We start from the raw sequence: 230,686 nt of genomic DNA, 5'->3' as shown, positions 1-230,686 counted from the left end.
CATCCCAACACGGCGTTTCGTTGGCGCCACCGCTTCCTCGACCGGGTCAAGGACGACCGGCCTGAGCGCCTTTTGGGTATCGTCGAGGCCGATGAAATGTTCCTGCTCGAATCGCAGAAGGGTTCGCGCAAGCTCGACCGCCAGCCGCGCAAGCGCGGTGGCAGGGCCGCCCTGCGCGGCATCTCGCATCACCTCGACTGCATCCTGGTGGCGCGCGACCGCAGCGGCCAGACCATCGACGCCGTCACCGGCCGCGGCGCCCTGAAAGTGGCCCAGCTGGTCAGGCACCTGCTGCCGAAACTCGATCCGCAAGCGCTGCTGGTCACCGACACCAACGCCGCCTATCCCGCCTTCGCCCGTGCCCACGGCATCGCGCACCAGGCTGTCAATCTCAGTGCCGGAGAACGAGTCCGCAACGGCATCGAGGGCGCCATCCATATCCAGAATGTCAACGCCTATCACCGACGCTTCAAACAATGGCTGGCGCGCTTCCATGGCGTGGCGTCGCGCTGGCTGCCCAATTATCTGGGTTGGCAGTGGGCGCTCGATGGCGGACGGGTCACTTCTGTCGAGCAATTGCTGCGTATTGCATTCGGAGTCATCAACAGATAACGATGACAGCGCCTTTATTTATGGTGCATACTGTGTGCATCAGGGACAAATCGTGTAAGCCCTTGATTTTCAGCGGAAACGAGATTGCCTTCCCAATAGGCAAATTGTTGAAAGCCGCACGGGAGGCCGCGTCCAGCGTGTCAAGCCCCCGCTTTTCCACATACTTATTCACAGACTTTGTGGATATCCAAAAAACGCCTTGATTATCCGTGACTTGGCAGCGATTGCTGAGGTCATGCCTGATGTCATTCTTGACAACTCCTTGACGGTGGCGTCAGACGGCCGCATTTTCTGCTTGCGGCCCGTGACTGGATAAATGTACAGTATGGCATTTCCAGATTCCGTCCCATGTCCGCCGTCGCCGATCCGATCGCCAACCTGTCCGCCACCGACGACCCGTTCGCCAGCCTGAACCCCGAGCAGCGGGCAGCGGTCGAGCACGACGTCGGGCTTGACGCGCCGCGTCCGCTGCTGGTGGTGGCCGGCGCCGGTTCCGGCAAGACCAACACCCTGGCGCACCGGGTGGCGCGCCTGATCCAGTCGGGCGCCGATCCGCAGCGCATCCTGCTGCTGACGTTTTCGCGCCGCGCCGCCACCGAGATGACCCAGCGCGCCGGCGGCGTGCTGCACCGGCTGTTCGGGCTCAAGGGCAGCCAGGCGCCGGTCACGCTGCCCTGGGCCGGCACCTTCCACAGCATCGGCGCGCGCCTGCTGCGCGAGTTCGCCGGACGCATCGGCCTGGATGCCGGGTTCACGATCCACGACCGCGGCGACTCCGAAGACCTGATGGGCATGGTGCGCCACGAGATCGGCCTGAGCCAGCTCGACAAACGCTTTCCGCTGAAAGGCACCTGCCTGTCGATCTATTCGCGCGTGGTCAATGGCCGCGAGCCGCTCGACGCGGTGCTGCAGGCGTTCTTCCCCTGGTGCAGCGAGTGGGAAGCCCAGCTCAAGACCCTGTTCGGCGCCTATGTCGACGCCAAGCAGGAGCAGAACGTGCTCGACTACGACGACCTGCTGCTGTTCTGGGCCGAGATGGCGGCCGACCCGGTGCTGGGGGCGGAGCTCGGCGCGCTGTTCGACCACGTGCTGGTCGACGAATACCAGGACACCAACCGCCTGCAGGCGGCCATCGTCACCGGCATGAAGCCCGACGGCCGCGGCGTGATGGTCGTCGGCGACGATGCGCAATCGATCTATGGCTTTCGCGGCGCCACCGTGCGCAACATCCTCGACTTTCCGGCCCAGTTCTCGCAGCCGGCGCACCTGATCACGCTGGAGCGCAACTACCGTTCCACGCAGCCGATCCTGGACGCGTCGAACGCCGTGATCGGCGCCGCGCTCGAGCGCCACGCCAAGACCCTGTGGACCGACAAGGCGTCGAGCATCAAGCCGCAGCTGGTGTTGATTCCCGACGAAGCCGAGCAGGCGCGCTGGGTCTGCAACCGCATCCTCGAACAGCGCGAGACCGGCGTCGCACTCAAAAGCCAGGCGGTGCTGTTTCGCGCCGCCAGCCACAGCGCCGCGCTCGAACTCGAACTCATGCGTCGCAACATCCCCTTCGTCAAGTTCGGCGGCCTGAAATTCCTGGAAGCGGCCCACATCAAGGACGTGCTGGCCGTGCTGCGCTTCGCCCAGAACCCGAGCGGACGGCTGGCGGGTTTCCGCGCGCTGCAGCTGATTCCCGGCATCGGCCAGGCGACCGCCACCCGGCTGGTCGAGGCCGCAGGCAGCAGCGACGATCCGGCGGCGGCACTGGAAGGCTTCGCGGTGCCGGCGCGCTGCAAGACCGACTGGCAGGCATTCTGCGCGCTGTACCGGCGCCTGCGCACGCCCGGCCTGCGCTGGCCGATGGATCTCGAGCTGGCGCGCGAATGGTACCAGCCGCACCTGGAGCGCCTGCACGACGATGCGCAGGTGCGCGCGGCCGACCTCGACCAGCTGGTGGCGCTGTCCGGCGGCTATGGCAACCGCGAGAGCTTCCTGGCCGAGATCACGCTCGATCCGCCCGAGGCCACCAGCGACCGCGCCGGCGCGCCGCTGCTCGACGAAGACTACGTGATCCTGTCCACGATCCACTCGAGCAAGGGGCAGGAGTGGAACACGGTGCACGTATTGAACGTCGTCGACGGCTGCATGCCGTCCGACATGGCGACCGGCAGCCAGGACGACATCGAGGAAGAACGGCGCCTGCTCTACGTGGCCATGACGCGGGCGCGCGAGAACCTGCACCTGGTGGTGCCGAACCGCTTCTTCATCAAGCAGCAGTCGAGCATGGGCGACCGCCATGTGTATGCGACGCGCACGCGCTTCATCACCCCGGTCATGCTCAAGCATTTCGAGGAATGCGCCTGGCTCAGCGCCGACAAGCGCGAGCTGCGCACGCCCATGCCCGACAGCATCCGCATGATGGTGCGCGACCGCGCCCGGAACGCGTGGAAATGACGACAGATGCGGACAAATTGACGACTTATCCCCGGTGCCCCACTTTTGTAGGAGTTTGCCGTATGTGACATGGACGCGCAGAAGTGGTGCACGTGCAAGTGACTGATTTTACGGGGATATTTTTTTGCCTTCTGAACGGGCATTTTGTTGAAACCCGCATCAATGCTGCGCTTGCGACTTGTCAAGTGGCGCTTTTCCACACAGTTATCCACATTTCTTGTGGATAGACCCAAAGATCGAATGAAATCAGGCACTTGGCGTCGCCCGCCCGCGGCCGCAAGTCGCATCCGGCCGTCGGCAGGATCGGCTGCCCCGGCGTGGGGCCGACGCGGGTGTCAGGGTGCGGCCGCACGTCAGGAACGGGCTGTCATTCGTGAATTGCAAGAAGATTCACTAATATGTAAGTTATCGAACATACCAGATCGATAACTGCAGTTAACCTGTATCAAGCAATTCCAACAGAGTGGCCGACTTATCGCCCGGCCACGCGAGCTCCGCCGTCCTCGCGACGGCGAGGGCGGCGGGCTCCGCCCGCATGCCGCCTGCCGCGTCCCCATTTTCCAAAGGATCTCGCCTCATGTCATCAGTCACGCCGCCAGCGCACGCCGCCAATCCCGCCAACCCCACCCCTCCCGATACCAGGGAAAGCCGCTTCGTGTTCAAGGTCGCCATCGCCGCGACCATGGGCGCGCTGGCCTTCGGCTATGACACGGGCGTCATTTCGGGCGCCTTGCCGTTCCTCGGCCTGGCGCCCGCGCAGGGCGGTCTCGGCCTGACGCCGGTGACCGAGGGCATCGTCACCTCGTCGCTGGTGTTCGGCGCCGCGCTCGGTTCGCTGATGGCGGGCACGCTGTCGGACAAGTATGGCCGCCGTACGACGCTGATGGGCCTGTCGCTGGTGTTCATGATCGGGGTGCTCGGTTCGGTGCTGGCGCCGTCGGTGGCGGTGCTGGTGGCGATGCGCTTCATCCTCGGCATGGCGGTGGGCGGCGCCTCGTCCACGGTGCCGGTGTTCATTGCCGAGATGGCCGGCCCCAGCCGGCGCGCGCGCCTGGTCAGCCAGAACGAGCTGATGATCGTGACCGGCCAGCTGGCGGCCTACGTGCTCAATGCGCTGCTGGCCTACCTGTCGGATTCCCCGCACGTCTGGCGCTACATGCTCGCCATCTCGGCGGTTCCGGCCATCCTGCTGGGGCTGGGCATGATGCTGGTGCCGAAGTCGCCGCGCTGGCTTGCCGGCCAGGGCCGGATGGACGAGGCGCGCGCAGTGCTCGGGCAGATCCGTTCGAGCGACAGGCAGATCGAGACCGAGATGGCGGAGATGGCCAGGCAGAACGCGATCGAGCGCGAGCAGGCGGGCTGGTCGGCCGTGCTCGGCACGCCGTGGATCCGCAAGCTGCTGTGGATCGGCATCGGCCTGGGCTTTACCGCCCAGTTCACCGGGATCAACGCCTTCATGTATTTCACCCCGATCATCCTGACTTCGACGGGCCTCGGCACCAATGCCGCACTGACCGCCACCATCGGCAACGGCGTGGTGTCGGTGATCGCGACCTTGATCGGCATCTGGCTGATCGGCAAGCACGGCCGCCGGCCGATGCTGATGACCGGCCTGGGCGGCGTGATCCTGACCCAGGCCGCGCTCGGCATCGTGCTGACGTGGTTCCCGGAGGGTCTGGCGCGCAGCTACGCGGCGCTCGCCTGCATCCTGTGCTTCCTGCTGTGCATGCAGATGCTGGTCGCGCCGGTGTACTGGCTGCTGATGTCCGAACTGTTTCCGATGCACGTACGCGGCGTGCTGACCGGCACCGCCGTGGCCTGCCAGTGGGTGTTCAACGCCCTGGTCGCCTTGCTGTTCCCGATCGCGCTGGCGCAGTTCGGCAGCGCCACCTTCTTCGTGTTCGCAGCCATCAATATTGCCTCGCTGGCCTTCGTCGCGACCTGCGTGCCGGAAACGCGCGGCAAGTCGCTGGAAGGGCTGGAGCGCCACCTGGAGAAGACGCTGAGCGCAGGCGCCTGAGACGTCAGTCGGTCGAGCGCACCGCGAGCGCGAGCCGCTCGAGCTCGCGCATGAAACGCTCGCAGGCCACGCCCGGCGCCCAAGGCTCCCACGGCCGGCAATCGTAGTAGGCGGCAAGGGGATCCTCGGCCAGCACCCCGGCGCGGATCTTGAGGGTGCGCCGCACCTCCTCGCGCGACCAGCCGGCCACGTGCACGGCCTCGGTGGCCGCGGCCAGGCGGTCGGCGCGCTTGTGCGCCGCATGGCTGCGCGCGTCCCAGGCCGGCAGGCCATAGCGCAGGAATACCATGTGTTCGAGGCGCCTGGTCAGCGCGCGGAAGGCGTCGCCCAGGAAAGGCTTGATCACCGAGATCGCATCGAAGCCGAGCAGGCCTTCCTCGGCGTCGTGCAGCAGTTCGCGCAACTCTTCCAGCGGCGTGATCGCCGGGGCGGCGGCGCGGCGCAGCAGCATCACCGTGATCGAGTGCTGGGCCACCGACAGCGGCAACGGCCAGGCCGAGTGGCCGCCCCAGCGGTAGGTGCGGGCCAGGCCGAGCGCCAGGTCGGCGTCGTCCCAGTCGAAGGGTGTCGGGTCGAGCAGGTCGAGGCGGCGGCCGGATGGCATGCGGACCCAGGCGCGGGTCCGGTCTGGCGTGGACGGGATGGACATGTGGCGATTTTACACACCGGCCCGTCCATTCTCCGCATAATTGACGCAGGCAAACGCCGGACCGGCGCGCCCGCGTAAAGTGGAACGGATGCGCCGGGTCGGATGGCTTGGAGGAGGGGGCGATGGGAGCGGACACGACGATCGATTGCGACCTGCTGGTGGTCGGCGGCGGCATCAATGGCGCCGGCATTGCGCGCGACGCGGCCGGGCGCGGCCTGTCGGTGGTGCTGTGCGAAAAGGACGACCTGGGCGCGCATACCTCGTCCGCCTCCAGCAAGCTGATCCACGGTGGCCTGCGCTATCTCGAATACCGCGAATTCGGCCTGGTGCGCAAGGCGCTGGCCGAACGCGAGACCCTGCTCAGGAGCGCGCCGCACATCATGCGTCCGCTGCGCTTCGTGATGCCGCACGTGGCAGGCCAGCGCCCGGCCTGGCTGATCCGCGCCGGCCTGTTCCTCTATGACCGGCTGGCGCCGCGCGCCTTCCTGCCGGCGTCCAGCGCGATCGAGCTGGCCGGCCACCCCGCCGGCGCGCCGCTCAAGCCCGAGTTCACGCGCGCCTTCGCCTATTCCGACGGCTGGGTCGACGACGCCCGGCTGGTGGTGCTCAACGCCCTCGATGCCCACGAGCGCGGCGCGCGGGTGCTCACCCATGCCGCCTGCGCAGACGTGGTCCGGCGCGCCGCGCACTGGGAGGCCCGCATCGATGGGGGCGGCGCGCCCCTGACCGTGCGCGCGCGCGGCCTGGTCAACGCCGCCGGCCCGTGGGCGGCCCATTTCGCGCGCGGCGCCAACCGGGCGGCGCCGCACCGCGCGCTGCGCCTGGTCAAGGGCAGCCACATCGTCGTGCCGCGCCTGTTCGATCATGGCTGCGCCTACCTGTTCCAGCATGCGGATGGCCGGGTCGTGTTCGCCATTCCGTATGAAGAAGTTTTCACCCTGGTCGGCACCACCGACGTCGATTTCGCGGGCGACCCCGGCGCCGCCGCGATCGGCGAGGGCGAGACGCGCTACCTGTGCGCGCTGGTCAACCGTTACTTCAAGCGCCAGCTGGCCCCGAGCGACGTGGTGTGGAGTTATTCGGGCGTGCGCCCGCTGCTGGACGACGAGGCCGGCAAGGCGGCGGCGATCACGCGCGACTACTTCCTCGAACGCGACGCCAGCGGTCCGCCGCTGCTGTCGGTCTTCGGCGGCAAGATCACCACCTACCGCAAGCTGGCCGAGGAAGCCGTCGACTGGATCGCGCCGCTGCTGGGCGCGACGCCGACGGGAGCATGGACGGCGCGCGCCGTGCTGCCGGGCGGCGACCTGTTCGGGCCGCAGCCCGACAACCGCGGCGTGCTGGAATTCGACCGCTGGGTGGCGGCGCTGCAGCGGCGTTACGCCTGGCTGCCCAAGCCGCTGGCGCTGCGCTATGCGCGCGCCTACGGCGCCCGGGTGGAGGTGCTGCTGGATCGGTGCGGGATGTTGGCCGATCTCGGTGCGGAAGTCGCCCCTGGCCTGTACGAGGCCGAACTGCGCTACCTGATGGCGCACGAGTGGGCCGCCTGTGCCCAGGATGTCCTGTGGCGCCGGACCAAGCTGGGACTGCACCTGCGGCCGGGCGTGGCGGACAAGATCGATGCCTGGATGGCCGCTGAACGGTCGGCGACGGCCATCCTCTGACGCTCAGCGCACCCGCTTGTACCACGCCCCATCGTCGAACAAGGGCTGGTAGTCGGCCGCGCCCGCTTCGCTCGCCGCCAGTTCGCGGTCGATCCCGAGCACCCCGAACAGGGCCAGGCTGTCGCGGAACAGGCGCAGCACCCGCTGGCGCAGCACCGGGCCGAAGTCGGGCAGGGCGCGGCAGCAGACGATCGCGTGGAACTCGTTGAACGAGCCGTCGGTCACCAGGCAGTATTGCAGCCAGGTGATGCGCTCGCGCAGCCGCGGCAGCAGGCGCGCGCGGCCGTCGCTGACCTCGAAGTAGTCCGCCAGCCGCCCCGTGCCGCCGCTGGCTTCGTAGCCGCGCTGGGCGTCCGCCAGTTGCGAGGCCGGCAGCGTGGCTTCGCGCGCCTCGAACAGCAGTTCGTCGCTGGCCAGGGTCGCGAACACTTCGGTGCGTCCGTACAGCTTTTCCTCGGCCAGCAGCACGGCCAGGGTCCAGGCCTCGCCCACGCCGCCCACCTCGGGCAGCCAGACCTTGGGCAGTGCCGTCGGCCGCAGGCTATCGGCCAGCGCGCCGCGCTGGCGCCGCGCCCAGTCAGGGCGGTCGAACAGGGCGGCAGGCGGCACCGCCAGCGCGCGCACCACGCCCAGCGCCGCGCCGGGCGCGTGCAGCACCTGTTCCTGCAGCCGCGTGAGATTCGGCAAGGCGTGCAGGCGCGCCAGCTCCTGCAGCCGGCGGCGCAGGATGGCGCGCTCGTGGCTGCGGTAGTCGAGGCCGAAACGCTGGTACAGCGCTTCGAGCAGCAGATCGATCTCGAGCTCCGCCAGGCCGGTGTCGACCGGCACACCAGTCAGGGCATTCACCGCGGCCTCAGTGCAGCCAAACCCGCATCATCGACAGCAGCTGCGCCACGTCGACCGGCTTGGTGATGTAGTCCGAGGCGCCGGCCGCGATGCACTTGTCGCGGTCGCCCTTCATCGCCTTCGCGGTCAGGGTGATGATCGGCAGCGAGCGGAATTTCGGAATGCGGCGGATGGCCCGCATCGTGTCGTAGCCGTCCATCTCGGGCATCATGATGTCCATCAGGACGATCTCGATGCCCGGGTCCTTCTCGAGCACTTCGATGCCGTCGCGGCCGTTCTCGGCGAACAGTACCTGCATCTGCTGGCGCTCCAGCAGCGTCGACAGGGCGAAGATATTGCGCAGGTCGTCGTCGACGATCAGCACCTTGCGTCCGGCCAGGCCCGAGTCGAGGGCGTGGATCTCTTCCAGCATGCGCCGCTGGGTTTCGGGCAGGCTGGCCTGGGAACGGTGCAGGAACAGCGCCGTCTCGTCCAGCAGGCGCTCGGGCGAGCGCGCATCCTTGATCACGATGGTCTTGGCAAAGCGCTTGAGCTTCGTGACCTCCTTGCGGGTGAGCTCCTGGGCGGTGTAGATCACGATCGGCAGGTCGCGCAGGCGTTCGTAGCGGGCGATCTGCTCGAGCAGGTCGAAGCCCGAGATGTCGGGCAGGGTCAGGTCCAGCACCATGCAGTCGAAGTGCGAGGACTGCAGGGCCTCGAGCGCGGCGGCGCCATGGTCGACCGTCACCATATGGATGTCGTTGTTGCCGATCAGGGAAACGATCGCATCGCGCTGGGCCGGATCGTCCTCGACCACCAGCAGGCTGCGCTTGCCGCCCATCAGGAATTTCTGGATGCGCTTGAATTCCTCGTTCAGCGCCTCGCGCTCGACCGGCTTGTTGATGTACGAGATGGCGCCCTGGCGCAGCGCGCGTTCGCGCTCGCGCAGCGACGACATGACGTGCACCGGGATGTGGCGCGTGCTCGGGTCGCGTTTCAGGCGGTCGAGCACCGTGAAGCCGTCGATGTCCGGCAGGTCCAGGTCGAGCAGGATCGCCGACGGCAGGTAGTCGCGCGCCAGCGACAAGGTCGAATCGCCGCGGTGGGTCACGATCGCCTTGAAGTTTTTCTCGCGGGCGAATTCGAGCACCACCTTGGCGAAGCGCTCGTCGTCCTCGACGATCAGCACCGACGGGTCGCCCGGCGTCACCAGGCCGCGGTCGTCCAGCACGCTCGCGTACTCGACCACGGCGCCGCTCGGGTCGAGCAGGTCCGCCGTCAGCTCGAGGGTCGAGACTTCGCTGTTTTCCTGCAGCACCGGCACCAGCGGGGCCGGGACGTTCAACGGCGGCGCCAGGCGCGCCGGCTGCGGTTGGCGCGCCTGTTCATAGTTGATGAAGCCGGCGCGGTTGTACGGCAGGTAGAGCGTGAACACCGACCCGACGTTGACCGTCGACTCGACCCGGATTTCGCCGCCCAGCAGGCGCGCCAGTTCGCGCGAAATCGACAGGCCGAGACCCGTGCCGCCATACTTGCGGGCGGTCGAGCCGTCGGCCTGCTGGAAGGCTTCGAAGATCAGCTGCAGCTTGTCGGCGGGGATGCCCACGCCGGTGTCGTACACCGAAAACGCCAGCACCGCGTCGGCATGCTCGAGGTTCGGGTGATCCGCCGTCCAGCCGCTGGTCACCAGGCTGATGCCCAGCGAGACCTGGCCATGGCTGGTGAACTTGAAGGCGTTCGACAACAGGTTCTTCAGCACCTGCTGCAGGCGCGTGGTGTCGGTCATCACGGCCGTCGGCAGGTTCTCGGCCAGCTCGACCTGGAAGCCCAGATGCTTGGCCTCGGCCATGTGGCGGAAGGTGCGGTCGACGTAGTTGCGCAGGTTCGAGAAGCGGTATTCCGACACGTCCAGCGTGACGGTGCCCGATTCGATCTTGGACAGGTCGAGAATGTCGTTAATCAGGGTCAGCAAGTCCGAACCCGAGCCGTAGATCGTCTTCGCGAACTCCACCTGCTTGCCAGACAGGTTGCCTTCCGGGTTGTCGGACAGCTGCTGGGCCAGGATCAGCAGCGAATTCAGTGGCGTCCTCAATTCGTGCGACATATTGGCCAAAAATTCCGACTTGTACTTCGAGGACAGCGCCAGCTGGGTCGCTTTTTCTTCCAGCGCCAGCTTGGCCTGCTCCACCTCGCGGTTCTTGCGTTCCACCTCGATGTTCTGCTCGGACAGCAGGCGCGCCTTCTCGCCCAGCTCCTGGTTCGTCTGCTGGAGTTCCTGCGCCAGCGACTGCGACTGGGTCAGCAGCGACTCGGTGCGGCTGTTGGCCTCGATCGTGTTCAGGACCACGCCGATCGATTCCATCAGCTGGTCGAGGAAGGACAGGTGGGTTTCGGTGAAGCGGTCGAGCGAGGCGATCTCGATGACGGCCTTGACCTGCTGCTCGAACAGGATCGGCAGCACCACGATATTGTTCGGCGGCGCCGAGCCCAGGCCCGAAGACACCACGATGTAGTCGCGCGGGACGTCGGTCAGCCAGATGCGGGTCTTTTCCAGCGCGCACTGGCCCACCAGGCCTTCGCCCGGCAGGAAGGAAGTCGGCAGCTTGCGGCTCGAGCGGTAGCCGTAGCTGGCGATCATGCGCAACCTGGCGTCGGTCTCTTGCGAGTCCATCATGTAGAACACGCCGTGGTGGGCCGAGACCAGCGGCGCCAGCTCCGACAGGATCAGCTTGGTCACCGCCTGCAGGTCGCGCTGGCCCTGCAGCAGGCGCGTGAAGCGCGCCAGGTTGGTCTTGAGCCAATCCTGCTGCGCGTTCTTTTGCGTGGTCTCCTTCAGGTTGCGGATCATCTCGTTGATGTTGTCCTTCAGGTAGGACACTTCGCCCCGCGCTTCCACCTGAATGGAGCGCGACAGGTCGCCGCGCGTCACCGCCGTCGCCACTTCACCGATCGCGCGCATCTGGTTGGTGAGGTTCGCCGCCAGCTGGTTGACGTTTTCCGTCAAGTCCTTCCAGGTGCCGGCCACGCCCGACACGTTCGCCTGGCCGCCGAGCTTACCTTCGGTGCCGACCTCGCGCGCCACCCGGGTCACCTCCGAGGCGAACGAGGACAGCTGGTCCACCATGACGTTGATGGTGTCCTTCAGCTCGAGAATCTCGCCCTTCACGTCCACGGTGATCTTCTTGGACAGGTCGCCGCGCGCCACAGCGGTGGTCACCGCCGCGATATTGCGCACCTGGCCGGTCAGGTTGGAGGCCATGAAGTTGACGTTGTCGGTCAAGTCCTTCCAGGTGCCGCCGACGCCCGGCACGTAGGCCTGGCCGCCCAGTTTACCTTCGGTGCCGACCTCGCGCGCCACCCGCGTGACCTCGGAAGCGAACGACGACAGCTGGTCGACCATCACGTTGATCGTGTTCTTCAGTTCCTGGATCTCGCCCTTGACGTCCACCGTGATCTTCTTGGACAGGTCGCCGTTCGCCACGGCGGTGGTCACTTCCGCGATATTACGCACCTGGGCGGTCAGGTTGCCCGCCATCGAGTTCACGCCGTCGGTCAAGTCCTTCCAAGTGCCGGCCACGCCCGGCACGTTGGCCTGGCCGCCGAGCTTACCTTCGGTGCCGACCTCGCGCGCCACCCGCGTCACCTCGGACGCGAAGGAGTTCAGCTGGTCGACCATCACGTTGATGGTGTTCTTCAGCTCCAGAATTTCGCCTTTGACGTCCACCGTGATCTTCTTGGACAGGTCGCCGTTCGCCACCGCGGTGGTCACGTCGGCGATGTTACGCACCTGGCCGGTCAGGTTGCCCGCCATCGAGTTGACCGAGTCGGTCAAGTCCTTCCAGGTGCCGGCCACGCCTTTCACCACCGCCTGGCCGCCGAGTTTCCCCTCAGTGCCGACCTCGCGCGCCACCCGCGTCACCTCGGAGGCGAACGAGGACAGTTGGTCGACCATCACGTTGATGGTGTTCTTCAGCTCGAGAATCTCGCCCTTCACGTCCACGGTAATTTTCTTGGACAGGTCGCCGTTCGCCACCGCGGTGGTCACCGCCGCGATATTGCGCACCTGGCCCGTCAGGTTCGAGGCCATGAAGTTGACGTTGTCGGTCAAGTCCTTCCAGGTGCCGGCCACGCCCGGCACATAGGCCTGGCCGCCGAGTTTACCCTCGGTGCCGACCTCGCGCGCCACCCGCGTCACTTCGGAGGCGAAGGAACGCAGCTGGTCCACCATCACGTTGATGGTGTCCTTCAGTTGCAGGATCTCGCCGCGCACGTCGACCGTGATCTTCTTGGACAGGTCGCCGTTGGCCACCGCGGTGGTCACTTCCGCGATATTACGCACCTGCGAGGTCAGGTTGCCGGCCATCGAGTTGACCGAGTCGGTCAAGTCCTTCCAGGTGCCGGCCACGCCCTTGACTTGCGCCTGGCCGCCCAGCTTGCCCTCGGTGCCGACCTCGCGCGCCACGCGCGTGACTTCGGACGAGAACGAGGACAGCTGCTCGACCATGGTGTTGGCCGTCATCGCCGCGCGCAGGTACTGGCCCTTGAGTGGATGGCCGTCGACTTCGAGGGCCATGGTCTGGGACAGGTCGCCTTTCGCCACCGCGCCGATCACGCGCGCCATCTCGGTGGTGGGGCGCACCAGGTCGTCGATCAGGGTGTTGACCGAGCTGATCATGGTGCTCCAGCCGCCCACCACGCCCGGCAGGTCGGCGCGCTGGGTCAGGTGGCCTTCGCGGCCGACCACCCGCGAGACTTCCGTGACGGTCTCGACCATCTTTTGCTTGGTCTCGATGATGTCGTTCAGGGTATCGGCGATCTTGCCGGACACGCCGGTCCAGTCGTCAGGCATGCGCACCGAGAAATCGCCTTTTTTCAGGGCCATCAATGTGGTGAGCAGCAGCTTGACGTCCAACTGTTCGCCCATATCGGTCATGGTGTTCATCGCCTGGATCCTCGTCCTGAAAGGAAGTCTGTCGGTTAGCCGGTTGAGCCGGCAAGAGTGTCGTTTTTACACACGCACGAGATACGATTCTATAGATCTAAGTCAAACCGCGAAACGGTATCTCGGCTAGTAAATACTTGCTAATCTGAAATTTGTTACAGGTAATTCGGCGGAGGGTAGCCGATTCCCCTCTAGTAGGGCGCACGATTGCAACTTTGTTGTGGTAAATGCACGACAACATGCATGTGAGATAGAAGTAAATATCTTGATTGTTAATTTCTGTGAATTTGTGAGCGGGGTGAACCATCTAGCATAGGGGTGTTACATCAAACTTTGCCCCATGATTGACACTGCCTTATTACTCGAGCTGATGCAGGCCAAGGATGCTTCCAAATGGAGCGCGTCCTTGTTCACCATTGCGCGGGGGCTGGGTTTCGACCAGGTGCTGTTTGGCGTCGTCAATTCGCGCCATACCCGTTTCGAGTCGGCTTTCTTGCGCAGTAATTATTCCGCAGACTGGCGCGCCCGCTACGACCGCAACGGCTTCGCCCATGTCGATCCGACCGTCGCCCATTGCCTGTCGAGCACGATCCCGATCGTATGGGAGCCGGGCACGTTCGCCTCCGGCCCCCAGCAGGCCGGGCTCTACGAAGAGGCCAGCGCCCACGGCATCCGCAGCGGCGCAACCTTGCCGGTGCACGGGCCGCAGGGCGAGTTCGGGGTGATCAGTTTCGCGTCCGATGCGCGGCCCGACGCCGACGCCCGGCGCGCCATGACCGAGGCGCTGCCGATGCTGTCGCTGGTGCGCGACTACGCTTTCATTTCTTCCGGGCGCTTCCGCGAGGAGGAGACGCGGCCTGAGGAGGCGCCGCGCCTGACGCGGCGCGAGCTGGAAGTGTTGCAGTGGGTGATGGCGGGCAAGTCGTCGTGGGAGGTCGCACGCATCACGGGCTGTTCCGAAGCCACCGTCAATTTTCACCTGGCGAATGTGCGTCAAAAATTTGACGTCAACACTCGCCAGCAGGCGGTGGTCAAGGCCATCGCCCTGGGGCTCATCACCCCTGAAGATCACCATCGCTGAGTTTGCCGTTCATGTACATGCGCAGAAGAATCGACACAGGCGCCGGGATCGCGAGACCGGTTTCAAAGCGGCTGCCGCTGGACTGGGTGACGCCGAAGCGGCCCCAGAATTTTTCCTGGCTTTCGCGCTTCGTGATGCGCAGCCGACGCAGTTCGTGCGGCGCCAGGCGTGCCGTGCCGGCGGCCTGGACCAGCTGGTTGGCCTGCAGTTCGGCTGCCAGTGCGTCGCACATCAGATCGTTTGCCATGGTCGTTCCTTTCGGGGTAGTGAATCGAATAATTCGGAAACTGCGTCGTTTCCAAAAGTATTGCACTGCCGATATTGCTCGCCACCTATCAATGCTGATAGTACCCAGCCTACCCGATTTGCATAACGCTTTAATGCGTAGTGCATATTTCTTGAACCGATTTTCTCAACGAGGAGGGGGTTGGCAATGAGCATGCAAATCACGATCGCGCCACGCCGCGCATTCGCATCGAAAGAGTTGTGGGAAATGCATACGCTGCGCGCGAAGGTATTCCGCGGGCGGCTGGGATGGGAAGTGCCGGTGCTGTCCGGCATGGAGATCGATGGTTACGACGCGCTCGAACCGCGTTACATGCTGATGCGCGACGGCGAGACGCTGCGCGGCTGCTGGCGCCTGCTGCCGACCGAAGGGCCGTACATGCTCAAGGATTCCTTCCCCCAGCTGCTCGACGGCCAGGAGCCGCCCAGCGACCCGCACATCTGGGAGCTGTCGCGCTTCGCGATCGAGACCGAGGGCGCCGGCGGCTACGGCTTCTCGGAGATGACGATGGAGTCGATCGAGGCCATCATCCGCCACGCTCACGAGCGCGGCCTGTCGCGCTACGTCACCGTCACCACCACCGCGATCGAGCGCATGCTGCGCCGGGCCGGCGTGGTCACCACCCGCATCGGGTCGCCGCAGGCGGTCGGGATCGAGACCGCGGTCGCGCTCTACGTGGAGATCGAGCCGACCTGGGAAGCGCTGTTCGCCAGGCGGCTGGCCTCCTGAGCGGATTTCAGGCCGCGTGCTCGCCCAGCTGTCGCAGCAGGAAGGTGTAGGTCAGCGCCACCATGCGCGCGGTCTGGGCGTTGTCGGCGGCGCCGGCATGGCCGCCTTCGGTGTTTTCCCAGTACAGCACGTCGTGTCCCTGGTCCAGCATGCGCGCCGCCATCTTGCGCGCATGCGCCGGATGGACGCGGTCGTCGCGGGTCGAGGTGGTGAACAGCACGCGCGGGTAGCGCTGGCCGGGCCGCACGTTGTGGTACGGCGAGTAGCGGGCCAGGTAGGCCCAGTCCTCGGCATCGTCCGGGTCGCCGTACTCGCCCATCCACGAGGCGCCGGCCAGCAGCAGGTGGTAGCGCCGCATGTCCAGCAGCGGCACCTGGCACACCACGGCGCCGAACAGGTCGGGACGCTGGGTCAGCGCCGCGCCGACCAGCAGGCCGCCGTTGCTGCCGCCCATGATGCCCAGTTGTCGCGGCGTGGCGACGCCGCGCGCCACCAGGTCTTGGCCGACGGCGATGAAGTCGTCGAAAGCGCGCTGGCGATGCTGGCGCAGGGCCGCCTGGTGCCAGCGCGGGCCGAACTCGCCGCCGCCGCGGATATTGGCCAGCACATAGGTGCCACCCTGTTCGAGCCAGGCGGCGCCGGTCATGCCGCTGTAGAAGGGCTTGAGCGAGACCTCGAAGCCGCCGTAGCCGTACAGGAGGGTCGGACCGGAGGCGCCGGCGGCGCTGCCGCTGGGGGCGACGACGAAGTAGGGCACGAGGGTGCCGTCGCTGGAGGTCGCCGTGTGCTGGCTCACCTCGTACGGCCCGGCGTCGAAGAAGGCGGGCATCGCCTTGAGCGGCTCGCGCGCGTCGCTGCCGCTGCGCATCAGGTACAAGGTGGTCGGATGCAGGAAATCGGTCACGGTCAGGAAGTAGTCGTCCGAGTGGTCCGAGTCCAGGGCCGACACGCCCAGCGAACCGATGCCGGGCACGGCGACCTCGCGCCGGATCCAGCGCCCGTCTTCGCGCCGCAATTCGACGATGCGGTTCTTGACGTTGTCGAGCACCGTCAGCAGCAGGCTGCTGCGGGTGGCCGCCACGCCGTCCAGCGAGGTCATTGGTGTCGGCGTGAACAGCACCTCGAAGGCGCGGCTGCCCGCCACGAAGGCGTCGAAGCCGGTCGCCAGCAGGGCGCCCTGGGGGTAGGTCACGCCGTCGATGGTCCAGTCCGAGCGCAGCTCGATCACGAGCTGGTCGCGCAGGGCGAAGGCGCTGGCGTCGAGCGGCTTGTCGATCCTGAGCAGCCGGTCGCCGCGCCGCCAGAACAGTTCGCTCGTATAGAAATCGATCTGGCGCAGCACGAAGGCGCGTTCCCAGCCGGGGCTGTTGTCCTGGTAGCCGGACGCCGCCATGTCGCCAGGGGCCGCCTCGTACACGGTGGTGGCCGCCGCCAGCGGCGTGCCGCGCTTCCATTCCTTGACGATGCGCGGATAGCCCGATTCGCTCAGGCTGCCGGGGCCGAAGTCGGTGCCGACGAACAGGGTGTCGCGGTCGATCCAGGACACGTCGCTCTTCGCCTCGGGCAGGGTGAAGCCGTCGGCCACGAAGCCGGGCAGCGTCAGGTCGAACTCGCGCACCACCCTGGCGTCGCCGCCGCCGCGCGACAGCAGGACCAGGCAGCGCGCGGCGTCGGGCTCGAGCCAGGACACGCCGGCCCAGACCCAGTTCTCGTCCTCAGTGAGCGCCAGCGCATCGAGGTCGAGCACCGTTTCCCAGTCGGGGGCATTCTTGCGGTACTCGTCGAGCGTGGTGCGGCGCCAGACGCCGCGCACGTGGTCCGCGTCGCGCCAGAAGTTGTAGCACCAGCCGCCATGCACGCCGACGTAGGGAATCTTGTCGCTCGAATCGAGGATGCCTTTCAAGCGTTGGCAGAGCGGCGCGAAGCGCGGATCGGCCTGGAGCTCGGCTTCGGTGGCCGCGTTGCGCGCGTCGACCCAGGCGCGCGCTTCGTCGGTGTCGATCTGTTCCAGCCACAGCCAGGGATCGTCGTGGTGTTGCATGCTGTCCTCATCAGTATCACGCCGGCGCGGCGCGCCGATATACTAGCAATTTTACGTGGCGGGCACCGCCCGCCAGGGGAAGCATGAAGCGCTTGACCATGCCAGGAGTCGACGTCATCGAAGCGGCTTGCATGCGCCTTGGCCGGCCGTTGGTGCTGTGGGGCGGCGGCGTCGCGCTGGCGCTGGCGGTCGGCCTGCTGCTGCATGCGGTCGCCGACGCCTCGATCGAGGAAGAGGCGCGCGGCCGCTTCGGAAACGCGGCGCAGGCGGCGCGCGAACGGATCGACGCGTCGCTCGCCTCGTATGGCCGCGCCGTGCGTTCGCTGGCGGCGCTGCATGCGGCCGGCGACGGCAACGCCGTGCCCGACCGGGCGTCCTTCCACCGTTATGTCGCCGCGCTCGACATCGCGCGCAACTATCCGGCCATCGAAGGGGTGACGTACGCCGCCCACGTGCCCGAAGTCCAGCGCGAGCGCTTCGTCGCCGCGGTGCGCGCCGATCGCAGCGTCGACGCCCGCGGCTACCCGGACTTCGCGATTTTTCCCGCCGGGCGCCGTCCCTGGTACGAGGTGATCGCCTACCAGTATCCGGTCGACCAGCCCAGCCGCCGGCTCGGCTTCGACATGGCCGGCAGGCCGGCCGTCGCCCGCGCCCTGGAGCAGGCGCGCGACAACGGCGGCATCAGCGCCTCGGGGCAGCCGGTGTTCCTGCGCGACCCCACGCCGCACTATGCCCTCGGCATGCGCATGCCGGTCTATCGCGGCGGCGTGACCCCGCCGAGCCTGGAAGGGCGGCGCGCGGCCTACCTGGGCTCGTTCGGCATCGCCTTTTCGGTGCCGGCGCTGGTCGACAATGCGCTCGCCGCATCGGCCGGGGCGCCGCCGTCGGTCAGCGTGTATGGCGCGAACCGCGATGCGGGAGGGGGCGAGTTGCTGCTGCATGGGCCCGACGTGCGGCGCACGCCGTTCGACCCGGGCGACTACTTCACGACCGTGCTGGACGTGGATTTCGCCGGCAGCCGGTGGACGGCGCATTTCGCCACGCCCAAGCGCGCCATGCTCCATGGCGCCGATCTCTGGATACCGGTGGCGGCGCTGCCCTTCGGCTTCGCCGCGACCCTGCTGGTATACGGACTGTTCCTGGCCCAGTACCGCTCGCGCCGCGCCGCCGACGAGCAGCGCCTGCTGCTCGACACGGTGCTCGACAACCTGGACGCCGAGGTCTACCTGAAGGACGCGCTGCGCCGCATCCGCTACCTCAACGCCAAGGGCGCTTCGCGCCTCGGGCGGCCGGCGGCGGAGCTGATCGGCCGGCGCGACGTCGAGGCCATGGACCGCGCCCTGGCCGACGCCGCCTGGGAGCTGGATCGCGCGGTGCTGCACGACGGCCGCAGCAGCAGCGCCCAGGTGGCGCAGTCGGCGCCGGGCGGCGCGGCGCGCCAGCTGTGGACGGTGCGGGTGCCGATGCAGGTCGACGAGGAGCCGGCGGTGCTGTGCGTGGCGACCGACGTCACCGAGCTGCACCGCCTGAAGGCGCGCGCCGACGCCGCCAGCAAGGCCAAGAGCGACTTCCTGTCGAACATGAGCCACGAGATCCGCACCCCGATGAACAGCATCATCGGCATGACCCACCTGGCGCTGCAGGCCGCGCCCGACGCGCGCCAGCGCGACTACCTCGAAAAGATCTACCACTCGGGCCAGCACCTGCTGGGCATCATCAACGACATCCTCGATTTCTCCAAGATCGAGGCCGGCATGCTGGAACTGTCGCGCGTGTGCTTCATGCTCGACGCCCTGCTGCGCAACGTCGAGGCCCAGCTGGGCACCGCGGCCGTGGCCAAGGGCGTGGGCTTCGACATCGAGATCGATCCGGTCCTGATGCGGCCCCTGTGCGGCGACTCGCTGCGGCTGGAACAGGTGCTGCTCAATTTCGCCGGCAATGCCGTCAAATTCTCCGAGCGCGGCCGGATCACGCTGCGCGCGCGCCTGGCGCGCGCCTTCGGCCCTGAAGTGCTGGTGCGCTTCGAGGTCGAAGACCGCGGCATCGGCATCGACGCCGCCGCGCTGCCCCACCTGTTCACGCCGTTCCAGCAGGCCGACCAGTCGGCCACCCGGCGCCATGGCGGCACCGGCCTGGGCCTGGCCATCAGCCGCCAGCTGGCCGAGCTGATGGGCGGCGAGGTCGGGGTGTCCAGCATCCTGGGCGAGGGCAGCACCTTCTGGTTCACGGCGCGCCTGGCCCTGGACGATGCCGCCGGCGGGCGAGCGGGGACCATGCTCGGAGCCGGCCTGGGCGCCGCGCCGGCCGCGGCCCAGGCGCGCCTGGACGACTGCGCGGTGCTGCTGGTGGAGGACAATCCCTTCAACCAGCAGGTCGCGCGCGAGTTGCTGGAACAGTCCGGCGCCGCGGTCGAGGTGGCGAACAACGGCGAGGAGGCGCTGGCGGCGATGGCGGTCAAACGCTTCGATTGCGTGCTGATGGACGTACAGATGCCGGTGATGGACGGGCTGGAAGCGACCCGCCGCATCCGCCGCGATCCCGCCTTGCGTGACACCCTGGTGGTGGCGATGACGGCCAATGCCGGCGTCGACGACCGCGCGCGCTGCCTGGCCGCCGGCATGAACGAATTCCTGGCCAAGCCGGTGGTGCCGGAACTGCTGGCCGCCACCATCGCGCGCTGCCTGGGCCGCGCCACGGCGCCGGTGGCCGACGTCGCGATCGCGAGGGCGCCAGGATCCGTCAGCGGCGCGGGGCCGGGCGGGCAGGGAGAAGTGCTCGACCTGGCCAGCCTGGCCAACACGGCCGGCGGCGACACCGAACGGATGCGTAAATATGTGTTCCTGTTCCTCGATACCGCGCGCGAGAACCTGGCCGGGATCGAGACCGCCCTGGCCGGGGGCGACCTGACCCATACCGCAAGCCTGGCGCACCAGCTCAAGTCGGCGGCGCGCGCGATCGGCGCCGCCAGCTTCGGCGCCATCTGCGAAGACCTGGAGGCGCAACCGAAGCGGGCGCCGCGCATGGGCGCGGCCGGCACCGCCCAGGCCAGGGCGCTGGCGGCGCGCCTGCGCGCACTATTGATCCGGATCGAACGCGAAGTCTCGACCCAGTTCGGCAGCCGGGACGGCGAGGTGCGCTGAGCGCGCAAGCGCCCGCGGGCCTACCGCGAGCGGACCAAACACGGTATGCTGTGGACCCGACCGTTCGAGCTTCACGCATGCCTTCCCCGATCACCCCCGGCCTCCTGATCCTTCATGGCAACCAGATGGAGCTGCTGCGCAGCGCCGTGTTCGACTGGCTGCGCAACCATCCGCTCGGCCCCCTCGAAGAAGAGATATTCCTGGTGCAGTCGAATGGCGTGGCCGAATGGCTCAAGATCGCGCTGGCCGAGGAGATCGGCGTGTGCGCCGCCACCCGGGTGGCGCTGCCGGCGCGCTTCATGTGGGAAGCCTATCGCGGCATGCTGGGCCGCGAGCGGGTGCCGACCCGGGCGCCGTTCGACAAGGATCCGCTCACCTGGCGCCTGATGCGCCTGTTGCCCACGCTGTTGCAAGAGGACGGCTATGAGCCGCTGGCGCGCTTCCTGGCCGACGGCGACGCCGAGCGCCGCCTGCAACTGGCCGAGCGCGTGGCCGACCTGTACGACCAGTACCAGGTCTACCGCGCCGACTGGCTGGCCGATTGGGCCGAGGGCCGCGACCAGCTGCGCCGCGCGGTGGGCGACCCGCTGCCACTGGCGCCCGAGCAACGCTGGCAAGCCTGCCTGTGGCGCGCCGTGCACGCCAGCCTGGACGAATCGCAGCGCCACAGCGGACGCGCGACCATCCACCGCCAATTCCTGGCCGCGATCGAGTCCGGCCAGGCGCCTGCCAGCCGCCTGCCGCGCCGCGTGGTGCTGTTCGGGATGTCGACCCTGCCGTACCAGACCCTGCAGGCGATCGCGGCGCTGTCGCGCCACACGCAAGTGCTGTTCGCGGTGCCGAACCCGTGCCGCTTCTATTGGGGCGACATCATCGACGGCCGCGACCTGCTCAGGGCCGCGCGCCGCCGCCAGCCGCAGCGGGGCGGCGTCGACCTGGGCGCGATCCCGATCGAGGAGCTGCATGCGCACAGCCATCCGCTGCTGGCGAGCTGGGGGCGCCAGGGGCGCGACTTCGTGCGCATGCTGGACGAATTCGACACCCAGGACCGGAGCGACGAAGAGACTGCGCCGCTGAAGGTCGACCTGTTCGCCGACGACGACGGCGCGACCTTGCTGGGGCAGGTCCAGGCCGCGGTGCGCGACCTGCTGCCGCTGTCCGAGCATCCGCGCGTGCCCCCGACGCCGGATGACCGCTCGATCGAATTCCACGTCACCCACAGCGTGCAGCGCGAGGTCGAGGTCCTGCACGACCAGCTGCTGTCGTGGTTCGCGCAAGACCCGAGCCTGCGGCCGCGCGACGTGGTGGTGATGGTGCCCGACATCGACGCCTTTTCGCCGGCGATCCACGCCGTGTTCGACCAGCATCGCCAGAAGGACTTGCGCCGCATCCCGTTCGAGATCGGCGACATGCGCGACCGCAGCGTCAACCCGCTGCTGGTGTCGCTCGAATGGCTGCTGCGCCTGCCGCAGCAGCGCTGCCGCCAGAGCGAGGTGCGCGACCTGCTGGACGTGCCGGCCGTGGCGCGCCGTTTCGGCCTGGGCGACGACGACCTGGCCATCCTGGGCCGCTGGATCGAAGGCGCCGGCGTGCGCTGGGGCCTCGACCACGAGCACCGCACCGGCCTGGGCCTGGGCATGGCGGGCGAACAGAATGCCTGGATCTTCGGCGTGCGGCGCATGCTGCTCGGCTACGCCAGCGGCGCCGGCGCCAGCTTCGCCGACATCGAGCCCTATGCCGAGGTCGGCGGGCTGGATGCGGCGCTGGCCGGCGCGCTGGCGCAGCTGGTCGATTGCCTGCTGAACTGGCGCGCCCAGCTCGACACGCCGCGCACGCCGGCCGCCTGGGGCGAGGCGGCGCGCGCGATGCTGTCGTGCTTCTATGCCGCCAGCGATGAAGCCGACCGCCTCACCCTGCAAAGCCTGAACGAAGGCCTGCAATGCTGGCTCGAGACCTGCGCTGCGGCCGGCTTCGATGAACCGGTGCCGCTGGGCGTGCTGCGCGAAGCCTGGATGAACGAACTCGACCAGCCGACCCTGAACCACCAGTTCGTCTCGGGCGGCGTGACCTTCTGCACCCTGATGCCGATGCGCGCGGTGCCGTTTCGCGTGGTGTGCCTGCTGGGCATGAACGACGGCGACTTCCCGCGCCGCGCGCGCCAGTCCGACTTCGACCTGCTGGCGCTGCCCGGCATGGCGCGTCCGGGCGACCGTTCGCGCCGCGACGACGACCGTTACCTGATGTTAGAGGCCCTGCTGGCGGCGCGCGACAAGTTCTACGTCAGCTGGGTGGGCCGCAACGTGCGCGACAACAGCGAGCAGCCGCCGTCGGTGCTGGTGTCGCAGCTGCGCGACTATCTCGCCGACGGCTGGAGCCTGGACTTGCATGGCCTGACGACCGAACACGCGCTGCAGCCATTCAGCCGCGTCTATTTCCAGCAGGGCGGCCTGTTGACCTATGCCGGCGAATGGCGCCTGGCCCACGGCGCCGAGCAGCTGGAAGGGGGCGACGCCTTGCCGCCTTTCGAGCTGGAGGCCGACTTCGTGCTCAAGCTGGGCGAGCTGGCCAGCTTCCTGCGCCAGCCGGCGCGCTTCTTCTTCCGCCGCCGCCTGGGCGTGGTGTTCGCCGACGCCGCCCAGGTGGGAGAAGACGAGGAACCGTTCGCGCTCGACGCGCTCGAACGCTACCAGATCGAGGACCACCTGCTGGACGACAGCGGCGAGCCCGAACAGCTGCACGAGGTGCGCGCCACGCTTGCCACGCGCGCCGAGCGGCTGGCGCGCGAGGGCGTGCTGCCGATCGGCCTGATGGGCCGCCTGTGGCAGGAGCAGCTGGTCGAAAGCCTGGCGCCGGTGCGCACCGAGTGGCTGCGCCTGGGCGCGCGCTTCCCGGAGGCAGCCCCCAAGCAGGCGCTCAGCCTGGATCTGGACGGCATCGTGCTCGACGACTGGATCGACCGCCTCAGGAGCGACGGCGTCGAGACCGCCTGGCTGATGCAGCTGTCCTCGAAGGTTCTTGACCGCAACGGCCGTCCGCGCGGCGACAAGCTGATCGCTCCGTGGCTGCGTCAACTGGGGAGTAGCGCGGCCGGCCATCCGGTGGCTGGCTACCTGGTCGCGCGCGACGCCGTGCTCGAGATGGCGCCGCTGGCCCAGGAGGAGTCGCTGCAGGTCCTGCGCGACCTGGTGCGGCTGTGGCGCGCCAACCTGGACGCGCCGCTGCCGGTGGCCTGCCGCACCGCGCTGGCGCAGCTGGCCGAGGGCGACCCGCGCGCCACCTATGACGGCGGCTTCGAGCTCCGTGGCGAAGTCGACGACCTGTGCCTGGCGCGCCTGTGGCCCAGCTTCGAGGCGCTGTGCGAGTCGCGACACGCCTGCGGCGGCTGGCCCGAGCTGGCCGAACAATTGTATGGACCGCTGGCGCGCTGGATGGATGGCGCCGTCACGGTCAAGGAGTTGTCCGCATGAGCAGCAAACTCGAAGCGATCCGGTTCCCGCTGCACGGCTCGCGCCTGATCGAGGCGTCGGCCGGCACCGGCAAGACCTGGACCATCGCCGCCCTCTACGTGCGCCTGGTGCTCGGCCACGGTGGCGACGATGCCTTCGTGCGCCCCTTGCTGCCGTCCGAAATCCTGGTGATGACCTTCACCCGCGCGGCCACGCGCGAACTTTCCAACCGCGTGCGCGAGCGGCTGGTGCAGGCGGCGGCTTACTTTCGCGGCGAAGCGCACGAACAGGATGCCTACCTGGACGAACTGGCCGAAGCCTATGCGCCGGGCAGCGAACGCAGCATCGCCGCCCACCGCCTGATGCTGGCCGCCGAGACGATGGACGAGGCGGCGATCTTCACCATCGACGCCTGGTGCCAGCGCATGCTGCGCGAGCACGCCTTCGACAGCGGCAGCCTGTTCGACGAAGAACTGGTGAGCGACGAGCGCATGCTGTTCGAGGACGCCGCCCACGATTACTGGCGCCAGCACGTCTATCCGCTCGGCGCGCAGAACCTGGCCATCGTGCTGGATACCTGGAGCGACGTCGAGGCGCTCAAGGGCAGCGTGCGCGAACTGGTGCAGCGCGGGCCGCTGCTGGGCGAAGTGGCGCGCGAGCCGCTGGGCAAGCAGGTGGCGCGCCTGGCCCAGGCCCAGCGCGAGGAGCTGGCGCGCCTCAAGCACGGCTGGGTCGAACGCGCCGACGCGATGGAGCGCTGGATCGCCGGCCACCGCGAACGTGCGCCCAAATGCTTCAACGGCAACAAGATGCGCGCCGATTCGCTGGTCAAGTGGTTCGAGGCGCTGCGCGCCTGGGCCACGGACCCGGCGCGGCACATGCCGGACCTGAGCGACACCGCCTGGAAACGCCTGACGCCGGACGGCATCGTGGACGCCTTCAGCAAGGACTTCAGCGCCGAGGTCCCGGACTGCTTCGACGGCACCGCCGCACTGCAGGAAGCCTTGGGCGCGATCGATCCGATTGCCCATGCGCTGCTGCGCCACGCCGCCGGCCATATCGGCGCGCGCATGCAGGAACTCAAGCGCCGCAACCGCCAGTTCGGCTTTGCCGACATGCTCGAACGCCTCAAGCTGGCGCTCGAAGGCGAGAACGGCGCGGCGCTGCGCGAACGCATCGTGCAGCAGTATCCGGTGGCCATGGTCGACGAATTCCAGGACACCTCGCCCGACCAGTACCGCATCTTCGACCTGCTGTACCGGGTAGGCGCCAACGATCCGCAGCAGGGGCTGTTCCTGATCGGCGACCCCAAGCAGTCGATCTATGGCTTCCGCGGCGCCGACATCCACAGCTACCTGTCGGCGCGGCGCGCCACCACCGGACGCCACTACCAGCTCGACACCAATTACCGCTCGACGGCGGCGCTGGTGGGGGCGGTCAATGCGCTGTTCCTGCACGCCGAAGGTGGCGACGGCCGCACCGGCCATGCGCAAGCGGCGTTCCGCTTCCGGCGCGGCGACGACAATCCCCTGCCGTTCGAGGCGGTCAAGGCGCGCGGCCACAGGGAGCGCCTGGTTGGCGTCGAGAGCGACGGCGAGATCGAGGCCATGTCCGTGTGCACCACCTGCGACGACCTCAAGGCCGAGGACTACCGCAGCTTCTTCGCCCACCACTGCGCCGAGCACATCGTGCGCCTGCTGAACGACGAGCGGGTCGGCTTCCGGGATGAGCAAGACGGTGGTTTCCGGCGCCTGATGCCGGCCGATATCGCGATCCTGGTGCGCGACCGGCGCGAGGCGGCCGCGGTGCGCCAGGCGCTGGTGCGGCGCAAGGTGGCCAGCGTCTACCTGTCCGACAAGGATTCGGTGGTCGAGAGCGAGGAGGCGGCCGACATGCTGCGCTGGCTGTACGCGGTCGCCAATCCGCTGGACGGCGCTCTCGCGCGGGCCGCCTTCGCCACCCGCACCGCGGGCCTGCCGATGGGCGAACTGGCGCGGCTGTCGAGCGACGAGCTGGCGTGGGAGCGGCGCGTCGAGCAACTGAAAGCCCTGCACGGCGCCTGGCAGCGCCGCGGCGTGCTGGCCATGCTGCGCACCTTCATCCACGAACTGGGGCTGCCGGCGCGCCTGCTGGGCGAGCCGGGCGGCGAACGGCGCCTGACCAATCTGCTGCACCTGGCCGAACTGCTGCAAGAGGCCAGCGCCCAGCTCGAGGGCGAGCAGGCCCTGATCCGCTGGTTCGCCGAGCAGATCGAGGGCCTGGGCGCCGGCGGCGACGAGCGCGTGCTGCGCCTGGAAAGCGACGCCGAGCTGGTCAAGGTGGTGACGGTGCACAAGTCGAAGGGCCTCGAGTATCCGCTGGTCTACCTGCCGTTCGCGGTGACCGCGCGCGCGACCAACCGCCGCAACCGCGCCTTCTTCGAATACGTGGACGATGCGGGCAGCCGCCGCCTCGACCTGGCGCTGTCCGACGAAGCGCTGGAGGCGGTCGACCGCGCCCGCATCGAGGAAGACCTGCGCCTGCTGTACGTGGCCCTGACCCGGGCGCGCCACTTCCTGTGGCTGGGCGCGGCGGCGGTGGCCGGCACGCGCAAGGGCGAGAACCGGCTGCACGAATCGGCGCTCGGCTATCTGCTGGCCGGCGGCGCGCCGATCCCGGCCGACGGTTTGCGCGCTCGCTTCGAGGCGGTGGCCGGCGCGGGGGGAGGCATCGCCTTGCGCGAACTGGAGCGCGAGGACGGCGTCACCATGCTGGCGCGCCAGGATGCGCGTCCCGCGCTGCTGGACGCGCCGGTGTACCGCGCCGACTTCGAGAAGGATTGGTCGATCGGCTCGTTCACATCGCTGACCCGGCATGCGGTGGCGCCGCCGCCGACGCCGATGCGGGCCCAGGAACAGACCCTGCTCGAGGAAGCGCCGCAGGCGCCGCTGCCGCCGCGCATCGACGACGTCGCCTGGCACCGCTTCCCGCGCGGCTCGGTGCCGGGCAACTTCATGCACGAGCAGCTCGAATGGCTGGCGCGCGAGGGTTTCGACTGCCTCGACCAGCCGCATTGCGAGACGCGGCTGGTGCAGCGCATCGAGCGCGCCGGCTGGAGCAACCGGCTCGAGGACGCGCTGACATGGCTGCGCGCGATCGTCGATACGCCGCTGCCGCCGCTGGGCGCCGCGCTGCGCGCGCTGCAGGGCGTGCTGCCCGAGATGGAATTCTGGTTCCCCAGCGAGCGCCTGGCGCTGCCCGCGCTGGACGCGCTGTGCCGCGCGCACCTGTTGAACGGCATCGAACGGCCGGTGCTGCCCGAGCGCGACCTGCACGGCATGCTCAAGGGCTTCGCCGACCTGGTGTTCGAGCACGAGGGGCGTTACTGGGTGCTCGACTACAAGACCAATGCGCTGGGGCCGAACGACGCCGCCTACAGCCAGGCGGCGATGGAGGCCGGCATGGCCGAGCACCGCTACGAGATCCAGGGCAGCATCTACCTGCTGGCGCTGCACCGCCTGCTGCGCGCGCGCCTGGGCGAAGCCTACGAGCCCGAAGTCCAGCTGGGCGGCGCGATCTTCATGTTCCTGCGCGGGATCGCCAACCCGGACACGCGCGGCTGCTGCGTGCTGGCGCCCGACCTGGAACTGCTGGACAAACTGGAACGATTGCTGGACAAGGAAAAGCATGGGCAAGACTGAACCGCATATCGACGCCCTGTGGCATGAGATCGGCAATCTGACCGAGGCCGGCGAGCTGCGCCGCCTGTCGAGCGCCTTCGCGCGCTTCATCGCCGAGCTGGGCGCCGCCCCGCCGCCGCTGGTGCTGGCGGCGGCGATCCTGTCCGAGCTGGAGGGCCATGGCCACAGCTGCGTCCAGCTGTCCGACCTGGCCGCCAGCCCGGCGGCCCTGCTGGGCTGGAGCGAGGAGCAATGGGCGCAGCTGGCGGCGGCCGCGGCGCCGCTGCCGCGCGGCGTGGCGGGCTGGAGGAAGCTGCTGGCCAGCTGCGAGCAGGTGTGGGTGCGCGAAGAATTCGACTACGACCAGCCGCTGGTGCTGGACGGCGAGCGCCTGTACCTGCGCCGCTATTGGCGCGACGAGACCCAGGTGGCGCGCGCCGTGCGCGAACGCGCCGAGGCGACCCACCCGGTGGACGCGCGCCTGGTGCGGTCCTGGCTCGACAAATTGTTCGTGGCGGCGCCGGGCGCCGGGCAGCCCGACTGGCAAAAGCTGGCCTGCGCCGTGGCCCTGCGCGGTTCGGTCGCGATCATCACGGGCGGCCCCGGCACCGGCAAGACCTATACGGTGGCGCGCCTGCTGGCGCTCCTGTTCGCGACCGCGCCGGATGCCGCACGCCAGCGCGTGGCCCTGGCCGCGCCGACCGGCAAGGCGGCCGCGCGCCTGAAGCAGTCGATCGACAAGGCGCTGGGCGAGCTGGCCGACCGCGTCGGCGCCGAGCTGCCTCTGCGCGAGCTGACCGCGCGCATGGGCGCCGCGCGCACCCTGCACAGCCTGCTCGGGGCGCGGCCCGACACCCGCGCCTTCGCCCACCACCGCGGCAATCCGCTCGACGTCGACGTGCTGATCGTCGACGAAGCCTCGATGGTGCACCTGGAGATGATGGCCAGCCTGCTCGACGCGCTGCCGCCGGGCGCCACGCTGATCCTGCTGGGCGACAAGGACCAGCTGGCCTCGGTGGAGGCGGGCGCCGTGCTGGGCGACCTGTGCCACGATGCGCAGAGCGGCAACTACGACGCCGACACCATCGCCTATGTGCGGGCGGCGAGCGGCGAGGCGATTCCGGCGGAATATGCGGGCGAGGGCGGGGCGCTGGCCCAGCAGACCGTGATGCTGCGCCACAGCCGCCGTTTCGGCGGTCCGATCGGCCAACTGGCGCTGGCGGTCAATGCCGGCGACAGGGCGCGCGCCGAGGAAGTCCTGCGCGCCAGCCTCGATGGCGTGCGCTGGATCGAGCACGCGCAACCATCCCAGTTGCTGCAACTGGCCCATGCCGGATACGCGCCTTATCTCGCACTGCTCAAGGGCGGCGCGGCGAGCGACGAGGACTGGGTGCGCCAGGTGCTGCAGAGCTTCGAGACCTTCCGCATCCTGTGCGCGGTGCGCGACGGCGAGTGGGGCGTGTCGGGCCTGAACGAGGCGATCGAAAAGCGCCTGGAGGCGGGCGGCCTGCTGCGCCGCGGCGCCGAATGGTATGTGGGGCGGCCGGTGATGGTCACCCGCAACGACTATTCGACCGGCGTGTTCAATGGCGACATCGGCGTGACCCTGCCTGATCCGGCGCGTCCGGGCGCGCAACGCGTCTACTTCCTGGAGGGCGACAAGGTGCGCAGCGTGCTGGCCACGCGCCTGCGCAATGTGGAGACGGCGTTCGCGATGACGGTGCATAAATCGCAGGGTTCGGAATTTCGCCACACGGTGCTGGCGCTGCCGCGCGAGGTCAATGCCATCCTGACGCGTGAGCTGGTGTACACCGGCATCACGCGCGCCAGCCGCGAATTCACGCTGGTGACCCCGAGCGGCGAGGTGCTGCGCGAGGCGATCGCCAGCCGCACCCACCGCACCAGCGGGCTGCGCGAGCTGGTGGCGTAATCAGGGAACGCGCAATGACGAAGGGGCCTCGCGGCCCCTTTTGTCATTGCATCGATGATCTCAGTCGCGGCGCTTGCGTGTCGTCTTGACCTTGGCCTTGACGCGTTTCTTGGTCACCTTGGCCTTCGAGGCTTTCGACTTGGCGCGGGCCTTGGCCTTGGAACTGCCGGCGCTGGCCTTGATGCGCGGGCCGCTAGCTGCGCGCGCCACCCGGCTCACCGGCTCGTCGCCGGTGATGAAGCGGCGGATGTTCAGCGCGTCCATGATGCGCGCCGACGAGGCGCCGGCGTTCAGCAGCACCAGGGTCGCCTTCTTGCCGGCGGCGGTGATGTTCATGATCAGGCAGCGGCCGGCTTCGTTGGTGAAGCCGGTCTTGGACAGGCCGACGTCCCAGCCCTTGGCGCCGACCAGGCGATTGGTGTTACGGAAATTCACGTCGCGGCCCTTGATGTCGAAGACATCCGTGGTCTCGGTTGTCATGCGCACGATCTCGGGATACCGGGTCGAGGCCTTGGCCATCTTGACCAGGTCGCCGGCAGTGGAGCGATTGTGCGGAGACAGTCCGGTCGGCTCTTCGATCACGGTGTGGGCCATGCCCAGCTGCCGGGTTTTGTTGCGCACGGCGGTCTTGAAGGCGTCATTGCCACCAGGGAAGGTGCGGGCCAGGGCGGCGGCGGCGCGATTGTCCGAAGACATCAGGGCAAGGTGGAGCGCATCGCGGCGCGTCAGTTTGGCGCCGACAGCCACGCGCGAGCTGCTGTACTTGAGGCGGTCGACGTCCGCGCTGTCGATCTCGATCGTCTCGTCCATGTCGAGCTTGGCATCGAGCACCACCATCGCCGTCATCAGCTTGGTGAGCGACGCGATCGGCATCACGGTATCGGCATTCTTCTCAAGCAGGATCTTGCCGGTGTCGTCTTCCACCACGAGCACCGATTGCGAACCGAACGGCACGGCGAATGCCGCAGCCGAAAAGGTCATCAGGACCGTTGCGAACAGTTTCTTGATCATTCTTTGTCTGGAATCTGGGGTTGAGGTTGAACGTCGGGGCGCCGGGCGGCGCAGATCAACATCTATCTCTAGAGCAACTAGAGTAAGGACAATATCATCCATCCCAGCTGCATGTCTATGGCGCACGAGCAAATTCCCCTATGGGAAGCCATTTTTTGTCGGAAATGTGACGCTGGCGATTCGCAAGATTAACAACTCATGTCACATAGAAATGTCGAGTGACTAATTGCTGTGCATATCAAACAAAACAGCCCTGCGCGCGGCAGGGCTGTTCGATTTCGAGCGGTTGTTACTTGGCCTGGTAGATCTTGTCGAATTCGCCGCCGTCGTTGAAGTGGCGTTTCTGGGCCGCGCTCCAGCCGCCGAACACCTCGTCCACGGTGAACAGGCTGATCGGCTTGTAGTTGGCCGCGTACTTCTTCATCACCGCTTCCGAGCGCACCCGCATGAAGTGCTTGGCGCCGATTTCCTGGCCCGCCGGCGAGTACAGGAAGTTCAGGTAGGCGGTAGCCGGCTGGCGGATCTTGAGGCGGTCGACCACCTTGTCGACCACGGCCACCGGCGACTCGGCCAGGATCGACGTGCTCGGGTAGACGACTTCGAAATCATTGCCGAATTCCTGGCGCACCATGCTCACTTCGTTCTCGAAGGTCACCAGCACGTCGCCGATCTGGCGCTGGGTGAAGGTGGTGGTCGCGGCGCGGCCACCGCCGTCCAGGATCGGCACGTTCTTGAAGATCCTGGCGACCAGGTCGCGCGCCTGCGCTTCGTTGCCGCCTTTCTTGATCACCGAGCCCCAGGCCGCCAGGTAGGTATAGCGGCCGTTGCCGGCGGTCTTGGGATTCGGGATGACGACGCCCACGCCCGGACGCGCCAGGTCTTGCCAGTCGCGCACCTGCTTCGGGTTGCCCTTGCGCACCAGGAACACCATGGTCGAGTAATACGGCGCTGCATTGTTCGGGAACTTCTTGGCCCAGTCTTTTGCCACCAGGCCACGGTCGGCCAGCATGTCGATGTCGTTGGCCTGGTTCATCGTCACCACCGACGCCGCCAGGCCATCGGCCACGGCGCGCGCCTGCTTGCTCGAGCCGCCGTGCGATTGCTTGATGGTGACGGTCTGGCCGGTCTGCTGCTTGTACGAGGCGATGAAGGCCGGATTGACTTCCTTGTACAGCTCGCGGGCGACGTCGTAGGACACGTTCAGCAGTTCGACATTGGCGGCGCTGGCGTGGAGTGGCAGCGCAGCGCCGGCGGCCAGGACCAGGGCCGTCAGGGAGCGGCGCAGCGCGTTCGGAGTGGTGTTGCGCATGGTTGTTTCTCGCTTTGAAAGTGATAGTGACAGAGTGCATGTTCCTTAATCCGTGCGGGGAACGGAACGATAGTTTCGTCATATCCTTATACGGTGGTCACGTTTGACCGTGCCGCCAGCAGGGTCTCTTACTTTAGGTGTATAGTCGAGGTCGTGCGATGCCCCGTCATCGTTCGTTCATGTCCGTTTCCAAGTAGATGATTGATGTCCACGCGTATTGAAATCCGCAGGGCTGTCCCTGACGATGCAACGGCTGCCTGCAATCTGCTGCGCCGTTCGATCGAAGAGGGCTGCCGCGCCGACCACCAGGACCAGCCGGGCGTGCTCGGCGCCTGGCTCGGCAACAAGACGCCGGCCAACGTCGTCACCTGGTTTTCCTCGCCCACCAATTATGCGGTGGTCGCCGAGAGCGAAGGCGAACTGGTCGGCCTGACCCTGTTGACGCAGGCCGGCAAGGTGGCGCTGTGTTACGTGTTGCCGGACGCCTTGCGCTGCGGCGTCGGCCGGGCGCTGCTGGAAGCGGTGGAACAGCAGGCGCGCGCCTGGAACATCAGCAAGCTGCACCTGCACAGTCCGGCGGGCGCGAGCCTGTTCTTCGAGCGTCACGGCTATATGAATGCCGGGAAGGAAAAAGCCTGCTTCGGCCTCGAATGCGACCTGCTCTGGAAGCGCCTGGACGGCGCCTGCGATACGGCGGCGCGCAAGCGCTTCTGCAACTGCGGCGAGTAAGACGACGGCCACCACCTCCTGCATGATGCGAACGCGTGGAGGATTCGGCCCAGTGGACCAAATCGCGAGCCGTCCACCCCACGCAACAAATCGATAACATCTGCACGCTTCGTGCACTCTTCTGCATGCTTGTCGGATACGCTATAGTACGCGCTATCGCAATTGTCGAGTAACGGATCCGCCCCATGGCTTCACGCAGAGATTTCCTTCACCATAGTGCCCGCCTGGCCGCGCTGGGCGCACTCGGCGCGCCGCTGGCCGCCGTCGCCACCGACCTCCAACCGCCTCCCGACCTGTTCGATTCGCAAGCGCTGGACCTGGATTTCTGGGTCAAGCCGCGCACCCTGTCCGTGACCCGTCCGGCCAGCGGCGAACGCGCCAGCGTGCTGTACTGGAAGGATGGCGAAGTCATCGATTCCGCCTACGAGCAGCTGTGCCACCTGCTGCGCGACGTGAACGGCAAGGCCACCGCGAAGATCGATCCCAAGCTGCTCGAGATGCTGTGGAGCACCCAGGCCTTCATCGCCCGCTACGGCTTGCTGCAGCCGCTCGAGATCCTGTCCGGCTACCGCTCGCCGGAATCGAACAAGCGGTTGCGCGAGGCGGGCATCCCGGCCGCGCGCCAGTCGCTGCACATGGTGGGCAAGGCGGCCGACATCCGCATCGCCGGCCTGAACGAAGAAGTGCTCGGCGGCCTGATCAAGAGCTTCCGCGGCGGCGGGGTCGGCTACTACTACCGCTCCGGCCCGCGCGGCGGCTGGATCCACGCGGATACCGGTCTCGAGCGTACCTGGAAGGGGTGATCCGCAGCTTGGTTCGTGACACCGCCGATGCGTGCGAAGGTGTCCGGTAACTTGGGATAGTATGGTTGTCAAGTGCCGGGGCAGGACGCCCCGGCTGTCCCACGTCTTTCCAAGGAGGCTGTGATGGCAACAATCAACGCACCAACCATGGACCGCCGGTCCATCCCCGACCGCCGCGTCAACGTCCACGCGCGCGAGCGTTCGGCCATGTCCGCCGTCGACTATATCGCGATGGCGCTCCTGATCATCGGTGGCCTCAACTGGGCCATGGTCGGCCTGTTCGACGTCGACATGGTCGCCACGCTGTTCGGTCCCGACACCGCGCTGACCCGCATCGTCTATGTGGTGGTGGGCCTGGCCGCGCTGTATTCGATCTATACCACGGCCAAGATGGCCAGCAGCAAGCGGCACTGAATGCCGATCCGGCCCGTGCGCATCGGCTTGATTTCCGACACGCACGGGCTGCTGCGGCCGCAGGCGCTCGATTTCCTGCGCGGCAGCGACCACATCCTCCACGCCGGCGACGTCGTCGGCGCGGCCATCCTCGACCAGCTTGCCGGGCTGGCGCCGTTGACCGCCGTGCGCGGCAATAACGACCACGGCGACTGGGCGCACGCCTTGCCCGAGAGCGTCACCGTCACCCTGGGCGGCGTCGTCATCCACATGCTGCACGACCTCAAGGAACTCGCCATCGATCCGGCCGTGGAAGGCGTGCGCGTGGTTGTGACCGGCCATTCGCACAAGCCCGCCTGCGAAGAACGCGGCGGCGTGCTCTATGTAAATCCCGGTAGCGCTGGACGCCGACGCTTCACGTTGCCGGTGTCGATCGGTGAAGTGTTGATCGGGGATGGACAGGTGGCGGCGAGGTTGATTACGCTTGACGTGACTTAATTCACCCGGCTCCCGTTCATGAAGACTTTTTGAGGCGGGGCGGGCGAAGATCAACCTGGCTTGATCTCATCGGTGGCAGAAATCTCTTTGACATGAATGTCGATCCAAATGTCGATTAGATCGTGGTCGTCGGGCGTGCCGCCTCTCACGCGTATGTGCGCTCCGGTTGGCACGCCATCACGCGTCTCAAGTCTGCGCCCGTTGCCTGATTCGATCTTCACGTCCTTGATCAACGTCGCAAGGGCGTGATAGAGGGCATCCACGGCATTGATGCGATGCTGATCCAGAGGCAAGTCACTCATGGCCGTGGCTTCGCCGCTGAATTCGGATGGTTGCAGCGCCGCTGTAATAGCCGCCACCAGGAAGCCGAAAATGACGAGGCCAATCACCGCGTTCATCATCGCGATGATCTTGCCGACATCGGATGTCGGATGGATGTCTCCGAAGCCCACGGTAGTGACGTTGATGACTGTGAAGTACAAGCTATCCAGGAATGGTCTCCCTGGCATTTCAAGCAACCAGTAGAGGATGGTGCTGAAGGCGATGTAGGCGCCAACACCGGCCGCAATCATGAAGATGATCGGTCGGTTGGCTTTCAGATCTTCGGCGATGCCGTCCACTGGCTGCACCTTAAGTTCGAGTATCCTGCTGTTGTCCATTTGGTTCCTCTTCTCCGTAAAAAATGTTCCGGACTCGGTCCGATGAACAGATCGGCGAAACGTTCCCTTCATGCCCATTGATGAACACGGACATCAACCCGTCGGCGGAATCATGACTCAACTCGGTTGGTGATATGAGAATAGCAGCTGGTTAGCTGAGAAAACTCTCGAATAATCGTACGCGACGGAAATTTGACTGTTGCATACGCAGCCGGTTGCAGCCCAAGGAAGCATTCGCAGGATCGGGCGCGGGCGCCCGAAATCCCTTAAGATAGGGGCCGTTTCTTCAACCGCGCAGCAGATGACCCTCCCGTCCGACCAACCCCGTTTCAAACCCCGCCCCTGGACGCCCCTCGAGACGCCGCAGGACGTCGAACTCTGGATCGACGAACACAATGCCGCGATGCAGGAGCTGATCCGGCCGCAAGAGACCGGCGTCGGCATCTGTTTTAATCTGGCCGAAGGCGGCACGGTGCACATGCAGACGACCGAAGACGCGATCGTGCTCGACGTCGACGATGACGCCGCGTGGATCGCGCCGCTGATCATGGCCGCCACCGGCGCCGAGCAGCCGCGCGGCCACTATTGGCTGCTGCCGGACGACCGGCTGGTGCAGCTGATCCTCGGCCTGTCGATGCTGGTGCAGAGCACGACGCTGGTGACGGGCCACAATTTCGGGTCTGCCGGCCGCCGCGTCTGGTAAAAACTCAGTAGGGCAGGCCGGTCACTCCCAGCCGCAGCTGCCACACGGCGCCGGCGCCGGTGATGTACAGGGTCTTGCCGTCGGCGCCGCCGAAGGCCACGTTGGTGACGTTGGCGTCGGTCCGGATCGTCGCCAGTTCGCGGCCCTGCGGGGTGAACACGCGCACGCGCTTCGCTCCATGCTCCGTCACGTACAGGTTGCCGTGGCAGTCGAGCGTCATGCCGTCGCCATTCTCGATGCCACGGATGACATCGTGGCCTTTTTGCGGCACGCCGTCCCGGATCGGGTAGGCGCGCACCGCGCCGTCGCTCGCGTTCACGTACAACGTGTCGCCGTTCAGCGAGAGCGCGATCCCGTTCGGATTCTTGCGCGTGCCGTCGACCAGCGTCACGGCGCCATCGGGCGCGATGCGGTAGATGCCGGTCACCGGCTGGCCGCCGGGCGCCGCGGCCTTCTGGTAATCCGGGTCGGTGAAGTAGATCGTGCCGTCGGCCGCGATCGCGATGTCGTTCGGCGAATTGAAGACTTGTCCCCCGTAGCGCGTGGCCACGTCCGCACGTTGGCCGGTTGCGATGTCATAGCGCGACATGGCCTTGTGCTTGTGGGTGGCGGCGACCAGCGCGCCGCCGGCGTCGACCGCCAGGCCGTTGCTGCCGGCATCCTCGAGCGCCGTGCTCACGGTGCCGTCGGGCGAGAACTTGCGCACGCGCGAAGGAAAACCCTCGCTGAAGCCGAAGTCCGAGAAGTACAGCGCATCCCTGATCCATACCGGTCCCTCGTACAGGCCCGGCTCGCTGCGCGACGGCTTGATCGCGGCGATCCGTTCGGCCTTCAGTTCGCCCGACGGCGGCTTGCCGCTGCAGCTGGTCGCCGCGGCAGCTGCCGGCACGGCGAGCGCTACGCTGGCCGCGAGCAGGGCGCGCACGAGGTGGGTGTAGCGGAATGGATGGGATCGGTTCATCAATATGGTCTCCTTGTGCATGCTGGTTGGTGCGCTGTGTTAACGCTACCATTTCAATCGAATCAATTGTATCCTTACTAAGGAAGCGATGGTAACCCGCCGCGTCGCCGGATCGGCACGGCATTCGAACGAAACATTCTGCAAGGAGACCTGAATGATCGACCTGAATCGGCGCGGCCTGGTCATGGCCGCGGGGGGTGTGCTGGCGGCCGGCGCGGTGGGCATGCCGGCCTGGGCCAATCCCGAACGCAAGCTGGGCTATGCGATCGTCGGCCTGGGCGGTTATGGACTGGGCCGCATCATCCCCCAGTTCAAGGAGTGCCGGCACAGCCGCCTGGTGGCGCTGGTCAGCGGCGATCCGGCCAAGGCGAAGAAGGTGGCTGCGGAGTATGGCGTGCCCGAACGCGGCATCTACGATTACCAGAACTACGACAGCATCCGCGACAATCCCGATATCGACATCGTCTACATCTGCCTGCCCGTCTTCATGCATGCCGAGTACACGATCCGCGCCCCGGGCCGGCAAGCACGTGATGTGCGAAAAGCCGATGGCGGTCAGCGTGGCCGAATGCGAGCAGATGATCGCCGCCTGCCGCAAGGCCGGCAAGAAGCTGATGCTGGGCTATCGATCGCGCTTCGAGCCGCACAACGTCGAGGCGATCCGCCAGGCGCGCAGCGGGGCCATCGGCAAGCTGCGTTACTTCCGCTCCGAACACGGTTTCGTCGCGCGTGACCCGAACACCTGGCGCATGAAGAAGGCGCAATCGGGCGGCGGTTCGCTGATGGACATCGGCATCTATGCTTTGCAGGCGGCGCGCTACATGACGGGCGAGGAGCCGGTTGCCGTGTTCGCCAAGGAAACCACCGACCGCAGCGACCCGCGCTTCCGGGAGGTCGAAGACATGATCGACTTCCAGCTCGAATTCCCGTCCGGCGTCATCGGTTCGTGCATGTCGATGTACAGCGCCAACCGCAACCAGTTTGTGCTGATGGGCGACAAGGGACGGATCGAGCTGGAGCCCGCCACCGCCTATAGCGGCCAGCGCATGTGGGTCGGCGGCGAGCGCAGCGACAAGACACTGGTCACGCCGCCACCGGGACCGTATGCCAACCAGTGGGTCGGCCAGCTCGACCATATGGCGCAATGCGTGAAGGAAAACCGCGAGACCATCGTGCCGGGAGAAGAGGGCTTGCGCGACATCCGCATCATCGAGGCCGTTTACCGTTCAGCGCGCGAACAGAAGCGAATCGGCCTAAGCGGCTAGCCACCGGTGCTGTTTATCGGTTATAAAGTGCCATTGACCGTAGTGCAGGGTAAATGTCGATGTACGAGGTAGTATCAAAGGAGCGGCGGCGCCGGTGCGTGATTGGCGTAGTAGCGGCGGCATTGGCCGCCATCCTGCTGCCGGCTGCGCATGGCGCCGACCTGATGAGCCAGGCCAGGGCCCGCGGCGTCTTGCGCATCGCCGTCGAGGGCACGTATCCGCCCTTTAATTTCAAGGATCCGAAAAGCGGCCACCTGACCGGCTACGACGTCGAGGTCGCGCGCCTGGTCGCCACCGGGCTGAAACTCAGGCCACAGTTCGTGTTCACCGAATGGAGCGCCATCCTGCCGGCCGTGGCGTCTGGCAAGGTCGACGCCGCCATCAGCCAGGTGATCATCACCCCCGAGCGCGAGCAGGCCTTCGACTTTTCGGTGCCCTACACCTATTCGAGCTTCCAGCTCATCGTGCGCAAGAACGAGCGCGCCACCTACCGCAGCCTGGGCGACCTCAAGGGCCGCAAGCTGGGCGTGCGCCAGGGCAGCGTGTTCGAGCAGCAGGCGAAGGAGGTCAAGGGAATCGAGGTCAGGAGTTATCCGGCCGTGCCCGAGAACCTGCAAGACCTCGCCTTCGGCCGCATCGACGCCTCGCTCGACGACAGCCTGATGGTGAGCTACCTGTTGAAGAATTCGGCGCTGCCGATCAAGGCCGGGCCACGGGTCGGCAAGGATGCGCGCATCGGCGTCGCCATTCGCAAGGGCAATCCGCAATTCAAGGCGGCGGTCGACAAGATACTCATCGAAGCGCGCGCCGACGGCACGCTGCGCCGGTTGTCCCTCAAGTGGTTCGGCATCGACGCCAGCAGCGCCACGCGCTAGCGGCGAACGACGCACACGATAACAGGCGCGGCCCGCGTTGCGGGCCGCGCCATACGTGCTTGAGTCCACGTCAACGGTTCTTGTCCTGCTTGCCGTTCCAGCCGCTCGTCTGGTCCATTTGCCGGGACGCGTTGCCCAGCGACCCACGGTGACGACTGTCGAGGTCGGCGTTCAGGTCGTCCAGCGCCGGGGTTCCGCCCGAGGCATGCTGGCCGCCTTTCTGCTGGCTCTGCCGTTGTCCACCGGCGCTTTGCTGGTTGCCGCCGGCTTGCTGCTGACTGCCTTGTTGCTGGATACTGCTGTCTTGCTGCAAGCCGGCGTCCTGCTGGTTCCCGGCGCTCTGTCGATTGCCGGCGCTCTGGCCGGCGCGGCTTGCCGCCGATCCCATGTCGTCCAGCTCGGGGTAGCTCGGCGCTTTATCGCTATGTCCTTTGTTTTCACCCATGTTTGACTCCTGGCACTGGTGTCTGGAAGGCCCATGCTACGCCGATGGCGGTCTTCGCCAATCAGCGGATTGGTGGAGGCTTCGTAGGACTTGTCAGACAAAGTCAGCAGTGAATATGGAAGTCACTGCGCCGCTCGGATGATCCCTTGCCGGCGCAGGAAGGATTGGATCTCGCCGAAGATGGCGACCTGCTGCTCGAGGCTGAAACCGCCATGGCCGCCGCCCTCGACCGTATGCAGCACATTGCTCACACCCGCCTTGTCGAGCGCGCTTTTCAGGCGCACGCCGTGGGCATACGGCACCAGCTTGTCGGCGTCGCCGTGGATCGTGAACACGGCCGGTCCGCCGCGGCGCACATGGCTCAGCGGCGACAATTCCCTGGCCAGCGCGGCGCGCCCAGGCAGGCTGCCGAACCAGCCCACCGCATACGAGCGGATGTTGGGGCCTTGCAGCATGTCGGCCACGTCGGTGATGCCGTACCAGTTGACGACGGCCTTGACCTTCGGCGCGGCGTTCTTGTATGGCCCGCTCCAGCTCCCTTCGGTGAAGGCGCACTGATTGGCGAAGGGCGAGTCGGCGGGGATCATGGCCGTCGCCAGCGCCAGGTGGCCGCCGGCCGAGTCGCCGGTGGTGATCACCCGCTCCAGGTCGAAGCGGTAACGCTCGGCATTGCGGCCTACCCATTGCAGCGCGCACAGCGTGTCTTCGACGGCGGCCGGGGCCAGCGCCACATTGGCCAGGCGGTACTGGACGTTGACGACGGCAAAGCCCATCTGCAGATAGGGCAGGGCGGCCAGCGCGCGGCTCTCGCGGTTGCCCGCCACCCAGCCGCCGCCATGGAAGTTCAGCACCACCGGCAGGTGGGCAGTGCTGTCGCGCCAGGGACGATAGACATCGAGCTTGAGTTCCTGACCGCTCGCGCGCAGGTAGGTGATGTTCGGCTCGACCGCCATCTCGTGGCTGAGCAGGACGGCGGTGTGTAACGGACCTTGCGCGGCGGAGTCCGGCGCAGCGCCGTCCTGGGCCAGGCTGGACGCGCAAGTGCAAGCCGCGGCCAGCAGGCAGGCGACCTTCACGGCATGCAATCGGTGGTGCAGCGTGATGGTCGCCATGGGCGCTCCTTACATGTTTGGATAGTTGGGGCCGCCGCCACCTTCGGGCGTGACCCAGACGATGTTCTGGGTGGGATCCTTGATGTCGCAGGTCTTGCAGTGCACGCAGTTCTGGGCATTGATCTGCAGCCGGTCGCCGCCATCCTCGCGCTTGACGAACTCGTACACCCCGGCCGGACAGTAACGCTGTTCCGGGCCGGCATACCTGGCCAGGTTGACGTCGACCGGCACGCTCGGATTCTTGAGCGTCAGGTGGATCGGCTCGTCCTCGCGGTGGTTGGTGTTCGAGATGAACACCGACGACAGCTTGTCGAAGGTCAGCTTGCCATCCGGCTTCGGATAGGCGATCGGCTTGTAGTGCGAAGCCGGCTTCAGGCATTCATGGTCGGCGTGCCGGTGGTGCAGGGTCCAGGGCGCCTTGCCGCGGAACACGATCTGGTCGATGCCGGTCATGATCGTGCCCAGCACCAGGCCCTTGCTCATCCACGGCTTGAAGTTGCGCGCAATGTGCAGCTCTTCGTGCAGCCACGATTGCTCGAAGGCGGCCGGGAAGGCGCTCAGCTCGTCGCTCGAGCGGCCTTCGCCCAGCGCCGCGAAGGCGGCTTCGGCGGCCAGCATGCCGGTCTTGAGCGCGGCGTGGCTGCCCTTGATGCGGCTGGTGTTCAGGAAACCGGCATCGCAGCCGATGAGAGCACCGCCCGGGAACACGGTCTTCGGCAAGGATTGCAGACCCCCAGCGGTGATGGCGCGCGCGCCATACGAGATGCGCTTGCCGCCTTCGAAGAAGCCGCGGATGTCCGGGTGGGTTTTATAGCGCTGGAATTCCTCGTACGGCGACAGGTAGGGGTTCTGGTAACCCAGGCCGACCACATAGCCGACCGCGACCAGGTTGTTTTCCAGGTGGTACAGGAAAGAGCCACCATAGGTGTCGTTCGGCAGCGGCCAGCCGGCCGTGTGGATCACCAGGCCCGGCTGGTGTTTGGCCGGGTCGATTTCCCACAGCTCCTTAATGCCGATGCCGTAGGTCTGCGGATCCTTGCCCTTGTTCAGGTCATACTTCGCCATCAGCTGGCGGCCGAGGTGGCCGCGCGAACCTTCGGCGAAGAAGGTGTACTTGGCGTGCAGTTCCATGCCGAGCTGGAAGTCTCCGCCCGGCTCGCCCTCGCGGTTGACGCCCATATTGCCGGTGGCCACGCCCTTGACCGAGCCGTCCTCGTGGTACAGGATCTCGGCCGCCGGGAAGCCGGGGAAGATTTCCACGCCCAGGCTCTCGGCCTGCTGGCCCAGCCAGCGCACGACGTTGGCGAGCGAGACGATGTAGTTGCCGTGGTTTTTCAGCGCCGGCGGAATGGCGAACACGGGCGTCGAGAACGACTTGGTTTCGGTCAGGAACATGACACGGTCTTCCGTGACCGGCGTATTCAGCGGCGCGCCTTTTTCCTTCCAGTCAGGAATCAGTTCGTTCAGCGCACGCGGATCCATCACCGCGCCCGACAGGATGTGGGCGCCCAGCTCGCCGCCTTTTTCCAAGACGCAGACCGATACTTCCTGGCCTTTTTCTGCAGCCAGCTGCTTGAGCCGGATCGCCGCCGCCAGGCCGGCGGGGCCGCCGCCGACGATCACGACGTCGTATTCCATGGCTTCGCGCGGTCCGTATTGTTCGAGGAGGTTGGTTGTCTCTGTCATGGTTGTTGGTGTGCTCTCAGTGAGGCAATCTTGAAAATAGCACGAGTGTGCGGGTTTTTGTTGTCGAATGCAACTTGGGCGCCATTGTAAAGGCAATATTAGATGAGGCAATCTAATACTGGACATTTGTGGGATCATTATGCTTTCGCAATCAGAACCTGACAGAAGGGTTCTTGGCCGGCACGACAGCATTGGGGAGCGGGACGTGGGAATTGAAGTCAATTTCGAAGGAAAGATTGCATTGGTCACCGGCGCGTCGAGCGGACTCGGCGCGCGCTTCGCGAAGGCGCTGGCCGGGGCCGGGGCCCAGGTCGTCCTGGCCTCGCGCCGGGTCGAGCGCCTGAAGGAATTGCGCGCCGAGATCGAGGCCGACGGCGGGGCGGCGCACGTGGTGCGCCTCGACGTGACCGACCTGGGCAGCATCAAGGCGGCGATCGCGCACGCCGAGACCGAGGCCGGCCCGATCGATATCCTGGTCAACAACTCCGGCGTCTCGTCGACCCAGCGTCTGCTCGATGTCGGCGAAGACGACTATGGCTATATCATGGACACCAATCTGCGCGGGGCCTTCTTCATGGCCCAGCAGACGGCCAAGCGCATGATCGCGCGCGCCAAGGGCGACCCGCGCAAGCAGCACCGCATCGTCAACATCGCCTCGGTCGCGGGCCTGCGGGTGTTGCCGCGCATCGGCGTGTATTGCATGAGCAAGGCCGGCGTGGTGCAGATGACCAAGGCGATGGCGGTGGAGTGGGGCAAATACGGGATCAACGTGAACGCGATCTGTCCCGGCTACATCGCCACCGATTCGAACGAGGATTATTTCGACACCGAGCCGGGCCGCAAGCTGATCGAGATGTTGCCGCGCAAGCGGCCGGGAAAGCCGGAAGACCTCGACGGGCTGCTGCTGCTGCTGGCGGCGGAAGAAGCCCATTTCATCAATGGCGCCATCATCACGGCCGATGACGGGATGACGGCGCAATAATTTTTTGGGAAGCAGAGACAGGGAATGAGTAGCAAGAAGTTGGTTCACACCATGCGCATGCCGATTCGCTGGGGCGATATGGACGCCATGGGGCATGTCAATAACACGAATTATTTCCGCTATATCGAGTCGGCCCGCATCGCCTGGCTGGAACAGGTGGGCGGCCTGCCGGATTCGCGCGACGAAGGACCGGTGATCGTCAATGCCTCGATGAATTTTCTCAAGCAATTGACCTATCCCGGCGATATCGAGGTGCGCACCTTCGTGGCGCCGCCGGGACGCTCGAGCGTCGAGGTGTCGCACGAAATCCGCCTGATCGGGGCGGACGGCGAACCGGGCGACCTGCATGCCGACGGCGTGGCCAAGGTGGTGTGGGTCGACTTCAAGCTCGGCAAGTCGGCGCCCTTGCCGGAATCCCTGCGCGCCGGGCTCCCGACCGCGTAAGACGAGACCGCCCACCATCGTCTTCGGCCGTCGCGCGATCGCCGACAGGTTCGCGGTCGCGCGCCGAGGCTATGCCGGCCTCGGCATTCCAGCGCCCGACCAGCCGCGCCATGCCTGCGCAATCGTGGCAGCGCGACGGTACGACGCGTGTTATCGAACACGTGTCGCAATCAGCGAAATTCAATCAGCTCATCCCATTCAGCCGCGTAATGGCGTGCATCGCTGCATGTCATCCACGATCGACGAGGCATCGTTCAACTAGTTGTTCGATATCTCGCTATCGCTTATCGACGGATACGGCTGTGAATAAGTCTCTGTATGCTGTATTAGTGGCAGCATGTCGAATAGAAACTCTGTTTCCCCGAGTGCATCGATGAATGCCGGTTCCGCATTTTTTACCCCCGGTTCAATTTCTAGAGGGGAAAAATCTTTGTTTATTTGAGTTGATGAAATAGCCAACAGAAAATATTTTCCTTATGTGATGGAACTCCTTGGTCTTTGGAATCCTCAAACGACCTCATTCATCATTTGTGTAAGGAAAGATTCTGTGAACAATTCCACTCGACTCCAACCGAAAGCCAAACTCATGGTGCTTGCCCCTGCGTTTGCCGTACTCGCCGCATGTGGTGGTGGCGGGGATCCTGCCTCGCTCGACCCGGCCAGTGTTTCTCTGGCAGAAGTAGAAACGCCAGTTCGTCCCGCCGATTACGCGCCCGACAGCGCTGCCACTACCGCAGCCGATGCGCCCGCCACCGACGCCACGCCGGATGGCCAATCCACCGACGTCGCCCCCGCGGCCACGACCGATGCCCCCAGCGGAAACAAGTCGCTGGCAACCGTGGTCGCCGCCGCGGGTGCGCGCGATCCCCTCAAGCAACCGTTTGCCAGCAACAGCATCTGGAATATGCCGATCGGCAGCAATGCACGGTTCGTGCGCGCCAACCTGAATTCGCGTCCGGGCAATAATATTTGGGCACAAATGCCCGGTATCGACGACGAGAAAATCATCCTCAAGCCAACCGCGCCGCTGGTCAATATCAACTACAGCAGCGCCGCCTGGACTGGCAGGAATCGTTGCAGCGCCACGGGCGGCCTGATGTACCAGGTGCCGATGCCCAGCAATTACATCATTCCTAATACCAACAAGAACAGCTCGGCCGTGTTCCTGATGAGGGATGGCCGCACACTGGTGCAAACCCAGCCGGTGGCGCGCTGCACCGCCGGAGGCCCGGCCACGTCCTTCGCCAAGTTCTCCAATGTCGACCTGTATGGTTCAGGCATTACCGGCGCGCACGGCGGCTCGGGCCTGTCCGCGATCGGCGGCAGCATCCGCCTCGGTGAGCTGCGTCCGGGCACCACGACCGGTCCGCGCCATGCGCTGAAGGTCAATGTGTACGCCAAGGAAGCGCTGTTCAGGTGCACGACGCGCAGCGCCTGCTCGCGTTGGCCGGCAACGACCTCCGACAGCTATGCGGTCGGCTGGTACGGCAGCGCAACCGGCAACAGCAACACCGCCATGAAGATGGGCGCCTTGCTGGCGATCCCGGGCAGCACCTCGATCACCTCGCTGGGCCTGGAAACCACGCCGGCCAAGCAGCTGGCCTGGACGTTGCAGAACTATGGCGCCTACATCGTCGACGACACCTATGCGCCTGGTTTCGACATCAGCGCCGAAGACGGTCCGGACGGCTCGAAACGCGCCGAGTTCCGGCGCGACTGGGGCTTCGACATGAACCAGAAGGTCCAGGGCAATACCGCCTGGGTGCGTGACATCCAGCGCCTCATGCGCGCACTGAGCGTGGTCGACAACAACAGCCCGACCAGCATCGGTGGCGGCGGCACCCCGCGCCAGCCTCTGGCGCCTGCCATCGCGCCATAAGCGCTTCGCAAGAGCACGAGCCGCCGCATGAGAATGCGGCGGCTTTTTTTATGGGCGGTGCAGGCGTCGCGTGAGCGCGGCGCCAAACGGCGCTTCGGCCGCATCATGATACTGATAACTTTGCCAATTATAATATCTGGCGTCGAATATGCTAATGCCGAATTAATATAAAAAATATTAAAAGAAATCTGCGCATGGCTTATAGCTTTTATCAAGATATCCCGTGAAAAATACCACTTCGCCTTGTTATTTGAATCGGCGGGGCGGGGCGATTCGCCGATCTTGTCGAAATGAATTTAATGAGGCAAGGTAAAACCATGCTCGACAGTGATAAATATTTATTGCTCATGCATGGTTTGATATTGATCACGCCAGACTGATCGCAAAAAAATAGAATTTGAATGTCAATTCAATTCATGCGGAGGCGTGGTCATAACATGGGCAATAAAAACACCACCGCTCATGCGATTCCAGCTAGTTTCTGGCAAGAAGGTAATCCGCCCTTTGCATCCCATGCAGACAAACACATTGTTTCCAGTCGCTTCTACGAGAACGCCATTCCAGACTTCGCGGACGCGGCCCTCGAGCGCCTCTACGCAAATATCTATTGCACCCTGACCCGGATCGGCATCTACGAGCGGCTTGACGCCATCCACACCTTCGTCGCCGCCGACGAGCATGACATCGCCCTGCTGATTCTGTTCCGGATCGATCGCGACACGGTCCGCATCGTCAACCAGCAGGTCGCCTTGAGCGAGGGCGACCTCGCTTACTTCGCCGTCAACGTGTTTTCCCGCTATCCGGCGGCGCGGCGCATCGAGGCCTACGCGCTCGACACGTTGATCGATGCGTCCACCTTCGCCTTCCCCGTCCAGGTCCTGCCCCAGCTACAAGAAAACGTGGTCGATCTTCCGCCCAGCGCGGACGCCTATATGCAGCAGTTGGGCAAGAGCACGAGGGAGCTGATGCGGCGCAGCATGCGCAAGTGCGCAGCGCAGTTTCCATCCTGCCGTTTCGAGGTGCTTTCCACGCAGCAGATCACCCCGCGCCATGTGCGCGAACTGGTCCACCTGACCGACCAGCGGATGGATGCGCGCCATGCCGAACCGTATGTCGTGAATACCGAGATCGACCGCATGCTCAGGCTGGCGCGCAGCTACGGCTACCTGGGCATCATGCTGATCGAAGAAAGAATCGTGGCTGCCACCCTCTATTTCAGGGTCGGGACGCGCCACTTCCTGCACCTGGTCGGCCACGACCCACGTTTCGACGCCTACCGGCTGGGCCGCCAGGTCAACCTGCATACGATCTTCCACGCCATCGCCACCGGCGGCCGCGAACTATGGATGATGGGGGGCCATGACGGCTGGAAGTCCCATTTCCTGGCGCGCCGCAAGACGCTGCGCAGCGTGACGATCTACCGCTCCCGGGCTGCGGCGCTCGTCTGTTGTCGCACCTTGTTGCGCAACGCAGCGCGCTCCCGGCTGCACCAGCTCCGGCTTCGCGTGGGCGAGGTGCAGGCGCGCGACGGCGCGGGCAGCCGGCTCCTCGGCCACTCGCTCGCCGCGCTGCGCCACGCCAGAAAGGGCCTGCGGCACCTGCGCTTCATGTCGGCGCGACGAATCGGCAAGCCGGGCTTCCAACGCGACGGGGGCGACACGGATGCCTGACGGCCCGCAGGGCATGAGGACGGGCGCGCTGTGGCCCGGCTTCGTTTCGAAACCACATGGTGGAACAATGAATGATCGACTCGACGATCGACTCGACCTGACAAGTGGCGCGGCGCGGCAAGAAACGCTGATCGTCGGACGGCCCTTTCCGCCGTCCCTGCGCGCACTGCTCGAGAAGTGCCACGAGAACGTGTTCTGCACGGAGGCGCGCTGCGCGGCGTTCCCGGCCGACGCCGAGGTGGCGTGCTATGTCGCGCTGCGCGACGGCGCTCCGGTCACGGCCGTGCTGTACCGCCGCGAAGGGGGCGCGATCACGGTCTTGAACGAGCTGTTCGCCATCGAGGGCGGACAGGTCGAACAGATGGTGCGCTGCCTGCTCGCGCGGCACGAGGGCGTCCGCCTGATTCATTTCCCGGCGGTGCAGGCGCAACCCTCGCCCATGCCGTTTCCGTGCCAGCGCTATGGCGCCACCGAAGACCTGGTGATCTCGCTGCAGGGCACGCCCGACGCCTATCTTGCCAGCCTCGGGCCGAATACCCGCGCGGCGATCCGGCGCGCCCAGCGGATGGTCGCGCAGCAGGCGCCGGACCTGGCGTTTACCTTCCATGGCCCCGACACCATCGAGCGCTCCGATCTGGCCGCCCTGGTCGGACTCAACTGCCTGCGCCTGTCGCACAAGGGACAGTCCCCGAGCCACACGGCGGACTCGCTGGCCATGCTGGAGAGCATGCTCGGCGCGTATGGATGCGTCCTGTTCGCCCGAAGCGGCGGGCGCATCCGCGCCGGGGTGGCGTGTACCCATGTGGGCCGGCATGCCTACATGCACGTGATCGCGCACGATCCCGGCTTCGACCAGGCCCGGCTCGGCCTGCTGTGCTGCTTCATGAGCATCTGCGAGTCGATCCGGCGCGGCATGCGCGAGTACCACCTGCTCTCCGGCCGCTATGACTACAAGCGCAGGCTGCTCGGGCAGCAGCGCGACTTCGACCGCATCGTCGTGTACCGCTCGCTGGCCGCGGTCATGGCGAGCCTGCCGACCTATGCCCGCACCCTGGCGCGCGCGCGGGGGCGCCAGGCCAAACAGCGCATTTCGTCCTGGAGGCGATCGTGGAAATCCTAGATGTCGGCCGGCCCCGGTCCGAACGCGAGCGCACCGGCCCACCCGAACAGCTGCCATTGCTGTGGGAAGAGACCGAGGCTCCGGCTCCCGCGCAAGCCGCGCCGCGCGCGGCGAGCGAGCGCGATGCGGCCATGGAGCGCGAGACGCGGCGCGCCAAGACGGTGCTCCTGACCCTGCTCGGCGCGATCCTGCTGGCTTCCCATTTCCTTTAAAACAAGGGCGCACACACGCCTGGAGCGACAGCCATGAACCATGAAAAGAAAATCGTGATGCTCGGAACCCATGTCGACGGCTGCGGCGGCATCGCATCGGTCATCGCGGTGTACCGGGCCGCGGGGCTGCTCGCGCGGCGCGACATCGTCTACCTTCCGACACATCGCACCGGGCCGGGGCGGGCCAAGGTCCACCTGTTCGCGCAGGCCCTGATGGCCCTGCTCCGCCACCTGGCCAGGGGCGAGGTCGCGCTGCTGCACATCCACGTGGCCATCAACGCCAGCTTCTGGCGCAAGTACGTGTTCTTCCTGCTGGGTTACCTGTTCCGCGTGCCGGTCGCGCTGCACCTGCACGCGGGACGCTATCCCGAGTACTACCGCACCGGGTGCGGCCCGCTGGCCCGCCTGCTGATGCGCTTCGCCTTCGACCGGGCGCGGGCCGTCGTCGTCGTCTCGAGCGAACTGCAGGCCTGGGTGCGCGCCGTTTCCTCCCAGCGCCGTGTCGTCGTCCTGCACAACCCGGTGCTGCTGCCGCAGCGCGACGAGGCGCAGGCGCCCGCGCGCGCGCCGGCGACGCTGGTCTTTCTTGGCCATCTCGAGGCGGGCAAGGGCTGCCACGACCTGCTGCGCGCGATGCGCACGATCGTCGCGTCCGTGCCGCAGGCGCGGCTGCTGCTGTGCGGCGACGGGCAGCGCGACGAGACGCGCGCGCTCGTCGCGACCCTTGGACTGCAGGCCAGCGTCGACCTGCCGGGCTGGGTCGACGCACGCGAACGCGCGGCCCTGCTCGACACGGCAACCGTCTTCGTGCTGCCGTCGCACGCCGAGGGCTTGCCGATGAGCTTGCTGGAGGCGATGGCGCATGGCGCCCCGGTCGTCGCCACGGCGGTCGGCGGCATCCCGGAGGCGGTGCGCGATGGGGTGGAAGGCGTGCTGGTCGCCCCCGGCGATCCCGGGGCGCTCGCCGCCGCGGTGCTCGGCCTGCTGGCCGATCCGGATGCCCGCATGCGCCTGGGCGCCGCCGGCCGCGAGCGGGTCCGGACCGAATTCTCCAGCACCCGGATGATCGCCACGCTGGAAGACCTGTACGAGAAACTCGCGGCACACGAGGCGCGCCGGCCGGGAAGGCGCGAGCGCTTCGACGAGAAAATCGGCTGACCGGGCCGCGTCCGACCAGGGAGAATCCATGAAGATTTGGTTCGATCTATCCAATTCGCCGCACATCAATATGTTCCGCACGATGATCCGCGACCTGCAGCGGTCCCACGAGGTCATCGTCACCAGCCGGCCGCTGGCCAATACCGAAGACTTGCTGCGCATGCACCGCATCCCGCATACGACCGTGGGCGTGCACTATGGCCGCTCCCTGATCGGCAAGGCCTGCGGCTTCCCGATCCGGGTCGCGCAGCTGGTGCGCTTCCTGCGCCGGCGCGGGGTCGAGGTAGCGGTATCGCAGAGCTCTTTCCACTCGCCCGTCGTGGCCCGGCTGCTGGGCATCCGCTCGGTCTACCTGAACGACAACGAGCATGCGGCGGGCAACGTGCCGGCCTTTGCCTGCGCCGACCGGATCATGGTGCCAGAATTTCTGAGCGCCCGGAACCTCAGGCGCCAGGGCGCGCGCCTGGCCAAGGTCGAGCGCTATCCCGGCGTGAAGGAGGGGATCTACCTGTGGGAGTATGCGCAGCGCCGCGCGCCGCCGCCGAGATCGCCCCATCCGCAGGCGCCGCCGCGCATCTTCGTCCGTCCCGAGTCCTGGACGGCCCAGTACTACCGGGGACCGCGCAATTTCCTGGACGATGTCATCGGCGCGCTGCAGCACCGGGCCAGCGTCACGGTGCTGCCGCGCTCCCGCGAGCAGTACCAGCACTATGCCGGCGCGGCGTTCAAGGCTTGCCGCACCCTGTCCGGCGTGATCGACATCGACGCCATCGCCGGCGACTGCGACCTGTTCATCGGCGCGGGCGGCACCATGACGCGCGAGATGGCCGTGCTGGGCGTGCCCACCATCTCGGTCTACCAGGACGCGCTGCTCGACGTCGACCGCTACCTGATCGCCGAAGGCGCCTGCGCCCACCTGCCTGCGCTCACCGCGCAGGACGCCCTGGATTACCTGGCCTCGCGCGAGCGGGCCGGTCCCAACGCCGGCCTGCTCGCCAAGGGGCGCGCCGCCTACGACATGATCAAGCACGAGGTGACCCATGCACACGCCTGACACGCCCCCCATCCGCATCGCCATCGCCGGCCTGGGCAAGATGGGCCTGTCGCACCAGGCCATCGTCAACGCCCATCCCGACCTGGAGCTGGTCGCCGTCTGCGATCCCGCCACCTGGCTGCTGGACATCATCGGCCGCTACACCGGGGTGGCCACCTACAGCGACTACGCGCGCATGCTCGAGCGCGAGCGGCTCGATGCGGTGCTGGTCGCCACGCCCTCGCGGCTGCACGCGCGGATGGTGCGCGCGGCGCTCGAGCACGGCCTCGACGTGTTCTGCGAAAAGCCGTTCTGCCTGGACGTCGAGGAGGGCGCGCGCCTGGTGGCGCTGGCCGCCGCGCGCGGCGCGGTGACCCAGGTCGGTTACCACAACCGCTTCCTGGGCACGTTCGAAGAGGTCCGGCGCCTGCTCGACGTCGACGCGATCGGGCGCGTGCATCACGCGCGCGTCGACTGCTATGGCCCGGTGGTGCTGCGCCCGAAGGGAGCGACCTGGCGCAGCAGCCGCAACGAGGGCGGCGGCTGCCTGTACGACTACGCCTGCCACGGCATCGACCTGCTCAATTTCACGGTCGGCCCGCCGACCGGCGTATCGGGCTCGATCCTGAGCAGCGTATTTTCGGCGTCGGCCGACGACGAGGTGTATGCCAACCTGTCTTACGCCGACGGCAAGACCGCGCAGCTGTCCGCCAACTGGAGCGACGACAGCCACCGCAAGATGTCGACCACGCTCGTGCTGTGGGGCACCAACGGCAAGATCGAGGCCAGCCGCCAGGAGCTGCACATCCACCTGCGCACGCCGGTGGCGGCCCGTCCCGACCTGGCGGCAGGCTGGAACGTCCGCTATACCACCGAGCTGACCAGGCCGGTGTGGTTCTACCTGCGCGGCGAGGAGTATTCGGCGCAGATCGATTATTTCGCCGAATCGATCCGGCAGCGCCGGGTCGAGAGCCACTGCAGCCTGGCCGCGGGCCTGGCCACCGACCTGGTGGCCGACATGATCCGGCGCGACGCCGCCGGCGCGGTCGGCGCCGGCGCAGGCGCCGGGGCTGGCGCCGGCGCCGACCTGGCGCTCGCGCGCGGCGTCCCGGGGCGCTGGGGAAGGCTGCGCGACGCGATCCTGAGTTCGCCCGAGACGATCATGAAGGCATTGAAAGGGAGCCCCTGATGGACCGTATTCTATTTGGAGACAACCAGTTCTTCGGCATCAACCACATGTCGGACGAGCATGCGCGGGCCCAGAGCATGCAGTTCCAGAGCAACGAGGCCATCCTGGTGATGCTCGATGGCGTCCTGGAAGAGGGCATCGAGGTGCTGATGTGCACCACCCACGAGCGGGTCGCGGCGATCTGCGAGGCCATCCGCGCGCAGCCGGCGCGCTACCGCCAGCTGAAGATCTATCCCTGCATGCCTTACGCGCACAAGTATGCCAACGCCGTGTCCGAACTGGGCATCATCGAGGCGGTCCGCAAGTTCCTGCCGGATGAGTCGCCGCTGACGGCGGCGGTCAAGAGCGGCATCGCGGTGGCGCGGCGCGACGTCGACGCCCTGATCCGGCGTCTCATCGACGCCGAAATGAAGATGTTCGCGGCGATCCCGACCCCGGTCGTCTTCCTGCAGAACGTGGTCACCGACCTGGCGCTGGGCCTCGGCTTCCACGACGCGCTGCGCACCTTCCACGACCATGTGCGCGAGCGCTACGGGGCCGAACCGGGTTTCATCACCATGAACCTTCCCCGGCTGCTCGAAGCGCTCGACGCCGTGGGCATCGACAACCCGATCGTCTGCGCCAACGTCAACAAGATCGGCTTCCGGATGTGCGGCGGCCTGCCGGCCTACGAGGAAACGGTCGCGTCGCGCAAGTTCCGCGCGGTGGCGATGTCGGTGTTCGCTTCCGGCGCGATCCCGGCCGAGGAAGCGATCGAGTACGTCTGCGGCCAGCCGCGCATCGAGTCGATCGTGTTCGGCGCCTCCAGCCTGGGCAAGGTGCGCAATACCAAGTACCTGATCGACCACTACACGGCGCTGGGAAGGGGCGAGCCATGCAGTGGGCGCGTATGAAGCCGCTGCGCGTCGGCCTGTTGCTCGAGACGCGCGCGAGCGACGCCTATACGGCCGCCCTGTGCGACTGGCTGGCCGAACACGGCGACCTCGAGCTGGCGCTGGTGCTGGTCACCGACGGCGCGCCGCCGGGCCGGGCGGGGCGCAAGCGCCGCCCCGCGGCCCGGGGACCGACCGCGCCGCAGTCGTCGCCGCAGCCGTCGCCGCGCACACCGCTGCTGTTTGCCGGCGTGATGGCCCTCGAGCGTCAACTGCTGCGCCACTATGAAGCGCACCGCGCGCACCTGGACGTGGTCGACGTGGCCGCGCTGGCCGCCGCGCGCGGCGTGCCGGTGCGCAGCGTGGCGCCGTCTGCGGCGGCGCCCGATCCCGCATCGGCCGCGGCGTCCGACGCTGCGCTCCCGGCGATCTCGGATCCGGAGCTGGCCGGGTTCGACCTCGACCTGCTGGTGTGCTGCGATGGCGCCACCTGCGACGAGCGCCTGGGCGGCGCGGCGCGCCTCGGCGCCATCGGCATCGACTACCGGCGCGACCGGATCGCCGGCGGCGCGCCCATCGGCTTCTGGGAAACCTACCACCGTACGCGCAAGACCGGATTCGCCATCGTCCGGCTGGGACGGCCGGGGGAGGCGGGCCAGGTCCTGGTCGAGGGGGCGTTCCGCACCAAGTATTCCTTCCTGCTCAACCAGGCGCACCTGTTCTGCAAGGCGCATGCCCAGTTGCGCAGGCTGCTGGACGACGTGGCCGCGACGCGCAAGCTGCCGGCCGTGCGCGATCCGGTCCCTTACTCGGGCTGCTGCCTGGCGTCGCCGGGCAGCCTGCACGCGCTGCGCTACGCGTTCAAGCTGGCCGGGCGGCTCGGCATGCGCGGCCTGCGACGCATCCTCGGCATCCGTCACAAATGGACGCTGTCGGTGACCCGTTCCGGGTGGCGCAACGCCGTCTTGTGGCGCGGCGTGCCGGTGGCCGCCCCGGACGGGCATTTCTGGGCCGATCCCTTCCTGCGGGTCCATGCCGGAAGGATCTTCTGCTTCGTCGAAGACTATGTCTACGCCACCAATCGCGCGCATATCTCGGTGCTCGAGATCACCCAGGCCGACGTCAAGTGCCTCGGCGTGGCGCTGCGCGAGCCGTTCCACCTGTCGTTTCCGTTCCTGTTCGAATACGCCGGCCGTCTCTACATGTGCCCCGAGACCTCCGAGAGCAACCAGATCCGCATCTACAAATGCGACGAGTTCCCGCTGCGCTGGTCGCTCGATTCGGTCGCCATCGACGGTATCTCGGCCGCCGACTCGATGTTCTTCGAGCACCGCGGTCGCTGGTGGCTGCTCACCAGCATCGACCGCGCGGGCCTGAACGACCACTGCTCCGAGCTGTGCCTTTTCCACGCGCCCGATCCGCTCGGCGGAGCGTGGACGCCGCACCCCATGAACCCGCTCTACATCGATACCGACATGGGGCGCAATGCCGGCCTGATCGTGGACGAAGGCCGCATCTACCGCGCCGCCCAGCGCCAGGGCTTCGACCAGTACGGCGAAGGCCTGGCCCTGTACGAGATCATCGAACTCGACGAAACCAGGTATTCGGAGCGCAAGGTCACCGACATCCGGCACGACTATCTGCAGCGCTCGCTGGGCAGCCACCATATCTCGTCGGACGGCGATGTGACCGTGGTCGATATCAAGACCCATTGTTTCGCCCCCTGAGGGCTGGAGCCGACGAGGAGCCGATGAACGATCCGATCGTGCCACCGCTGTCGCCGCCTCTGGCGGCGTCGACCCCGGCGTCCGCCGCGCGTCCGCCCGGCGCGGCCCGGCCCGCCGGGCCGGCGCTCGTGTACCTGGCCTGCCTGGGTGCGGCGCTGGCGGTCGGCATGGCTTGCGAGTTCCTCGGCGGCGTGCGCGCCGCCGCCGTCCTCGGCGCCAGCGTCGTGGCCTTGCTCGGCATGCGCGATTTTCGTGTCCTGGCCGTGGCGGTGGCCTTCCTGCTGCCCTATGTGCCGACCTGGTTCCTGTCCGAAGGCGTGGCCGGCCAGTCCGGCCAGCGCATCGTCGCCCTGGTGATGCTGCTCACCCTGATGTCGGTCGCTTGCGGCCATGCGCTCGATCCCTGGCGCATCCGCTATCCCCGCTGGCGGCCGGCCTTCCTGGCCTATGTCGCCATGGTCGTGTTCGCGGCCCTCAACGGCGCCCGGTCGGCAAGCGCCATCCCGGAATATTTCAGGGTGCTCGAGGTGGTGGTCGAGACGACCCCGCTGGGCTACCTGAAGGTGAGCCTGTTCGTGCCCATGCTGGTCGTCGCCGGCTGCGCGTTCATGGGCCTGCTGGCGGCGAACGTGCGCGACCCGCGCTGGCTGCTGCTGCCGGTGCTGTCGTCGGCGGTGCTGCTGGCTGTGCTGGTCTGCCTGTTCGCGCTGCATGGCGCCAGCGCCGGCGCCGACCTGGCGCAGCAGGAGTCGCGCAGCTCGCTGTCGGCGCTGGGCCTGCATGCGAACGAGCTCGGCCTGCTGCTGAACATGGCGCTGGCCCTGGCGCTCTGCGCCCTCGGGACGACCGGGCGCGCCACGGCGCGCGTCGCGCTGGCGCTGGCCTGCCTGGTGCTGATGGCGGGCGTCCTGATGACCTTCTCGCGCGGCGCCTTTCTCGGGCTGGGGGTGGTCATCCTGTATGCGCTGGCGACCGTGCGCGGACGCAACTGGCCGGTCTGGGTGCTGGTCGCGCTGGCGCTGGTCGTGGCCCTGTCGTCCGATTCCCTGGCGCAGCGGGCGCTGCACGGCATCGGCGGCGGCGACCTCGACCTGCTCAGCTCGGGCCGCATCGACGCCATCTGGCTGCCGCTGTTGCCGGAGATACTCGATCACCCGATCCTGGGCGCCGGCCACGCATCCATCTTGTGGTCGCAGGCGGCGCAGGCGCGCACGATCCTGCCGGTGGGCCATCCGCACAGCGCCTACCTGGGCGCGCTGCTCGACGTCGGCATCGTCGGCAGCGTGCTGACCGCGCTGTTCTTCGCCCATGCCTGGCGACTGTTGCGGCGCGCGGCGCGCCAGGCCGGCGGCGCGGCGCTGGCCGGGTTCTTCGGCGGCGGCGCGGCCTGCATCCTGCTGCTGCTGGTCCAGGGCCTGACCGACGACAGCTTCATGCCGTCGTTCACGCATGTGTATTTCTGGCTGTGCTACGGCGCGGCCGTCGGGACCCTGGCCCGTGCGCACTGCGCGGCCGCGCAGCCTGCGGCTGCGCAGCACGCGCCGGTACGCGGCCGGCCCGCAGTGGAGGAGAGGGCATGAAAGTCTGTTTCGTCGGCATGGACAACCTGCCGGTGCTGGCCGAGGAATTCAATATGCACGGGATCGGCGGCGAGCAGGTCCAGCAGACGCTGCTGGCACGGGCACTGGTGCGGCGCGGTTTCGACGTCAGCATGGTGGTGTACGACTACGGCCAGCCCGACCACCACAGCTGGTCGGGCATCGTCACCCATCGCGCGTTCCGCCAGGCGGCCGGACTGCCGGTGCTGCGCTTCGTGTATCCACGCTGGATCAAGACCTGGCGCGCCTTGCGGCGCGCCGACGCCGACGTGTACTACCTGAGCTGCGCCGGCATGCAGCTGGGGCTGGTGGCGCTGTTCTGCCGCCAGTACGGCCGCAAGCTGGTGTTCCGGGTCGCGCACGACAGCGACTGCGAGCCGGATGCGCTCCTGATCAAGTACCGGCGCGACCGCAAGCTGTACGAATACGGCTTGCGGCGGGCGCACCTGGTGCTGGTCCAGACCCAGCGCCAGCGCGACGCCATGCTGCAGAACTACCGGCGCGACAGCACGGTCGCGCGCATGCTGGTGCAGGCCGCGGCGGGGCCGGTGGAGCGCGATATCGACGTGCTGTGGGTGAACAACCTGCGCCAGTTCAAGCGTCCCGACCTGCTGCTCGAACTGGCGCGCCGCCTGCCGCACCTGCGCTTTTGCATGATCGGCGGCGAGCAGCCCGGCGCCGCCGAACTGTATGCCGGCATCGCGGCGCAGGCCGCGCTGTTGCGCAACCTGTCCTTCAGCGGCCGCGTGCCGTACCACCGGATGGCCGAGCGCTATGCGGCGGCGCGGGTGTTCGTCAACACCTCGGACAGCGAGGGCTTTCCCAACTCCTACCTGCAAGCCTGGATCCACGGCACGCCCACGGTCGCTTTTTTCGACCCCGACGGCGTGATCGCCCGCGAAGGACTCGGCCATGCGGCAACGACGCTGGACGACATGGCGGCGCAGGTCGCCACGCTGGCAGCGGGCGGCGCCGAATGGCACGCGCGCAGCGCGCGCTGCCGCTCCTACATGGAGCGCCATTATGCCGAGCAGGACGTGCTCGGCCCCTATCTGGATGGACTCGAGGAGGTCTGCCATGGAACAAGGAACTGAACGGCCGCTGCATGTGATGTTCCTGGTCGTCTCGGCCAGCGTGGGCGGGGCCGAAACCCACGCGGTGACGCTGGCGCGGGCGCTCGACCGGCGCCGCTTCTCGGTGTCGCTGGTCTATCTGAAGGACGAGGCCGAGATCCCGGGCGCCTTCGACGACGAGCAGTGCCGGGTGTCGGCGTTCTGCCTGAACGCCCGCAACAAGCTCGACCTGGGCGCGGCGCGCCGGCTGGCGGACTATGCGGCGCAGCGCGAGGTCGACATCGTCGTCTGCGCCAACCCGTATCCGCTGATTTATGCGTGGGCGGTGCGGCTGCTGTCGCGGCGCCGCCTGCGGGTGGTCGAGATCCTGCATTCGACCGAGCCGTTCACGCGGCGCGCCTGGCTGCAGATGTATCTGTACCGGCCCCTGATGTGGATGTCCGACCTGCTGGTCTTCGTCTGCAAGAACCAGCGTTCGTACTGGGAGACCCAGCGGGTCAGGGCGCGCAGTTCGCAGGTGGTGCACAACGGCGTGGACCTCGGCCGCTTCAGGAACGATTTCGGGCCGGCGCAGATCAGCGCCTTCCGCCGGGCGCACGGCTTCGCGGGTCACGATTACGTGGTCGGCGTCTGCGGCATCCTGCGCCAGGAGAAGGGGCACCAGGACCTGCTGCGCGCGCTTCATATGGCGCGCACGGCCGGCACCTGCGCCAAGTGCCTGATGATCGGCGATGGGCCGATGCGGCCGGCGATCGAGTCCACCATCGACAGCCTGCGCCTGACCGGGGACGTGGCGATCACGGGCGTGCTGGCCGACGTGCGGCTCGCCATCGGCTCGTGCGACGTCATCGTGGTGCCTTCGCATAACGAGACATTCTCGATCGCGGCGCTCGAGGCGATGGCCCTGGGTAAACCCCTGATCATGGCCGACGTCGGCGGCGCCTCGGAGCAGGTCGAGCACTCGGGCAATGGTTACCTGTATCCCAAGGCCGACGTGGCCGCGCTGTCCGACCGCATCCTGCGCATGGCCGATCCCGGCTGCCGGAGCGCGTTCGGCGCCGCCAGCCTGCGCAAGGTGATCCACGAATTCTCGCTGACGCGGATGGTGGACGCCTACGTGCGCGAACTCATCGACCTGGCGCGCGACTGACATGGCACGCGCCGGTCGCGCCATGGGATTGAGCCGGTCGGCGGCGTTCCTGACCGCCGGCGGCATGGTCGAATTCGCCTTGCAGTTCCTGCTGCCCGTGATCCTGGTGCGCCAGCTCGACGCCGACACGTTCGGCCAGTACCGCTTCCTGACCCTGATGCTGGGCACGGCGCTGGCGCTGGCGCCGGCCTTCATGCCGCAGGCGCTGTACTACTTCCTGCCGCGCGCCGGCGGGCGGCAACTGACGGTGATCGGCAACGTGCTCGCCTACCTGGCCTGCATGGGCCTGGTGGTGGCCCTGCTCGCGAGCCCGGCCAGTCCGCTCGCGGGCGACCTGTCGCGCGCGCTGCACGGGGCCACGCACGGCCTGTCGGCGCTGTACCTGGGCTTGTCGGTGCTGTTGACGATCACGACCACGCTGGCGATCGCCGAAGGGCGCATCCTGTGGCATTGCAGCACCGAGCTGGCGCTGGCGCTGCTGCGCACCGCGCTGGTGGCCCTGGCCGCGATCCTGTCGCACGACATCGCCTGGGTGCTGGCGGCGCTGGTGCTCGATGCCGCGCTGCGCCTGGCGGTGCTGGCCGCCTATTTCCTGACGCGGCCTGGCGGAGCGCGCCTGCGCTGCGCGCCGGCGAGCCTGCTGGCGCAACTGCGTTATGCGCTGCCGTTCGCCGCGGGCGGCAGCCTGTTCGCGATGCGGGCCCAGGCCGACGGCTGGATCGCCGCGTCGCTCCTGCCCACGCACGTCTTTGCCGCGTTCACCATCGGCGCGGTGGTGCTGCCGGTCGCCTCGCTGATCCGCCAGCCGATCAACAGCGCCATGCTGCCGCACCTGAACCGCGCCTTCGCCGGCGGCGCCCGCGCCGAAGTGCACGCGCTGCTGCTCAAGGGGAGCGGGGCGGCGACGCTGCTGCTGGCGCCGCTGGCCGGTGCGCTGTTCCTGCTGGCGCCCGAGATCGTGGCGCTGGTCTACACCGAACGCTATCTGGCGGCGGTCCCGGTGATGCGCCTGTACCTGCTGCTGGTCGCGCTGCAGTCGGTGGCGGTCGGCTTCGCGATGCCGGCGCTCGACATGGGCCGGCTGGCGCTGCGGATCAATCTTGCCGGGCTGGCGTTGTCGGCCGCCCTGAGCCTGGCCGGCGTGCACTGGTTCGGCCTGGCCGGGGCGGCGCTCGGCAGCGTGGCCGCCTTCGTGCTGTGCGAACTGGCCAATGCGCGCGCCGTGGGGAAGGTGCTGGGCCGGCCATGGCGCGCGATGTTCCCGCTGCGGCTGGCGGGGCTGGTGCTGGGCGCCTGCGTAGCCGCGATCCTGCTGGCCGAATGGTGCGCGCCGGCGTTCGGCGCCGGCCCGTGGCGCTCCCTCGGGGGCAAGCTGGGCGTGTACGCCGCCGCGGCCCTGACGCTGTTCGCCGCCTGCGGCGGCCTGGGGGAGCTGCGCCGCCTGTGCGCGCCGTTCGCCGTTCCCGGCGTGGCGCCGGCCGCGGCGCGGCCGCCATCGGCCTGAATGTCGCTGTCGCGGGTGTGCATAGGCACCTGGAACCCGCGTCAGCGTCGGCCGAGGGCGCGTCGAACACCTATACGGCTTGCTGAGGTACGGGTCGCCTTGATTTAGCTCAGCAAGGAACGTGTTTATCGCGCTAGGGTAGTGATTGCAGGGTTGCCGTCACGCGCCAGGTCACTTAAATAGCCGCACAGCAGTGCGCTGTGCCGGTCCAACCGAGGGAACAGCATGGGCAAGAACGAAATCCTGACACCCGAAGTCACGCCGTTGGACAGGTTCGATCCCGGCCCCGCGCTGGTGCCATTCCGGCTGGCGGAACATGTCGGGGTGATGGTGCGCCACCGGCTGTTCATCGTGCTGGTCACCCTGTCGGTGGCGGCGCTGGGCACCCTCTATGCCCTGGCGCGGCCTCAGTCCTACACGGCCAACCTGCTCATCCACGTGACCGACATGCGCTCGTCCGAACCGCGCACGCTGCTCGGCGAGACGACGCCGGGTTCGGCCTACAAGCGCGCCATGTCCGAAGCCGAACTGCTGCGCTCACGCGCGGTCATCGGGACCGCCGCGACGCGCCTGCGGCTGGACGTGGTGGCCGAGCCGCGCTACTTCCCGGTGATCGGCACGGCGCTGGCGCGCTGGAATGCGCGCCACGGCCTGGCGCCGGCGCCGTACGGCGGCTATGCCTGGGGCGGCGAGCGCATCCGGGTCAGCGAACTGACCGTGCCCCCGGAGCTCCTCGACCAGCCGCTCCTTGTCACGCGCCTCGACCGGGAACGCTACAGCCTGCGCGCCGGGGACGGCCCCCGCGCCGTCGTCGGCCGGGTCGGCACGCCGCTGGCGGCGGCGCTGGACGGCGGCAGCGTGCACCTGACGATCGACGCACTGGAGGGCGCGCCGGGCACCGACTACCTGGTGGCGCGGCGCTCGGTGCCGGCCGTGATCGAGGAGATCGACGCCGGGCTGGACATTGCCGAGCTCGGCAAGGATACCGGCGTCCTCAGCGTGAGGCTCCAGGGCGCCGAGCCGCGCCGCATCACGGCCGTCCTCAACGAGATCGGCAACGTCTACATGGAGCATGTGCATCGCCAGAAAGCGAGCGAGTCGACCGGCTCGATGGACGTCCTGCGCGCGCGCCTTCCCGGGCTGCGCCAGCGCGTCGCCGCCGCCGAGGAGCGCTACGAATCCTACCGCCGCCAGCACGGCGCCGCGGACGTCGTCGAGGATACGCGCCTGGCGCTGGGCCGGCTGTCCTCGACCCGCGAGCAATTGGCCCAGTTGCAGCGCCGGCGCGCCGAGCTGGGCGTGCGCTTCGGGGACCAGCATCCGGAACTGCTGGCGCTCGACCGGCAGCTCGAAGGGGCGCGTCGCGAGATCGCCGGCCTCGAAGCGGACACCGGGCGCCTCCCCGCCGTGGCGACCGAGCTCGAGCGCCGCGCGCGCGACCTGAAGGCCGAGACCGACCTGTACAACGCGGTGCTGCGCCGGACCGAGGAACTCGACGTCGATGCCGGAGACCGCTCCAGCAACGTCAGGATCGTCGACGAGGCGGTCGTGCCAACGAAGCCGGCCGGTTCGCGCAAGGCGATCGTCGCCATCTCCGTCGTGCTCGGCCTGTTCTTTGGCATCGGCGGGGCCTTTTTCCTGACCTTGCGTGAGCGGCTGCGCCAGCAGTATGGGGGGGATGCATGAACCGGGTCGCGCGTATCGGAATCGTCCTGCTGGCCGCTGGCGTGTTGTGCGTCCTGCGCATCGCCCTCGTGTCCCTTGGGGTCCTGGTGTATCTGTTGCTGTTGCCGGGCGTGATCGCCATGAAGCGCGACTATCCCCACGCCGACCGGGTCTTCCTGTGGTGCGCGCTGCTGGGCTGGACCGGGGCGGCCTGGATCGCGGCCCTGGTCTTCGTCCTGACGCGGCGCTCAACCCCTGTGCGTGAATGCGGGCCATCGGCCCTTCATGGCCACCGGTGACGCGCCGTCGTATTCGCCCGGCGCGAACGGGCCGCTATCCGCGCACGCCCACCAGCTTGTGCACCAGCTCCGACGACGTCGATGCCGCGAATTTGCGCATCAGGCTGGCCCGGTGCATTTCCACCGTGCGCGGGCTCAGGGCCGTATCGCGTGCAATCATCTTGCTCGTCTTTCCTTCGACCAGCAGCGCCGCGATCTCGCGCTCGCGCGGGGTCAGTTGCGCCGTCACCGGACGTTTTTCGCTGACGTCCTCGAAGGTCCAGACACCGGCGCCCAGGGGTTGGGCCGGGTCCAGTGCGCGGCCCGTCACGTGGCACCAGAACAGTTCGCCGCTGGCGCGGCGCATGATGCGCTCGTCAGAATAGCGGCCCCGGGTATTCATGATGGGGATGATGCGGTCGCCGGTACGCAGGAATTCGTCCATCGTCGGGTACAGCACGCTGAACGACAGGCTTTGAAGGTGACCCGGCGGATAGCCGAACATTTCCTCCAGCGCGCCATTGCAGGTCTGGATCACGCGGTCGAGCGACACGCACATGCCGACCGGCGCGTGCTGGAAGATCATTTCATAGTCGATGCCCGGACTCTGTGGGTTTTGGTGGTTCATCTGATGCAGATCGACAGCCGTCTTCATTCGCCGTGCTATGTGTTGGGATTGGCCGTAGTTCTACGGTATTGTGCTTCGTTGTCACGTATTCTATGCTTAGAGTCTACTCAGTAGTACAAAAGAGCTTTGGCTTAACCTATAAAAGGGACGGGTATGAATAAAGTTTATCCTGACGCGCGCGCCGCCCTGGCCGGCATCGTTCAAGACGGCCAGACCATCGCCGTGGGCGGCTTCGGCCTGTGCGGCATTCCGGAAGCCCTGATCGCGGCGCTGCGCGATTCGGGCGTCAAGAACCTCACCGCCATTTCCAACAATGCCGGCGTGGACGGTTTCGGCCTCGGCCAGCTGCTGGAAACGCGCCAGATCAAGAAGATGATTTCGTCCTATGTGGGCGAAAACAAGGAATTCGCGCGCCAGTTCCTGGCCGGCGAACTCGAGCTCGAGTTCACCCCGCAGGGCACCCTGGCCGAGAAGCTGCGCGCCGGTGGCGCCGGCATTCCGGCCTTCTTCACCAAGACCGGCTACGGCACCATCGTCGCCGAGGGCAAGGAAACCCGTGAGTTCAACGGCGAGCACTACGTGATGGAACACGCGCTGTTCCCGGACGTGTCGCTGGTCAAGGCCCATATGGCCGACCGCGCCGGCAACCTGGTGTTCCGCAAGACAGCACGCAACTTCAATCCGAACGTGGCCATGGCCGGCAAGGTCTGCATCGTGGAAGTCGAGAAACTGGTCGAGATCGGCGAGATCGATCCGGACCAGGTGCACCTGGCCAGCATCTTCGTGCACCGCATCGTCCACAATCCGACGCCCGAGAAACGCATCGAACAGCGCACCGTACGCGCTTGATCACACACATTCGGAGACAAGAACATGGCATGGACTCGTGATGAAATGGCCGCGCGCGCGGCCCGGGAGCTGCAGGACGGCTTCTATGTGAACCTGGGCATCGGCTTGCCGACCCTCGTCGCCAACTATGTACCCAAGGATATCGAGGTGTTCCTGCAGTCCGAGAACGGCCTGCTGGGCATCGGCCCGTTCCCCACCGAAGCCGAAGTCGACGCCGACCTGATCAACGCCGGCAAGCAGACCGTGACGGCGCTGCCCGGTTCCGCCTACTTCAGCTCGGCCGACTCCTTTGGCATGATTCGTGGCGGCAAGATCAACCTGGCGATCCTGGGCGCGATGCAGGTGTCGGAACACGGCGACCTGGCCAACTGGATGATCCCAGGCAAGATGGTGAAGGGCATGGGCGGCGCGATGGACCTGGTCGCCGGCGTCAAGCGCGTGGTGGTCGTGATGGAACATGTCGCCACCGCCAAGGATGGTTCCACCAGCCACAAGATCCTGAAAAAGTGCGACTTGCCCCTGACCGGCGTGGGCGTGGTCGACCGCATCATCACCGACCTCGGGGTGATCGATGTGACCGATACCGGCCTCAAGGTAGTGGAGTTGGCGCCGGGCGTGAGCCGTGACGAGATCGTGGCCGCCACCGGCTGCGAGCTGGATACCTCGGCGCTGTAGTCGGCGCGGTGTCGAACGGCAAAGGGCGCTGGATGTTTCTGACGCCCTATGTCGTTACAGCGTGCCGAATGATGCTTAATCCATTTTCCAGACGTATTGCACGGGAATCCAGGCCTGGACCGGCTTGCCCTTGTCGGTCGGCGGCCTGAACGCGCATTGCGAGATCGCGCTGCGGGCCGCCTCGTCGAGCGACGCGTCGCCGCTCGAGGCATAGACCCTCGATGCGATCACCTTGCCGTCGGGACCGACGAGGAAGCCGATCGTCGACGTGCCTTCGATCCTGTCGGCGAGAGCTTGTGGCGGATACACCGGTCGATGGCAGGAAGCGAAATCCACAACCGGCCGCTGCGCCGCGTTCGGATTCGCGGCGGCTTGTTCCACCACCGGCGCCTGTGCGCAACCGGCCAGGACGGCGACGGCCACGCCAAAGGCCGCGGGCATACCCAGGCTCGGCTTCATTCAGGCGCCCAGGTGTATTTCAGCTCGGTCCATTGCTCCTTCGGCGCACCGTTTACCGTACCCGGGTGGAACCGGCACTTGGCGAGCGCAGCGCGCGCCGTCTCGTCGAGCGAGGCATTGCCGCTGGTCTTGCGCACCACCGCTTCGCGCACCGTGCCGTCGGCCCGGACCAGGAAGGCGAGGGTGACCGTACCTTCGGCCTTGGCGGCCAGCGCCTGCGGGGGATACTCCGGCTTGCGGCAGGATTTGAAATTCGCGACCGGCTCGGTGGTGACACTGTCCGGCATCGCGGCGAAGGGATTGACCGGCGCCGTCTGGGTACAGCCGGCCAGGGCCGCCACCGCCAATCCGGACGCCAGCATCGGACGGCATGTATTGCGCCATTTGAACAACGACTCACGCATCAAGATCCACTCCTATTCACGGGCTCAGGCAAAATGATAGCTTATCACTGCAATATTGCCAGTTTATGCATGTCATTCTCGAGGTCCTGCAGCCGCTGCTCGGCGCGGCCGGCTGTTCCCGGAGCTGCTGCATATGTGCGCCCGGCGGCGCGTAGTTGAGCGCGAAGAAGGCGTCGGCTGCTGCCTCGACGGCCGCGCCCGTTCAACCTGGGATCCGACCGACACCGGCCCCGGGGCACGCTCAAAGGTGAAATCGACCGCTGCGGCGCCCAGCCTGCTCGTGCACGGCACGACTAGGCCGACGAGGCGACGTACGACGCGGACCGCTGCGCTCACTTCGATACCCAGACGTACTGCACCTCGGTCCACTGCTCGGTCGGCTTGCCATCGACCGTGCCGGGCTTGAACGTGCACTTGGCCAGCGCCGTGCGGGCCGCCTCGTCCAGCGAGCTGTCGCCGCTCGACTTGCGCAAGGTGGTCTCGAGCACGGCCCCTCCGGCGCCGACCAGGAAGCCGAGAGTCACCGTGCCCTCGATATTGCGCGCCAGCGCCTCGGCCGGGTACTTCGGCCGTTCGCAGGAGTCGAATTTCACCGTCGGGAGATCGACGATGCTGTTCGCGTTGGCCGTCGCCGCGGTCGATGCCGGCGTCTGGGCGCAGCCAGCCAGCCCGGCGAGCAGGAATCCGAGCACCGGGATCGCGGCTTTCCAGTTCAGCGCTTCGGTATCGGGACGTACCAGTTGTTTGATGCGTGACATGAGATCTCCTCCGTTGGCCGCCTGGGCCAGGTGGTGGGTGGAGAACTGGAGTTTTTCCAGTTCCGAGAGGGCCAGGGCCAGGCGGCGTGGTTCGCCCAGCTGCCGTGCCGCGATGGCGTCGGCGATCTGTTCCCGCTCGACGCGGATGCGGCGCGAGATCCACCAGACCGCCGGGTGGTAGAACAACAGCGATTCGATGACGTTCTGGCACAGGTTGACCAGGTAGTCGTGGCGCTGGATATGCGCCAGTTCATGCGCCAGCAGCGCTTCCAGCAGGTGCGGGGGCATGGTGGTCACCAGCGATGCCGGCACCAGCACGACCGGGCGCCACAGCCGGCGGTGACCGGGCTGGACAAACCGCCGACGATGCGCAGTCGGACCGGCCGCGCCAGGCCGAACTGCGCGGCGAGCCGGTCGACGCGCCCCTGCCATGCCGGATCGCGGCCTTCCCGCGTCGCCGCGCGCCGCACCCACAACAGCCCTGCGATCATGCGCAGCGCCAGGCACAGCGCGCAGGCGGCCCAGGCGCCCACGATCCAGGCCAGGTTGCGCTGGAACAGGCCGCTCCAGCCGCCGTCCTCGGCGACGCCTTGCGCGGCGCCTGCCAGCACGATCGCGAAGCCGCCGCCGGCGCCGGCATCGCCGCTCAGGCGCAGGTAGAGTTCGGTCGCCGGCCATGCCACGCACAACAGCAGCCCGGCGCAGGCGACGAGGTAGCGCGTCTGCGGACGCGCCTTGCTCAGCAGGGCGAGGGCAAGGGCGGTCTGGGCGCCGACCAGCGCGCCCTGCCAGCTGAAATGGACCAGCGTCCAGCCGATGCTGTTGACGATCTCGAATGCGCTCATCGCTTGTCCTCGTCTTTCAGGAGCTGTTCGATCTCGTCGCGTTCCTTCTTCGAAATGCCGCTTTTGAGCGCGGCCAGCACCAGCGCCTTGGCCGAGCCCGAGAAGGCGCGCTGCATCAGGTCTTGCAGCAGATTGGTCTGCAGGGCGTCGCGTTCATGGACGGGCGCATACACGTGGGAACGTTCGCTCTCGTCGCGGCTGAGCAAGCCCTTGCCGTGCATGACCTGCATCAGGCGCAAGACCGTGGCATACGTGACGTCGGGACGTTGCGGGAGCATCGCCTCGTGCACCTGCTTGGCGGTGGCCGCGCCGAGCGGCCAGAGCACTTGCAGCAGGTCGAGTTCGGCGGGCGTGGGCTTGGGAGCGTCGGGGGAGCGCGGCATGGCATGACCTCGTCTGTTCAGGATGAATCTAGATTATCCTGTCTAGATCGAGATGTCTACACTAATCCGTGTGGGTGGCGATGCAGGCTGAATAAAATGAACGCCGGCTCAGGCCGGGCGCTGGGGAAGGCCGGGCCGCGGTTTGCCGGCGGCGCCGAACTGCTCGATCGTTTCCAGCAGCACCTTGGCGCGGAACGGCTTCAGGATGACCCGGCTGATCCTGCGGTCGCGCAGCTCGTGCAGTAGTTCGGCGGTCGCCTGCTCGGCCATGATCGCGATCGGGATCGTCCCGTTCGCCGCGCCGCCGGCGCGCAGTTCGTCCACCAGGCTCAGGTCGTAGCGCCGTTCGCCGCCGCGACCGACGCAGTCGACCGCGATCACCGCGCCGTGGAAGGCGCGTGCGCGCAGCATGCGGCGCGCGGCCTCGATGCTGGCGGCTTCGTGCACCTGACTCAGCCCCAGGCTGCGCGCGGTCATCGCCACGGTGCGGCGCAGCATCGGCTCCGGTTCCACCAGCAAAATCTGTGTGGATTCAGCCATCGGCGTGCTCCACCGTGTTCGTCAATTCCATCAGCGCCAGGTCGCGCAAGGTGCCCAGGATCGCCAGCTCCATCGCATCGAGGGTGCGCGGACGGCGGTCGATCAGGCACAGGCTGCCCAGGCGCGGGCCGGATGGCAGCGCCAATGGGGCGCCGGCATAGAAGCGGATATGAGGCGCGCCCGTCACCAGCGGGTTGTCGGCGAAGCGCGGGTCGTGCAGCGCGTCGTCGACCACCATGATCTCGTCGCGCAGGATGGCGTGCGCGCAGAAGGACACGTCGCGCCCCGTCTCGCACACCGGCATGCCCACGCGCGCCTTGAACCACTGGCGATCGGCGTCGACCAGCGTGACCAGCACGATCGGCATGTCGAACTCGGCGGCGGCGAATTGCGCGATCCTGTCGAAGCGTTCCTCGGGCGGGGTATCGAGGATCAAGAGCTCGTACAGCGCGGCCAGGCGCGCGGCTTCGTTGTCGGGTGTGGCGGCGATGTGCATCGTGGAGCCCGCAGGGCGGTCGTCGATCGGGATGGCCGCAATATAGCAGACTGCTTGCGGGCATAAAAAAACCGTGTCACGAGGACACGGTTTTCAGGGTGGGCAGCGATTGGGATTACGCCGCTTCGCGCACTTCCTTCAGGCTGTTCTGGTCTTCGACATGCACACGGCCGCTCAGGACGTCGTCCATGCGCGCCGAATCCAGTTCCTTTTCCCACTTCGACACCACGACCGTCGCGACGCCGTTGCCGATGAAGTTGGTCAGGGCGCGCGCTTCGCTCATGAAGCGGTCGATGCCCAGGATCAGGGCCATGCCGGCCACCGGGATCGTCGGCACCACGGCCAGGGTCGCGGCCAGCGTGATGAAGCCGGCGCCGGTGATGCCCGATGCGCCTTTCGAGGTCAGCATCGCCACCAGCAGGATGGTCAGTTCCTGGGTCAGGGTCAGGTCGGTGTTGGTCGCCTGCGCCACGAACAGCGCTGCCATCGTCATGTAGATATTGGTGCCGTCCAGGTTGAACGAGTAGCCGGTCGGGACGACCAGGCCGACCACTGGCTTCGAGCAGCCCAGCTTTTCCAGCTTGCGCATCAGGTTCGGCAGCGCGCTTTCCGACGACGAGGTGCCCAGCACGATCAGCAGTTCTTCCTTGATGTACTTGATGAACTTGAAGATCGAGAAGCCGGTGAACTTGGCGATCGCGCCCAGCACCACGAACACGAACAGCGCGCAGGTCAGGTAGAACGAACCCATCAGCTTGGCCAGCGGCAGCAGCGATTCCAGGCCATATTTGCCGATGGTAAAGGCCATCGCGCCGAAGGCGCCGATCGGCGCGACTTTCATGACGATGTTGACGATGCCGAAGATCACGTGGGCAATGTCGTCGATGAACTTGGTCACCGGACGGCCGCGTTCGCCCATCATCGACAGCGCGAAGCCGAACAGGATCGCGATCAGCAGGACCTGCAGGATATTACCGGTAGCGAAAGCATCCACGAAGGTATTCGGGATGATGTGCATGATGAACTCGGTCGTGGTCTGTGCATGCGCATTGGTGGTGTATTGCGCGATCGAGCTCGAATCGAGGTGGGCCGGATCGACGTTGAAGCCGGCGCCCGGCTTGGCCAGGTTGGCGACCACCAGGCCGATGGCCAGGGCGAAGGTCGACACGACTTCGAAATAGATCAGCGCCTTGCCGCCGACGCGGCCGATCTTCTTCATGTCCTGCATCCCGGCGATGCCGGCGACGACGGTACAGAAGATCACGGGGGCGATGATCATCTTGATCAGTTTGATGAAGCCGTCTCCCAAAGGCTTCATCGCGGTGCCCAGTTCGGGGTAGAACACCCCCAGCAACACGCCAAGGACGATGGCGATCAGCACCTGGACATACAGTACTTTATAAAAAGGCTTCTTCATGGCAACTCTTCAACGAGGTTGGTGGTTGTTCCATGTTGGAGCAATCGTTCCCGGCAAGCTATTGTGGAAATCCGCATGCTGCACTGCACCAGGGCATCACGGATGACCACGCACCGCAGCGGTGCGGCAGGCAAGCGCAGCAGGTGGCGTGTTTGCCATGCCCAGGTCGGGCAGAGGAAAATGACTAGCTCGAGGCGGCCAATGCCGCGCGCCGCCAGGCGCCCGGCCCCACGCCGTAGCTGCGCTTGAAGACCCGGTTGAAGGCCGCCTCGGACTGGTAACCGACCGCTTCGCCGATCGCCGCGACCGGCCGCGTGTCGCGCGCCAGCCACTGGGCGGCCTGAATCATGCGCAACTGCACAAGGGCGTCGAGTGGCGTCGTGCCCGCCAGCTGGCGGAACAGGCGCGCGAAGGTGGCGCGCGACATGAAGCAGGCCGCCGCCAGTTCTTCCACCAGCCAGGAGCGCTCCAGTTGCGCCAGCATCAGGCGCAGCGCGGGGCCGAGGCGGCGGTCGGCCAGCACCGCCAGCAGGCCGGGGGTGGTCGGGCCGTCGTCGAGCCAGGCGCGCAGCAACAGCGTGAACAGCGCTCCGGACAGCTGCGCCACCACGGCCGCGGCGCCGGGCCGTGCGCTGTCGGCTTCGCTGCGCAGCATCGTCACCAGCGCGAGCAGGCCGGCGAAGTCGGGACGTGAAGAGGCGTGAACGACGATCATGGCGGGCAGCGCCGGCTGCAGGACACGGCGCGCGCCATCGTCGAACACGAACTGGCCGCACAGGATGCCGGTCGGCGCGCCGGCGCCGTCATTCGACACCCAGCGCAGCGGCGCCGGGCCCGGCACGTCCACCAGGGCGCGCGCCTGTTCCGGCGTCCCCGCATGCAGCCGGTGGGCGCCGCCCTGCGGGAAGACGACGATGTCGCCGGCGGCGAGCCTGACCCGTTCGCCGCCGGGCGTGTCGACCGCGGCTTCGCCCTCGACGATCAGGTGATAGGGCGCGACGCCGGCGCTGGCCGCCGGCTGCTCCAGCACCCAGGGCGCGGCCAGCGCGCAGCGGATGTCGAGCGAGGTGCGCAGGGTGAACAGCGACAGCAGGCGGCTGAGCGCATCCACGCCCTGGGCGGCGGCGGCGCCGGCCAGGTCGGGCTTACTGCGCAGCCCAGCCTCCATCCATGTTCCAGGCCACGCCGCGCACCTGGTCGGCTGCCGGGCTGCAGAAGAACACGGCCAGCGCGCCCAGTTCTTCCGGGGTGACGAATTCGCCCGACGGTTGTTTCTCAAGCAGCAAGGCCTTGCGCGCGGCGTCGTTGTCCAGGCCCTCGCGCGCGGCGCGGTCGTCGACCTGCTTCTGCACCAGCGGGGTCAGCACGAAACCGGGGCAGATCGCGTTCGCGGTCACGCCGGTCTGCGCCGTCTCGAGCGCCGTCACCTTCGTGAAGCCGACCAGGCCGTGCTTGGCGGCGACGTAGGCCGATTTCTGGCTCGACCCGACCAGGCCGTGCACCGAGGCCAGGTTGATGATGCGGCCCCAGTTTTTCCGCTTCATCGCGGGCAGGGCCAGGCGGGTGGTATGGAAGGCCGAGCTGAGGTTGATGGCGATGATGGCGTCCCATTTCTCGATGGGGAAGTCCTCGACCGCCGCCACGTGCTGGATGCCGGCATTGTTGACCAGGATGTCGACCCCGCCAAATTTCTCGGTGGCGTATGCCATCATGGCCTCGATCTCTCCTGGCTTGGACATGTCTGCGTTGTGGTAGGCGGTCTGCACCCCGAACTCGGCGCCGATGTCGGTGTACAGCTTCTCGATCTGCTGGGCGTCGCCGAAGCCGTTGAATACGATGTTGGCGCCCTGTTCGGCCAGCGAGCGCGCGATCCCGAGCCCGATGCCCGAGGTCGAACCGGTGACGAGAGCCGTTTTGCCACTTAGCATGGTGGATTTCATTGTGTCCTCTATATGAAGGTGATCGGGGGAACTTCCTCAGAATTGGTAGAATTCTAATCGCAACGCCATCGCGGTGGTGATTTGCAGAGCGCCGCGAAGCGGCGGCTACATATTGTCATGACGGAGTCACGATGTCTGAACCCAGATTAAAAAGCGTCCAGTGCAGCTCGCCCGCCGGGCTGCACCGCGTCGCCTACAAGGAATGGGGCGACGCGGACAATCCGAAGGTGCTGGTCTGCGTGCACGGCGTGACCCGCGTGGGCGACGATTTCGACCACCTGGCGCGCACCCTGTGCGACGACTATCGCGTGGTATGCCCGGATATCGTCGGGCGCGGGCGCTCGGAGCGCCTGCGCGATCCGGCCTATTACACGGTGCCGCAATACATGGCCGACATGGTGACCCTGATCGCGCGCATCACTGCCGGCGCCCGGGGTGGGGCCGATAGCGAGGACGTGGCCTGGTTCGGCACCTCGATGGGCGGCCTGATCGGCATGGCGCTGGCCGCGCTCGAGGGCAGCCCGATACGCAAGTTCGTGCTCAACGATATCGGTCCGGTGCTCGATGGCGCCGCCTTGCGGCGCATCGGCGACTACATCGGCCAGGACCTGCGCTTTCCGAGCTTTGCCGCCGGGGCCGAGTTCGTGAAAACGGTCTCGGCATCGTTCGGCCCGCACTCCGACGACGAATGGCGCAAGCTGGCGGCCGACGTCCTGCGCCAGGGGCAGGACGGCCAGTGGGAACGCCATTACGACTTGCACCTGGCGCAGCCGTTCCGGGCCATCACCCTGGAAGGGGCCGCCCAGGACGAGGCCGCGCTGTGGGCGGCCTGGGACGCGATCCGCTGCCCGACCCTGCTGGTGCGCGGCGAGCAGTCCGACCTGCTGTCGCGCGCGACCGCGCAGCAGATGACGCAGCGCGGACCGCGTCCGCGCCTGGTCGAGATCCCCGGGGTGGGCCATGCGCCGACCTTCGTGCACGACGACCAGATCGCGATCGCGCGTGAATTTTTGATCGGCTGAATTATTAATCCGGACCTGAACGGTTCCTCACAAACCTAGAAGAAAGAGATCATGGAAATCAAACGACTGCACGTAGGCAAGCGCCTGTCCGAAGTGGCGATCCACAACGAAACCGTCTACCTGGCCGGCCAGATCGCCGAAGACACCAGCCAGGGCATCGAGGGCCAGATGCGCGAGGTGCTGGGCCACGTCGACCGCCTGCTGGGCGAGGCCGGCAGCGACAAGACCTGCATCCTCTCCTGCCAGATCTTTATCTCCAGCATGGACAACTTCCCCGGCATGAACAGCGTGTGGGACGAGTGGGTGGCGCAGGGCCATACCCCGCCGCGCGCGACCGTCGAAGCCAGGCTCGCCAACCCCGCCTGCCTGGTCGAGGTCTGCGTCGTCGCCGCCCTGCGCTAAGGCAGAACCGTCGTATGGTATCGACCGCCCTGTTGGGCGACGTCAACAGCGGCCTGGTCCAGGGACTGGGGCAGGAGGACTGCGCGCGCGTGCACGCGGCGCTCGACTACGCGGCCGCGAGCTATGGCGAGCGGGTCGCCTCGTCGGGCCAGGGCGCCTTCGAGTTCTCGCTCGGCGCGGCCGGCACCCTGGCCTACCTGAACACCGACGCCGAGACCCGCATCGCGGGCCTGCTGTTCGAGCTGGCGCTGATGGATCCGTCCACCTTCGGGCGCATCGAGGAGCGCTTCGGCCCCGAGGTGGCGGCGCTGGTGCAGGGCGTGCACCAGCTGATCCGCCTGCGCGACCTGACCGTCGGCCAGGCGCCGGTGGGCAGCGGCAAGAACGCGGCCCAGCAGGCCGCGGCCCACAACGAAACCCTGCGCAAGATGCTGCTGGCGATGGCCACCGACATGCGCGTGGTCCTGATGCGCCTGGCCTCGTGCGCCGCCACCTTGCGCCACTTCGCCGAACACAAGCGCTTCGACGAGGTCACGCGCGCCTATGGCCGCGAGGTGCTGGACTTCTATGCGCCGCTGGCCAACCGGCTCGGCATCTGGCAACTGAAGTGGGAGCTGGAAGACCTGGCGTTCCGCTTCATCGAGCCGGACACCTACAAGCGCATCGCCAGGATGCTCGAAGAAAAGCGCATGTCGCGCGAGAGCTTCGTGGCCTCGTCGATCGCGCGCCTGCAAAGCGAGCTGGCGGCGGCCGGCATCAAGGCCGACGTCTCGGGACGGCCGAAGCACATCTACAGCATCTGGAGCAAGATGCGCGGCAAGGAGCTCGATTTCTCCGAGCTGTATGACGTGCGCGCCTTCCGCGTGATCGTGGCGGACGTCAAGACCTGCTACACGGTGCTGGGCGTGATCCACAATATCTGGACCCCGGTGCCGAAGGAGTTCGACGACTACATCTCGCGTCCCAAGCCGAACGGCTACCGCTCGCTGCACACGGTGGTGACGGCCGACGACGGCCGGCCGCTGGAAGTGCAGATCCGGACGCAAGAGATGCACAATTTCGCCGAGTACGGCATCGCCGCCCACTGGCGCTACAAGGAAGAGGGCGGGTCCAACTTCAAGAGCCAGCAGTACGACGAGAAGATCGCCTGGCTGCGCCAGCTGCTGGCCTGGAAGACCGACGTGGCCGACGCCGTGGCCGGCCAGGAAGAGCAGCAGAAGGAATGGGTCGAGAAGCTCAAGGCGGCCAGCCTGGACGACCGCATCTTCGTGCTCACGCCGCAGGCGCGGGTGCTGGAGCTGCCGGTCGGCGCCACGCCGATCGACTTCGCCTACCACCTGCACAGCGAGGTCGGGCACCGCTGCCGCGGCGCCAAGATCGACGGCGTGATGGTGCCGCTGAACACCCCGCTCAAGAACGGCCAGACCTGCGAGATCATCACCGCCAAGGGCGGCGCCGGCAGCCAGGGCCCGTCGCGCGACTGGCTCAGTCCCGAGTACACGGTCTCGAGCCGCACCCGGTCCAAGATCCGCGCCTGGTTCCATGCGCTGGACATGGCCGAAACGCTGGCCCATGGCCGGGCGCTGGTCGAGAAATCCCTGCAGCGCGAGGGCAAGACCGCGGTCAACCTCGAGCTGCTGGCGCAGAAGCTGGGCTTCGCCAAGGTGGACGAATTGTTCATCGAGGTCGGCAAGGACAAATTCAGCCTGCGCCACGTGGAAGCCGCGCTGCACGAGAACGCCGAGCCGGCGCCGGTCGAAGACGCGGCGGTGGTCAACAAGAGCCGCGCCTCGAGCGTGGAGCAGGGCGCCAAGTCGGGCGTGCTGGTGGTGGGCACCGAGGGCCTGATGACGATGCTGGCCAAGTGCTGCAAACCTGCGCCCCCGGACCCGATCGTCGGCTTCGTCACGCGCGGCAAGGGCGTCTCGATCCACCGCCTCAGCTGCAAGAACTTCGCCGAGATGCAGGCCAAGTCGCCCGAGCGCGTGATCCAGGTGGAGTGGGGCACGGCCGGCTTCGAGACCGTGTATCCGGTCGACCTGTTCATCCTGGCGCAAGACCGCCAGGGCCTGCTGCGCGACATCTCCGAGGTGTTCTCGCGCGAGAAGATCAATGTGATCGGGGTGAACACCCAGAGCGCCAGGGGCCAGGCCCGCATGGTGTTCACGGCGGAGATCGGGTCGACGGCGCAGGCGCAGAAGGCGCTGGCGGCGATCATGGAGGTCTCGGGGGTGATGGAGGCGCGCAGGCAATAGGGCGCAGCAGGGCGCCGGCCTTGCCGCCGCGGACCGTGCGAACGTAATCATTTGTCACGGGTCCGCGCAATTGCCTGTAACCGAAGTATCATTCAGCCCATGCCGCGAACGATCCCGCCCATCGCCCAACCGACCCTGTGGCCCGCCTACCTGGCGCGCTACCTGCGCAGCTGGTGGTACATGATCCACCTGGGCGCGATCGCCGTCGTCACGGCGCTCTCGCCTTCCACCTGGCGCCGCGCGAGCTTCCATGCCACCGCGCGCCACATCCACGCCAGCACCTGGCAGGTGCTGCCCTGGTTCACGCTCGCCTCCTGCCTGGTCAGCCTGGTCATCATCCGCATCGTGCTGGTCACGGCCAGGAGCTACGGCCTGTCCGGCCTCGCGCTCGAGATGGTGGTGCGGGTGCTGGTGCTGGAGCTGATCCCGCTGTCGGCAGCGCTGTTCGTGGCGCTGCGCGCCAGCATGGCCTTCGACGCCTCGGCCCTGGGCCTGGCGCGCTCGGGCCTGTCGATCCGCGCCGCCAGCGACGAAGCCCTGCGCCGCGTGCGGCGCGACCTGGTGCCCCAGCTGATCGCCAATGCGGTGGCGGTGCTCTCGCTGGCGATGGTCACCTCGATCATCGTGCTGCTGCTGGCTTACCTGAACGTGTATGGCCTGTCGCCCTGGGGCATTCCCGACTACACCCGCACCGTGGGCCGCGTGTTCGCGCCGGTGGTGACGGCCGGCTTCGTGCTCAAGACGGTGCTGTTCGGCCTGGCCGTGGCCCTGATCCCGACCGCCGCCGTGCTCGAGCTGCAGCGCTATCCGCGCGCCCTTGCCACCACCGTGCAGCCCGGCGCGCTGCGCCTGCTGTTCGTGCTGATCGTGATCGAGGCCGGCTCGCTGGCCCTGAAATACATCTGAATCCTGGAACGAGAACTACATGCCGGACCTGACTCCTGATCCATCCATTCTTGATGAGCCGAAGAACGTCGAAGCCAAGGCGGCGATCGTCCTGGTGATGCTCGGCCTGTTGATCGCGGCCTTCGTGCTGTACGTGATGTACGCGCGCGGCGTGTTCGAGCCGACCCAGCGCCTGACCCTGGTGGCCGAGGATTCGTCCGGCGTCATCCCCGGCATGGACATGACGTTCGCGGGCTTTCCGATCGGGCGCGTGCGCCAGGTCGACCTGGGCGACGACGGCAAGGTGCAGATCACGGTCGACGTCCAGAGCAAGGACGCCAAGTGGCTGCGCGCCTCGAGCGTGTTCACGCTCGAGTCGAGCATCGTCGGCGAGACCCGCCTGCGCGCCTATACCGGGGTGCTGACCGACGCGCCGCTGCCGCCGAACTCCACCCGCACCGTGCTGCGCGGCGACGCCACCGCCGAGATCCCGCGCATCGTCGCCACCGCCAGGGCGCTGCTGGAAAACCTGGAAACCATGACCGCCTCCGGCTCGGACGTCAACGCCAGCCTGGCCAACCTGTCGGCGGTGACGGGCCGCATGTCGGGCCGCTACGGGGTGCTGGGGGGCGCGCTGGGCGGCGACGAAGAGGCGAAGAAGCTGATGGAGGCGCTGGACCGGGTCAACGCCATCCTGGCCAAGGCCGACCAGCGCGTGTTCGGCAAGGCCGGCGTGATGGACGACACGCAAGCCGCGATCCGCCAGCTGGACGTGGTGCTGCAGGACGCCAGCGCCACGCTGAAGAAGGTCGACGCGGTGCTGGTCGAGGCCCAGGCGGTCGGCGCCAACACGCGCGCGGCCACCGAAGACCTGGGCGCGCTGCGCGGCGAAGTCGACGCCAGCCTGCGCAAGGTGAACCGCCTGGTCGAAGAAATCAACCGCAAATGGCCGTTCGCGCGCAGCAGCCAGGAGATCAAGCTTCCATGAAGATCGCATACGTATGCATTGCGGCCGTGCTGGCCGGCTGCGCCAGCAAGCCGTTGCCGCCGGACTGGCAAGCCAACGCCAAGGGCGCCCTGGACGCGTCGGTCGACGACTACCTGAAGGGGCACACGGCGGCTTCCGAGGCCGAATTCCGCGAGGCGCGGCGCGAGACGGCTGCCACCGGCCGGCTAGACCGCGTGGCCCAGGTGGAGCTGGTGCGCTGCGCGGCGCAGGCGGCCAGCCTGGTGTTCGAGGAGTGCCCGGGCTATGCGGCGCTGGCCGCCGACGCCACGCCGGCCCAGCGCGCGTATGCCGCCTACCTGGCGGGGCAGTGGGAAGGCCTGGACGTGGCGCTGCTGCCCGAGCAGCATCGCGCCGTGGTGGGCGGCGGGGCGCTGGACAAGATCGAAGACCCGTTGTCGCGTATGGTGGCGGCCGGGGCGCTGTTCAAGGCCGGGCGCATGACGCCGCAGGGCATCGCGCTCGCTGTCGACACGGCGTCGAGCCAGGGCTGGCGGCGACCCTTGCTGACCTGGCTCGGGGTGCAGGAGCAGCGTGCCAAGGCAGCGGGCGATACCGGCGCGACGGAGCAGATCCGGCGTCGGATGGCGCTGGTGTCCGGCACGCTGCCGGCTGGGCAATGAGGGTATCCGTTGTTATGCGGTTGTAAACCTTGGTTAATCGGTCATTTGACCGCGGCTTGGCGCTTGTAGACTGGCCGTGCAGTCCGATGAAGCCAACCGTGTACAAATCTACCATGGAGCAGCGCCATGTCCCGCATCGACTTCGCCAGTCCCTACCGCGTGCAAGGCACGATCACTTCCTTCGGCGAGCTGGCCAAGAAGAACCCTGACGTGGTCTACAAGATGCCCGACGAACTGGTCGCCGAGGCCAGGCTGCACGATGAGCAGATGGCCGCGCGCCTGGAAGCAGGGCGCCGTTACGCCGACCTGCATCCCGACAAGATCCATGCCCAGATCACCTTGGGCGGCAAGACGTTGGCGACGATCTACGACTCCGGCGTCACCCACCTCGAGCGGGAAGCCTACGGCGCGCAACTGACCAATGATGGCGAGGGGCTGGCCTTGGCCGACGCCCGCATCGCCGACATCCTGAAGGCGATTCCGGGAGAGGTGAAATACAGGGATTTGACCGACCCGGGAGGTCGCTCGGCGCGTGCCGCGCCGGACTCGGCGCTGCCGAAGGTGACTGCGCGCAGCCTCATGCAAATCCTGCAGGACCTGGACTGGAAACTGGCGCGTGCGCGCATCGACGAGGGCACGCCCGGGGCTTGAGTGAATTGTCGAGAAGGCCAAAGCGACGATGGGAACGCCGTCGGGCGTGCCGATGGCGGTCTCGATTCAGGCTCGCGGAGGCAGGGTGTCCATCGGCAGCAGGCGATGCACCAGTTTCTCCGACAAGCGGCGCAAGCGATTCGCTGTGCCGGCGGGCGCCAGGAGGTCCAGGCGGCGGCCGAAATGGCTGACGCCCGGCAGCTCGACCCCGAACAATTGCTGGCGTTGCGGGTCGTTATCGAAACGCCCCAGATCGGACGGCGCCGCGCTGCGGAAGGCTTTCATCCAGAAGTGCCCGTAGGTGTAAATGAGCGATTTACGCACGCGATCGGTTTCGTTGGCTTCGGCCATGTGCAGCACGTGGGTGTTGAACAGCACGACGTCACCGGCGCGCGGCACGATGCGCACCGTGGCGCCGGACCCGGCCAGCGTCGGTCGATGCGGATTCACGTGCAGTGGCGGCAGGTGCTGGCTGCCGGGGATGAATGACAGGCAGCCCTGGTTCGGCGCCAGGTCTTCCAGGTAAAAATGGGCTTTGGCCAGGAAGCCCGGCGCGTGGGCGGGATTGACGCCCGAGACGCGCGCGATGTCGGAGTGGTAGGGGCTGGTGAAGGTCGGGCCGGGAAAGAACAGGCGCGCACTGGTCTCCTGCAACGCGATATCCTCGCCCACCGTCGCCCGCAGCAGCGGGAGCAGCTGCGGCAGGTCGACGAGGTCGACGAATACCGGGTCGGCGTCGAGGATGGCAGGCAGGTCGTGGAAGCGCTTGCCGCTGGCGCGCGCCTGGTCCGTCGCCTGCGCGTGACGGGCGGCGGCGGCATCGAAGGCGCTGCGCGCGGCGTCCCGCACCGCCTGCGGCAGCAACTGTTTCAGGTGAACGAATCCTTGTGTATTGTACTGGAGCGTCAGGTCAAGCAGCTGGTCGGTGGAGAGCATGGTCGATGGAGAATCCGGCGGCGTTGGAGAACAGGTTGAATTGGGCATGCGTGGTCGCATGCCAGGAGTGCAGGCGCGCATGCGCGCAGGTGGCTTCGCGCGCGGGCATGTCGGCGCGCAGGCGCCGCACGGCGTCGGCCACGCCTGCCGCCGAATTGGCGCGCAGCAGCAACCCGGCCGCATGGCAGCGCACCACTTCGGCGGTGCCGCCCACGTCGCTGGCCAGGGCCGGCGCACCGCAGGCCATCGCCTCGAGCAGCACGTTGGCCCAGCCTTCGCGGTTCGAAGCCAGCACCAGCGCGTCGGCGGCGCTGTAGCAGGTGCGCAGTTGGTCCTGTGTGAGGAGGCCGAGGAAGCGAACGCGCTCGTGCACGCCGAGTTCGTGGCACAGGGCCATGAGCTCGCCGCGTTCCGGGCCGGCGCCAACGATCATCAGGCGCACGCCGGGCAGTTCCGGCAGCGCGGCGATGACCTTGTCGTGACCCTTGCGTTCGATCAGGTGACCGACCGAGAGCAGGGTAAAGCCCTCGACGCCCAGCGTCGCACGTGATCGCGCATAGGGTTCCGGATAGAACAGATCGAGATCGACGCCGTTGCGCAGCGCATGGATGCGTTCTCCTGGCAGGCCGAGGCGGATCATGTCCTGGCGCAGCGCCTCGCACACGCTGATCATTGCGTACGCGGCATGCGCGGCCTGGCGGATCAGGCGGCGTGGCCAGGCGTGGCCCGGCAGCTGCGTGATGTCGCTGCCGAGGGCGCTGATGACGACCGGCTTGCCATAATGGCGCCCCAGCATGGCTGCAGCCACGCCATCGGGATAAAAGTAGTGAGCGTCGATCACGTCGAAATCGCCGCCCTGCGCGAGCAGGCCATCGATGGCCCGGCGTGCGGCGTGATACAGCGTCCAGGGCGTCATGTACATGCCGATCCGGGGCACATTCGCGTAGCGTGGATGCAGCACGTGCACGCCGTTACGGACTTCCTCGAGCGGTACCCGCGCATAGCGGGCATAGCGCCCGAAGAGGCCCGCGGTCGACGGGAACCACGGCACCGGCGCGACCACCACCGCGCGCATGGGGTGAAGGCGCAACTGCTGGCGCAGGCTGGTCTCGGTGAAAATGCCGTGGTGCGGCTCCACGGCATTCGGGTACAGAGTAGAGAACGTCAGGATATTCAGCATCGGGGTCGCTGGCAACGTTGATCGGTCGCGCCGCCATCAATCGATGATGATTCGGACGATGGGTATCGCCATGCAATTCCCATGCCTATCTGCAATCACTTGATTTTGTTCAGTATCTAAAACTTAAGTTATTCTGTTGTAAGTTTTATCGACAGTCAGTTACGGTCGGGCGCGCAGCGCCCACGGGAGCGTATTGTGGATGGTCGTGGCTGCAATCGCAGCCTGGCCCGCGGCCACCGCGATCTGGTTCAGTCCGCGGGTGACGTCGCCGATGGCGAACAGGCCCGGCACCGAGGTGCGGCAATGGTCATCCACCAGCAGCTTGTCGCACTCGACGGTCTCGGCGCCAAGCGCCGCAGCCAGTCCCGAACGTGCGCTTTCCCCGAGCATGGGATAGAACACATCGCATGCATAGTCCTGGCCGTCGCGCGTGTGCAGCACCGGTCGCAGCTCGTCGGTCAGGGTCACGCCGGCCAGCGGCGAGGTGATGTGCCGCACGTTCGCCGCTTCCAGCTGGCGTTTTTCGTCGGCGTCGACCGCCGATTCCTCGGTCCGCTCGAACAGCAGCACCTCGGTGCTGAAGCTGCGCATGAACAGCGCATGGCCGACCGGATTGACCTCGGAGGTGGCCACCGCGATGCGCTTGTCGATCACGTCGAAGCCGTCGCACACCGGGCACAGGCGCACGGCGCCGGCGGCCACCGCTTCTTCCCAGCGCTCGACCGGCATGCCGGCGTCGGCCACGCCGGTGGCCAGCAGCACCGTATGGGCGCGCAGGGTCGTCAAATCTCCCTCGGGACTGCAGCAGTCGGCCTCGAACAGCCCGTCCTCGATGCGCAGGTTCGTGATTTCGCCCGGAATCACATGGCCGCCGTAATTGCCGAGCTGGCAACGGAGCTGGTCCAGCAACTGCTTGCCGTTGATTCCGTCCGGAAAGCCCGGATAGTTGTGCGAGACGGGAATCCAGCCCAGCCGGCTATTGCCCTTGTCGACCAGGGCGACGTTGCGGGTGAAGCGGTGCAGGTAGATGGCGGCGGTCAGGCCGCCGGGCCCGCCGCCGACGATGAGCGTGTCGAATACATTGGTTTTCAGTTCCATGCGGCCGATTATCCCGAGCCGCTCGCCGGCAGGCTATCGGCGCGTGCCTCAACGCCGGGTCGGCATCGGCTTACAGGCGCGCCCTCAGAGCGATTTGCCGCCCGCGGCCTCGGGCTGCAGGGTCACGTGATCGATGCCGTGCCGTTCGCGCAGCATGGCGCGCACCGCTTCCAGCACCGGCGGCCATTCTTCCAGGCTGCGGATCTCGATGTGGCCGATCAGGGCGGGGTGGCCTGGCGACATGTCCCACACATGCATATCATGCACGGCCAGCACGCCGTCGACGGCGGCCATGTCGGCGCCGACCTGCACGTAGTCGATCGCGTGCGGCACGCCTTCCATCAGGAAGTGGTACGACTCGCGCAGGATGCCGCTGGTCGAGCGCAGGATCAGGAGGGCGACGAAGATCGACAGGATCGGGTCGGCCTGCACCCAGCCGGTGATGTAGATGATGGCGCCGGAGGCGATCGCGGCCAGCGAGCCGAGCAGGTCGCCCATGACATTGACCAGGGCGGCGCGGGTATTGATGCTGTCGTTATTGCGCGAAAGAATCCATGCCACCAGCAGATTGATCGACGCGCCCAGGGCCGCGACCACCAGCACGATGCCGCCTTGTACATGCTCGGGATGGATCAGGCGCTGCACCGCCTCGTAACCGATCCAGGCCACCAGGCCCAGCATCGCCAGGCAGTTGACGAAGGCGGCCAGCGCCTCGGCGCGCACGAAGCCGAAGGAGTGGCGGGCCGACGGCGGACGCTTGGCGATCAGCTGGGCCAGCAGGGCCAGGCCGAGGGCGGCGGCATCGGTCACCATGTGACCGGCATCCGAGATCAGGGCCAGCGAGTTGGACAGGAAGCCGGTGATCACTTCGATCACGGCGAACAGCAGGGTCAGGCCGAGCGCCACCGCCAGCGCCTTCTGGCTGCGCGCCTCGATCGAGTGCGAATGGCTGGCGTCGCCGTCCAGGTGGGCGTGCAGGTGCGAAGGGTCGAGCGGCTTGTAGGTCATCGCTTGCGAAGTAAATATGGTGGCTGACCGCAAGTGTAAAGCATACGCCAGAGGGCAGGGGCGGGCCCTGCGGCAACTATTTCCGTGCGAGGGTTGCGGTTCCGCCATGCGGTCCTTATAATGGCGGCATCGGGCGGTTAGTTCAGCTGGTTAGAATACTTGGTCGACATCCAAGGGGTCGCAGATTCGAATTCTGCACCGCCCACCAGAACACAGAAATTCAAAGAAGCGTAGCGAGCGGAAGCAGTTCTGGTTGAGAAGCGCAGCCGTACTTTAGTACGGCGAGCATCGCAAACCGGAAATGCGAACGCGCAGTAGCTTGTTTGGGTTTCGTTGAGTAAGAGCGAGAAAGGCACCGACGGTTATGACACCGCGAACTACAACCTGGTTGTGGGGGAATCGCTAGACGCGAAGGGGTGTGCTTTTGCTCAACACAACGGAAAAACGCGGCTAGTGCCGCGTTTTTTTTTCGTCTTTTAAATTTTCATTGTCTTTTTGTTTATTTTCACCGGCGCGTGCGCCAATTGGAGAACAGCATGCTGAACGTTCGACTTCCCGATGGCTCCAGCCGTCAATTCGACGGCCCCGTGACGGTGGCCCAGGTAGCACAGAGTATTGCCCCGAGCCTGGCCAAGGCCGCCCTGGCCGGCAAGGTCAACGGCAAGGTGGTCGATACCTCGCACTTGATCGAGAGTGATGCGGATCTGGCGATCGTGACCGACCGCGACCCGGAAGGCCTGGACGTGATCCGTCACTCGACCGCCCACCTGCTGGCCTATGCGGTCAAGGAATTGTTCCCGGAAGCCCAGGTCACCATCGGCCCGGTCATCGAGAATGGCTTCTACTACGATTTCTCGTACAAGCGTCCATTCACCCCGGACGACCTGGCCGCCATCGAAAAGAAAATGGTCGAGCTGGCCAAGAAGGACGAGCCGGTCACCCGCAAGGTGCTGCCGCGCGACGAAGCCGTGGCCTATTTCAAGTCGATCGGCGAAGCCTATAAGGCCGAGATCATCGCCTCGATCCCCGCCAATGAAGACGTGTCGCTGTACAGCGAAGGCGGCTTCACCGACCTGTGCCGCGGCCCGCACGTGCCGTCGACCGGCAAGCTGAAGGTCTTCAAGCTGATGAAGCTGGCCGGCGCCTACTGGCGCGGCGACTCGAAGAACGAGATGCTGCAGCGCGTGTATGGCACCGCCTGGACCAAGAAGGAAGACCAGGAGCAGTACCTGCACATGCTCGAAGAAGCGGAAAAGCGCGACCACCGCAAGCTCGGCAAGGCATTGGACCTGTTCCACTTCCAGGAAGAAGCGCCGGGCCTGGTGTTCTGGCACCCGAAGGGCTGGACCGTCTGGCAACAGGTGGAGCAGTACATGCGCCACAAGTACCAGGCCAGCGGCTACAGCGAAGTCAAGGCGCCGCAGATCCTCGACCGCACCCTGTGGGAAAAGACCGGTCACTGGGAAAACTACCGTGACAATATGTTCACCACCGAGTCGGAAAACCGCTCGTACGCCCTCAAGCCGATGAACTGCCCGGGCCACGTGCAGATCTATAACTCGGGCCTGCGCTCCTACCGCGACCTGCCGCTGCGCTTCGGCGAATTCGGCCAGTGCCACCGCAACGAATCCTCGGGCGCGCTGCACGGCCTGATGCGCGTGCGCGGCTTCACCCAGGACGACGGCCACATTTTCTGCACCGAAGAGCAGATCGAGGCCGAAGTGACCGCCTTCCACTCGCAGGCGATGGCGGTGTACGACGATTTCGGCTTCGCCAACATCGACGTCAAGCTGGCGCTGCGTCCGGAGGGCCGCATCGGCTCCGACGAAGTCTGGGACCAGGCCGAAGAGGCGCTGCGTTCGGCGCTGCGCGCCTGTGGCGTGGAATGGACCGAGCTGCCGGGCGAGGGCGCCTTCTATGGCCCGAAGATCGAGTACCACCTGAAGGATAGCCTCGGCCGTCCATGGCAGGTCGGCACGATGCAGGTCGACTTCTCGATGCCGGGCCGCCTCGGTTCCGAGTATGTCGCGGAAGACAATACCCGCAAGGTGCCGGTGATGCTGCACCGCGCGATCGTGGGCTCGATGGAGCGCTTCATCGGTATCCTGATCGAGAACTATGCCGGCGCGCTGCCGCTGTGGCTTGCGCCGGTGCAAGTAGCGGTGCTCAATATCTCCGACGCACAGGCTGACTACGTCAAGGAAGTTGAGCAAAAGCTGCGCCAGGCGGGCCTGCGCGTTCACGCTGATTTGCGGAACGAGAAGATCACCTATAAAATACGTGAACATTCCGTCCAAAAACTGCCGTATATCCTCGTTGTCGGGGATAAGGAAAAGGACGCGAACACTGTGGCCGTGCGTGCCCGCGGCAATGTCGATCTGGGCGTGATGTCCGTCGACGCGCTCGTGGAGCGTCTGGTAGGCGAAGTTGCCGCCAAGACGAAATAATCCCGGCCAATACCAATACATTCAAAGGAAAAGACATAGCTACTGACAAGCAGAATCGCATCAATGGCGAGATCACCCATCCGGAAATGCGTTTGAACGGTGTGGACAACGAGCCGCTGGGCATCGTGACCCTGGCCGAAGCGTTCCGTCTGGCCGAAGAAAAGAACGTCGACCTGGTTGAGATCGCGCCAAATGCGGTCCCTCCGGTTTGCCGCCTGATGGACTACGGCAAGTTCAAGTATTCGGAGCAGAAGAAGGCCCACGAAGCCAAGCTCAAGCAGAAGATCATTCAGGTCAAGGAAATCAAGTTCCGTCCGGGCACCGATGAAGGCGACTACAGCATCAAGCTGCGCAACCTCATCAAGTTCCTGGAAGAAGGCGACAAGACCAAGATCACCTTGCGCTTCCGTGGCCGCGAGATGGCGCACCAGGACATCGGCCTGCGCATGCTCGAGCGCCTGCGCGGCGACCTGGAGCCGTATGGCCAGGTCGAGCAGTTCCCGAAGCTCGAAGGTCGCCAGATGATCATGGTGGTCGCGCCGAAAAAGAAGAAGTAATTCTTCGCGCGAGGTAGATACACGGCCGGGTCCGTGGTGCTGGCGAAAGCCGGCGCCGCGGCCCGGCTTTCACACGTCCGTGTCGCGCGGGCGGGTGTGCGGATTGCCGGATGAGTTGCCGGGGGCCATGCTATTCCCCCAAAACCTGTGCTACAATCTGCGATTCCTGTTTTTAGAAACAGGTTGTAGCAGACTCGCTTCTGCTGCAAGACAAGTGAAAGTAGGCATCCAAGAGCAGCGTTGCTGCCACCTGCAATCCTGTCCCATATGAGGCTGTCCGCAAGGGCAGATGACTATGCCAAAAATGAAAACCAAGAGCTCCGCGAAGAAACGTTTTCGCGTGCGTCCGGGCGGTACCGTCAAGTCGGGCATGGCCTTCAAGCGTCACATCCTGACCAAGAAGACCACCAAGAACAAGCGCCAGCTGCGCGGCACCCGTAACATCAATGCGTCGGACGTGACCAGCGTCTACCGCATGATGCCATCTGCTGTTTAATCTCACACTAAGGAGCTAATATGCCTCGAGTAAAACGTGGGGTTACTGCACGTGCCCGTCACAAGAAAGTTCTTGAACTTGCCAAAGGCTACCGTGGCCGCCGCAGCAAGGTATACCGTATTGCCAAGCAAGCAGTCATGCGCGCTGGCCAGTATGCCTACCGCGATCGCCGCAACAAGAAGCGCGTCTTCCGCGCACTGTGGATCACCCGTATCAACGCGGCTTCGCGTTCGCACGGCATGACCTACAGCGCCTTCATGAACGGCCTGAAGAAGTCCGCGATTGAACTGGACCGTAAAGTCCTGGCCGACATGGCTGTGCATGACAAGCCGGCATTCGCCGCGATCGTCAGCGCCGTCAAGGCCAAGCTGGCCGCTTAATTCAAGCAGTCTGCTAGCAAGTCAGTGCCGCGTTAGCAATAGCGCGGCGCACTAGAAGCGGGGCAAGGGTCACACCTGTGCCCCGTTTTTGATTCTGGCGTCTCCCGCCAACGAAAAACAGGAAAAGAACAAGCATGAACCTGGAAGAACTCGTCGTCGCGGCTAGGTCCGACTTCGCGGCCAGCCTGGATGCCGCCGCGCTCGAAAATGCGAAAGCCAAGTACCTGGGCAAGACCGGCCAGGTGACCGACCTCATGAAGGGCCTCGGCAAGCTCGACCCTGAACAGCGCAAGGCGCAGGGCGCCCTGATCAATGCCGCCAAAGAACAAATCGAACAGGCCTTGACCGCGCGCCGCGAGGCGCTCGCCGAAGCGCAGCTGATGCTGCGCCTGTCCGCCGAGAGCATCGACGTCACCCTGCCGGGCCGCGGCCGCTCGAAGGGCGGCATCCACCCGGTGATGCGCACCTGGGAGCGTGTGGAGCAGATCTTCCGCTCGATCGGCTTCGACGTCGCCGACGGTCCCGAGATCGAGACCGACTGGACCAACTTCACCGCACTGAACAGCCCCGAGAACCATCCGGCGCGTTCGATGCAGGACACCTTCTATATCGAGGGCAACGACAGCAGCGGCAAGCCGCTGCTGCTGCGCACCCACACCAGCCCGATGCAGGTGCGCTACGCGCGCACCCATACGCCACCGATCAAGGTGATCGCGCCGGGCCGCACCTACCGCGTCGACAGCGACGCCACCCACTCGCCGATGTTCCACCAGGTCGAAGGCCTGTGGATCGGCGAGGACATCAGTTTTGCCGACCTCAAGGGCGTGTACCTGAACTTCGTCAAGGCGTTCTTCGAGACCGACGACCTGCAAGTGCGCTTCCGTCCGTCATACTTCCCGTTTACCGAGCCGTCGGCCGAGATCGATATCGCCTTCGGTTCCGGTCCGCTCAAGGGCCGCTGGCTGGAAGTGTCGGGCGCCGGCCAGGTGCACCCGACCGTCGTGCGCAATTTCGGACTGGATCCGGAAAAATTCATCGGCTTCGCGTTCGGCTCCGGCCTCGAGCGCCTGACGATGCTGCGTTATGGAATCAACGACCTGCGCCTGTTCTATGAAGGCGATCTGCGTTTCCTGAAGCAGTTCAATTAATTTGCGAAGCTGAGGTAGAAAGAATATGCAATTCTCGGAAAACTGGCTCCGTTCCATCGTCGATCCGAAGATGAGTTCGGATGAGCTGTCCCATCTGCTGACCATGTCCGGCCTCGAAGTGGAAGAGGTCGAGGCGGTCGCGCCGCCGTTCTCGAACGTGGTGGTGGCCGAAGTCAAGGAAGTGGTGAAGCACCCGAACGCCGACCGCCTGAACGTGTGCCAGGTCGATGCCGGTACTGGCACGCTGCTGAATATCGTGTGCGGCGCGCCGAACGTGCGCGCCGGCATGAAGGCGATCTGCGCCAAGTCCGGCGCGCTGCTGCCGCCGGGCGCCGACGGCAAGCCGTTCGAGATCAAGACCGGCAAGTTGCGCGGCGTCGAGTCGCAGGGCATGATGTGTTCAAGCAAGGAGCTGGGCATCTCGGAAGAGAGCAGCGGCCTGATGGAACTGCCGGAAGACGCCCCGGTCGGCCAGAACATCCGCGACTACCTGGGCCTGAACGACCTCAAGTTCACCATCAAGCTGACCCCGAACAAGGCCGACTGCCTGTCGGTGCTGGGCGTGGCGCGTGAAGTGTCGGCCCTGACCGGCTCGCCCCTGAGCCTGGCGCCGACGCGCGCCGTGCCGGTGAGCAGCGACGAAATCCTGCCGGTCAAGGTGTCGGCGCCAGACCTGTGCGGCCGTTTCGCCGGCCGCGTGATCCGCGGCCTGAACGCGCGCGCGGCCACCCCGGAATGGATGAAGCGCCGCCTGGAACGCAGCGGCCAGCGCTCGGTGTCGGCCCTGGTCGACATCTCCAACTATGTGATGCTCGAAGTCGGCCGTCCGTCGCACGTGTTCGACCTGGCCAAGATCCACGGTTCGCTCGACGTTCGCTGGGGCAAGAAGGGCGAGTCGCTCAAGCTGCTGAACGGCAATACCGTCGAGCTCGACGAATGGGTCGGCGTGATCGCCGACGACAAGGAGATCGAGTCGCTGGCCGGCATCATGGGCGGCGATTCCACCGCCGTCTCGCTGGACACGACCGACATCTACCTGGAAGCGGCGTTCTGGTGGCCGAACGCGATCCAGGGCCGTGCCCGCCGTTATAACTTCTCGACCGATGCGGCGCACCGCTTCGAGCGCGGCGTCGACTATGCGACCATTCCCGACCATATCGAGCGCATCACCGCGCTGATCGTCGAGATCTGCGGCACCGGCGAGACCAAAGTCGGCCCGGTCGACGACCAGATCGTGAATCTGCCGCAGCGCCAGCCGGTGCTGCTGCGCACGGCGCGCGCGCAGAAGGTCATCGGCGTGCCCCTGAGCGACGAGTTGATCGCCGACATCTTCACCCGCCTGGGGCTGGAGTTCACGCGCGGCGAGGGCACGTTCCTGGTGACGGCGCCGTCGTACCGCTTCGACATCGAGATCGAGGAAGACCTGATCGAGGAAGTGGCGCGTGTGTATGGCTTCGAGAACATTCCAGCCAATCCGCCGGTGGCGCCGAGCGCCATGCTGATCGCGCCGGAAAACACCCGTTCGCTGTTCGCAATCCGCCATCAGCTGGCCGACCTGGGTTACCAGGAAGTGGTCAATATGAGCTTCGTCGAGAGCGCCTGGGAGGCCGATTTCGCCGGCAATCCCGAGCCGATCCGCCTGCAGAACCCGATCGCCAGCCAGCTCTCCGTGATGCGTTCGAGCCTGATCGGCAGCCTGGTCGCCAATGTGCGCTACAATATCAACCGCAAGGCGGGCCGCGTGCGCGCCTTCGAAGTCGGCGCCGTGTTCAAGCGCAATGGCGAGGTCCAGGATGGTCCGCTGGCGGTGGCCGGCTTTGATCAGCCCAAGCGCGTGGCCGCGATCGCCTACGGTCCCGCCGCGGACGAGCAGTGGGGCATGCCGACCCGCGCCGTCGATTTCTTCGACGTGAAGGCCGACCTGGAAGCGCTGTTCGCTCCGCGCCAGCTGCGCTTCGCCAAGGCCGAGCACCCGGCGCTGCACCCGGGCCGCTGCGCCACGGTCGAGCTGGACGGCAAGCAGATCGGCCTGGTCGGCGAGCTGCATCCGCGCTGGCTGCAGAAATATGACCTGCCGCAAGCGCCGGTACTGTTCGAAGTCGATGCCGACGCCCTGTGCGAGCGCGTGGTCCCGCGTTACACCGAGATCTCGAAGTTCCCGGGCGCCACGCGCGACCTGGCGCTGGTGGTCAAGCAAGACGTTCCGGCCCAGCGCGTGATCGATGCGTTCAATGCCGAGATCGCCGCCAATCCTGCAGGCAAGATCGTGCAAGCCGTTGTTTTGTTTGATGAATATCGCGGCAAGGGCCTGGAGACGGATGAAAAAAGTCTTGCTTTCCGCTTTAGCTTGCAAGATACTCAATCGACGCTGCAGGACGAAGCGGTCGATGCCATCATGGCAGCGGTCGCCGAATCGGCGTCGACGAAACTGCACGCGCGGCTGCGCGCATGAGTAGCGCAACAAGCCGAGAAATCCGATAGTAGCTACAGTCCATGACGGGCAAGCCAGGCTTGCCCGTCATCCGAAACATCGTTCGACTTGAAGGCAGGGCTTCAAAATTAACAACAACGACCTTGATTCCGCCGTTTTCCAGGAGGCGCTGGCCGCCGACCTGGACCGCGCCATGCAAGTGGCGCGGGTACGCAAGGAAGCTGAACAGTCATTGCCGACCTTGACCAAGGCCGAGCTGGCCGAACTGCTGTTCGAGCAGGTCGGCCTGAACAAGCGCGAAGCCAAGGACATGGTCGAAACCTTTTTTGACGAGATCCGCAATGCGCTCGAGCGCGGCGAAGCGGTCAAGCTGTCCGGCTTCGGCAATTTCCAGTTGCGCGACAAACCGCAGCGGCCCGGCCGCAATCCGAAAACGGGGGAAGAAATCCCCATCACGGCGCGCCGCGTCGTGACATTCCACGCCAGCCAGAAACTCAAGGGAATGGTCGAAGAGACCACACCAGGTAGTCCACCCGCGGGTTCCCTGGCGCGTGCAGCCTGAGGACGCCCGATAAGCAATGAATGACCGACCGAACAAGATCGAACCGAACGTGCTGCCGCCGATTCCGGCCAAGCGATATTTCACGATTGGGGAAGTCAGTGACTTGTGCGGAGTCAAACCCCACGTTTTGCGCTACTGGGAGCAGGAATTTACTCAGCTTAAGCCGGTCAAACGTCGAGGAAACCGCCGATACTATCAGCACCACGAAGTCCTGCTGATCCGGCGCATCCGCGCGCTGCTGTACGAGCAGGGCTTTACCATCAGCGGCGCACGTAACCGCCTCGACGGTCGCGCCAGCGCGGCGGCCGAGTTCGAGCTGGACCTGCCCGACAGCCCGCCAGCGATCGACTGCGACAAGCTGCGCGCCGATCTGCTGGACATTCTCGACTTGCTTAAAAACGGCGCGCGGCCGGCGTAAAGCCCTGGGCTTGCCATCCGGCGTCGGCAGGGCCAGTCGTGATCACGTGCCGCCCAGAATCTCGCGTTCGCCCGCCGCCGGGTCGTCCCCGGTTCAGTTGCCGGTGTTGCGCTGGTCAGACGTCGGTCGCACGCGGCTTATGTATACTCAAGCATTCGTGCACCTGTTGAACGCGGCCCTCTGAGTGTTAAAATGTCACCCGCGCATATGCTGAATCTAACGCATGTAAACCGGGCGGTTCAGACCCGGCACTTTCCTGCGCAAGGAAAATTTAAGGGAAGACAATGATACGCGTTGCCATTTGTGACGATCACCAGATAGTTAGAGCAGGATTCAAGCAGATTTTTTCATCGTCGGGCGATTTCGAAGTCGTCGCCGAAGGCGCCACCGGCCGCGAGGCCCTCGATATCGCACGCCGCGAGATCTGCGACGTGCTGCTGCTGGACATCGCGATGCCCGACCAGAGCGGCATCGACATCCTGCGCACCATCCGCCAGGGCCAGCCCAATCTGCCGGTGCTGATCCTGTCCGGCTACCCGGCGCAGCAGTATGCGCTCAACCTGTTCAAGATGGGCGCCAACGGCTATCTGAACAAGGAGTGCGAAGCCGACGAACTCAAGACCGCCGTGCGCACCGTCTACCAGGGCCGCCGCTATGTGTCCTCCACGGTCGGCGAACTGCTGGCCCAGAGTTTCGACCGCGATCCCAATACGGCGCTGCACACCGAGCTGTCCGATCGCGAGTTCCAGGTTTTCCTGCGCCTGGCGAAGGGTGCGACCGTGTCCGACATCGGCAACGCGCTGTCGCTGTCGATCAAGACCGTGTCCACCTACCGTACCCGCATCATGGAAAAAATGGGCCTGCAGTCGAATTCCGACCTGACCTATTACGCCATGAAGAACAATCTGCTCGATTAATCTCTGCTGATTTTTTAGACAGATTCATCTGACAACGCGCCCACCAGGGCGCGTTGTCACGTCTGGACAGGTGTGTCACATCCTCAAGCGCAAGTGCAACAAAAGGTTACGGCAGAGAATATCGTAGTGCAACATTGCGTCCATACGCCTATAATGAAGGGCCACATTCCTTGCGCGAAAGGAAGCCTGGATGTACTTTACTACCGCTGCGGACGAGAAAACCATCCGTAGTCTCCCCCTTCACAAGACCCTGCTGTGCCTGATGTGCGTGGTGCTGCTGGTCGTCAATGGTGTGTTCCTGACGCGTAACCTCGACGATTTGCGGGCGGCCAACGCGCTGCAAGCGCAGACGGCCCAGGTGTCGGACGAGCTGCAATACCTGAACCTGATCATCACCGACGCGGAAAGCAGCCTGCGCGGCTACTTCCTGTCGGGCGACGAGGTGTACCTGGGCCCGCTGCGCAGCGCCTCGCAGCAGGTCGACAAGCAGATGGGGTCGCTGGGCGATCTGCTGCGCGACAATCCTTCCCAGGCAAAGAACTTGCAGCAGCTGCGCACGCTGGTCGACAAGAAATTTGGTCTGCTTCAGCAGTCGCTCGAGGTCTACCGCGAAGGCGGGCTGAACGATATCGTGGCGATCGCCGCCTCGCCCGACGACCGGGCGCAGATGGACGAGATCCGGCTGCAGGTCGTGATCATGACGCGCGAGCAGAACGAACTGCTCGCCACCCGCACCGCCGAGTTCTACCAGCAATACCGCCACGCCGTGGTATTTGGCGTTGGCATCAATGCCGCCGCCATCTTCGTGCTGCTGCTGTTCTACAAGATGATCAAGCGCGCCTTCCGCTTGCGCCTGTTGGCCGAGCGCGCCCTGCAACGGTCGAATGATGGCCTGGAAGAAGTCGTGGCCGAGCGCACCGCCCAGTTGTCGGTGCTGTCGCGCCACCTGATCAAGGTGTCGGAAGAAGAAAAATCGCGCCTGGCGCGCGAACTGCACGACGAGATGGGCGCCAACCTGACGGCGATCGGCATGGACCTGTCCACGGTCGGCGAACACCTGCGCGCCAGCCATCCGGAACTGGCGTCGAAGCTGGGACGCGCCAAGCGCACCCTGGTCGACACCGTGCAGCTGAAGCGCCGCATCATCGAGAATTTACGGCCGAGCCTGCTCGACAATATGGGGCTGTCGGCTGCGCTGCAAAGCTATTGCGCCGATTACGCACGCGTCACGTCGCTCGATTGCGATGCCCTGATCGATGCCGAGGCCGACGCCGCCGGCCCGATGCAGGCGATCGCGCTGTTCCGTATCACGCAAGAGGCGTTGAACAATATCGCCAAGTATGCCAAGGCGAGCAACGTCATCGTCAACCTGACGCGCGAGCCCGACGGCTGGGGCCTCGAGATCACCGATGACGGCATCGGCATTCCGCTTGACGCCATGGCCAGGTCGAAATCGCATGGCTTGCTCGGCATGCGCGAGCGCGCCTTGCTGCTGGGCGGTACGCTGGTGGTGGAGCGTGGTGTGAATGGGGTGGGAACTTGCGTGCGCGCCATGATTCCGGCGTCGGCCCCGGGGGGCAATGAGGAGGCGGGTGCTGCAGGGGGGATGACTGCCGCTGCGGTCGCCTTGTCGTGCGTACAGGCCGAAGCGGTCTTGCTGGATCCGCCGGCCCCGGACGGGGCCAAGGCGAATCCGGTGTCACGTCATCTCAACGCGCCACATCCATGAGCAGGCGGTCGTATTCCGATTTGGCGACCTTGTAGCATTCGCCCGCATATTCTTCCAGGCCGGCGCGGTCCAGCACGGTGATGTTGCCGCGGCGGTACTGGATCAGGCCTTCGTCCTGCAGCTTGCCGGCGGCGGCGGTGATGCTTTCGCGGCGCACGCCCAGCATGATCGAGATCAGTTCTTGCGTCACTTTCAGCTCGTTGCTGGCCGAGCGGTCCAGGCGGTCGAGCAGCCAGCGGCACAGCTTCTGTTCGATCGAGCTGTGACGGCCGCCGACGGCGTTCTGGGCCATCTGGGCGAACAGCGCATTGGTGTAGCGCATCAGGAGCTGGGGCAGGGCGCCGCCGCGGTTGAAGGCGTCGCGCAGGTATTGGGTCTTGAGGCGGTAGCCGTAGCCGGCGCTCTGAACCACGGCGCTGCAGGTGGCGCGTTCGCCCATGAACAGCGACACGCCGACCGCGCCTTCGTGGCCGACCACGGCGATCTCGGTGGTGGCGCCGTCTTCCATCACGTACAGCAGCGACACGATTGCGGTGGTCGGGAAATACACGTATTCCAGTTTGCTGCCATACTCGAACAACTCTTTACCGAACGGCATCGGGACCAGTTCGAGATGGTCGAACATCTCTTCCAGGTCGGTACGGGGCAGGGCGGCCAGCAGTTCGTTCTGCTGGGTGCCGCTGTAGCTCACGACCGGTTTCGACGCGGACTTCATTGCCTCACTCGTGGCAGGGATCTGGTTCTTGGCTTTTTGGGTGAGACCACCAAACTGAGTGTTGTTCATCTTATGTCCTCTTATGTCTATCGTGCGTCGGGGGCGATGTCAGGAGGCTTGTCTTTCTTACCTCATCGCGATGGATGTACTTTAAGGCTACGGTCTGTTGCCGCACATAAGACGAGTATCCGCCCCCATGTAGGTTCCAAGCATGATGTCGTGTCAGCCCAGTCCTACTGGGGAAGACAGTGCGCTGGCGCACCTTCCGCGCCAAAGTTTCGTTGAAGAACGCCGAAATGCCGCATAATTCGCCGGCGCGACCATGACGGGCGCATCACGGGACTGAGGATATGGGGTTGCGGGTATTGCTGGTGGAAGACGATGCGGTGCTGGCCGACGGCCTGCTGCGCGCGCTGCAGGCGCAGGACATGACGGTCACGCAGGTGGCCGACGGGCTGGCCGCCGACCGCGCCCTGCAGGAGTCCGGGACCGAGGTGGCGGTGCTCGACATCGGCCTGCCCGGCATCGACGGCTTCGAGGTGGTGCGCCGCCTGCGCGCGCGCGGCGCGGCCACGCCGGTGCTGTTGCTGACGGCGCGCGACGCGGTCGAGGACCGGGTGCGCGGCCTGGAGACCGGCGCCGACGACTACCTCGTGAAGCCCTTCGCCACCGCCGAACTGGTGGCCCGCATCCGCGCGCTGGCGCGGCGCCACGCCCCGGTCTCTACCCTGATGTCGCTCGCCGGCCTGTCGCTGGACCGCGCCACCCGCCGCGCCCGCGTCGCCGGCCATCCCATCGAGCTGTCGGTGCGCGAGTGGGGCGTGCTCGAATACCTGCTGCAGCATGCCGGGCGAGTCGTGTCCAAGCAGCAGATCATCGACGCCATCCTGCCCTGGGGCGAAGACGTGACCCAGAACGCGGTCGAGGTCTATGTGTCGCGCCTGCGCCTGAAACTCGACGGATCAGGCGTCGCGATCCGTACCATCCGCGGCTTCGGCTACCTGCTGGAGGCGGCCGAATGACGCTTGGCGTCATGCTGCGCGCCGCATGAGCAGCATCCGGCTGCGCCTGCTCAAGTGGCTGCTGGGTCCGATCCTGCTGGTCAACCTGGTGCTGGCCGCGCTGGTGGCCGGCCTGGCCTGGACCCCGGCCCAGGTCGCCTTCGACGCTGGCTTGCTGGAGACCGCCAACGGCCTGGCCGCGCGGCTGGCCGCGGGCGCCACGCCGCAATTGCCGCCCGGCGCGCCGGATGCCGACCGCAACTGGTTCGTGGTGCGCGACGGGCATGGGCGCCACCTGGCCGGCGCCGCCGCCTTCCCGGCCTTGCGCCCCGGCGCCGCGCCATATGACGCCGAGGTCGACGGCGAGCCGGTGCGGGTGGTCGCATTGGCGCTGGCGACGCCCGCCGGCGAACGCCACCTGGGCGTGGCGCGCACCCTGCGCCAGCGCCTCGAGGTGCGTTCGGCCATCGTGCGCTCGCTGGTGGTGCTGGTCTCGACCGTGACCCTGACCCTGGCCGGCGTGGTCTGGCTGTCGGTCAGCAATGGCCTGCGCCCGCTGGCGCGCATCCGCGCCGAGCTGGCCGCGCGCGGGCCCGGCGACCTGGCGCCGATCCCGCAAGCCAGCGTGCCTTACGAGATCGCGCCGGTGGTCACCGGCTTCAACGAATTGCTCGACAAGGTCGAAGCCGGCGCGCGCGCCCAGCGCGACTTCCTGGCCGACATGGCGCACCAGCTGCGCACGCCGCTGGCCGGCATGCAGCTGCAGCTCGAATGGCTGCGCGCGCGCCATGCGCGCGACCCCGACACCGTGCGCTCGCTGGGCATGATGGAGCTGGCCAACGAGCGCATGATCCGCCAGGTCAACCAACTGCTGGCGCTGGCGCGCGCCAGGGAAGGGCGGCCGGACGGCCAGCACGCCGCGCTCGACCTGGCCCGGCTCGTGCAGGAAACCATCCAGTTCTTCGTCGGGCAGGCGGCCGCCAAGGACATCGACCTCGGCTTCGAGCTGGCGCCGGCGCTGGTCGAAGGGGACGCGTTCCAGCTGCGCGACCTGGTCGACAACCTGGTCGACAATGCCCTGCGCTACACGCCGGCCGGCGGGCGGGTGACCGTCGGCTGCGCGCGCGAGGGCGATGCCGTCCTGTTTACCGTGGAAGATTCCGGCCCCGGCATCCCGCCCGCGCGGCGCGCCGCCGTGTTCGAACGGTATGTGCGCCTGGACGACAAGACCACCGGCAGCGGCCTGGGGCTGGCCATCGTGCGCGATATCGCGCTGGCGCATGGCGCCACCGTGGTGCTGGACGACGCCGAGGGCGGCGGCACCCGCGTGACGGTGCGTTTTGCTGCGGCTCCGACAAGATAGGGGCTTGCCGGCGTCGTATTTGCGTCGCTGTCAGGACTTTGTCAGCTTTTCCTCAGGGAAATGACAGGTTCCTGGGATATCATTCTCCATGGCAACATTATTGGCGGAGTCCGTCCGCCTTCAGGAGAATCCCATGCAGCAGCGCCAGTCCGGCTTCACGCTCGTCGAGCTCATGATCGTGGTCGCGATTATCGGCATCCTCAGCGCGATCGCCGTGCCTTCGTACAATAGCTACGTCATGCGCGCGCGCCTGGTCGAGGCGCATGGCGTGCTCGCGTCCACCCAGAACAAGCTGGAACAGTACTGGAGCAACAACCACAAATACGAAGGTTTCGACGCGGAAGGCGCCAGCCTCATGCCCGAGCCCGGCCTGAATTTCGACTACAGCCTGGACGACGCCACCGCCTCGGCCTATACCTTGACCGCCACCGGCAAGAACGCCGCCGCCGGATTCGTGTATACGATTGACCAGTCCGGGCAGCGGGCCACCACCGGGGTGCCGGATGGCTGGCTCGACAACGATAGTTGCTGGGTCGACCGCAAGGAGGGCACGTGTTCCCAGTAGTTCGCCCAGTAGTTCGCCCAGCAGTGCTGCCAGCAAGCGCGGCCCGCGAGAAAGGCTTCACGGCGCTCGAGGCGCTGGTCGTGGTGGCGATCCTCGGCATCCTGCTGGCGGTCGGCATTCCCGGCATGCGCGGCTGGCTGGGCGGCACCACGGCCACCGGCGCGGCCGAGTTCTACGCCGAAGGTTTTCGCCTGGCGCGCAGCCAGGCGCTGGCCAACAACAGCCGCAGCCGCCTGGTGTTCACCGAGAACGCCGGCAGCGGCCAGCTGGACTGGCAGGTCGACGTCTGCTTCCCGGTCCCGGACGATGGCTGCGGCGCCGACAGCGCGCGCTGGTCGACCGTGGACGAGCCGGCGCCGGGTCCGGAAGACGGCAACGTCGAGACCAGTTCGGTCTTTCGCAGCGCCGCCGCGCTGCCGCGCACCACGGCCTTGAGCGTCGCGCCCGATTCGGAGGCGCGCTCGGTCTATTTCACCGAGCTGGGCTGGGTCGACGGCGCCAAGCCGGCGCTGATGCGCTTCGACCTCGGGCCCGGCAGCGCCGACGCCGAGCACGTTTTCACGCCGACCGCCGTGGTGCTGACCCTGGCCGGGGCCGTGGTGACCTGCCGCCCCGACCTGGTCGGCGCCGCTGCGGCGGGCGACGCGCGCAGGTGTCCATGATGGGTCGCCGCATTTCCGTGCTCCGCCAGGCCCAGCGCGGCGTTGCGCTGCTCGAAGCGCTGATCGCCGTCCTGCTGCTGGGGATCGGCCTGATCGGCACCCTGGCCCTGCAGGTCAATTCCCAGGCCGCCCTGTCCGAGGCCGCCATGCGCGCCGAGGCGACCATCGCCGCCAACGAGTTGATCGGCGTGATGAGCACCGACCTCGACCACCTGGACGAATATGCGCTGGCCAGGGACGCGGAGCCGGGCGAGCGTCTCGAGACCTGGCATGCCGCGCTTGCCGGCCACCTGCCGAACGCCGCGGTCGAGGTCACGGTCACGCCGGCGGCGGACACCGAACGCACCGCCGTCGTGATCGTCATCAAGTGGCGCCGCAGCGAAGAGGCGCAGCAGAACACGCACCGCATCGTCACCTACCTGGCGAGGTCGGCATGAGTTCCCGGGCGCAGGCGCGGCGCATGGCCGGCTTTTCGCTGGTCGAGCTGATGGTCAGCATCGTGATCGGCCTGCTGGCGGTGCTGTTCGCCACCCGCATGATGACCGATTCCGAAACCACCAAGCGCGGCGCGCTGGGCGGCTCGGATTCGATGCAGAACGGGATGATGGCGATGTTCTCGATCAGCGGCGACGCCGAGCAGGCCGGTTATGGCCTGAACGATCCGATCCTGAACGGCTGCGACACGCTGTTCACGGACAACAGCGGCTACGCGCTGGCAGCGGCCAGCCGCGACGGCGTCGGCGTGACGCCGCTGGCCGCTGCCGTGATCGTGCCGGGGGCCGACGGCAAGCCGGACCAGCTGACCATGTACGCGGGCAGCGCGCCGGGCGGCACCGGCACCACGCGCCTGCTCACCAACTACATCGGCGGCAACCAGCTGGTGGTCGACCGGCCGTTGTACGGCTTCGCGGTCGGCGACGTGATCGTGGTCGCGCCCGAGAACGGCGAAGGCAAGTGCGCGCTGGCCCAGGTCGCGGCGCTGACGGGCCAGGGCGCGGCGCCGGCGATCTCGATCGGCGACGTGCGCTACCGCTACAACGCCGGCGCCCTGGCGCGCAATTTCGACGGCAGCGCGAGCCGCATCTTCAACCTCGGAGGCGAAGCGAACCTGTCGTTCCACACCTGGCTGGTGCGGGACGGGGTGCTGCGCCTGCGCGCCACCAACCTCGGCGCGGATGGCGAGGCCGCGCATGCGGTGGCCGACAACATCGTCTCGCTCAAGGCGCAATACGGCTTCGACAAGCGCGCCGCCGCCGACTTCGATCCGGAACTGGGGATGCAGGTGGGCGAATGGTCGAGCGCGATGATCGACGCCGACGACGATGGCGTGACCGGCGGCCCGGGCGACTACCAGCGCGTCGCCGCGCTGCGCATCGCGGTCGTGGCGCGCGCCAAGACGCCCGAGCGGCCCGGCGCCGACGGCGTGTGCACGGCGCAGCCGCAGGCCATCAAGGTGTTCGGCAGCGCCCAGCCGCAGGGCGTCGACCCGGTGGAGGTCGAACTCGACGTGCGCGTGGCGGACGACCCGGTCGACTGGCGCTGCTACCGCTACCGCACTTTCGAGACCATCGTCCCGCTGCGCAATGCGGGCTGGAGGCCCACCGCATGACCCATCCACCGACAAGCACCCGCAGCCAGGACGGGGTCGCCTTGCCCGTCATGCTGATCATGATGCTCGTGATGCTGGTGACCAGCATCTACCTGCTGCGCTCCAGCAATTCGGCCACCCTGGCGGCCTCGAACCTGGCCTACGACGCCACCCTGAGCCGGGCGGTCGACCTGGGCCTGCACACCGGCTTCCAGTGGCTGAGCGACGCCGCGTCGGCCGACAAGGCCAGCCTCAACCAGGATGACCTCGCGCGCGGCTACCACGCCAGCCTCGATACCACGCTGACGCCGAAGGACAAGGCGTTCTGGGACGACAGCTTTGCGGTCGAAGACGCCGACGGCATCCGGATCCAGTATGTCATCCACCGCATGTGCCGCAACCCGGGAAGCTTCAGCAGCGAAAACCAGGAGTGCGTGCTGACCTCCGCCAACACGGTCAAGATCGGCAACCGGGTGGCGATCGGCGAGAGCCTGGCGTCGGACGCGCCGGCCTATGCCAGCTCGCCCCAGATCCACTACGTGATCACGGCCCGCATCGACGGCGCGCGCGGCGGCAACGTGATCAACCAGATGGCTGTCCTGATCGGCGCCTGACGCCGGCCGCCACGAATGGAATGCGCATGAATTTTTCTCTCCTTACCACGCTGGCGATGGCGCTGGCCATGACCCTGGCGTCGACGCCGGCCTGGGCCGGCCCGACCGGCCTGGCCTCGCTGCCCCTGATGAGCATTACCGGCAGCGGGACCGTCAAGCCGAACCTGATGCTGCTGTACGACGATTCCGGCTCGATGGCCTGGAACCATACGCCGGACTACGTCGACGACAACACCACCTGCCGCGCCGGCACGACGCTCGCGGCGCGCAACCCGCGCGGCTGCGTGATCGGCGATCCGCCCTATGCGGCGCCGCTGTTCAACCGCCAGTACTACGACCCGAAGGTGCGCTACCAGCCGCCGGTGAAGGCCGACCAGACCTCGTATCCGAGCCAGACTTCCAGCGAGACCGACGGCTGGAAGTCCGTGACCACCGACGGCTTCGGCATCGACAAGCGGAATATGCGCAATGCGAACGAGAATACGACCAATCTGCTGACCGGCTACCCGGACCTGCAGTGGTGCAACAGCGCCGGCGACTGCCGCCGCAACATCGGCGGCTACGCCTATCCGAGCCTGACCTACGACAGCGCCGAGGCGGTCGGCGCCAATCCCTATTACTACACGATCAACGTCGCCGAATACTGCACCGACGCCAGCCTGAAGCGATGCGTGAGCACCGCGGTCAATGCCCCGGCGCCGCAGGGGTATCCGGTGCCGGCCCCGGTGCGCTGGTGCAACAGCACGGCGCTGACCGATTGCCAGGCCAAGTACGTCGGCAACTACAAGTACCCGCGCTACGGCGACCCGAACCGCTCGGCCAACTGGTATTCGACCATCACCATCAACGATTCGGGCGCCGCCAGCGCGGTCTCGATCACCGCCGTGCGCGCGGTCGGGGTGTCCGGCACCCAGACCATCACCCGCGACGCGGCCACGGCCTCGGGCGGCACCAACACCGCGGCCAAGCGCACCGCGCTGGCCACCGCGCTGGCGGCCTCGATCGTCAACAAGGCGGTATCGGACCGTCCGTTCACCGCCTGCGTGCCCCAGGCCAGCGGCGTGGTGCGCGCCTGTTCCGACTTCGGCATCACGCTCGATTCGAGCGACATGCTGGCGGTGATCCCGATCAGCTGCGGCCGCAACGTCACCAACAAGAACAACTGCACGGTGGTGAGGGAGGGCGAGCGCACCGGCGACGAGATCGTGGTCGATTCCGGCACCGCCGCCACCGCGCTGCTGCAAGTGGGCGGACGCGCCGCCAACAGCAGCAACACCAACGGCCGCAGCCGACTGGTCGGCCTGAAGCTGGGCAATACCACGCTGATCGACTCGCTGCGCTTCGGCCAGAACTACACGGCGGCCCAGGTCGCCTCGCAGATCGCCGGCGAGATCGGCACCCGCGGCACGATCAAGGCCTATGTGGGTCCGAACAGCGTCACGCCGCAGTGCGCCGCGGCCACCAGCTCGATGGTGTGCATCGTGGCGCCGCTGAGCATGGCCGGCGCCAACCTGAGCTATACCCGGGTCGACAATCCCGCCAGCCTGAGCTGGGGAGGCGCGCCGGCGACCAGCGACGGCGCGCCAACCTCGGTTTCGGGTTTCGATACCGGCGTGTTCATCCGCACCGACATCGTGCCGGCGCGCGACAACTACCCGAAATCGGCGCAGCGCACCGATTGCCAGGGCGCGGCCTGCACCTACGCCGAGGAGATGACCAACTTCGCCAACTGGTACGCCTACTACAAGACGCGCAACCAGATGATGAAGACGTCCGTCGGCCTGGCCTTCCAGCCGCTGGGCGAAGCCTACAAGGTCGGCCTGGTGGGCCTGCAGGATGCGGCCGCGGAAGGGACGATGAGCCGTCCGAAGCCGTTCACCGGCCAGAACCGGATCGACTGGTACGACGCGCTGTACGCGATGAACAGCGCGGGCGGCACCCCGGTGCGCCTGGCGCTGCACGCGATCGGCAAGATGTTCGCCAACCAGGCGCCGTACAGGCAGGAGGCGGGCTCGGAGACGGTGGAGTATGCGTGCCAGCAGAACTTCACGTTCGTGACCACCGACGGCTACTGGAACGGCAACAGCCCCAAGACGCTGGTCAAGGCGGCGACCCGCAATTCGCCCGCCGAATACGAGGAAACCGTCGTCAACAACGACAACACCGTCAACCCGGCGCGCTTCTGCACGCGCGAGAAGGGCTGCCTCGACACCCGCGCGCAAACGCTGCCGTCGCTGGCCGACGTCGCGCTGTACTGGTACAACGGCGGCTCGAGCACCGGCACCGTGTCGCTGCGTCCCGAGATCGACGACATGTCGAAGACCGGCCAGGTGCCGGGCGCCGGCAACAACCACCTGCACATGCGCACCTACGCCCTGGGCCTGGGCGTGGACGGCATCATGACCTATGAGCCCGACTACGACACCAAGCCGGTGGTCGGCGGCGACTTCTACAACCTGATCAACGGCGTACAGACCGGCTGCCCGTGGAACAACAACGGCGCCTACGTCTGGCCCGACCCGAATACCGGCACCACCGACCTGTCGACGGCGCTGCAGTCGCGGGTGGACGACCTGTGGCACGCCGCCATCAACGGCGGCGGCAAATACTTCCCGGCCTCCGATCCGCTGCAGGTGGTCGACAGCCTGAACCGGGTCCTGAACGACATCCAGGTCGCCACCGGCGCGGCCGCCGCGGCCGCCACCTCGACCCCCAACGTGGCGCAGGAAGACCGCGACATCTTCTCGGCCACCTTCACCACCGTGAAATGGACGGGAAACCTCTCCAAGCGCGTGATCGACATCGTCACGGGCGAGGTCAGCCAGGACGTCGACTGGAAGACCTCCTGGAGCATGGGCCAGAAGGTGGGCGCCGACGCCGACACCCGCAGCATCTGGTGGCGCAACCCGGCCACCGGCGCGCGCGCCGACTTCGCCTACGACCAGTTGGGCGCCGACCAGGCCTGGTTCTCGAACAAGTGCTCGGCGCTGCCGCAGTGCGCGCGCCTGTCGGCCGACCAGCGCGCCGTCGTCAACGACGGCCGCACCATCGTCGGCTGGCTGCGCGGCCAGCAGCAGCATGCCGACAACGTCCTGCTGCGCGCCTACACCACCACCGGGCCGGAAGACACCGGCCCGAACAGCGCGCAGCTGGAGATCCTGGGCGACGTGGCGTCGTCCAAGCCGGCCTACCTGCGCGAGCCGCGCAAGGCTTACGGCAGCGCCGACTATGCGGCCTTCCGCAGCGAGAACGCGAGCCGCGACCCGGTCGTTTTCATCGCCGCCAACGACGGCATGCTGCATGCCTTCGACGCCGAGAAGGGGACCGAGCTGTGGGCTTACATGCCGCGCATCACGATGAAGAAGCTGTACCGGCAGGCCAGCGTCAATTACGCGTCGAGCCACCAGTTCAGCACCGACGGTTCGCCCGAGCTGGCGGACGTCAAGATCGGCGGCGAATGGCGCACGGTGCTGGTCGCCGGCCTGAACGCCGGCGGGCGCGGCTACTATGCGCTGGACGTCACCGATCCGGCCGATCCCAAGCCCTTGTGGGAAATCTGCGCCGACAGCACGGTGTGCGGCGGCGTGCACCACCAGCCCGACATGGGCTTCACCTTCGGCAATCCCCAGTTCGGCACCATCCGGGTGGGCGGCGCGGAGCGCTGGGTGGTGTTCCTGACCTCGGGCTACAACAACATTCCCGGCGCCGACGACATCCAGTCGGGCAGCGGCAAGGGCTACCTGTTCGTGATCGACGTCGCCACCGGCGAGGCGATCGCCAACCTGGGCGCCGGCGACGTGCTGGACAAGGGCATGCTCACCACCGGCAGCGGCGACGCCACGACGCCGTCCGGCCTGGCGAAGATCACGGCGATCACGGCCAACCCGAACACCGATCCGCTGGTGACCTACGTCTACGGCGGCGACAACCAGGGCCAGATGTGGCGCTTCGACTTCACCGGCGAGCGCGTCCAGCGGCTGCTGATGGCCGATGCCGGCCCCGATCAGCCGATCACCACCCGTCCCGACGTCGCCGTCTGCCAGGTCGGCTCGACCGGCGAGGGGGCGGACGCCTCGCCGACCAGGCGCGTGGTGGCCTTCGGCACCGGTCGCATGCTCGACTTGCCGGACATCCAGAACACCAAGGTGCAAAGCGCCTATGTGCTCAAGGACGATGGCGCCGCCTTCGACGCCGCCGCCTGGCGCGACGACGAGACCTATGCCGAACGCACGCTGACCGAGACCCGGCCCTACGATGACGCCGCGCCCGACGTGCCGCGCTCGAACCAGTTCACGATCGGCGGGACGATCGCCGACCTGGGGCGCCAGCGCGGCTGGTTCGTCGACTTCGACAAGAACGCCGGCGAGCGGGTCAACCTGGATCCGAAGATCGTGGCCGGCACCCTGACCGTCGTGTCCAACCTGCCGCAATCCTCGACCGCCTGCGCCGTGGGCGGCATCAGCTACGCCTATTTCGTCGACGTGTGCAGCGGCGCCGCGGTCTCGAACGACATCGCCGGCGTGCTGCTGTCGGGCGACGCGGCGGCGGTGGGCACGACCATCGTGCGCCTGCCGTCGGGCGCGCTCAAGCTGATCACCACCACCGCCAAGGGCAACACCATCACCACCGAGGTGGCGCCGGCCAAGACCCAGGACGCGCGCCGCACCGGCTGGCGCCGGGTGCGCGACTAGGCGATGCACGCGCCGGGCGCGCCGTTTAGTTCACACGGCGCGCCCCGGAAACGGTAAAATCGAGGGTTTTCCGACAAGGGTCGCCCGCGGCCCGACAACAGGGCTCGATCCATGGCCAACGACACCGATATTTCCAGCGACGACCTCGACGTCGCCGCCCCCCGCCAGGCCGGCGCGATCGCGCGCGAAGTCGCGCGCCGCCGCACCTTCGGCATCATTTCCCACCCCGACGCGGGTAAAACCACGCTGACCGAGAAGCTGCTGCTGTTCTCGGGCGCGATCCAGCTGGCCGGCACGGTCAAGGGCCGCAAGAGCGGCCGCCACGCGACCTCGGACTGGATGGACATCGAGAAGCAGCGCGGCATCTCGGTCGCGTCCTCGGTGATGCAGTTCGAGTTCCGCGAGCACGTGATCAACCTGCTCGACACCCCGGGCCACCAGGACTTCTCGGAAGACACCTATCGCGTGCTGACCGCGGTCGACTCGGCGCTGATGGTGATCGACGCCGCCAAGGGCGTCGAGGAACAGACCATCAAGCTGCTCGACGTGTGCCGCATGCGCGACACCCCGATCGTCACCTTCATGAACAAGATGGACCGCGAGACCCGCGATCCGCTGGAGCTGCTCGACGAGGTCGAGTCGGTGCTCAAGATCGAGTGCGCGCCGGTGACCTGGCCGATCGGCATGGGCAAGAACTTCCGCGGCGTGTACCACCTGCTGCGCGACGAGATCATGCTGTTCAAGGCCGGCGAAGAGAAGGCCGACGGCGCCTTCGAGATCGTCAAGGGCATCGACAATCCGAAGCTGGCCGAGATGTTCCCGCTCGAGATCGAGCAACTCAAGATGGAAGTGGAACTGGTGCACGGCGCTTCGCACGTGTTCGACCTCGAGCGCTTCCTGTCGGGCGTGCAGACCCCGGTGTTCTTCGGTTCGGCGATCAACAACTTCGGCGTGCGCGAGATCCTGTCGGCCCTGGTCGACTGGGCGCCGGCGCCGCGCGAACGCGACGCCACCGTGCGCGCGGTCGCGCCGGTCGAACCCAAGTTCTCGGGCTTCGTGTTCAAGATCCAGGCCAATATGGACCCGGCCCACCGCGACCGCATCGCCTTCCTGCGCGTGTGCTCGGGACGCTTCGAGAAGGGCATGAAGGTCAAGCACCTGCGCCTCGGACGCGAAGTGAAGCTGTCGTCGGTCGTGACCTTCATGGCCTCGAGCCGCGAACAGGTCGAAGAAGCCTACGCCGGCGACATCATCGGCCTGCCGAACCACGGCAATATGCAGATCGGCGACAGCTTCTCGGAAGGCGAGATGCTGACCTTCACCGGCATTCCGTATTTTGCCCCGGACCTGTTCCGCACGGTGCGGATTCGCAACCCATTGAAAGTGAAGCAGCTGCACAAGGGCTTGCAGCAGCTGGGCGAAGAGGGCGCGGTGCAGGTGTTCAAGCCGGTGCTCGGCTCGGACCTGATCCTGGGCGCGGTCGGCGTGCTGCAGTTCGAGGTCGTGGCCAGCCGCCTGCTCAACGAGTACGGCGTGGATGCCGTGTTCGAGAGCAGCAGCATCAGCAGCGCGCGCTGGATTTCGAGCGACGACAAGAAATCCCTTGCCGACTTCGAGAACCAGCTCGGCCACCAGGTCGCCTACGACGCCGCCGGCAATATGGCTTTCCTGGCGACGTCCGGCGTGAACCTGCGCCTGACCCAGGAGCGCTGGCCCAAGCTGGTGTTCCACGCGACTCGCGAGCACGCGGCCAAGCTGGCCTGACGCAGCCCCCGCATCAAGGCCCGGCCGCGCTCTCGATCTCCATGTCGATCTCGAGCGCGTCCAGGGTCTGGGTGCGCACCGCGCCGTCGGGCAAGGTCAGGCGCAGCTGCACCGGCAGCCAGGCCTGGCCTGGCGCCAGCCACACTTCCAGCCGCGGCGCCCCCTCGGGCGCCAGCTGCGCCAGGCGCAGCGCTTCCACGGCGCCGATCCCGGTGTCGACCGTCTCCATTTCCATTACCTCGTAGCGTTCCTGGCGCGCCCCGCCGGCGGCGCCGATCCAGAACGCCAGCACGCCGCGCAGCTGGTCCGGATTGGCGCGCCCCATCCCCGCCAGCTGCAGCAGCAGCGAGGCGCGGTCCTGGGCGCCGCCCGCCAGCTGGTCGCGGCGCGCGCCGAGGTGCGAGATGATCACCCCGCGCGCGCGATCGAATTCGGTGTTCGCCCGGCCCAGGCCCGCCGGCTCGCTGGCGCGCAGCGGCGCCAGGCCGCCGTCGTCCAGGCCGCCCTCGCTGTCCAGCGCGCCCAGGATGCCGTCGAGCGCGAGCCGGTAGCTGCTGCCGTCGGTGCGCCATTCGAGGCGCGCCGCGCCCCCGCCGCTGACGCGGTAGTCGAGGCGCGCCGGCGGCGCCGGCGAGACGCGGAACTGGCCCGGCATCGCGCCCGGCAGCACCTCGCCTTGCCCGACCGCCTGGAGCGGCGCGAGCGCCGGCAGTGGGGGCGATGTGGCTTCCGGCCCGGCATCGGGCGCTGGCGCGGGCTGCGGGGCGGATTCAGGGGCGGATTCGGGGGCGGGCCGGGATGCGGGCGGCGGGCCGGGCGCCGGCCGGGGCGTTGCGCGCTCGGTCCCGGCGCGCGCGATGCGCAGCGTCAGCGGCGCAGGCTCGCGCACGCCCGGCGCGCGCTGGGCGGGGAATTCGAGCCAGGCAAGGGCGGCCAGGTGCAGCAACAGCGATGCCAGGCCGACGCCGAGCAGACGCCGGTGGCGCGCCAGGAAAGCGGGAAATCTCATGGGCGCTAGTGTAGCGCGCCCGTCCGCGAACGGGAGATCAGAAGCCGACGTTCAGGTTGGCCCTGACCCTGCTGCTGGAATTGGTCGCATTCTCGAAACGCTCGGCCGCGTGGCCGTGATTCTCGAAGGAGCCGTCGAGCGTGACCCGGTCGCTCACCTTGTACTGCGCGCCGACGCCGGTGTACAGGCCGGTATCGACGCCCCTGCGCACGCCGCGGCGGTTCTGGCTGTGCGCCACGCCCAGCTTGCCGTAGGCCGACAGGCGCTCGCCGAGCGGTTGCGTGACCTTGACGGCCGCGTGCAGGTTGAAGCCGCGCAGGCCGATCGCGCCGGTCGTGTCTTCGGGATCGCGCTCGTTCAGCGGGCGAAAACCCTGGTCGAGCAGGTTGACGTAGCCGGCCTCGAAAGCCAGCCCCGGCGTCGTCGCGACGCCCATCAGCAGCCTGGGGTCGGTCTTGAACAGGCCGGCGAACAGGCGGTCGTTGGGGTTGACGTTCAGGTTCCCGCCATAGACCCGGGGAAAGGTCTGGGAACGGGGATCGCGCGGGGCCGAGAACACGCTGCGCGGGCGGGTGTCGGCCAGCGCCACCGGCGCGGCCGCCTGTTCCACCAGTTGCGCCCGCGCCGGAGCGCCGGCAACGGCCGCAACGGCCGCCGCCAGGATCAAGGCCGGTTGTTTCATGTCGCGTCCTTTCAGAAGCCCATCTTCAGGTTGCCCTTGACGCCGTCGCGCACGCGGTCGAACTTCTTCGCCGCGTCGCCGTGGCGCACGAAGTCGCCGCTTACCGTGGTGCGTTTGTCGACCTTGTAGCTGGCGCCGGCGCCGGTGTATAGACCGGTATCGGACCCGGCCACGCCTTGTTCCTTCTTTTTTTCGGTATAGGCGATGCCGGCCTTGCCGTAGGCCGACAGGCGCTCGCCGGCCGGCAGCGAATATTTGGCGGCCAGATGGTTGCTGGAACCTTTTTCGCCCAGCGGGATCGAGGCGTCGGCGGGCTTGCCCGGCTCGACCTTGTGCAAGTCTTTGTCCGGCAGATTGAGGTAACCGCCCTCGATGGCGACGTTGGGCGTCACCTCGACGCCGGCGATCAGGCGCGGATCGCGCCGCATGCCGGTGAACACGTGGTCGTTCGGCTGGGCCGCCACGTCGCCGCCATACACGCGCGGATAGGGCTGGTGGCTGCCGGCGAACGGGTCGGGCCTGGCGGCTGCGTTCCGCTCGAGCTGCGCCGGCTGGCGCGGGGACGGGTCGGGCAGCAGCTGGGCCTGGACAGTGCAGGCCGCCAGCCATCCGAGCGTCAATACGAAGGCGCGTGCTTTCATCGGAGCTCCTCGAGCGGGGGATTTGGCAAGCATAGCGCGTTTAAGGGCGCTGTGCTCATGCACGGCGCATGCCTTGGTAAGCAGTTGTTACCGGTATGCATACGCTCACCGTGGTCCCTGCCGGGCTGCTGTCGATCTCCAGCACCCCACTAGCCAGCCGGGCCCGCTCGCGCATGCCGGGCAAGCCCCAGTGGCCCGCGCGCGCGCCGCTGGCCAGGATATCCGGGCCGATGCCGCAGCCGTCGTCCATGACGGCCAGGCGCAGGCGATCGGCGCCGCAGTCGAGCGCCAGCGTGATCCTGCCTGCGCGCGCATGGTGAAACGCATTCGACAGGGCTTCGCGCCCGATCGTGAACAGTTCGTCCTCGATCTCGGGCTCGAGCCCGTGGATCTTGCCATTATGGCGCGTCACGAACGCGACGCCGGTCGCCGCCGCCAGCTCGCGGCCAACGTCGGACAAGGCCTGCGCCAGGCAACCGTGGCGCAGGCCTGGCACGCGCAACTGGCGCAGCCGCTCGCGGCCCTCGTCGATCACGTCCTCGGCGCGCGCCAGCACGTCCTCGACTTCGGCGCGCAGCCCGCTGTCGCCCGGCAGCCTTCCCAGCAGGACGTGCATGCGCAGCACGAGGGCCTGGACGCTTTGCAGGAAGGTGTCGTGCAGGGTGCGCGCGATGCGCTCGCGCTCGAGCATGCGCTCGCGCAGGCGCAGGTCGAGATTCGCATGCAGGCGCGACGCGAGCCGCGCCAGGCGCCAGCGGTGCAGCAGCCAGGCCGCCGCCAGCGCGGCCAGGACGCAGGCCGGCATGAACCACGCGGTCTGGGTGAAGGCCGGTTCGATGCGAAACGATGCGCGCGCCGGCTGCGGGCTCCAGACCCCGTCCTCGTTGGCGGCGCTCACCTCGAAGGTGTAGGCGCCCGGGGCCAGGTTGGTGTAGACCGCCTGGCGCAGGCCGGCCGTCTCGCGCCACCCTGGATCCTGGCCGACGAGACGGTAGCGAAAGCGCACCCGCTCGGGCATCGTCAGGGCGGTGGCGGTGAAATCGATCTCGACGCGCGCCGTGCGCGCAGGCAGGATTGTGGCGCCATCCGGCGCGAACGCCTGGCGATCGGTGCGCAGGGCGCTCACCATCACCGTCGGCGCGCGCGGATTGCGCGGGATCGCCGCCGGATCGATGTGACCGATGCCGCTCGAGGTCGCGAACCACAAGCGGCCGTCGCTCGCCTGCACCAGCGTCGGCAGCGGCCGGATCTGGGCCGGCATGCCGCGGTAACCGTCGAGGTGGTCGAACCGCTCGGCGTCGACCAGCGCCGGCAGGGCGCCGCTCAGCTTCGCCGCGTCGATGCGCGCCAGCCCGCTGGTATCGTGCAGCCACAATTCGCCGTCTTCGCGCTCCACGATGCCCGACACGCCGCTGAAGGAACCCCGCCCACGTTCCCCGAGCGAGCGGAAGCGCGCGCCGTCGAACCAGCCAAGCCCACGGTCGCCGCCGATCCATGTGCGCTGCCGTCCGTGGAGGATCGCCAGGGTGTTTCCGACGGCGAGTCCGTGCGCGTGCCCGTAGCGCCGTACCTCATCCCTGTCCAGTACCGCGATGCGATCGCCCGTATAGCCGAACCAGATCCGTCCCTCGTGGTCGCGGGCAAGGGTGACGGCGGTGTCCTGCGCCAGTTCCTGGTGCCCGCCGCCGGCAAGCCAGGCGCCGTCACGGAAGGTATGGACGCCCATTCCGACCACCGACAGCCACAGCGTGCCGGCCGCGTCGCTGGTCATGGCCTGGACGTCGCGGCCGGCGAATTCGGTGGGCAGCGGCCAGCGGCGCGCCGAGCCGGCGCGCACCTGCCACAGATGGGTGCCGGTGGCGAACCAGAGGGCGCCGTCCGGCTGGCGATGGCTGGCGGTCACGCCGGCGATGTCGCTGCGGCGCTGGACGCCGTCCGCTCCCAGCACGATGCTGCGCATATTGAAGGCTTCCAGCTGGTCCGACGTCCCGATCCAGACCGCGCCCTCGTCGCCCGGCGTCACGCCCATGGCGCCGGTGAAGCCGTCCGGCAGCGCGACCATCGCGAGGCGGGCGGGCCGCACACGGTCGACGCCCTCCGGCGTGACGAACCACACGTTGCCCTCGCGATCGGTCAGGTTGGCGCTGAACGTCGATGCGGTAAAGCCTCCCGCGGTCACGAATTGCCGCACCACCTTGCCGTGGCAGTCGAGCAGCTGGACGGATTCGCCGGTGCCGACCCACAGGCCGCCGTGCGCGTCGCTGTAGTAACCGAGGTTGGGCAGGCCGCCGTTATGCAGCGCGAACGGCGTCGTTGCGCCGCTGTCCGGATCGAACATCTGCATGCCGTGCGCACGGCTGTTGACCAGGACCCGTCCGTCCGGCTGCAGCTCGCCGCCCTCGACGCCAGGCCGGTCGAGGACTTTCTGGAACCGGTGGCGCCCGGTTCCCGGGGCCTGCGTGCTGCGATAGACGCCGTCGGGGAAGTACGCCAGCATGCTGCCGTCCTTCAGCACCGTCAGCTGCAGCAGGCCGCCCTCGGGCAGGCCGGCCCCGGATCCGACCGGGCGCCAGGCGTGCCCGTCGAGCCGGTACAGGCCCGCGCTGGTGGCGGCCCACATTACGCCGTCGCCGGTGCGGGCGAACTGGTGCACGGAACCGCGCGGCGCGCCGTCGCCACTCACGTAGTGCCGCGCGCCTGCGCGTTCGAACCGGCTGATGCCGCCGAACTGGTAGCCGACCCAGATCGCGTCGCCGTAGGAGGCCACCGCCATGGTCACCGGCGAGTGCAGCTCGTGGCCATGCACCCTGTCATTGCGCACGAACCGGGCGCCGTCGAAGCTGTACAGGCCGTCGCGGGCGGCGAACCACAGCAGTCCGTCGGCGTCCTGGGCCATCGAGTACAGCCCGGCCGGCGCGCCGTCCTTGCGGGTCCAGCCGGTGTGCTGGAGGTCGGCGTCCCAACGCGTCGGCTGCGCGCAGGACTGTTGGGCAGTGGCGGGCGTGGCGGCTGCGGCGTTGGCCTGGACGAGCAGGCCAGCGAGGGCGCAGGCCAGCATCATGCGTGCGCGGGACGACGTCATAGAGCGGTTTCGTTGGTGAATGCGGGTTGGCGGTGCGGCTCAGCGCACAATCATAGCCAACGGTCAACAAAAAGCAAGGATGGCGGGCGTCTCGCATTCTTGCGCCGTCACAAGTGTCCATCTTTCCGGCAAGGTACATTGTCGAGTGCGCCGAGAAGACGGCGCTGACCGAAAGGATGATCATGCTGGCCCGCCTGCGTATTGGTCCCAAGCTCCTGCTCGCTCCCGGCGCCGTCCTGCTCCTGCTGCTCCTGCTGTCCTGGGTCGCCTATTACGCGATGGTGCGCCAGAACGACTCGCTCGAATCGATCGTGGGCCAGCGCGCGGCCAGCATGCGCGCCGCCAGCAGCCTGGCGGCGCAGACGCAGAAGGCGCATGCCGACATCTACCGCCTGCTGAGCTGGATGGGCGGCAGCTTCCCGCTGGCGCGCACCGAGCCGCTGCGCCAGGACATCCTGGCCCAGCACCGGCGCATCGCGACCGGCCTGGAGACCCTTGGCAAGGCGACCCTGACCGAGGCCGAAGACCGCCACGTGCAGCAGGCCGCGGCGGCGCAGCTGCGCTACGCCGAGGCGGTGCGCGAGGTGATCGAGCTGGCGCCGCTGGACGGCTCGATCAGCGCGAATGCCATGCAGAAGGCCGAAAGCGCCTTCGCGCTGGTGGCGCAGCGCCTGGCCGACCTGGGCGCGCTCGAAGAAGCGCTGGCGCGCGAAGCCTCCGGCAGCGCGAAGGCCGACTTTCGCATGATCTCGGTGCTGATGCCGGCCGTGGTGCTGCTGGCGATCGGGCTGTCGCTGGCGATCACCTTCGCCGTGCGCCGCATCCTGCTGGACGAGATCCGCGGCATCGGGCTGGCCGCCAGCGGCCTGGCCAGCGGCGACCTGACGGCGCGCCCGCATCTCGACCACGAGTACGGCGGCGACGAGATCGCCGACACGTCGCGCCAGCTGGACGCCAGCATCCGCAACCTGAACGGCACCCTGCGTTCGATCCTGGACTCGGCGCGCCTGATCGGCGCCGCCTCGCGCGACATCAAGCTCGGCAGCCTGAGCCTGGGCAGCCGCGCCGTGTTCCGCGCCAGCGCGCTGGCCCATACCGAAGGCGCGCTGCGCGAGCTGGCGGCCGACGTCAAGCTGGGCGCCGACCAGGCGCGCATCGCCCACCGCCTGGCCGCCGGCGCGGGCGAGGCGGCGCACGAAGGCGGCGACCTGGTCGAACGGCTGGTGGCGACGCTCGAGGGCAGCCGCCGCGGTGCGCAGCGGGTGGTCGAGATCGTCGACGGGCTCGACCTGGCGGCGAGCGAGACCGGCACGCTGGCCCTGAACGCGGCGCTGGACGCGGCGCGCACGCACCTGGACGCCGACATGGACGCCGGCGCGCAGTCGCCGGCGATGGCCGCGGTGGCCGGCGAGGTGCGGGCGCTGGCGCGCCGGGTGGCCGCCGCCAGCCGCGAGATCCGGACCGTGGCGGCGCAGTCGCTGGCCGAGATCGATGGCGGCGCGGCCTGGGCCCTGCACGCCGGCAGCAGCATGGAGCGGATCGCCGGCACGGTGCGCGAGGTGGAAGACCTGGCCGGGCGCATCGGCGCGGCCGGCGAAGGCCAGGCCACGCAACTGGCCGACGTGGGCCAGGCGATCGTGCAGATGGACCAGGTGACGCGCCAGAACTGCACGCTGGTGGAAGAAGCGGCGAGCGCGGCGCGCACCCTGCAGATGCAGGCGCTGGCGCTGTCGCGCACGGTGGCGGGGTTCAGGCTGGAAGAAGAGGGGGCGCGGGAAACGGCCCCGCAGGCGCAGGACGCCGGCCGCAAGGACGACGGCGGCGCTTCCTGGTCGAAGCCCTTCGATCCGGCGCGCGAACGCCGGGGGGGCACCAGGGAACGCCGCCGTCACCAGGCGTCGCACTTGCGGCTCGCCTCGAGCCGCAAGTGACGATCCCGGTCAGTGCGTCAACCGATCACTCGTAATCGCTGATCGGCGCGCAGCCGCAGAACAGGTTGCGGTCGCCGTACACATTGTCGGCGCGGCCGACCGGCGGCCAGTACTTCTTCTTGCGCAGGCCGGCGACCGGGAAGGCCGCCACTTCACGCGTGTAGCCGTGGGCCCAGGCGTCGGAAGTGACGACTTCGGCGGTGTGCGGCGCGCCCTTGAGCGGGTTGTCCATGCGGTCGTACTCGCCGCGCTCGACCTTGACGATCTCGGCGTGGATGGTGATCATCGCCTCGATGAAGCGGTCGATCTCGGCCTTCGATTCCGACTCGGTCGGCTCGATCATCAGGGTGCCCGGCACCGGGAAGCTCATGGTCGGGGCGTGGAAGCCGAAGTCCATCAGGCGCTTGGCCACGTCTTCGTTGCTGATGCCGGTCTTGTCCTGCAGTGGACGCAGGTCGATGATGCACTCGTGCGCGACCAGGCCGTCGTGGCCGGCGTACAGCACCGGGTAGTGCGGGGCCAGGCGGCGCGCGATGTAGTTGGCGTTGAGGATCGCCACTTCGGTGGCCGAAGTGAGGCCTGCGGCGCCCATCATCGCGATGTACATCCACGAGATCGGCAGGATCGAGGCCGAGCCGAAGGCGGCGGCGCTGACGGCGCCGATGCCGTTCTCGTCCCGCACATAGCCGGTCGACAGCTGGTTCGGCAGGAATTTCGCCAGGTGGGCGCCGACGCCGATCGGGCCGACGCCGGGGCCGCCGCCGCCGTGCGGGATGCAGAAGGTCTTGTGCAGGTTCAGGTGGCTGACGTCGCCGCCGAAGGCGCCCGGCGCGGCCAGGCCGACCAGCGCGTTCATGTTGGCGCCGTCGACGTAGACCTGGCCGCCGTGCGCGTGCACGATCTCGCACAGTTCCTTGATGCCTTCCTCGAACACGCCGTGGGTCGACGGGTAGGTGACCATCACGCAGGCCAGGTCCTTGCTGTATTGCTCGGCCTTGGCCTTCAGGTCGCTGAGATCGACGTTGCCGTTGTCGTCGCAGGCGGTGACCACGACCTTCATGCCGACCATGCTGGCCGAGGCCGGGTTGGTGCCGTGGGCCGAGGACGGGATCAGGCACACGTTGCGGTGGCCTTCGCCGCGCGATTCATGGTACTTCTGGATCACCAGGAGGCCCGCGTACTCGCCCTGCGAGCCGGCGTTCGGCTGCAGCGAGATGGCGGCGTAGCCGGTGGCGGCGCACAGCATGGCTTCCAGCTGGGCGATCATCTCGCGGTAGCCGATGGTCTGCTCGTTCGGCGCCAGCGGGTGGACGTTCGAGAACTCGGGCCAGGTGACCGGCACCATCTCGGCGGTGGCGTTGAGCTTCATGGTGCACGAGCCGAGCGGGATCATGGTGCGGTCCAGCGCCAGGTCCTTGTCGGCCAGCGCGCGCAGGTAGCGCAGCATCTCGTGCTCGGCGTGGTAGCGGTTGAAGGTCGGGTGGGTCAGGTAGGCGCTGGTGCGGGCGAGGGCGGCCGGGAAGGCGTCGGCGACGCCGGCGTCCAGCTGGTCCAGGTCAACCGTCTTGCCATTGCCGAACACCGCGAACAGGTTGGCCAGGTCGTCGCGGGTGACCGTTTCGTCGAGCGAGACGCCGACGCTGGTGGCGTCGATCTGGCGCAGGTTCAGGCCGCGCGCGGTGGCCTGCTGGTGGATCGCGCCGGCGTCCTGCACGCGCACCGTGAGGGTGTCGAAGAAGGTCTTGTTGGCCAGCTCGAAGCCCAGCTGCTGCAGGCCGGCGGCCAGGATGGTGGTCTGGCGGTGCACGCGGCGCGCGATGCGGGCCAGGCCTTGCGGGCCGTGGTAGACCGCGTACATGCCGGCCATCACGGCCAGCAGCACCTGCGCGGTGCAGATGTTCGAGGTCGCCTTTTCGCGGCGGATGTGCTGTTCGCGGGTCTGCAGCGCCAGGCGGTAGGCCGGGTTGCCCTGGGCGTCGACGGTGACGCCGACCAGGCGGCCCGACATGCTGCGCTTGAATTCGTCGCGGGTGGCCAGGTAGCCGGCGTGCGGGCCGCCGAAACCGAGCGGCACGCCGAAGCGCTGGCTGTTGCCGACCACGACGTCCGCGCCCCATTCGCCCGGCGGGGTCAGGACCGTGAGCGCCAGCAGGTCGGCGGCCACGATCACCATCGCGCCCGCGGCATGCAGGTGCTCACAAGCAGCGCGGTAGTCGCGCACTTCGCCGTCGACGCCCGGGTATTGCAGCAGCACGCCGAAGCAGGTTTCTTCGAGCTTTTCGATGTCGGCGGGTGCGATGCTGCGCACTTCGACGCCGATCGGCTCGGCGCGGGTCTGGATGATCTCGCGCGTCTGCGGCAGCACGTCGTCGGCCACGTAGAACACCTTCGAGGCCGACTTGCCGACGCGCTGGATCAGGGTCATGGCTTCGGCAGCGGCGGTGCCTTCGTCCAGCATCGACGAGTTGGCGATGCCCATGCCGGTCAGGTCGGTGATCGCCTGCTGGAAGTTCAGGATGGCTTCCAGGCGGCCCTGCGAGATCTCGGGCTGGTAAGGGGTGTAGGCGGTGTACCAGGCCGGGTTTTCGAAGATGTTGCGCAGGATGACCTTCGGCGTGTGGGTGCCGTAGTAGCCCTGGCCGATCAGCGACTTCAGCACCTTGTTCTTGGACGCCAGGCCCTTGAGCAGCGCCAGCGCTTCTTCTTCGGTGCGCGGTTCGGCGAACTGGCCCAGGTCCAGCTTGTCCTTGCGGCGGATGTTGGCCGGGACCACGGCGTCGATCAGGGCGGCGCGGGTGGCGTAGCCGAGGGTCGACAGCATGGCTGCCTGTTCGGATTCGGACGGGCCGATGTGGCGCGGGATGAACGAATCGCGTGCTTCAAGTTGGGTGAGGCTGGAGCGGGTCATAATAAGAAAAGAGTCCGGAAGGGTCTGGCGCCGATGCTGGCTGGATCAAGAAGGGGATGCGCAGGGCGGTGCGCCCGGGGAAGGGCGCACCTTGGACCATCAGTGGTCGGTGGTCTTGCCGTAGGCGTCGGCGTCGAGCAGCTTGTCGTAGGCGCCAGCGTCGCTCGGGGCCAGCTTGAACAGCCAGGCGCCGTAGGCATCCTGGTTGATCGAGTCGGGCGCGTCGGCGACCGGCTGGTTGACGGCGGTGACGGTGCCCGAGACCGGCGCGTAGATGTCGCTGGCGGCCTTGACCGATTCGACCACGGCGGCGTCGTCGCCCGCGGTGAATGCCTTGCCGACCTGCGGCAGTTCGACGAACACGATGTCGCCCAGCGCGTCCTGCGCGTATTCGGTGATGCCCACGGTCAGGCTGCCGTCTTCTTCGCGGCGCACCCATTCATGGGATTCGGTGTATTTCAGGTCGGTAGGGATGTTCATGGAAACTCCTGAGGATGGTGGGGTTATTAGTATAGGTGTTTGTTATCCGGTCCGGCGATTCAGGCGGCCAGCACTTTGCCGTTGCGCACGAACGGCAGCTTGACCACGCTGGCGGCCAGGTGCTTGTCGCGGATCGCGACCTGCACGGTGTCGCCGACGGCGACGTCCATCGGCACGCGCGCCAGGGCGATCGCCTGCTGCATGCTGGGGCTGAAGGTGCCGCTGGTGATCTCGCCGACATTGCCGGAGGCGGCGATCACGCGCTGGTGGGCGCGCAGGATGCCGCCTTTTTCGCGCAGGATCAGGCCGACGAACTGCGCCTGCTGGCCCTTGGCCTGCAGCGCGGCCTTGCCGATGAAGTCGCGCTCGGAGACCAGGTCGATGGTCCAGGCCAGGCCGGCGTCGAGCGGGTTGGTGGTTTCGTCCATGTCCTGGCCGTACAGGTTCATGCCGGCTTCCAGGCGCAGGGTGTCGCGCGCGCCGAGGCCGGCCGGCTTGACGCCGGCGGCGAGCAGGGCGTTCCACAGCGCTTCGGCCTGGCTTGCCGGCACGCCGATCTCGAAGCCGTCTTCGCCGGTGTAGCCGGTGCGGGCGACCATGGCTTCGCCGAAGGCGGTGTCGCCGACGATGGCGGCGTTGAAGGGCTTGAGGTTTTCGGTCGCCGCCTGGGTGGTCGGCAGCACCTGCCACACCTTGGCGCGGGCGTTCGGGCCCTGGACCGCGACCAGGGCGATCGGGTCGTTGCCGTCGCGGCGCTGGGTGATGCTCACGCCGCTGCTGGTGGCGGCGTTCTGCCCGTTCATCCAGGCCACGTCCTTGTCGGCGGTGCCGGCGTTGACGACGATGCGGAACCAGTCTTCGGACAGAAAATAGACGATCAGGTCGTCGATGACGCCGCCTTCCGGATTGAGCATGCACGAATACAGGGCCTTGCCCGGCGTTTGCAGCTTGTCGACGTTATTGGCCAAAAGGCCGCGCAGGAAGGCGCGGGTGTTGTCGCCCTTCACGTCCACGACGCACATATGGGACACGTCGAACATGCCGGCGTCGCTGCGCACCGCGTTGTGCTCTTCGATCTGGGAGCCGTAGTTGACCGGCATGTCCCAGCCGCCGAAATCGACCATCTTGGCGCCAAGGGCGCGGTGAGCGGAATTGAGCGGGGTCGCTTTGAGCGTCATGGAATCCTCGGGCATGAATAGGGTGTCGGCACGATCGTCGTGCGCTATCGACCCCTCTGTCCTTGGTACCTGAGAGATAGCGGCTGGCGCCGCTTGCCCCTTCGGTGGGCCGCATCGCGGCCGCTCTCCAGAGTTGACCGGCCGCGCCGTGCGCCGCCGTCCCTTGACCGGTCCTTTTGCCTGAGAGTTTATGGGTGAGTGCCCCTTCGGCGGCAGCGTCGCTGCGCTCTCCCGATCAAGACTGCGGAGGATATGCCAGCCCGCCAACCCTGTCAACCACACAAGCCCCTCCATTTATTGCCCCCAACCCCTTACCCAACAATGAGGGTCAGCGTCGACTTCTTTGACCACTTTCGAAGTTGCTCGTTAATGCTACTCCGACCCTATTTAATTTATGACCGCCGGGGAAACAAAAAGCATTCATCCGGAAAACTATTTAACGCTGAGAATCAAATACGGATTTTGATAGCGCTAAACGGCCCAAAATTAAATAGGGTCGGAGTCGAATTGTTTGACAACTTTGAGGAATTGCCCAATAAATCTACTCTGACCCTCATTGTAGCGTTTCACTGCGAGATTGCTAAAAAGTATTGCTGCGCACTATTGGTGCAGGGCATTCGGGGTGTTTGTCGTGATTTGCTACACTTGTTCCACTTACTTTGTAGGCGGGAACAGACTATGAACGAAGAAAAAACTTTGCAGGAGAAAGAGGGTTGGTACACGCTGTCGGGCGACGTCAACAGCGATATGGTGCACCGGATGTTCGATGCGGTGGCGGCGATGACCGAGGACGGGATCGATACCGCCCATGTGCTGCTGCAGTCGAATGGCGGCTACGTCAGCGACGGCCTGTGCCTGTATAACTTCATGGCCAGCTCGCCGATCCGGTTCGTGATGTACAACGCCGGGGCGGTGGCCTCGATCGCGGTGGTGCTCTACCTGGCCGGCTCGCGCCGCTACGCCAGCGAGACCGCGCGCTTCATGATCCACAAGTCGCATGCGACCGCCTCGCCCGGCTCGCGGCCGGATGCGCTCAACATCATCGTCGAAGGCCTGCGCGCCGACGATGCGCGCACCGAGGCCATCCTGCGCAAGGAAATCGAACTCTCGCCCGAGCAGTGGAGCGTGCACCAGTACGGCGACCTGCACCTGACCGCGCGCGACGCCAAGAAGGCGAAGATGATCCACGAGGTGCTGGACTTCGCGCCGCCGAAAGGCGCCATCCTGCGCAATATCTGAACCGGGACGGTCCGCCGCCGGTCGCGCTGGCGGCCGATGGCGCCCCGGCCGGGATGTGTTTGGTCATTGCTGAGAGGTAAGAATATGGCAGAATAGGGCCTTGCCTCACTTCGCCGAACCGTCATGGCCACCCCACCCGCCCAGACCTTTGCCGCGCGCAAGGCCGCACCCGCCCAGCAGGCGGCGCTGGCCGAGCTGGTCGACATTGCGCGCAGCCATGCCGAGTCCGGCCTGGCGGACATGGCGCGGCGCATGGTGTCGGCGCTGCTCGACCTGACCGCGGCCGGGCTCGACCCCGCCACCGTCATGCGGCGCGTCAAATCGGGCAATCTTCTCAAGGACAACGGTTACGCCTTCACCCACCTGGCGACGAGCGAGATCGAGGCGGCCCTGCGCCGGGAAGTCGCGCGCCTGCTCCCGCACGCCGCTGGCGCCCCGGCCGAAGCCGCGCCCGCCCCGGTCGAACTGAGCCTGGTCCCGCTGGAACAGATCGACCAGCAAATGGCGCTCGGCGCCGTCAGCCGGCCCTTCGACCTGCAGCATTCGGAAGGCCTGGCCACGCTGGGCGTGCGTCTTGGCCTGCTGCTCGGGCGCGACCTGGTGCGCGCCGCCCACAACCCCTTCCGGCCCGACGTCTTCCTGGCCGCCGTGGACGCGGCCTGGCGCCAGTTCGAGCCCGATCCCGACGCCCACGGCCTGGTGGCACCGCTGCTGCGTCCCGGCCTGATGTTCGATCTCGGGCCGCTGTACGAAGCCCTGGTCGCCAAGCTCAAGTGGCGCAAGGGCGGCGACGCCGACACCCGCTTCAGCAAGACCGACGACCGCGCGTCGCGCCAGTCCGAACGCGCCCGGCGCGACGCCGCGCTGGCCCAGCAGCTGCGCCAGCTGTTCGACCCGGCCCTGGCCGTCCCTGAGATCCCGGACCTGCCGCAGGGCAGCGGCGGCTGGCGTCCGAGCGCGGCGTCCGGCTTCGCGGTGGCGCCGCTGGCGCCACCCATGCCGGCGGCGGGCGCCGTCCCGTCCGGCGCCGCGGCGGGCCCTGGCGCCCATGCTGGCCCCGTCCACGCGTCGGGTGGCGCCGGCAGCGCCGCATCGCCGGTGGCGTCCGTTCAACCCTTGATCGACCTGCTGGCGCGCGCCGGCGCCGCCGGCCCGGACGCCGCGCCCGGCGTGCTGGTCCTGCCAGGCCTGCGCGCCAGCCTGCCGCAGGGCGCCCTGTCGCGCGGCGACGAAACGACGCTCGACCTGCTGTCGCGCGTGTTCGGCAGCGTGCTGCAGGACGACGGCGTCGCCCCCGAGACGCGCGAACTGATCGGCCACCTGCAGCTGCCGGTCTTGCGCACCGCGCTGCGCGACCGCAGCTTCTTCTTTCGAGAGGCCCATCCGGCGCGGCGCCTGCTCGACCTGCTGTCGCAGGCCGGCTGGGAGCGCCCCCTGGACCCGGACGACCCGGTCTACCGCGCCATGCGCCGCAGCGTCGAGCGCGTGCGCGACCAGGTCGACCCCGAGTTCGCCGCGGCCGTGGCCGACATCGAGGCCGGCCTGGCCGCCCGCGACAGGGTGGAAGAGGCGGCCATGGCGGCGCCCATCGCCCAGGCCATGCGCAATGAGAAGCGCGCCGCCGCCGAACGTTCGGCCCGGCGCGCGGTGGCGCTGCGCCTGGCCGGAGAACGCTTGACCCCGGCCGTCACCGGTTTTCTCGAAGGCCGCTGGAGCGCCGCGCTGGCGCTGGCCTACACGATCGAGGACAGCCGTCCGGGCGCCGTCGACAATGCCACGCGCACGATGGAAGACCTGATCTGGAGCGTCAAGCCGAAGGCGACCCAGGAGCAGAGGAAGGCCCTGATCGCGCGCCTGCCGGCGCTGCTGGCAAGCCTGAACAACTGGCTCGACGCCACCCGCTGGCAGGACGCCGAGCGCCTGCAGTTCTTCGCCGAGCTGGCCGAATGCCACGCCTCGATCGTGCGTGCGCCGATCGAGCTGCTGCCCGAGCGCCAGCTCGAGCTGGCGCTCGAGGCGGCCCAGCAGGATGCGCTGCGCCGAGTTGCATACGAGCAGGCGCAGGAGCAGGAAGAGGAGCGGGAGCAGGCCCGCATCCAGGCCGAGGAAGCGCAGGCCGCGGCAAGCGATCCGGCGGCCGCCATCCTGGCCGGCCTGGAGCGCGGCATGCGGCTCGAACTGCACGAGGCGCACATCGTGCGCCGGGTGCGCCTGGCCTGGGTCAGCCCGCTGCGCACGCTGTACATCTTCTCGGGCGCCGGACGCCAGGAAGCGTTTTCGCTGCCGGCCGCGCGCCTGATCGATCTGCTGCGCGAAGGCGCGATGCGGGTGGTGGCGGCCGAAGGCGTGGTCGGCCGCATCCTGAGCGCGGCGGTCAAGCCCATGCCCGCAATGGTATGATGCGCGCTTTACCTCTACAGCAATAGCCGATCCACGTGCGCCTCTCTTCCATCAAATTGTCGGGATTTAAGTCGTTCGTCGATCCCACCAATTTCCAGGTGCCGGGTCAGCTGGTCGGCGTCGTCGGCCCCAACGGGTGCGGCAAATCCAACATCATCGACGCGGTGCGCTGGGTGCTGGGCGAGTCGAAAGCCTCCGAACTGCGCGGCGAGTCGATGCAGGACGTGATCTTCAACGGCTCCACCCACCGCAAGAGCGCCGGGCGCGCCTCGGTCGAACTGGTGTTCGACAACAGCGCCGGCAAGGCCGCCGGCCAGTGGGGCCAGTACGCCGAGATCGCGGTCAAGCGCACGCTCACGCGCGACGGCACGTCCACCTATTACATCAACGGCCAGCCGGTGCGCCGGCGCGACATCCAGGACATCTTCCTCGGCACCGGACTCGGTCCGCGCGCCTACGCCATCATCGGCCAGGGCATGATCGCGCGCATCATCGAATCGCGCCCGGAAGAACTGCGGGTCTTCCTCGAAGAAGCGGCCGGCGTCTCGAAATACAAGGAACGGCGCCGCGAGACCGAGAACCGGCTGTCGGACACGCGCGAGAACCTGCTGCGGGTCGAGGACATCCTGCGTGAACTTAACGCCAACCTCGAAAAACTCGAAGCCCAGGCGGCGGTCGCCAACCGCTTCCGCCAGCTGCAGGCCGACCAGGAAGAAAAGCAGAAGCTGCTCTGGCTGATGCGCAAGAACGAGGCCAAGGCCGAACAGGTGAAGTTCTTCCGCGAGATGGAAGAAGCGCAGACCAGCCTGGAAGCGCAGACCGCCAGGCTGCGCAACGTCGAGGTCGACCTCGAACACCTGCGCCAGGCCCATTTCGCCGCCGGCGACCGCCTGCACACGGCCCAGGGCGCCCTGTACCAGATCAATTCCGAGATCGGCAGCCTGGAGGCGCAGATCAAGTTCGTGGTCGAGTCGCGTACCCGCCTGCAGAACCAGATCGTCACGCTCACCGCGCAGCGAGATCAATGGCTGGCGCAGGAGCAGGAACACCGCGAGGGCCAGGAAGAAGCCGAGATGCAGCTGGAGGAACTGGCCGCGCGCGCCGAAGGCGCCCAGATCGCGGTCGAGGTCCACCATGAGCGCCTGCCCGAGCTGGAAGCGGCCTGGCGCGCCGGCCAGGAACGCCAGGCCGGCTCGCGCGCGCGCACCATGCAGGTCCAGCAGCGCATCGAGCTGGCATCGGCCCACGGCCGCAACGCCGCCGGCATCCTGGGCAACCTGGCGGCGCGGCGCGAACGCCTGCAGCAGGAGAGGAATGGCCTCAACCTGCCCGACAGCGCGACCCTCGACAACCTGCGCCTGCAGCTCGAAGAACAGCAGCAGTCGCTGGAAGAACAGACCATGCTGCTGGAAGAAGCGACCGGACGGCAAGAGGCGGTCGAACTCGAGCGCAAGGAAGCGCATGCGCAGGTGCAGGTCGAGAGCGCCGCCAACGCCCAGTTGGAGGCGCGCCTGAACGCGCTGCGCCAGATGCAGGAGCGCGTGCAGACCCAGGGCAAGGTCCAGCCCTGGCTCGAGAAGCACGAGCTGGCCGGCTTGCCGCGCCTGTGGCAAAAGCTGGAGGTCGAAGCGGGCTGGGAGGCCGCGCTCGAAGCCGTGCTGCGCGAGCGTTCCGGCGCGCTGGAGGTGTCGAACATCGACTGGGCCAAGGCGTTCGTGCTTGACGCGCCGCCGGCCCGCCTGGCGCTGTACGCGCCGCAGGCGGGCGGCCACGCGGCGCCGCCCGACGGCTTGAAGCCGTTCTCCAGCCTGCTGCGCGTGAACGACGCCGGCGTGCGCGGCGTGCTCGAGGACTGGCTGCACGGCGTCTACGTGGCCGGTGACGCGGCCCAGGCCTTCGCCGAGCGCGCGCGCCTGCCGCAGGGCGCCGCCTTCGTCACGCGCGAGGGCCACATGGTGACCCGCTCCAGCGTGCGCTTCCACGCGCCGGACGCCGAGCAGGACGGCATGCTGGCGCGCCAGCACGAGATCGAGAACATCGGTAAACAGCTCAAGGCCCAGGCCTTGCTGGCCGACGAGGCGCGTGCGCGCGCCGTGCGCGCCGACGCCGCCGTGACCGACCTGGCGCGCCGGCTGCAGGATGCGCGCGGCCGCGTGGCCACCTTGCAGCGCGAGGTGCACGCGCTGCAGATCGAGGTGCTCAAGCAGAGCGAGATCGAGGCCCGCTTCAACCAGCGGAGCAGCCAGATCGCGGCCGACCTGTCCGAGATCGCGGCCCAGGAGGCCGAGCAGCGCCAGGCCCAGGCGGAAAGCGAACAGGAATTCGAGCAGCTCGACCTGGAACTGGCCGAGCTGCAGGAGGCGCACGAAAACGGCCAGACCGCCTTCCTCGAGCAGGAGCAGGCGCTTGGCCGCGCGCGCGAGCACCTGCGCGAACTGGAACGCAGCGCGCAAGAGGCGCAGTTCGCCGAACGCGCCCAGCGCAGCCGCATCGACGAATTGCGGCGCACGATGGCGACCGCCGCCACCCAGGCCGAACAGGTCGGCGCCAGCCTGGCCCAGGCACGCCTGGAGCTGGAAGCCCTCGAAAGCGGCACCGCCCACGAGGGCTTGCAAGAGCTGCTGGACCGCCGCACGAAGCAAGAGGTAGCGCTGTCCGACGCCCGCCACGAGCTGGACCAGGTCGCCCAGCAGCTGCGCGCGGCGGAAGAGTCGCGCATGCAGTCCGAGCGCAGCCTGCAGCCGCAGCGCGACCGTATCACCGAGATGCAGTTGAAGGAGCAGGCCGCGCGCCTGAACCAGGAACAGTTCGCCGAAGCGCTGGCCGCCACCGGCGCCGACGAGGCGGCGCTGTCCGAAAAGCTCGACCCGGACCTGAAGCCCCAGTACCTGCAGGGCGAGGTCACCCGACTGACGAACGCCATCAACGGCCTGGGCGCGGTCAACCTCGCGGCGGTCGACGAGCTGGCCCAGGCCACCGAGCGCAAGCGCTTCCTGGATTCGCAGAACGCCGACCTGAACGAGGCCATCACCACGCTCGAAGACGCGATCGGCCGCATCGACCGCGAGACGCGCGACCTGCTGCAGGACACCTTCGACCGCGTCAACGGCCACTTCTCCGAACTGTTCCCGATCCTGTTCGGCGGCGGCAACGCCAGGCTGGTCATGACCGGCGACGAGATCCTGGACGCCGGCGTGCAGGTCATGGCCCAGCCGCCGGGCAAGAAGAACGCCACCATCCACCTGCTGTCGGGCGGCGAGAAGGCGCTGACCGCGACCGCGCTGGTGTTCTCGATGTTTCGCCTGAACCCGGCGCCATTCTGCCTGCTGGACGAGGTCGACGCGCCGCTGGACGACGCCAACACCGAGCGCTTCTGCCGCATGGTCAAGCGCATGTCGGACCACACCCAGTTCCTGTTCATCTCGCACAACAAGATCGCGATGGAGATGGCCAGTCAGCTGATCGGGGTGACGATGCAGGAGCAGGGCGTCTCGCGCATCGTGGCGGTGGACATGGAGTCGGCCGCCGACCTGGCCGCCGCCTGAACGGGCGCGGCCTTCCCGGGCCGCCGTGCTACACTGGCCCGCCTCTGCCGGGGCACATGCCACTGTACGAATGCTTGCAATGACCGACCACTCCAGATCACCGCAGCCCGCCCCCATCCCTTCAGCACTGGAGCAGGGCGTGCGGCTGATCGGCGCGTCGCCGGCGCCGATGTTCATCGTGCGCGGCGAAAGCCGGATTGGCGGCGTCATGGCCGCAGCCAATCCGGCCTTCACGGCGCTGCTGGAAGGCGCTCGGACCGCATCTCCCGATGCCTGGACGCCGCTCGCAACGCTGCTGCCGGGCGCCATCGACCCGGTTGCGCGCATCCTCGACGGCAGCCTGGCCCAGGCCGGCGCCGAGCTGGAACTGCCCACGCGGGTCAAGCTCGCGCTGTCGCCGGTGTGCGAAGCCGATGGCGCCATCGTGGGCGTGCTGGGCGTGGCCGCGGCGCTGCCGCCGCAAGTCGACCAGGCCGCGCGCGAACTGGGGCGGCTGGTCGAACTCAGTCCGGTCGGCGTGGTGCGCTACACCGTCGACGGCGAGATCCTCGACTGCAACGACGCGTTTCTCTCCATGCTGGGACTGAGCCAGGAGGACCGCCGCCGCGGCCTGTCCTGGCGCGCGCTGACGCCGCCCGAGTGGCGCGAGGTCGACGACGCCGGCCTTGCGCGCCTGCAGGCGCACGGGGTGATGCCGCTGATCGAGAAGGAATTCCTGCACCGCGACGGCCGCCGCATTCCGGTGCTGGTCGGCGCCGGCAACCTGCTGGCCGATGGCCGCCAGGGCTTCGGCGTGGTGATCGACATCTCGGCGACCCGCGCCGCCGAACGCGCGCTGGCCGAGAGCGAGGCGCGCTTTCGCGCCATCACGAACGCGATGCCGCAGATGGTGTGGTCGACCCTTCCCGACGGCTTCCACGATTACTACAACGACCAGTGGTACGCCTTCACCGGCGTACCGCCCGGCTCGACCGACGGCGAGGCCTGGAACGGCATGTTCCATCCGGACGACCAGGACGCCGCCTGGGCCAGGTGGCGCCATTCGCTGGCCACCGGCGAACCCTACGAGATCGAATACCGGCTGCGCCACCACAGCGGCGCCTACCGCTGGGTGCTGGGCCGCGCCTTGCCGGTGCACGACGCGCGAGGGGTGATACAGCGCTGGATGGGCACCTGCACCGACATCCACGAACACAAGCTGACCGAGGATGCGCTGCGTGAGGCCGACCAGCGCAAGGACGAGTTCCTCGCCATGCTCGGCCACGAGCTGCGCAATCCGCTGGCGCCGATCCGCAGCGCGGCGGCGCTGCTGCCCCTGGCCAAGGCCGATGCGGCCAAGGTCGAGCACATCGGCCAGGTGATCGCGCGCCAGGTCACCCACATGACCGGCCTGATCGACGACCTGCTGGACGTGTCGCGCGTGACGCGCGGACTGATCGCGCTGGTCCAGGAAGACGTGGCGGCGCGCCTGCTGGTCGACGAGGCCGTCGAGCAGGCGCGCCCCCTCATCGAGGCGCGCGCGCACGCGCTGTCGGTGGCCGACCACGCCGGCGGGGCCTGCATCCATGGCGACCGCAAGCGCCTGGTCCAGGTGCTGGCGAACCTGTTGTCGAACGCGGCCAAGTACACGCCGCCGGGCGGGCGCATCGTCGTCGCGCTGGCGCGGGTGGACGGCATGGTCGAGATCGCGGTCAGCGACAACGGCATCGGCATGGCGCCCGAGCTGGTCGACGGCGTGTTCGAACTGTTCCGCCAGGGGCAGCGCACCCCGGACCGCTCGCAGGGCGGCCTGGGCATCGGGCTGGCCCTGGTCAAGCGGCTGGTGCACCTGCATGGCGGCCGGGTCGGCGCGTCGAGCCCGGGGGAGGGGCAGGGCAGCGAAGTCGTGGTCGCCCTGCCGGCCTGCCGTGCGCCGGACGCGTCGGCGCCCGCATGATGATCGCGGTGGCGCGCCGGCTATCCATGGCGTCCGCGCGGGGGAGTTGGTATGATTGCACGAATTTCCGTGGGGAGAGCGCCCGCACGGATGCATTTCGATCGAATTAACCATTTCGCTGAACAACAGGACCGCGTGGCCCGCAAGGCTGGCGGATCCGGCGCGAATTTCGCTATTGAGGCACAAGCAGCATGACTGATTTCCAAATGAGCCTGATCGCAGCCGGCGGCGTCTTCGTCGTCGGCGTCATCACCTACAACAAGTGGCAGGAATACAAGGCCAGGAAGAGCGTCGAACGCGCCTTCGCCTCCGACCACGACGACGTCCTGATGCGCGATGGCGAGCAGGTGCCGGCCGTGGACCGTCACGAGCCGGTGCTCGAGGCCGGCCTCGACGACAAGGCGCCGGTGCTCGCCAAGGAGCCAGTGCTCGACGCCGACGCCTTCGCGCCGGCCGACGTCAAGCCCGAGCCGCAGCTGGACACGCCGACGCCGGCCGCCGCGCCAGCCCCGGCCCCGGCCCCGGCCCCGGCCCCTGCGGCGCCGGTCACGCCGCCCGCCACCAGCTACCGCGCCGCCGGCGCCAGCGCCGCCCAGGATGCGGTGGCCGCCTCGCTGCCCGGCACCCGCCCGGGCATGCCGGCCGCCGAACTGGCCGAATGCCTGGTCGATCCGCTGATCGACTGCCTGATCCCCCTCTCGCTCGAAACGCCTGTGCGCGGCGACAAGATCTTGCCGGCCCTGCAAACGCTGCGCCGCGTCGGCAACAAGCCGATCCACTACATCGGCTTCGCCGTCAGCGGCGAATGGGAGCCGATCGTCCATGGCGGCGTGTACACCAAGCTGCAGGCCGGCGTGCAGATGGCGACCCGCACCACGGCGCTGAACGAACTCGAATACTCCGAGCTGGTCACCCGCCTGCGCGCGGTGGCCGACGAGATCGGGGCCGAGCCGGAAGTGCCGGACATGATCGAGGTGATGGCCGAGGCGCGCATCCTGCACCGCTTCGTGGCCGGCCACGACGCCCAGCTGGGCGTCAACCTGGCCGCGAATGGCGCGCCATGGGCGATGTCGACGCTGATCGGCGCCCTCGAGAACGCCGGCTTCGACGTGCGTCCGGACGGCCGCTTCGCGATGCCGGACAAGGAAAGCGCGGGCGGCGGCGTGCTGTTTACGCTGTCGACCAACGTCACCCTGGGCGCCGACACCACCTCGCGCCTGACCCTGCTGCTGGACGTGCCGTGCGTCGCCCCCGCGCGCGACGGCTTCGGCCGCATGGTCGAGACCGCGCGCGGCCTGACCCAGCGCCTGGACGCGACCATCGTCGACGATTTCGACCAGCCGCTGGTGGACGAGGCCCTCGATGAGATCAAGAGCCAGGTGGGCGAGTTCTACCAGGAGATGGACGCGGCCGACATCCCGGCCGGCTCGACCCGCGCGCTGCGCCTGTTCAGCTGAGGATTCCCGGTGACCGAGCAAGAGCAACAGAATGACCGCCAGCGGCGCATTGAACGAATGCGTTGGCTGGTCGCGGAACTGAACCGCGCCAGCTACAACTACCATGTGCTGGACGCGCCGACGATTCCCGACGCCGAGTACGACAAGCTGTACCACGAGTTGCTGGCACTGGAGACCAGCCACCCGGACGCCGTCGACCCCGACTCGCCGACCCGGCGCGTGGGCGACGCGCCTATTCCCGAGTTCGGCCAGGTCACCCATGCGGTGCCGATGCTGTCGCTGAACAACGGCTTCAACGACGACGACATCGACAATTTCGACCGTAAGGCGCGCGAGGGGCTGGAAGTGCGCCAGGTCGTCTACAACGCCGAACTGAAGTTCGACGGCCTGGCCATCAGCCTGCGCTACGAGGATGGACGCCTGGTGCAGGCGGCGACCCGCGGCGACGGCTACACGGGCGAGGACGTCACCGCCAACATCCGCACCGTGCGCGTGATCCCGATGCGGCTGCATGGCGGCGACGTGCCGGCCGTGCTCGAGGTGCGCGGCGAAGTGCTGATGTTCAAGCGCGACTTCGAGGCCCTGAACGAGCGCCAGCGCGCCAGCGGCCAGAAGGAATTCGCCAACCCGCGCAATGCCGCCGCCGGCAGCCTGCGCCAGCTGGACGCGCGCATCACCAATGAGCGCAGGCTGCGCTTCTTCGCCTATGGCGTGGGCCAGGTGGAAGGCGCCGACTTGCCCGACACCCATTCCGGATTGCTCGACTGGTTCGAGGCGCTCGGGCTGCCGGTGGCGAAGGAACGCAAGGTGGTCGCGGGCCGCGACGGCCTGCTCGACTTCTACCGCGACGTCGGCGAACGCCGCAAGTCGCTCCCTTACGAAATCGACGGCGTGGTGTACAAGGTCGACCGCATCGAGGACCAGCGCGCGCTGGGCTTCGTCTCGCGCGCGCCGCGTTTCGCGCTGGCCCATAAATTCCCGGCCGAGGAAGCGCTGACCACGGTCCAGGCGATCGAGGTGCAGGTCGGCCGCACCGGCGCCATCACGCCGGTGGCGCGCCTGGTGCCGGTCTCGGTCGGCGGCGTCACCGTCACCAACGCCACCCTGCACAACGAAGACGAAGTGCGGCGCAAGGACGTGCGCGTGGGCGACACCGTGATCGTGCGCCGCGCCGGCGACGTGATCCCCGAGGTGCTGGCGGTGGTGCTGGAGCGCCGCCCGAGCCCGGAGCCGGCGGTCTATGAACTGCCGAAGCAGTGCCCGGTGTGCGGTTCGCACGTGGTGCGCGAGGCCGACGAAGCGGTCGCGCGCTGCTCCGGCGGCCTGACCTGCGCGGCCCAGCGCAAGGAAGCGATCCGCCACTTCGCCGGCCGCCGCATGATGGACATCGAAGGCTTGGGCGACCGCTACATCGACAGCCTGGTGGAGGCGAACCTGGTCAAGGGCGTGGCGGATCTCTACAAGCTCACGCTCGACGACCTGCTCAAGATGAAGCGCCTGGCCGACGAGCGCGACGGCACGACCCCGGAGACCGTCAAGCAGGGCAAGGTCGCGACCAAGTGGGCCGACAACCTGCTGGCCGCGATCGCCGCCAGCAGGCAGCCGCCGCTGGAGCGCCTGCTGTTCGCGCTCGGCATCCGCCACGTGGGCGAGTCGACCGCCAAGACGCTGGCCGACTGGCTCGGCAGCCTGGCCCTGGTGCGGCGCGCGCCGGCCGCGCTGCTGCGCGTGCTGCCCGACATCGGCGGCACGGTGGCCGAGTCGATCGCCGAATTCTTCGCCGAAGAAAAGAACCAGATCGCCCTGAACGCCTTGCTGGACGCCGGCGTGGCGCCGAAGGGCGAGCATGCGCCGAAGGTGCAGCTGCGCGAAAAGCTCGACGAGATCAAGCTGCTGGCCGCGCTCGACATCCCGAAACTGACCGAGCCGCGCGCGCGCCAGGTGGTGGGCGCCGGCCAGACGCTGGAAGACATCGGCGTGCGCACCGACTTCGGCATCTTCGGCCTGCCGGCAACGGTCGCCGCCGCGCTCGAGGAATGGATGGCGGTGCGCGCGAACCGCGAACTAGTGCAGTCGCTGGCGGCCCTGCGCCGCTCGCTGCTGGAATCCCTGCCCGAAGCCTCGGCCGCCGCCGCGCCCGAGGGACCGCTGGCCGGCAAGACCTTCGTCCTGACTGGCACCTTGCCGACCCTGAGCCGCGACGCGGCCGGCGCGCTGATCGAGGAGGCCGGCGGCAAGGTGTCGGGCTCGGTGTCGAAGAAGACATCCTACGTGGTGGCCGGCGCCGAAGCGGGCAGCAAGCTGGCCAAGGCCGAGGAGCTCGGCGTCACGATCCTGGACGAGGCGGCGCTGCTGGCGCTGCTGGCGCAGTCATAACAATGCAATAACAACCCTCCATACTGGTACACATGAACCTGATCCGCAAAGCCGTATTCCCCGTCGCCGGCCTGGGCAGCCGCTTCCTGCCGGCGACCAAGGCGCAGCCGAAAGAGATGCTGCCGATCGTCGACAAGCCGCTGATCCAGTACGCGGTCGAAGAGGCGGTGGCCGCCGGCGTCACCGAACTGATCTTCATCACGGGCCGCAACAAGCGCGCCATCGAAGACCATTTCGACAAGGCCTACGAACTCGAATCCGAGCTCGAGGCGGCCGGCAAGCAGGCCCTGCTCGAGACCGTGCGCGGGGTGATCCCGAAGAACGTCAACTGCATCTACATCCGCCAGTCGTCGCCCCTGGGCCTGGGCCATGCGGTGCTGTGCGCGCGGCCGGTGGTGGGTATTGAACCCTTCGCCGTGCTGCTGGCGGACGATTTCATGGACACCGCCGACGGCCAGAAACCGGTGCTGGCCCAGATGGCCGACGTCTACGCCTATGAGCGCAGCAGCATCCTGGCGGTGCAGGACGTGCCGCGCGAGCACACCCGCCAGTACGGCATCGTCAGCGCCTCGGCCTACCGCCAGGACCTCGAACTGGTGTCCGGCATCGTCGAGAAGCCGCAGCCCGCGGACGCGCCGTCGACCCTGGCCGTGGTCGGCCGCTACGTGCTGTCGCCGTCGATCTTCGACTACCTGGAAAACATCGGCAAGGGCGCCGGCGGCGAGATCCAGCTCACCGACGGCATCGCGGCCCTGATGCGCGACGAGCGCGTGCTGGCCTACCGCTACGCCGGCCAGCGCTACGATTGCGGTTCCAAGCTGGGGTATCTGCAGGCCACCGCCGCGATCGGCCTGAAGCACCCGGAAACGGCCGAGGGCTTCCGTGCCTCGCTGGCCGGTTTGCTGGAAGGAAGAGGCCCGGCATGACGGTGCGCGAGATCCTCAGGATGGGCGACCCGCGCCTGCTGCGGGTCGCGCAGCCGGTCACCGAATTCGATACGCCCGGGCTGCACGCCCTGATCGCCGACATGTTCGAGACCATGCATGCCGCCAACGGCGCCGGCCTGGCCGCGCCGCAGATCGGCGTCGACCTGCAACTGGTGATCTTCGGCTTTGGCAGCAACCAGCGCTATCCCGACGCGCCGCCGGTGCCCGAGACGGTCCTGATCAATCCCGTGCTCACGCCCTTGTCCGACGAGATGGAAGAGGGCGTCGAGGGCTGCCTGTCGGTGCCCGGCCTGCGCGGCAGCGTGCCGCGCTACACGCGCCTGCGCTACGAGGGCTTCGACCAGTTCGGCAAGCGCATCGTGCGTGACGCGGAAGGTTTCCACGCGCGCGTGGTGCAGCACGAAGTGGATCACCTGCTGGGCATCCTGTATCCGATGCGGATCCGCGACTTTTCCCGCTTCGGCTTCACCGAAGTCATGTTCCCCCACCTTGATCCCGGAGCCGACGATTGAGCCGCGCCGTATATTTCCTGGCGCTGCTGGGCGCCGCCTGTCTTGCCGCTCCGGCGGCACTCGCCGCCGACTTCTTCACGAAGATCGACCCGTCGCCGACCAGCGAACTGTGGATCGACACCGGCTTCTATACCGCGCACTTTGACGGCGACAAGGACCTGAACGACAACAACAAGGGCCTGGCGCTCGAGTACCGATTCAAGGGCACGATGACGGCCACCGCCGGGCGCTTCTACAACAGCGACCGCGCCTGGTCGAACTACGCGGGCGTGATCTGGCAGCCGTATGCGGTCGGCCCGGTGCGCGTGGGCCTGGCGCTGGCCGCCTTCGACGGCTATCCGAAGACGCGCGACGGCGGCTGGTTCCCGGGCGCGATCCCGACCCTGACCTATGAATACAAGCGGGTCGGCGTGAATGTCGGGATCATCCCGAACTACAAGGACCGGCTGTATGGCGGCATCTCGTTCCAGCTGAAGTTCAAGCTGTTCGACAAATGAAAAAAGGGCCGCGCGATGCGGCCCTTTTGTCACGAACGATCAGCCTTCTTTCGGATACGGACTCGGTCCGCCGTCCGCGATGAACTGGTCGATCCGCTGCTGCAGCACCGGCAGCGGCACCGAACCGACCTGCAGCACGGTGTCGTGGAAGTTGCGGATGTCGAACTTCGACCCGAGCGCCTTCTCGGCGCGTGCGCGCGCCTCCTGGATCGCCATCTGGCCCAGGTAGTACGACAGCGCCTGGCCCGGCCACGAGATGTAGCGATCGACTTCGGTCTCGACCTCGTGCTTCGACAGCGCGGTGTTCTGCAGCAGGTAGTTCTGGGCCTGTTCGCGGGTCCAGCCCTTGGCGTGGATGCCGGTGTCGACCACCAGGCGCGAGGCGCGCCAGGCCTGGTAGCTCAGCATGCCGAACACCTCGTACGGGGTCTCGTAGATGTCCATCTCGGTGCCCAGGCGCTCGGTGTACAGCGCCCAGCCCTCGCCATAGGCCGAGATGTAGGCGCGGCGGAACGGCGGCACGCCTTGCTGTTCCTGCGCCAGCGGGATCTGGAAGGCGTGGCCCGGCGCCGACTCGTGCAGGGTCAGGGCCGGCAGGCTGTAGAGCGGACGGGCCGGCAGGTTATAGGTATTGACCCAGTAGGTGCCGGGGCCGCCGCGGCCCGCGGTCCAGAACGGCGCCTGGTCGTCCGGCACCGGCACGATCGCAAAGCGGCGGCGCGGCAGGTGGCCGAAGAACTGGTCGGCCTTGGCGTCGAACTTCTTGGACGTCCAGGCCGCGCTCTTGAGCAGCTCTTGCGGCGTCCTGGCATAGAACTGCGGATCGGTGCGCAGGAAGTGCAGGAAGGCCTGCAAGTCGCCCTTGAACCCGACCTGCTTCATGATGTCGTGCATCTCGGCGCGGATCTTGGCCATCTCGGCCAGGCCGATCGCGTGGATCTGGTCGGCCGTCATGTTGGTCGTGGTGAATTCCACGATCTTCGACTGGTAGTATTCCTTCCCGCCCGGCATGTCCTGGGCCGCCAGCGTGGTGCGCGCCTTCGGCACGTACTCGTCGCGGAAATAGGCCAGGGCCTTGGCGTAGGCGGGTTGTATCTTGCCCTGGATGAGGGCCACCGCCTGCGCGCGCAGCGCCTCCTGCTCGGCGGCCGGCATCGCGGCCGGCATCTGCCTGAACGGGGTGTAGAACACCACGTCCTGCGGCGTCTTCGCATCAAGCACCGAGCTCAAGGTGCCGTCGCGGCCGGCCAGGGTGACCTTCGGCGGGGTGAAGCCGCGCGCCAGGCCGGCGCGCATATTGTCCAGTTCCTGGTCGAAGTAGGCGGGCAGGCCCTCCAGCAGGCGCAGATAGTTGCGGTATTCGTCGGCGGTCTTGAGCGGGCGGCGCGCGGCATACGCGACGTCGGACCAGAAGGCGGTGTCGGCGTTGACCGGCTGTTCGTATTCGCGGAAGCGCTGGGCGTCATGCAGGGCGGCGATCTGGGCGCGGTAGACCGCGAAGTTGATGCGTTCGGCGGGCGAGAGCGCGCCTGGCGGGATCGCGTCGAGTTCCTTCAGGATGCCGGCCCAGTAGACGCGGCGCGCTTCCTGGGCGGCGGCGTCGACCCGCGCATAACCCGGGCTCGCATTGGGCGCGTTCTCGTCGCGCGCCAGGCGTTCGGCGATGCGCCACTTCCATTCCTTGGTGTAGATGTCCTTGAACCGCGCGTCGGCGGCGGTCGCAGTCGTATTCACCGCGGCTGCGCTCGTTGCGGCCACGGCCGCCGGTGCGAATGCCAGACCCATCACGACGGCGGCCGTCGAGACGGCGGCGCCCAGCTTGCTTATTTTCATTGATCCCCTGCTTGATAAAGAGCATTATTGCTCGGCGATACACATCTTAGCGGGGAAACAGGTGGATGCCTATCGCATGTTTGTATCGTCAATACGCGTCGTCCGCATTGTGCGCTGCAACTTTAATCATCGGATCGTCGGGGAATGGCAGGAAAGCCAAGATATAATGTTCGTCAATCTATCGTCAGGCAAGCACGACGATTCCGCGCGAGAGTGTGCATGGACCTTTCATGAAGATAACGGCAGCAATTGCTATTCAACCTAGACATGATGACGAGTAAGGGCGGCCCCGGACGTTCTGAAGAGCATATCCAGCTCATCCAATCCTGGCGGCGCCTGGCCGACCAGTTGGGTCCGCTCATCGGTGACAGCGGCTTTTGCGCGCTGTATGGACGGGCATGCCGTCTGGTCGGTCCCGAATTCAAATGGCTGGCCGAGACGCCGCCATGCAAGACCCGCGACTCCCAAATCACCACGCTGGACGAGCTGCTCGCCAGCGTGGCACCCGACCACGCAAAAGCCGCGCATGCGGCGCTGCTCCAGACGTTTACCGAGTTGCTGGCGTCCCTCATCGGCCAGGCGCTCGCACGGCGCCTGCTCGATGCCGCCGCGCGGGACGGGGAAGAGAAGAATGCACAGGAGCACAAGTAATGAGCGATAAAGTATCCCTTGGAAAGCTGAGCACGGGCGTGCAGGGGCTCGATGTTCTCCTGGGGGGAGGGCTGAGCGAATTTTCCTTCAACCTGATCGCCGGGCCGCCGGGGTCGGGCAAGACCACGCTCGCCCACCAGATCATGTTTTCGCTGGCCAGCAACGAGCGCCGCGCCCTGTTCTTCACGGTGCTGGGCGAACCGCCCCTCAAGATGCTGCGTTACCAGCAACAGTACAGCTTCTTCGACATGGACATGGTCGGCACCTGCGTGCGCTATGTCAACCTGGCCGAAGACCTGCGCGCGGGCGATTTCAGCGGCGTGCTGGCGCGCCTGATGAAGGAGGTCGAGGATTTCTCGCCGAGCCTGGTGTTCGTCGACTCCTTCCGCTCGGTGGCGCAGACGGCGCGCGCCGGCAACGAGGGCGTGGCCGACCTGCAGCACTTCATCCAGGATCTCGGCACCCGCATGACGAGCTGGCAGGCCACCACCTTCCTGATCGGCGAATACCTGCACGGCGACGCCGAGGCGAGCCCGATCATGACGGTCGCCGACGGCATGATTTCGCTGACCCCGGTGCACGAGGATAACTCGGTGGTGCGCAAGATGCGGGTGGTCAAGATGCGCGGCCAGGCCCACCTGGGCGGCTCGCACACCTTCCGCATCACCGACGATGGCATCCGTGTGTATCCGCGCATCCTGCCGCCGCTGGCGGCCGACCATCACCAGGGGGCGCGGGTCGACCGCGATGCGGCGCGCATTCCCACCGGCACGCCCGATCTCGACGGGCTGCTCCACGGCGGCCTGCCGCAAGGCCACTCGCTGCTGGTATCGGGCCCGAGCGGCTGCGGCAAGACCATCCTCGGCACCCGCTTCCTGCAAGCGGGCGCCCGGCTGGGCGAGAAGGGCGTGGCGGTCTCGTTCGAGAAGGGCGCCTCGCGCCTGCGTAACGCCGAGCTGGCGGCGCTGGTCGCGAACGGCGACGTGCAGATGGTCGAAAGCCGCAAGATCGACCTCACGGTCGACGAGCTGCTCGACGAGATGAACGATGCGATCGACCGCACCGGCGCGCGCCGCGTGGTGGTCGATTCGCTGTCCGAGCTGGCGCTGTACCTGGCGCCGGAAGGCCGCAACCAGCTGCGCTCGACCGTGTTCCAGATGCTGTCCTCGCTGGCCAAGCGCGGCGTGAGCGTGCTGGTCACGATGGGCGTGGACGACGACTTCACGCAGCTCAAGCTCAGCCAGGCCGACATCGCCTACCTGACCGATGCGATAGTGATCATGCGCTTCGGCGAGAGTGGCGGCCGGATCCGCCGCTTCATCTCGGTGGTCAAGGTGCGCGGCAGCGCCCACAGCACCGACCTGCGCGAATTCCACATCGGCGACGACGGGATCAATATCGAGCCGGTGGCGACCGAATACGAGGGCGTGCTGCACGGCTTGCCCATCGCGCGCGGGACACCCTGAATGAATCTCATGGCGGCGACACCAGGCAACGACGACGGCACCCTGGCGCTCCGCCTGGCCGCGCTGGAACTCGAGGCAGAGCAGCTGCGCGGCGATCTCGCGGCCAGCCTCGCGCTGACCGCGAGCCTGCGCGAAGCGAACGAGCACCTGGTGCTGGCCGCGGTCGACGCCCAGACCTCGCGCGACGACGCCGAGGAAACCAATCGCCGCCAGAACGAATTCCTCGCCATGCTGGCGCACGAGCTGCGCAACCCCCTGGTGCCGATCAGCGTCTCGGCCAGCCTGCTCGAACGCTCGCCGGTGAATACCGCCGCACTGGCCCGCCTGACCGGCGTGATCCAGCGCCAGGTGGGCCATATGGCGCACCTGCTGGACGACCTGCTCGACGCCGCCCGCCTGAGCAGCGGCAAGATCACGCTGGCGGTCGAGCCGCTGCGGCTGGCCGAATTGATCGAGCACGCGGCGGAGACCGTCATGCCGCGCGTGCGCGAGCGCGGCCAGGAGCTGGCGATCGCGCAGGCGGCGGATACCCTGGTGGTCGAAGGGGACCGGGTGCGCCTGACCCAGGTGTTCACCAACCTGCTCAACAATGCCTCGAAATACACGCAGGACGGCGGCCGCATCGCGGTCGCGGCCCGGGTCGGCGCCGACGGCCTCGTTGCGGTCACCATCGACGACAACGGTTCCGGCATGTCCATCGAGACCATCGGCCGCGCCTTCGACCTGTTCACGCAGGGGCCGCGCACGCTGGCGCGCTCGGAGGGCGGGCTCGGGGTTGGCCTGAACGTGGTGCGCAATCTGGTCACCATGCACGGCGGCAGCGTCGGCGCCGCCAGCCCGGGGCTGGGGCGGGGCAGCACCTTCACGGTCTCGCTGCCGCTGTCGAGCGCCGCGGCGCCCAGCGGGCTCGCCGATGGCGCCGCGCCGGTTGGCGGCGGCATCAGGCGCCGGATCCTGATCGTGGAAGACAATGTCGACGCCTCGGACGTGCTGCGCATGCTGCTCGAAGTCGAAGGGCACCAGGTGGAAATCGCCGGCGACGGCCATGCCGGCCTGGCGCTGGCGCTGGAAGGCCGCTTCGACGCGATCGTGTGCGACATCGGTCTGCCGGGCCTGGACGGCCTGGAACTGATGGCGCGCCTGCGCGCCGCTGGCGCGGACGCGGGCACGGACAACAACCGGCCGCTGACGATCGCCCTGTCGGGCTATGGCCAGCCGCAAGACCGCGAACGCGCGCTGGCGGCCGGCTTCGACCGCTACCTGGTCAAGCCGGTGGCGCCCGGCGTGCTGATCGGGGCGCTGGCGGGCGTGGCGCCTTAAGGTCGGCGGCTACGCCACCGACCTCACACGAACAGGCGCCGCAGCCGCGCCACCGCTTCCTCGATCCGTTCGTACTTCGTCGCATACGAAAAGCGCACGTGGCGCTGCGGCGCCGCCACCCCGAAATCGTCGCCCGGCACGATCGCCACATGGGCATCCTGCAGCACCGCCATGCTGAACGCCGCGCTGTCGCCGCGCAGCGGGTGCGCCACGCGGTCGAGGTCGGCGTACACGTAGAAGGCGCCGTCCGGCATCACCGGCACCCCGAAGCCGAGTTCGCGCAGCGCCGGCACCAGGTAGTCGCGGCGGCGCTGGAATTCGCGCCGGCGCTCCTCGAAGATCGCCAGCGCCTCGGGCTGGAAGCAGGCCAGGGCCGCGTGCTGGGCCACGGTCGGGGCGCAGATGAACAGGTTCTGGGCCAGCTTCTCGAAGGTCGGCACCAGGCTGTCGGGAACCACCAGCCAGCCCAGGCGCCAGCCGGTCATGTTGAAATACTTGGAGAAGCTGTTCACCGTGATGACGTCCGGGTCGAGCGCCAGTGCGCTCAGGGGCTGGTGGTCGTAGGACAGGCCCTGGTAGATCTCGTCGACGATCGCGAAGCCGCCGCGCGCGCGCACCGCCGCCAGCATGGCGCGCAGCTGCTCCGGCGTCATCGAGGTGCCGGTCGGGTTCGACGGCGAGGCCACCAGCACGCCGCGCGTGCGCTCGGTCCAGCGCTCGGCCACGTGGTGGGCGCCGAGCTGGTAGCGGTCCTCGTGGGAGGAAGGCACCAGCACCGGCCGGCCCCCGAAGCTGGCCACGAAATGGCGGTTGCACGGATAGGACGGGTCGGGCATCAGGACTTCGTCGCCTTCGGACACCAGCGCGGCGCAGGCCAGCAGCAGGCCGGCCGAGGCGCCGGCGGTGATCACGATGCGGCGCGGGTCGATGTCCAGGCCCTGGGTCGCGGCGTAGTGGCCCGCGATCGCCTGGCGCAGCTCGATCAGGCCCAGCGACTCGGTGTACTGGGTGACGCCGCCGCGGATCGCTTCCATCGCGGCGCTGGCGACGATGTCGGGCGCGGTGAAATCGGGCTCGCCGACGCTCATGCTGATGACGTCGTGGCCGGCGCGTTTCAGTTCGCCGGCGGCCTTGACCATCTCCATGACGCGAAATGGTTCGATCGCGTGCACGCGCTGGGCGACCTGGAGCTGGCGGTTGGGGGTAATGAGAGACATGCTGGATGGCAGGGAGTGAAAATCCCTGCCATCTTACTGGATTACGCGTGGGCGTGATGCGCCGCGGTCAGGCGCCGCATCAAGGGCAGGGCGGCCAGCGCGATGAAGGTGCAGGCGATCGCCGCCAGGCCCAGCTTGTTGAACAGGTTCGTATAGATCGGCAGCGTCTGCAGCGGATCCGTCATTCCCTCCGGCACGCTGGCCATGGTGGCCACCAGGCCGCCCAGGTATTGCGAGATGCCGACCGCGACGAAATAGGCCCCCATCATGAAGCCGCCCATGCGCGCCGGCACGTAGCGCGCGATCATCGCCAGCCCCAGGCCGCTCACCAGCAGCTCGCCCAGCGAATACAGGCCGTAGCCCGCGATCATGATCCACGACGAGGTCAGGCCATTCACGGCGAAGGCGCCGGCGAAACCGTAGGTGAAGAAGCCGGCGGCCACCACCGCGAAACCGAGCGCGAACTTGGCGGCGATCGACAGGTCGAGGCGGCTGCCGCTGGAACGCGTGTAGATCCACGCCAGCACCGGGGAGAGGACCATGATCCAGATCGCGTTGAGCGCCTGGAACTGGGCCGGCGACCAGGTGAACAGGTGGCTGCCGAACAGGCTGAAATCGAGGTCGACGTTGCGCAGGGCGAACAGCGACAGCGAGGTCGACATCTGCTGGTAGAAGATGAAGAAGAACACCGTCTGCAGGGTCAATACCAGCGCCGCCACCAGGCCGGCGCGTTCGCTGGCCTGGCTGGTGCGGATCAGGTGGATGAAGATGCCCAGCACCACCAGGCCGGCGACGTAGACGAACAGGCGCGCCAGCCACTGGTATTCGAGGATGAAGGTCGAGGCGATGACGGTGAGCACGCCGCCGCCCAGTACCAGCGCCAGCTTGCCCCAATTCAGCGGTAATTCGTCCGGCGGCGAGCCGATATGGTTGACGGTGCGGCGCAGCACGCCGACCGTCAGCAGGCCGACCCACAGGCCGACGCTGCACACGGCGAACGCCATGTGCCAGCCCAGGTCACCGCCCGAGGTGGCGTTGAAATGGTCCTTGATCGCCGGCGTGGCCAGCATCGAGACGGTCGAACCGACGTTGACCGCCATGTAGTAGATGGTGAAGGCGCTGTCGATCTTGGCGTCGTCGCCCTCGTAGATCTTGCGCACCAGGTTGGCGGTGTTGGGCTTGAACAGGCCGTTGCCGACCACGATCACGCCCAGCGCCACGAAGGTGAGCCAGGTGCCGCTGACCGGAATCCCCATCAGGGCGTAGCCCAGCGACAGGATGATGGCGCCGATGATCATGCAGCGGCGCGTGCCGAGCACCTTGTCGCCGATCCAGCCGCCGATGGCCGGGGCCACGTAGATCAGGGCCGCGGCGGCGCCCCACACCAGGGTGGCGCGGGTGTCGTCGAAGCCCAGGCGCTGCACCATGAAGTAGACGATCAGCGCCTGCATGCCGTAGTAGCCGAAGCGTTCCCACAATTCGATCAGGGCGATGGTCAGGAAGGAGCGGGTCTGGGTGACGGGCGGGTCGGCTGGGAGCCTGGCGCCGAGGTTCGGCTGGTGCGGCTGCTGCATATGATTCCTTTGACAACGGCGCCGGGCGAGGCCGGCGCAAATCCGATGATTCTATGCCATCCGCATCGAATCCGCAGCCTTGACAGCGGGTGGTGACATTGCGCTAACATGGGCCGGATTTCAGACAACGAGGTTCGCATGAGGCGATTGAGCATCACCACCGGCGCCATGGTCTGCGCCGCCATGGCGGTGGCGGCATCCGGTCCGGCCCGGGCCGGCGAGGGCGCCGCGCCGGCGCGCCTGGCGCCCGCGGCCGACCACCACCAGCACCTGTTCAGCCCCGCGGCGGCGGCCTGGATGTCGTCCTCGATTGCGCTGGCGCCGGTCGACGCCGACGAACTGGTGGCGCGGCTGGACGCGGCCGGCGTCAAGCGCGCGGCGGTGCTGTCGGCGGCCTATGCCTATGGCCTGCCGGCGCGCACCATCGACCATGAATACGCCCGCGTGCGCGCCGAGAACGACTGGGTGGCGGCCCAGGCCGCGCGCCATCCGGAGCGCCTGGTGGCCCTGTGCAGCTTCAATCCGCTCAAGGACTATGCGCTGCTCGAACTGGGGCGCTGCGCCACCAGCCCCGGCTTCGGGCGCGGCATCAAGCTCGACTTCGCCGCCTCCGACGTCCAGCTCGACCAGCCCGGCCACGTCGAGCGCCTGCGCCAGGTGTTCCGCGCCGCCAATGCGCGCGGCATGGCGATCGTGATGGACATGCGCGCCTCGCGCGCCCTCGGGCGGCCGTATGGCGCCGCGCAGGCGCGCGTGCTGCTCGAGCAGGTGCTGCCGTATGCGCCCGACGTGCCGGTGCAGGTGTCGCACCTGGCCGGCAACGGCCCCGGCTTCGGCGACACGGCGGCGCGCGAAGCGCTGGCCGTGCTGGCCGAGGCGGCCGCGCGGCGCGATCCGCGCATGCGCCAGGTCTGGTTCGACGTGGCGACGGTGGCGCAGGCCGACCTGCCGGCCGACGCGGCGCGGCGCCTGGTGCGGCGCCTGCGCCAGCTCGGCCTGGACCGGGTGCTGTACGGTTCGGACCCGGGCGGCGACACCGGGTCGCCGGACGGCTGGGAGGCCTTCCTGCGCCTGCCGCTGGACGACGCCGAAACCGCGCGCGTGGCGCGCAACGTGGTGCCGTACCTGCGTTGACCGGCCTGGCGACGGCCAGGGCCAGCTGATGCAGCTGAACCTGGGCGGCCGAGGCGCGCTTACACAATCATGACATTCTGCCGACAATAATCCTCCAAACGCCGCCAGTGCCTTGCCTAGAATCCCAGTCTCCGGAACGAGGGCCGCAAGCGGCCGTCGGTCCATTCATCTGACTGGGATTCGCATGCACCGACACCTCTCCTTCACCATCATGGGCGCGGCCTGCGCGCTGCTGCTGGCCGCCTGCGGCGGCTCGGGCAACGACTACCAGACGCCGCCACCGCCCGTCTCCGTCGAGCCGGTGGCGACCAGGCTCGATCCGCTCTCGAGCACCGCGCGCGCGATGGACAGCGTGGCCTTCTACGGCGGCAGCGCCTACCTGTCGCTGGCCAACAGCGCGACCGAGGGCTCGGCGGTCCTGAGCGCGAAGCTGCCGCTGTCGGCGAGCTCCACCTGGAGCCCGGTGGGCCTGGGCGCCTGCGCCATGGGCCCGGTCGGCGACTTCATCATGCGGTCGCCGAAGCTCAAGATGGTGGACGGCGACATGTGGCTGATGCAGCCATGGGCCGACACGCCTGACGCCAGCAACGGCCATTCGACCTGCACCCTGGTGGCCAATAGCGCCAGCTTCGTGCCGCGCGACGGCGACCTGCGCACCTGCAATCCCTACTTCTGCGAGACCCTGTCGATGCAGGACATCAAGGGCGCCAACAACCGCCTGTACAGCAATGCCGGCGCCGGCAACAACCTCCTGACCTCGAAGGACAAGGGCAACACCTGGCAGGTGATCCGCGGCTCGAAGGATTCGCAGATGTGCTATCCGTCCAAGTTCCACGTGCTGGGCGACCGCGTGCTGGTCGGCGGCGAATGCCCGCTCGACTTCGCTTTCGTGGAGGCCTATCGCCTGACCGGCGACGGCGGCGCGCTGGCCAGCGAGGACAAGCTGCCGATCGCCCTGCCCGAGATGGAGAACCGCAACGTCCAGTTCATCGAATCGGTGCCGGACACGCAGATGGTGTTCGTCGGCGTCGAGGGCGGCCTACTGCGCAGCGTCGACAACGGCAACAGCTTCAAGTTCGTGATCCACGAACCGCTATCAGGCGGCAAGGGCTATCCCTACATCGGCGCCTTCCTGCCGCTCAAGGGCAAGCCGGATACCCTGGTGGTCGGCGGCTTCGACAAGATGCATGGCCGGCCTTATCTGGCGTGGTCGCAGGACAGCGGCAATTCGTGGACCGATATCTCGGCGCTGGTGCCGGGCTACCAGCGCGCGACCGACGACGAGTACAGCACGCCGTCGGTGTCCGCGCTCGCCCAGGATCCGGACGGCCGCATCATCGTGGTGACCAACGAGCGCGCCGACGGCCAGGGCCGCCTGATGCAGCTGACACTCGGCGCCAACTGAGGGGGCGAGCCGAGGGGGCGAGCCGAGGGGGGCGAGCGCAGCTTCAGATTGGCTTCAGCGCCCCGCGCCTGCCCATGGCAACGCCGGGCGTTTCGTTTGCGTCAAGACTGTCTGTGAGGGCGGAATTCTGTCATGCTCTCGCCTGCATCTCACCACAACGATAATGAAGACATGACCAAAGCCTTGACGACCCGCCTGGCGCTCAGCCTTGCCGCCTTCCCGCTCGCCGCCAGCCCGCTCGCGTTCGCCCAGAACGCCGAACGCCAGCTGGCCGGCGTGACGCGCAACCAGAATACCCTCGAGATCGCGACCAACGACGGCCGCTACCTGATCAAGCCGTATTCGAGCACGATCGTCGAGACCACCTTCATCCCCAAGGGCGAGCGCTTCGATCCGGCTTCGCACGCGGTGATCCTGGCGCCGGTGCAGGTGCAGGCCACGCTCAGGGACGAGGGCGGCCGCCTCACCTACGCCGTCGACGGCGGCATCAGCGTCACGGTCGACAAGCGGCCGTTCCGTATCAGCTATGCTTACAAGGGCAAGCCGCTGGTGGCCGAGAAGCGTGGCTTCGGGCGCGCCGACGGCATGGATGCGATCGAATTCGCGCTGGAAGACGGCGAGGCCCTGTACGGCGCCGGCGCGCGCGCGGTCGGCATGAACCGCCGCGGCCACCGCTTCCAGCTCTACAACAAGGCGCATTACGGCTATGCCGAGCGCTCCGAGCTGCTCAACTATACGATTCCGGTGGCGTTGTCGTCCAAAAAATATGCGATCCACTTCGACAATCCGCAGACCGGCTGGCTCGATTTCGACAGCCGCAAGGACGGCACGCTGCGCTACGAAGTGATCGGCGGACGCAAGACCTACCAGGTCGTGGCCGGCGACAGCTGGGAGCACCTGATGGCCGGCTACACCGGCCTGACCGGCCGCCAGCCGCTGCCGCCGCGCTGGGCCTTCGGCAACTTCGCCAGCCGCTTCGGCTACAAGACCGAGGCCGAGACGCGCGCCGTGGTCGACAAGTTCGCGCAAGAGAAGATCCCGCTCGACGCCGTCATCCTCGACCTCTACTGGTTCGGCAAGACCGTGCAGGGCACGATGGGCAACCTGGCCTGGGACCGCGACACCTTCCCCAACGCCGAGAAAATGATGGCCGACTTCAAGGCCAGGGGCGTCAAGACGGTGGTGGTCACCGAACCGTTCGTGCTGACCACGTCCAAGCGCTGGGACGAGGCGGTGGACAAGAAGGTCCTCGCCACGTACAAGGCGGGCAAGCCCTACACCTACGATTTCTATTTCGGGAACACGGGCCTGATCGACATCTACAAGAAGGAGGGGCGCGACTGGTGGTGGAGCATTTACCGCGACCTCAAGAAGGGAGGCGTCACCGGCTGGTGGGGCGACCTGGGCGAGCCAGAGGTGCATCCATCCGATCTGCAGCATGCCGCCGGTTCGGCCAACCAGGTGCACAATGTGTACGGTCACGACTGGGCGCGCCTGATTGCCGAGGGCTACCAGCAGGAATTCCCGGCCGAGCGCCCCTTCATCCTGATGCGCGCCGGCTACTCGGGTTCGCAGCGCTTCGGCATGATCCCGTGGTCGGGCGACGTCGCGCGCAGCTGGGGCGGCCTGCAGTCGCAGATGGAGATCTCGCTGCAGATGGGCATGCAGGGCCTGGCCTATATGCACTCCGACCTGGGCGGCTTCGCCGGCGCCGTGCTGGACGACGAGCTGTATGTGCGCTGGCTGCAGTATGGCGTGTTCCAGCCGATCTTCCGTCCGCATGCGCAAGAGGCGGTGGCGTCCGAACCGGTGTTCCGCTCCGAACGTACCAAGGTGCTGGCGCGCGAGGCGGTGTGGCTGCGCTATGCGATGCTGCCGTATAACTACACCATCGCCTTCGACAACGAGCAGACCGGCATGCCGCTGATGCGTCCCCTGATGTTCGTCGAGCTGGACCCGGCCCAGCCGGCCGAGCGTTCGACCACCTATCTGTGGGGGCCGGACTTCCTGGTCACGCCGATCGTGCAGCCGGGCGCCACCCGCGCCGAGGTCTACTTCCCGAACAGCGGCAGCGTATGGTTCGACTTCCATACCGGCCAGGCGCACCAGGGCGGCATCCTCGAGACCGTAAAGCCGGTCGAAGCCAACATCCCGGTCTATGTGCGCGCCGGCGCCTTCGTGCCGATGGCGAAGGTGGTGCAGACCACGCGCGATTACACCGGGCGCGAGATCGACCTGCACTATTATCACGATGCGTCGGTGAGCGCCTCGAGCGGCAAGATGTATGACGACGACGGCGAGACCGCGGGCGCTTATGAGCAGGGCAAGTACGAGATCGTGCGCTTCGACAGCAAGTATACGGAAATGAGCGCCGGCAAGCGGCTCGAGATCGGCTTCAAGACCGAGACCGGCAAGGCGATGCAGGCGAAGGAACGGGCCTTCGCGCTCAAGGTGCACAATGTGCGGGCGAAGCCGCGTGGCGCGACGGTCGATGGCCGCGCAGCGCGCTTCGTCTTCAACGCCCAGCAGCACCTGCTCGAAGTGCAGGTCCCGGCGCGCAGGGGCCAGGCGGCGCAGGTCGCCATCGAGCTGTAAGGACGAACGGCGCGGTTCACCGAACCGCGCTTTTTTTAGCGCGCCACGATCAGGCGCAATCCCAATCCGATGAACACCGCCCCCGCGATCCGGTCCAGCCACATGCCGGCCGTGGGCGTGCGGTTGAGCCACTGGCCGATCGTCCCCGAAAAATAGCCGAGCGCGCCGAAGATGACGGCGGCCTGCAGGGTGAACACGATGCCCAGCAGGCCGATCTGCAGGTTGGCGTCGCCGCGCGCGGCGACCACGAACTGGGGTAGAAAGGACAGGAAGAACAGCACCACCTTGGGATTGATGGCCGCGGCCACCAGCCCCTTGACGAACAGCCGTCCGGCCGGTTCGTCGGATGCGCCGGCAGTCGTCACGCGCGCGCCGCCGCGACTCTTGACCGCGCCCCAACCCATCCAGATCAGGTACAGGCCGCCCGCCACCTTGAGCGCGGTGAAGGCCGCCGGCGAGGCCGCGATCAGCGCGCTGACGCCGATCACGGCCAGCACCGTATGGCTGATGCAGCCGAAGGCGCACCCCAGGCCGAAGGCGATGCCGCGCAGGCGGCCCTTGGCGATGCCGGTGCTGAGCACCATCAGGTTGTCGGGGCCGGGCGAGAGGGTGATCAGGACGGCGGCGGCGAGAAAGCCGAAGAGTTGTTCGGGCGAGAGCATGCGGGTGTCTGAAAATGAAACGGACGAACAGCTTAACGCATGTCCGTCCGTCGTGACAGAGCCGGGACAGGCTCCTGCAGGCTTACGACTTCTTGCAGCTCAGCTCCTTGGCATTGGCGCCCCATTTGATGGTGACCTTGCCCTGGTGTTCCTTGAATTCCTCGCTGCGGTTGCCGTAGGCGATGCCGCTGGCGGTCTTTTCGCCGCGCAGCAGCACGTGTTCCTTGTCGCGCACCGCGACCATCGAGGCCGGCGTGGTGTCGAGGAAGGTGGCGCTGATCTTGCTGCCGTCGCCGCAGGTGAAGGCGACCGGACCGGTGGTCTTGACCAGCTTGTAGGTCGATTGCAGCTGCAGCAGGCGGCTGCCGTAGGCGTTGTTGAGGCAGCCGTTCATGTCTTTGGACTCGGCGCATTGCTTCACGCCGTCCCACCACTTGGTGTGCTGTTCCTGCAGTTCCTTGCCGGCGCCGGCGTCGAGTTTTTCGAGCGCGGCGCGGTACAGGGCGTAGACCATGCCTTCGGATTCGGCCGAACCCGGCGCCTGGCAGATCTTGGCTTCGGCGGCGCCGATGCCGCGCGCGCAGAAGCCGGGCATCGATACGGCCTGGGCGCCCAGCGGCAGGGCCAGGACGGCGGCGGCGATGAGTAGTCGTTTCATGGTGTGCTCCTTGTTATGCGAGGGTGGGGCGGCGATGCGGCGTCATGCGCAAGCGCCGGTCAGGTAGTTCACGTCCTTACTGTGCGATCTTCGCCGGATCCAGTTCGACCCAGGTCGGCGCGTGGTCGCTCGGCTTTTCGCGGCCGCGCACGAACTTGTCGACCCCGGCGTCCTTCAGCGCCGGCTGCAGCCTGGGGCTGAGCAGCAGGTGATCGATGCGGATGCCGGCGTCGCGCCCGAAGGCGTTGCGGAAGTAATCCCAGAAGGTGTAGATCGTCTCGTCCGGGTGGATGGCGCGCAGCGAATCGAGCCAGCCCTGGTCGATCAGGCGCTCGAAGGCGGCGCGGGTCTCGGGACGGAACAGGGCGTCGTCGACCCAGCGCTCGGGCTTGTAGACGTCGCGCTCGGTCGGGATGACGTTGAAGTCGCCCGCCAGCACCGCCGGTATGCCTTGCGCCAGCAGCTCGAGGCCGCGCAGGCGCAGGCGCTCCATCCAGGCCAGCTTGTAGTCGAACTTGGGGCCGGGCGCCGGGTTCCCGTTCGGCAGGTAGAGGCCGGCAATGAGGATGCCCTTGTAGACCGCCTCGATGTAGCGGCTTTGTTCGTCGGTTTCGTCGCCCGGCAGGCCGCGCTGCACCTCTTGCGCCGGCTCGCGCGTGAGGATCGCCACGCCGTTCCAGCTTTTCTGGCCGTGCCAGAGCGCGTGGTAGCCGGCGTCCTGGATCGCCTGCAGCGGGAATTTGTCTTGCGGCGCCTTGAGTTCCTGCAGGCAGACGACGTCGGGCTGGCGCTCGCCGAGGTACTGGACGAGGGCGTCCAGCCGGCTGTTGATGCTGTTGACATTGTAGGTTACGACGAGCATGGCTTCTCCGATCGGGTTGAGGTAATTATGACAACAATTTCTTGTGGTCGGCGCACGGCTAGCATCGCCGGCGCCACGCTATATGAGTTTTTCGACATTTTCTTATGGCAAATTAGTCGTTTTTCGATATAAGCGTTTGTTCTATACTCGCAAGATCGACATCCTAGCCGGAGCATCAATGTTCACTCGCCGTCACCTTATCCTGAGCACCTTCGCCCTGGGCGTCTCGCTGTCCGCCGGCCTGGCGCACGCCGACCAGCTGGCCGACATCAAGAAAAAGGGGCAGATCGTGTTCGGCGTGCTCGGCACCGATGAACCGAACAGCTTCATCGACCCGACATCGCGCCAGCTGGTCGGCTACGAGATCGACATCGCCAATGCGGTGGCGAAGAAGCTGGGCGTGAAACCGGTGTTCAAGCAGATCTCCGTCGCCGCCCGCATTCCCGAGCTGCAGCAGGGCCACGTCGACATCCTGGCCGCTTCGCTCACCCACAACAAGGAGCGCGAATCGCAGGTCGATTTCGCGCTGACCCACTTCGTGACCGGTTCCAAGGTCATGGTGCGCGCGGCCAGCGGCATCACCGGCTTGCCGCAACTGGCCGGCAAGAAGGTGCTGACCGTGCGCGGCGGCACCCAGGAAACGAATATCCGCAAGGCGGTGCCGAACGTCGAGGTGGTGACGTTCGAGAACACCCAGCAAGCCTTCCAGGCGCTGCGCCAGGGGAAAGGCGTCGCCTACGTCAACGACGAATCCTCGCTGCTGTCCGACTACGGCAAGCTGGGCCCGGCCGCCAAGGGCTTCACGATCCTGGCGCCGTCGATCGGCAACGAGCCGCTCGCGCTCGGCCTGCGCAAGGGCGAGAAGGGCCTCAAGGCGGTGGTCGACCAGACCCTGCGCGATCTGGAAAGCAGCGGCGCCGCCCAGCAGCTGTTCAATAAATGGTATGGCCCCGGCACCCGCACCAACCTCGCCAAGCGCAGCTTCAAGATTCACACCGACCAGATCTGAGCCTGGTCTTGTTCTTCGATCCGACCATCCTGCAGTCCGGCGAGTACCACGACTGGCTGGTGCAGGGCTTCATCCTGTCGATCCAGCTGACCGTCATCAGCTTCGCCTTCGCGCTGCCCTTCGGCGCGCTGGTGGCGCTGATGCGCACCTCGACCTTCGCGCCGCTGCGCGCGCTCGGCGCGACGCTGGTCGAGGCGATCCGCAACGTGCCGCTGCTGGCGCACCTGCTGTTCTGGTACTTCGCGTTCCCCGAACTGCTGCCGGAGTCCGCGCGCGAAGTCCTGTACGCGAACAACCCCGAAGTGGTCTGCGCCGTCATCGCATTGACGCTGTACGCCGGCGTGCACATGGCCGAGGACATCCGCAGCGGCATCCGCGCGGTGCCCGCGACCCAGCTCGAGGCCGCGCGTTCGCTGGGCCTGGGGCGGGTGGCCGCGGTGCGCCTGGTGCTGCTGCCGCAGGCGCTGCGCGCCTCGGTGCCGCCGCTGCTGTCGCAGACCGTCAACCTGTGGAAGGACACGAGCGTGGCCACCGTCATCGGCGCCGCGGAGTTGATGTACCAGGCCGCGCGCGTGGAAACGGCCAGTTTTCGCAGCCTGGAGGCGTTCACCTTCGCCACGCTGGCCTACCTGACGGTCTCGCTCGTGATCTCGCTGCTCGCTTACCTGTTCCAGCGCCGCTATCCGGTGAGGACGGCCTGAAAGACGACGGATGCTCGAACTGATCGATACCTACTGGCTGTACTTCCTGGTCGGCCAATATCCTGAAGGGCCGCTCGGCGGCCTGGTGCTGACCATCCTGCTGTCGGGCGCCGCGCTGGTGCTGGCGATGCCGCTCGGCCTGCTGCTCGGCATTGCCCGCGTCAGCCCGTATCGCGCGATCAGCCTGCCGGTGGCCGGCCTGGTGCAGGTGGTGCGCGCCGTGCCGCTGCTGCTGGTGCTGTTCTGGGTGTATTTCTTCCTGCCCGCCGTCACCGGCGTCAAGACCTCGCAGGCGACCACGATGCTGATGGTGCTGGTGGTGTTCGACAGCGTCTACCTGGCCGAGATCGTGGCCGCCGGCCTGCGCGCGTTGCCCAAGGGGCAGCTGGAGAGCGCCCGTTCGCTGGGCCTGGGCTATGGCGCCGCGCTGCGCCACGTGGTGCTGCCGCAGACCCTGCGCCATGGCCTGCCGTCGATCGTCAACCAGCTGGTCTCGACCATCAAGGCGACCTCGCTCGGCTACATCATCGGTCTGTCGGAAGTGTCGTTCATCGCCACCCAGATCAATACCCTGGTGTTCACCCGGGCGGTGGAGGTGTACCTGATCCTGGCGCTGACCTATTTCATCCTGTGTTTCGGCCTGTCCCGCCTGGCCTTCCTGCTCGAGCGGCGCCTGCAGCGCCACAGTGCGCAAGCTTCATGAAAGTCCACCAACGATGATCGTCCTCGATAACGTCAACAAATACTACGGCGACTACCACGCGCTGGTGGACATCACCGAGCGCGTCGGGAACAACGAGGTGCTGGTGGTGTGCGGGCCGTCCGGCTCCGGCAAGTCGACCCTGATCCGCACCCTCAACCGGCTGGAAGAGATCGATTCCGGCCGCATCGAGATCGACGGCCGCGACATCCACGCCAGGGGCCTGGATGTCAACGCGCTGCGCGCCGGCATCGGTTTCGTGTTCCAGAGCTTCAATCTGTTCCCGCACCTGACAGCGCTCGAGAATTGCACGCTGGCGCCGGTCAAGCTGAAACGGGCGACCAGGGCCGAGGCCCGCGAACACGCCATGGGGCTGCTCGAGCGGGTCGGCCTGGCGCACAAGGCCGACGCCTATCCGAACGCGCTGTCGGGCGGCCAGCAGCAGCGCGTGGCCATCGCGCGCGCGCTGGCCATGCGTCCGCCGATCATGCTGTTCGACGAGCCGACCAGCGCGCTCGACCCCGAGATGGTGGGCGAGGTGCTGCAGGTGATGCGGTCGCTGGCGGGAGAGGGGATGACGATGGTGTGCGTGACCCACGAGATGGGCTTTGCGCGCGACGTGGCCGACCGCGTCTGGTTCATGGCCGAAGGGAAGATCCTGGAACAGGCCACGCCGCAGGAATTCTTCGCCCATCCACGACACCCGCGCGCGCAGCAGTTCCTGGCCGACCGCCGCCGGGATTAGGCGAGGCTAGGCGAGACCAGGCGAGACTAGGCGAGACGCCCCGCTGGTATGATGGAGCCCCACGGCTTCGATCACAGGACAGCGGCATGGCGCACCAATCCATCCTCGAGTTTTCCACGGGCGGCCGCGGCACCCGCGACATCACGCGCGACGTCGCCGCCGTGGTCGCCGCATCCGGCGTGCAATGCGGCCTGGCCCATGTATTCGTGCAGCACACCAGCTGCTCGCTGCTGCTGACCGAGAATGCCGACGGCGACGTGCGGCGCGACCTGGAAACCATCGTCGCGCGCCTGGCGCCGGACGGCGATCCGGCCTACCGCCACGACGCCGAAGGGCCGGACGATATGTCGGCCCACGGCCGCACCATGCTCACCGACACTGCGCTCACGATCCCGGTCGGGGCAGGGCGCATGCTGCTCGGCACCTGGCAGGGCATCTACCTGTGGGAACACCGTACGGCCCCGCACCGGCGCCGCGTGGTCGTCACGGTGCTGGGCGACTGAAACGTATGCATATTATGACGGCGGCATGGAATCCGCTCCCGGTGTAGATCGGTGCCGCGACTTCTGGTAGTGTGAGGCGCTTGAGCTTCTTCACCTCCAGCCGGGAATTCCATGAATGCCGCTTCCGCCAGCCGTCGCCGCATCCTCCTGACTCTGCTGGCGCTGTGCGCCGAACTGGTGCTACTGGCCCGCGAGCATCTGCATGGCGGCGTGCTGTCGCATCACCTGCTGGCCAATCCCGAGCTGCCTGCGGTGTCCAACTGGTGGGGCCTGCTGCTGGTGCCGCTGCTGACCTGGTGGACCGTCGGCAGGGTCGAGCGCCGCGCACGGCTTGCCGCCACTGGCGGGCTTTCGCGCAGGCCGGCTCCCCTCGTCGCCTTCCTGTGCGCGCTGGCCTACGGCGCCACGCTGGCGGCGCTGTTCGCGGCCGGCAGTCCCCTGGTCGACTACGTCTTCTTCGGCCTGCTGGCGCTGGCCCTCGTGGTGCGCCTGTGGCATGCCGAATACCTGCTGGGCTTCGTGCTGGCCATGAATTTCGTGGCTGGGCCGATCCTGCCGGCCATGTTCGGGGCCGTCATCGCGCTGTTTTCATGGCTGGTGCATGCGGCGGGGCGCGCGTTGTGGCGCCGGCTGCGTCCGGGCGTGGCCTGAGATAATCACTGGCTGCTACTATCTCGCACAAGACTGACCGCGCCGGCGTGATGGCCACGGCGCTGCGTTCGCGAGACGCGCGGCAAGCTTTCCAGGACGTTCCGTGTGGCCGCAAGCGCCGCTTTGTTCCTATAATTGGTGGCCAGCCGGCATGTTCTCGGCCCGTTTCCGCCACCTCCAACTATCCATGACGTCCAGCACCGCCACCCTCGACGAAGAAGCGCGCCTCGCCGTCCTCGATTCCTACGGCATCCTCGACACCCCGCCCGAGCGTTCGTTCGACGACGTCGTGCGCCTCGTCAGCCAGTTGCTGGCCGCGCCGATCGTGGCGGTCAACCTGATCGCGCGCGGCCGCCAGTGGTTCAAGTCCGAGATCGGCCTGGGCATGCGCGAGATGCCGCTGGACGATTCGATCTGCCGCTTCGCGCTGCTCGAGGAGCAGCAGCTGATCGTGCCCGACACGCGCGAGGACCCGCGCTTCCGGTGCAATCCGCTGGTGACGAAGGACGCCGGGCTGCGCTTTTACGCCGGGGCCCTGCTCAAGACGCGCGACGGCGTCCCGCTCGGCACCTTGTGCGTGCTGGACAACAAGCCGCGGCCGCAGGGCTTGAGCGAGCAGGAGCAGTTCGTGCTGGCCACCCTGGCGCACCAGGTCATGAGCCAGATCGAGCTGCGCAAGGCGATGACCGAGCAGGAGGCCCTGATCGCGGCGCTGCGCCAGGCCGACCAGCGCAAGGATGAATTCCTCGCCATGCTGGCCCACGAGCTGCGCAATCCGCTGGCGCCGATCGTCTCGGCCGCCACCATGCTGTCCAATTTCAACCTCGACCCCGCGATGGTGCAGCGCGCCAGCGAGATCGTGGCGCGCCAGGCCGGCCACATGACGTCGCTGATCGACGACCTGCTGGACGTCTCGCGCGTCACCCGCGGCAAGGTGGAGCTCGAATTGCGCGAACTGGAATTCAAGGACGTCATCGCCGACGCCGTCGAACAGGTGCGCCCGCTGATCGAGAAGCACCGGCACCGCCTGACCGTCGACCTGCCGCCGGCGCGCGCCATCGTGGTGGGCGACCGCAAGCGCCTGGTGCAGGTCATGACCAACCTGCTCAGCAACGCCGCCAAGTACACGCTCGAAGGCGGTCACATCGAGGTGCGCCTGACGACGGACGGCGGCGCGCTGGCGGTCGACATCCGCGACGACGGCATCGGCATGTCGCCCGACCTGATCGCCAGCGCCTTCGACCTGTTCGCGCAAGGGGCGCGGGGCCTGGACCGCAGCCAGGGCGGCCTGGGCATCGGGCTGGCGCTGGTGCGCAGCCTGCTCAAGCTGCACGGCGGCGCGGTCAGCGCCAGCAGCGAAGGTCCGGGGCAGGGCAGCACCTTCCACGTCAGCCTGCCGCTGTCGACGCGCGCCCAGGTCGAGCGGCGCGCGCGCGACCGCAGCCCGCCGCGCGCCAGCGTGCCGGCGCTGCGCATCGGCGTGGTCGACGACAACGAGGACGCGGCGGTCACGCTGTCGCTGCTGCTCGAAACCCTGGGGCACACGGTGCTGGTCGCGCACTCCGCGCGCGAGGCCCTGGCCGCGCTGCCGGCCTTCGGGCCGGATGTGTGCCTGCTCGACATCGGCCTGCCCGAGATGAACGGCTACGAGCTGGCCGCCGCGCTGCGCAAGCAGCCAGGCGCGGCGCAGGCGATCCTGATCGCGGTGAGCGGCTATGCGCAACAGAAGGACCGGGCGCAGGCGCTGGCGGCGGGCTTCCACGACCTGTTCGCCAAGCCGGTCGACCTCGACGTCCTGGGCGCCGCCCTGATGCAGATCGAGAGCCGGCGCGCGGCGTGAAGGCGATGTTGCGCTGCAGCGCTGGCGTGCGCCGGCAAGGTCGCGCGGCAGGCAGAATCTGTCCGATCAGTCGAGAAAGGACAGAACGATGACTCAGCGTTACCAACCCATCACACGCCTGGGCCTGGGCGGCACCGGCCTGGGCGATATGTACCACAAGACCAGCGAAGAGGCTGCGCAAGCCACCGTCGACGCCGCCTGGGACGCCGGCATCCGCTATGTCGACACCGCGCCGCACTACGGCGCCGGCCTGTCCGAGCACCGTTTCGGCCAGGCGCTGCGGCGCCGTCCGCGCAACGAATACACGCTGTCGTCCAAGGTCGGCCGCATCCTGGTGCCGAGCGAGACGCCCGAGATCGCCGATCCCTTCGTGGGCGGCTTGCCGTTCCGGCGCGTCACCGACTACACGGCCGACGGCGCGCGCCGCTCGATCGAGGACAGCCTGCAGCGCATGGCGCTGTCGCACATCGACATCGTGTATGTGCACGACCTGTCGCCGGACCGCTTCAGCCAGGCCGAGTACGAGCACTACTACGCCATCGCGGCCGGCCGCGGCGGCGCCTTCGAAGGCCTGGTCAGGCTGCGCGAGGAGTGATCAAGGGCTGGGGCCTGGGCGTGAACACGGTCGACCCCTGCCTGCGCGCGCTGCGCGACTCCGATCCCGACATCTTCCTGCTGGCCGGCCGCTATACGCTGATGGAAACCACGCCCCTGGAAGAACTGTTCCCGCTGTGCGAGGAACGCGGCGCGAAGGTGGTGCTGGGCGGGCCGTTCAATTCCGGTTTCCTGGCCGGCGGCCCGAACTACGACTACGGCCCGGCGGACGACGACAAGATCGCCCGGCGCGAACGGCTGCGCCAGGTGGCCGCGCGCCACGGCGTCGACCTGCCGGCGGCGGCGCTGCAGTTCGGGCTGGCGCATCCGGTGGTGGCGGCGACCATTCCCGGCGCCAGCAGCGTGGCGCACCTGCAGCGTAACGCGGCGCTGATGGACATCGTCATCCCGCCGGCGTTCTGGGAAGAATTGAAGGCCGAGGGCCTGCTGGCGAGGGAGGCGCCGCTACCGAACGGTTAGAACTGCTCGTCCGGGGCCAAGTAACGCCACTGGCCTTCGGGCAGGTTGCCCAGCTTGACCTTGCCGATGCGCACGCGCTTGAGGCCCACGACCTTCAGCCCGACCATATCGCACATGCGCCGGATCTGGCGCTTCTTGCCCTCGCGCAGGGTAAAGCTCAGCTGATCCTCGTTCTGCCAGCGCACCTTGGCCGGCAATAGCGGCTTGCCGTCCATCCACAGGCCGTGGTTGAGCTTTTTCAGGTCGCTGTCGGGCAGCTTGCCCGGCTTCGTGTACTGCACCCGCACCAGGTATTCCTTGTCGACCGAGGTGGTCTCGCCGATCAGGTGCTTGGCGATGCGGCCGTCCTGCGACAGCACGAGCAGGCCCACCGAATCGATGTCCAGCCGGCCGCACGGCACCAGGCTGCGCAGCTGGGTCGGGTGGAACTGCTCCTTCGACGGGTCGTCCGCCCAGCGGTTCTCGGGCTTGATCAGGGCGACGGCCGGCGTGTAGCCATCCTCGGCCTGGCCGCTGACGTAGCCGACCGGCTTGTTGATCAGGATGGTCACGCGTTTCGATTGCTCGGCCGCGGCCTGGCGCTCGACCGTGATGCGCTGGTTCGGCAACACCTTGCTGCCCAGTTCCGAGACAACCTTGCCGTCCACCCGCACCCAGCCGCGGGCGATCCATTCATCGGCTTCGCGGCGCGAGCACAGGCCGAGTTCGGACATACGTTTGGAGAGGCGGAGCGGTTCGGTCATCGAGAAAGCTTTACTGTAAAAAGGGGTGAATCAAATCTTGAGGGCGTCGAGCAGGTCGGTCTCGAGCTGCACCTGGGTGCGCGGGTTGTTCAGGGCCGGGCCGTCGATCAGGAACACGTCCTCGACGCGCTCGCCCAGGGTCATGATCTTGGCCGTGTGCAGGTTCAGCCGGTAGCGCGCCAGCACGCTGGCGATCGCGTACAACAGGCCCATGCGGTCGTTGGCGGCGATCGACAGCACGTGGAACTGGCCGCGCTCGTCCGGCCGCAGTTCGACCGTCGGCGTGATCGGGAAGGTGCGCGCCACCCGCGACAGGCGTCCGCGCACCAGCGGCGGCAAGGCTTCCTGCGACAGCAGCTGGGAGCAGAGCTCGTGCTCGATCAGGCTGATGATGTCGCGGTAGCTGCCGGCGAAGTTCTCGTCCGCCACCAGGAAGCTGTCCAGCGCATAGCCGTGGCGCGTGGTGTGGATCTTGGCGTCCAGGATGCTGAAGTTCTTGCGGTCGAAGTAGCTGCAGATGCGCGCGAACAGGTCGGGCTGGTCCTTGACGTAGACCGCCACCTGCAGCCCTTCGCCGATCGGCGCCAGGCGCGCCTTGACAACCGGCTTGTCACTGTCGACCTTGTCGACCAGCGCGCGCGTCTGCCAGGCGATGTCGGAGGCGTCGTGGCGCAGGAAGTAGGCCACGTCGAGCTGCTTCCACAGCGCTTCGTGGGCGTTGGCGTCCAGGCCGAACAGGCGCAGGGTGGCCAGCGCTTCCTTCTGGCGCGTGCGCAGCTCGCGGTCGGCCGAATGCGGCTCGCCGCCCAGCACGCGCAGGGTGACCTTGTACAGGTCTTCCAGCAGCTTGGCCTTCCAGGCATTCCACACCTTGGGGCTGGTGCCGCGGATGTCGGCCACGGTCAGGAGGTACAGCGCGGTCAGATGGCGCTCGTCCCTGACCACGGCGGCGAAGGCCTGGATCACGTCGGGGTCGGACAAGTCCTGCTTCTGCGCCACCGTCGACATGGTCAGGTGCTGCTCGACCAGGAACACCACCAGTTCGGTATCTTCTTCATTGATGCCGTGGTCGCGGCAGAACTGGCGCGCGTCATCCATGCCGAGCTTGGAGTGGTCGCCGCCGCGGCCCTTGGCGATGTCGTGGAACAGGGCCGCCACGTACAGCAGCCAGCGGTCGTGAAAGTCGGCGATCAGCTGGCTGCAGAACGGATATTCGTGCGCGTGTTCCGGCATCGTGAAGCGGCGCAGGTTGCGGATCACCATCATGATGTGCTGGTCCACGGTGTACACGTGGAACAGGTCATGCTGCATCTGGCCGACGATCTTGCGGAAGGCCGGCAGGTAGCGGCCCAGGATGCCGAATTCGTTCATGCGGCGCAGCGCATGCACCAGGCCGCGCGGCGCCTGCAGCACACGCAGGAACAGCGCCTTGTTCGCCGGGTCGGCGCGGAAAGCCTCGTCGATCAGCGTGCGCGCATGCCACAGGGCGCGCGTGGCGCGCGCGCTCAATCCCTTGAGTTCGCGGCGCTCGGTCATCGCCACGAACAGCTCGAGGATGGCGGACGGGTGCTTTTCGAAGGTGTCGTCGGCCACCACGTCGATCAGGCTGCCCACCTGGGTGAAGTGGGCGCTGATCGGGAAGGCCACCGCCGGCTGCGGGAACAGCTGGGCTTCGATGTTCTGCAGCAAAATCGTATTCAACTGGGTCACGGTCTTGGCGGCCCAGTAGTAACGCTGCATCAGGAATTCGCTGGCGCGGCGCGCGTCCGGCCCTTCGCCGCTGGCGGTGAGGCCCAGCGTGCCGGCGATCGCGGTCTGGACGTCGAACACCAGCCGGTCTTCGCGCCTTTTCGTATGCAGGTGCAGCCGGATGCGGATGTCCTTGAAGGCGCTTTCCTTTTCCAGCAGCTGGCGCGCCTCCATGCGCGTGATCAGGCCGCGCGTGGCGAGCTGGCCGAAGGTGTCGGCCAGGCCCGCGGCCTTGGCCACCCACAGGATCACCTGCAGGTCGCGCAGCGCGCCCGGGCTTTCTTTCACGTTCGGTTCGAGCGCGAAGGCGGTGTATTCGTACTTGGCGTGGCGCAGCCGCATCTCGGCGGTCTTGGCCTGGAAGAAGGCCTGCGGATCGAGGGCGTCGCGGTAGCGCCGCTGCAGTTCCTCGAACAGCGGCGCGCTGCCGGTGACCAGGCGCGCTTCCAGCAGGCTCGTTTGCACGGTGATGTCGGCGGCGGACTCGCTCAGGCACTCGTCCACGGTGCGGATGCTGTGGCCGATTTCCAGGCCCAGGTCCCACAGCAGCTGGACCAGGCCTTCCAGGCGCGCCTGGGTGATGGCGTCGGCCGGCTGTCCCAGCAGGATCAGGAGGTCGACGTCGGAATAGGGGAACAGTTCGCCGCGCCCGTAGCCGCCCACGCCCACCAGCGCGGTGTCGTCGGGCAGGCCGGCGGCCTGCCAGGCGTCGAGCAGGACGCCGTCGACCACCTGGCGCAGGCCGCGCAGGAGCTTCTCGGGCTTGCCGTCTTCCTGGAAGGCCTGGAACGCCAGCTGGCGTTCGGCCTTCAGGCGCTGGCGCAGGGTGGTGCGGGCGGTGTCGAGCAGGGCGGCCTGTCCCATGGGCGGCTCCTTCAGGCCGCGGCCAGGGTCGGCACCGCGCCCGGGTTCAGGAGCGGCAGCACGATGGCCGGCGGCGGCGGGCTGCCGGCCGACATGGTCAGCACCTCGACCCCGGTCTCGGTGACCAGCACCGTGTGTTCCCACTGGGCCGACAGGCTGCGATCCTTGGTCTTGATGGTCCAGCCGTCCGGCATTTCCTTGATGTCGCGGCGGCCGGCGTTGATCATCGGCTCGATGGTGAAGATCATGCCGGGTTTGAGCTCTTCCAGGGTGCCGGGACGGCCGTAGTGCAGCACCTGCGGCTCTTCGTGGAACACGCGGCCCACGCCGTGGCCGCAGAACTCGCGCACCACGCTGTAGCCGGCCTTTTCGGCGTGCTGCTGGATCGCATGGCCGATGTCGCCCAGGCGCTTGCCCGGCTTGACCGCGGCGATGCCCAGCCACATGCACTCGAAGGTGATCTCGGACAGGCGGCGCGCCATGATCGACGGCTCGCCGACCAGGAACATGCGGCTGTTGTCGCCGTGGTAGCCGTCCTTGGTGATCGGCGTGATGTCGATGTTGAGCGCATCGCCCGATTTCAGCACGCGATCGCCCGGGATGCCGTGGCAGATCACGTCGTTGAGCGAGGTGCAGATCGAGCCGGGGAAGGGCGGGTAGCCGGGCGGGGCGTAGTTCAGGGTCGCCGGGGTCGTGCCCTGGACGTTGACCATGTATTCATACGCCAGGCGGTCGAGTTCGCCGGTGGTGACGCCGGGCTTCACGAACGGGGTGATATAGTCGAGCACTTCCGAGCCGAGGCGGCAGGCGACGCGCATGCCTTCGATTTCTTCGGGAGTTTTGGGAGTGGATGCCATAGGGATTCTTATCCTGCAGTAGTCGATGCCATAAGTCTGGGCAATAAGGGTTCATTATAGAGGAAACATTCCTTCCTCAGGGCGGACCCCATCGCCACTCCCACGTCACGCTTGAACAAAACGGCAAATCCCGCTAGAATCTCGGGTTGCTCGGATTCGCATCGAGCAATGTTGTAAAAAGCATCTTTTATTTTATTGAAATCGCGAATGTGGCCCTAAAAGGGTGCCTGACTGGTGACTGGCCACATTCAAGACCCAACCCTGGAGAATTACATGTCCGTTACTATGCGTGAAATGCTGGAAGCCGGTATCCACTTCGGCCACCAGACCCGTTTCTGGAACCCAAAGATGGCGCCGTTCATCTTCGGTCATCGCAACAAGATCCACATCATCAACCTGGAAAAGACCATGGCGATGTACCAGGATGCGATGAAGACCATCAAGCAGATCTCGGCCAACCGCGGCACCATCCTGATGGTCGGCACCAAGCGCCAGGCGCGCGACATCATCGCCGCTGAAGCACAGCGCGCTGGCGTGCCTTACGTCGACCAGCGCTGGCTGGGCGGCATGCTGACCAACTTCAAGACCATCAAGACCTCGATCAAGCGCCTGAAAGACATGGAAGCGCAAGTCGAAGACGGTTCGGTCGAGAAGATGTCGAAGAAAGAAGCGCTGCTGTTCTCGCGCGAAATGGAAAAGCTGCAAAAGTCGATCGGCGGCATCAAGGACCTCGGCGGCGTGCCTGACGCGATCTTCGTCGTCGACGTCGGCTACCACAAGGGCACCATCACCGAAGCCGGCAAGCTGGGCATCCCGGTCATCGGCATCGTCGATACCAACCACTCGCCAGAAGGCGTGACCCACGTCATCCCAGGCAACGACGACTCGTCGAAAGCGATCACCCTGTACGCACGCGGCGTCGCCGATGCGATCCTGGAAGGCCGCGCCAACGCCACCAACGAAGTCGTTGAAATGGTCAAGGCTGGCGGCGACGACTTCGTCGAAGTTTCCGAGCAAGCATAAGTGACGGCGAGCTTCGCTCGCTGACACATCGAAGGGGGCGCCGCACACACGAGCCCCCCTTTTTTTAAGCTGAATACCTGCGGGGCGTTGTCATAACGACCTGCAACCGGATAAAACATTTAGGAGAAATCAACATGGCAGCGATTACTGCAGCGATGGTAGGCGAACTGCGCGCGAAGACCGACGCGCCAATGATGGAATGCAAAAAAGCACTGACCGAAGCCGACGGCGACATGGGTCGTGCTGAAGAGATCCTGCGCGTCAAGCTGGGCGGCAAGGCATCGAAGGCATCGGCGCGCATCACCGCCGAAGGCGTGGTGGCAACCTACATCTCCGGCAACGTCGGCGCGATCGTCGAAGTCAACAGCGAAACCGACTTCGTCGCCAAGAACGAAGAATTCCTGGCCATGGTCAACCTGGCCGCCAAGCTGGTCGCCGAGAACAACCCGGCTGACGTCGCTGCCCTGGCAGCACTGCCGCACGACGGCAAGACCTTCGACGACGTGCGTACCGCCCTGATCGGCAAGATCGGCGAGAACATGACCGTGCGCCGCTTCCAGCGTTTCGAAACCACCGGCAAGCTGGCTTCGTACCTGCACGGCACCCGCATCGGCGTCATCGTCGACTTCGAAGGCGCGGACGAGCAAGTCGGCAAGGACCTGGCCATGCACATCGCTGCAATGAAGCCGGTCGCTCTGTCGTCGGAGCAAGTGCCAGCCGAAATGATCGAAAAAGAGCGCTCGGTCGCCGAACTGAAGGCCAAGGAAGACGCTGAAAAAGCCGTCGCCGAAGGCAAGCAGCCACAATCGGATGAGATCGTCGCCAAGCGTATCGACGGTTCGGTGCAGAAGTACCTGAAAGAAGTGTCGCTGCTGAACCAGGCATTTGTGAAGAACGACAAGCAGTCGATCGAGCAATACCTGAAGGCATCGAACACCACCGTCAAGGCATTCACCATGTACGTGGTGGGCGAGGGCATCGAGAAGAAGGTCGACGACTTCGCAGCCGAAGTTGCAGCCCAGATGGCTGCAAACAAGCAGTAATCAAAAAGAACGGGCCGCAAGGTCCGTTTTTTTAAGGTGGGATCGTTTGTGTGCGGCAGCCATGAAGTATTTCTCGGCTGCACGACAAGCTGGGGTTCCCGCCTTCGCGGGAACGACGTTCATGAGGTGAGGGCCGATGGAGGCTCCTGTAGCCCACGCCACCAGTACGTCGTTCCCGCGCAGGCGGGAATCCAAGTCCAGCGCACACCGTAGCGCCTCGCGCGCAGCGCCCGCCTTACAATGCCATCGCCTCCAAGGCAGATGAGATCGCACCCTAGGGGTGTCGATCGGACCCGAGTTCGCAACATCGAAACATCACATTAGGAGCCGCTTCATCATGTCAAAACCAGCCTACCAACGAGTCCTCCTGAAACTGTCTGGCGAAGCGCTGATGGGCGACGACCCGTTCGGCATCAACCGCGCCACCATCGAGCGCATGGTGGCCGACGTGGCGGAAGTGGCGAAGCTGGGCGTGCAGGTGGCGGTCGTGATTGGCGGCGGCAACATCTTCCGCGGCGTCGCCCCGGGCGCCCAGGGCATGGACCGCGCCACCGCCGACTACATGGGCATGCTGGCCACCGTCATGAACGCGCTGGCCCTGGCCGACGCCATGCGCCACGTCGGCATCACCGCCCGCGTCATGTCGGCGATCGGCATCGAGCAGGTGGTCGAGCCTTATGTGCGCCCGAAAGCGCTGCAATACCTGGAAGAAGGCAAGGTCGTCGTGTTCGCCGCCGGCACCGGCAACCCGTTCTTCACCACCGACACCGCGGCCGCCCTGCGCGGCGCCGAGATCTCGGCCGAGATCGTCCTGAAGGCCACCAAGGTCGACGGCGTCTACAGCGCCGACCCCAAGAAGGACCCGCACGCGACCCGCTACGAGAACATCTCGTTCGACGAAGCCATCGCCAAGCACCTGCAGGTGATGGACGCCACCGCCTTCGCGCTGTGCCGCGACCAGAAACTGCCGATCAAGGTGTTCTCCATCGTCAAACCCGGCGCGCTCACCCGCGTGATCATGGGCGAAGACGAGGGTACACTGGTACACGTTTAAAATATTACTGAACAACAAGGAGAGCAGCATGTCCCTGGCTGACGTCAAAAAGAACGCGCAAGAGCGCATGGCCAAGTCCATCGAGACCCTGAAGGCCGACCTGGCGAAGGTCCGCACCGGCCGCGCCCACACCGGCATCCTCGACCACGTGATGGTCGAGTACTACGGCACCCCGACCGCGCTGCCGATGGTCGCCAACCTGACCCTGGTCGACGCCCGCACCATCGGCGTCCAGCCGTTCGAAAAGAAAATGGCCGCGACCATCGAAAAAGCCATCCGCGACGCCGACCTGGGCCTGAACCCGTCGGCCCAGGGCGACATGATCCGCGTGCCGACCCCGCCGCTGACCGAAGAGCGCCGCAAGGAAATGGTCAAGCTGACCAAGTCGGAAGGCGAAGACGCGAAAATTGCCGTGCGCAATATCCGTCGCGACGCTAACGAAGCGCTGAAGAAAATGGTCAAGGACAAGACCGCGTCGGAAGACGACGAGCGCCGCGCCTCGGACGAGATCCAGAAGCTGACCGACAAGGCCGTGGCCGACATCGACAAGCTGCTGGCCGAGAAAGAGAAGGAAATCCTGACGGTATAAGGTCCAGCTCAACGGCTTTCTTGCGGACCGGCCCCGGCAGCTTGCCGCGGCCGGTCCGCCTACCTTATGATTGTCCAATTCTAAATTGGCCATTTGCGCACCGCGGATACATCCCGGGCGCAGCCCTGCTGGATACAAGATGTTCAAAAGTTCGACCACCGCCGTTCCCGACACGCTCGCCGTGCCGCGCCACATCGCCATCATCATGGATGGCAATGGCCGCTGGGCCACTAAACGCCTGCTGCCGCGGGTCGCCGGCCACGTCAAGGGCGTGGAAGCCGTGCGCGGCATCGTCGAAGCCTGCGTGCTGCGCGGGGTCGAGTACCTGACCCTGTTCGCCTTCTCGTCCGAGAACTGGCGCCGTCCGGCCGACGAGGTCTCGCTGCTGATGCGCCTGTTCGTGACGGCGCTCGAGCGCGAAGTCTCGAAGATGCACGCCAATAATATTCGCCTGAAAGTCGTGGGCGACCTGAGCCGCTTCGATTCCAAGCTGCAAGAGATGATCGCCAATGCCGAGCGCCGCACCGCCGGCAATACCCGCCTCACCGTCACCGTGTGCGCCAACTATGGCGGCCGCTGGGATATCATGCAGGCAACGGGGAAGATGGTGCAGGCCAACCCCGGCGTGACCGATTTTACGGAGGAAATGCTGGCTCCCCACCTGGCGATGGCATATGCGCCCGAACCCGACCTGTTCATCCGGACCGGCGGCGAGGAACGCATCTCGAATTTCCTGCTGTGGCAGCTGGCGTATTCCGAACTGCATTTCACAAGCACCTTCTGGCCCGATTTCACGCCCGAGGCGCTGGATGAGGCGATCGCCTCGTTCCAGAAGCGCGAACGGCGCTTCGGCCAGACCAGCGCCCAAGTAGCGAAGAAGACCAACTGATGCTCAAGACCCGGATCATCACCGCGCTCGTCCTGCTGGCAGTCCTGCTGCCGGTTCTGTATTCCAACAACCCCACGGCGTTCGCGGTGGTCGCCTCGATCTTCTTCGGGGCGGCGATCTGGGAGTGTTTCCGCCTGTTCAATCCGGGCGCGAAGAGCGCGGTCGCGATCGCCGTGGCCTGGACCCTGGCCTTCGCCTACGCCTTCTTCATGCGCGAGCAGGGCGACCCGACGTTCTGGTTCGCCATCGGCGCGCTGCTGTGGGCCTTGCGTTTCGCGCCCACGCTCAAGCTCGGCCTGCCGCCGCTGGCCAGCACGCCGAATACCTTGCTCAGCCTGCTGTATGCGATCGCCCTGGTGGCCTGCTTCGCCGCCATCGTCATGCTGTTCCAGTATTCGGCGCTGTTCCTGCTGTCGGTGCTGGTCATCGTGTGGTCGGCCGACATCTTCGCCTATGTGTGCGGCAAGACCTTCGGCAAGAACAAACTCGCGCCGTCGATCTCGCCCGGCAAGTCGTGGGAAGGCGCCATCGGCGGCGGCGTCGTGACCCTGCTGCTCGCCTCGCTTACCGTCCTGTTCGGCGGCGAAGCGCTATCGAATACCTTCGCGGTGCGCGTGCAGGCCAGCTTCGGCTGGGCCGGCATGCTGGCCGTCATCGCCCTCATCGTCGTCGCCAGCGTGGTCGGCGACCTGTTCGAATCCCAGCTCAAGCGCCGTGCCGGCATGAAGGACAGCAGCAATCTGCTGCCTGGCCACGGCGGCGTGCTGGACCGGATCGACGCACTCGTGCCGGTCCTGCCGCTGGCGGCCCTGATCGCCACCCGGCTCTAGAAGGAAGTCTCCATGCAAGGCATTACCATCCTGGGCGCCACCGGTTCGATCGGCGCCTCGACCCTCGACGTGGTGGCGCGTCATCCCGACCGCTACCGCGTCTACGCCCTCAGCGCGCATGCGCGCGTGGAAGAACTGGCCGCCGCCTGCCGCCAATTCCGCCCGCAGCGCGCCGTGGTCGGCAGCCCCGAGGCTGCCGCCCGCCTGGCGGCCCTGATCGCCGACCTGCCCACCAGCGTCGAATATGGCGAAGCCGCGCTGTGCGACATCGCCTCCAGCGCCCACACCGATATCGTGATGGCCGCCATCGTCGGCGCCGCCGGCCTCGCGCCGACGCTCGCCGCGGCGCGCGCCGGCAAGAAGATCCTGCTGGCCAACAAGGAAGCGCTGGTGATGTCGGGCCAGCTGTTCATGGACGCCGTGCGCGAGCACAAGGCGACCCTGCTGCCGGTCGACAGCGAACACAATGCGATCTTCCAGGCGCTGCCGTCCTCGTATGGGCGCGTGCCCGGCGCCTGCGGGGTGGCCAAGATCCTCTTGACCGCGTCCGGCGGCCCGTTCCTGAACCGCGCCGTCGAGACCCTCGGCAGCGTGACCCCCGACGAAGCCTGCAAGCACCCGAACTGGGTCATGGGCCGCAAGATCTCGGTCGATTCCGCCACCATGATGAACAAGGGCCTCGAAGTGATCGAGGCCCACTGGCTGTTCGGCGCGCCGGCCGACCAGATCGACGTCGTGATCCATCCGCAAAGCGTGATCCATTCGATGGTGTCCTACGTCGACGGCTCGGTGCTGGCCCAGTTGGGCAACCCCGACATGCGCACCCCGATCGCCAATGCGCTGGCCTATCCGGACCGGATCGATTCGGGCGTGGCCCAGCTCGACCTGACGCAAATGGCCGCGCTGCAGTTCTTCGCGCCCGACTTCGAGCGCTTCCCCTGCCTGGCGCTCGCTTTTGACGCGCTGCGCGCGGGCGGCACCGCGCCGGCCCTGCTCAACGCGGCCAACGAGGTGGCGGTGCAGGCCTTCCTCGAGCGCCGCATCGGTTTCCGCGACATCGACCGCGTGATTCGTCACGCGCTCGACGTCGTGCCGCATGGCCCGGCCCCGTCGATCGAGGCGGTGCTGGACCAGGACGCGCGCGCGCGCGCGGCCGCCAACGACGCCGTATCGACCATCGCTTCAGGCTTGCAGCGCTGACCCCCTGGACCCCGCCATGACCATGCTTTACACCGTGCTGGCCTTCGTGCTGGCGCTCGGTCCCCTGATCGTGATCCACGAACTGGGCCACTACCTGGTCGCGCGCGCCTGCGGCGTCAAGGTGCTGCGCTTCTCGGTCGGGATGGGCCGCGTGGTCTGGTCGCGCCGCTTCGGCAAGGACCAGACCGAATGGGCGTTGTCGGCCCTGCCGCTGGGCGGCTACGTCAAGATGCTCGATGCGCGCGACCCCGAGACCGCGCCGACGGACGATGCCGACCTGGCGCGCGAGTTCACGCGCCAGAACGTCTGGAAGCGCATCGCGATCGTGGCCGCCGGCCCGCTGGCCAACTTCCTGCTGGCGATCGGCCTGATGGCCGCGCTGTATATGCATGGCGTGGACGAGCCGGCGGCGCGCCTGCGCGAGGCGCCGGCGGCGTCCGAGGCCGCCAAGGCCGGCGTGCGCGGCGGCGACACGGTGGTCGCGGTGAACGGCAATGCCGTGGCCTCCTGGGCAGAGCTGCGCTGGCAGATCGTGCATGCGGCGGTGGATAAATCGGATGCGCGCCTGGAACTGCGCGGCGTCCACGGCGGCACCTACGGCGCGACGCTGCCGGCGGCGGTGGTCGGCCGCCTCGACGTCGAAACCGACGTGATGGCCGAACTGGGCCTGGATTTGTGGCGCCCGCAACCGCGCATCGACAAGGTGCTGCCGGACGGGGCAGGGCAGCGCGCCGGCCTGCAGGCCGGCGACCTGGTGCTGCGCGTGGACGGCCGGAAGGTCGACGACGGCATCGCCTTCATCGAGGCGGTGCGGGCGTCTCCGGCTAAGCCGTTGGCGCTCGAGGTCGAACGCGGCGGCCGCCCGCTGGCCCTGTCGCTGGTGCCGGAGGCGGACCCGAACGGCCGCGGCGTGATCAAGGCCATGGTGGCCCAGGCGCCGGACATGGTGACCGTCACGTCCGGCCCGTTCGAGGCGATCGCGCGCGGGGCCGAGCGCACCTGGGAAACCAGCGTGATGACCCTCAAGATGATCTGGAAGATGATTACCGGGGAAGCGTCGTGGAAGAATGTGACCGGTCCCATTACCATCGCCGACTATGCCGGACAGACTGCAAGAATAGGTCTCGTAAGCTATTTACAGTTCATCGCCTTTATTAGTATCAGCTTAGGAGTAATGAATTTGTTACCAATTCCAGTTCTGGATGGTGGCCATTTACTGTATTATTCGCTGGAAGTTTTGACCGGGCGTCCCCTTCCTGCGCGCGTCGGCGAGTTCGCGCAGCGCGCCGGGGTCGGCCTGCTGTTCATGCTGATGGCGCTCGCCGTCTTCAATGACCTGGTGCGGCTGCTCTAGCGGCCCGCATCCGCTCCCGGAACCTGGCGCGGAAATGCCCGGCACAGAATAATATGCAATCGTTGTCCAAATGACTGACCCTTTGATCCAGCCAATGAAATCACAACCAGATCGTTTTGCCCTGCCGTTCATTCGTCGCAGCTTGATCGGCGCGGCCGTGCTGGCCATGTGCGCCGGACCTGCGCTGGCCGTCAACCCGTTCGTCGTCAAGGATATCCGGGTCGAAGGCATCCAGCGGACGGAAGCAGGCACCGTGTTCAGCTATCTGCCGGTGCGCGTGGGCGAGACCTTCGACGACGCCAAGGCCTCGAGCGCGATCAAGGCGTTGTACGCCACCGGCTTCTTCAAGGACATCCGCCTCGAGGAAGAAAACGGCGTGCTGGTGGTGCTGGTCGAGGAACGCCCGGCGATTTCGTCGGTCGATTTCACCGGCACCAAGGAATTCGAAAAAGACATGCTGGTCAAGGCGCTGTCCGAGATCGGCGTGGCCCAGACCCGCATCTTCGACAAGGCCTCGGTCGACCGCGCAGAGCAGGAGCTCAAGCGTCAATATCTGTCGCACGGCCTGTACGGCGTGAAGATCACCACCACCGTGACGCCGATCGAACGCAACCGCGTGACGATCATGTTCAACGTCGACGAGGGCGAGGTCGCCAAGATCAAGGGCATCAACATCATCGGCAACAAGGCCTTCAGCGACAAGCAGCTGCGCCAGCTGCTCGAACTGCGCCCTTCGGGCTGGTTCACCTGGTACTCGAAGGCCGACCAGTATTCCAAGCAAAAGCTGACAGGGGACCTGGAAACCATCAAGTCCTGGTACCTGAACCACGGCTACCTGGAAGCCAACGTCGAATCGACCCAGGTCTCGATCACCCCCGACAAGCGCGACATCTACCTGACCCTCAACATCACCGAGGGCGAGCAGTACACCGTCTCGAGCGTCAAGCTCGAGGGCGAGATGTTCGGCCGCGAAGAGGAGCTCAAGGAGCTGATCGTGCTCCAGCCGGGCAAGACCTATGTCGGCGACCTGCAAGAAGCGACCAACAAGCTGATCGCCGATCGCCTCGGCACCTTCGGCTACGCCTTCGCCAACGTGACGGCGAACCCGGAACTGAACCGCGAGAAGCGCGAAGTCGCGTTCACCTTCTTCGTCGATCCGGGCAAGCGCGCCTACGTGCGCCACATGAACATCTCGGGCAACACCGTCACCCGCGACGAAGTGATCCGCCGCGAATTCCGCCAGTTCGAAAGCTCGTGGTACGACGCCAATCGAGTGAAGCTGTCGCGCGACCGCGTCGACCGCCTCGGCTACTTCAAGGACGTGAAGGTCGAGACCCCGGAGTCGCCGGGCACCTCGGACCAGGTGGACGTGAACATCGCGGTCGAAGAAAAACCGACCGGTAACTTCATGATCGGCGGCGCCTTCTCGCAGTCCGAGAAGTTCACCTTCACCGCGTCGATCTCGCAGGCCAACTTCGCCGGCAGCGGCAACACGGTCGGCATCGAACTGAACACCAGCAAGTACAACCGCACGATCGCGTTCTCGCAGACCAATCCGTACTTCACGGACGACGGCATCTCGCGCGCGTTCTCGCTGTACCTGCGCACCTCGCGTCCGCCGGCGCTGAACATCGGTTCGTATACCGTGCGCCAGATGGGCGGCAACCTGACCTTCGGCGTGCCGTTCTCCGAATCCGACACCGTCTACTTCGGCGCCGGCCTGGAACGCACCGAGCTGGAAACCGACCTGACCTCGCCGACGATCTACCAGACCTTCGTGCGCCAGAACGGCGGCCCGGAGAGCGGCATCGGCAAGGCCACCACCAACGCGATCCCGCTGACCGCGGCCTGGGGCCGCGACACCCGCGACAGCGCGGTGACCCCGACCCGCGGCCGCTTCCAGCGCGCCAACTTCGAGATCGACGCCATCGGCGACGCCAAGTACTACAGAATGGTGTATGAGCATCAATGGTGGAAACCGCTTACACGGTGGATGACCCTGGCCCTGCGCGGCGAGTTCGATTACGGCAAGGGCATCGGCGGCAGCGCCTACCCGGTGTTCAAGAACTTCTATGCGGGCGGCATCGGTTCGGTGCGCGGCTACGAGAGCTCGTCGCTGGGCGTGGTCGATCCGCGCTACTACGACGCGATCGGCGGCTCCAAGCGCATCATCGGCAATGCCGAGCTGCAGTTCCCGTTCCCGGGCAGCGGCACCGACCGCAGCCTGCGCTGGTTCACCTTTGTCGACGGCGGCCAGGTGTTCCAGGAAGACGCGAAGATCCGCTACGACGAGTTCCGCTACTCGGCCGGTATCGGCCTGTCCTGGATTTCGCCGGTCGGTCCGCTCAAGTTGAGTTATGCTAAGCCGCTGAATTCGCTGCCGGGCGACCGCCTGGAGCGCTTCCAGTTCCAGATGGGCACCGGCTTCTAAGCGGCCCACGGCGACCCGAAGAACGATTGCGAGAGACTTATGTTGAAAAATCTGATTGACTCGCTGCCTGGTGGACGCAGGTCCACGGTTCGACCCGCGCTTGGCGCCTCGCTGGTGCTGGCCGCGCTGTGCGCCGCGCCGCTGGCGCAGGCGCAGGCGAACAGCCGCATCGGCTTCGTCTACACCGAGCGCCTGATGACCGACTCCAAGATGGCCAAGGCGGCCGACGCCAAGCTGGCCGCCGAGTTCTCGAAGCGCCAGAAGGCGGTCGAGGAGATGGTCGGCAAGTACAAGCAGACGTCCGAGAAGTTCGACGCCGAAGCGGCGGGCCTGAATGAGCTGGACCGCACGCGCCGCGCGCGCGAGCTGTACAACATGCAGAAGGACGTCGAGCGCATGCAGCGCGAGTTCCAGGAAGACCTGCAACAACGCAAGAACGAAGAGCGCGCCGCGATCGCGCAAAAGGCCTACAAGCTGGTCGAGCAGGTCGCGGAACAGGAAAAGCTCGACGCCGTGCTGGTCGAGGCGGCGTGGGTCAGCCCGCGCGTGGACATCACCGACAAGATTCTCAAGCTGCTCGACAAGTAAAGCAGCAACGATTTTGACTCACACTGGAAAGACCGAGATGGGCATTCGACTGGGCGATTTGGTCGAGCGCTTCGGCGGACAGCTGGTGGGCGACGCGGACCTCGAGGTCCAGGCGATCGCCCCCCTGGACAGCGCCGGCGCTTCGCACATCAGCTTCCTCAGCAACAGCAAGCTGCGCGCGCTGGCCGCGCAAAGCCAGGCGGCGGCCTTGATCCTGTCGCCGCTGGACGATCCGACGGTGGCCGCGACCTATGAAGGCGCGCGCATCGTCACCACCAACCCTTACGCCTACTTCGCCCGCGCGGCGCAGTATTTCGTGTCGCTCACCGAGCAGGCGCCGGCGCCCGGCATCCATCCGAGCGCCGTGGTCGACCCCGGCGCCACGGTCGATCCGACCGCCCACGTCGGGCCGCACGTGACGATCGAGGCGGGCGCCATCATTGGCGCCCACGCCGTGATCGACGCCGGCTGTTTCATCGGGCGCGAGGCCACGATCGGCGAGCATACGCACCTGTTCGCGAACGTGACCTTCCATGCGCGCTGCCGCATTGGCAAGCGCGGCATCCTGCATTCGGGCGCGGTGATCGGCACCGACGGCTTCGGCTTCGCCGTCGAAGCCGGCGCCTACATCAAGATCCCGCAGACCGGCCGCGTGCTGATCGGCGACGACGTCGACATCGGCGCCAACACCACGATCGACCGCGGCGCGCTGGACGACACCGTGATCGAAGACGGCGTCAAGCTCGACAACCAGATCCAGATCGGCCACAACTGCCGCATCGGCGCGCACACCGCGATGGCCGGCTGCGTCGGCGTGGCCGGCAGCGCCAAGATCGGCAGCCGCTGCACCTTCGGCGGCGCCGCCATGGTGCTGGGCCACCTGGAAATCGCCGACAACGTCCATATTTCCTCGGGCAGCATGGTGTCGCGCTCGGTCCTCGAACCGGGCCAGTACACCGGCTTCTACCCCTTGGCCAAGAACGCCGAATGGGAACGCAGCGCGGCGATCGTGCGCAATCTCGATTCGATGCGGGCCAAGATCCGCACGCTCGAGAAAACCATCAGAAACCTGACAGAAGAAAAATGACCACTCCAGAACTCAAGACCCTCGACATCACCCAGATCAAGGAATACCTGCCGCACCGCTATCCGCTGCTGCTGGTCGACCGCGTGCTGGACGTCGAACTGGGCAAGCGCATCGTCGCGATCAAGAACGTCACCGTCAACGAAGAGTTCTTCAACGGCCACTTCCCGCACAAGCCGGTGATGCCGGGCGTCCTGATGATCGAAGCGATGGCGCAGACCGCGGCCATCCTGTCGTTCATGACCATGAACGTCAAGCCTGACGAAAACTCGGTGGTGTATTTCGTCGGCATCGACAACGCCCGCTTCAAGCGTCCGGTCGAGCCGGGCGACCAGCTGCGCATGGAAATCGAGATCCTGCGCGTCGCGCGCGGCATCTGGAAGTACAAGGCGGTGGCGACGGTCGACGGCAAGGTGGCGGTCGAGGGCGAGCTGATGTGCACCATCCGCGGCGCCGCCGAAGCCACCATGAAGGGCCCGGAAGGCGCGGCGCAGTAAGACAGGAGCACCAGATGAGCAAAATCCATTCGACCGCGATCGTCGATCCGAAGGCGGAGCTGGACAGCTCGGTCGAGGTCGGCCCGTATTCGATCATCGGGCCGAATGTGCGCATCGACGCCGGCACCGTGGTCGGCCCGCACGTGGTCATCGAGGGCCACACCACGATCGGCCGGGACAACAAGTTCTTCCAGTTCTGTTCGATCGGCGGCGCGCCGCAGGACAAGAAGTGGAACGGCGAGCCGACCCGCCTCGAAGTGGGCGACCGCAACACGGTGCGCGAGTTCGTCACCTTCAATCTGGGCACGGTCCAGGACGAAGGCGTCACGCGCGTCGGCAGCGACAACTGGATCTCGGCTTACGTCCACGTGGCGCACGACTGCCAGGTGGGCAGCAACACGATCTTCTCTAACAACGCGCAGCTCGCGGGCCACGTGCAGGTGGGCGACTGGGCCATCCTGTCGGGCTACGCGGGCGTGCACCAGTTCTGCAAGATCGGCGCGCATGCCTTCATCGGCATGTACACGAGCCTGACCCAGGACGTGCCGCCCTACGTGCTCGTGTCCGGCAATCCGGCCGGCGCGCGCGGCGTGAACCTCGAGGGCCTCAAGCGCCGCGGCTTTACGCGCGAGCAGCTCGACGGCATCCGCAGCGCCTACAGGCTGCTGTACCGCTCGAACCTGACCCTGGAAGAGGCGAAAGCCGCGCTCCAGGCCGAGGAAGAGCGCCTGCCGGCGGCCAGCGCAGACATTCGCCTGCTGCGCGAATTCCTCGGCACCGCCACCCGTGGCATCGTCCGCTAAAAACATGAAGAACGACGTTTCGCTGGCGTTGGTGGCCGGCGAGGCGTCCGGCGACATGCTCGCCGCGCGCCTGCTGGCCGGGCTGCGCCCGCTGTTGCCGGATGCGCGCTTCCACGGCATCGGCGGGCCACGCATGATCGAGCAGGGCTTCGTGAGCGACGTCCAGATGGACACGCTCACGGTTCGCGGCCTGTTCGAAGTCATTCCCCGCTATCCCGAACTGAAACGCATCCAGAACGGCTTGCGCGACCGTCTCCTGCGTGAAAGACCGGCCGCCTTCATCGGCGCCGACTATCCCGGCTTTAATCTTGGACTCGAAGAGCAGCTGCGCGCGGCCGGCATCCCCACCGTCCACTTCATCGGGCCGCAGATCTGGGCCTGGCGCGGCGGGCGGATCAAGAAGATCCAGCGCGCGGTCTCGCACATGCTGGTGATCTTCCCGTTCGAGGAAGCGATCTACCGCGACGCCGGCGTGCCGGTGACGTATATCGGGCATCCGCTGGCCGAGACCATCCCCTTGGTCCCGGACGTCGCCGCGGCGCGGCGCGCGCTCGGCCTGAATCCGGATGCGCGCGTGGTGACGGTGATGCCGGGCAGCCGCATGGGCGAACTGAAATACCTGGCCGAACCCTTCATTCGCGCCGTCAAGCTCCTGGGCGCGCGCGACCCCGGCTTGACCTTCGTGGTGCCGATGGTCGGCGAACGCCAGCGCGCCTACTTCGACGAGCTCGTGGTCAAGGCGGGCTTGCAGGACGTCGAGCTGCAGGTGACCGCGGCCGGCTCGCACACGGCGATCGCCGCCGCCGACGCGGTGCTGGTCGCTTCCGGCACCGCGACCCTGGAGGTGGCGCTGTTCAAGAAGCCGATGGTGATCGCGTATAAAGTGATGGCGGCGTCGTACGCGATCATGCGCCACATGGGCTACCAGCCCTGGATCGGCCTGCCGAACATCCTGGCGCGCGAGTTCCTGGTGCCGGAACTGATCCAGCATGCGGCCACGCCCGAGGCGATGGCCGACGCCGTGTGGACCCAGCTGCAGGACGCGGCCGGACGCGAACGGCTGGCCGGCCGCTTCCTGGAGATGCACCACAGCCTGCTGCGCGACAGCGCGCGCGCGAGCGCCGAAGCGGTGCTCGGCGTCATTGGACGGGGCCACAAGGCCGCCTGAATCGAAATGAGAAAGAAGAAAGTCAACCTGTATCCCGGGCTGCCGCCCAGGCTCCGGCCGTTCACCGAGCTCGATATCGTGTGCGGCGTCGACGAGGCCGGGCGCGGTCCGCTGGCCGGGCCGGTGTTCGCCGCCGCCGTGATCCTCGATCCGCTGCGGCCGATCGAGGGCCTGCGCGATTCGAAAAAGCTGAGCGAGGCGCGGCGCGACGAGCTCGCGCCCCTGATCCGCGAGCATGCGCTGGCCTGGGCCATCGCCGAATGCTCGTGCGAAGAGATCGACAGCATCAACATCCTGCAGGCGACCATGCTGGCGATGCGGCGCGCGGTGGAAGCGCTGCAGACGGCGCCGACCCTGGCCCTGATCGACGGCAACCGCTGCCCGCAGATGGACGTGCGCGCGCATGCGATCGTGGAGGGCGACGACAAGGTCAACGCCATCTCGGCCGCCTCGATCCTGGCCAAGACGGCGCGCGACGCGGCGCTGGTGCGCCTGCACGACCTTTACCCGCAATACGGCTTCGACCAGCACAAGGGTTACGGCACGCCGCTGCACCTGGAGCGCCTGCGCCTGCACGGCCCGTCGCCTGCGCACCGCCGTTCGTTCGCGCCGGTGCGCAACCTGCTGCAGGTCGACCTGTTTGCTGAACTCGGCGGCCACATGATTGAAGCAGAAGCAGTATGAAAACCATCAGCTCGCGCGACAACGCGTTCTACAAAGACCTGAAAAGCCTCGCCACCAGCTCGCAGGCGCGCCGCAAGGCCGGGCAAAGCCTGCTCGACGGCGTGCACCTGTGCCAGAGCTGGCTCGACCTGCGCGGCGCCCCGCGCCACTGCGTGGTGTCGGAGGGCGCGCTCGGCAACCACGAAGTGCAGGCGATCGTCGCGCGCTGCGAGGCGCTGCATGCGCCGGTGACGGCGCTGCCCGACGCGCTGTTCAACGCGGTCAGCCAGGTCGAGCACGGCGTGCACCTGCTGTTCGTGATCGATTCGCCGCAGCCGTCCGCGGCGCCCGCCCTGGTGGGGCCGAGCGTGCTGCTGGACGGCGTGCAGGATCCGGGCAATGTCGGCTCGATCCTGCGCAGCGCGGCGGCGGCCGGCATCAAGCAGGTCTACTGCAGTCCCGGCACCGCTTTCTGCTGGTCGCCGAAAGTGCTGCGCGCGGCGATGGGCGCGCACTTCGTGCTGGAGATTTTCGAACAGATCGAGCTGGCGCCGCTGGTGCAAGGCGCGAAGGTGCCGGTGCTGGCCACCAGCGGATATGCGGCCGAGCGCCTGTACGCGATGGACCTGACCCAGCCGGTGGCCTGGGTGCTGGGTCACGAAGGGCAGGGCGTGTCGGATGAATTGCTGAAGCTCGCCACGCACCGGGTCGCGGTGCCGCATGCGGGCCAGGTCGAGTCGCTCAACGTCGCCGCCTGCGCCGCCGTGTGCTTCTTCGAAGGGCTGCGCCAGCAGCACATCTAGCTTGGGTATGGACGGTTTCCCTTGCATCGCGTAGGCTGGCGGCTGGGAAACTGGAGCAACGATGGACATCGCGCATTTGCATTTTTTGGTGGCACAAGCCGACCCGGCCCAGCGCAGGGCGCTGGTGGACTTGCTGGGCCAGCTCGGCGCCAGCCGCGTCACCGACGTGCCGGACGGGCATCTCGCGCTGCAGACCCTGGAGGCCGGCCTGGCGCCGGCGGTCAACGTCGCCATCGTCGATCTCGCGCTGCCGGGCATGGATGGGCTGGAGCTGATTCGCCGCCTGGGCCAGATCCAGGTCCCCGCGCGTCTGGTGGTGACGGGGGCGCAGCCCGCCGACCTGCTGTTCTCGGTCGAGACCCTGGCCGAGGCCTATGGCGTCGAGCTGCTGGGCGTGATCGCCAGGCCGGTCAACGCCGCCAAACTCAAGCCGCTGCTCGACAACTACTCCCCGCTGGCGCGGCCACCGCGCAAGCCAGGCGGACCGCGCTTCACGTTCCAGCAGATCGGCATCGGCCTGCAGAAGCGCCAGTTCGAGCCATTCTTCCAGCCGAAGATCGAGCTCGCGACCGGTCAGGTGAAAGGCCTGGAAGCCTTCGCCCGCTGGCGCCATCCCGAGCATGGCGTGCTGGGGCCGGCGTCGTTCATGGAAGCGCTGGAAGAGAGCGGCCGCATCGACTTCCTGGACTGGAGCATGATCGAGCTGTCGGTGGAGCGTTGCCGCTGGTTCCAGGAGCAGGGCATCCCGGTCCCGATCTCGCTGAACATCGCCCCCGAAACGCTGGCCCATCCGGCCTTCGTGCGCCAGATCGGCGCCGCGCTGGAGCGCCACAAGGTCCTGCCCGACTACATCACCTTCGAGCTGCCCGAATCGTCGGTACTGAACACGAACCCCGATTTCATCGAACGCCTGGTGCGCCTGCGCATGATGGGCTTCGGCCTCGCCATCGACGACTACGGCACGGGCCGCTCGAACCTGCAACTCCTGGCCCGCATCCCGTTCACCGAACTGAAAATCGACCGCAGCTTCGTCGACGGCGCCTCGAAACGCCGCCCCCTGGGCACGGTCCTGCGTTCGTGCCTGAACCTGGCCCACAGCCTGGATCGCATGTCGGTCGCGGTCGGCGTCGAAACCCGCCAAGACTGGGATTTCCTCCAAAGCCTCGGCTGCACCTACGCCCAGGGCTACCACATCGCCAACCCCATGGAAGCCACCGCCTTCCCCGCCTGGCTCGCCGACTGGCGCCAATTCTTCTAACCATCAATAGCCCAACAATTAGGGTCAGAGTAGAATTTTTGAGCAATTTCCCAAATTCGGCCGGCAAATAAATAGGGTCGGAGTCGAATTATTGGCCAATTACTCAGCGAATAATTAGGGTCGGAGTCGGATTGGCAGCTCAGCCGTCAATATTGTCAAACAATTCGACTCCGACCCTATTTATTATTGGGTAGGTATAGCGCTAACATGTGGGGCGATCATCCTTTGCGGCATCTTATTTCCTGAACGCTCGACCGACGGCGCTAAAACCGCAAAAAATAATCAGGGTCAGAGTAGAATTGCCGAGCAATTCTTCAAAGTTGTCAAACAATTCGACTCTGACCCTGATTAATGTGCACGAGCTTTTAGGCAAGCCGCGGATGGCTTGTGCAGAATTAATGGGCGCACAATAAGCTTTCCCGATAATTCGACTCCGACCCTCGGTGGAGTCAGTACTCGCGGCGGTCGGGTTTGATTTCCTGGAGGATGGTGGTCGCGATTTCTTCGATGGATTTCGTCGTCGACGACAGCCAGCGGATGCCTTCGCGGCGCATCAGGTGTTCGGCTTCGTTGACTTCGTAACGGCAGTTTTCCAGTGAGGCGTATTTGCTGCCGGCGCGGCGCTCGTTGCGGATTTGCGAGAGGCGCTCGGGGGTGATCGTCAGGCCGAACAGCTTTGCCTTGAATGGCGGCAGCGAACTCGGCAGCTTGCCGCGTTCGAAGTCGTCGGGAATCAGCGGATAGTTCGCGGCCTTCAGGCCGTATTGCATCGCCAGGTACAGGCTCGTCGGCGTTTTGCCGGAACGCGAGACGCCGACCAGGATCACGTCGGCCTCGGCCAGGTTCTTGTGCGATTGGCCGTCGTCATGCGCCAACGAGAAATTGATCGCTTCGATACGGTTCTTGTATTCCTCGGTGTCCACCGCATTGTGGATGCGCCCGATCGTGTGCGTCGACTTGACGTCCAGCTCCTGCTCGAGCGGCGCGACGAAGGTCTGGAACAGGTCCATGTGCATGCCGTTCGCCGAGCGGATCACGCTCGACAGGTCGTGCTTCACCAGGGTCGAGAACACGATCGGCCGCTGGCCGTGCAGCGCGAAGCTCTCGTTGATGCGGCGCGCGGCGTCGTGCGCCTTCTCGATCGAATCCACGAACGGCAGGCGGATCTGGCGGAAACGCAGGTCGAACTGGCTCAACACGGCGTGACCGAAGGTCTCCGCCGTGATGCCGGTGCCGTCGGAAACAAAGAAGACGGTGCGCGAGGCGGTGACTGGGGAAGGCAGGGAATCGTCGGTCATGATGGCTGGATCGGTATGCTTTGCTGACAAAGTAACATCAAAAGTGCGCTGCACTTCACCCTGTCGCGGGGTAAAATGCTCGGCAACGGGTTTTGCATTGTGCTGCACGCGGGCCAGAATAACAAGAATACGTCAAGACGCCCCCGCTTCCCGGCACCGATGCGCCAACAGCTTTCCATCATCAAGTAAGGGTGTTTTATCATGACTAACCTAGCTACTCCAGCACTGAAGCCAGACGAGGCAAACCGCGTCTACGTGGCCTCGTTCGAGGACCTGCGCATGACCGACGTCGAGTCGGTCGGCGGCAAGAACGCCTCGCTCGGCGAGATGATCAGCCAGCTGGCCGGCGCCGGCGTGCGCGTGCCGACCGGCTTCGCCACCACCGCCGACGCCTTCCGCGACTTCCTCGACCACAGTGCCGACGGTGGCCCGTCGCTGGGCCAGCGCATCGCGACCCGCCTCGAGAACCTGGACGTCGACGACGTGCGCGCGCTGGCCGCCGCCGGCGCCGAGATCCGCGGCTGGATCGTCGAGACCCCGTTCCAGCCACGCCTGGAACAGGAAATCCGTTCGTTCTACGAACGCCTGGTGGCCGGCTCGGAAACCGAAGTGTCGTTCGCCGTGCGCTCCTCGGCCACCGCCGAAGACCTGCCGGACGCCTCGTTCGCCGGCCAGCAGGAATCGTTCCTGAACGTGGTCGGCATCGACAACGTGTTGGAGGCGATGAAGCACGTGTTCGCCTCGCTCTACAACGACCGCGCGATCTCGTACCGCGTGCACAAGGGCTTCACCCACGCCGAGGTCGCGCTGTCGGCCGGCGTGCAGCGCATGGTGCGTTCCGACACCGGCGCCTCGGGCGTGATGTTCACCATCGACACCGAATCGGGCTTCAAGGACGTGGTGTTCATCACCTCGAGCTACGGCCTGGGCGAGACCGTGGTGCAGGGCGCGGTCAATCCCGACGAGTTCTACGTCCACAAGCCGATGCTGGCCCAGGGCAAGTCGGCGGTCATTCGCCGCAATATCGGCTCCAAGCTGATCAAGATGGAGTTCACCAACGAAGCCAAGGCCGGCCGCTCGGTCAAGACCGTCGACGTGCCGATCGAGCTGCGCAACCGCTATTCGCTGGTCGAGGAAGAAGTCATCGAGCTGGCCAAGTACGCGATGATCATCGAGAACCACTACGGCCGTCCGATGGACATCGAGTGGGGCAAGGATGGCCGCGACGGCAAGCTGTACATCCTGCAGGCGCGTCCGGAGACCGTGAAGTCGCAGCAGAAGGCCACCGACGCCCAGCAGCGCTTCCAGCTCAAGGGCACCGGCACCGTGCTGACCCACGGCCGCGCGATCGGCCAGAAGATCGGCGCCGGCCCGGTGCGCGTCATCACCGATCCGTCGGAGATGGAACGCGTGCAGCCGGGCGACGTGCTGGTGGCCGACATGACCGACCCGAACTGGGAGCCGGTCATGAAGCGCGCCTCGGCGATCGTCACCAACCGCGGCGGGCGCACCTGCCACGCGGCGATCATCGCCCGTGAGCTGGGCGTGCCGGCGGTGGTCGGCTGCGGCGACGCGACCGACGTGCTCAAGGACGGCACCCTGGTCACCGTGTCCTGCGCCGAAGGCGACGAAGGCATGATCTACGACGGCCTGCTGGAAACCGAGGTCACCGAAGTCTCGCGCGGCGAACTGCCGCCGATCAAGACCAAGATCATGCTCAACGTCGGCAACCCGCAGCTGGCGTTCGACTTCCAGTCGGTGCCCAACAACGGCGTCGGCCTGGCCAGGCTCGAGTTCATCATCAACAACAATATCGGCGTGCACCCGAAGGCCATCCTCGAGTACCCGAACATCGACGCCGACCTGAAGAAGGCGGTGGAGTCGGTGGCCCGCGGCCACGCCTCGCCGCGCGCCTTCTACGTCGACAAGCTGGTCGAAGGCGTGGCCACCATCGCCGCCGCGTTCTGGCCGAAGCCGGTGATCGTGCGCCTGTCCGACTTCAAGTCGAACGAGTACAAGAAGCTGATCGGCGGTTCGCGCTACGAGCCGGACGAAGAGAACCCGATGCTGGGCTTCCGCGGCGCCGCGCGCTACCTGGCCGAGGACTTCGCCGAATCGTTCGCGATGGAATGCGCGGCCATGAAGCGCGTGCGCAACGAGATGGGCCTGACCAACGTCGAGCTGATGGTGCCGTTCGTGCGCACCCTGGGCCAGGCCGAGAAGGTCGTCGACCTGCTGGCCAAGAACGGCCTGAAGCGCGGCGAGAACGGGCTGCGCCTGATCATGATGTGCGAGGTGCCGTCCAACGCCATCCTGGCCGAGCAGTTCCTGCAGTACTTCGACGGCTTCTCGATCGGCTCCAACGACCTGACCCAGCTCACCCTGGGCCTGGACCGCGACTCCGGCATGGAGCTCTTGGCCAAGGACTTCGACGAGCGCGACCCGGCCGTCAAGGCGATGCTGTCGCTGGCGATCAAGGCCTGCCTGGCGCAGGGCAAGTACGTCGGCATCTGCGGCCAGGGTCCGTCGGACAACCCGGACTTCGCCGAATGGCTGGTGGGTGAGGGCATCGAGTCGATGTCGCTCAACCCGGACTCGGTGATCGAGACCTGGCAGAAGCTGGCCGGGGCCTGATCTCCGACATTCCCCGTCGAGGACCGCCAGTGCTACACTGGCGGGAATGATCGCTTTCCAAGCCCTCACGACCAACCGCCGCAGCCCACCGCGCGGTCATGCGAACCCTCGCTACCCACTTCGGGTAGCGAGGGTTTTTTCATTCCATGACAAGAAGGAGACTCCGACATGTCCGACTGGACGTACTGGCTCATCGGCGCCGGCATCCTGATCGTCGCCGAGCTGTTCATCGGCACCTTCTACCTGTTGATGATCGCCGTCGGCCTCCTGTGCGGCGCCGGCGCCGCCTGGCTGGGCGCCAGCGGCCCGCAGCAGACGCTGGCGGCGGCGCTCGTCGGCATCGGCGCCACCATGATCCTGCGCCGCACCCGCTACGCGCGGCACGGACGCGGCCAGGCCGCGAACGACCCCAGCATCAACCTCGACATCGGCCAGCGCGTCACTGTGCCGCAGTGGCAGGAGCGGCGCGCGCGCGTCATGTACCGCGGCGCGCTGTGGGACGTCGAGCTGCGCGCCGGCCTGGAGCCGGAGCCGGGCGACTTCGAGATCGTCGAGGTCCAGGGCAACCGCCTGATCGTCGCGCGCCGCCAGGCCTAGAACAATCACAACAGGAGGGATGCACATGGAACTGTCTTTCAGCGTGGTCGCGATCGTGATCTTCGCCATCGCCCTGGTCTTCGTGTTCAAGACCATCAACGTGGTGCCGCAACAGAACGCGTGGGTGGTCGAGCGGCTCGGCAAATACCACGCCACCCTGGCCCCCGGCCTGAACATCGTGGTGCCCTTCGTCGACCGCATCGCCTACAAGCACAGCCTGAAGGAGATCCCCCTCGACGTGCCGCCCCAGGTCTGCATCACGCGCGACAATACCCAGCTGCACGTGGACGGCATCCTGTATTTCCAGGTGACCGACGCCATGCGCGCCTCCTACGGCTCGTCGAACTACATCCAGGCCATCACGCAACTGGCCCAGACCACCCTGCGCTCGGTGATCGGCCGCATGGAGCTCGACAAGACCTTCGAGGAGCGCGACCTGATCAACACCCACATCGTGAACGCGATCGACGAGTCGGCCGCCAACTGGGGCGTCAAGGTGCTGCGCTACGAGATCAAGGACCTGACGCCGCCGGCCGAGATCCTGCTGGCGATGCAGGCCCAGATCACGGCCGAGCGCGAGAAACGCGCGCTGATCGCGGCCTCGGAAGGCCGGCGCCAGGAGCAGATCAACATCGCCAGCGGCGAGCGCGAGGCGGCCATCGCGCGCTCCGAGGGCGAGAAGCAGGCCGAGATCAACCGCGCCATGGGCGAGGCGGCCGCCATCGTGGCGCTGGCCGACGCCAGCGCATCGGCGCTGCGCCAGGTGGGCGAGGCAATCGCTTCGCCAGGCGGCATAGACGCGGTCAGCCTGCGCGTGGCCGAGCACTACGTGGACGCGTTCGCGAACCTGGCCAAGACCAACAACACCCTGATCGTGCCGGCCAACCTGGGCGATATGAGCACCGTGATCGCCAGCGCGCTGCAGATCGTGAAGGCGCAGAAATGAGCCGGGCCATCGTCATCACCGGCGGCTCGGACGGCATCGGCGCCGAAATGGCGCGCCAGCTCGCGGCCCGCCACGGCGCCGGGGTCAGGCTCGTGCTGGCCGCGCGCAACCAGGGGCCGCTCGACCTGGTCGCCGGCCAGTGCCAGGCGCTCGGCGCCGACACGCTCACGGTGGCCTTCGACGCCGGCCGCCAGTACGATTGCCTGCGCCTGATCGCGCAGGCGGTCGAACGCTTCGGGCGCATCGACGTGCTGGTCAACAATGCCGGCCGTTCGGCGCACGCCCTGTTCGAAGAAGTCGAGAGCCTGGCCTGGTACGAAGAGCTGATGCGCGTGAACCTGTGGGGCAGCGTCTGGTGCATCCAGGCCGCGTTGCCGCACCTGAAGGCGAGCCGCGGCGCCATCGTGGCGGTGTCGTCGCTGGCAGGCCTGGTCGGGGTGCCGGGACGCACCGCGTATTGCGCCACCAAGTTCGCGATGAGCGGCTTCTTCGAAGCGCTGCGGGTCGAACTGAAGGAGGCGGGCGTCAGCGTGACCACCGCCTATCCGGGCGTGGTGGCCACGCGCATCCGCTACCGCGGTTTCAACGCCAGGGGAGAAGAGGCCGGCGCCAGCGCGCTCAGGGAAGAGAAGGCGATGCCGGTGGAGGAGTGCGCGCGCCTGATCGTCAAGGCGATGGAGGCGCGCCAGCGCGAGGTGGTGATGACGGCGCAGGGCAGGATCGGGCGCTGGCTCAAGCTGATCGCGCCCGGCCTGGTCGACAGGATGGCGCTGGCCGCCGTGAAGGACGACCTGCGCCTGCCATGAATTCGGTTCAGAATCCGACCGTCGCCGACACCACCACGCTGCGCGGCGCCGCCAGCACCAGGTAGCCCGCGCCCGGATAACCGCCGGCCGAGGCCCAGTAATTCTTGTCCGTGACATTGTCCACGCGCGCGCGCAGTGTCAGGTCGCGGTCCATGAAGCGGGTGTTCCAGGTCGCGCCCAGGTCCAGGCGGGTCCACGACGGCAGCTTCTGCAGATTGGCGCCGTCGGCATACTGCTTCGAGGTGTACACGGTGCGCGCGTTCAGCGACACGCCGTCCACGCCCGGTACCATCCAGTCGGCGCCGATGTTGAGCTGCGTTTGCGGCACGCCGATCGCGTCCTTGCCCTGGTTCACGCCGCCGGCCGTCACACGCTGCTCGGCGTCGATCAGGGTCAGGCCGCCCAGCAGCTTCAGGCCGCGCACCGGATTGCCGAACACCGACAGCTCGAGGCCGCGATTGCGCTGCTCGCCGAACACGCCGAACACGCGGTTCTCGACGTAGGCGCTCGGCTGGCTGGTCGAGAACACGGCCGCGGTCAGGCCGTAGCGGCCGCTGTCGTACTTGACGCCCGCTTCACGCTGGCGCGCGACGTAAGGCGCGAAGATCTCGCCCTGGTTGACGATGTCGGTGCCCGAGGCGACCGGGCCGCGCTGCAGGCCTTCGCTGTAGTTGGCATACAGCGACAGGTCCTTGCGCGGCTTGTAGACGATGGCGGCGAACGGCGTGTTCTTGCTCGATTCGTAGCCCGAATTCTCCAGCCCGGTGTTGTAGTCGTAGCCGAAGTCCTTGATGCGCTGGTGGCGCAGGCCGACATTGACCAGCACCTTGTCGTCCATGAACGACATGGTGTCGGCGATCGCCAGGCCCGACAGGATGGTCTTGGAGGTCACCAGCGGATCGTTCATGTCGCCGCCGGTGAAGAAGGTCGACGACGGCGCCGCCACGTCGCGCGGGCGGTACAGGTTCGACGCGAAGCCGGCGAAATCGGACATGCCATAGGCATTGCGCGACTTGGAATGGAAGCCCGAGGCCGATGCGCTCAGCACGTGCTTGACGAAGCCCGTGCGCAGTGAGCCGCGCACGCCCACTTCGCCGGTGCGCACCTGGTCCTTGCGGATATTATCGAAGCGGCTCATGGTGGCGTCGCCATCGACGGCGTTGACGTCGATGCCGGCCAGGATGTTGAATTCCTGGCCGTTGCGCAGGCCAGCCGCCGCCCACGCGACCGCGTCGGCGCCCAGGTCGACCTCGGCGCGCACGGTGCCGAAGGTATGGCGTTCGTTCGAGATGGTCCACGGCTGGGCGAAGTTGTGGCTCGCATCCGGCGCCGCGATCATCGGCAGGCCGGCGGCCAGGTCGACGCTCGGACGGGCATTGGTCAGCTGGTGGTCCTGCGCGCCGACGTCGGCCGACAGGCGGTAGCCGCGGCCGCGGTAGTCGACGCCGATCGAGTACACGGACAGTTCGCGTTCTTCGCGGTCGACCGCGGTGTCGCCGTTGCGGTGCGCCACGTTGACGCGCACGCCGGCGCGGCCTTCCTCGCCGAAGCGGCGGCCCAGGTCGATCGCGCCATAGCCCTGGCCGCCGGTCTCGACGCCCACGGTGACTTCGCTCAGTTCCTGGTTCGGGGCGCGCTTGGGCAGGATGTTGATCGAGCCGCCGATGCTGCCGCCGGCCGGCGCCGCGCCGTTGATGAAGCTGTGCGCGCCGCGCAGCACCTCCACCCGTTCCATCAGCTCGGTCGCCACGAACTGGCGCGGCAGCAGTCCGTACAGGCCGTTATACGCCGTGTCGTCCGAGCCGACCGCGAAGCCGCGGATCATGTACAGCTCCTGGTAATTGCCGAAGCCGCGCGCCACCCGCACCGACGGATCGTTCTGCACCACGTCGGCCACGCTGCGCGCCTGCTGGTCCTGGATCAGCGCATGGGTGTAGTTGGTGCTGTTGAACGGGGTGTCCATGATGTCGACGTTGCCCAGCAGGCCCAGGCGACCGCCGCGCGCCACCTGGCCGCCGGCATACGCGGCCGGCAGGCCCTGGGCCGAGGCATCGGCCGATGCGGTCACGACCACGGTCGAGATCTTCTCGTCGGCTGGCGATTCGGCCTGCTGGGCGAACGCGGTGCTGGAGACGAAGAGGGCGGCGGCCAGCGCGACCGGGGTCGGGCTCAGTTTCAAGGTCGGGAGGAGGGTGTCCATGTGTCTTGCTCTTTTTATGCGTTAAAAGTAACGCGCATTCTATGCCTGATGCTTGCATCTGTAAATGAGAACGATTATTATTCATGGTCTGTATCTCTAGCTATAATGCATACCCAATAACATGTCACCCGTTTCCCTGCGTCGCTGGGGCTGGATCCACAAGTGGTCCAGCCTGGTCTGCACCATCTTCATGCTGCTGCTGTGCCTGACCGGCCTGCCGCTGATCTACCACCATGAGATCGGCCACCTGCTGGGCAACGAGGTCGAGCCGCCGGTGCTGTCGCAACCGACGCCGATGGGCAACGTCGACGCGGTGATCGCCTCGGCCAAGGAGCTGTACCCGACCAAGAAGCCGATGTTCATCTCGCAAGAGGCGGACGTGCCCGAGATCTGGAACGTGACCCTGGCCGACCACATGCACGACCACGACTACAAGCCGATCGCCGTCGATGCGCGCACCACGGAGGTGATCGAAGAGCCGGCCTTCGAGGGCGGCGTGTTCATGTCGACCATGCTGGCGCTGCACGTCGACCTGTTCATGGGCCTGGCCGGCCAACTGTTCCTGGGGTTGATGGCCCTGTTGCTTCTGGTCGCGATCGTCAGCGGCGCGGTCCTGTACTCGCCGTTCATGCGCAAGCTCGACTTCGGCACCGTGCGCAAGGAGAGAAGCAGCCGCCTCAAATGGCTCGACATGCACAACCTGCTGGGCATCGTCACGCTCACCTGGCTGTTCGTGGTCGGCGGCACCGGCATGATCAATACCTGGGCCGACCTGATGCTCAAGTATTACCAGCACAATGAGCTGAGCGAGATCCTGGCCCAGTACAAGGACAAGGCGCCGCAGCCGCACACCGCCTCGGTGCACGACGCGATCGAAAAGGCCAAGGAGCGCCTGCCGGGCATGCGGGTCGCCTTCGTGGCCTTCCCGGGCACCGATTTCAGCAGCGCCCACCACTACGGCATCTTCATGAACGGCAACGAGCCGTTCAGCTCGCGCATGTACCAGCCGGTGCTGGTCGACGCCCATACCGGCGAACTCACCGACGCGCCCGAACTGCCGTGGTACCTGAAGGCGCTGCTGGTGTCGCAACCGCTGCACTTCGGCGACTACGGCGGCCAGTGGATGAAGTTCCTGTGGGCGGTGCTCGACATCGCGACCATCGTGATCCTGGTGACGGGCCTGTACCTGTGGGTCAAGCGCGGCAAGACCGCCAACGCGTCGGCCAAGGCCGCGGCCCTCGACAAGCACGCGCCGGCCCGCGGCATCGATGCGCCGGCGCTGGCGCGCGAGGGGAGCGCATCGTGAGCCGCACGCCGATGCAAATCTGGGGCGCGCCGATCGTGCTGGCCATCCTCACCACCATCGGCCTGATCTCGGCCCTGCTGGGCGACGGCATCTGGGACGCCCTGTCCGCCGTCACGCTCGGCATTCCCTGCCTGGTCGGCGCCTGGCACTGCCTGCGCCGCCGTCCGGCCGTCCGCCAGCGCGGCTGAACGGCCGCATCGTACAACCCCCGGCGCACTTTTCGCGCGCCGGGGTTGGTGGCGACCCGCGCCACGCTGTATACTTGGCCCTGCCGATCCCGCGCAGCATGAGCTGGCCGCGGGATTCGTCCATTTTCGAAAGGGCCTCATGTTTGCAGCAGTCGACCTCGGGTCCAACAGCTTCCGCCTGCACATCGGCGAGCCGCTCGGCGCCCGCATGCACATCGTGCGCACCGCGCGCGATCCGATCCGCCTGGCGGCGGGACTCGATAGTCACGACATGCTCACCGAGGCCGCGATGCGCGCCGCCATCGCCTGCCTGCACGACTTCCGCAAGATCCTCGACGAATACCACCTCGACGCCGTGCGCGTGGTCGCCACCAACACCATGCGCGTGGCGAAGAACGCCGACCAGCTGCTGCCGCAGCTCGAGGCGGCGATCGGGTATCCGATCGAGATCATCTCGGGCGAGGAAGAGGGCCGCCTGATCTACATGGGCGTGACGCGCGCCATCGAGCGCCAGGACGAGCGGCGGCTGGTGATCGACATCGGCGGCGGCTCGACCGAGGTCATCGCCGGCAGCGGCGCCGAGATCCACCTGGTCGAGTCGTTCGGCATCGGCACCCAGCCGCAGGTGCGCGCCTATTTCCCCGACGGCCGCATCAGCGCGCGCAATTTCGACGCCGCCGTCACCGCGGCGCGCGCCCGCTTCGAAGACGCCGCCTCGCTGTACCACGCCCAGGGCTGGGACGCCGCCTACGGCTCATCCGGCACCATGCGCGCCATTTCGGAAGTCATCGGCCGCAACGCGATCGGCGACGGCACGGTGTCGCAGGCCAGCCTGCATGCCTTGCGCGACATCCTGATCGAGCTGGGCCACGTGGACGCCTTTCTGCTTGCGGGCGTCAAGCGCGACCGCGTGCCGGTGATGGTGGGCGGCCTGACGGTGCTCATCGGCGCCATGCAGGAGCTGAAGGTCGAGCGCCTGCAGGCGGTCAATGCCGGGCTGCGCCTGGGCGTGCTGTCCGATCTCGAGCTGCGCGCCAACCGGCGCGACCGGCGCGACGCCGCGATCCGCTCCTGCATGCAGCGCTTCCGGGTCGACACCCAGCGCGCGCTGCGCACCTGCGGCATCGCGACCCTGCTGTACGAACGCCTGCAGCCGCAGGCCGACAGCCAGCCGCACTACCTGGCCTGGAGCGCCATGCTGCACGAGATCGGCCTGGCCATCTCGATGAGCGGGGCCCACAAGCACGGCGCCTACATCGTCGAGCACGCCGACCTGGGCGGCTTCACCACGCGCGAGCAGCGCCTGCTGGCGACCCTGGTGCTGGGACAGAAGGGCAATCTGCGCAAGATCCGCGAGGCGCTGGTCGAGCCCGACCTGGCCAAGGCGGTGCTGGCGCTGCGCCTGGCGGTGGTGTTCATGCATGCGCGCGCCGACAACGACATCGGCGGCCTGCGCCTGCGCATGAAGGGCAAGATCGAGATCGAGCTGCCGCCGGAACTGCTGGCGCGGCATCCGACGCTGGCGCCGTGGTTCGAGAAGGAAGAATGCAGCTGGAACGAAGTCGGCATCGGCTTCCAGGTGCGCTAGCGTTTCTTCTAACGCAGCTTGCCGATCACGTCCGGCCCCGCCACCAGCCGGATATACGGCACGCCATCCGGCTCCTTGTGCTCGATCCAGAACACGCCCGCCTTGCGGATGCGCCAATCCTGCTTGTTCCCGCACAGCGCCATCGACGCCACCTGGCCCAGCAGCGGCTGGTGGCCGACGATCAGCGCCGGCTGGCGGTGCTCGGGCCAGCCGCAGGCGGCGATGATCGCTTCCGCGCTCGACCCGGTGTTCAGCGCCTCGACCACTTCGTAGCGCCGCCCCAGCGCTTCCACCGTCTGGATGCAGCGCGTGGCCGGGCTCACCAGGATGCGGCAGGCCGGGGGCAGCTTGCGATCCAGCCAGGCGCCCATGCGCGCGGCGTGGCGTTGGCCCTTGGGCGTGAGCGCGCGTGCGGCGTCCGGCTCTCCCGGCTCGGCCTCAGCGTGGCGCCACAGGATCAGTTCCATTGTCGATCTCCTTGTCGTTGGTGTCGTTGGCGAGGCTGGCCGCGCCGAGCATGTCCATCAGCACCTGCTGCGCGCTGTACTGGCCCTGCTTGCCGCGCGCCTTGCGGCGGCGATAGCGGCCGTCGGGCGCCAGCTCCCAGGCGTTGACGTTGTCCTTCAGGTAGGGGTGCAGGCCCTCGCGCATCACGCGCCGCTTGAGCGCGGTCGAGCGGATCGGGAATGCCACTTCGACCCGGCGGAACAGGTTGCGGTTCATCCAGTCGGCGCTGCTGAGCACCACGTCGTGCTTCAGGTCGTTGCGGAAATAGAAGATGCGGGTGTGCTCCAGGAAGCGGCCGACGATCGAACGCACCTTGATGTTGTCCGACAGGCCGTCCACGCCCGGCCGCAGCGAACAGGCGCCGCGCACGATGAGGTCGATCCTGACGCCGGCCTGCGAGGCCTCGTACAGGGCCTTGATCACCGACTCGTCGGTGAGCGAATTCATCTTGGCGATGATGCGTCCCGGGCGGCCCTGGCGCGCGATCTCGGCTTCCTGGCGGATCGCGCGCACGATCTCCTTCTGCAGCGAGAACGGCGCCAGCCAGATGCTCGACAGCTGCTTGGGCCGGGTCAGGCTGGTGAGGTGGATGAAGACTTCGTTGACGTCGGCGGTGAGTTCCGGGTCGGCCGTCAGCAGCCCCATGTCGGTATAGAACCTGGCGGTGGTCGGGTTGTAGTTGCCGGTGCCGAGGTGGGCGTAGCGGCGCAGTCCATTCGGCTCGCGCCGCAGCACGAGGGCCATCTTGGCATGGGTCTTGAGGCCCACCACGCCGTACACCACCTGGGCCCCGGCCTGCTCGAGCTTCTCGGCCCAGTTGATGTTGGCTTCCTCGTCGAAGCGCGCCATCAGCTCGACGATGACGGTGACTTCCTTGCCGCTGCGCGCGGCCGCGATCAGGGCGTCGACCAGTTCCGAATTGCTGCCGGCGCGGTAGATGGTCTGCTTGATCGCCACCACGTTCGGATCGGCCGCCGCGCACTGGATGAAATTGATCACCGGCTGGAACGATTCGAATGGATGGTGCAGCAGCGCGTCGTGCTTGCGCAGGGAGGCGAACAGGTCGGGTCCGGCAAGCTTGTTCGGGTAGCCCGCGACATAGGGCGCGAAGGTCAGGTCGGGCCGGTCGTTGCTGTTGACGATTTCCAGCAGGCGGCTCAGGTTGACCGGTCCATCGACCTTGAACAGGCGGCTGCGGTCGATCTGGAACTGGTTGAGCAGGAAGTCCGACAGGTGCTCGGGGCAGGAGCGGCCCACCTCGAGGCGCACCGCGAAGCCGTACTGGCGGCTGTGCAACTCGCTCTGCAGCGCCTGGCGCAGGTTCTTGACTTCTTCTTCGTCGACCCACAGGTCGCTGTTGCGGGTGACGCGGAACTGCGAGTACGAGACCACATCGCGGCCGGTGAACAGGTCGGCCATGTGGGCCTGGATCACCGACGACAGCATGCAGTAGGAGGCGCCTTTCTTGTCCGAGAGCTCGTCCGGCAGCCGGATCACGCGCGGCAGCACGCGCGGCGCCTTCATGATCGCGATGCCCGAACCGCGCCCGAACGCGTCCTTGCCGGCGAGTTCCACGATGAAGTTCAGGCTCTTGTTGACGACGCGCGGGAAGGGGTGGGCAGGGTCGAGGCCGATCGGCGTGAGCAGCGGGCGCACTTCGCGGTCGAAATACTGCTTGACCCAGGCGCGCTGGGCGGCGTTGCGCTCGCTGCGGTGCAGCAGGTGGATGCCGTGCTCGGACAGCTGCGGCTGGATCTCGCTATTGAACAGGCTGTACTGGCGCGCGATCAGGTGGCGGCATTCGGCGCTCGCGCGTTCCAGGTTGGCGGCCAGGCCGTCGGGCAGGGCGCCGCTGGCGCGGTCGAGCTGGTGCTGGGCCAGCAGGCTGGCCACCCGCACTTCGAAGAATTCGTCCAGGTTGCTCGCCACGATGCACAGGAAGCGCAGGCGTTCGAGCAGGGGAATCGACGGGTCTTCGGCCTGGGCCAGCACGCGGCGGTTGAATTCGAGCAGCGACAGTTCGCGGTTCAGGTAGGCGCCGCCGTCGGAAAATTGTTTGAGCTCAGCCTCAATGGCCTTTTTCTTCATGTCCATATTTTGCGGTCGTAGTCGTCCCGCAGGCAGTGTAGATGTCAAATATGACAGCCCGGTGACACTTGCGCCGCCGACGCCGCCGTTTTCTTAATGAACTGCTAAGCCTCCGTTCGGAGGCGGCGGCTATGCTTGGCGCTCCAGTCACCGAGGAGTCGTCCATGAAAAACTTCGTCCGCGCCAACAAGGGCTTCCTGATGTTCCTGCTGTTGTTCGGCGTGTTCCGCAGCGCGGTGGCCGACTGGAGCCCGATCCCGAGCGGTTCGATGCGCCCCAATCTGCTGGAGGGCGACGTGGTCCTGATCAACCGCATGGCCTTCGACCTCAAGATACCATTGACCGAGGTGAGCGTGGCGCACCTGGGCGAGCCGGCGCGCGGCGACATGGTCGTGTTTCACTCGCCGCATGACGGCACGCGCCTGATCAAGCGCGTGCTGGCGCTGCCGGGCGACCTGGTCGAGATGCGGGGCGACCGGCTGTTCATCAATGGCGAAGGCGCCAGTTATGCGCCGCTGGGCGAGGCGCGCGAGCGCAGCCGCGGCCTCGAGGTCGGCGCCATCCGGCTGGAAGAGCAGGTGGCGGGCACGCCAGCGCATCCAGGTCTTGCCGGGCGTGCCGGCGCCGCGCAGCTTCGATCCGCTGCGGATCCCGCCCGGCCAGTACCTGATGTTGGGCGACAACCGCAACGACAGCGCCGATTCGCGCGTGATCGGCCTGGTGCCGCGCGAGAAGCTGGTCGGCCGCGCCGAGCGGATCCTGGTGTCGGCCGCCTACCAGGAAAACTGGATGCCGCGCCTGGACCGCTTCGGCATGTCGCTGCGTGAGGATCGGTGAGGATCGGCGGGATCGAAATAGCGTACAATCGCGTCCCCCCGACGCTCGCATCGTGCGGTGTCGGCAACGATCCCGAAAGTGTAGTACATGCAAAAGCTCCTCACCGTCATCCTCGCCTGCCTCGGCATGATCGGCGCCCTGGCCATCGATACCTACCTGCCGTCGATGCCGGCGATCGGCGCCGAATTCGGGGTTGGCCCGGTGGCCGTGCAGCAGACCCTGAGCGTGTTCCTGTTCACGTTCGCCTTCATGATGCTGTTCTACGGGACCCTGTCGGACTCCTTCGGCCGCCGCCCCGTGATCCTGGCCGCGTTGGCGGTCTATACGCTGGCCTCGGTCGGCGCGGCCCTGGCGCCGAGCTTCGGCTGGCTGCTGGTGTTCCGCGCGCTGCAGGGCCTGTCGGCCGGCGCCGGTTCGGTGATCGGCCAGGCGATCGTGCAGGACCGTTTTTCGGGCCCGCAAGCCCAGCGCATGATGTCGCACATCATGATGGTGTTCGGCCTGGCGCCGGCCATCGCCCCGATCCTGGGCGGCTGGCTGCACGTGACCTTCGGCTGGCGCTCGTCCTTCGTGTTCCTGGCCGTGTTCGGGGCGGCGATGATCCTGCTGGTCATGAAGATGCTGCCGGAAAGCCTGCCGGCCGAGAAGCGCCAGGCCTTCCACCCGGGCACCATCGGCCGCAACTACCTGATGGTGCTGCGCAATCCGCAATTCGTGTTCCTGGCGCTGTCGGTGGGCCTGGCCTTCAGCGGCCTGTCGCTCTACATCGGCTCGGCCTCGAACTTCGTGATGGAGATCCTCGGCCTGCCCGAGACCGCGTTCGCGTGGATGTTCATCCCGCTGGTGGGCGGCATGGTGGTGGGCTCGGCCTGGGGCGGCAAGCGCGCCCACAGCTCGACCCCGGGCCGCATGATGTGGACCGGGTACGCCGTGATGGCGCTGGGCGTGGCGCTCAACGTCGGCTATCACGGGCTGTTCCCGGCCAGCGTGCCATGGTCGGTGCTGCCGCTGTTCGTCTACACCTTCGGCCTGGCGGTGGCGATGCCGGCGGTGCAGCTGACCGCGATGGGCCTGTTCCCGCGCAACCGCGGCCTGGCCTCGTCGATGGTCGGCTTCATCCAGATGATGTCGTTCGCGCTGGTGTCGGGCCTGGTGGCGCCGCTGCTGTTCGACAGCGCGCTCAAACTGGGGCTGGGCGTGGCGGGCGGCCTGCTGCTGAGCTTTGGCGCCTGGCGCCTGTCGGTGCGCAGCGCAGTCGCGCCCGCCTTGCCGGGCGCTTGAACGGTGCTGGCGAGTTGGCGCCGCAGGCTGCTGCCGCAACCCTTTCCCGCCCTGTTCGCGCTGCGCCGGCGCTACCTGCGCCAGGAATCGCAGGCACTCTACAAACGCTACGGCCACGCGCTGGGGATCTTCGGCGCCTTCTTTGCGCTGGCGCTGGTCGAACGGCCATCGCTGCTGGCCGCACCGATCCTGCAGTTCTGGCGCGACCCGCTGGCCTGGCGCGACAACCTGGCCTATCTGGTCGGCTGGCTGACGGTCGTGGGCCTGTGGGCGCGCGTGCACCGGAGCTTCGTGCGCGGCGCCGGGTTTGCCGTATTCGCCCGCAGCGCCAGCCATGGCCACTATCTGGCGCCACGACTGGACATGGCGCTGCTGCTGGTGGCCCTGCAGTGGTTCATCGTCCCGTTCGCGATCGCGGCGGGGGTGGTGCTGGCCGCCGGCGCCGGGACCGTCCTGTTCTGGGGCGCTTTCCTGGTGATCCTGCTCCTGACGATCGCCGCGGCGCGCGCCGTGGTGTTCGGGGCAGGGCGCGCATCACGCCTGCGCCTCCTGGCCGTGCCGGCGCTGTTGGCGGCGGCGCCGCTCGCCGATGGCTGGCCGCTCGTGGCCTGCCTGGCGCTGCTGGCGCGCGAGCTGGCGCGGCCGGCGCCGGCGCGCGCGTCGACGCGGCGCGACGATGGCGCCAGCGGACGGCTGCGCGGCCCGGGCCCATGGTTCCTGTTTCAGCTGCATGGCCGCGCCCTGTGGCGCTCCCACCTGCACGTGGCCCTGCCACGCATCGGCGCGGCGTTGTTCCTGCATGCGCTGTGCTGGGCAATGATCCACCTGTTCGGCAAGGAGCAGGATGCTGCGGGCTTCGTCACGCTGGCCTGTTGCGCCAGCGCCTATCTGCTGGCGGGGCTGTACTACGCCTTCTGGCAGGCGCGCCAGCCGCTGCAGCCCTTCCTGCGCAGCCTGCCATTCGGTACTGCCAAGACCATGGTCGCGGAACACCTGGTGGTGCTGGGCGCCGGCGCCGCCGTGTTCGGCCTGGCGTGGCTGGCCCATGCCCAGGTGGCGGACAGCCTCGACGTGGCGACCGTCCTGCTGCGCCGTGCCGGCTGGTCCTTGATGCTTCTCGCGCTGCTCGGCGCGCCGATCCTGCAACGCCACCAGTACGGTGTGGCGATGAAGGTGGCGCTGTGCGCCGCGTCGCTCATATTGATGTAAGGACGATCGATGACCATCCTGCTGGCCGCCGAGGGCCTCGGCATGCGCCATGGCGCACATATACTGTTTGCAAACCTGGAGCTGTCGTTCGGCCCGGGCGCGGTGGCGCTGCTCGGCCGCAACGGCGCCGGCAAGTCGACCTTGTTGACCCTGCTGGCGGGGATCGAGGCGCCGCAAGAGGGGAAGGTCAGGATCTGCGGCCACGACCTCGCCACCGATGGACAGGCGGGCCGCGCGTGCCTCGCCTATGTGCCCGACGAATCGGTGGCTTATGACTTCATGACCGGCGACGAATTCCTGCGCATGGTGCAGGCCCTGCGCGGCGGCCCCGGTCCCGGGACGGCGCTGCTGACCGGGTTCGGGATCGACATCTATCTCGGCCTGCCGTTCGGCGACATGTCGCTCGGCACGCGCAAGAAGTTCATGCTGGTCAGTGGCCTGATGGGCGAGGCCCCGGTGGTGCTGATGGACGAGCCGACGAACGGCATCGATGCCGATGCCAGGGCCTTTCTCGTGGAGCAGATCCGGGCGCAGAGTGGCAGGCGCCTGGTCCTGTTCTCGACCCACGACCGGGAATTGATCGCGGCCGCCGGTGCGCGCGTGCTGGAGCTGCCGGTCCGTGCCCCGCGCGACTGATCAGCGGCGGTTGGTCTTCATCGCCTGGTTGACTTCACGCTTGGCGTCGCGGTCCTTCTCGGTCGCGCGCTTGTCGTGCTGCTTCTTGCCCTTGGCCAGGCCGATTTCGCACTTCACGCGGCCTTTCTTCATGTGCAGGTTGAGCGGCACCAGCGTGAACCCGGCGCGCTCGACCTTGCCGATCAGCTTGTCGATTTCGGCCCGGTGCAGCAGCAGCTTGCGCGAGCGCAGCGCCTCCGGGTGGCTGAAGGTGGAAGTCGTCGTCAACGCACTGACGTGCGCGCCGAACAGGTATAGCTCGCCATTGCGGACGAGCACATAGGCTTCCTTGATCTGCACCCGCCCTTCGCGGATGGCTTTTACTTCCCAACCCTCCAGCACCAGACCCGCTTCGTAGCGGTCTTCGATGAAGTAGTCAAAAAATGCTTTTTTATTGTCAGCGATGCTCATGAAAAGGCGAAAATTCGCGTGTCGGTTAAACTACTGCCATTGCGCCAACAACTGGCGCATGCAAATGACCAACATCATAACAAACGGTTGACCAATGGCAGTAGTGCACAAATCAGTTTTCCTTGGCTATAGCGCAGAACAGATGTTCGACCTGGTCGCCAAGGTCGAGGATTATCCCAAGTTCCTGCCCTGGTGTGCAGGTGTCAAGGTGGTCGAGCGGACCGACGACAAGCTGGTCGCCAGCTTGCAGATCAATTTTCATGGCGTGAAGCAAAGCTTCACGACGTCGAACCACAACCAGCGTCCGACCCAGATGAAGATGCACCTGGTCGACGGTCCTTTCAAGATGCTGGAGGCGACGTGGAGTTTCAAGGCCCTGCGTGAAGACGCCTGCAAGATCGACTTCGACATGCAGTACGAGTTCTCGAGCGTCATCCTGGCCCAGATCGTGGGGCCCGTGTTCGGCATGATCGCCAACAGCATGGTCGACTCGTTCTGCAAGCGCGCCGAGGCGCTGTATGGCTGAGATGCTGGGCATTTCGGTGTGCTATGCCAGCGCCGGGGTCGAGTGGCTGCACCCCATGCGGGTCGAGGCGGGCACGACCATTGGCGAGGCGATCGAGCGCAGCGGCGTCCTGGAAGCCTTCCCGGACATCAACCTGACGACCCAGCCGGTCGGGATCTACGCCAGGAAGAAGACGCTCGACACCGTGCTGCGCGAGCGCGACCGCATCGAGATCTACCGGCCGCTGGTGGCCGATCCCAAGGAGTCGCGCCGCAAGCGCGCGGCCAAGCGCGAGGGCGCGGACAGCGCGAGCGGCGGCGCCTGAGCGTGGCGTCGGAGGCGCAGGGTGTTATTTCTTGCGCAATTGCAACAATTGGATAGATTTCCCGGAGTTTCTTGGTATCATGGCGCCTCCCATGATGCCGGGATGCGCACGCCGTGACTGGCCGGCGCGCATCGTGTCCGGCGTCGACGTGACGCCACGCCGCCTGTGCGCCGCCGCATTTTCATGGCGGCGCTCCGCCTGTCGCACTTCCATTTGCCGTACTGCTGCTCCGATGTTGAATGCCCTGAGTTTGTTATTGGTGACCACCGGCCTGTCGGGGGTCATGTTGCTGGTCCTGTCGTCGCTCGCCAAGAGCGAGGTGGCAGGCATCCGCGAATGGCGCCAGGCGAACCTGCTGGCGGTGGTGGCCTTGCTGCTGTTCGCCGCGCGCGGCGTGGTTCCCGATGTCCTGAGCGTCGAACTGGCCAATGCGCTGTACCTCGGCACGATCACCCTGATCTTCGCCGGCTTCCGGCGTTTTCTCGGGCTGTCGGTGCCATGGCGCCTGTTGGCGGCCGGCGCGCTGGCCGCGATCTCCGGCATTGTCTTCTTTCACCATGTGATTGAATCGGCGGCGCTGCGCATCGTCTCGGTATCGCTCTACCACGGCGCCGTCTGCTTCGCGATCGGGATCACCCTGCGCGCGCCGGGCGAACCGCGGCTGCGCTATTCGTTCACCTTCACCCGTTGCGCCGCCCTGGTGCTGGGCGTGGGCCATGCCTGGCGCGCAGGCTTCTATCTCATCGATTTCTACCGGCCTTATTCGCTGCTCGAAGGAAGCGCCTACAACCTGGCGTTCTTCGCGATCGGCACCCTGGCGCTGCCGGCGTTGACGCTGGGCGCGGTGATGATGGCCAATGCGCGCCTGATCGCCGCCAGCGCCCATGCCGCCGACCACGATCACCTGACCGGGGCCGCCTCGCGTCGCGCCTTCTTCGCCTTCGCCGAGCGCGAGCTGGCGCGCGCCGAGCGCCACGGCAGCGCTCTGGGCCTGCTGCTGGTGGACGCCGACCACTTCAAGCACATCAACGATACCCATGGCCACGGGGTTGGCGACCTGGTGCTGCGCGACCTCGTCGAGCGCACCCAGCAGACGATCCGCAAGATCGATTACTGTGCCCGCCTGGGTGGCGAAGAGTTCGCCGTGCTGTTGCCCGACGCCGACGGCCGCACGGTGCTCTCGGTGGCGCAGCGGCTGCGCGCCGCGCTCGAGCGCGCGCCGCAGGTGGAGGCGGGCGCGGCCGGCGTGTCGTATACGGTCAGCATCGGCGTGGCCATGCTGCGGCCGGGCGAAGGCATCACCAGCCTGATGGCGCGCGCCGATACGGCCCTGTATGCAGCCAAGGCGGGCGGACGCAACCGCGTCGAGGCGGCGCCCGAGCCGGTCAGCGGCAATCTTGCAGAGCCCGCTTAACCTGTTCGCTGCGCGCGGCTTTTTCTTCGTCGCTCATATAGGTTTTCTCACCATCGGGTCCGACCCGCGCGACGCGGATGCCCGAGGCAAGACTGGCCTGCGTCTCGCGCGCCGCGGCGCAATGCTCGGCCAGGCGCCGGCGGCGCTCGGCTTCTTGCCGCGTCTTCTGTTCCTGGTCGGCGCGCGCCTTGCTGCGTTCACGGAAGGCGGCTTCCTGCTCGGCCAGGCTCGGCGGCCTGGCGGCGTCCTTGGTCGCGGCCGGCGTCGCGGCGGCAGTTTCCGATGAGGTCGACGGTTCCAGCGGCGGGCGGCCGGGCGCCTTGAGGATTTTGCTGGCCGGCGTGCCGGGTGGGGGCGGGCGGTCGGCATACTGGCGCGTGCCGTTGGGGCCGATCCAGACGTACTGGGCATGGGCGGCGCTCGCGGCGCACAAGAGCAGGGCGCCGAGGGCGTGTCTGGAAAGGGCGTGGCAAGAAAGCGGCATGACATGGTTCCTGATTGAATCGCGTCGATTTCGCCATGTCCTGGCTCGGCTGTCAATTGGCGGGCGCACCGTGCGAAAGAAATTTTGGCCTGCCCGGCGACGGAAATGGAGAGTTTCTGTATAATTTGCTTTTGCGCCTATAGGAAATACTATGCGTCTCCTCCAAAAAGCACTCACCTTCGATGACGTGCTGCTCGTCCCGGCCTACTCCAACGTCCTCCCGGCCCAAACCTCCCTGCGTACCAAGCTGACCCGGAACATCACGCTGAACATTCCGCTGCTGTCGGCGGCCATGGACACCGTCACCGAATCGCGCCTGGCGATCGCCATGGCGCAAGAGGGCGGCATCGGCATCATCCACAAGAACCTGCGCCCGGCCGACCAGGCGCGCGAAGTGGCGCGAGTAAAACGTTTCGAAGCCGGCGTGCTGCGCGACCCGATCACGATCCCGCCGACCATGAAGATCCGTGAAGTGCTGGCGCTCTCGCAGCAGCACGGCATCAGCGGCTTCCCGGTGGTCGAGGGCAGTCAGGTGGTGGGCATCATCACCAACCGCGACCTACGTTTCGAGGAAGACCTGGAGGCCGAGGCGCGCGCCAAGATGACGCCGCGCGACAAGCTGGTGACCGTGAAGGAGGACGCGGACACGGCCGAAGCCAAGCGCCTGATGAACAAGCACCGCCTGGAGCGCGTGCTGGTGGTCAACGACGACTTCGAGCTGCGCGGCCTGATCACCGTGAAAGACATTCAAAAGTCGCACGAGCACCCGCTGGCCTCGAAGGATTCGCAGGGCAAGCTGCTGGTCGGCGCCGCCACCGGCGTGGGCCCGCGCGACGAGGAGCGCATCGAACTGCTGGTCGCCGCCGGCGTGGACGTGCTGGTGGTCGACACCGCCCACGGTCATTCGCAGGGCATCCTGGACCGCGTGAAATGGATCAAGGAGCGCTTCCCGCACGTGGACGTCATCGGCGGCAACATCGCCACCGCCGCCGCCGCGCTGGCGCTGGTGGAAGCGGGCGCCGACGCGGTCAAGGTCGGCATCGGCCCCGGCTCGATCTGCACTACCCGTATCGTCGCCGGCGTCGGCGTGCCGCAGATCACCGCGATCTCCAATGTGGCCAAGGCCCTGGAAGGCACTGGCGTGCCGTGCATCGCCGACGGCGGCATCCGCTTCTCGGGCGACATCTCGAAGGCGCTGGCAGCCGGCGCCCACACGGTCATGATGGGCTCGATGTTCGCCGGCACCGAAGAAGCGCCGGGCGAAGTGATCCTGTATCAGGGCCGCAGCTACAAATCCTACCGTGGCATGGGCAGCCTGGGCGCGATGGCCGACGGTTCGGCCGACCGCTACTTCCAGGAAGCCTCGAGCAAGGCCGACAAGTTCGTCCCGGAAGGCATCGAAGGCCGCGTTGCCTACAAGGGCAGCGTGCTGGCGATCATCTTCCAGCTGATCGGCGGCGTGCGCCAGTCGATGGGCTACTGCGGCTGCGCCACCATCGAAGAGCTGCGCGAAAAGGCGGAGTTCGTCGAGATCACCTCGGCCGGCATGCGCGAATCGCATGTGCACGACGTGCAGATCACCAAGGAAGCGCCGAACTACCGTTCGGAATAAGCCATACCGGGCGGTCGCCTGGCGGCCGCTGTGGGGTGGACGGCGTTGCCGTCCACGCGTTCAACCATCGCTCGCGTTGCCTGGACGCGTGGAAGGCGAAGCCATCCACCCCACCGAATTCCTCTCCACGAATTCCTCACCATAGACGCATCCCATGCATTCCAAAATCCTCATCCTCGATTTCGGTTCCCAGGTTACCCAGCTGATCGCGCGCCGCGTGCGCGACGCCGGCGTGTTCTCCGAAGTCTTCCCCTATGACGTCAGCGACGAGTTCGTCCGCGAATACGGCGCCTCGGGCATCATCCTCTCGGGCAGCCACAACTCGACGCTCGAAGGCGACTCGCCGCGCGCGCCGCAGGCGGTGTTCGAAGCCGGCGTCCCGGTGCTGGGCATCTGCTACGGCATGCAGACCATGGCGGCCCAGCTGGGCGGCAAGGTCGAGAACGGCCTGAAGCGCGAATTCGGCTACGCCGAAGTGCGCGCCCGCGGCCATACGGCGCTGTTGAACGGCATCAACGACTTCGTGACCGATGAAGGCCACGGCATGCTGAAGGTCTGGATGAGCCACGGCGACAAGGTGCTGGACATGCCGGAAGGCTTCAAGCTGATGGGTTCGACCGACAGCTGCCCGATCGCCGCGATGGCCGACGAAGAGCGCCGCTTCTACGCGCTGCAGTTCCACCCGGAAGTCACGCACACGACCCAGGGCGAAGCCATCATCGGCCGCTTCGTGCACGAGATCTGCGGCTGCAAGTCGGACTGGAACATGCCGGATTACATCGGCGAAGCCGTCGCCAAGATCCGCGAACAGGTGGGCACCGACGAGGTGATCCTGGGCCTGTCGGGCGGCGTCGACTCGAGCGTGGCTGCCGCGCTGATCCACCGCGCAATCGGCGACCAGCTGACCTGCGTGTTCGTCGACCACGGCCTGCTGCGCAAGGACGAAGGCAAGATGGTCATGGACATGTTCTCCAAGAACCTGGGCGTGAAAGTCGTGCGTATCGATGCCGAGGCGCAGTTCATGGGCCACCTGGCCGGCGTGACCGACCCCGAGCAGAAGCGCAAGATCATCGGCCGTGAGTTCGTCGAAGTGTTCCAGGTCGAGGCGGGCAAGCTGACCAATGCCAAGTGGCTGGCGCAGGGCACCATTTATCCGGACGTGATCGAATCGGCCGGCAAGGGTAAAAAGGGCCAGACCATCAAGAGCCACCACAATGTGGGTGGGCTGCCTGAGACCTTGAATCTGAAGCTGCTCGAGCCGCTGCGCGAGCTGTTCAAGGATGAGGTGCGCAAGTTGGGTGTCGCGCTGGGTCTGCCGCATGACATGGTGTATCGTCATCCGTTCCCTGGTCCTGGCCTGGGCGTGCGTATCCTGGGCGAGGTGAAGAAGGAGTATGCCGACCTGCTGCGCGAGGCGGATGCGATCTTCATCGAAGAGCTGCGCAATACCCCGTTCGAAGTGCCGCACGTGCCGGGCATCGATGCGGGCAAGGCGCCGGTGAACTGGTATGAGGCGACCAGCCAGGCGTTTGCGGTGTTCTTGCCGGTGAAGTCGGTCGGCGTGATGGGCGATGGCCGTACTTATGAGTATGTGGTGGCGCTGCGCGCGGTGCAGACGCTGGACTTCATGACGGCGCAGTGGGCGCATTTGCCGCATTCGTTGCTGGGCAAGGTGTCGAACCGGATCATCAATGAGGTGCGTGGGCTGAACCGTGTCGTGTACGACATTTCGGGCAAGCCGCCGGCAACGATCGAGTGGGAGTGAGTGGAGTCTATAAGTAGCTGATTTTGAAGGGAAAACTGAAGAGCCGTTGATCATTCGTACGAATAGTCAACGGCTTTTTTCATTGCCTGAAGGGGCAAGTTCGCGCATGTCCAGATGGTGCTAAGCGAAGGATTTCAATGGTATTGGACATGGTGCTGGCTTAGGGCGCTAAGCCTTGAAGCGTTCTCATACCATTCTGAAGCTCTCTCCCAATCATGGTATCGAAGAACACTTCGGTGTGAATACAGCCGGCTGCGTGATGACTGCAAGCAGGGCGTATGCTCTGCTGACAGATAGTTTCCTCCTGGAATCATTTGGGTATCTTCTGTTATGCTGTTGACCCGACAACCCGACATGTCATCGATGGACGAAGCAACAGGACAAACGAACGCCCATGATTGAAGCAATTTCCACCCACCCTGGATTCGCCAAGCTGTGCGAAGCCCTGTCAGTGTTTAATCCATTTGAGGTCCTGGGCCTCGAAACCTACGAACTGCGCCACACCAAGACCTTGGCGTGGCTGCTCGATCCCAAGGGCAGCCATAACCTGGGCACGGCCTTCGTTGAACGCTTCCTCGCCGGGTTGCCCGCTCGGCTGTCCACGCAGGTGCCCGCCAATCTCGATGCGGCGCGCGTCTTTTCCGAGCTTCCGGTCAAGGACAAGACCCTCAGGCTCGGCGATGCCGTACCGTCCGAGGCAATCGAAGCGACAGGAAAGGACAGCAGCAAGCGCATCGACGTCTACATGCAGGTCGAACCGACCTTCTTCCTCGCGATCGAAGCCAAGATCGGGGCCGATGAGCACGGCGACCAGCTGGAACACTACCGCGAGGCGGTGCAAAAGCAGGCGGCAGGACGGGCTGTGCCCGCGCTGTTGTACCTGACGCTCGACGGCGCAGAGCCGGCACAGCAGCGCGAAAGGGAATACTGGACAGCCATCAACTGGCATGACCATGTTCTCGTGCCCTTGCAGGCGACGCTGCAGGACGCGCAGCGCGGACAGGCCGGCGCCGGGCAGGCCGGTTCCAGCGTCGTGCATTTCCTGTCCGACTATGTGACGACCCTCCAGAAAGTGACCGGGTCGCGTGAGTATGCGCCGCGCGTGCTCGCCGAGGAGATCCTGACCGAAGAGACCTACGACGGTCCGCTCGGGGAAATGATCGACATGTTGCATAGTCAGGATTCCGCAGCAAAAGCCCGGCTTCGCCTGCAGCTCAAAGGGATCAAGGGTGGGCAGGAGGCTGCCAATCTGTTGCAGTCGGTCGAGGCCGATCTGCGCGCCAAAGCATGCAACACGCTCGCAAGCGGTCTCGTGCGTGATGATTGGGTGCGCATCGGAACCGGCACCAAGCGGCAAAAACAATCCGTCGACTCGACGAAGATCGACTTCATGACGAAAAAAATGGCGGCGCTGATGGGTACGGCGAAGCCACCCTTTTTCTTCAGGCTCGATATCCGGCGAACGAATACGATCGAACTGAAGCTGTTCTTCGAGAAACCCGAGCTTTTTGAACCGGGCAAGCCCCTGTCTTCGCTACAGCAAGCGTTGATGGAGTGGTCTGGCGACGAATGGGCCGGCTTGACGGCAACAACTTGGAACCTCGGCCAGGCGGTTGGAAAGGGCGGGATTGGCCAGAAAATGGCCGTGAGGACGTTCGGTGATACCTCGACGACGATCGTCAGGAGAATGCCCGACGCCGAAGCCATCAAGCCGGTGCAGGAGTGGCTTGCGAAGGTGGCCTGCTTCGTGGACCGCAAGATGGACGAGATGCTGGACGCAACTGCGTAGTTCCCATCCCGCTGCTGCCATCCGACATTGTTCGTCGCAGCAAGCCCTATCATTTGCCACTCTCCATCACGAGCGAGCCTGACGACACGATGACGACTGCTTCCAACACCCCTTTGCCGCGTCCTTTCACCCTCAACGACATCAACGTCGGCAGCAAGCTGTACGCGGTGCTTGTGCAACACGCGGCGTCCCATCCGGGAAAGTCGATTTTCTACGGCGACCTGCTCGATCGAGCCCGCACGATGTTCCACGAGGATGCGGAGGTCCAACGTGCCGTACCGGTCGGCATCGGCATGAAGCTCCTGTTCGTCCAGGTCTTCTGCAACGAGAATGGCTATCCGAACCTGGCCTGCCTAGCGGTGAACAGGCTTCGCCGAATTCCCGGCGGCGGTTTTCCGGGCGATTGGGAGCAGCAGATGCGCGAAGTCGCGGTCTTTGACTGGTCGGCAGCGCAACCCGTGCTGGATGCCTACGTGAGCGGTTCGATCAAAGCCGCGACACCGCTCGTGCCCCGCAAGGAGAAGGCGGCACGTGATTTGCTGTTCGCGCATTATCGCGAGAACCGCGATGCCTACAAGGATTTCGATCAGGACGACAAGGAGGAGATGGTCAGCCTGCTGATGGAAGGGTTCGACGTCGACATCGCCCTGCGCATGGTCCTAGACGCAAACGCGGCGCTCGCCTGAGCGAACGCCCGGCAACGAAGAAGGTGAGACGATGAAGAACGAAACCGAGCACGTCGCGCAGCCGGCCTCGCTGGGCAAGCGCATCATGAGCGTCACACAGCTGCTGTCCGAGGCCACGCTGAAGATCCCGGCGTACCAGCGCCCCTACAAATGGACCGGCAAGAACGTCCAGCAACTGTTTGGCGATATCGCGACCCACAAGGACAAGCCGTCCTACCGGCTCGGCACCATCGTCCTGCATCAGGAGAGCGGCAGCCTGAACATCGTCGACGGCCAGCAGCGCACCATCACGCTGCTGCTGACGATCCGGGCCTTGATCAAGTTGCGCATGGCGGCACTGGTGCGCACCGACCTGAAGGACCAATTGCGCAGCCTCGGTGCGAGCATGATCCAGCCGAGCTTCGAGAACGAGATATCGCAGGCGAACATCCGCAACAACTACCTTGCGATCTCGCGCGCCGTCGAACGGGCCGACTTCACGGAAGAACTGATCGACTTCCTGCTGAACCGCTGCCACGTCGTCGTGTTCGAGCTGGCCGACATTTCCGAGGCCTTCCAGTTCTTCGACTCGCAGAACGCGCGCGGGCGCGATCTCGAACCCCACGACCTGCTCAAGGCCTATCACCTGCGCGAGTTCGTCGACGACGAGCAGGTCAAGGCGAACACGGTGGCGCGCTGGGAGAACACGGAAAGCGAAGAGCTCGCCGAGCTGTTCGCCCGCTACCTGTACCGCATGCGCAACTGGTCGAAAGGGCGCTCGGCCCGCTACTTCGGCAAGGACGATACCCACCTGTTCAAGGGAGTCAACCTCGACACGACGGCGGCCTATCCGCATGCCGAGCAGCTGCGCATCGTCCACCACTTCGTCGACGCCTACAACCGGCAGTTCGAACGGAAGATCGACGGCCGCGGCATGGCCTTCCCGTTCCGCCTCGACCAGACGATCATCAACGGCCGCCGGTTCTTCGAGATGACGGCGCACTATCAGGAACGGATCGCAGCGGTCGGCGGACAAGTCGGTGAGCTCCGCAGGCTCATCGAGACCCAGTCGCTCGACGGCTTCGCGGCACGTATCGTCGAGAGCATCGACAGTTATCGCGGCAGGCACCGCACGGGCGACGGCTTCGTGCGCACGATGTTCGATTGCCTCCTGATCTGCTACATCGACAAGTTCGGGTTCGCCGACATCTCGCGTGCGATCGAGAAGATCTTCATCTGGGCCTATACGGTGCGCCTGAAAATGGAATCGGTGCAGGTCGCCACCGTGGATAACTACGTGCTCGACAATAACCTGTTCAGGGTCCTGGGCGAGGCCATTACGCCCGCGGATTTCATCAACCGCAACCTGCCCATGGTCGAGCATATCCGCTCGAGCAACACCACCGAAATCGACAAACTGTTCAAGGACATGAAGTACGCGGCATGAGTGACCAGATCTCCCAACTTTCGATCCAGGGCCTGTTGGCCGAGAACGTCGACTACGTGATCCCCATGTACCAGCGCAATTACGCCTGGGGCGAAGGCGAGATCACCCAGCTGATCCAGGACGTGATCGACTACATGCTGAAAGAGCAGTCCGCGCCGCAGAATTACTATATCGGTACGCTGGTCGTGTTCGCCCGCCAGTCTTCCGGCAAGACCGTCTACGAGACCATCGACGGCCAGCAGCGGCTGACGACCTTGTCCCTGCTGGCTTCGTACCTGAAGAACCGCGGCGAGCCTGCGCTCGCCTGGTACGACGTCCTGCGCATCCGCTTCGAAAGCCGCGAGCGCTCCCAAAAGACCTTTGCGGCAATCTTCGGCGGCGCCCTGGAGCCCGACCCGACGGGATTCCTCGCGCCGCAGGACGCGAACGAGGCCATCGTCGAAGGCTACCGGCAGATCCAGAAGATCCTGCCGCGCAAACTGAAAGACAACAAGATCACGCCCTCGGACTTTGCACGCTATCTGCTCGGGCACGTCGTCCTGATGCGCGTGTGCGTGCCGCCGCAAACCGACTTGAACCATTATTTCGAGATCATGAACAGCCGCGGCGAGCAGCTGGAAAAGCACGAGGTCCTCAAGGCACGCATGATGGAGGCCTTGCGCAAGGACCCCGACCCGGAGCGAAGCCGGCGCTGCCTGCATCTCGTCTGGGAAGCCTGCGCCAACATGGAACGCTATGTGGAAATGGGTTTTACGCCGGCGCAGCGCGACGCCGTGTTCGGGCAGGGCGATTGGGGGCGCTTCGTACCGGGCGACTTTGCCCAGTTGTGCGACGCCCTGGTCCTGCCGGCGACCGGCAAGGCCGCGCCTGGCGTAGCGCTGACCCTCGACGAGCTCATCGAGCCCGTAAAAGCGGCGAACAACGCCGGAGGCACGGCGAAAGAGAAGGGCGAAGAGGCGCCTGAGCGTTTCCACGCGGTGATCAACTTCCCCAACTTCCTGCTGCACGTATTGCGCGTCATGATCGACGACAATGTCCCGCTCGACGACAAAGCCCTGATCGCGGCATTCGACACGCACGTGTTCAAGGCCGACGACCCTGTCGCGACCATCAAGCAGTTCGTGTTCACCCTGCTGCGCTGTAAATATTTGTTCGATCACTATGTGATCAAGCGTGAATTCGCGAAAGGGACGGATGGCTGGAGCCTGAAGCGTTTCAAATGGAATGCCGCGGGCGAGTCCCGCGGTAGCGGGCGGCCGAGCTACGTGAACACATTCGGGACCGACGACAACGCGGAAGGCGAGGTCAAGGGCGAGAACCGCCGCATCCTGATGCTGCTGTTGGCGTTCCACGTGTCCACCCCGACGCGCGTGTACAAGTACTGGCTCAACGCCGCACTCAAGTACCTGCATGACGCACACCGCGTGCAAGAGGTCCAGGAAGGGGCATACCTGCGCTACTTGGAGTCGGTGGCCAGGGCTTTCGTGTTCGACCGTTACCTTGCCGGCGACGACCAGGCTGACTATTTCGAGATCATCCACGTGCGGGGCGGCCAGTGCCGGCGCCGCCGCGACGAGATTGCCGGGATCGCCGGCAGCGGGGAGGGCGGCATCGCATCGCGCCTCATGTACGGCCATATCGAGAACAACCTGGTCTTCAATTACCTGGACTATCTGCTGTGGCTGAAGCATGCCGGCGATCCCCAGGTCGCGAACTTCGAGTTCACGTTCCGCAGTTCGGTCGAGCACTACTATCCGCAAAACCCGATGGAAGGGCAGGTGCGGCTGCCTTCCCACGTGGTGGACGCGTTCGGCAACCTCTGCCTGATCAGCCACAGCAAGAATTCGCGGCTGAGCAACTTCATGCCCGCGGCAAAGAAGGAGTATTACCGCAACAACCGCATCGACAGCATCAAGCAATACCTCATGATGAAGAGTGCAGAGTGGGATGCGGACGCGATTCGCGCGCATGGCCAGGAGATGACCCGGGTCCTGGTCGGCAGCCTGGAGCAACAGGTGGACGCCCATGCTGCCGCTGCAGAAGACCCGAGCATGTAAAGGATCCCGATGAAATTCTTCCGCGCCATCCCGATCGCACAGTACACGCCGGGCGAGGAACTGCGGCGCCATCCCGGCCGGCGCTTGCCCAGCAATATTCCTTACATGGTCGACAACCTGTGGGAGTTCACGCGTCCCTCGGGGCGGCCATCGCGCCGGCATGCGGTCTATGCCAGTCCGTCGCCGGAACTTGCCTTGTCCTATGCCATTGTCGGTGGCGCAGCGCGTACCGGCTATATCGCCTGCGAGATCAGGTTTCGGAAGGACCCGGCGTTCATGCAACTGCCGGTCGAGGATGCCAAGCTGCACCCCGATATCCTCGTGCACCAGCAGTTCGTCAACCGCAAGCTCGGCAGCTGGAGCGCGCTGGCGCTCGACCGCAAAGTCGAGCTGGCGCCCTTGTTCCTGCCCGGGATCACGCGCGCGGAACTGCTAGGCGCGATGGGTACCAGCACCCTGCTCGACGAGGTCGTGCGGGAAGCGTCCGCACTCGTCACCTTCTGGTGGCTGGAAGGACGCATGCAGGAGACGGGAGAGCTGTTCTTCGAGATCGACGACGATAATGTGTACACGCTGGATCCGGTCGAGGCGCTCGCGTCCTAGCCGCCCCGCAGCCGGTACTCGCCCGGGCACGATCTCGAGCACGATTTCGTCATCGTGAAAGCTGCGTGGCCGGTACCCAGTACGGCGCCGGCTGCCGCGCCAGCCGCCCGCAGGGGCGCCGCGGCAGCGACGCCAAGCACGGATCGAGGGGATGACAGTCGATCGTGAAGACCTGGCCGCCGACGTACAGGCGATCGCCGAATACCGTGGGCATGCGATCAAGCCTGCTTTCGCCCGAGCAGGGCGTCGATCGCCGTGAGCGTCTCCAGGGCGCCGGCGGGAATGCCAATGCCGGGCATGCTGCCGGGGTCGGCCTCGCGCGGATTGATCCGGATGAGCGACCCGCCATGCCGCAATACGACCCGGTGGGCGAAATGGCGCACGGTCGGGATGTTCAGTCCGGCTCCGATCTCGATCACCACCGGACGGCGTACCTGATCCAGCCAGCCCCGGCAGCGTGCCGCCTGCAGCGCGCGCCGTTCCTCGACCCAGCCGTAATCGTCGAACATCAGAATATTCGGGCGTGCGACGGCGCCGCAGTGCGGGCAGGCAGGCAGGGGGCCGAGCAGCTCGCAGCGCGTCTCGTCGACCGCCGGCTGCAGGCCGGAGGCCGGCCACAGGGCGGGCGAGCACGGCACCAGGCATTGCAGCCGATGGATCGAACCGTGGCACTCGTCGATACGCAGCGGATCGAATCCCGCATTCTGGAAGTGGCCGTCGACATTACTCGTGAACACGAAATAGCCGTGGCGCTTCGTTTATTCGATCTTCGATAATGCCCCGTATGTCGCGGCCGGGACCGAAGTCCAGGCCTGCCTGCAATCGCTGCCGGGCCGGCCGCACCGCGTGTCGCTGCTGGCGCGCGACGGCAGCGTGCTGGTGGACATGGCGGCGCAGGTGGCGCGCCTGCGCGAGCTGCCGGAGCCTGCCGACTGGCTGGTGGCGAGCTGCGGCGGCAATGACGTGCTGGGCCTGGTCGGCGCGATGCATTCGCCGGTCAGCACGGTACTCGAGGCGGCCGAACTGCTGGCGGCCTGGCAGGCCGGCTTCCGGCACGCCTACCGCGACATGCTCGACCTGCTGCTGGCGCAGGGCACTCCGGTGGCCGTGGCGACGATCTACGACGCCGTACCCAGCCTCTCGCCCGGCCTGCGCACCACGCTGGCGCCGTTCAACGACGTGATCCTGCGCGAGGCGGTGGCGCGGCGCGTGCCGGTGCTCGACCTGCGGGTGGTGTGCACCGATGCGGGCGACTACGCGTCGTCGTCGCCGATCGAGCCGTCCGCCCAGGGCGGACAGAAGATCGCGGCTGCCATCGGGGAACTGGTGCATGCGCAGTCCCCCGCGGCGGCGCACACGCTCGTCTACGGCGGCGCTGTGCCGTAAGCAGATTCGGAGGTATTTCTTATTGGCAATATCTTTGTTAAGATTACATTTTGAACCACTGCCCCGTGGCCGCCGGCCGGCGGCCCGCACGTCCATGCCTGCACTGATCCAGCACATCGACGCGATCGCGCGCAAGAAGGGACGCGACGCCCTCTACCTCGAATTCCATCCGCAGCCCTTCAGTGAGTGGCGCGAATACCGGTTCGAAGACGACCCGGTGCGCACCGAGCTGCTGGCCTGGTTCGACGCGCACGGCGTTCCGTGGAACCGCTGCGGTCCGTTCGCCAATCCTTCGCGGATGGTGTCCTATCTCGGCCAGGTCTACCTGGACGTTCCCTACGACGAGTCCTTGCCCGGGTACTGCGCGTTGCGCGATTACCTGGAGCATCCGGACGGGACAATGCGGCATGCCGGCGTGCGCTTCTACGTCATGCCGCTCGACTATGCGATGGAGAATGCCGCGCACGACGAGCCCGGTTTCTGGGAACGCTGGGCGGAGGACTTCTGATGGCCACCAACCAGCAATCCCTGCTGCGCCAGTGGCACATGCTGCGCATGGTGCCGCGCGGCCCGCTCAAGGTATCGGCCAGGGAGCTGTGCGAGCGCCTGTGCGCGGCCGGATTCGACGTGGCCAAGCGGACGGTCGAGCGCGACCTGAAGGAGTTGTCGACGGTGTTCCCGATCGTGGTCGACAGCCGCGACAAGCCGTTCGGATGGAGCTGGCTGCGCGACGCATCGAGTTTCGACCTGCCCGGGCTGACCCTGCCCGAGGCCTTGACGCTGACGCTGGTCGAGCAGTACCTGCAGCACCATCTGCCGCCGAACGCGGTCGATGCCCTGCGCCCGCACTTCCAGTCGGCGGCCCGCACCCTGTCGGCGGTGGACGACACGGCGCCGCCGCGGGCCTGGCTGGACAAGGTGCGCAGCGTGCCGCCCCAGCAGCCGCTGCTGCCGCCGCGCATGGACGACGAATGCCAGCGCACCGTCTACATGGCGCTGATGCAGGACCGCCAGCTCAGGCTCCACTACCGCAAGCGCGATGCGGACGTCCCCACGGTCTGCGCCGCGGTCCATCCGCTGGCCGTGGTGCAGCGCGGCGGCCTGGTCTACCTGGTGTGCATGTTCGGCGGCTACGACGATGTCCGCACCATCGCCTTGCACCGGGTGCAGCAGGCCGAGGCGCTGTACGAACCGGCGCGCCGCAAGCCCGGTTTCGACGTCGACGCCTATATCGCTTCCGGACAGTTCGGCGTGATCGCGGGCGCGCCGATCACCCTGCGCGCCGTGTTCACCCGCGCTGCCGGCGAACATCTGTTCGAGACGCCGTTGAGTGGCGACCAGGTGCTGACGCCGGACGACGCCGGACGCCTGCATCTGGCCGCCACCGTCCCGAACACACGCTCGCTGGTGTGGTGGCTGCTCGGCTTCGGGGACAGGGTAGTGATCCAGGAGCCTGCGAGCCTGCGCGAGGAGCTGGCCGGCATCGCCCGGCGCATGGCGGCGGCCTACGGCGCCGGGGTGCCGCACCCGGCCGACGCGAAGCGCGAGCTGGCCGCATCTGAATTTTAAGGAAGGAAACGGGAATTCAGGAGCTTACCGACATCGTGGCAGACTATGTCCGCGGGAAGTATGCGACCGGGACCGCATGGTACACGTGGTCGTTCGACCCGGAAGAGGTGCCGGCCGGCATGGACGCACCCGGCGCCGACTGGCATGCGCGCAACGTCGCCCTCAAGCAGGAGCTGAGCGCGAAATGGCGGGCGTAGCCTGCGCACCGGGCGTCCCTCGAGCGCTACTACGTGGTGGACTGGGGAGGCGTGCGCAGCAACAGGTCCGAGACACTGGCGCTTTACCACGGCAGCGACGCGCGGACCAACATCGCGCGCGGCGACAAGGGAATTGCGAGCTGGTCGAAGGCGCTGTGCGTGCGTGATCCCCACGCGTTCGCGATCTTCGATGCGCGCGTCTCCGCCAGCCTCAACGCGCTCCAGATCATCCATCGCATCGCCGCACCGCTGCGGTTTCCCTTGCTGGCATCGCGCAATCGCGAGGTCGTGCGGGGATCGGCGCTCCTGCGCCGGCATTTCCAGCAGCATGCCTGGCCGCGTGTGGACAAGGGCTTCTACGACGCCTACCTGGGATTGTGCAAGGCGGTGGGCGAGCGCATCGGTCCTGCCGGCGCGCCGATGCCGGTGTATACGGTCGAGATGGCGCTGTTTGCGCATACCGAGGAGCTGCTAGGGAAGGCCTTCCCCGGCGCCGCATGAGCCGCGGCGCCCCCTTGGTGACGCCTGCCGCCTAGACGAGCAGGGTGGCCAGGCAGCGCTCGGCCCTGCTTGACAGCACCAGTTCGACGGCCATCTGCGCCCGGGTCAGCGCGACGAACAGGCGGCGCCGCCTCGCCGAGCTCGGCGAAGTCCATCTCGGTGATCACCACGGCCGGCGCGCTCTGGCCCTTGAAGCGGTACACCGATTCGACCAGCAGCTCCCCCTTGCTCCAGCGCGGCTCGCCGCCGGCGTCGTACTCGCCGGTGAAGCGCCGGGTGAGATGCGGACCGATGCCGACCCGGTTCAACAGCGCCGACTTCTCGCCGCCGCGGCCGGAGACGACGGCAATGTCGGCCAGGGCGAAGCCGCGCGCCAGCAAGGCGGCCACCGCGTCCTCGGTCCGGGCCAGCAGTTCCTGGTCGGATGCGTAGGTCCGGATGCCGGGGAGCTCGCCGCGGTAGGGATTCAGGGCGCGGATCGGCGGGCGCACCAGTGCCAGTGCGTTGATCAGGTCGCAGATCACCTGCGGGCTGCGGAAGTTGTCGCTGCAATGGACCGTGACCGCGTCGCCCAGCTCGAAACCGTCCTGTCAATACAGGCGCTGGGCCTCGTCTTCCAGTACGTACAGCCTACCCTCGGGCTTGAGGCGGCTGCACAGGCTTTCCACCCAGCCCGCGTCGAAGTCCTGGGCCTCGTCGCTGACCAGCAGGTCCAGGCCTTGCGTGAAGTCGGCGCTGGCGGCGACGTAGTGTTCGGCCATGCGCTCGAACGCGTCCGGCGAAAAGTCGGGGGCGCCCTGGCAGCGCCGGTAGTGGTCGACGCACAGCTCATGGAAGTTGACCACCTCGACCTTCGGCGAGGCCAGCCGGCGGACGTGGTCGGCCAGGCTGCGGTTGTAGCAGACATAGCAAGCATTCAGGCGCTCGGCGGCGGCCGTCTCGAGCAGTTGCAGCGCGAGCTGGGTCTTGCCGGAGCCCGCTGTGGCCTGGATGCGGAAGATCCCCGTCGGCGACCCGGTGCGCGGCACCCAGGTCGCGAGGCCGTCCGCGAGGCGCCGCACCGTGCCGAGCAGCTGGTCGCGCATCACCTCCAGGTTGGGCGTGACCTGGAACTGATTGAGCAGCAAGCGGCGCAGGGCCGTGCGGTCGACCGTGGCGCCGCCGGCCGCGAACCACTGCCGGACCGTCGACACCATGTTGTCGTAGCCGGCTGCGTCGATGATCCGGTCGCGCGGGATCGAGATCACCTGGCTGTCGCCGAGTTCGTAGTCGGGCAGCACCAGGCAGCTCATCAGGGGCGTTTCGAGGCCGCCTCCTTGAGCCGGTTCTGCATCGCCACCCGCTGCAGGCGGCCCTGGCGCGCGACGTCGCATTCGCCGTCCCCGTAGAGCTTGAAGATCTCGCCGTTGCGCAGCACGACCGGGCCCGCCTTCACTTCCATCAGCAGCAGGGAGCCGTCCGGAGACAGCAACTCATCCGTTACCGCACAAGTACAACGATGCCGCGACAACGCTTGTCGCCAGACCAGTGATGATGTGTCGATACAACAATTTACCCGCCACGCGTATTTTGCGGGCGAATGTCGTCTGCATATGGACAAAGTTTCCAATATGAAATTCTGTTCGATAAAATAGAACACTTATATTCGTTAAAGACATATTGCATTTTTGAAATAGGGAGCGCGGTTCGGATGACATATCAAGAAATTCAAATGAAGGTCGGCGCGCTGGCGTCCGACAAGCCAGCGCAGAAACCCGTCGTGGTCGCCTATGGCTTGATGAATGCAGGCAAGAGCTTCTTGATGAACATGCTGACCCAGCATGTCGAGCAAGAATTCTTCAAGACAAACGACGTGCGCGAGACCGTGGTGAACGCACGGTATGAGGGCGACGAGTGCGTGTTCCTCGATACGCCCGGGCTCGACGCGACGGAGGAAGACGACGAGCATGCGCAGCGCGGCGCCCGCGAAGGCGACATCGTGCTGTTCGTGCACCAGCCGCAGGGCGAACTCGAAGCCGTCGAGCTCAGCTTCCTCGAGGCATTGCGGGACACGCTCGACGAGCATGCCTCCAGCAACATCGTGGTGGTACTGAGCAAGATTGACAAGGAAGCCGCCGAGAAGATCGACCTCATCGAGCAGCGCGTTGCGGAGCAATGCGCAGAGGCGCTCGGTTTCGCGCCGCGCATCTTCCGCGTTTCCGGCAAGCGTCACCAGGACGGCATCCGCAAGGGGCATGCGGTGCTGGCAGCCGCCAGCGGTATCGACGCGCTGGCGGCCCACCTGCGCCAGCTGGCCGGGGACGTGCGCGCGGTGCGTGCGCGTAAGCGGGCCCTGCAGATCGACGCCCTGCTGGCGCAGGTCGCGCAAGGCCGCCGCAGCGCGCAGCAGGAGCGGGAAGCCCTGCGGGATGCGGTCACGGCGGGTTTCGCCGCCTTCAACGAGCAGGTCGCGCAGCTGCGCCGTCACCTCGACGCCAGCGCGGCTGAATATAAAAAGATATAAGGAACCCCTATGGCATTACCCTGGTTAATTGGCGCCGCAGTCGTCGGCCTCGGCGCGGCGATCGTGAAAGCAGTCAGCGACGATGATTCGTCGAGCAGCAGTTCCAGCAGCGTCGACGTCGGTGAGGAGCGCCGCCGCCGTGAGGCGGCGGCATTGAAGCAGCTCGAGCAGGAACGCGAAAAGAAGCGCTCCAATGCCCGCGTCCTGTTCGCCGAAGGCGGCGCGCGCCTTGGCGACAGCCTGTCGGAAGCCCTCGACGGCGTGGCCGACGTTGCGGAAACCCGCTCGCCATCCTTCGTTGCCAGGCTCGGCGCCAACGGTTATACCCTGCCGCCCGCCGAGCCGATGCGCGCGGAGGGGATCAAGCATGCGCTGCGCGAGGCCTTCCCACCCAAGGATGCCGCCATCACGCGCATCGCTGGCAACCTCGACTTCTATACCCGTGCCTACGACGTGCGCCTGCAGGGGAGCCGGAAGCTGTACCAGAAGTTCGCGCGGGTCGAGGCGCTGGACGGCAAGGTCACGGCATGGGACGAGATCGAGCAGCAGTTGCTGGCGATGAAGGCCGACGCCACGCCGGCTGCATGAAGAAAGAAGGATCGATGAGCACTACCATCCGTCGTACGGAACTCCTGGCCTCGTTCCAGGAACTGCAGGACAAGTTCAGCAATACCCTGGACTGGGCAAAAGGACAGGAAAGCGCCTTCGACGGCCTGCGCGAGGCCTTCCTCGCCGACGTCGACAAGCAGCTGAAGCGGGCGCGCAAGCAGCTCAAGAAGACCCATCCCGCCCATGGCCAGCTCAGCGCCTTCATCGGCCTCATGGAGGCGACGAAGGGCGAATGGAAAATCAAGGTACTCGACCGTAAGAGGGGTGTCGCCTTCCAGGAGGACTTCGGGGACTCCTTGCTGGTATTCGTCAACGGCAAGGTCAAGTCGGGCAAGAGTTCGCTCGGCAACTACATGGCGTGGGGCCACACGGATCCGACGCCGGAATTGAAACGCCAGGTGGCCCGCGAGAACGCGCCCGAGTATTTTTCCCGTGACCAGACCGAGGTGCGGGGTGGCGACGGGAAGGGCGAGGCACAGGACCGGCGCGAGTTCCGGGTCGGCGCCGTCGAGGCGACCAGCTCGATCCAAGGCTTCCGCCTGCCGGGCCTGACCTGGGTCGATTCGCCGGGCTTGCATTCGATGAACCCCGAGAACGGCGAGCTGGCGCTGCGTTACGTGGAGCACGCCGACCTGATCCTGTACACGATGAAGTCCGATTCCCCGGGCCGCGAAAGCGACGTGTCGGAAATCGAGCGCCTGGTGGGGAAGGACAAGAAGATCGTGCTGCTGCTGACCGGGAGCGACGACATCGAGGAAGAACCGGCCCCGGACGGCGAGACCCTGGTGCAGACCGTAGTGATGAAGGATGCCGCGCGTTGCGGCCGGCAGGTCGACTACGTGCGCGAGGCGCTGGAAAAGGCCTGCGGACCCGCGCTTGCCGCAAGCGTCGACATCGTGCCGGTCTCGGCCCGCTATGTGCAGCTCCACACCGGCGACCCGGCCAGGCTTTCCGAGAGCGGCATGGGAACACTGTTTGCGACCCTGCACCGGATCGCGCATTCAGAGGGCCTGAAGATCAAGCAGCGCACCCCGGTTGCGAATCTCTACCATTTCCTGCAAGCCTGCCACCGCGACCTGGGTCCTTACGAGACCCTGATCGCCGGTTTCCGCCAGCCCTTGCAGGAGGCGAAGCTGCGCACCGACAAGCGCTTGAACACGGTGGTCCACGCGGCGCAGGCGGAGCTGCAGGGTTTCGTCGACCGGTACTTCGAACGGCTCGAAGCCGACCGCCATGGCGACGGCCTGGCCACCCAGCTGGCTGCATTCCAAAAGGCCCTGAACGGGCAGATGCAGGAGACCGTGAAAACGCATCTCGCCGACGTCTTCGAAGAGATGATGTCGGGCTTCGCCACGGCGATCGAGGACACCTACCAGGCCAGCGAACTGGTGCGCCTGCCGGACTTCGAAGTGCAGAAGGTCAAGGAACAGATCCCGCGCGTCCAGTCCGGCACCCGGGGCCGCAACAGCCTGATCGGAAGCACCCTGCTGGGTGCGCTGGGCTTCTTCCTCGGCGGTCCGGCCGGCGCGGGCCTCGGCGCGAGCATCGGCGGGGCGCTGGGCGGCGCCACCGGCAACAGCGCCTCGACCAGCTACAGCGAGATCGAAGTCACGGTCGGCGACAACCTGCAGGAGATCCGCCTGCAGGCCGTGCGCCAGGCCCAGGAAGCCCTCGACACCCAGATCCGCGGTGCCGCCGGCGCCCTGTGGCGCTCGGTCGAGGAGGAAGTGGACGGCCTGCTCGACCCGCTGGCCGGCACCATCCGCCAATTCGACACCGACCTGCAGGCGCTGCTGCGCACCATCGAAGACAAACAGGAAGCATCATGAGCATCAACACTACCCAGTTACTGGACGCCTACGAGCAGACCCGCACCGTGGTCGCCGACCATCCCGATCTGGCTGCGCAATTTGCCCCGGTCGAGACCATGTTCGAGGACAAAAAGGGCAAGGCCGACGCGGTCGTCATGGTCTATGGCGTCTACAATGCCGGCAAGAGCACCCTGATCAATGCCTTGATCGGCCGCGAGGCAGCGGCCGTCGACGACGTCCCGAAGACCGATACGGTTACCGCCTACCAGTGGGGCAGCTACAGCATCCTCGACACGCCGGGCGTGGACGCGCCCATCGAGCACGAACAGGTGACCCGGGCCCAGATGCTCAAGGCGGACGCCGTCGTCTTTGTGGTGGACCCGCTCGGCACCGTCGAAGAAGAGAAGACCCTGGAAGTGCTGCTCGACATGATCGAGGCGCGCAAGCAGATCTACCTCGTCTTCAACGAGAAGAAGCCGGTGAGCCCGGACACCTTCGTCCATCTCAAGGACCAGGTGCGCGCCCGCCTGCAGGCGATGGCCGGCGCGCGCGGGCTGTCCGACGTGCTCAAGGAAATCCCGATCTCCAAGGTCAATGCGCGCCGCGCCCTGCAGGGTATCGTCAAGGGCCAGCCCCTGATGGTGGAGCTGAGCGACTTCCCGGCCTTCGAGCAGCAGCTCAAGGCCTTCTTGCAGGGCATCGGCACCAATGTGATCTACGGCCGCCTGAAGCGCGAGCTGCAGGGCTTCCTGGAGGCGGCGATCGAGTACCTGCAGTTGCGTTCGGAAACCGCCACCGTCAAGAAATACGACCGGCTGCTCCAGCGCATCAACGCGGAGCGGGCGCGCTTTTCGCGCGACATGGCGCGCGTGCTGGCGCGCCAGCGCAGCCATGTCCACGAGATGAGCAAGGTGTACCTGCGCACCGCGCCGCAGGAGTGCCACGCCCAGCTCGAACAGCTGTTGCACAAGGCCGGCGAGCAGGTCAGCCACAGCCTGGAGAGCGAACTGCAGGCGGTGGTATCCCTGGTGCAGGCCGAGATCGACGAGTTCCAGGTCAGCCTGCCGCACATCGGCCGGCCGGACGCGCCCGGTGCGGTGCCGGAATTCGGAGACGCCGGCGACCAGGACGATGACGGCATGGCGTCCGCGTCCGGCCCGGCGGGGTCGCTCCCCATCAAGGAAACCGTCCAGCAGCTCGGCGGGCTGGCCAAGCCGGAACACATCGTCAGCGGACTGAAGGTCATCAAGAAGACCATGCCCAGCCTGATGAAGGGGATCGGCACCAAGACGATGGAAAAGTGGGGTGCGGCGATCGTCGGTAAGTGGATTCCTTACGTCGGCCTCGCGGCGTCGATCGGCGAAGGCCTGTACACGCTGCTCAAGGGCGACCCGGAAGCTGAGCGCCTGCGCAAGCTGCACGAGGAGCAGCAACGTGCGCGGGAACGCGCCGTCCAGCAAATGGAAGACTTCGCGCACGGCCTGGCGGAAGGCTTCGAAAACTCGATGGCAGCGATCGTTGCGAAGGAGAGCACCGCGTTCTTCGGTGACGTGAACGAGCAGGTCGCGGGCTTGCGGGCCGGCTTCAGTGAGGCAGAGCAGGCGAACAGCCGCCAGATGGAGCGGGTCCTGGGTATCACCCGGCAGGTTACCGGCGCTTGATGAGCGGGCCGGAACTGACGCCTTTCCCATGCAATGGCTGCGGCAAATGCTGCCGTGTGGTCGACCGTAGCCCGGAAACGGTATGGCTGGACCGGGGAGACGGCACCTGCCGCAATTTCGACGAGGAGGCGCGCAGCTGCAGGATCTACGAGAAGAGGCCGCTCGTATGCCGGGTGCAGGACTATTATGTCGCGCACTTGGCGACACGAATTAAGTGGGATGAGTTCGTGAAAGTGAACCTCGATATTTGTGCGCGTTTGTAACTTAAAGTCAAGAGCGGCAGCTGTGACCGTCCCGGCTGTTGCGGAGGCCGGTCTGTTTGGGTCCCGTCGGCGCAGATCGTTCTCGATACCATGAACGTTGGGCTCGACGGCTGGGATGGTGGTCGCGGTAGGGGTCAAATCAAGGCATTGCCTATTGTTGCAGGGTCAAGGATCGATGACCTTGGCATGGTATCGTGAATGGTACTGGGCCAAGAGTGCCATTAAATTGCTAAGCAATTCACAGGCTTATCTCAGCCATTGATAATGGAGTGGAGTGAAATTTCCCATAGGAATACCCTCTGCTAGAACAGAGCCCGCTTCGGCGGGTTTCTTATTATATGTGGTGGTGTGGCCCGTGTTTTGAGTTATCTGGTCTTCCATCCAGTGAAGGTTCCCAAGTGTCGAAACTGGTGGCCGTTCATATCTTTCGTACCGCTCCAGCACACCATAGTGCGATCACGACATTCATCTGCCCATTGTGACGCTTTTTACCAGCCTGCTCGGCAACAGCGCTCCACAGCCTTTGAGGATCTGCAGCCCAAGTGGCATCCTCACGTAGACGCTGAACGGCGGCCTCGGCGTATCGGCGGTTGTCGAGCGAACGCGTATATGCGCCGGGCGGCACGCCGTTGATCAGTCCCGCTGCCGCCAACCCAAGGAATGCCGATTTCGGACATGACTTGACCCTCGCCTCGGGTCTACCGACAAACACGTCAGCCGCCCTGTCGGACCAAGCTTTGACCGGATGCGTACCGGTGGCGGCTAGCCGCGATGCCTCGAGTGCGACACGAGCGTAACCCGTCAGAAAATCGTTCTCCATATTCCCTCTTGAAAGAAGTTCCATACCTTTTACCAGGGTCCCGCGACCGCTCCGATGCAAATGTGACAGCTTGACAAGCATACCTTGTGCATCGGCACGTGTCGATAAGCGAAACAGCCCCTTCGTGGAAGTAGATCACTTGAGTATGGCGTTCGGCAGATCGTTCGCGATGCGACTCACGTAAGGATAGATTCAGTAGCATCTTGCAGCCGCTGGCCGACTGGCTCGCTGAACTGCCCGGGCAGCGTAGTTGCCTGCATGCCGACGAGACTCCGGTACGTCAGCTCAATCCCGGCAGCGGTAAAACATGGCAAGCGTATCTGTGGGCCTATCGATCCGCTACCTGGGACGACGGACCGCCCATCATCGTGTTCGATTACCAGGAGAGCCGGGCCGGCTCCCACGCTCGCGCTTTCCTGCAAGACTGGCGCGGCCACCTGATGGTCGACGACTACGCCGGCTACAAGGCCCTGTTTGCGCAAGACGCCACTAAGCTGACGTGCCTGGCGCATATCCGTCGCAAGTCCTTCGATCTGCACGCGGCCAACGGCAGCCCGGTTGCGGCCGAGGCAATGCGCCGCATCGCCCAGCTATACGCTATCGAGCAAAAGGCACAGATATGACGCCGCCGCAGCGATTCTCGCTGCGTCAGCAGCAGGCGCAGCCACTGCTGGCCGACCTGCACGCCTGGCCCGATGCGATCGCACGCACCGCCGCCATCGGTAGCGGCACCGCCAGAGCCGTTGAGCACGCACTCAAACGCTGGACCGCGCTGCAGCGCTATGCCAGCTCGGGAATTCTGCCAATCGACAACAACGCTGTCGAAAACGCGATCCGCACGATCGCCATCGGCAAGAAGAACTAATTGTTAGCCGGCTCCCTGCGCGCCGGCCGCCGCGCCGCCGCCATCCAGACTTTGTTCGCCACCGCCAATCTCAACAGCCTCGATCCGGCGCTCTGGCTGACTAATACGCTGGAAGCACTGCCCACCTGCCCGAACAGCAGGGTCGATTCGCTGCTGCCGTTTTCGGACAATACGCCACGCTGAACTGTCCTGGAAGGTGGGGCAACTGGACGCTTACCCTTGTACCACCAATGCTGCACCACTAACTTTTGCCAATCTGAGTAAGTTGCTTTTTGCTAATAAATTTTATATAGTTGTGCAACCCTCCCGTAAAGCACGGACCTCCGTACACAGAGTAAAGATGACAGCGCGAAAATTATTAGCACGAACCATGTTGCTCTTCCTGCTTACATGCGTCCTCATCCCGACACATATAGCGCTTGACGAAGACGTGACTTGGCTTTCGGAGTGGTTCGCACCGAAGTATGAGGTACCCTCTCGTGATGATGCTCTAGAGATTGGAGATGCGGCCCACACCCAAGACGTCGAGAAGAGTCAAGAATTAATTGACGAATGGGAAGCTTGTCGCGAACGCAATGGCGAGATCTATGCTCGCATTATCTGCCGAGCTCGCCCTGATGAAATCGGTCCAGCTACAATCGATAAACTAGTGACTACCGGCGCGGCAATTCATCGCGCCGGATTTGTCTATGATGAGATCGCGCCGCGTGAGGTGGAGAGCAGGAATTTGCTGACATATACGTTCGGTGGTCTCTATGTGTGCATCACCTTGGCCGTGTTGGGAATGGTGATTCGGTGGTTTCGGGACAACCAACTTCAGAGAGTGCGCTCCGCCGCAAATAAGCTGCGCGAACTTACCCCGAATGCTGTCGAACTGAAAGGCGCATTAAATAAGAAACTTTCGAGTCGGCGACTGCGCCAGTTGGAGCGGGAGTTCAATTCGCTAAAGAATCTCCATTCAAACGGAATGATCGATGATTTGGCGTTCGAAAAACGAAAGACCGCCCTAAAAAGGGAGCTGGAGGAAAATGAAGAAGGTCGCGATGTCGCGAGTGGCGCTAGGCCGGGACCGAGATCGGAACAATCATAACGTTGTCCATCTTGCACTCTACTGAAGACTGTTGTGCTGTGAAAAATAGCATCACTATTCGTACGATGAGGCAAAGCGCTGAGGCGGCATTCAGAGAAGCCAACGGGGACGGAAATCGTTGAAGTGCCCGCAGCCATGCTTCTGGAGCGCGGTCATGAATGAGCTCGAATCGGCCTGCTAGGGCAGTTTGCCAGTCGGTTGAACAAGGGAACGTGGTACGCGTACCGTAAGCGTCCTTCCAGCACCGTCTGTACGTAGTTTACCGGCTCTGCGAAAGTAGATCCCGTTATTTTTGGCGGGAACTACTATGGACACTGTTGTGAATCGCCTTGGCTTTTGTGTACGCTAGCAAGGTCAAATTTGGCCGGAAGCAAATCGTCCGCGGTACCATGCCCGTATGGTTCAGCGGGCGAAAAAGTGGTTACGGTAGGGTGAGAATGAGGTAATGCCAGTTGTTGCTGGCGCCAGAATCGATAGATTTGGGATGGTATCGTGAATGGTACTGAGCTAGGGAGTAGCGTTAAATTGCTAAGGAAATCATCGGCTTACCTTAGCCATTGATAATCGAGTGGGAGTGAGTTTCTCGCTGGAAACTTCTTTTTCGCAGTTCAAGAGGCTCGCTTCGGCGAGCTTTTTACTTGCTTAAGCAATCAGTTGAGCTCACCCTGAACCTGTTCAAGGCGGTGTTCAGTTTTTCCGTGACCTGCTGGTCCCTATCAGGCGGCTCGCGGCGAGATGCGTCCGATTGAACCTGCTGCCATCGGCGAGGACGCCCAGCTGGTCGCACTGGTTGCGGGACAGGTCAATGCCACGGCAACATCTCATACGGGCATGCGATCAAATATCAACTGGTAGGAAACGTCCCGATGCCGTGGCCGTGCTATCATTCGGCACCGTCACCTGACCGCATGAGAGTCGTTCTGACATCTCATATCCCCTGAGACATGCCGAACATTCACAATCTGGAACCTGGCGATGCAAGTGCCGAAGTCAGGGCGCTGTACACGGACTTTCAGCGCCGTATGGGTTTCCCTGCCCCGCCCAACTTCATCAAGGTCCAGGGCCATTCGGTTGCGGCCGCAAGCGGAAGCTGGGGACTCGTCCAGAACACCCTGGTCGGAGGCGTCCTTCCTCGAACGCTGAAAGAGATGCTGTTCTCCGCAATCTCCGCTGACAGGAATTGCCAGTACTGCGAAGCTGCGCATCTTGCCTGCTGTCGCATGCTTGGTGTCAGCGAAGAAGATCTGGCACAGCTGTCCGAGAATATCGATTCGCTCGATCCGCCCAAGACACGCGCAATCATCCGGTTCGGGCTGAAATGCGCACGTGATCCGCAAAGCCTGACTTCCGAGGACTTCAGCACCCTGCGGGGGCTTGGCCTGACGGAGTCGGAAATCATGGAACTCATCTCCATGTCGGCATTGGCGGTCTACGCCAACATCGTTGCCGATGCCACCAAGGTGGAAAACGACGAGATATTCAGCCAGCTTTGACGCATGGAGAAGGGCCGTGACATTGCGCAGCTGAACCTGGTACTCGAGCTGGTATCCGAGTTTGCGTCGGTGACCACGCTGAAGGAGCTCGAGCGTACGATCGATTCGCGGCTACGCTGGATTCTCGATTTCGAGGAGTGCGAACTGCGGATGATGCGTGGTAGTGACGCGTCCGATGATTCGGATGTGGAATCCGCGCTGCCCGGTCCCTTGCCGGGCAGCGTCGCTATATCGAAAGAAGCGCTTGTACGACAGGCGCTGGCGACCGGCGTACCTGCCTCGGTCGGGATGCCCATCACCGCTATCGTCTACCCGCTCGGACTGAGCGACAAACCGCTCGGCGTTCTCTACCTGGCCGCCGAAACAGCGGGCTTTTCGTACCGGGACCTGCGTCTGCTTCACCATGTTTGTTCGAGTCTTGGCGCGGTGCTGGCGCGCATTCACCAAGCCTCGATCGAGTCGGAATTTCGCGCAAACGAAACGCGCCTGCAAAGCATGAACATGCGTCTCGAGCAGCGTGTCATGGAACGCACCAGCGAACGTGACGTTCTCATTGCAATGTTCCAGGCAACCGATATGTCCATTCAGGTACTGGATATGGATTGCCGGCTCCTGGCCATCAACGACGCGGGTATCGCCCAATACAAGCGCATGTACGGCGCGAACGCCATGATTGGCGACAGTCTGCCGGAACTGTTGAAGGGCGCGCCAGCACAGATGGCAGCGATTGTTGGGCTGTGGCGCCGGGCGCTCGGCGGCGAGGCGTTCACGGTACAGCAGGAATTCGACGCAAGCGCGTCCCAACCGTGTAGCTATGAAATGCGGTTCGAGGTCTTGCGTGGATCCGACGACATGCAGATCGGCGCGTTCATGACTGCGGTCGATACCACGGACTCCGTGAGACAGCAGCGCGCACTGGCCGATACGCAGGAGGCGCTTCGACAGTCGCAAAAGCTGGAAGCGATCGGTCAGCTGACCGGGGGCGTGGCTCACGACTTCAACAATGTGCTTGCCGTGATCAAGGCAAGCACCGAGCTTTTACGCAAGACGAGCTTGAACGACGAGCGACGTCAGCGGTTTATCGAATCGATTGGAAACGCCGTCACACGAGGCCCGGCTAACCGGCCAACTACTCGCGTTCGCCCGCAGGCAGGCCCTGCAGCCTGAAGTGTTCGACGCCGGGGAGAATGCGCGCGCGGTTGCCGAGATGATCGGCAGCCTCACCGGCGCCGGGGTCGAGGTCAACATCCACGTGTCGGATCAGGAATGCCTGATCGACGCCGACCCAAGCCAGTTCGACACGGCCCTGGTGAACCTGGCGGTCAATGCGCGCGATGCCATGCGTGCGCGGGGAACCCTGACCGTGAGGGTTGAGGTCGTCGAAGCCATCCCGGCCACCAAGACGCGCGGCGCGGTGGAAGGCGAATTTGTCGCCGTCTCGCTTGCCGATACCGGAACCGGCATCGCGCCGGAACACCTGGAAAAAATCTTCGAGCCATTCTTCACAACGAAAGGCGTGGGGCATGGGACCGGGTCGGGATTGTCGCAGGTATTCGGTTTCGCCCATCAATCGGGAGGAGATGTCCGCGTACAGAGCGCACCGGGCGCTGGCAGTACGTTCACACTCTACTTGCCGCGCGCTCGCGCTGCAAGGGTGGCGCCGGCAGCCACGCGCAAGGCTGCCGATCTTCCCTCAGGGGATGGCGTCAGTGTCCTGGCCGTGGAGGACAATCCTGAATTGGCTGCCGTGGTCGACACCATGCTGCAGGAACTCGGCTACGCCAGTGTCGTGGTGCCCAGCGCCGAACGTGCGCTGGAATTGCTGCGCGAGGAACCCGACCGCTTCGCTGCGGTGTTTTCGGATGTGATGTTGCCTGGAATGAATGGGATCGATCTGGCCAATGCCATCGCCGAGTCGGGAATCGGGGCGGCGGTCGTGCTCAGCAGCGGTTACAGCCAGGCGCTGGTCGAGAATCCCGACCACGGGTTCGTCTTGCTTGCCAAGCCTTATGCACTCGCCGATCTGGCGCGGGCGCTTCACGCTGCCGTGCACAGGCTCGATCCACCGGCAGGGCAGGAGCAGCCGGACATGGCGACCGTATACGACGGACGCCGGCTGGACGCCGAGGCGCGGGCGGAGCAGGCTCGGCTTGCCGAGCTGGCCGCGCTGCACATCATGGATAGCGAAGAAGACGAAGCCTACGATGAGCTCACGCGCATGGCAGCTTCCTTCTGCGAAGCGCCGATCGCGCTCATTTCGCTGGTCGACGAACAGCGACAATGGTTCAAGGGGCGCGTGGGTCTTCAGGCACGTGAGACACCGCGCGAGCATGCATTCTGTGCACACGCGATCAAGCAGCCTGAACAAATAATGCAAGTACCGGACGCGACGCTCGATGCGCGATTTGCCGTGAACCCTTTGGTAACTGGTGAGCCCGGCATTCGTTTCTATGCAGGTGCTCCACTGCGGAGCGCTTCGGGCCATGCGCTTGGCACCTTATGCGTGATCGACAGGAAGCCCCGGCACTTGACACAAGACCAGCTCGATGCGCTCAGGACGCTCGCGGCGAGCGTGGTGGAGCGCCTCGAAGCGCGCAGGCTGGAACTAGGCCTGGCTGTAGACCCGAGCGAGAACCCAGCCCGGTAAGCGAGAGTCGGGCCGGGCGCGCTTGGCAAGCGTGAGCTGCGTTGCTCGTCGTGCATGGCCGGCCATGCGGCCGCCTTGCGCCTTGCTCATGAAAGCCGTAATGACCCCGGCTAAGCACCCCGGCATCGGGACATCGCGCAGCGCAGGCCGGTCATCCGCGCCTGTCACTGCCGAGCATTGCCTGTATCTGCGCCGCATCGACCGGTTGGCTGAACAGGAAGCCCTGGCCTTCGTTGCATTTGTGATTCTTGAGAAAAGCAAGCTGCACCTCGTCCTCGACACCCTCGGCGATGACACGTTGGTGCAGGTTCCTGCCCATGTCGATGACCGCGCTGACGATTGCGCCGTTGCGTCCAGCCCCTTTTTCGGATTCGATCGCCTTGACGAAGGATTGGTCGATCTTGAGCACATCGATCGGGAATTCGTTCAGGTAACTAAGGCTTGAGTAGCCGGTGCCGAAGTCATCGACCGCGATCTGTACTCCCATCGCCTTGAACTTCGCCAGGAGCAGGGCGCTGGCGGCGACATCGTGCATCAGAACGCTTTCAGTCAGCTCAAGCTGAATACGTGCCCGGTCCACGCCGGTGGCGTCGAAGATCGCCAGCGCGTTAGCCAAGAAATCCCGGTGCCGGAACTCCAGGGTCGAAATGTTTACGGCAACCGACACTTCCAAAATGTCAATTTCGCTCCAGCGTACCAGTTGCGCGCACGCTTCGCTCAATACCCAGCGCCCGATCGGGATGATCAGGCCGCACTCTTCTGCGACCGATATGAACCGCTCCGGCATGACCACGCCCCACTCGGGATGCATCCAGCGCAGCAGCGCTTCGACACCGGTAATGCGATCGGTTTGCAGGTCGACCTTGGGCTGGTAATGCAGCGCGAATTCGCCGTGTTCCAGCGCCCGCCGCAGGTTGGTTTCGATTAGCTGCCGCTCGACAGCACGCGTGTTCATGTCCTGGCGGAAGAATTGGTAGTTATTGCGTCCGCGTTCCTTGGCGTGGTACATGGCGGTGTCGGCGTTCTTGATCAGGGTGGCGGCATCGATCCCGTCGAGGGGAAAGGCGCTGATGCCGATACTGGTCGACGTATGCAGTTCGTGCGTCCCGATGACGAATGGCTCCGACAGCGCCAGCAGAATCTTGTCGGCCGCCAATGCGGCATCCCGCGCACGACGTTCGTTTGCCAGCAGAATCACGAACTCGTCACCCCCGTGCCTGCTTACAGTATCGGAGGTGCGAACGCAGGCCAGCAGCCGTTGGGACACCGCTTGCAGCAGCCGGTCGCCGACCGCGTGGCCCAGGGAGTCGTTGATGTTCTTGAATTTGTCCAGGTCGAGGAATAGCAGCACCGGAGAGGTGTCGTTGCGCCTGGACATGGCAATTGCCTGGGTGACGCGATCGTGAAGAAAAGCGCGATTGGGCAGGTTGGTGAGAAAATCGTGTTGCGCCAGATGCCGCATCTTGGTGGTCAGCGCCACAGTGTCGGAAATATCCCGAAACACCATTACGGCGCCAACGAGCTGTCGGTCCCAGTCGCGAATGGGGGCGGCGGAGTCTTCGATCGGGATGCGCTGGCCGTGACGTGAAACGAGGACCGCGTTCCCGCTCAGGCTCGAGGCCTGATCCGTATGCAGGATATCGTCCACAGGACTGGCGGTGGTGCGGCCGCTGCGCTCGTCGACGAGTTCGATCACTTCGGCAATGGGCCGTCCGCGCGCCTCTTCCCGCGTCCAGCCGCAGGCCTGCTCAGCAGCGATATTCAGATAGTCCACGCGCCCGTTCATGTCGACGGAGACGACCGCATCGCCGATCGAGTTGAGCGTGATTTCCGCACGCGCCTGGGCAACGTATAATCCTCGCTCAACCTTCATGCGCTCGATGATGTTGCGCAGGGACTGCGGCACCAGATAATTATTGAAGAAGCCCTTCGTCAGCCAGCCCTGCGCACCTCGCTGGACCGCTTCGATGGCATCGGCTTCGTTGTCGAGCCGGGATAGGGTCAGGATCGGGATATGGCGTGCGGCTGCATGCACGCGATCGAAGCAATCCAGCCCTTGGCAATCGGGGAGCAGCAGATCCAGCAGGATCGCATCGATCGGTCCACTGTGGATTCGAAGTAGTCCGTCGGCCAGGCAAGCGACATCCTCCACATCGAACGGGCCATCGTGCGCGTTGCCGAGAGCCTCGTGCAGGATGCGGACATCATCCACGTCGGAAGAGAGGATAAGCACTCGGTGAGGCATGGCGTCTCCCGCTGGTATTGCTGGTGGACTGGCGGGCATCGACTACGCCGCAACCGTTGACTGATGGAATAAACCCAGTATAACAACGCCTCATTAATTGTCAAATTAATAATAATCAACTGACTGACGGTATGATGCTGGCGCCGTGCCGACCGTGACGCCCAATCGGGCGTTCAGAATCCGATGGCTGTTGCCGCAGATCGAGCGCCTTCATTCTGCATGGTCGGAAACGGATGTTCGCCTGGATACGAGTCTGAACCCGATCTATATCGTAGCGCAGCATATCGACCTTGGCGGCCTTGTGGCGCAGGCATATGGACAGGACTTGTGGCAACAACATGCGTACAGGTTCGGCATCCATTTGAGATCTTCGTCGAGAACGTATCCGGCGTGCCAAGGCACTCGCATCTTTGACTGCGCGCGCACGGAAAAATTGGGGATCTCGATGGAACCAGGTACATGGTCAAGTGAAGGCAAAGCACCGCCCGCCACCAAATATTTAATCGGCGCCCGCACGGATTTCACATAAAAAACGCGTTATGCTCGTTCCTTGACCCAAAGGCCAATGTGAGTATTTCCATGAACGATAACGAACGTAAAGTGTTGGAATTCCCTCCACCTGATCGCGATTTCATCCCGAGCACGCTGGAGTTTCCCGTTGTCGGCATTGGCGCCTCCGCGGGGGGGATCGAGGCGCTGAGCCGCTTTCTTGAGGCAATGCCAGCCGAAAACGGCATGGCATTCGTCGTCGTCCTCCACCTTTCGCCAAAGCACGAAAGCAATCTCGACAAGATCCTGCAAGCGAAAACCAGGATGCCGGTCACTCAGGTCACGGAAGTCACGCCCATCGAGGCTGGCCATGTCTATCTCATCTCGCCGGCGCTGGATTTATTGATGAACGACGGCTCGCTGCAGGTCGTCTCGGCCGCGCGTCCTCGCGGCCGCCATGTTGCCATCGACATGTTCTTTCGCACCCTTGCCGAAGTACATCGGGAACGGGCAATCGGCGTCATTCTGTCGGGGGCAGGCTCCGATGGTGCAGTCGGCATTGCAAGAATCAAGGAAAAGGGGGGCATGACATTCGTCCAGTCACCCGACGATGCCGAATACGACAGCATGCCGCGCAGTGCGCTGGAAAGGGGGACGGTCGACGTGGTATTGCCGGCAAGCGAGATGCCGCAGAAGTTGCTCGAATTAGGCCGTAACGCACGCGTACTGCAGCTGCCTACGGCAGGACATCTGGAGCGGAGCGTTTACATCGATAGTGCCGAAGCACACGCACAGCAAGCAGAACTTGCACTGCGCGACATTCTGCAGCTGCTGCACCAGCGAACGGGCCACGATTTCAAACACTATAAACGTGCAACCGTCCTGCGCAGGATCGAAAGGCGGCTCCAGGTTCGCGGCCTGGCCGATGTCGTCGCCTACCGGCGTTACCTCGAAGAGCACAGCGAGGAAGCGGCAGCATTACTCCAAGACATGCTCATCAGCGTCACGAATTTCTTTCGCGACCGCATCGCTTTTGACGCGTTGGAGCGCGATGTCATTCCACATATTTTCGAGGAGGTGAAGGAGACGGAACAAGTCCGTGCCTGGTCGGTGGGATGCGCTACCGGCGAAGAGGCCTACTCGATCGCCATGCTTTTCGCCGACCAGAACAGCTTGTTGGCCACACCCAGGCCAGTACAGGTATTTGCGTCCGACATCGACGAGCGCGCTATTGCCGCGGCACGCACCGGCAGGTATCCCGGATCGATCGTTACCGATGTCACCCCTTCCCGGCTGCGGCAATATTTCGACCGACAGGATGAGCATTTGTGCGTGAAACGGGAGATACGGGAAAAGGTGCTGTTTGCGATCCACAACATCTTGCGGGATCCCCCATTTTCGCAGTTGCACCTGATATCTTGTCGCAACCTGCTGATCTATCTCGATCGGGATATCCAGACCAAGGTGATGGAAATTCTGCATTACGCCTTGCGTCCGAACGGCTATCTGTTTCTGGGTACGGCCGAGTCGGCAGAGGCCGTCGCACGTTATTTCACTCCAGTCGACAAGAAAAACCGTATTTATCGGCCCGTAAACGCTCGGCCGGAACGGGCGTTTCACGTGCCGCTCCTCGTCGGTAGACCCGAAGGCGTACCCGCCAAGGCGACGACAAACAGCACGGACCAGCAGCGCGTCTCTCCGCAAGACTTATACCGTAAGCTCGTGGAAATCTCTGGCCCTCCCGGCGTACTCCTCGACCGGAGCCACCAGATCATCTATGCCACGAAACAAGCCTGGAGATTCCTTCGCCATTCAGGCGGCGAGCCCTCGCACGACATCATGGCGACCCTGCATCCAGATCTGCAGCTGGAATTTCGCGCCGCCTTGTTCCAGGCGACACAGAATCACGTGGATGTGCAGACGCGCTTCATGTCGATACGTGATGGGAATGCTGAAATTTTCGTCCGCATCAACATCCATCCCGCTCGCGACCGCGATGCCGCTACAGGCGTCATGCTGCTGGTATTCGAGGAACGCGAGAGTTCGATCGACACCAGTCCATCCGGTCTACAGAATGGCGACAACGTCGTTGCATTGCACCTTGAACAGGAATTAAAGCAGACGAAGGAACACTTGCATTCCGCGATCGAACAATATGAAACGACACTGGAGGATCTGAAAGGATCGAATGAGGAGTTGCAGGCGAGCAATGAGGAGTTGCGTTCGACTGCTGAGGAACTCGAAACCAGCAAGGAAGAATTGCAGTCGATTAACGAGGAACTCATTACCGTCAACACCGAATTGAAGATGAAGGTTATAGTGGACCCCGAATCTGAGACGGTGGTTTAAGCTGTCGTCCGCGAAAGGATGACAGCGAATGAGTGAAGGTAAAAAACGCAGGGTGCACAGC

General features: G+C 66.3%; 197 protein-coding genes, 1 tRNA gene, 3 pseudogenes and 2 riboswitches (1 of these 203 cut by a window edge). Of the genes and pseudogenes, 144 read left to right on the top strand and 57 right to left on the bottom strand.

Translation table 11 applies throughout. The features are described from left to right. The 3 genes from ABIB42_RS02465 to ABIB42_RS02455 form a co-directional block, all read left to right on the top strand. Nucleotides 1–612 carry the 3' portion of an IS1595 family transposase gene (locus ABIB42_RS02465; RefSeq protein WP_429247838.1) on the top strand. Its footprint begins 357 nt before the window's first position, so 612 of the gene's 969 nt are visible here — the last part of the coding sequence; its start codon lies off the left edge, out of view; it ends in the stop codon at nt 610–612. 348 nt (nt 613–960) lie between these two features. Then, the gene (locus ABIB42_RS02460; RefSeq protein WP_429247837.1) at nt 961–3,057 is read left to right on the top strand and encodes an ATP-dependent helicase; all 2,097 of its coding nucleotides are present in this window, start codon (nt 961–963) and stop codon (nt 3,055–3,057) included. 577 nt (nt 3,058–3,634) lie between these two features. After that, a complete protein-coding gene (locus ABIB42_RS02455; RefSeq protein WP_313632891.1) occupies nt 3,635–5,077 on the top strand; it encodes a sugar porter family MFS transporter in 1,443 nt (480 codons plus the stop codon). 4 nt (nt 5,078–5,081) lie between these two features. Here the strand turns inward: ABIB42_RS02455 and ABIB42_RS02450 are convergent, their stop codons facing one another. After that, nucleotides 5,082–5,726 carry a hypothetical protein gene (locus ABIB42_RS02450; RefSeq protein ID WP_005667310.1) on the bottom strand — a complete coding sequence of 215 codons (645 nt, stop codon included), beginning with the start codon at nt 5,724–5,726 and terminating at the stop codon, nt 5,082–5,084. A 122-nt stretch (nt 5,727–5,848) separates the two neighbouring features. Here ABIB42_RS02450 and glpD point away from each other — a divergent pair, with 122 nt between their 5' ends. Then, complete coding sequence (glpD, locus tag ABIB42_RS02445) at nt 5,849–7,390, top strand: glycerol-3-phosphate dehydrogenase (RefSeq protein ID WP_429247836.1); 1,542 nt, start codon at nt 5,849–5,851, stop codon at nt 7,388–7,390. A 3-nt stretch (nt 7,391–7,393) separates the two neighbouring features. Here the strand turns inward: glpD and ABIB42_RS02440 are convergent, their stop codons facing one another. After that, nucleotides 7,394–8,236, bottom strand: a complete 843-nt coding sequence (locus ABIB42_RS02440; RefSeq protein WP_219864393.1) for a CheR family methyltransferase — start codon at nt 8,234–8,236, stop codon at nt 7,394–7,396. A 7-nt stretch (nt 8,237–8,243) separates the two neighbouring features. After that, nucleotides 8,244–13,157: a response regulator gene (locus tag ABIB42_RS02435; RefSeq protein WP_071362389.1), complete on the bottom strand. Its 4,914-nt coding sequence runs from the start codon at nt 13,155–13,157 to the stop codon at nt 8,244–8,246. 340 nt (nt 13,158–13,497) lie between these two features. On the opposite strand from ABIB42_RS02435, the gene ABIB42_RS02430 reads away from it, so the two are divergent. Continuing rightward, nucleotides 13,498–14,238 (top strand): LuxR family transcriptional regulator, encoded by a 741-nt coding sequence (locus ABIB42_RS02430; RefSeq protein WP_313632887.1) that lies wholly within the window; start codon nt 13,498–13,500, stop codon nt 14,236–14,238. Here the strand turns inward: ABIB42_RS02430 and ABIB42_RS02425 are convergent. After that, entirely contained in the window at nt 14,213–14,485 is a 273-nt protein-coding gene (locus tag ABIB42_RS02425) for a helix-turn-helix domain-containing protein (protein WP_005667319.1), read from the bottom strand. The genes ABIB42_RS02430 and ABIB42_RS02425 overlap by 26 nt on opposite strands. Before the next feature lie 186 nt (nt 14,486–14,671). On the opposite strand from ABIB42_RS02425, the gene ABIB42_RS02420 reads away from it, so the two are divergent. Beyond that, nucleotides 14,672–15,253: an acyl-homoserine-lactone synthase gene (locus tag ABIB42_RS02420; protein ID WP_005667320.1), complete on the top strand. Its 582-nt coding sequence runs from the start codon at nt 14,672–14,674 to the stop codon at nt 15,251–15,253. Between the two features lie 7 nt (nt 15,254–15,260). Here ABIB42_RS02420 and ABIB42_RS02415 read toward each other — a convergent pair whose 3' ends face one another. After that, nucleotides 15,261–17,333, bottom strand: a complete 2,073-nt coding sequence (locus ABIB42_RS02415; protein ID WP_313632951.1) for a prolyl oligopeptidase family serine peptidase — start codon at nt 17,331–17,333, stop codon at nt 15,261–15,263. 44 nt (nt 17,334–17,377) lie between these two features. Between ABIB42_RS02415 and ABIB42_RS02410 the strand changes: the two genes are divergently transcribed. From ABIB42_RS02410 to recD, 4 genes are all read left to right on the top strand, one after another. Continuing rightward, on the top strand, nt 17,378–20,434 hold the full coding sequence (locus tag ABIB42_RS02410) for a CHASE domain-containing protein (RefSeq protein WP_429247835.1): 3,057 nt from the start codon (nt 17,378–17,380) through the stop codon (nt 20,432–20,434). A gap of 77 nt (nt 20,435–20,511) precedes the next feature. Continuing rightward, the gene (gene recC, locus ABIB42_RS02405) at nt 20,512–23,901 is read left to right on the top strand and encodes an exodeoxyribonuclease V subunit gamma (protein ID WP_005667323.1); all 3,390 of its coding nucleotides are present in this window, start codon (nt 20,512–20,514) and stop codon (nt 23,899–23,901) included. Beyond that, nucleotides 23,898–27,560 carry an exodeoxyribonuclease V subunit beta gene (recB, locus tag ABIB42_RS02400; RefSeq protein WP_005667325.1) on the top strand — a complete coding sequence of 1,221 codons (3,663 nt, stop codon included), beginning with the start codon at nt 23,898–23,900 and terminating at the stop codon, nt 27,558–27,560. Before recC ends, recB begins: the two co-directional genes overlap by 4 nt. After that, a complete protein-coding gene (gene recD / locus ABIB42_RS02395) occupies nt 27,547–29,469 on the top strand; it encodes an exodeoxyribonuclease V subunit alpha (protein WP_005667326.1) in 1,923 nt (640 codons plus the stop codon). Before recB ends, recD begins: the two co-directional genes overlap by 14 nt. A 60-nt stretch (nt 29,470–29,529) precedes the next feature. Here recD and ABIB42_RS02390 read toward each other — a convergent pair whose 3' ends face one another. Continuing rightward, on the bottom strand, nt 29,530–30,480 hold the full coding sequence (locus ABIB42_RS02390) for a serine hydrolase (RefSeq protein ID WP_005667328.1): 951 nt from the start codon (nt 30,478–30,480) through the stop codon (nt 29,530–29,532). A gap of 289 nt (nt 30,481–30,769) precedes the next feature. Then, a complete protein-coding gene (locus ABIB42_RS02385) occupies nt 30,770–31,789 on the bottom strand; it encodes a sulfate ABC transporter substrate-binding protein (RefSeq protein WP_005667329.1) in 1,020 nt (339 codons plus the stop codon). Nucleotides 31,790–31,993: 204 nt separating this feature from the next. Here ABIB42_RS02385 and ABIB42_RS02380 point away from each other — a divergent pair, with 204 nt between their 5' ends. From ABIB42_RS02380 to ABIB42_RS02365, 4 genes are all read left to right on the top strand, one after another. After that, nucleotides 31,994–32,518 carry a GNAT family N-acetyltransferase gene (locus ABIB42_RS02380; RefSeq protein ID WP_429247834.1) on the top strand — a complete coding sequence of 175 codons (525 nt, stop codon included), beginning with the start codon at nt 31,994–31,996 and terminating at the stop codon, nt 32,516–32,518. Nucleotides 32,519–32,703: 185 nt separating this feature from the next. Further along, nucleotides 32,704–33,321: a YcbK family protein gene (locus ABIB42_RS02375; RefSeq protein WP_005667332.1), complete on the top strand. Its 618-nt coding sequence runs from the start codon at nt 32,704–32,706 to the stop codon at nt 33,319–33,321. A gap of 123 nt (nt 33,322–33,444) precedes the next feature. Next, on the top strand, nt 33,445–33,735 hold the full coding sequence (locus ABIB42_RS02370; protein WP_005667333.1) for a DUF378 domain-containing protein: 291 nt from the start codon (nt 33,445–33,447) through the stop codon (nt 33,733–33,735). Continuing rightward, entirely contained in the window at nt 33,736–34,212 is a 477-nt protein-coding gene (locus ABIB42_RS02365; RefSeq protein WP_005667334.1) for a metallophosphoesterase family protein, read from the top strand. Nucleotides 34,213–34,262: 50 nt separating this feature from the next. Here ABIB42_RS02365 and ABIB42_RS02360 read toward each other — a convergent pair whose 3' ends face one another. Continuing rightward, nucleotides 34,263–34,871, bottom strand: a complete 609-nt coding sequence (locus ABIB42_RS02360; RefSeq protein ID WP_005667335.1) for a potassium channel family protein — start codon at nt 34,869–34,871, stop codon at nt 34,263–34,265. Between the two features lie 301 nt (nt 34,872–35,172). Between ABIB42_RS02360 and ABIB42_RS02355 the strand changes: the two genes are divergently transcribed. Further along, entirely contained in the window at nt 35,173–35,574 is a 402-nt protein-coding gene (locus ABIB42_RS02355) for a hypothetical protein (RefSeq protein ID WP_005667336.1), read from the top strand. 4 nt (nt 35,575–35,578) lie between these two features. Here ABIB42_RS02355 and ABIB42_RS02350 read toward each other — a convergent pair whose 3' ends face one another. Continuing rightward, nucleotides 35,579–36,535 carry an SMP-30/gluconolactonase/LRE family protein gene (locus ABIB42_RS02350; protein WP_184238745.1) on the bottom strand — a complete coding sequence of 319 codons (957 nt, stop codon included), beginning with the start codon at nt 36,533–36,535 and terminating at the stop codon, nt 35,579–35,581. A 154-nt stretch (nt 36,536–36,689) separates the two neighbouring features. On the opposite strand from ABIB42_RS02350, the pseudogene ABIB42_RS02345 reads away from it, so the two are divergent. From ABIB42_RS02345 to ABIB42_RS02335, 3 genes and pseudogenes are all read left to right on the top strand, one after another. Continuing rightward, a pseudogene (locus ABIB42_RS02345) lies at nt 36,690–37,101 on the top strand (Gfo/Idh/MocA family protein); the annotation flags it as partial. A gap of 12 nt (nt 37,102–37,113) precedes the next feature. Beyond that, nucleotides 37,114–37,800 carry a Gfo/Idh/MocA family protein gene (locus ABIB42_RS02340; RefSeq protein ID WP_429247874.1) on the top strand — a complete coding sequence of 229 codons (687 nt, stop codon included), beginning with the start codon at nt 37,114–37,116 and terminating at the stop codon, nt 37,798–37,800. Nucleotides 37,801–37,859: 59 nt separating this feature from the next. Next, nucleotides 37,860–38,675, top strand: coding sequence for a transporter substrate-binding domain-containing protein (locus ABIB42_RS02335; RefSeq protein WP_429247873.1), 816 nt, complete (start codon nt 37,860–37,862; stop codon nt 38,673–38,675). Between the two features lie 70 nt (nt 38,676–38,745). Here the strand turns inward: ABIB42_RS02335 and ABIB42_RS02330 are convergent, their stop codons facing one another. The 3 genes from ABIB42_RS02330 to ABIB42_RS02320 all read right to left on the bottom strand — a co-directional run bounded on the left by ABIB42_RS02330 (nt 38,746) and on the right by ABIB42_RS02320 (nt 41,918). Further along, entirely contained in the window at nt 38,746–39,120 is a 375-nt protein-coding gene (locus tag ABIB42_RS02330) for a hypothetical protein (protein WP_429247833.1), read from the bottom strand. A gap of 122 nt (nt 39,121–39,242) precedes the next feature. Beyond that, nucleotides 39,243–40,232, bottom strand: a complete 990-nt coding sequence (locus ABIB42_RS02325) for an alpha/beta hydrolase fold domain-containing protein (protein WP_429247832.1) — start codon at nt 40,230–40,232, stop codon at nt 39,243–39,245. Nucleotides 40,233–40,241: 9 nt separating this feature from the next. Then, on the bottom strand, nt 40,242–41,918 hold the full coding sequence (locus ABIB42_RS02320) for an electron transfer flavoprotein-ubiquinone oxidoreductase (RefSeq protein ID WP_005667345.1): 1,677 nt from the start codon (nt 41,916–41,918) through the stop codon (nt 40,242–40,244). Nucleotides 41,919–42,123: 205 nt separating this feature from the next. Here ABIB42_RS02320 and ABIB42_RS02315 point away from each other — a divergent pair, with 205 nt between their 5' ends. The 17 genes from ABIB42_RS02315 to ABIB42_RS02235 all read left to right on the top strand — a co-directional run bounded on the left by ABIB42_RS02315 (nt 42,124) and on the right by ABIB42_RS02235 (nt 61,493). Continuing rightward, nucleotides 42,124–42,900 carry an SDR family oxidoreductase gene (locus ABIB42_RS02315; RefSeq protein WP_005667346.1) on the top strand — a complete coding sequence of 259 codons (777 nt, stop codon included), beginning with the start codon at nt 42,124–42,126 and terminating at the stop codon, nt 42,898–42,900. A 24-nt stretch (nt 42,901–42,924) separates the two neighbouring features. Then, on the top strand, nt 42,925–43,344 hold the full coding sequence (locus tag ABIB42_RS02310) for an acyl-CoA thioesterase (protein ID WP_005667348.1): 420 nt from the start codon (nt 42,925–42,927) through the stop codon (nt 43,342–43,344). Nucleotides 43,345–43,930: 586 nt separating this feature from the next. Beyond that, nucleotides 43,931–45,223 carry a hypothetical protein gene (locus ABIB42_RS02305; RefSeq protein ID WP_005667349.1) on the top strand — a complete coding sequence of 431 codons (1,293 nt, stop codon included), beginning with the start codon at nt 43,931–43,933 and terminating at the stop codon, nt 45,221–45,223. A 437-nt stretch (nt 45,224–45,660) separates the two neighbouring features. Continuing rightward, a complete protein-coding gene (locus ABIB42_RS02300) occupies nt 45,661–46,893 on the top strand; it encodes a GNAT family N-acetyltransferase (protein WP_429247831.1) in 1,233 nt (410 codons plus the stop codon). A 67-nt stretch (nt 46,894–46,960) separates the two neighbouring features. After that, nucleotides 46,961–48,013, top strand: a complete 1,053-nt coding sequence (locus tag ABIB42_RS02295) for a GNAT family N-acetyltransferase (protein ID WP_429247830.1) — start codon at nt 46,961–46,963, stop codon at nt 48,011–48,013. Then, complete coding sequence (locus ABIB42_RS02290; protein ID WP_005667353.1) at nt 48,001–48,225, top strand: hypothetical protein; 225 nt, start codon at nt 48,001–48,003, stop codon at nt 48,223–48,225. The genes ABIB42_RS02295 and ABIB42_RS02290 overlap by 13 nt, the downstream gene beginning before the upstream one ends. A 33-nt stretch (nt 48,226–48,258) precedes the next feature. Next, nucleotides 48,259–49,383 carry a glycosyltransferase family 4 protein gene (locus ABIB42_RS02285; RefSeq protein WP_429247829.1) on the top strand — a complete coding sequence of 375 codons (1,125 nt, stop codon included), beginning with the start codon at nt 48,259–48,261 and terminating at the stop codon, nt 49,381–49,383. Nucleotides 49,384–49,411: 28 nt separating this feature from the next. Then, nucleotides 49,412–50,437 (top strand): DUF354 domain-containing protein, encoded by a 1,026-nt coding sequence (locus tag ABIB42_RS02280; RefSeq protein ID WP_429247828.1) that lies wholly within the window; start codon nt 49,412–49,414, stop codon nt 50,435–50,437. Beyond that, entirely contained in the window at nt 50,424–51,605 is a 1,182-nt protein-coding gene (locus ABIB42_RS02275; protein ID WP_071362409.1) for a Gfo/Idh/MocA family protein, read from the top strand. Before ABIB42_RS02280 ends, ABIB42_RS02275 begins: the two co-directional genes overlap by 14 nt. Then, nucleotides 51,605–52,498 (top strand): hypothetical protein, encoded by an 894-nt coding sequence (locus ABIB42_RS02270; protein ID WP_312485272.1) that lies wholly within the window; start codon nt 51,605–51,607, stop codon nt 52,496–52,498. The genes ABIB42_RS02275 and ABIB42_RS02270 overlap by 1 nt, the downstream gene beginning before the upstream one ends. Beyond that, a complete protein-coding gene (locus tag ABIB42_RS02265) occupies nt 52,480–54,204 on the top strand; it encodes a glucosamine inositolphosphorylceramide transferase family protein (RefSeq protein ID WP_429247827.1) in 1,725 nt (574 codons plus the stop codon). The genes ABIB42_RS02270 and ABIB42_RS02265 overlap by 19 nt, the downstream gene beginning before the upstream one ends. A 23-nt stretch (nt 54,205–54,227) precedes the next feature. Further along, on the top strand, nt 54,228–55,784 hold the full coding sequence (locus ABIB42_RS02260; RefSeq protein WP_429247826.1) for an O-antigen ligase family protein: 1,557 nt from the start codon (nt 54,228–54,230) through the stop codon (nt 55,782–55,784). Further along, entirely contained in the window at nt 55,781–56,896 is a 1,116-nt protein-coding gene (locus ABIB42_RS02255; protein ID WP_429247825.1) for a glycosyltransferase family 4 protein, read from the top strand. The genes ABIB42_RS02260 and ABIB42_RS02255 overlap by 4 nt, the downstream gene beginning before the upstream one ends. Further along, entirely contained in the window at nt 56,880–58,025 is a 1,146-nt protein-coding gene (locus ABIB42_RS02250) for a glycosyltransferase (protein WP_005667368.1), read from the top strand. Before ABIB42_RS02255 ends, ABIB42_RS02250 begins: the two co-directional genes overlap by 17 nt. Before the next feature lies 1 nt (nt 58,026). Then, a complete protein-coding gene (locus ABIB42_RS02245; protein ID WP_429247824.1) occupies nt 58,027–59,529 on the top strand; it encodes a lipopolysaccharide biosynthesis protein in 1,503 nt (500 codons plus the stop codon). A gap of 225 nt (nt 59,530–59,754) precedes the next feature. Next, the gene (locus ABIB42_RS02240) at nt 59,755–61,215 is read left to right on the top strand and encodes a GNVR domain-containing protein (RefSeq protein WP_429247823.1); all 1,461 of its coding nucleotides are present in this window, start codon (nt 59,755–59,757) and stop codon (nt 61,213–61,215) included. Then, on the top strand, nt 61,212–61,493 hold the full coding sequence (locus ABIB42_RS02235) for a superinfection immunity protein (RefSeq protein ID WP_429247822.1): 282 nt from the start codon (nt 61,212–61,214) through the stop codon (nt 61,491–61,493). Before ABIB42_RS02240 ends, ABIB42_RS02235 begins: the two co-directional genes overlap by 4 nt. Before the next feature lie 34 nt (nt 61,494–61,527). Here the strand turns inward: ABIB42_RS02235 and ABIB42_RS02230 are convergent, their stop codons facing one another. After that, complete coding sequence (locus tag ABIB42_RS02230) at nt 61,528–62,100, bottom strand: PAS and helix-turn-helix domain-containing protein (protein WP_040776284.1); 573 nt, start codon at nt 62,098–62,100, stop codon at nt 61,528–61,530. A 153-nt stretch (nt 62,101–62,253) separates the two neighbouring features. On the opposite strand from ABIB42_RS02230, the gene ABIB42_RS02225 reads away from it, so the two are divergent. Further along, nucleotides 62,254–62,949, top strand: coding sequence for a CoA transferase subunit A (locus ABIB42_RS02225; protein WP_005667377.1), 696 nt, complete (start codon nt 62,254–62,256; stop codon nt 62,947–62,949). A gap of 24 nt (nt 62,950–62,973) precedes the next feature. Next, nucleotides 62,974–63,624 carry a 3-oxoacid CoA-transferase subunit B gene (locus ABIB42_RS02220; protein WP_005667378.1) on the top strand — a complete coding sequence of 217 codons (651 nt, stop codon included), beginning with the start codon at nt 62,974–62,976 and terminating at the stop codon, nt 63,622–63,624. Between the two features lie 75 nt (nt 63,625–63,699). On the opposite strand, the gene ABIB42_RS02215 is transcribed toward ABIB42_RS02220, so the two are convergent. The 10 genes from ABIB42_RS02215 to ABIB42_RS02170 form a co-directional block, all read right to left on the bottom strand. Continuing rightward, a complete protein-coding gene (locus ABIB42_RS02215; RefSeq protein WP_429247821.1) occupies nt 63,700–64,083 on the bottom strand; it encodes an energy transducer TonB in 384 nt (127 codons plus the stop codon). Beyond that, nucleotides 64,080–64,487 carry an energy transducer TonB gene (locus tag ABIB42_RS02210; protein WP_429247820.1) on the bottom strand — a complete coding sequence of 136 codons (408 nt, stop codon included), beginning with the start codon at nt 64,485–64,487 and terminating at the stop codon, nt 64,080–64,082. Before ABIB42_RS02210 ends, ABIB42_RS02215 begins: the two co-directional genes overlap by 4 nt. A 332-nt stretch (nt 64,488–64,819) precedes the next feature. Further along, a complete protein-coding gene (locus ABIB42_RS02205; protein WP_429247872.1) occupies nt 64,820–65,533 on the bottom strand; it encodes a M56 family metallopeptidase in 714 nt (237 codons plus the stop codon). A gap of 5 nt (nt 65,534–65,538) precedes the next feature. Then, entirely contained in the window at nt 65,539–66,090 is a 552-nt protein-coding gene (locus ABIB42_RS02200) for a hypothetical protein (protein WP_429247819.1), read from the bottom strand. Further along, on the bottom strand, nt 66,087–66,473 hold the full coding sequence (locus tag ABIB42_RS02195) for a BlaI/MecI/CopY family transcriptional regulator (RefSeq protein WP_005667387.1): 387 nt from the start codon (nt 66,471–66,473) through the stop codon (nt 66,087–66,089). The genes ABIB42_RS02200 and ABIB42_RS02195 overlap by 4 nt, the downstream gene beginning before the upstream one ends. A gap of 108 nt (nt 66,474–66,581) precedes the next feature. Beyond that, a complete protein-coding gene (locus ABIB42_RS02190) occupies nt 66,582–67,013 on the bottom strand; it encodes a response regulator (protein WP_005667388.1) in 432 nt (143 codons plus the stop codon). Then, nucleotides 67,006–67,509, bottom strand: a complete 504-nt coding sequence (locus ABIB42_RS02185) for a GAF domain-containing protein (RefSeq protein WP_219864365.1) — start codon at nt 67,507–67,509, stop codon at nt 67,006–67,008. Before ABIB42_RS02185 ends, ABIB42_RS02190 begins: the two co-directional genes overlap by 8 nt. A 115-nt stretch (nt 67,510–67,624) precedes the next feature. Beyond that, nucleotides 67,625–68,926, bottom strand: coding sequence for a dicarboxylate/amino acid:cation symporter (locus ABIB42_RS02180; protein ID WP_005667392.1), 1,302 nt, complete (start codon nt 68,924–68,926; stop codon nt 67,625–67,627). Nucleotides 68,927–69,110: 184 nt separating this feature from the next. Then, nucleotides 69,111–70,094: an AraC family transcriptional regulator gene (locus tag ABIB42_RS02175; RefSeq protein WP_429247818.1), complete on the bottom strand. Its 984-nt coding sequence runs from the start codon at nt 70,092–70,094 to the stop codon at nt 69,111–69,113. After that, on the bottom strand, nt 70,072–70,854 hold the full coding sequence (locus ABIB42_RS02170) for a 3-hydroxybutyrate dehydrogenase (RefSeq protein ID WP_370662453.1): 783 nt from the start codon (nt 70,852–70,854) through the stop codon (nt 70,072–70,074). The genes ABIB42_RS02175 and ABIB42_RS02170 overlap by 23 nt, the downstream gene beginning before the upstream one ends. 143 nt (nt 70,855–70,997) lie before the next feature. On the opposite strand from ABIB42_RS02170, the gene ABIB42_RS02165 reads away from it, so the two are divergent. From ABIB42_RS02165 to ABIB42_RS02135, 7 genes are all read left to right on the top strand, one after another. Next, entirely contained in the window at nt 70,998–71,888 is an 891-nt protein-coding gene (locus ABIB42_RS02165) for an alpha/beta fold hydrolase (protein WP_429247817.1), read from the top strand. A gap of 51 nt (nt 71,889–71,939) precedes the next feature. Then, nucleotides 71,940–72,290, top strand: coding sequence for a RidA family protein (locus tag ABIB42_RS02160; RefSeq protein ID WP_005667398.1), 351 nt, complete (start codon nt 71,940–71,942; stop codon nt 72,288–72,290). A gap of 14 nt (nt 72,291–72,304) precedes the next feature. Next, nucleotides 72,305–74,545, top strand: coding sequence for a RelA/SpoT family protein (locus ABIB42_RS02155; RefSeq protein WP_429247816.1), 2,241 nt, complete (start codon nt 72,305–72,307; stop codon nt 74,543–74,545). A 99-nt stretch (nt 74,546–74,644) separates the two neighbouring features. Continuing rightward, a complete protein-coding gene (locus ABIB42_RS02150) occupies nt 74,645–75,451 on the top strand; it encodes an MlaE family ABC transporter permease (protein WP_429247815.1) in 807 nt (268 codons plus the stop codon). Nucleotides 75,452–75,470: 19 nt separating this feature from the next. Continuing rightward, on the top strand, nt 75,471–76,418 hold the full coding sequence (locus tag ABIB42_RS02145; protein WP_005667404.1) for an MlaD family protein: 948 nt from the start codon (nt 75,471–75,473) through the stop codon (nt 76,416–76,418). Continuing rightward, nucleotides 76,415–77,059: a hypothetical protein gene (locus tag ABIB42_RS02140; RefSeq protein WP_273028137.1), complete on the top strand. Its 645-nt coding sequence runs from the start codon at nt 76,415–76,417 to the stop codon at nt 77,057–77,059. The genes ABIB42_RS02145 and ABIB42_RS02140 overlap by 4 nt, the downstream gene beginning before the upstream one ends. Before the next feature lie 126 nt (nt 77,060–77,185). Beyond that, nucleotides 77,186–77,710: a hypothetical protein gene (locus ABIB42_RS02135; protein ID WP_005667409.1), complete on the top strand. Its 525-nt coding sequence runs from the start codon at nt 77,186–77,188 to the stop codon at nt 77,708–77,710. A 66-nt stretch (nt 77,711–77,776) separates the two neighbouring features. Here ABIB42_RS02135 and ABIB42_RS02130 read toward each other — a convergent pair whose 3' ends face one another. From ABIB42_RS02130 to ABIB42_RS02115, 4 genes are all read right to left on the bottom strand, one after another. Next, nucleotides 77,777–78,646, bottom strand: coding sequence for a phytanoyl-CoA dioxygenase family protein (locus ABIB42_RS02130; RefSeq protein ID WP_005667411.1), 870 nt, complete (start codon nt 78,644–78,646; stop codon nt 77,777–77,779). Next, nucleotides 78,621–79,826 carry a glycosyltransferase gene (locus ABIB42_RS02125; protein WP_005667413.1) on the bottom strand — a complete coding sequence of 402 codons (1,206 nt, stop codon included), beginning with the start codon at nt 79,824–79,826 and terminating at the stop codon, nt 78,621–78,623. The genes ABIB42_RS02130 and ABIB42_RS02125 overlap by 26 nt, the downstream gene beginning before the upstream one ends. A gap of 159 nt (nt 79,827–79,985) precedes the next feature. Continuing rightward, complete coding sequence (locus ABIB42_RS02120) at nt 79,986–80,924, bottom strand: NAD(P)/FAD-dependent oxidoreductase (RefSeq protein ID WP_005667414.1); 939 nt, start codon at nt 80,922–80,924, stop codon at nt 79,986–79,988. A gap of 84 nt (nt 80,925–81,008) precedes the next feature. Further along, nucleotides 81,009–81,932, bottom strand: a complete 924-nt coding sequence (locus ABIB42_RS02115; RefSeq protein ID WP_005667415.1) for a cation diffusion facilitator family transporter — start codon at nt 81,930–81,932, stop codon at nt 81,009–81,011. A gap of 131 nt (nt 81,933–82,063) precedes the next feature. On the opposite strand from ABIB42_RS02115, the gene ABIB42_RS02110 reads away from it, so the two are divergent. The 11 genes from ABIB42_RS02110 to ABIB42_RS02060 all read left to right on the top strand — a co-directional run bounded on the left by ABIB42_RS02110 (nt 82,064) and on the right by ABIB42_RS02060 (nt 93,017). Beyond that, a tRNA-Val gene (locus tag ABIB42_RS02110) sits at nt 82,064–82,140 on the top strand. 328 nt (nt 82,141–82,468) lie between these two features. After that, nucleotides 82,469–84,379, top strand: coding sequence for a threonine--tRNA ligase (thrS, locus tag ABIB42_RS02105; RefSeq protein ID WP_005667417.1), 1,911 nt, complete (start codon nt 82,469–82,471; stop codon nt 84,377–84,379). After that, complete coding sequence (infC, locus tag ABIB42_RS02100; protein ID WP_267871919.1) at nt 84,379–84,936, top strand: translation initiation factor IF-3; 558 nt, start codon at nt 84,379–84,381, stop codon at nt 84,934–84,936. The genes thrS and infC overlap by 1 nt, the downstream gene beginning before the upstream one ends. 295 nt (nt 84,937–85,231) lie before the next feature. Continuing rightward, on the top strand, nt 85,232–85,432 hold the full coding sequence (gene rpmI / locus ABIB42_RS02095) for a 50S ribosomal protein L35 (RefSeq protein WP_005667419.1): 201 nt from the start codon (nt 85,232–85,234) through the stop codon (nt 85,430–85,432). Between the two features lie 20 nt (nt 85,433–85,452). Continuing rightward, entirely contained in the window at nt 85,453–85,812 is a 360-nt protein-coding gene (gene rplT / locus ABIB42_RS02090; RefSeq protein ID WP_005667421.1) for a 50S ribosomal protein L20, read from the top strand. Nucleotides 85,813–85,946: 134 nt separating this feature from the next. Continuing rightward, on the top strand, nt 85,947–86,960 hold the full coding sequence (pheS, locus tag ABIB42_RS02085; RefSeq protein ID WP_273028135.1) for a phenylalanine--tRNA ligase subunit alpha: 1,014 nt from the start codon (nt 85,947–85,949) through the stop codon (nt 86,958–86,960). A gap of 25 nt (nt 86,961–86,985) precedes the next feature. Continuing rightward, nucleotides 86,986–89,412: a phenylalanine--tRNA ligase subunit beta gene (gene pheT, locus ABIB42_RS02080; RefSeq protein ID WP_312485253.1), complete on the top strand. Its 2,427-nt coding sequence runs from the start codon at nt 86,986–86,988 to the stop codon at nt 89,410–89,412. Nucleotides 89,413–89,584: 172 nt separating this feature from the next. After that, complete coding sequence (locus tag ABIB42_RS02075) at nt 89,585–89,953, top strand: integration host factor subunit alpha (protein WP_005667425.1); 369 nt, start codon at nt 89,585–89,587, stop codon at nt 89,951–89,953. Between the two features lie 16 nt (nt 89,954–89,969). Beyond that, nucleotides 89,970–90,371 carry a MerR family transcriptional regulator gene (locus ABIB42_RS02070; RefSeq protein WP_071362437.1) on the top strand — a complete coding sequence of 134 codons (402 nt, stop codon included), beginning with the start codon at nt 89,970–89,972 and terminating at the stop codon, nt 90,369–90,371. Nucleotides 90,372–90,655: 284 nt separating this feature from the next. After that, nucleotides 90,656–91,288 (top strand): response regulator, encoded by a 633-nt coding sequence (locus tag ABIB42_RS02065; RefSeq protein WP_005667428.1) that lies wholly within the window; start codon nt 90,656–90,658, stop codon nt 91,286–91,288. Nucleotides 91,289–91,478: 190 nt separating this feature from the next. Continuing rightward, nucleotides 91,479–93,017, top strand: a complete 1,539-nt coding sequence (locus ABIB42_RS02060) for a CHASE3 domain-containing protein (RefSeq protein ID WP_429247814.1) — start codon at nt 91,479–91,481, stop codon at nt 93,015–93,017. Here the strand turns inward: ABIB42_RS02060 and ABIB42_RS02055 are convergent. Next, nucleotides 92,998–93,732: a Crp/Fnr family transcriptional regulator gene (locus tag ABIB42_RS02055; RefSeq protein WP_143054549.1), complete on the bottom strand. Its 735-nt coding sequence runs from the start codon at nt 93,730–93,732 to the stop codon at nt 92,998–93,000. The two genes, ABIB42_RS02060 and ABIB42_RS02055, sit on opposite strands and share 20 nt — an antisense overlap. 350 nt (nt 93,733–94,082) lie before the next feature. Between ABIB42_RS02055 and ABIB42_RS02050 the strand changes: the two genes are divergently transcribed. The 9 genes from ABIB42_RS02050 (at nt 94,083) to ABIB42_RS02010 (ending at nt 105,980) form a co-directional block, all read left to right on the top strand. Beyond that, nucleotides 94,083–94,754 carry a response regulator transcription factor gene (locus ABIB42_RS02050; protein WP_005667433.1) on the top strand — a complete coding sequence of 224 codons (672 nt, stop codon included), beginning with the start codon at nt 94,083–94,085 and terminating at the stop codon, nt 94,752–94,754. A gap of 25 nt (nt 94,755–94,779) precedes the next feature. Continuing rightward, complete coding sequence (locus tag ABIB42_RS02045) at nt 94,780–96,096, top strand: ATP-binding protein (RefSeq protein ID WP_429247813.1); 1,317 nt, start codon at nt 94,780–94,782, stop codon at nt 96,094–96,096. A gap of 133 nt (nt 96,097–96,229) precedes the next feature. Further along, nucleotides 96,230–96,661: a type IV pilin protein gene (locus tag ABIB42_RS02040; protein ID WP_005667436.1), complete on the top strand. Its 432-nt coding sequence runs from the start codon at nt 96,230–96,232 to the stop codon at nt 96,659–96,661. A gap of 23 nt (nt 96,662–96,684) precedes the next feature. Beyond that, the gene (locus ABIB42_RS02035) at nt 96,685–97,323 is read left to right on the top strand and encodes a pilus assembly FimT family protein (protein ID WP_040776296.1); all 639 of its coding nucleotides are present in this window, start codon (nt 96,685–96,687) and stop codon (nt 97,321–97,323) included. Next, nucleotides 97,320–97,760, top strand: a complete 441-nt coding sequence (locus ABIB42_RS02030; protein ID WP_005667440.1) for a type IV pilus modification PilV family protein — start codon at nt 97,320–97,322, stop codon at nt 97,758–97,760. Before ABIB42_RS02035 ends, ABIB42_RS02030 begins: the two co-directional genes overlap by 4 nt. After that, nucleotides 97,757–98,932 (top strand): PilW family protein, encoded by a 1,176-nt coding sequence (locus tag ABIB42_RS02025; protein ID WP_429247812.1) that lies wholly within the window; start codon nt 97,757–97,759, stop codon nt 98,930–98,932. The genes ABIB42_RS02030 and ABIB42_RS02025 overlap by 4 nt, the downstream gene beginning before the upstream one ends. Further along, entirely contained in the window at nt 98,929–99,525 is a 597-nt protein-coding gene (locus tag ABIB42_RS02020; RefSeq protein ID WP_429247811.1) for a pilus assembly PilX family protein, read from the top strand. The genes ABIB42_RS02025 and ABIB42_RS02020 overlap by 4 nt, the downstream gene beginning before the upstream one ends. Before the next feature lie 26 nt (nt 99,526–99,551). After that, nucleotides 99,552–104,216, top strand: a complete 4,665-nt coding sequence (locus tag ABIB42_RS02015; protein ID WP_429247810.1) for a pilus assembly protein — start codon at nt 99,552–99,554, stop codon at nt 104,214–104,216. A 111-nt stretch (nt 104,217–104,327) separates the two neighbouring features. Next, on the top strand, nt 104,328–105,980 hold the full coding sequence (locus ABIB42_RS02010) for a peptide chain release factor 3 (protein ID WP_005667447.1): 1,653 nt from the start codon (nt 104,328–104,330) through the stop codon (nt 105,978–105,980). A gap of 13 nt (nt 105,981–105,993) precedes the next feature. On the opposite strand, the gene ABIB42_RS02005 is transcribed toward ABIB42_RS02010, so the two are convergent. The 4 genes from ABIB42_RS02005 to ABIB42_RS01990 are packed head-to-tail and all read right to left on the bottom strand — an operon-like array spanning nt 105,994 to nt 111,394. Continuing rightward, nucleotides 105,994–106,989: a DUF3108 domain-containing protein gene (locus ABIB42_RS02005; protein ID WP_184238794.1), complete on the bottom strand. Its 996-nt coding sequence runs from the start codon at nt 106,987–106,989 to the stop codon at nt 105,994–105,996. A gap of 37 nt (nt 106,990–107,026) precedes the next feature. Continuing rightward, a complete protein-coding gene (locus tag ABIB42_RS02000; RefSeq protein ID WP_184238796.1) occupies nt 107,027–107,671 on the bottom strand; it encodes a hypothetical protein in 645 nt (214 codons plus the stop codon). 11 nt (nt 107,672–107,682) lie between these two features. Then, nucleotides 107,683–108,312, bottom strand: coding sequence for an outer membrane beta-barrel protein (locus ABIB42_RS01995; RefSeq protein WP_429247809.1), 630 nt, complete (start codon nt 108,310–108,312; stop codon nt 107,683–107,685). Nucleotides 108,313–108,367: 55 nt separating this feature from the next. Then, a complete protein-coding gene (locus tag ABIB42_RS01990; RefSeq protein ID WP_429247808.1) occupies nt 108,368–111,394 on the bottom strand; it encodes a triple tyrosine motif-containing protein in 3,027 nt (1,008 codons plus the stop codon). Between the two features lie 182 nt (nt 111,395–111,576). Here ABIB42_RS01990 and ABIB42_RS01985 point away from each other — a divergent pair, with 182 nt between their 5' ends. Next, nucleotides 111,577–113,325 (top strand): methyl-accepting chemotaxis protein, encoded by a 1,749-nt coding sequence (locus tag ABIB42_RS01985; RefSeq protein WP_005667455.1) that lies wholly within the window; start codon nt 111,577–111,579, stop codon nt 113,323–113,325. A 25-nt stretch (nt 113,326–113,350) separates the two neighbouring features. Here the strand turns inward: ABIB42_RS01985 and gcvP are convergent, their stop codons facing one another. The 3 genes from gcvP to gcvT all read right to left on the bottom strand — a co-directional run bounded on the left by gcvP (nt 113,351) and on the right by gcvT (nt 117,891). Next, a complete protein-coding gene (gene gcvP, locus ABIB42_RS01980) occupies nt 113,351–116,233 on the bottom strand; it encodes an aminomethyl-transferring glycine dehydrogenase (RefSeq protein WP_219864354.1) in 2,883 nt (960 codons plus the stop codon). A 99-nt stretch (nt 116,234–116,332) separates the two neighbouring features. Beyond that, nucleotides 116,333–116,713 carry a glycine cleavage system protein GcvH gene (gene gcvH / locus ABIB42_RS01975; protein ID WP_005667458.1) on the bottom strand — a complete coding sequence of 127 codons (381 nt, stop codon included), beginning with the start codon at nt 116,711–116,713 and terminating at the stop codon, nt 116,333–116,335. Nucleotides 116,714–116,772: 59 nt separating this feature from the next. Beyond that, nucleotides 116,773–117,891 carry a glycine cleavage system aminomethyltransferase GcvT gene (gene gcvT / locus ABIB42_RS01970; protein ID WP_005667460.1) on the bottom strand — a complete coding sequence of 373 codons (1,119 nt, stop codon included), beginning with the start codon at nt 117,889–117,891 and terminating at the stop codon, nt 116,773–116,775. Nucleotides 117,892–117,937: 46 nt separating this feature from the next. Then, a riboswitch (glycine riboswitch) is annotated at nt 117,938–118,032 on the bottom strand. A 17-nt stretch (nt 118,033–118,049) separates the two neighbouring features. Further along, nucleotides 118,050–118,135: riboswitch (glycine riboswitch) on the bottom strand. 434 nt (nt 118,136–118,569) lie between these two features. On the opposite strand from gcvT, the gene ABIB42_RS01965 reads away from it, so the two are divergent. The 9 genes from ABIB42_RS01965 (at nt 118,570) to ABIB42_RS01925 (ending at nt 132,800) form a co-directional block, all read left to right on the top strand. Next, entirely contained in the window at nt 118,570–119,130 is a 561-nt protein-coding gene (locus tag ABIB42_RS01965) for an ATP-dependent Clp protease proteolytic subunit (RefSeq protein ID WP_005667461.1), read from the top strand. A 123-nt stretch (nt 119,131–119,253) separates the two neighbouring features. After that, nucleotides 119,254–121,530, top strand: a complete 2,277-nt coding sequence (locus ABIB42_RS01960) for a DUF1631 family protein (RefSeq protein WP_429247807.1) — start codon at nt 119,254–119,256, stop codon at nt 121,528–121,530. 35 nt (nt 121,531–121,565) lie between these two features. Continuing rightward, a complete protein-coding gene (smc, locus tag ABIB42_RS01955) occupies nt 121,566–125,075 on the top strand; it encodes a chromosome segregation protein SMC (protein ID WP_184240311.1) in 3,510 nt (1,169 codons plus the stop codon). A gap of 79 nt (nt 125,076–125,154) precedes the next feature. Next, on the top strand, nt 125,155–127,011 hold the full coding sequence (locus tag ABIB42_RS01950; RefSeq protein ID WP_429247806.1) for a PAS domain-containing sensor histidine kinase: 1,857 nt from the start codon (nt 125,155–125,157) through the stop codon (nt 127,009–127,011). Between the two features lie 191 nt (nt 127,012–127,202). Next, entirely contained in the window at nt 127,203–128,468 is a 1,266-nt protein-coding gene (locus ABIB42_RS01945; RefSeq protein WP_429247805.1) for a cell division protein ZipA C-terminal FtsZ-binding domain-containing protein, read from the top strand. Between the two features lie 9 nt (nt 128,469–128,477). Beyond that, on the top strand, nt 128,478–130,844 hold the full coding sequence (ligA, locus tag ABIB42_RS01940; protein WP_429247804.1) for an NAD-dependent DNA ligase LigA: 2,367 nt from the start codon (nt 128,478–128,480) through the stop codon (nt 130,842–130,844). A 32-nt stretch (nt 130,845–130,876) separates the two neighbouring features. Then, nucleotides 130,877–131,770 (top strand): UTP--glucose-1-phosphate uridylyltransferase GalU, encoded by an 894-nt coding sequence (galU, locus tag ABIB42_RS01935; protein WP_005667471.1) that lies wholly within the window; start codon nt 130,877–130,879, stop codon nt 131,768–131,770. Beyond that, nucleotides 131,767–132,303: a peptide deformylase gene (gene def / locus ABIB42_RS01930; protein WP_005667472.1), complete on the top strand. Its 537-nt coding sequence runs from the start codon at nt 131,767–131,769 to the stop codon at nt 132,301–132,303. The genes galU and def overlap by 4 nt, the downstream gene beginning before the upstream one ends. Continuing rightward, on the top strand, nt 132,300–132,800 hold the full coding sequence (locus tag ABIB42_RS01925; RefSeq protein WP_429247803.1) for a hypothetical protein: 501 nt from the start codon (nt 132,300–132,302) through the stop codon (nt 132,798–132,800). The genes def and ABIB42_RS01925 overlap by 4 nt, the downstream gene beginning before the upstream one ends. Before the next feature lie 39 nt (nt 132,801–132,839). Here the strand turns inward: ABIB42_RS01925 and ABIB42_RS01920 are convergent, their stop codons facing one another. Next, nucleotides 132,840–134,633, bottom strand: coding sequence for a DUF885 domain-containing protein (locus tag ABIB42_RS01920; RefSeq protein ID WP_429247802.1), 1,794 nt, complete (start codon nt 134,631–134,633; stop codon nt 132,840–132,842). Nucleotides 134,634–134,900: 267 nt separating this feature from the next. On the opposite strand from ABIB42_RS01920, the gene ABIB42_RS01915 reads away from it, so the two are divergent. The 3 genes from ABIB42_RS01915 to ABIB42_RS01905 are packed head-to-tail and all read left to right on the top strand — an operon-like array spanning nt 134,901 to nt 138,070. Beyond that, the gene (locus ABIB42_RS01915; protein ID WP_071362459.1) at nt 134,901–135,284 is read left to right on the top strand and encodes a hypothetical protein; all 384 of its coding nucleotides are present in this window, start codon (nt 134,901–134,903) and stop codon (nt 135,282–135,284) included. After that, the gene (locus ABIB42_RS01910; protein WP_429247801.1) at nt 135,284–136,750 is read left to right on the top strand and encodes an RAD55 family ATPase; all 1,467 of its coding nucleotides are present in this window, start codon (nt 135,284–135,286) and stop codon (nt 136,748–136,750) included. The genes ABIB42_RS01915 and ABIB42_RS01910 overlap by 1 nt, the downstream gene beginning before the upstream one ends. Then, nucleotides 136,751–138,070 (top strand): hybrid sensor histidine kinase/response regulator, encoded by a 1,320-nt coding sequence (locus tag ABIB42_RS01905; RefSeq protein ID WP_429247800.1) that lies wholly within the window; start codon nt 136,751–136,753, stop codon nt 138,068–138,070. Between the two features lie 23 nt (nt 138,071–138,093). Here ABIB42_RS01905 and ABIB42_RS01900 read toward each other — a convergent pair whose 3' ends face one another. Both ABIB42_RS01900 and ABIB42_RS01895 read right to left on the bottom strand, forming a co-directional pair. After that, nucleotides 138,094–139,287 carry a pyridoxal phosphate-dependent aminotransferase gene (locus ABIB42_RS01900; RefSeq protein ID WP_429247799.1) on the bottom strand — a complete coding sequence of 398 codons (1,194 nt, stop codon included), beginning with the start codon at nt 139,285–139,287 and terminating at the stop codon, nt 138,094–138,096. Nucleotides 139,288–139,328: 41 nt separating this feature from the next. Next, on the bottom strand, nt 139,329–140,861 hold the full coding sequence (locus ABIB42_RS01895; RefSeq protein WP_429247798.1) for a peptide MFS transporter: 1,533 nt from the start codon (nt 140,859–140,861) through the stop codon (nt 139,329–139,331). A gap of 138 nt (nt 140,862–140,999) precedes the next feature. Between ABIB42_RS01895 and ABIB42_RS01890 the strand changes: the two genes are divergently transcribed. From ABIB42_RS01890 to ABIB42_RS01880, 3 genes are all read left to right on the top strand, one after another. Next, entirely contained in the window at nt 141,000–141,995 is a 996-nt protein-coding gene (locus tag ABIB42_RS01890; protein ID WP_429247797.1) for an amidohydrolase family protein, read from the top strand. 184 nt (nt 141,996–142,179) lie between these two features. Then, nucleotides 142,180–143,400, top strand: a complete 1,221-nt coding sequence (locus ABIB42_RS01885) for a hypothetical protein (RefSeq protein WP_429247796.1) — start codon at nt 142,180–142,182, stop codon at nt 143,398–143,400. Between the two features lie 171 nt (nt 143,401–143,571). After that, nucleotides 143,572–145,995: a TIM-barrel domain-containing protein gene (locus ABIB42_RS01880; RefSeq protein WP_429247795.1), complete on the top strand. Its 2,424-nt coding sequence runs from the start codon at nt 143,572–143,574 to the stop codon at nt 145,993–145,995. A gap of 35 nt (nt 145,996–146,030) precedes the next feature. Here the strand turns inward: ABIB42_RS01880 and ABIB42_RS01875 are convergent, their stop codons facing one another. The 3 genes from ABIB42_RS01875 to xth form a co-directional block, all read right to left on the bottom strand. Then, nucleotides 146,031–146,657: a LysE family translocator gene (locus ABIB42_RS01875; RefSeq protein ID WP_071362467.1), complete on the bottom strand. Its 627-nt coding sequence runs from the start codon at nt 146,655–146,657 to the stop codon at nt 146,031–146,033. Between the two features lie 82 nt (nt 146,658–146,739). Next, a complete protein-coding gene (locus ABIB42_RS01870; protein ID WP_005667492.1) occupies nt 146,740–147,315 on the bottom strand; it encodes an MliC family protein in 576 nt (191 codons plus the stop codon). A gap of 76 nt (nt 147,316–147,391) precedes the next feature. Next, nucleotides 147,392–148,177: an exodeoxyribonuclease III gene (xth, locus tag ABIB42_RS01865; protein WP_429247794.1), complete on the bottom strand. Its 786-nt coding sequence runs from the start codon at nt 148,175–148,177 to the stop codon at nt 147,392–147,394. Nucleotides 148,178–148,355: 178 nt separating this feature from the next. On the opposite strand from xth, the gene ABIB42_RS01860 reads away from it, so the two are divergent. The 9 genes from ABIB42_RS01860 to ABIB42_RS01820 all read left to right on the top strand — a co-directional run bounded on the left by ABIB42_RS01860 (nt 148,356) and on the right by ABIB42_RS01820 (nt 155,400). Further along, nucleotides 148,356–149,186 carry an ABC transporter substrate-binding protein gene (locus ABIB42_RS01860; RefSeq protein ID WP_429247793.1) on the top strand — a complete coding sequence of 277 codons (831 nt, stop codon included), beginning with the start codon at nt 148,356–148,358 and terminating at the stop codon, nt 149,184–149,186. Between the two features lie 8 nt (nt 149,187–149,194). Next, nucleotides 149,195–149,887 (top strand): amino acid ABC transporter permease, encoded by a 693-nt coding sequence (locus ABIB42_RS01855; RefSeq protein ID WP_083415404.1) that lies wholly within the window; start codon nt 149,195–149,197, stop codon nt 149,885–149,887. Nucleotides 149,888–149,897: 10 nt separating this feature from the next. Then, the gene (locus ABIB42_RS01850) at nt 149,898–150,590 is read left to right on the top strand and encodes an amino acid ABC transporter permease (protein ID WP_005667498.1); all 693 of its coding nucleotides are present in this window, start codon (nt 149,898–149,900) and stop codon (nt 150,588–150,590) included. A gap of 13 nt (nt 150,591–150,603) precedes the next feature. Next, entirely contained in the window at nt 150,604–151,332 is a 729-nt protein-coding gene (locus ABIB42_RS01845; protein WP_005667499.1) for an amino acid ABC transporter ATP-binding protein, read from the top strand. 86 nt (nt 151,333–151,418) lie between these two features. Then, nucleotides 151,419–151,835 (top strand): secondary thiamine-phosphate synthase enzyme YjbQ, encoded by a 417-nt coding sequence (locus ABIB42_RS01840; protein ID WP_005667500.1) that lies wholly within the window; start codon nt 151,419–151,421, stop codon nt 151,833–151,835. 111 nt (nt 151,836–151,946) lie between these two features. Beyond that, the gene (locus tag ABIB42_RS01835) at nt 151,947–152,486 is read left to right on the top strand and encodes a hypothetical protein (RefSeq protein WP_005667502.1); all 540 of its coding nucleotides are present in this window, start codon (nt 151,947–151,949) and stop codon (nt 152,484–152,486) included. Between the two features lie 187 nt (nt 152,487–152,673). After that, a complete protein-coding gene (locus ABIB42_RS01830) occupies nt 152,674–154,326 on the top strand; it encodes a hybrid sensor histidine kinase/response regulator (RefSeq protein ID WP_051205089.1) in 1,653 nt (550 codons plus the stop codon). 88 nt (nt 154,327–154,414) lie between these two features. Further along, nucleotides 154,415–154,921: an aldo/keto reductase gene (locus ABIB42_RS01825; protein ID WP_429247792.1), complete on the top strand. Its 507-nt coding sequence runs from the start codon at nt 154,415–154,417 to the stop codon at nt 154,919–154,921. Next, on the top strand, nt 154,918–155,400 hold the full coding sequence (locus ABIB42_RS01820; protein WP_429247791.1) for an aldo/keto reductase: 483 nt from the start codon (nt 154,918–154,920) through the stop codon (nt 155,398–155,400). The genes ABIB42_RS01825 and ABIB42_RS01820 overlap by 4 nt, the downstream gene beginning before the upstream one ends. Here ABIB42_RS01820 and ABIB42_RS01815 read toward each other — a convergent pair. From ABIB42_RS01815 to map, 3 genes are read right to left on the bottom strand one after another with little or no spacing between them, the layout of a single operon-like run. After that, nucleotides 155,397–156,143: a pseudouridine synthase gene (locus ABIB42_RS01815; protein WP_005667505.1), complete on the bottom strand. Its 747-nt coding sequence runs from the start codon at nt 156,141–156,143 to the stop codon at nt 155,397–155,399. The two genes, ABIB42_RS01820 and ABIB42_RS01815, sit on opposite strands and share 4 nt — an antisense overlap. Nucleotides 156,144–156,173: 30 nt before the next feature. Further along, on the bottom strand, nt 156,174–158,756 hold the full coding sequence (locus ABIB42_RS01810; RefSeq protein ID WP_005667506.1) for a [protein-PII] uridylyltransferase: 2,583 nt from the start codon (nt 158,754–158,756) through the stop codon (nt 156,174–156,176). Between the two features lie 11 nt (nt 158,757–158,767). Next, nucleotides 158,768–159,613 (bottom strand): type I methionyl aminopeptidase, encoded by an 846-nt coding sequence (gene map / locus ABIB42_RS01805; protein WP_005667507.1) that lies wholly within the window; start codon nt 159,611–159,613, stop codon nt 158,768–158,770. 273 nt (nt 159,614–159,886) lie between these two features. Here map and rpsB point away from each other — a divergent pair, with 273 nt between their 5' ends. From rpsB to ABIB42_RS01720, 17 genes are all read left to right on the top strand, one after another. Then, entirely contained in the window at nt 159,887–160,636 is a 750-nt protein-coding gene (rpsB, locus tag ABIB42_RS01800) for a 30S ribosomal protein S2 (protein WP_005667508.1), read from the top strand. Nucleotides 160,637–160,770: 134 nt separating this feature from the next. After that, the gene (tsf, locus tag ABIB42_RS01795; protein WP_429247790.1) at nt 160,771–161,679 is read left to right on the top strand and encodes a translation elongation factor Ts; all 909 of its coding nucleotides are present in this window, start codon (nt 160,771–160,773) and stop codon (nt 161,677–161,679) included. A 337-nt stretch (nt 161,680–162,016) separates the two neighbouring features. Next, a complete protein-coding gene (pyrH, locus tag ABIB42_RS01790; protein ID WP_005667511.1) occupies nt 162,017–162,733 on the top strand; it encodes a UMP kinase in 717 nt (238 codons plus the stop codon). A gap of 28 nt (nt 162,734–162,761) precedes the next feature. After that, a complete protein-coding gene (gene frr / locus ABIB42_RS01785; protein ID WP_005667513.1) occupies nt 162,762–163,322 on the top strand; it encodes a ribosome recycling factor in 561 nt (186 codons plus the stop codon). 139 nt (nt 163,323–163,461) lie between these two features. Further along, nucleotides 163,462–164,211 (top strand): polyprenyl diphosphate synthase, encoded by a 750-nt coding sequence (gene uppS / locus ABIB42_RS01780; protein WP_005667514.1) that lies wholly within the window; start codon nt 163,462–163,464, stop codon nt 164,209–164,211. Then, nucleotides 164,211–165,041 (top strand): phosphatidate cytidylyltransferase, encoded by an 831-nt coding sequence (locus tag ABIB42_RS01775; RefSeq protein ID WP_312485213.1) that lies wholly within the window; start codon nt 164,211–164,213, stop codon nt 165,039–165,041. The genes uppS and ABIB42_RS01775 overlap by 1 nt, the downstream gene beginning before the upstream one ends. A 12-nt stretch (nt 165,042–165,053) precedes the next feature. After that, entirely contained in the window at nt 165,054–166,241 is a 1,188-nt protein-coding gene (gene ispC, locus ABIB42_RS01770) for a 1-deoxy-D-xylulose-5-phosphate reductoisomerase (protein WP_429247789.1), read from the top strand. Nucleotides 166,242–166,257: 16 nt separating this feature from the next. Next, on the top strand, nt 166,258–167,595 hold the full coding sequence (gene rseP, locus ABIB42_RS01765; RefSeq protein WP_429247788.1) for an RIP metalloprotease RseP: 1,338 nt from the start codon (nt 166,258–166,260) through the stop codon (nt 167,593–167,595). A gap of 94 nt (nt 167,596–167,689) precedes the next feature. Continuing rightward, nucleotides 167,690–170,026: an outer membrane protein assembly factor BamA gene (gene bamA / locus ABIB42_RS01760; RefSeq protein ID WP_005667520.1), complete on the top strand. Its 2,337-nt coding sequence runs from the start codon at nt 167,690–167,692 to the stop codon at nt 170,024–170,026. Between the two features lie 39 nt (nt 170,027–170,065). Then, entirely contained in the window at nt 170,066–170,614 is a 549-nt protein-coding gene (locus ABIB42_RS01755) for an OmpH family outer membrane protein (protein ID WP_005667522.1), read from the top strand. Between the two features lie 37 nt (nt 170,615–170,651). Further along, the gene (lpxD, locus tag ABIB42_RS01750) at nt 170,652–171,701 is read left to right on the top strand and encodes a UDP-3-O-(3-hydroxymyristoyl)glucosamine N-acyltransferase (RefSeq protein WP_071362484.1); all 1,050 of its coding nucleotides are present in this window, start codon (nt 170,652–170,654) and stop codon (nt 171,699–171,701) included. Continuing rightward, nucleotides 171,698–172,195, top strand: a complete 498-nt coding sequence (fabZ, locus tag ABIB42_RS01745; protein ID WP_005667524.1) for a 3-hydroxyacyl-ACP dehydratase FabZ — start codon at nt 171,698–171,700, stop codon at nt 172,193–172,195. Before lpxD ends, fabZ begins: the two co-directional genes overlap by 4 nt. Before the next feature lie 14 nt (nt 172,196–172,209). Beyond that, the gene (gene lpxA / locus ABIB42_RS01740; protein WP_429247787.1) at nt 172,210–172,998 is read left to right on the top strand and encodes an acyl-ACP--UDP-N-acetylglucosamine O-acyltransferase; all 789 of its coding nucleotides are present in this window, start codon (nt 172,210–172,212) and stop codon (nt 172,996–172,998) included. 4 nt (nt 172,999–173,002) lie between these two features. Next, on the top strand, nt 173,003–174,166 hold the full coding sequence (lpxB, locus tag ABIB42_RS01735) for a lipid-A-disaccharide synthase (protein WP_429247786.1): 1,164 nt from the start codon (nt 173,003–173,005) through the stop codon (nt 174,164–174,166). 6 nt (nt 174,167–174,172) lie between these two features. Continuing rightward, entirely contained in the window at nt 174,173–174,850 is a 678-nt protein-coding gene (gene rnhB / locus ABIB42_RS01730; protein ID WP_229520455.1) for a ribonuclease HII, read from the top strand. After that, nucleotides 174,847–175,632, top strand: coding sequence for a TrmH family RNA methyltransferase (locus tag ABIB42_RS01725; RefSeq protein ID WP_429247785.1), 786 nt, complete (start codon nt 174,847–174,849; stop codon nt 175,630–175,632). Before rnhB ends, ABIB42_RS01725 begins: the two co-directional genes overlap by 4 nt. A gap of 61 nt (nt 175,633–175,693) precedes the next feature. Next, nucleotides 175,694–176,890 carry an EAL domain-containing response regulator gene (locus ABIB42_RS01720; RefSeq protein ID WP_184240349.1) on the top strand — a complete coding sequence of 399 codons (1,197 nt, stop codon included), beginning with the start codon at nt 175,694–175,696 and terminating at the stop codon, nt 176,888–176,890. Nucleotides 176,891–177,339: 449 nt separating this feature from the next. On the opposite strand, the gene ppsR is transcribed toward ABIB42_RS01720, so the two are convergent. Beyond that, nucleotides 177,340–178,188, bottom strand: a complete 849-nt coding sequence (gene ppsR / locus ABIB42_RS01715) for a posphoenolpyruvate synthetase regulatory kinase/phosphorylase PpsR (protein WP_005667703.1) — start codon at nt 178,186–178,188, stop codon at nt 177,340–177,342. Nucleotides 178,189–178,389: 201 nt separating this feature from the next. On the opposite strand from ppsR, the gene ppsA reads away from it, so the two are divergent. From ppsA to ABIB42_RS01695, 4 genes are all read left to right on the top strand, one after another. Continuing rightward, nucleotides 178,390–180,822, top strand: a complete 2,433-nt coding sequence (gene ppsA / locus ABIB42_RS01710) for a phosphoenolpyruvate synthase (RefSeq protein WP_429247784.1) — start codon at nt 178,390–178,392, stop codon at nt 180,820–180,822. A 168-nt stretch (nt 180,823–180,990) separates the two neighbouring features. Next, the gene (locus tag ABIB42_RS01705; RefSeq protein ID WP_071362490.1) at nt 180,991–181,419 is read left to right on the top strand and encodes an NfeD family protein; all 429 of its coding nucleotides are present in this window, start codon (nt 180,991–180,993) and stop codon (nt 181,417–181,419) included. 25 nt (nt 181,420–181,444) lie between these two features. After that, nucleotides 181,445–182,365, top strand: coding sequence for an SPFH domain-containing protein (locus ABIB42_RS01700; RefSeq protein ID WP_429247783.1), 921 nt, complete (start codon nt 181,445–181,447; stop codon nt 182,363–182,365). Further along, nucleotides 182,362–183,171 (top strand): SDR family oxidoreductase, encoded by an 810-nt coding sequence (locus ABIB42_RS01695; protein ID WP_429247782.1) that lies wholly within the window; start codon nt 182,362–182,364, stop codon nt 183,169–183,171. The genes ABIB42_RS01700 and ABIB42_RS01695 overlap by 4 nt, the downstream gene beginning before the upstream one ends. 7 nt (nt 183,172–183,178) lie before the next feature. Here ABIB42_RS01695 and ABIB42_RS01690 read toward each other — a convergent pair whose 3' ends face one another. Continuing rightward, entirely contained in the window at nt 183,179–185,371 is a 2,193-nt protein-coding gene (locus tag ABIB42_RS01690) for a TonB-dependent receptor (RefSeq protein WP_429247781.1), read from the bottom strand. A gap of 121 nt (nt 185,372–185,492) precedes the next feature. Here ABIB42_RS01690 and ABIB42_RS01685 point away from each other — a divergent pair, with 121 nt between their 5' ends. The 3 genes from ABIB42_RS01685 (at nt 185,493) to ABIB42_RS01675 (ending at nt 188,453) form a co-directional block, all read left to right on the top strand. Continuing rightward, entirely contained in the window at nt 185,493–186,677 is a 1,185-nt protein-coding gene (locus ABIB42_RS01685) for a PepSY-associated TM helix domain-containing protein (RefSeq protein WP_005667694.1), read from the top strand. Beyond that, nucleotides 186,674–186,865, top strand: coding sequence for a hypothetical protein (locus ABIB42_RS01680; RefSeq protein WP_051205098.1), 192 nt, complete (start codon nt 186,674–186,676; stop codon nt 186,863–186,865). Before ABIB42_RS01685 ends, ABIB42_RS01680 begins: the two co-directional genes overlap by 4 nt. A 139-nt stretch (nt 186,866–187,004) precedes the next feature. Beyond that, the gene (locus ABIB42_RS01675; RefSeq protein ID WP_429247780.1) at nt 187,005–188,453 is read left to right on the top strand and encodes a Ppx/GppA phosphatase family protein; all 1,449 of its coding nucleotides are present in this window, start codon (nt 187,005–187,007) and stop codon (nt 188,451–188,453) included. An 8-nt stretch (nt 188,454–188,461) separates the two neighbouring features. Here the strand turns inward: ABIB42_RS01675 and ABIB42_RS01670 are convergent, their stop codons facing one another. Both ABIB42_RS01670 and ppk1 read right to left on the bottom strand, forming a co-directional pair. Continuing rightward, nucleotides 188,462–188,920: a SixA phosphatase family protein gene (locus ABIB42_RS01670; protein WP_429247779.1), complete on the bottom strand. Its 459-nt coding sequence runs from the start codon at nt 188,918–188,920 to the stop codon at nt 188,462–188,464. Beyond that, nucleotides 188,892–191,054 carry a polyphosphate kinase 1 gene (gene ppk1 / locus ABIB42_RS01665; protein WP_005667686.1) on the bottom strand — a complete coding sequence of 721 codons (2,163 nt, stop codon included), beginning with the start codon at nt 191,052–191,054 and terminating at the stop codon, nt 188,892–188,894. Before ppk1 ends, ABIB42_RS01670 begins: the two co-directional genes overlap by 29 nt. 125 nt (nt 191,055–191,179) lie before the next feature. Here ppk1 and lepB (ABIB42_RS01660) point away from each other — a divergent pair. The 5 genes and pseudogenes from lepB (ABIB42_RS01660) to ABIB42_RS01640 all read left to right on the top strand — a co-directional run. Next, nucleotides 191,180–191,527: pseudogene (gene lepB / locus ABIB42_RS01660) on the top strand (signal peptidase I); the annotation flags it as partial. A 10-nt stretch (nt 191,528–191,537) separates the two neighbouring features. After that, nucleotides 191,538–191,885: a signal peptidase I gene (lepB, locus tag ABIB42_RS01655; protein WP_307160572.1), complete on the top strand. Its 348-nt coding sequence runs from the start codon at nt 191,538–191,540 to the stop codon at nt 191,883–191,885. Nucleotides 191,886–191,972: 87 nt separating this feature from the next. Further along, entirely contained in the window at nt 191,973–193,166 is a 1,194-nt protein-coding gene (locus ABIB42_RS01650; protein WP_005667682.1) for a multidrug effflux MFS transporter, read from the top strand. A gap of 3 nt (nt 193,167–193,169) precedes the next feature. After that, on the top strand, nt 193,170–194,375 hold the full coding sequence (locus ABIB42_RS01645) for a hypothetical protein (RefSeq protein WP_313634276.1): 1,206 nt from the start codon (nt 193,170–193,172) through the stop codon (nt 194,373–194,375). Between the two features lie 9 nt (nt 194,376–194,384). Then, the gene (locus ABIB42_RS01640; protein WP_184235671.1) at nt 194,385–195,011 is read left to right on the top strand and encodes an ABC transporter ATP-binding protein; all 627 of its coding nucleotides are present in this window, start codon (nt 194,385–194,387) and stop codon (nt 195,009–195,011) included. On the opposite strand, the gene smpB is transcribed toward ABIB42_RS01640, so the two are convergent. Then, nucleotides 195,012–195,461 carry an SsrA-binding protein SmpB gene (smpB, locus tag ABIB42_RS01635; RefSeq protein ID WP_005667675.1) on the bottom strand — a complete coding sequence of 150 codons (450 nt, stop codon included), beginning with the start codon at nt 195,459–195,461 and terminating at the stop codon, nt 195,012–195,014. It abuts the gene before it with no gap. A gap of 94 nt (nt 195,462–195,555) precedes the next feature. Here smpB and ABIB42_RS01630 point away from each other — a divergent pair, with 94 nt between their 5' ends. Both ABIB42_RS01630 and ABIB42_RS01625 read left to right on the top strand, forming a co-directional pair. Then, nucleotides 195,556–195,987 (top strand): type II toxin-antitoxin system RatA family toxin, encoded by a 432-nt coding sequence (locus tag ABIB42_RS01630; protein WP_005667673.1) that lies wholly within the window; start codon nt 195,556–195,558, stop codon nt 195,985–195,987. Beyond that, nucleotides 195,980–196,291, top strand: a complete 312-nt coding sequence (locus ABIB42_RS01625) for an RnfH family protein (protein WP_005667670.1) — start codon at nt 195,980–195,982, stop codon at nt 196,289–196,291. Before ABIB42_RS01630 ends, ABIB42_RS01625 begins: the two co-directional genes overlap by 8 nt. Nucleotides 196,292–196,315: 24 nt before the next feature. On the opposite strand, the gene ABIB42_RS01620 is transcribed toward ABIB42_RS01625, so the two are convergent. Next, complete coding sequence (locus ABIB42_RS01620; protein ID WP_157225580.1) at nt 196,316–196,576, bottom strand: hypothetical protein; 261 nt, start codon at nt 196,574–196,576, stop codon at nt 196,316–196,318. Between ABIB42_RS01620 and ABIB42_RS01615 the strand changes: the two genes are divergently transcribed. Continuing rightward, nucleotides 196,575–197,705, top strand: coding sequence for a GGDEF domain-containing protein (locus ABIB42_RS01615; protein WP_157225579.1), 1,131 nt, complete (start codon nt 196,575–196,577; stop codon nt 197,703–197,705). The two genes, ABIB42_RS01620 and ABIB42_RS01615, sit on opposite strands and share 2 nt — an antisense overlap. On the opposite strand, the gene ABIB42_RS01610 is transcribed toward ABIB42_RS01615, so the two are convergent. Next, complete coding sequence (locus ABIB42_RS01610; RefSeq protein WP_429247778.1) at nt 197,677–198,189, bottom strand: DUF4124 domain-containing protein; 513 nt, start codon at nt 198,187–198,189, stop codon at nt 197,677–197,679. The two genes, ABIB42_RS01615 and ABIB42_RS01610, sit on opposite strands and share 29 nt — an antisense overlap. A gap of 151 nt (nt 198,190–198,340) precedes the next feature. Between ABIB42_RS01610 and guaB the strand changes: the two genes are divergently transcribed. The 7 genes from guaB (at nt 198,341) to ABIB42_RS01575 (ending at nt 208,127) form a co-directional block, all read left to right on the top strand. After that, nucleotides 198,341–199,801 (top strand): IMP dehydrogenase, encoded by a 1,461-nt coding sequence (guaB, locus tag ABIB42_RS01605; protein ID WP_005667665.1) that lies wholly within the window; start codon nt 198,341–198,343, stop codon nt 199,799–199,801. 154 nt (nt 199,802–199,955) lie between these two features. Further along, on the top strand, nt 199,956–201,566 hold the full coding sequence (guaA, locus tag ABIB42_RS01600; RefSeq protein WP_005667663.1) for a glutamine-hydrolyzing GMP synthase: 1,611 nt from the start codon (nt 199,956–199,958) through the stop codon (nt 201,564–201,566). Between the two features lie 394 nt (nt 201,567–201,960). Next, the gene (locus ABIB42_RS01595; RefSeq protein WP_005667660.1) at nt 201,961–203,355 is read left to right on the top strand and encodes a PD-(D/E)XK nuclease family protein; all 1,395 of its coding nucleotides are present in this window, start codon (nt 201,961–201,963) and stop codon (nt 203,353–203,355) included. 89 nt (nt 203,356–203,444) lie between these two features. After that, entirely contained in the window at nt 203,445–204,041 is a 597-nt protein-coding gene (locus ABIB42_RS01590; RefSeq protein ID WP_005667658.1) for a hypothetical protein, read from the top strand. A gap of 31 nt (nt 204,042–204,072) precedes the next feature. Next, complete coding sequence (locus tag ABIB42_RS01585; protein WP_005667656.1) at nt 204,073–205,467, top strand: DUF262 domain-containing protein; 1,395 nt, start codon at nt 204,073–204,075, stop codon at nt 205,465–205,467. A 35-nt stretch (nt 205,468–205,502) separates the two neighbouring features. Further along, a complete protein-coding gene (locus ABIB42_RS01580; RefSeq protein ID WP_429247777.1) occupies nt 205,503–207,524 on the top strand; it encodes a DUF262 domain-containing protein in 2,022 nt (673 codons plus the stop codon). Between the two features lie 9 nt (nt 207,525–207,533). Then, the gene (locus ABIB42_RS01575; protein WP_005667653.1) at nt 207,534–208,127 is read left to right on the top strand and encodes a hypothetical protein; all 594 of its coding nucleotides are present in this window, start codon (nt 207,534–207,536) and stop codon (nt 208,125–208,127) included. Between the two features lie 218 nt (nt 208,128–208,345). On the opposite strand, the gene ABIB42_RS01570 is transcribed toward ABIB42_RS01575, so the two are convergent. Further along, complete coding sequence (locus ABIB42_RS01570) at nt 208,346–208,864, bottom strand: SIR2 family NAD-dependent protein deacylase (protein WP_429247776.1); 519 nt, start codon at nt 208,862–208,864, stop codon at nt 208,346–208,348. A gap of 28 nt (nt 208,865–208,892) precedes the next feature. Between ABIB42_RS01570 and ABIB42_RS01565 the strand changes: the two genes are divergently transcribed. The 4 genes from ABIB42_RS01565 to ABIB42_RS01550 all read left to right on the top strand — a co-directional run bounded on the left by ABIB42_RS01565 (nt 208,893) and on the right by ABIB42_RS01550 (nt 211,279). Beyond that, the gene (locus tag ABIB42_RS01565) at nt 208,893–209,513 is read left to right on the top strand and encodes an SGNH/GDSL hydrolase family protein (protein ID WP_429247871.1); all 621 of its coding nucleotides are present in this window, start codon (nt 208,893–208,895) and stop codon (nt 209,511–209,513) included. Between the two features lie 94 nt (nt 209,514–209,607). Continuing rightward, nucleotides 209,608–210,021 (top strand): hypothetical protein, encoded by a 414-nt coding sequence (locus ABIB42_RS01560; RefSeq protein WP_429247775.1) that lies wholly within the window; start codon nt 209,608–209,610, stop codon nt 210,019–210,021. After that, the gene (locus ABIB42_RS01555) at nt 210,021–211,082 is read left to right on the top strand and encodes a helix-turn-helix transcriptional regulator (RefSeq protein WP_429247774.1); all 1,062 of its coding nucleotides are present in this window, start codon (nt 210,021–210,023) and stop codon (nt 211,080–211,082) included. Before ABIB42_RS01560 ends, ABIB42_RS01555 begins: the two co-directional genes overlap by 1 nt. A 35-nt stretch (nt 211,083–211,117) precedes the next feature. Beyond that, nucleotides 211,118–211,279 (top strand): hypothetical protein, encoded by a 162-nt coding sequence (locus ABIB42_RS01550; protein ID WP_429247773.1) that lies wholly within the window; start codon nt 211,118–211,120, stop codon nt 211,277–211,279. Nucleotides 211,280–211,644: 365 nt separating this feature from the next. On the opposite strand, the gene ABIB42_RS01545 is transcribed toward ABIB42_RS01550, so the two are convergent. The 3 genes from ABIB42_RS01545 to ABIB42_RS01535 form a co-directional block, all read right to left on the bottom strand. Then, entirely contained in the window at nt 211,645–212,304 is a 660-nt protein-coding gene (locus ABIB42_RS01545; protein ID WP_429247772.1) for a hypothetical protein, read from the bottom strand. A 66-nt stretch (nt 212,305–212,370) separates the two neighbouring features. Continuing rightward, a complete protein-coding gene (locus ABIB42_RS01540) occupies nt 212,371–213,072 on the bottom strand; it encodes a hypothetical protein (RefSeq protein ID WP_429247771.1) in 702 nt (233 codons plus the stop codon). Beyond that, on the bottom strand, nt 213,072–213,251 hold the full coding sequence (locus tag ABIB42_RS01535; RefSeq protein WP_429247770.1) for a hypothetical protein: 180 nt from the start codon (nt 213,249–213,251) through the stop codon (nt 213,072–213,074). Before ABIB42_RS01535 ends, ABIB42_RS01540 begins: the two co-directional genes overlap by 1 nt. 219 nt (nt 213,252–213,470) lie before the next feature. Between ABIB42_RS01535 and ABIB42_RS01530 the strand changes: the two genes are divergently transcribed. From ABIB42_RS01530 to ABIB42_RS01510, 5 genes are read left to right on the top strand one after another with little or no spacing between them, the layout of a single operon-like run. Further along, nucleotides 213,471–214,283 carry a GTPase gene (locus ABIB42_RS01530; protein ID WP_429247769.1) on the top strand — a complete coding sequence of 271 codons (813 nt, stop codon included), beginning with the start codon at nt 213,471–213,473 and terminating at the stop codon, nt 214,281–214,283. 9 nt (nt 214,284–214,292) lie between these two features. Then, on the top strand, nt 214,293–214,871 hold the full coding sequence (locus ABIB42_RS01525) for a hypothetical protein (RefSeq protein WP_429247768.1): 579 nt from the start codon (nt 214,293–214,295) through the stop codon (nt 214,869–214,871). 14 nt (nt 214,872–214,885) lie between these two features. After that, complete coding sequence (locus tag ABIB42_RS01520; RefSeq protein ID WP_429247767.1) at nt 214,886–216,721, top strand: dynamin family protein; 1,836 nt, start codon at nt 214,886–214,888, stop codon at nt 216,719–216,721. Continuing rightward, nucleotides 216,718–218,364: a GTPase gene (locus ABIB42_RS01515; protein WP_429247766.1), complete on the top strand. Its 1,647-nt coding sequence runs from the start codon at nt 216,718–216,720 to the stop codon at nt 218,362–218,364. Before ABIB42_RS01520 ends, ABIB42_RS01515 begins: the two co-directional genes overlap by 4 nt. Beyond that, nucleotides 218,364–218,627, top strand: coding sequence for a YkgJ family cysteine cluster protein (locus tag ABIB42_RS01510; protein ID WP_429247765.1), 264 nt, complete (start codon nt 218,364–218,366; stop codon nt 218,625–218,627). Before ABIB42_RS01515 ends, ABIB42_RS01510 begins: the two co-directional genes overlap by 1 nt. A gap of 418 nt (nt 218,628–219,045) precedes the next feature. On the opposite strand, the gene ABIB42_RS01505 is transcribed toward ABIB42_RS01510, so the two are convergent. Then, nucleotides 219,046–219,528: a DUF6979 family protein gene (locus ABIB42_RS01505; RefSeq protein WP_429247764.1), complete on the bottom strand. Its 483-nt coding sequence runs from the start codon at nt 219,526–219,528 to the stop codon at nt 219,046–219,048. A 122-nt stretch (nt 219,529–219,650) separates the two neighbouring features. On the opposite strand from ABIB42_RS01505, the pseudogene tnpC reads away from it, so the two are divergent. The 6 genes and pseudogenes from tnpC to ABIB42_RS01475 all read left to right on the top strand — a co-directional run bounded on the left by tnpC (nt 219,651) and on the right by ABIB42_RS01475 (nt 225,542). Next, nucleotides 219,651–220,312 (top strand): annotated as a pseudogene (gene tnpC / locus ABIB42_RS01500) (IS66 family transposase). Continuing rightward, on the top strand, nt 220,313–220,495 hold the full coding sequence (locus ABIB42_RS01495) for a transposase domain-containing protein (RefSeq protein WP_429247763.1): 183 nt from the start codon (nt 220,313–220,315) through the stop codon (nt 220,493–220,495). Nucleotides 220,496–220,682: 187 nt separating this feature from the next. Next, nucleotides 220,683–221,402 (top strand): hypothetical protein, encoded by a 720-nt coding sequence (locus ABIB42_RS01490; protein WP_429247762.1) that lies wholly within the window; start codon nt 220,683–220,685, stop codon nt 221,400–221,402. Between the two features lie 944 nt (nt 221,403–222,346). Next, a complete protein-coding gene (locus ABIB42_RS01485; protein ID WP_429247761.1) occupies nt 222,347–222,895 on the top strand; it encodes a carboxymuconolactone decarboxylase family protein in 549 nt (182 codons plus the stop codon). Between the two features lie 3 nt (nt 222,896–222,898). After that, complete coding sequence (locus ABIB42_RS01480) at nt 222,899–224,062, top strand: PAS domain-containing protein (RefSeq protein ID WP_429247760.1); 1,164 nt, start codon at nt 222,899–222,901, stop codon at nt 224,060–224,062. Nucleotide 224,063: 1 nt separating this feature from the next. After that, nucleotides 224,064–225,542: an ATP-binding protein gene (locus tag ABIB42_RS01475; protein WP_005667594.1), complete on the top strand. Its 1,479-nt coding sequence runs from the start codon at nt 224,064–224,066 to the stop codon at nt 225,540–225,542. Between the two features lie 151 nt (nt 225,543–225,693). On the opposite strand, the gene ABIB42_RS01470 is transcribed toward ABIB42_RS01475, so the two are convergent. Continuing rightward, nucleotides 225,694–227,787 (bottom strand): putative bifunctional diguanylate cyclase/phosphodiesterase, encoded by a 2,094-nt coding sequence (locus ABIB42_RS01470; protein WP_005667592.1) that lies wholly within the window; start codon nt 227,785–227,787, stop codon nt 225,694–225,696. 579 nt (nt 227,788–228,366) lie between these two features. On the opposite strand from ABIB42_RS01470, the gene ABIB42_RS01465 reads away from it, so the two are divergent. Further along, the gene (locus ABIB42_RS01465) at nt 228,367–230,625 is read left to right on the top strand and encodes a chemotaxis protein CheB (RefSeq protein WP_429247759.1); all 2,259 of its coding nucleotides are present in this window, start codon (nt 228,367–228,369) and stop codon (nt 230,623–230,625) included. The last annotated feature ends 61 nt before the right edge of the window (nt 230,626–230,686 follow it).

The organism is Massilia sp. UYP32, from assembly GCF_050434365.1.
In the GTDB taxonomy this organism is placed as follows: Bacteria; Pseudomonadota; Gammaproteobacteria; order Burkholderiales; family Burkholderiaceae_D; genus Telluria; species Telluria timonae.
Note: the sequence above shows the minus strand (reverse complement) of the source record. Positions and strands in the feature narration are given on the sequence as shown.

Bases quoted from the DNA above. Each gene is read 5' to 3' on its own strand.
- ABIB42_RS01685 (WP_005667694.1), top strand. From the start codon at position 185,493: ATGTCACCCGTTTCCCTGCGTCGCTGGGGCTGGATCCACAAGTGGTCC.
- ABIB42_RS02190 (WP_005667388.1), bottom strand. From the start codon at position 67,013: ATGGCTGAATCCACACAGATTTTGCTGGTGGAACCGGAGCCGATGCTG.
- ABIB42_RS01515 (WP_429247766.1), top strand. From the start codon at position 216,718: ATGAGCATCAACACTACCCAGTTACTGGACGCCTACGAGCAGACCCGC.
- ABIB42_RS01530 (WP_429247769.1), top strand. From the start codon at position 213,471: ATGACATATCAAGAAATTCAAATGAAGGTCGGCGCGCTGGCGTCCGAC.
- ABIB42_RS02140 (WP_273028137.1), top strand. From the start codon at position 76,415: ATGAAGATCGCATACGTATGCATTGCGGCCGTGCTGGCCGGCTGCGCC.
- ABIB42_RS02410 (WP_429247835.1), top strand. From the start codon at position 17,378: ATGAAGCGCTTGACCATGCCAGGAGTCGACGTCATCGAAGCGGCTTGC.
- ABIB42_RS02455 (WP_313632891.1), top strand. From the start codon at position 3,635: ATGTCATCAGTCACGCCGCCAGCGCACGCCGCCAATCCCGCCAACCCC.
- ABIB42_RS02195 (WP_005667387.1), bottom strand. From the start codon at position 66,473: ATGCCGCGCTCCCCCGACGCTCCCAAGCCCACGCCCGCCGAACTCGAC.
- ABIB42_RS02160 (WP_005667398.1), top strand. From the start codon at position 71,940: ATGGAAATCAAACGACTGCACGTAGGCAAGCGCCTGTCCGAAGTGGCG.
- recB (WP_005667325.1), top strand. From the start codon at position 23,898: ATGAGCAGCAAACTCGAAGCGATCCGGTTCCCGCTGCACGGCTCGCGC.
- ABIB42_RS02010 (WP_005667447.1), top strand. From the start codon at position 104,328: ATGGCCAACGACACCGATATTTCCAGCGACGACCTCGACGTCGCCGCC.
- ABIB42_RS02385 (WP_005667329.1), bottom strand. From the start codon at position 31,789: ATGCGCAACACCACTCCGAACGCGCTGCGCCGCTCCCTGACGGCCCTG.
- ABIB42_RS01505 (WP_429247764.1), bottom strand. From the start codon at position 219,528: ATGCTTGTCAAGCTGTCACATTTGCATCGGAGCGGTCGCGGGACCCTG.
- ABIB42_RS02180 (WP_005667392.1), bottom strand. From the start codon at position 68,926: ATGAAGAAGCCTTTTTATAAAGTACTGTATGTCCAGGTGCTGATCGCC.
- ABIB42_RS02025 (WP_429247812.1), top strand. From the start codon at position 97,757: ATGAGTTCCCGGGCGCAGGCGCGGCGCATGGCCGGCTTTTCGCTGGTC.
- ABIB42_RS02285 (WP_429247829.1), top strand. From the start codon at position 48,259: ATGAACCATGAAAAGAAAATCGTGATGCTCGGAACCCATGTCGACGGC.
- ABIB42_RS01885 (WP_429247796.1), top strand. From the start codon at position 142,180: ATGCACCGACACCTCTCCTTCACCATCATGGGCGCGGCCTGCGCGCTG.
- ABIB42_RS01525 (WP_429247768.1), top strand. From the start codon at position 214,293: ATGGCATTACCCTGGTTAATTGGCGCCGCAGTCGTCGGCCTCGGCGCG.
- ABIB42_RS02230 (WP_040776284.1), bottom strand. From the start codon at position 62,100: ATGAACCACCAAAACCCACAGAGTCCGGGCATCGACTATGAAATGATC.
- ABIB42_RS02235 (WP_429247822.1), top strand. From the start codon at position 61,212: ATGAACCGGGTCGCGCGTATCGGAATCGTCCTGCTGGCCGCTGGCGTG.
- ABIB42_RS01620 (WP_157225580.1), bottom strand. From the start codon at position 196,576: ATGACCCCCGACAGGCCGGTGGTCACCAATAACAAACTCAGGGCATTC.
- ABIB42_RS02365 (WP_005667334.1), top strand. From the start codon at position 33,736: ATGCCGATCCGGCCCGTGCGCATCGGCTTGATTTCCGACACGCACGGG.
- ABIB42_RS02055 (WP_143054549.1), bottom strand. From the start codon at position 93,732: ATGAAGTCCGCGTCGAAACCGGTCGTGAGCTACAGCGGCACCCAGCAG.
- ABIB42_RS02380 (WP_429247834.1), top strand. From the start codon at position 31,994: ATGTCCACGCGTATTGAAATCCGCAGGGCTGTCCCTGACGATGCAACG.
- ABIB42_RS01700 (WP_429247783.1), top strand. From the start codon at position 181,445: ATGGAACTGTCTTTCAGCGTGGTCGCGATCGTGATCTTCGCCATCGCC.
- guaB (WP_005667665.1), top strand. From the start codon at position 198,341: ATGCGTCTCCTCCAAAAAGCACTCACCTTCGATGACGTGCTGCTCGTC.
- ABIB42_RS01810 (WP_005667506.1), bottom strand. From the start codon at position 158,756: ATGGGACAGGCCGCCCTGCTCGACACCGCCCGCACCACCCTGCGCCAG.
- ABIB42_RS02265 (WP_429247827.1), top strand. From the start codon at position 52,480: ATGCAGTGGGCGCGTATGAAGCCGCTGCGCGTCGGCCTGTTGCTCGAG.
- ABIB42_RS02210 (WP_429247820.1), bottom strand. From the start codon at position 64,487: ATGCGTGAGTCGTTGTTCAAATGGCGCAATACATGCCGTCCGATGCTG.
- ABIB42_RS01920 (WP_429247802.1), bottom strand. From the start codon at position 134,633: ATGAAAATAAGCAAGCTGGGCGCCGCCGTCTCGACGGCCGCCGTCGTG.
- ABIB42_RS02220 (WP_005667378.1), top strand. From the start codon at position 62,974: ATGGCATGGACTCGTGATGAAATGGCCGCGCGCGCGGCCCGGGAGCTG.
- ABIB42_RS01540 (WP_429247771.1), bottom strand. From the start codon at position 213,072: ATGAGCTGCCTGGTGCTGCCCGACTACGAACTCGGCGACAGCCAGGTG.
- ABIB42_RS02335 (WP_429247873.1), top strand. From the start codon at position 37,860: ATGTACGAGGTAGTATCAAAGGAGCGGCGGCGCCGGTGCGTGATTGGC.
- ABIB42_RS02300 (WP_429247831.1), top strand. From the start codon at position 45,661: ATGGGCAATAAAAACACCACCGCTCATGCGATTCCAGCTAGTTTCTGG.
- ABIB42_RS01985 (WP_005667455.1), top strand. From the start codon at position 111,577: ATGCTGGCCCGCCTGCGTATTGGTCCCAAGCTCCTGCTCGCTCCCGGC.
- lpxA (WP_429247787.1), top strand. From the start codon at position 172,210: ATGAGCAAAATCCATTCGACCGCGATCGTCGATCCGAAGGCGGAGCTG.
- ABIB42_RS01915 (WP_071362459.1), top strand. From the start codon at position 134,901: ATGATGACGAGTAAGGGCGGCCCCGGACGTTCTGAAGAGCATATCCAG.
- ABIB42_RS02020 (WP_429247811.1), top strand. From the start codon at position 98,929: ATGACCCATCCACCGACAAGCACCCGCAGCCAGGACGGGGTCGCCTTG.
- lepB (WP_307160572.1), top strand. From the start codon at position 191,538: ATGGCGAAGGCGCCAGTTATGCGCCGCTGGGCGAGGCGCGCGAGCGCA.
- ABIB42_RS02075 (WP_005667425.1), top strand. From the start codon at position 89,585: ATGCAAGTGGCGCGGGTACGCAAGGAAGCTGAACAGTCATTGCCGACC.
- ABIB42_RS01610 (WP_429247778.1), bottom strand. From the start codon at position 198,189: ATGCCGCTTTCTTGCCACGCCCTTTCCAGACACGCCCTCGGCGCCCTG.
- gcvH (WP_005667458.1), bottom strand. From the start codon at position 116,713: ATGAACATCCCTACCGACCTGAAATACACCGAATCCCATGAATGGGTG.
- ABIB42_RS01630 (WP_005667673.1), top strand. From the start codon at position 195,556: ATGGCAGTAGTGCACAAATCAGTTTTCCTTGGCTATAGCGCAGAACAG.
- pheS (WP_273028135.1), top strand. From the start codon at position 85,947: ATGAACCTGGAAGAACTCGTCGTCGCGGCTAGGTCCGACTTCGCGGCC.
- ABIB42_RS02170 (WP_370662453.1), bottom strand. From the start codon at position 70,854: ATGCTAAGTGGCAAAACGGCTCTCGTCACCGGTTCGACCTCGGGCATC.
- ABIB42_RS02060 (WP_429247814.1), top strand. From the start codon at position 91,479: ATGTACTTTACTACCGCTGCGGACGAGAAAACCATCCGTAGTCTCCCC.
- ABIB42_RS01945 (WP_429247805.1), top strand. From the start codon at position 127,203: ATGACTGATTTCCAAATGAGCCTGATCGCAGCCGGCGGCGTCTTCGTC.
- ABIB42_RS02030 (WP_005667440.1), top strand. From the start codon at position 97,320: ATGATGGGTCGCCGCATTTCCGTGCTCCGCCAGGCCCAGCGCGGCGTT.
- pheT (WP_312485253.1), top strand. From the start codon at position 86,986: ATGCAATTCTCGGAAAACTGGCTCCGTTCCATCGTCGATCCGAAGATG.
- rseP (WP_429247788.1), top strand. From the start codon at position 166,258: ATGACCATGCTTTACACCGTGCTGGCCTTCGTGCTGGCGCTCGGTCCC.
- ABIB42_RS01615 (WP_157225579.1), top strand. From the start codon at position 196,575: ATGTTGCTGGTCCTGTCGTCGCTCGCCAAGAGCGAGGTGGCAGGCATC.
- ABIB42_RS02145 (WP_005667404.1), top strand. From the start codon at position 75,471: ATGCCGGACCTGACTCCTGATCCATCCATTCTTGATGAGCCGAAGAAC.
- ABIB42_RS01875 (WP_071362467.1), bottom strand. From the start codon at position 146,657: ATGCTCTCGCCCGAACAACTCTTCGGCTTTCTCGCCGCCGCCGTCCTG.
- ABIB42_RS01595 (WP_005667660.1), top strand. From the start codon at position 201,961: ATGATTGAAGCAATTTCCACCCACCCTGGATTCGCCAAGCTGTGCGAA.
- ABIB42_RS01690 (WP_429247781.1), bottom strand. From the start codon at position 185,371: ATGGACACCCTCCTCCCGACCTTGAAACTGAGCCCGACCCCGGTCGCG.
- ppsA (WP_429247784.1), top strand. From the start codon at position 178,390: ATGACTAACCTAGCTACTCCAGCACTGAAGCCAGACGAGGCAAACCGC.
- ABIB42_RS01470 (WP_005667592.1), bottom strand. From the start codon at position 227,787: ATGCCTCACCGAGTGCTTATCCTCTCTTCCGACGTGGATGATGTCCGC.
- ABIB42_RS01650 (WP_005667682.1), top strand. From the start codon at position 191,973: ATGCAAAAGCTCCTCACCGTCATCCTCGCCTGCCTCGGCATGATCGGC.
- ABIB42_RS02460 (WP_429247837.1), top strand. From the start codon at position 961: ATGTCCGCCGTCGCCGATCCGATCGCCAACCTGTCCGCCACCGACGAC.
- ABIB42_RS02360 (WP_005667335.1), bottom strand. From the start codon at position 34,871: ATGGACAACAGCAGGATACTCGAACTTAAGGTGCAGCCAGTGGACGGC.
- ABIB42_RS02200 (WP_429247819.1), bottom strand. From the start codon at position 66,090: ATGAGCGCATTCGAGATCGTCAACAGCATCGGCTGGACGCTGGTCCAT.
- ABIB42_RS01485 (WP_429247761.1), top strand. From the start codon at position 222,347: ATGCCGAACATTCACAATCTGGAACCTGGCGATGCAAGTGCCGAAGTC.
- ABIB42_RS02015 (WP_429247810.1), top strand. From the start codon at position 99,552: ATGAATTTTTCTCTCCTTACCACGCTGGCGATGGCGCTGGCCATGACC.
- ABIB42_RS01480 (WP_429247760.1), top strand. From the start codon at position 222,899: ATGGAGAAGGGCCGTGACATTGCGCAGCTGAACCTGGTACTCGAGCTG.
- ABIB42_RS02390 (WP_005667328.1), bottom strand. From the start codon at position 30,480: ATGATCAAGAAACTGTTCGCAACGGTCCTGATGACCTTTTCGGCTGCG.
- ABIB42_RS02125 (WP_005667413.1), bottom strand. From the start codon at position 79,826: ATGCTGAATATCCTGACGTTCTCTACTCTGTACCCGAATGCCGTGGAG.
- ABIB42_RS01520 (WP_429247767.1), top strand. From the start codon at position 214,886: ATGAGCACTACCATCCGTCGTACGGAACTCCTGGCCTCGTTCCAGGAA.
- ABIB42_RS02310 (WP_005667348.1), top strand. From the start codon at position 42,925: ATGAGTAGCAAGAAGTTGGTTCACACCATGCGCATGCCGATTCGCTGG.
- frr (WP_005667513.1), top strand. From the start codon at position 162,762: ATGTCCCTGGCTGACGTCAAAAAGAACGCGCAAGAGCGCATGGCCAAG.
- bamA (WP_005667520.1), top strand. From the start codon at position 167,690: ATGAAATCACAACCAGATCGTTTTGCCCTGCCGTTCATTCGTCGCAGC.
- ABIB42_RS01990 (WP_429247808.1), bottom strand. From the start codon at position 111,394: ATGACGTCGTCCCGCGCACGCATGATGCTGGCCTGCGCCCTCGCTGGC.
- ABIB42_RS02370 (WP_005667333.1), top strand. From the start codon at position 33,445: ATGGCAACAATCAACGCACCAACCATGGACCGCCGGTCCATCCCCGAC.
- ABIB42_RS02150 (WP_429247815.1), top strand. From the start codon at position 74,645: ATGCCGCGAACGATCCCGCCCATCGCCCAACCGACCCTGTGGCCCGCC.
- ABIB42_RS02135 (WP_005667409.1), top strand. From the start codon at position 77,186: ATGTCCCGCATCGACTTCGCCAGTCCCTACCGCGTGCAAGGCACGATC.
- recC (WP_005667323.1), top strand. From the start codon at position 20,512: ATGCCTTCCCCGATCACCCCCGGCCTCCTGATCCTTCATGGCAACCAG.
- fabZ (WP_005667524.1), top strand. From the start codon at position 171,698: ATGACCACTCCAGAACTCAAGACCCTCGACATCACCCAGATCAAGGAA.
- ABIB42_RS02340 (WP_429247874.1), top strand. From the start codon at position 37,114: ATGATCGCCGCCTGCCGCAAGGCCGGCAAGAAGCTGATGCTGGGCTAT.
- ABIB42_RS02185 (WP_219864365.1), bottom strand. From the start codon at position 67,509: ATGCACATCGCCGCCACACCCGACAACGAAGCCGCGCGCCTGGCCGCG.
- ABIB42_RS01510 (WP_429247765.1), top strand. From the start codon at position 218,364: ATGAGCGGGCCGGAACTGACGCCTTTCCCATGCAATGGCTGCGGCAAA.
- ABIB42_RS02425 (WP_005667319.1), bottom strand. From the start codon at position 14,485: ATGGCAAACGATCTGATGTGCGACGCACTGGCAGCCGAACTGCAGGCC.
- glpD (WP_429247836.1), top strand. From the start codon at position 5,849: ATGGGAGCGGACACGACGATCGATTGCGACCTGCTGGTGGTCGGCGGC.
- ABIB42_RS02045 (WP_429247813.1), top strand. From the start codon at position 94,780: ATGAGCAGCATCCGGCTGCGCCTGCTCAAGTGGCTGCTGGGTCCGATC.
- ABIB42_RS02120 (WP_005667414.1), bottom strand. From the start codon at position 80,924: ATGGAACTGAAAACCAATGTATTCGACACGCTCATCGTCGGCGGCGGG.
- map (WP_005667507.1), bottom strand. From the start codon at position 159,613: ATGGCATCCACTCCCAAAACTCCCGAAGAAATCGAAGGCATGCGCGTC.
- ABIB42_RS02155 (WP_429247816.1), top strand. From the start codon at position 72,305: ATGGTATCGACCGCCCTGTTGGGCGACGTCAACAGCGGCCTGGTCCAG.
- ABIB42_RS01995 (WP_429247809.1), bottom strand. From the start codon at position 108,312: ATGAAAGCACGCGCCTTCGTATTGACGCTCGGATGGCTGGCGGCCTGC.
- ABIB42_RS01830 (WP_051205089.1), top strand. From the start codon at position 152,674: ATGACGTCCAGCACCGCCACCCTCGACGAAGAAGCGCGCCTCGCCGTC.
- ppk1 (WP_005667686.1), bottom strand. From the start codon at position 191,054: ATGGACATGAAGAAAAAGGCCATTGAGGCTGAGCTCAAACAATTTTCC.
- ABIB42_RS02430 (WP_313632887.1), top strand. From the start codon at position 13,498: ATGATTGACACTGCCTTATTACTCGAGCTGATGCAGGCCAAGGATGCT.
- ABIB42_RS01555 (WP_429247774.1), top strand. From the start codon at position 210,021: ATGGCCACCAACCAGCAATCCCTGCTGCGCCAGTGGCACATGCTGCGC.
- rnhB (WP_229520455.1), top strand. From the start codon at position 174,173: ATGAGAAAGAAGAAAGTCAACCTGTATCCCGGGCTGCCGCCCAGGCTC.
- ABIB42_RS02330 (WP_429247833.1), bottom strand. From the start codon at position 39,120: ATGGGTGAAAACAAAGGACATAGCGATAAAGCGCCGAGCTACCCCGAG.
- ABIB42_RS01815 (WP_005667505.1), bottom strand. From the start codon at position 156,143: ATGACCGAACCGCTCCGCCTCTCCAAACGTATGTCCGAACTCGGCCTG.
- ABIB42_RS02225 (WP_005667377.1), top strand. From the start codon at position 62,254: ATGAATAAAGTTTATCCTGACGCGCGCGCCGCCCTGGCCGGCATCGTT.
- ABIB42_RS01840 (WP_005667500.1), top strand. From the start codon at position 151,419: ATGGCGCACCAATCCATCCTCGAGTTTTCCACGGGCGGCCGCGGCACC.
- ABIB42_RS02245 (WP_429247824.1), top strand. From the start codon at position 58,027: ATGGCACGCGCCGGTCGCGCCATGGGATTGAGCCGGTCGGCGGCGTTC.
- rplT (WP_005667421.1), top strand. From the start codon at position 85,453: ATGCCTCGAGTAAAACGTGGGGTTACTGCACGTGCCCGTCACAAGAAA.
- ABIB42_RS02005 (WP_184238794.1), bottom strand. From the start codon at position 106,989: ATGAGATTTCCCGCTTTCCTGGCGCGCCACCGGCGTCTGCTCGGCGTC.
- ABIB42_RS02350 (WP_184238745.1), bottom strand. From the start codon at position 36,535: ATGAACCGATCCCATCCATTCCGCTACACCCACCTCGTGCGCGCCCTG.
- ABIB42_RS01860 (WP_429247793.1), top strand. From the start codon at position 148,356: ATGTTCACTCGCCGTCACCTTATCCTGAGCACCTTCGCCCTGGGCGTC.
- ABIB42_RS01895 (WP_429247798.1), bottom strand. From the start codon at position 140,861: ATGCAGCAGCCGCACCAGCCGAACCTCGGCGCCAGGCTCCCAGCCGAC.
- ABIB42_RS02280 (WP_429247828.1), top strand. From the start codon at position 49,412: ATGAAGATTTGGTTCGATCTATCCAATTCGCCGCACATCAATATGTTC.
- lpxD (WP_071362484.1), top strand. From the start codon at position 170,652: ATGGGCATTCGACTGGGCGATTTGGTCGAGCGCTTCGGCGGACAGCTG.
- ABIB42_RS02205 (WP_429247872.1), bottom strand. From the start codon at position 65,533: ATGCCCCCGCACCTGCTGGAAGCGCTGCTGGCGCATGAACTGGCGCAT.
- ABIB42_RS01960 (WP_429247807.1), top strand. From the start codon at position 119,254: ATGGCCACCCCACCCGCCCAGACCTTTGCCGCGCGCAAGGCCGCACCC.
- ABIB42_RS02175 (WP_429247818.1), bottom strand. From the start codon at position 70,094: ATGGAGGCTGGGCTGCGCAGTAAGCCCGACCTGGCCGGCGCCGCCGCC.
- guaA (WP_005667663.1), top strand. From the start codon at position 199,956: ATGCATTCCAAAATCCTCATCCTCGATTTCGGTTCCCAGGTTACCCAG.
- ABIB42_RS01625 (WP_005667670.1), top strand. From the start codon at position 195,980: ATGGCTGAGATGCTGGGCATTTCGGTGTGCTATGCCAGCGCCGGGGTC.
- uppS (WP_005667514.1), top strand. From the start codon at position 163,462: ATGTTCAAAAGTTCGACCACCGCCGTTCCCGACACGCTCGCCGTGCCG.
- ABIB42_RS01870 (WP_005667492.1), bottom strand. From the start codon at position 147,315: ATGAAACGACTACTCATCGCCGCCGCCGTCCTGGCCCTGCCGCTGGGC.
- ABIB42_RS02000 (WP_184238796.1), bottom strand. From the start codon at position 107,671: ATGAAACAACCGGCCTTGATCCTGGCGGCGGCCGTTGCGGCCGTTGCC.
- ppsR (WP_005667703.1), bottom strand. From the start codon at position 178,188: ATGACCGACGATTCCCTGCCTTCCCCAGTCACCGCCTCGCGCACCGTC.
- galU (WP_005667471.1), top strand. From the start codon at position 130,877: ATGAACCTGATCCGCAAAGCCGTATTCCCCGTCGCCGGCCTGGGCAGC.
- pyrH (WP_005667511.1), top strand. From the start codon at position 162,017: ATGTCAAAACCAGCCTACCAACGAGTCCTCCTGAAACTGTCTGGCGAA.
- def (WP_005667472.1), top strand. From the start codon at position 131,767: ATGACGGTGCGCGAGATCCTCAGGATGGGCGACCCGCGCCTGCTGCGG.
- ABIB42_RS02260 (WP_429247826.1), top strand. From the start codon at position 54,228: ATGAACGATCCGATCGTGCCACCGCTGTCGCCGCCTCTGGCGGCGTCG.
- ABIB42_RS01490 (WP_429247762.1), top strand. From the start codon at position 220,683: ATGTTGCTCTTCCTGCTTACATGCGTCCTCATCCCGACACATATAGCG.
- ABIB42_RS01465 (WP_429247759.1), top strand. From the start codon at position 228,367: ATGAACGATAACGAACGTAAAGTGTTGGAATTCCCTCCACCTGATCGC.
- ABIB42_RS02270 (WP_312485272.1), top strand. From the start codon at position 51,605: ATGGACCGTATTCTATTTGGAGACAACCAGTTCTTCGGCATCAACCAC.
- ABIB42_RS02240 (WP_429247823.1), top strand. From the start codon at position 59,755: ATGGGCAAGAACGAAATCCTGACACCCGAAGTCACGCCGTTGGACAGG.
- ABIB42_RS01950 (WP_429247806.1), top strand. From the start codon at position 125,155: ATGACCGACCACTCCAGATCACCGCAGCCCGCCCCCATCCCTTCAGCA.
- ABIB42_RS02355 (WP_005667336.1), top strand. From the start codon at position 35,173: ATGACCCTCCCGTCCGACCAACCCCGTTTCAAACCCCGCCCCTGGACG.
- ABIB42_RS02295 (WP_429247830.1), top strand. From the start codon at position 46,961: ATGAATGATCGACTCGACGATCGACTCGACCTGACAAGTGGCGCGGCG.
- ABIB42_RS01640 (WP_184235671.1), top strand. From the start codon at position 194,385: ATGACCATCCTGCTGGCCGCCGAGGGCCTCGGCATGCGCCATGGCGCA.
- thrS (WP_005667417.1), top strand. From the start codon at position 82,469: ATGCTGAACGTTCGACTTCCCGATGGCTCCAGCCGTCAATTCGACGGC.
- ABIB42_RS01705 (WP_071362490.1), top strand. From the start codon at position 180,991: ATGTCCGACTGGACGTACTGGCTCATCGGCGCCGGCATCCTGATCGTC.
- ABIB42_RS01880 (WP_429247795.1), top strand. From the start codon at position 143,572: ATGACCAAAGCCTTGACGACCCGCCTGGCGCTCAGCCTTGCCGCCTTC.
- ABIB42_RS02420 (WP_005667320.1), top strand. From the start codon at position 14,672: ATGAGCATGCAAATCACGATCGCGCCACGCCGCGCATTCGCATCGAAA.
- xth (WP_429247794.1), bottom strand. From the start codon at position 148,177: ATGCTCGTCGTAACCTACAATGTCAACAGCATCAACAGCCGGCTGGAC.
- ispC (WP_429247789.1), top strand. From the start codon at position 165,054: ATGCAAGGCATTACCATCCTGGGCGCCACCGGTTCGATCGGCGCCTCG.
- ABIB42_RS01585 (WP_005667656.1), top strand. From the start codon at position 204,073: ATGAAGAACGAAACCGAGCACGTCGCGCAGCCGGCCTCGCTGGGCAAG.
- ABIB42_RS02065 (WP_005667428.1), top strand. From the start codon at position 90,656: ATGATACGCGTTGCCATTTGTGACGATCACCAGATAGTTAGAGCAGGA.
- rpmI (WP_005667419.1), top strand. From the start codon at position 85,232: ATGCCAAAAATGAAAACCAAGAGCTCCGCGAAGAAACGTTTTCGCGTG.
- ABIB42_RS02165 (WP_429247817.1), top strand. From the start codon at position 70,998: ATGTCTGAACCCAGATTAAAAAGCGTCCAGTGCAGCTCGCCCGCCGGG.
- ABIB42_RS02115 (WP_005667415.1), bottom strand. From the start codon at position 81,932: ATGACCTACAAGCCGCTCGACCCTTCGCACCTGCACGCCCACCTGGAC.
- ABIB42_RS01890 (WP_429247797.1), top strand. From the start codon at position 141,000: ATGAGGCGATTGAGCATCACCACCGGCGCCATGGTCTGCGCCGCCATG.
- lpxB (WP_429247786.1), top strand. From the start codon at position 173,003: ATGAAGAACGACGTTTCGCTGGCGTTGGTGGCCGGCGAGGCGTCCGGC.
- tsf (WP_429247790.1), top strand. From the start codon at position 160,771: ATGGCAGCGATTACTGCAGCGATGGTAGGCGAACTGCGCGCGAAGACC.
- ABIB42_RS02275 (WP_071362409.1), top strand. From the start codon at position 50,424: ATGCACACGCCTGACACGCCCCCCATCCGCATCGCCATCGCCGGCCTG.
- ABIB42_RS01965 (WP_005667461.1), top strand. From the start codon at position 118,570: ATGAACGAAGAAAAAACTTTGCAGGAGAAAGAGGGTTGGTACACGCTG.
- recD (WP_005667326.1), top strand. From the start codon at position 27,547: ATGGGCAAGACTGAACCGCATATCGACGCCCTGTGGCATGAGATCGGC.
- ABIB42_RS02435 (WP_071362389.1), bottom strand. From the start codon at position 13,157: ATGAACACCATGACCGATATGGGCGAACAGTTGGACGTCAAGCTGCTG.
- ABIB42_RS01575 (WP_005667653.1), top strand. From the start codon at position 207,534: ATGAAATTCTTCCGCGCCATCCCGATCGCACAGTACACGCCGGGCGAG.
- ABIB42_RS02450 (WP_005667310.1), bottom strand. From the start codon at position 5,726: ATGTCCATCCCGTCCACGCCAGACCGGACCCGCGCCTGGGTCCGCATG.
- smpB (WP_005667675.1), bottom strand. From the start codon at position 195,461: ATGAGCATCGCTGACAATAAAAAAGCATTTTTTGACTACTTCATCGAA.
- ABIB42_RS01695 (WP_429247782.1), top strand. From the start codon at position 182,362: ATGAGCCGGGCCATCGTCATCACCGGCGGCTCGGACGGCATCGGCGCC.
- ABIB42_RS01670 (WP_429247779.1), bottom strand. From the start codon at position 188,920: ATGGAACTGATCCTGTGGCGCCACGCTGAGGCCGAGCCGGGAGAGCCG.
- ABIB42_RS02040 (WP_005667436.1), top strand. From the start codon at position 96,230: ATGCAGCAGCGCCAGTCCGGCTTCACGCTCGTCGAGCTCATGATCGTG.
- ABIB42_RS01720 (WP_184240349.1), top strand. From the start codon at position 175,694: ATGGACATCGCGCATTTGCATTTTTTGGTGGCACAAGCCGACCCGGCC.
- ABIB42_RS02250 (WP_005667368.1), top strand. From the start codon at position 56,880: ATGGAACAAGGAACTGAACGGCCGCTGCATGTGATGTTCCTGGTCGTC.
- ABIB42_RS01905 (WP_429247800.1), top strand. From the start codon at position 136,751: ATGAATCTCATGGCGGCGACACCAGGCAACGACGACGGCACCCTGGCG.
- ABIB42_RS01775 (WP_312485213.1), top strand. From the start codon at position 164,211: ATGCTCAAGACCCGGATCATCACCGCGCTCGTCCTGCTGGCAGTCCTG.
- ABIB42_RS02070 (WP_071362437.1), top strand. From the start codon at position 89,970: ATGAATGACCGACCGAACAAGATCGAACCGAACGTGCTGCCGCCGATT.
- ABIB42_RS01835 (WP_005667502.1), top strand. From the start codon at position 151,947: ATGAATGCCGCTTCCGCCAGCCGTCGCCGCATCCTCCTGACTCTGCTG.
- ABIB42_RS02305 (WP_005667349.1), top strand. From the start codon at position 43,931: ATGGTGCTTGCCCCTGCGTTTGCCGTACTCGCCGCATGTGGTGGTGGC.
- ABIB42_RS01675 (WP_429247780.1), top strand. From the start codon at position 187,005: ATGTTTGCAGCAGTCGACCTCGGGTCCAACAGCTTCCGCCTGCACATC.
- ABIB42_RS01900 (WP_429247799.1), bottom strand. From the start codon at position 139,287: ATGTCTCTCATTACCCCCAACCGCCAGCTCCAGGTCGCCCAGCGCGTG.
- ABIB42_RS01845 (WP_005667499.1), top strand. From the start codon at position 150,604: ATGATCGTCCTCGATAACGTCAACAAATACTACGGCGACTACCACGCG.
- ABIB42_RS02255 (WP_429247825.1), top strand. From the start codon at position 55,781: ATGAAAGTCTGTTTCGTCGGCATGGACAACCTGCCGGTGCTGGCCGAG.
- ABIB42_RS02215 (WP_429247821.1), bottom strand. From the start codon at position 64,083: ATGAAGCCGAGCCTGGGTATGCCCGCGGCCTTTGGCGTGGCCGTCGCC.
- gcvT (WP_005667460.1), bottom strand. From the start codon at position 117,891: ATGACGCTCAAAGCGACCCCGCTCAATTCCGCTCACCGCGCCCTTGGC.
- ABIB42_RS01755 (WP_005667522.1), top strand. From the start codon at position 170,066: ATGTTGAAAAATCTGATTGACTCGCTGCCTGGTGGACGCAGGTCCACG.
- ABIB42_RS02320 (WP_005667345.1), bottom strand. From the start codon at position 41,918: ATGACAGAGACAACCAACCTCCTCGAACAATACGGACCGCGCGAAGCC.
- ABIB42_RS02050 (WP_005667433.1), top strand. From the start codon at position 94,083: ATGGGGTTGCGGGTATTGCTGGTGGAAGACGATGCGGTGCTGGCCGAC.
- rpsB (WP_005667508.1), top strand. From the start codon at position 159,887: ATGTCCGTTACTATGCGTGAAATGCTGGAAGCCGGTATCCACTTCGGC.
- ABIB42_RS01850 (WP_005667498.1), top strand. From the start codon at position 149,898: ATGCTCGAACTGATCGATACCTACTGGCTGTACTTCCTGGTCGGCCAA.
- ABIB42_RS02130 (WP_005667411.1), bottom strand. From the start codon at position 78,646: ATGCTCTCCACCGACCAGCTGCTTGACCTGACGCTCCAGTACAATACA.
- ABIB42_RS02325 (WP_429247832.1), bottom strand. From the start codon at position 40,232: ATGGCGACCATCACGCTGCACCACCGATTGCATGCCGTGAAGGTCGCC.
- ABIB42_RS01560 (WP_429247775.1), top strand. From the start codon at position 209,608: ATGCCTGCACTGATCCAGCACATCGACGCGATCGCGCGCAAGAAGGGA.
- ABIB42_RS01725 (WP_429247785.1), top strand. From the start codon at position 174,847: ATGAAAACCATCAGCTCGCGCGACAACGCGTTCTACAAAGACCTGAAA.
- ABIB42_RS01590 (WP_005667658.1), top strand. From the start codon at position 203,445: ATGACGACTGCTTCCAACACCCCTTTGCCGCGTCCTTTCACCCTCAAC.
- ABIB42_RS01910 (WP_429247801.1), top strand. From the start codon at position 135,284: ATGAGCGATAAAGTATCCCTTGGAAAGCTGAGCACGGGCGTGCAGGGG.
- ABIB42_RS01825 (WP_429247792.1), top strand. From the start codon at position 154,415: ATGACTCAGCGTTACCAACCCATCACACGCCTGGGCCTGGGCGGCACC.
- ABIB42_RS02375 (WP_005667332.1), top strand. From the start codon at position 32,704: ATGGCTTCACGCAGAGATTTCCTTCACCATAGTGCCCGCCTGGCCGCG.
- gcvP (WP_219864354.1), bottom strand. From the start codon at position 116,233: ATGACCCGCTCCAGCCTCACCCAACTTGAAGCACGCGATTCGTTCATC.